At 67.3% G+C, this 228,498-nt stretch carries 202 protein-coding genes, 1 tRNA gene, 2 pseudogenes and 2 riboswitches (2 of these 207 running past the window's edge); of the genes and pseudogenes, 101 read left to right on the plus strand and 104 right to left on the minus strand.

Annotation, left to right across the window (positions count from 1 at the left end):
* On the minus strand, positions 1-153 hold the 5' end (the start) of the coding sequence (locus ATCM_RS10580; RefSeq protein ID WP_132864493.1) for an AzlC family ABC transporter permease. It extends 564 nt beyond the left edge of the window; only the first 153 of its 717 coding nucleotides appear in the window; it begins with the start codon at positions 151-153; the stop codon falls past the left edge of the window.
* 11 nt (positions 154-164) lie between these two features.
* Positions 165-1,373: a serine/threonine transporter SstT gene (gene sstT, locus ATCM_RS10585; RefSeq protein ID WP_132864494.1), complete on the minus strand. Its 1,209-nt coding sequence runs from the start codon at positions 1,371-1,373 to the stop codon at positions 165-167.
* A gap of 123 nt (positions 1,374-1,496) precedes the next feature.
* On the opposite strand from sstT, the gene ATCM_RS10590 reads away from it, so the two are divergent.
* Complete coding sequence (locus ATCM_RS10590) at positions 1,497-3,074, plus strand: phospholipase D family protein (protein WP_132864495.1); 1,578 nt, start codon at positions 1,497-1,499, stop codon at positions 3,072-3,074.
* 30 nt (positions 3,075-3,104) lie between these two features.
* Here the strand turns inward: ATCM_RS10590 and ATCM_RS10595 are convergent, their stop codons facing one another.
* Both ATCM_RS10595 and ATCM_RS10600 read right to left on the minus strand, forming a co-directional pair.
* Complete coding sequence (locus tag ATCM_RS10595) at positions 3,105-4,172, minus strand: HDOD domain-containing protein (RefSeq protein WP_132864496.1); 1,068 nt, start codon at positions 4,170-4,172, stop codon at positions 3,105-3,107.
* Between the two features lie 81 nt (positions 4,173-4,253).
* Positions 4,254-4,544: a hypothetical protein gene (locus ATCM_RS10600; RefSeq protein WP_132864497.1), complete on the minus strand. Its 291-nt coding sequence runs from the start codon at positions 4,542-4,544 to the stop codon at positions 4,254-4,256.
* A 136-nt stretch (positions 4,545-4,680) separates the two neighbouring features.
* Between ATCM_RS10600 and ATCM_RS10605 the strand changes: the two genes are divergently transcribed.
* The gene (locus tag ATCM_RS10605) at positions 4,681-5,463 is read left to right on the plus strand and encodes a prolyl oligopeptidase family serine peptidase (protein ID WP_243694092.1); all 783 of its coding nucleotides are present in this window, start codon (positions 4,681-4,683) and stop codon (positions 5,461-5,463) included.
* A 236-nt stretch (positions 5,464-5,699) separates the two neighbouring features.
* Entirely contained in the window at positions 5,700-8,426 is a 2,727-nt protein-coding gene (locus tag ATCM_RS10610) for an EAL domain-containing protein (RefSeq protein WP_132864498.1), read from the plus strand.
* A 66-nt stretch (positions 8,427-8,492) separates the two neighbouring features.
* Here ATCM_RS10610 and ATCM_RS10615 read toward each other — a convergent pair whose 3' ends face one another.
* A complete protein-coding gene (locus tag ATCM_RS10615) occupies positions 8,493-9,128 on the minus strand; it encodes a LysE family transporter (RefSeq protein WP_132864499.1) in 636 nt (211 codons plus the stop codon).
* 135 nt (positions 9,129-9,263) lie between these two features.
* On the opposite strand from ATCM_RS10615, the gene ATCM_RS10620 reads away from it, so the two are divergent.
* Both ATCM_RS10620 and ATCM_RS10625 read left to right on the plus strand, forming a co-directional pair.
* The gene (locus ATCM_RS10620; protein WP_132864500.1) at positions 9,264-10,169 is read left to right on the plus strand and encodes a LysR family transcriptional regulator ArgP; all 906 of its coding nucleotides are present in this window, start codon (positions 9,264-9,266) and stop codon (positions 10,167-10,169) included.
* A gap of 110 nt (positions 10,170-10,279) precedes the next feature.
* On the plus strand, positions 10,280-11,416 hold the full coding sequence (locus tag ATCM_RS10625; RefSeq protein WP_132864501.1) for a lipase: 1,137 nt from the start codon (positions 10,280-10,282) through the stop codon (positions 11,414-11,416).
* Positions 11,417-11,423: 7 nt separating this feature from the next.
* On the opposite strand, the gene ATCM_RS10630 is transcribed toward ATCM_RS10625, so the two are convergent.
* From ATCM_RS10630 to murJ, 13 genes are all read right to left on the minus strand, one after another.
* Complete coding sequence (locus ATCM_RS10630; RefSeq protein WP_165931166.1) at positions 11,424-12,176, minus strand: transporter; 753 nt, start codon at positions 12,174-12,176, stop codon at positions 11,424-11,426.
* 110 nt (positions 12,177-12,286) lie between these two features.
* On the minus strand, positions 12,287-13,210 hold the full coding sequence (locus tag ATCM_RS10635; RefSeq protein WP_132864503.1) for a M14 family metallocarboxypeptidase: 924 nt from the start codon (positions 13,208-13,210) through the stop codon (positions 12,287-12,289).
* A 117-nt stretch (positions 13,211-13,327) separates the two neighbouring features.
* Complete coding sequence (locus ATCM_RS10640) at positions 13,328-14,212, minus strand: acyltransferase (protein WP_132864504.1); 885 nt, start codon at positions 14,210-14,212, stop codon at positions 13,328-13,330.
* A 198-nt stretch (positions 14,213-14,410) separates the two neighbouring features.
* Positions 14,411-14,752, minus strand: coding sequence for a cytochrome o ubiquinol oxidase subunit IV (cyoD, locus tag ATCM_RS10645; RefSeq protein WP_132864505.1), 342 nt, complete (start codon positions 14,750-14,752; stop codon positions 14,411-14,413).
* A complete protein-coding gene (cyoC, locus tag ATCM_RS10650; RefSeq protein ID WP_132864506.1) occupies positions 14,752-15,381 on the minus strand; it encodes a cytochrome o ubiquinol oxidase subunit III in 630 nt (209 codons plus the stop codon). Before cyoC ends, cyoD begins: the two co-directional genes overlap by 1 nt.
* Positions 15,378-17,375: a cytochrome o ubiquinol oxidase subunit I gene (cyoB, locus tag ATCM_RS10655; RefSeq protein ID WP_132864507.1), complete on the minus strand. Its 1,998-nt coding sequence runs from the start codon at positions 17,373-17,375 to the stop codon at positions 15,378-15,380. The genes cyoC and cyoB overlap by 4 nt, the downstream gene beginning before the upstream one ends.
* 2 nt (positions 17,376-17,377) lie before the next feature.
* Positions 17,378-18,439 (minus strand): ubiquinol oxidase subunit II, encoded by a 1,062-nt coding sequence (cyoA, locus tag ATCM_RS10660; RefSeq protein ID WP_132864508.1) that lies wholly within the window; start codon positions 18,437-18,439, stop codon positions 17,378-17,380.
* A gap of 273 nt (positions 18,440-18,712) precedes the next feature.
* A tRNA-Thr gene (locus tag ATCM_RS10665) sits at positions 18,713-18,788 on the minus strand.
* 35 nt (positions 18,789-18,823) lie between these two features.
* The gene (gene ispH, locus ATCM_RS10670; protein WP_132864509.1) at positions 18,824-19,774 is read right to left on the minus strand and encodes a 4-hydroxy-3-methylbut-2-enyl diphosphate reductase; all 951 of its coding nucleotides are present in this window, start codon (positions 19,772-19,774) and stop codon (positions 18,824-18,826) included.
* Positions 19,775-19,825: 51 nt separating this feature from the next.
* Positions 19,826-20,332 (minus strand): signal peptidase II, encoded by a 507-nt coding sequence (gene lspA / locus ATCM_RS10675; RefSeq protein WP_132864510.1) that lies wholly within the window; start codon positions 20,330-20,332, stop codon positions 19,826-19,828.
* Between the two features lie 87 nt (positions 20,333-20,419).
* Positions 20,420-23,254: an isoleucine--tRNA ligase gene (ileS, locus tag ATCM_RS10680; protein WP_132864511.1), complete on the minus strand. Its 2,835-nt coding sequence runs from the start codon at positions 23,252-23,254 to the stop codon at positions 20,420-20,422.
* Positions 23,251-24,198: a bifunctional riboflavin kinase/FAD synthetase gene (locus tag ATCM_RS10685; protein ID WP_132864512.1), complete on the minus strand. Its 948-nt coding sequence runs from the start codon at positions 24,196-24,198 to the stop codon at positions 23,251-23,253. The genes ileS and ATCM_RS10685 overlap by 4 nt, the downstream gene beginning before the upstream one ends.
* Before the next feature lie 66 nt (positions 24,199-24,264).
* The gene (gene murJ / locus ATCM_RS10690; protein WP_132864513.1) at positions 24,265-25,857 is read right to left on the minus strand and encodes a murein biosynthesis integral membrane protein MurJ; all 1,593 of its coding nucleotides are present in this window, start codon (positions 25,855-25,857) and stop codon (positions 24,265-24,267) included.
* Between the two features lie 116 nt (positions 25,858-25,973).
* On the opposite strand from murJ, the gene rpsT reads away from it, so the two are divergent.
* The gene (gene rpsT, locus ATCM_RS10695) at positions 25,974-26,243 is read left to right on the plus strand and encodes a 30S ribosomal protein S20 (RefSeq protein WP_057629708.1); all 270 of its coding nucleotides are present in this window, start codon (positions 25,974-25,976) and stop codon (positions 26,241-26,243) included.
* A gap of 211 nt (positions 26,244-26,454) precedes the next feature.
* On the opposite strand, the gene obgE is transcribed toward rpsT, so the two are convergent.
* The 3 genes from obgE to rplU form a co-directional block, all read right to left on the minus strand.
* A complete protein-coding gene (obgE, locus tag ATCM_RS10700) occupies positions 26,455-27,513 on the minus strand; it encodes a GTPase ObgE (protein ID WP_132864514.1) in 1,059 nt (352 codons plus the stop codon).
* 182 nt (positions 27,514-27,695) lie between these two features.
* Positions 27,696-27,956 carry a 50S ribosomal protein L27 gene (rpmA, locus tag ATCM_RS10705; RefSeq protein ID WP_132864515.1) on the minus strand — a complete coding sequence of 87 codons (261 nt, stop codon included), beginning with the start codon at positions 27,954-27,956 and terminating at the stop codon, positions 27,696-27,698.
* A 19-nt stretch (positions 27,957-27,975) separates the two neighbouring features.
* Positions 27,976-28,284, minus strand: a complete 309-nt coding sequence (gene rplU / locus ATCM_RS10710; RefSeq protein WP_132864516.1) for a 50S ribosomal protein L21 — start codon at positions 28,282-28,284, stop codon at positions 27,976-27,978.
* Between the two features lie 280 nt (positions 28,285-28,564).
* On the opposite strand from rplU, the gene uvrA reads away from it, so the two are divergent.
* Both uvrA and ATCM_RS10720 read left to right on the plus strand, forming a co-directional pair.
* Positions 28,565-31,525 (plus strand): excinuclease ABC subunit UvrA, encoded by a 2,961-nt coding sequence (gene uvrA, locus ATCM_RS10715; protein ID WP_132864517.1) that lies wholly within the window; start codon positions 28,565-28,567, stop codon positions 31,523-31,525.
* The gene (locus ATCM_RS10720; RefSeq protein ID WP_132864518.1) at positions 31,525-31,932 is read left to right on the plus strand and encodes a thioesterase family protein; all 408 of its coding nucleotides are present in this window, start codon (positions 31,525-31,527) and stop codon (positions 31,930-31,932) included. The genes uvrA and ATCM_RS10720 overlap by 1 nt, the downstream gene beginning before the upstream one ends.
* Positions 31,933-32,016: 84 nt before the next feature.
* Here the strand turns inward: ATCM_RS10720 and ATCM_RS10725 are convergent, their stop codons facing one another.
* Positions 32,017-32,550, minus strand: coding sequence for a peroxidase-related enzyme (locus tag ATCM_RS10725; RefSeq protein WP_132864519.1), 534 nt, complete (start codon positions 32,548-32,550; stop codon positions 32,017-32,019).
* Positions 32,551-32,668: 118 nt separating this feature from the next.
* Between ATCM_RS10725 and ATCM_RS10730 the strand changes: the two genes are divergently transcribed.
* Positions 32,669-33,601 (plus strand): AraC family transcriptional regulator, encoded by a 933-nt coding sequence (locus tag ATCM_RS10730; protein WP_132864520.1) that lies wholly within the window; start codon positions 32,669-32,671, stop codon positions 33,599-33,601.
* Here the strand turns inward: ATCM_RS10730 and ATCM_RS10735 are convergent.
* Positions 33,580-34,032: a copper chaperone PCu(A)C gene (locus ATCM_RS10735; protein WP_132864521.1), complete on the minus strand. Its 453-nt coding sequence runs from the start codon at positions 34,030-34,032 to the stop codon at positions 33,580-33,582. The genes ATCM_RS10730 and ATCM_RS10735 overlap by 22 nt on opposite strands.
* 37 nt (positions 34,033-34,069) lie before the next feature.
* On the opposite strand from ATCM_RS10735, the gene ATCM_RS10740 reads away from it, so the two are divergent.
* The 4 genes from ATCM_RS10740 to ATCM_RS10755 all read left to right on the plus strand — a co-directional run bounded on the left by ATCM_RS10740 (position 34,070) and on the right by ATCM_RS10755 (position 37,656).
* On the plus strand, positions 34,070-34,852 hold the full coding sequence (locus tag ATCM_RS10740) for an enoyl-CoA hydratase/isomerase family protein (RefSeq protein WP_132864522.1): 783 nt from the start codon (positions 34,070-34,072) through the stop codon (positions 34,850-34,852).
* A 67-nt stretch (positions 34,853-34,919) separates the two neighbouring features.
* Positions 34,920-35,819, plus strand: a complete 900-nt coding sequence (gene tesB / locus ATCM_RS10745) for an acyl-CoA thioesterase II (protein WP_132864523.1) — start codon at positions 34,920-34,922, stop codon at positions 35,817-35,819.
* A 3-nt stretch (positions 35,820-35,822) separates the two neighbouring features.
* Positions 35,823-36,332 (plus strand): DUF2007 domain-containing protein, encoded by a 510-nt coding sequence (locus ATCM_RS10750; RefSeq protein ID WP_132864524.1) that lies wholly within the window; start codon positions 35,823-35,825, stop codon positions 36,330-36,332.
* Between the two features lie 124 nt (positions 36,333-36,456).
* Entirely contained in the window at positions 36,457-37,656 is a 1,200-nt protein-coding gene (locus ATCM_RS10755) for a sigma-70 family RNA polymerase sigma factor (protein ID WP_132864525.1), read from the plus strand.
* A 67-nt stretch (positions 37,657-37,723) separates the two neighbouring features.
* On the opposite strand, the gene ATCM_RS10760 is transcribed toward ATCM_RS10755, so the two are convergent.
* Positions 37,724-38,299, minus strand: coding sequence for an EF-hand domain-containing protein (locus ATCM_RS10760; RefSeq protein WP_132864526.1), 576 nt, complete (start codon positions 38,297-38,299; stop codon positions 37,724-37,726).
* 150 nt (positions 38,300-38,449) lie between these two features.
* Between ATCM_RS10760 and ATCM_RS10765 the strand changes: the two genes are divergently transcribed.
* The 3 genes from ATCM_RS10765 (at position 38,450) to ATCM_RS10775 (ending at position 40,972) form a co-directional block, all read left to right on the plus strand.
* Entirely contained in the window at positions 38,450-39,211 is a 762-nt protein-coding gene (locus tag ATCM_RS10765) for an arginyltransferase (RefSeq protein ID WP_132864527.1), read from the plus strand.
* A gap of 94 nt (positions 39,212-39,305) precedes the next feature.
* Complete coding sequence (locus ATCM_RS10770) at positions 39,306-39,683, plus strand: hypothetical protein (RefSeq protein ID WP_165931079.1); 378 nt, start codon at positions 39,306-39,308, stop codon at positions 39,681-39,683.
* A gap of 116 nt (positions 39,684-39,799) precedes the next feature.
* A complete protein-coding gene (locus tag ATCM_RS10775) occupies positions 39,800-40,972 on the plus strand; it encodes an endonuclease/exonuclease/phosphatase family protein (protein WP_243694093.1) in 1,173 nt (390 codons plus the stop codon).
* Positions 40,973-41,179: 207 nt separating this feature from the next.
* Here ATCM_RS10775 and purT read toward each other — a convergent pair whose 3' ends face one another.
* Positions 41,180-42,364 (minus strand): formate-dependent phosphoribosylglycinamide formyltransferase, encoded by a 1,185-nt coding sequence (gene purT, locus ATCM_RS10780; protein WP_132864530.1) that lies wholly within the window; start codon positions 42,362-42,364, stop codon positions 41,180-41,182.
* A gap of 205 nt (positions 42,365-42,569) precedes the next feature.
* Between purT and ATCM_RS10785 the strand changes: the two genes are divergently transcribed.
* From ATCM_RS10785 to ATCM_RS10820, 8 genes are read left to right on the plus strand one after another with little or no spacing between them, the layout of a single operon-like run.
* Complete coding sequence (locus ATCM_RS10785; protein WP_132864531.1) at positions 42,570-43,451, plus strand: SPFH domain-containing protein; 882 nt, start codon at positions 42,570-42,572, stop codon at positions 43,449-43,451.
* A 10-nt stretch (positions 43,452-43,461) separates the two neighbouring features.
* Positions 43,462-43,746: a hypothetical protein gene (locus ATCM_RS10790; RefSeq protein ID WP_132864532.1), complete on the plus strand. Its 285-nt coding sequence runs from the start codon at positions 43,462-43,464 to the stop codon at positions 43,744-43,746.
* Positions 43,743-43,925, plus strand: coding sequence for an Arc family DNA binding domain-containing protein (locus ATCM_RS10795; protein ID WP_132864533.1), 183 nt, complete (start codon positions 43,743-43,745; stop codon positions 43,923-43,925). Before ATCM_RS10790 ends, ATCM_RS10795 begins: the two co-directional genes overlap by 4 nt.
* Positions 43,922-44,104, plus strand: coding sequence for a DUF4177 domain-containing protein (locus ATCM_RS10800; protein WP_132864534.1), 183 nt, complete (start codon positions 43,922-43,924; stop codon positions 44,102-44,104). The genes ATCM_RS10795 and ATCM_RS10800 overlap by 4 nt, the downstream gene beginning before the upstream one ends.
* Complete coding sequence (locus ATCM_RS10805; RefSeq protein ID WP_243693995.1) at positions 44,104-45,396, plus strand: alpha/beta fold hydrolase; 1,293 nt, start codon at positions 44,104-44,106, stop codon at positions 45,394-45,396. Before ATCM_RS10800 ends, ATCM_RS10805 begins: the two co-directional genes overlap by 1 nt.
* Positions 45,393-45,968: a PH domain-containing protein gene (locus tag ATCM_RS10810; RefSeq protein WP_132864535.1), complete on the plus strand. Its 576-nt coding sequence runs from the start codon at positions 45,393-45,395 to the stop codon at positions 45,966-45,968. The genes ATCM_RS10805 and ATCM_RS10810 overlap by 4 nt, the downstream gene beginning before the upstream one ends.
* Before the next feature lie 9 nt (positions 45,969-45,977).
* Positions 45,978-46,796 (plus strand): M15 family metallopeptidase, encoded by an 819-nt coding sequence (locus ATCM_RS10815; RefSeq protein ID WP_132864536.1) that lies wholly within the window; start codon positions 45,978-45,980, stop codon positions 46,794-46,796.
* Positions 46,777-48,213 carry an FAD-binding oxidoreductase gene (locus ATCM_RS10820; RefSeq protein ID WP_243693996.1) on the plus strand — a complete coding sequence of 479 codons (1,437 nt, stop codon included), beginning with the start codon at positions 46,777-46,779 and terminating at the stop codon, positions 48,211-48,213. The genes ATCM_RS10815 and ATCM_RS10820 overlap by 20 nt, the downstream gene beginning before the upstream one ends.
* Before the next feature lie 151 nt (positions 48,214-48,364).
* On the opposite strand, the gene ATCM_RS10825 is transcribed toward ATCM_RS10820, so the two are convergent.
* The 5 genes from ATCM_RS10825 to ATCM_RS10845 form a co-directional block, all read right to left on the minus strand.
* On the minus strand, positions 48,365-49,039 hold the full coding sequence (locus tag ATCM_RS10825; RefSeq protein ID WP_132864537.1) for a DNA-3-methyladenine glycosylase: 675 nt from the start codon (positions 49,037-49,039) through the stop codon (positions 48,365-48,367).
* A 4-nt stretch (positions 49,040-49,043) separates the two neighbouring features.
* Complete coding sequence (locus ATCM_RS10830; protein WP_132864538.1) at positions 49,044-49,415, minus strand: DUF423 domain-containing protein; 372 nt, start codon at positions 49,413-49,415, stop codon at positions 49,044-49,046.
* Between the two features lie 101 nt (positions 49,416-49,516).
* Entirely contained in the window at positions 49,517-50,659 is a 1,143-nt protein-coding gene (locus ATCM_RS10835; RefSeq protein ID WP_132864539.1) for an SRPBCC family protein, read from the minus strand.
* 279 nt (positions 50,660-50,938) lie between these two features.
* Positions 50,939-51,580: a response regulator transcription factor gene (locus tag ATCM_RS10840; protein ID WP_132864540.1), complete on the minus strand. Its 642-nt coding sequence runs from the start codon at positions 51,578-51,580 to the stop codon at positions 50,939-50,941.
* Positions 51,580-52,779, minus strand: a complete 1,200-nt coding sequence (locus ATCM_RS10845) for a sensor histidine kinase (RefSeq protein WP_132864541.1) — start codon at positions 52,777-52,779, stop codon at positions 51,580-51,582. The genes ATCM_RS10840 and ATCM_RS10845 overlap by 1 nt, the downstream gene beginning before the upstream one ends.
* Before the next feature lie 153 nt (positions 52,780-52,932).
* Between ATCM_RS10845 and ATCM_RS10850 the strand changes: the two genes are divergently transcribed.
* The 5 genes from ATCM_RS10850 (at position 52,933) to ATCM_RS10870 (ending at position 55,928) form a co-directional block, all read left to right on the plus strand.
* A complete protein-coding gene (locus tag ATCM_RS10850) occupies positions 52,933-53,523 on the plus strand; it encodes a GNAT family N-acetyltransferase (RefSeq protein WP_132864542.1) in 591 nt (196 codons plus the stop codon).
* A 2-nt stretch (positions 53,524-53,525) separates the two neighbouring features.
* Entirely contained in the window at positions 53,526-54,281 is a 756-nt protein-coding gene (gene minC / locus ATCM_RS10855) for a septum site-determining protein MinC (RefSeq protein WP_132864543.1), read from the plus strand.
* Positions 54,282-54,314: 33 nt separating this feature from the next.
* On the plus strand, positions 54,315-55,127 hold the full coding sequence (gene minD / locus ATCM_RS10860) for a septum site-determining protein MinD (protein ID WP_132864544.1): 813 nt from the start codon (positions 54,315-54,317) through the stop codon (positions 55,125-55,127).
* Positions 55,128-55,129: 2 nt separating this feature from the next.
* Positions 55,130-55,381, plus strand: coding sequence for a cell division topological specificity factor MinE (gene minE, locus ATCM_RS10865; RefSeq protein ID WP_132864545.1), 252 nt, complete (start codon positions 55,130-55,132; stop codon positions 55,379-55,381).
* 79 nt (positions 55,382-55,460) lie between these two features.
* On the plus strand, positions 55,461-55,928 hold the full coding sequence (locus ATCM_RS10870) for a hypothetical protein (protein WP_132866139.1): 468 nt from the start codon (positions 55,461-55,463) through the stop codon (positions 55,926-55,928).
* A 127-nt stretch (positions 55,929-56,055) separates the two neighbouring features.
* Here ATCM_RS10870 and ATCM_RS10875 read toward each other — a convergent pair whose 3' ends face one another.
* Positions 56,056-57,345, minus strand: a complete 1,290-nt coding sequence (locus tag ATCM_RS10875) for a HAMP domain-containing sensor histidine kinase (RefSeq protein ID WP_132864546.1) — start codon at positions 57,343-57,345, stop codon at positions 56,056-56,058.
* A complete protein-coding gene (locus ATCM_RS10880) occupies positions 57,342-58,034 on the minus strand; it encodes a response regulator transcription factor (protein WP_132864547.1) in 693 nt (230 codons plus the stop codon). Before ATCM_RS10880 ends, ATCM_RS10875 begins: the two co-directional genes overlap by 4 nt.
* 250 nt (positions 58,035-58,284) lie before the next feature.
* Here ATCM_RS10880 and ATCM_RS10885 point away from each other — a divergent pair, with 250 nt between their 5' ends.
* The 5 genes from ATCM_RS10885 to ATCM_RS10905 all read left to right on the plus strand — a co-directional run bounded on the left by ATCM_RS10885 (position 58,285) and on the right by ATCM_RS10905 (position 65,445).
* Positions 58,285-59,922, plus strand: a complete 1,638-nt coding sequence (locus tag ATCM_RS10885) for a glycosyltransferase family 39 protein (protein ID WP_243694094.1) — start codon at positions 58,285-58,287, stop codon at positions 59,920-59,922.
* 133 nt (positions 59,923-60,055) lie between these two features.
* On the plus strand, positions 60,056-60,832 hold the full coding sequence (locus ATCM_RS10890; protein WP_132864549.1) for a phosphatase PAP2 family protein: 777 nt from the start codon (positions 60,056-60,058) through the stop codon (positions 60,830-60,832).
* Positions 60,829-62,493, plus strand: coding sequence for a phosphoethanolamine--lipid A transferase (locus tag ATCM_RS10895; protein WP_132864550.1), 1,665 nt, complete (start codon positions 60,829-60,831; stop codon positions 62,491-62,493). The genes ATCM_RS10890 and ATCM_RS10895 overlap by 4 nt, the downstream gene beginning before the upstream one ends.
* A 181-nt stretch (positions 62,494-62,674) precedes the next feature.
* Positions 62,675-64,678 (plus strand): M2 family metallopeptidase, encoded by a 2,004-nt coding sequence (locus ATCM_RS10900; RefSeq protein WP_132864551.1) that lies wholly within the window; start codon positions 62,675-62,677, stop codon positions 64,676-64,678.
* A gap of 167 nt (positions 64,679-64,845) precedes the next feature.
* Entirely contained in the window at positions 64,846-65,445 is a 600-nt protein-coding gene (locus ATCM_RS10905) for a hypothetical protein (protein ID WP_132864552.1), read from the plus strand.
* A gap of 362 nt (positions 65,446-65,807) precedes the next feature.
* Here ATCM_RS10905 and ATCM_RS10910 read toward each other — a convergent pair whose 3' ends face one another.
* On the minus strand, positions 65,808-66,224 hold the full coding sequence (locus ATCM_RS10910; RefSeq protein ID WP_132864553.1) for a hypothetical protein: 417 nt from the start codon (positions 66,222-66,224) through the stop codon (positions 65,808-65,810).
* A 70-nt stretch (positions 66,225-66,294) separates the two neighbouring features.
* A complete protein-coding gene (locus ATCM_RS10915) occupies positions 66,295-67,515 on the minus strand; it encodes a multidrug effflux MFS transporter (protein ID WP_132864554.1) in 1,221 nt (406 codons plus the stop codon).
* Between the two features lie 327 nt (positions 67,516-67,842).
* A riboswitch (glycine riboswitch) is annotated at positions 67,843-67,951 on the plus strand.
* 110 nt (positions 67,952-68,061) lie between these two features.
* Between ATCM_RS10915 and gcvP the strand changes: the two genes are divergently transcribed.
* Positions 68,062-70,926 (plus strand): aminomethyl-transferring glycine dehydrogenase, encoded by a 2,865-nt coding sequence (gene gcvP / locus ATCM_RS10920; protein WP_132864555.1) that lies wholly within the window; start codon positions 68,062-68,064, stop codon positions 70,924-70,926.
* A 258-nt stretch (positions 70,927-71,184) separates the two neighbouring features.
* Here the strand turns inward: gcvP and ATCM_RS10925 are convergent, their stop codons facing one another.
* The 3 genes from ATCM_RS10925 to ATCM_RS10935 all read right to left on the minus strand — a co-directional run bounded on the left by ATCM_RS10925 (position 71,185) and on the right by ATCM_RS10935 (position 75,773).
* The gene (locus ATCM_RS10925; RefSeq protein WP_132864556.1) at positions 71,185-73,842 is read right to left on the minus strand and encodes a M1 family metallopeptidase; all 2,658 of its coding nucleotides are present in this window, start codon (positions 73,840-73,842) and stop codon (positions 71,185-71,187) included.
* Between the two features lie 158 nt (positions 73,843-74,000).
* Positions 74,001-74,960 carry an MBL fold metallo-hydrolase gene (locus ATCM_RS10930; RefSeq protein WP_132864557.1) on the minus strand — a complete coding sequence of 320 codons (960 nt, stop codon included), beginning with the start codon at positions 74,958-74,960 and terminating at the stop codon, positions 74,001-74,003.
* Positions 74,961-75,173: 213 nt separating this feature from the next.
* On the minus strand, positions 75,174-75,773 hold the full coding sequence (locus ATCM_RS10935; RefSeq protein ID WP_132864558.1) for a nitroreductase family protein: 600 nt from the start codon (positions 75,771-75,773) through the stop codon (positions 75,174-75,176).
* Between the two features lie 296 nt (positions 75,774-76,069).
* On the opposite strand from ATCM_RS10935, the gene ATCM_RS10940 reads away from it, so the two are divergent.
* The gene (locus ATCM_RS10940; protein ID WP_132864559.1) at positions 76,070-76,891 is read left to right on the plus strand and encodes a methyltransferase domain-containing protein; all 822 of its coding nucleotides are present in this window, start codon (positions 76,070-76,072) and stop codon (positions 76,889-76,891) included.
* Here the strand turns inward: ATCM_RS10940 and ATCM_RS10945 are convergent.
* The 7 genes and pseudogenes from ATCM_RS10945 to ATCM_RS10975 form a co-directional block, all read right to left on the minus strand.
* Positions 76,885-77,943 carry a metal-dependent hydrolase gene (locus ATCM_RS10945; protein ID WP_132864560.1) on the minus strand — a complete coding sequence of 353 codons (1,059 nt, stop codon included), beginning with the start codon at positions 77,941-77,943 and terminating at the stop codon, positions 76,885-76,887. The genes ATCM_RS10940 and ATCM_RS10945 overlap by 7 nt on opposite strands.
* 32 nt (positions 77,944-77,975) lie before the next feature.
* Positions 77,976-79,088, minus strand: a complete 1,113-nt coding sequence (locus ATCM_RS10950; protein WP_132864561.1) for an ABC transporter permease — start codon at positions 79,086-79,088, stop codon at positions 77,976-77,978.
* Entirely contained in the window at positions 79,085-80,248 is a 1,164-nt protein-coding gene (locus ATCM_RS10955; protein ID WP_132864562.1) for an ABC transporter permease, read from the minus strand. Before ATCM_RS10955 ends, ATCM_RS10950 begins: the two co-directional genes overlap by 4 nt.
* Positions 80,233-81,243 (minus strand): efflux RND transporter periplasmic adaptor subunit, encoded by a 1,011-nt coding sequence (locus ATCM_RS10960; RefSeq protein ID WP_132864563.1) that lies wholly within the window; start codon positions 81,241-81,243, stop codon positions 80,233-80,235. Before ATCM_RS10960 ends, ATCM_RS10955 begins: the two co-directional genes overlap by 16 nt.
* The gene (locus ATCM_RS10965) at positions 81,240-82,574 is read right to left on the minus strand and encodes a TolC family protein (RefSeq protein ID WP_132866140.1); all 1,335 of its coding nucleotides are present in this window, start codon (positions 82,572-82,574) and stop codon (positions 81,240-81,242) included. Before ATCM_RS10965 ends, ATCM_RS10960 begins: the two co-directional genes overlap by 4 nt.
* 117 nt (positions 82,575-82,691) lie before the next feature.
* Positions 82,692-83,494, minus strand: a pseudogene (locus tag ATCM_RS10970) (UDP-2,3-diacylglucosamine diphosphatase).
* Positions 83,491-85,203 carry a GNAT family N-acyltransferase gene (locus ATCM_RS10975; RefSeq protein WP_132864564.1) on the minus strand — a complete coding sequence of 571 codons (1,713 nt, stop codon included), beginning with the start codon at positions 85,201-85,203 and terminating at the stop codon, positions 83,491-83,493. The pseudogene ATCM_RS10970 and the gene ATCM_RS10975 overlap by 4 nt, the downstream one beginning before the upstream one ends.
* Positions 85,204-85,393: 190 nt before the next feature.
* Between ATCM_RS10975 and metK the strand changes: the two genes are divergently transcribed.
* From metK to ATCM_RS11005, 6 genes are all read left to right on the plus strand, one after another.
* A complete protein-coding gene (metK, locus tag ATCM_RS10980; protein WP_132864565.1) occupies positions 85,394-86,629 on the plus strand; it encodes a methionine adenosyltransferase in 1,236 nt (411 codons plus the stop codon).
* Between the two features lie 127 nt (positions 86,630-86,756).
* Positions 86,757-87,971, plus strand: a complete 1,215-nt coding sequence (locus tag ATCM_RS19115; RefSeq protein WP_165931167.1) for a hypothetical protein — start codon at positions 86,757-86,759, stop codon at positions 87,969-87,971.
* A 51-nt stretch (positions 87,972-88,022) separates the two neighbouring features.
* Positions 88,023-88,646 carry a CDP-alcohol phosphatidyltransferase family protein gene (locus ATCM_RS10990; RefSeq protein ID WP_132864566.1) on the plus strand — a complete coding sequence of 208 codons (624 nt, stop codon included), beginning with the start codon at positions 88,023-88,025 and terminating at the stop codon, positions 88,644-88,646.
* Positions 88,646-89,239, plus strand: a complete 594-nt coding sequence (locus tag ATCM_RS10995; RefSeq protein ID WP_192286353.1) for a lysophospholipid acyltransferase family protein — start codon at positions 88,646-88,648, stop codon at positions 89,237-89,239. Before ATCM_RS10990 ends, ATCM_RS10995 begins: the two co-directional genes overlap by 1 nt.
* Before the next feature lie 77 nt (positions 89,240-89,316).
* Positions 89,317-90,219 carry a phosphatidate cytidylyltransferase gene (locus ATCM_RS11000; RefSeq protein WP_165931240.1) on the plus strand — a complete coding sequence of 301 codons (903 nt, stop codon included), beginning with the start codon at positions 89,317-89,319 and terminating at the stop codon, positions 90,217-90,219.
* Between the two features lie 105 nt (positions 90,220-90,324).
* Positions 90,325-90,828: an acyl-CoA thioesterase gene (locus ATCM_RS11005; protein WP_132864568.1), complete on the plus strand. Its 504-nt coding sequence runs from the start codon at positions 90,325-90,327 to the stop codon at positions 90,826-90,828.
* A 107-nt stretch (positions 90,829-90,935) separates the two neighbouring features.
* Here the strand turns inward: ATCM_RS11005 and ppc are convergent, their stop codons facing one another.
* Complete coding sequence (gene ppc, locus ATCM_RS11010) at positions 90,936-93,647, minus strand: phosphoenolpyruvate carboxylase (protein ID WP_132864569.1); 2,712 nt, start codon at positions 93,645-93,647, stop codon at positions 90,936-90,938.
* Between the two features lie 320 nt (positions 93,648-93,967).
* Positions 93,968-96,469 carry a prolyl oligopeptidase family serine peptidase gene (locus tag ATCM_RS11015; protein WP_132864570.1) on the minus strand — a complete coding sequence of 834 codons (2,502 nt, stop codon included), beginning with the start codon at positions 96,467-96,469 and terminating at the stop codon, positions 93,968-93,970.
* 101 nt (positions 96,470-96,570) lie between these two features.
* Positions 96,571-96,657, plus strand: a riboswitch (S-adenosyl-L-homocysteine riboswitch).
* A 32-nt stretch (positions 96,658-96,689) separates the two neighbouring features.
* Between ATCM_RS11015 and ahcY the strand changes: the two genes are divergently transcribed.
* From ahcY to ATCM_RS11085, 14 genes are all read left to right on the plus strand, one after another.
* On the plus strand, positions 96,690-98,135 hold the full coding sequence (ahcY, locus tag ATCM_RS11020) for an adenosylhomocysteinase (RefSeq protein WP_132864571.1): 1,446 nt from the start codon (positions 96,690-96,692) through the stop codon (positions 98,133-98,135).
* A gap of 422 nt (positions 98,136-98,557) precedes the next feature.
* Positions 98,558-98,875: a hypothetical protein gene (locus ATCM_RS11025; protein WP_132864572.1), complete on the plus strand. Its 318-nt coding sequence runs from the start codon at positions 98,558-98,560 to the stop codon at positions 98,873-98,875.
* Between the two features lie 593 nt (positions 98,876-99,468).
* Positions 99,469-100,128: a hypothetical protein gene (locus ATCM_RS11030; RefSeq protein ID WP_207911803.1), complete on the plus strand. Its 660-nt coding sequence runs from the start codon at positions 99,469-99,471 to the stop codon at positions 100,126-100,128.
* 125 nt (positions 100,129-100,253) lie between these two features.
* Entirely contained in the window at positions 100,254-101,105 is an 852-nt protein-coding gene (locus ATCM_RS11035; protein ID WP_132864573.1) for a trypsin-like serine protease, read from the plus strand.
* Positions 101,106-101,140: 35 nt separating this feature from the next.
* A complete protein-coding gene (locus ATCM_RS11040) occupies positions 101,141-101,344 on the plus strand; it encodes a hypothetical protein (RefSeq protein ID WP_132864574.1) in 204 nt (67 codons plus the stop codon).
* 30 nt (positions 101,345-101,374) lie between these two features.
* The gene (locus ATCM_RS11045) at positions 101,375-101,608 is read left to right on the plus strand and encodes a hypothetical protein (protein WP_132864575.1); all 234 of its coding nucleotides are present in this window, start codon (positions 101,375-101,377) and stop codon (positions 101,606-101,608) included.
* 104 nt (positions 101,609-101,712) lie between these two features.
* On the plus strand, positions 101,713-102,093 hold the full coding sequence (locus ATCM_RS11050; RefSeq protein ID WP_132864576.1) for a YbjQ family protein: 381 nt from the start codon (positions 101,713-101,715) through the stop codon (positions 102,091-102,093).
* Between the two features lie 54 nt (positions 102,094-102,147).
* A complete protein-coding gene (locus ATCM_RS11055) occupies positions 102,148-102,882 on the plus strand; it encodes a DUF6348 family protein (protein ID WP_132864577.1) in 735 nt (244 codons plus the stop codon).
* Between the two features lie 58 nt (positions 102,883-102,940).
* Entirely contained in the window at positions 102,941-103,231 is a 291-nt protein-coding gene (locus ATCM_RS19350; RefSeq protein WP_132864578.1) for a DUF2695 domain-containing protein, read from the plus strand.
* Positions 103,228-103,560, plus strand: coding sequence for a hypothetical protein (locus ATCM_RS11065; RefSeq protein WP_225591581.1), 333 nt, complete (start codon positions 103,228-103,230; stop codon positions 103,558-103,560). Before ATCM_RS19350 ends, ATCM_RS11065 begins: the two co-directional genes overlap by 4 nt.
* A 45-nt stretch (positions 103,561-103,605) precedes the next feature.
* Positions 103,606-103,959, plus strand: coding sequence for a VOC family protein (locus ATCM_RS11070; protein WP_132864579.1), 354 nt, complete (start codon positions 103,606-103,608; stop codon positions 103,957-103,959).
* Positions 103,960-104,042: 83 nt separating this feature from the next.
* Positions 104,043-104,492: a DUF1801 domain-containing protein gene (locus ATCM_RS11075; protein ID WP_132864580.1), complete on the plus strand. Its 450-nt coding sequence runs from the start codon at positions 104,043-104,045 to the stop codon at positions 104,490-104,492.
* Between the two features lie 53 nt (positions 104,493-104,545).
* Complete coding sequence (locus tag ATCM_RS11080; protein WP_132864581.1) at positions 104,546-105,049, plus strand: hypothetical protein; 504 nt, start codon at positions 104,546-104,548, stop codon at positions 105,047-105,049.
* A 17-nt stretch (positions 105,050-105,066) separates the two neighbouring features.
* Positions 105,067-105,348 (plus strand): hypothetical protein, encoded by a 282-nt coding sequence (locus ATCM_RS11085; protein ID WP_132864582.1) that lies wholly within the window; start codon positions 105,067-105,069, stop codon positions 105,346-105,348.
* 134 nt (positions 105,349-105,482) lie between these two features.
* Here the strand turns inward: ATCM_RS11085 and ATCM_RS11090 are convergent, their stop codons facing one another.
* Both ATCM_RS11090 and ATCM_RS11095 read right to left on the minus strand, forming a co-directional pair.
* Positions 105,483-107,315: an ABC transporter ATP-binding protein gene (locus tag ATCM_RS11090; RefSeq protein ID WP_132864583.1), complete on the minus strand. Its 1,833-nt coding sequence runs from the start codon at positions 107,313-107,315 to the stop codon at positions 105,483-105,485.
* A gap of 207 nt (positions 107,316-107,522) precedes the next feature.
* On the minus strand, positions 107,523-109,067 hold the full coding sequence (locus tag ATCM_RS11095) for a serine hydrolase (RefSeq protein ID WP_207911847.1): 1,545 nt from the start codon (positions 109,065-109,067) through the stop codon (positions 107,523-107,525).
* 143 nt (positions 109,068-109,210) lie between these two features.
* Here ATCM_RS11095 and ATCM_RS11100 point away from each other — a divergent pair, with 143 nt between their 5' ends.
* The 3 genes from ATCM_RS11100 (at position 109,211) to ATCM_RS11110 (ending at position 111,560) form a co-directional block, all read left to right on the plus strand.
* On the plus strand, positions 109,211-109,636 hold the full coding sequence (locus ATCM_RS11100) for a VOC family protein (protein ID WP_132864585.1): 426 nt from the start codon (positions 109,211-109,213) through the stop codon (positions 109,634-109,636).
* Positions 109,637-109,774: 138 nt separating this feature from the next.
* A complete protein-coding gene (locus ATCM_RS11105) occupies positions 109,775-110,605 on the plus strand; it encodes a DUF72 domain-containing protein (protein ID WP_243693998.1) in 831 nt (276 codons plus the stop codon).
* Positions 110,606-110,651: 46 nt separating this feature from the next.
* Entirely contained in the window at positions 110,652-111,560 is a 909-nt protein-coding gene (locus ATCM_RS11110) for a DMT family transporter (protein WP_132864587.1), read from the plus strand.
* 6 nt (positions 111,561-111,566) lie between these two features.
* On the opposite strand, the gene ATCM_RS11115 is transcribed toward ATCM_RS11110, so the two are convergent.
* The 4 genes from ATCM_RS11115 to ATCM_RS11130 all read right to left on the minus strand — a co-directional run bounded on the left by ATCM_RS11115 (position 111,567) and on the right by ATCM_RS11130 (position 117,288).
* Positions 111,567-112,631: a sensor domain-containing diguanylate cyclase gene (locus tag ATCM_RS11115; RefSeq protein WP_132864588.1), complete on the minus strand. Its 1,065-nt coding sequence runs from the start codon at positions 112,629-112,631 to the stop codon at positions 111,567-111,569.
* 87 nt (positions 112,632-112,718) lie between these two features.
* Positions 112,719-113,441, minus strand: a complete 723-nt coding sequence (locus ATCM_RS11120; protein WP_132864589.1) for a pseudouridine synthase — start codon at positions 113,439-113,441, stop codon at positions 112,719-112,721.
* A gap of 42 nt (positions 113,442-113,483) precedes the next feature.
* Complete coding sequence (locus ATCM_RS11125) at positions 113,484-115,109, minus strand: GGDEF domain-containing protein (RefSeq protein ID WP_243693999.1); 1,626 nt, start codon at positions 115,107-115,109, stop codon at positions 113,484-113,486.
* A gap of 223 nt (positions 115,110-115,332) precedes the next feature.
* Entirely contained in the window at positions 115,333-117,288 is a 1,956-nt protein-coding gene (locus tag ATCM_RS11130) for a DEAD/DEAH box helicase (RefSeq protein WP_132864590.1), read from the minus strand.
* A 185-nt stretch (positions 117,289-117,473) separates the two neighbouring features.
* Here ATCM_RS11130 and ATCM_RS11135 point away from each other — a divergent pair, with 185 nt between their 5' ends.
* Entirely contained in the window at positions 117,474-117,695 is a 222-nt protein-coding gene (locus ATCM_RS11135) for an RNA-binding S4 domain-containing protein (protein ID WP_132864591.1), read from the plus strand.
* A 126-nt stretch (positions 117,696-117,821) separates the two neighbouring features.
* Here the strand turns inward: ATCM_RS11135 and ubiM are convergent, their stop codons facing one another.
* The 3 genes from ubiM to ATCM_RS11150 all read right to left on the minus strand — a co-directional run bounded on the left by ubiM (position 117,822) and on the right by ATCM_RS11150 (position 120,950).
* Complete coding sequence (ubiM, locus tag ATCM_RS11140) at positions 117,822-119,000, minus strand: 5-demethoxyubiquinol-8 5-hydroxylase UbiM (RefSeq protein ID WP_132864592.1); 1,179 nt, start codon at positions 118,998-119,000, stop codon at positions 117,822-117,824.
* A gap of 205 nt (positions 119,001-119,205) precedes the next feature.
* Positions 119,206-119,736 carry a DUF4019 domain-containing protein gene (locus ATCM_RS11145; protein WP_132864593.1) on the minus strand — a complete coding sequence of 177 codons (531 nt, stop codon included), beginning with the start codon at positions 119,734-119,736 and terminating at the stop codon, positions 119,206-119,208.
* Between the two features lie 77 nt (positions 119,737-119,813).
* Positions 119,814-120,950, minus strand: a complete 1,137-nt coding sequence (locus ATCM_RS11150; RefSeq protein WP_132864594.1) for a hypothetical protein — start codon at positions 120,948-120,950, stop codon at positions 119,814-119,816.
* Between the two features lie 165 nt (positions 120,951-121,115).
* On the opposite strand from ATCM_RS11150, the gene ATCM_RS11155 reads away from it, so the two are divergent.
* The 3 genes from ATCM_RS11155 (at position 121,116) to ATCM_RS11165 (ending at position 124,545) form a co-directional block, all read left to right on the plus strand.
* The gene (locus ATCM_RS11155) at positions 121,116-122,579 is read left to right on the plus strand and encodes a DNA-3-methyladenine glycosylase 2 (RefSeq protein ID WP_132864595.1); all 1,464 of its coding nucleotides are present in this window, start codon (positions 121,116-121,118) and stop codon (positions 122,577-122,579) included.
* Positions 122,580-122,581: 2 nt separating this feature from the next.
* Positions 122,582-123,091 carry a methylated-DNA--[protein]-cysteine S-methyltransferase gene (locus tag ATCM_RS11160; RefSeq protein ID WP_132864596.1) on the plus strand — a complete coding sequence of 170 codons (510 nt, stop codon included), beginning with the start codon at positions 122,582-122,584 and terminating at the stop codon, positions 123,089-123,091.
* 200 nt (positions 123,092-123,291) lie between these two features.
* On the plus strand, positions 123,292-124,545 hold the full coding sequence (locus tag ATCM_RS11165; protein WP_132864597.1) for an ectonucleotide pyrophosphatase/phosphodiesterase: 1,254 nt from the start codon (positions 123,292-123,294) through the stop codon (positions 124,543-124,545).
* 59 nt (positions 124,546-124,604) lie between these two features.
* Here ATCM_RS11165 and ATCM_RS11170 read toward each other — a convergent pair whose 3' ends face one another.
* Both ATCM_RS11170 and ATCM_RS11175 read right to left on the minus strand, forming a co-directional pair.
* A complete protein-coding gene (locus ATCM_RS11170) occupies positions 124,605-124,784 on the minus strand; it encodes a 30S ribosomal protein THX (RefSeq protein WP_132864598.1) in 180 nt (59 codons plus the stop codon).
* A gap of 108 nt (positions 124,785-124,892) precedes the next feature.
* The gene (locus tag ATCM_RS11175; RefSeq protein ID WP_132864599.1) at positions 124,893-125,306 is read right to left on the minus strand and encodes a MerC domain-containing protein; all 414 of its coding nucleotides are present in this window, start codon (positions 125,304-125,306) and stop codon (positions 124,893-124,895) included.
* Positions 125,307-125,452: 146 nt separating this feature from the next.
* Here ATCM_RS11175 and ATCM_RS11180 point away from each other — a divergent pair, with 146 nt between their 5' ends.
* The 7 genes from ATCM_RS11180 (at position 125,453) to ATCM_RS11210 (ending at position 134,754) form a co-directional block, all read left to right on the plus strand.
* Complete coding sequence (locus ATCM_RS11180) at positions 125,453-127,642, plus strand: TonB-dependent receptor (RefSeq protein WP_132864600.1); 2,190 nt, start codon at positions 125,453-125,455, stop codon at positions 127,640-127,642.
* A 146-nt stretch (positions 127,643-127,788) separates the two neighbouring features.
* Positions 127,789-128,220, plus strand: a complete 432-nt coding sequence (locus tag ATCM_RS11185; RefSeq protein ID WP_132864601.1) for a MarR family winged helix-turn-helix transcriptional regulator — start codon at positions 127,789-127,791, stop codon at positions 128,218-128,220.
* Positions 128,217-129,431: an MFS transporter gene (locus ATCM_RS11190; RefSeq protein ID WP_132864602.1), complete on the plus strand. Its 1,215-nt coding sequence runs from the start codon at positions 128,217-128,219 to the stop codon at positions 129,429-129,431. Before ATCM_RS11185 ends, ATCM_RS11190 begins: the two co-directional genes overlap by 4 nt.
* A 76-nt stretch (positions 129,432-129,507) precedes the next feature.
* Complete coding sequence (locus ATCM_RS11195) at positions 129,508-130,062, plus strand: TetR/AcrR family transcriptional regulator (protein WP_132864603.1); 555 nt, start codon at positions 129,508-129,510, stop codon at positions 130,060-130,062.
* On the plus strand, positions 130,059-131,720 hold the full coding sequence (locus tag ATCM_RS11200; protein ID WP_132864604.1) for an MFS transporter: 1,662 nt from the start codon (positions 130,059-130,061) through the stop codon (positions 131,718-131,720). The genes ATCM_RS11195 and ATCM_RS11200 overlap by 4 nt, the downstream gene beginning before the upstream one ends.
* A 7-nt stretch (positions 131,721-131,727) precedes the next feature.
* Positions 131,728-132,837, plus strand: a complete 1,110-nt coding sequence (locus ATCM_RS11205) for an HlyD family secretion protein (protein WP_132864605.1) — start codon at positions 131,728-131,730, stop codon at positions 132,835-132,837.
* 207 nt (positions 132,838-133,044) lie between these two features.
* Positions 133,045-134,754, plus strand: a complete 1,710-nt coding sequence (locus ATCM_RS11210) for an amidohydrolase (protein ID WP_132864606.1) — start codon at positions 133,045-133,047, stop codon at positions 134,752-134,754.
* A 129-nt stretch (positions 134,755-134,883) separates the two neighbouring features.
* On the opposite strand, the gene ATCM_RS11215 is transcribed toward ATCM_RS11210, so the two are convergent.
* The 9 genes from ATCM_RS11215 to creB form a co-directional block, all read right to left on the minus strand.
* Positions 134,884-135,369: a Fur family transcriptional regulator gene (locus ATCM_RS11215; RefSeq protein ID WP_132864607.1), complete on the minus strand. Its 486-nt coding sequence runs from the start codon at positions 135,367-135,369 to the stop codon at positions 134,884-134,886.
* A gap of 16 nt (positions 135,370-135,385) precedes the next feature.
* Positions 135,386-136,789, minus strand: a complete 1,404-nt coding sequence (gltX, locus tag ATCM_RS11220; RefSeq protein ID WP_132864608.1) for a glutamate--tRNA ligase — start codon at positions 136,787-136,789, stop codon at positions 135,386-135,388.
* A 390-nt stretch (positions 136,790-137,179) separates the two neighbouring features.
* Positions 137,180-138,772: a M20/M25/M40 family metallo-hydrolase gene (locus ATCM_RS11225; RefSeq protein ID WP_132864609.1), complete on the minus strand. Its 1,593-nt coding sequence runs from the start codon at positions 138,770-138,772 to the stop codon at positions 137,180-137,182.
* A 98-nt stretch (positions 138,773-138,870) separates the two neighbouring features.
* A complete protein-coding gene (locus ATCM_RS11230; RefSeq protein ID WP_132864610.1) occupies positions 138,871-139,755 on the minus strand; it encodes a carbon-nitrogen hydrolase family protein in 885 nt (294 codons plus the stop codon).
* A complete protein-coding gene (locus ATCM_RS11235) occupies positions 139,752-140,357 on the minus strand; it encodes a GNAT family N-acetyltransferase (RefSeq protein ID WP_132864611.1) in 606 nt (201 codons plus the stop codon). The genes ATCM_RS11230 and ATCM_RS11235 overlap by 4 nt, the downstream gene beginning before the upstream one ends.
* A 112-nt stretch (positions 140,358-140,469) precedes the next feature.
* Complete coding sequence (locus ATCM_RS11240) at positions 140,470-140,877, minus strand: hypothetical protein (RefSeq protein WP_132864612.1); 408 nt, start codon at positions 140,875-140,877, stop codon at positions 140,470-140,472.
* A 48-nt stretch (positions 140,878-140,925) separates the two neighbouring features.
* Positions 140,926-142,290: a cell envelope integrity protein CreD gene (gene creD, locus ATCM_RS11245; protein WP_132864613.1), complete on the minus strand. Its 1,365-nt coding sequence runs from the start codon at positions 142,288-142,290 to the stop codon at positions 140,926-140,928.
* 82 nt (positions 142,291-142,372) lie between these two features.
* A complete protein-coding gene (creC, locus tag ATCM_RS11250; RefSeq protein WP_132864614.1) occupies positions 142,373-143,809 on the minus strand; it encodes a two-component system sensor histidine kinase CreC in 1,437 nt (478 codons plus the stop codon).
* The gene (gene creB / locus ATCM_RS11255; RefSeq protein WP_132864615.1) at positions 143,810-144,508 is read right to left on the minus strand and encodes a two-component system response regulator CreB; all 699 of its coding nucleotides are present in this window, start codon (positions 144,506-144,508) and stop codon (positions 143,810-143,812) included.
* A 45-nt stretch (positions 144,509-144,553) separates the two neighbouring features.
* Here creB and rlmJ point away from each other — a divergent pair, with 45 nt between their 5' ends.
* The 4 genes from rlmJ to ATCM_RS11275 all read left to right on the plus strand — a co-directional run bounded on the left by rlmJ (position 144,554) and on the right by ATCM_RS11275 (position 150,532).
* Positions 144,554-145,411, plus strand: coding sequence for a 23S rRNA (adenine(2030)-N(6))-methyltransferase RlmJ (gene rlmJ / locus ATCM_RS11260; protein WP_132864616.1), 858 nt, complete (start codon positions 144,554-144,556; stop codon positions 145,409-145,411).
* Positions 145,412-145,520: 109 nt separating this feature from the next.
* Complete coding sequence (locus ATCM_RS11265) at positions 145,521-146,066, plus strand: GNAT family N-acetyltransferase (protein WP_132864617.1); 546 nt, start codon at positions 145,521-145,523, stop codon at positions 146,064-146,066.
* A 192-nt stretch (positions 146,067-146,258) separates the two neighbouring features.
* Positions 146,259-149,819: a transcription-repair coupling factor gene (mfd, locus tag ATCM_RS11270; protein WP_132864618.1), complete on the plus strand. Its 3,561-nt coding sequence runs from the start codon at positions 146,259-146,261 to the stop codon at positions 149,817-149,819.
* A gap of 95 nt (positions 149,820-149,914) precedes the next feature.
* Positions 149,915-150,532 carry an HD domain-containing phosphohydrolase gene (locus ATCM_RS11275; RefSeq protein ID WP_132864619.1) on the plus strand — a complete coding sequence of 206 codons (618 nt, stop codon included), beginning with the start codon at positions 149,915-149,917 and terminating at the stop codon, positions 150,530-150,532.
* Here the strand turns inward: ATCM_RS11275 and cls are convergent.
* Positions 150,529-152,040, minus strand: coding sequence for a cardiolipin synthase (cls, locus tag ATCM_RS11280; protein WP_132864620.1), 1,512 nt, complete (start codon positions 152,038-152,040; stop codon positions 150,529-150,531). The genes ATCM_RS11275 and cls overlap by 4 nt on opposite strands.
* A 188-nt stretch (positions 152,041-152,228) precedes the next feature.
* On the opposite strand from cls, the gene ATCM_RS11290 reads away from it, so the two are divergent.
* Both ATCM_RS11290 and map read left to right on the plus strand, forming a co-directional pair.
* On the plus strand, positions 152,229-152,441 hold the full coding sequence (locus tag ATCM_RS11290; protein ID WP_132864621.1) for a ParD-like family protein: 213 nt from the start codon (positions 152,229-152,231) through the stop codon (positions 152,439-152,441).
* The gene (map, locus tag ATCM_RS11295) at positions 152,438-153,229 is read left to right on the plus strand and encodes a type I methionyl aminopeptidase (protein ID WP_132864622.1); all 792 of its coding nucleotides are present in this window, start codon (positions 152,438-152,440) and stop codon (positions 153,227-153,229) included. Before ATCM_RS11290 ends, map begins: the two co-directional genes overlap by 4 nt.
* Positions 153,230-153,390: 161 nt before the next feature.
* Here map and ATCM_RS11300 read toward each other — a convergent pair whose 3' ends face one another.
* The 3 genes from ATCM_RS11300 to ATCM_RS11310 all read right to left on the minus strand — a co-directional run bounded on the left by ATCM_RS11300 (position 153,391) and on the right by ATCM_RS11310 (position 157,141).
* Positions 153,391-155,484: a M13 family metallopeptidase gene (locus tag ATCM_RS11300; RefSeq protein WP_132864623.1), complete on the minus strand. Its 2,094-nt coding sequence runs from the start codon at positions 155,482-155,484 to the stop codon at positions 153,391-153,393.
* A gap of 111 nt (positions 155,485-155,595) precedes the next feature.
* The gene (locus tag ATCM_RS11305; RefSeq protein WP_132864624.1) at positions 155,596-156,597 is read right to left on the minus strand and encodes a hypothetical protein; all 1,002 of its coding nucleotides are present in this window, start codon (positions 156,595-156,597) and stop codon (positions 155,596-155,598) included.
* A complete protein-coding gene (locus ATCM_RS11310; RefSeq protein WP_132864625.1) occupies positions 156,587-157,141 on the minus strand; it encodes a sigma-70 family RNA polymerase sigma factor in 555 nt (184 codons plus the stop codon). The genes ATCM_RS11305 and ATCM_RS11310 overlap by 11 nt, the downstream gene beginning before the upstream one ends.
* A 127-nt stretch (positions 157,142-157,268) precedes the next feature.
* Between ATCM_RS11310 and ATCM_RS11315 the strand changes: the two genes are divergently transcribed.
* From ATCM_RS11315 to ATCM_RS11325, 3 genes are all read left to right on the plus strand, one after another.
* Complete coding sequence (locus ATCM_RS11315) at positions 157,269-157,940, plus strand: hypothetical protein (RefSeq protein ID WP_165931168.1); 672 nt, start codon at positions 157,269-157,271, stop codon at positions 157,938-157,940.
* A complete protein-coding gene (locus ATCM_RS11320) occupies positions 157,937-158,527 on the plus strand; it encodes a cytochrome b/b6 domain-containing protein (RefSeq protein WP_165931169.1) in 591 nt (196 codons plus the stop codon). Before ATCM_RS11315 ends, ATCM_RS11320 begins: the two co-directional genes overlap by 4 nt.
* 146 nt (positions 158,528-158,673) lie before the next feature.
* Positions 158,674-159,285: an HAD family hydrolase gene (locus tag ATCM_RS11325; protein WP_132864628.1), complete on the plus strand. Its 612-nt coding sequence runs from the start codon at positions 158,674-158,676 to the stop codon at positions 159,283-159,285.
* 147 nt (positions 159,286-159,432) lie between these two features.
* On the opposite strand, the gene ATCM_RS11330 is transcribed toward ATCM_RS11325, so the two are convergent.
* From ATCM_RS11330 to baeS, 4 genes are all read right to left on the minus strand, one after another.
* Positions 159,433-160,572 (minus strand): MFS transporter, encoded by a 1,140-nt coding sequence (locus ATCM_RS11330; RefSeq protein WP_132864629.1) that lies wholly within the window; start codon positions 160,570-160,572, stop codon positions 159,433-159,435.
* A 59-nt stretch (positions 160,573-160,631) separates the two neighbouring features.
* Positions 160,632-161,420, minus strand: a complete 789-nt coding sequence (locus ATCM_RS11335; protein WP_165931170.1) for a DeoR/GlpR family DNA-binding transcription regulator — start codon at positions 161,418-161,420, stop codon at positions 160,632-160,634.
* A gap of 260 nt (positions 161,421-161,680) precedes the next feature.
* Positions 161,681-162,397 (minus strand): response regulator, encoded by a 717-nt coding sequence (locus ATCM_RS11340; protein ID WP_132864631.1) that lies wholly within the window; start codon positions 162,395-162,397, stop codon positions 161,681-161,683.
* A complete protein-coding gene (baeS, locus tag ATCM_RS11345; protein ID WP_132864632.1) occupies positions 162,394-163,782 on the minus strand; it encodes a sensor histidine kinase efflux regulator BaeS in 1,389 nt (462 codons plus the stop codon). The genes ATCM_RS11340 and baeS overlap by 4 nt, the downstream gene beginning before the upstream one ends.
* 146 nt (positions 163,783-163,928) lie before the next feature.
* Here baeS and ATCM_RS11350 point away from each other — a divergent pair, with 146 nt between their 5' ends.
* The 3 genes from ATCM_RS11350 to ATCM_RS11360 are packed head-to-tail and all read left to right on the plus strand — an operon-like array spanning position 163,929 to position 169,714.
* Complete coding sequence (locus ATCM_RS11350; RefSeq protein ID WP_132864633.1) at positions 163,929-165,104, plus strand: efflux RND transporter periplasmic adaptor subunit; 1,176 nt, start codon at positions 163,929-163,931, stop codon at positions 165,102-165,104.
* 9 nt (positions 165,105-165,113) lie between these two features.
* The gene (locus tag ATCM_RS11355) at positions 165,114-168,254 is read left to right on the plus strand and encodes an efflux RND transporter permease subunit (RefSeq protein ID WP_132864634.1); all 3,141 of its coding nucleotides are present in this window, start codon (positions 165,114-165,116) and stop codon (positions 168,252-168,254) included.
* Between the two features lie 35 nt (positions 168,255-168,289).
* Positions 168,290-169,714, plus strand: coding sequence for an efflux transporter outer membrane subunit (locus tag ATCM_RS11360; RefSeq protein ID WP_132864635.1), 1,425 nt, complete (start codon positions 168,290-168,292; stop codon positions 169,712-169,714).
* A gap of 53 nt (positions 169,715-169,767) precedes the next feature.
* On the opposite strand, the gene ATCM_RS11365 is transcribed toward ATCM_RS11360, so the two are convergent.
* The 4 genes from ATCM_RS11365 to arsH all read right to left on the minus strand — a co-directional run bounded on the left by ATCM_RS11365 (position 169,768) and on the right by arsH (position 175,138).
* Positions 169,768-170,913 carry a histidinol-phosphate transaminase gene (locus ATCM_RS11365; RefSeq protein ID WP_132864636.1) on the minus strand — a complete coding sequence of 382 codons (1,146 nt, stop codon included), beginning with the start codon at positions 170,911-170,913 and terminating at the stop codon, positions 169,768-169,770.
* The gene (locus ATCM_RS11370; protein WP_132864637.1) at positions 170,913-173,582 is read right to left on the minus strand and encodes a TonB-dependent receptor; all 2,670 of its coding nucleotides are present in this window, start codon (positions 173,580-173,582) and stop codon (positions 170,913-170,915) included. Before ATCM_RS11370 ends, ATCM_RS11365 begins: the two co-directional genes overlap by 1 nt.
* A gap of 247 nt (positions 173,583-173,829) precedes the next feature.
* Positions 173,830-174,174: a hypothetical protein gene (locus ATCM_RS11375; RefSeq protein ID WP_132864638.1), complete on the minus strand. Its 345-nt coding sequence runs from the start codon at positions 174,172-174,174 to the stop codon at positions 173,830-173,832.
* 217 nt (positions 174,175-174,391) lie between these two features.
* The gene (gene arsH / locus ATCM_RS11380; protein WP_132864639.1) at positions 174,392-175,138 is read right to left on the minus strand and encodes an arsenical resistance protein ArsH; all 747 of its coding nucleotides are present in this window, start codon (positions 175,136-175,138) and stop codon (positions 174,392-174,394) included.
* A gap of 17 nt (positions 175,139-175,155) precedes the next feature.
* On the opposite strand from arsH, the gene ATCM_RS11385 reads away from it, so the two are divergent.
* The 4 genes from ATCM_RS11385 to arsB all read left to right on the plus strand — a co-directional run bounded on the left by ATCM_RS11385 (position 175,156) and on the right by arsB (position 177,597).
* Entirely contained in the window at positions 175,156-175,485 is a 330-nt protein-coding gene (locus tag ATCM_RS11385; RefSeq protein ID WP_132864640.1) for a metalloregulator ArsR/SmtB family transcription factor, read from the plus strand.
* Positions 175,486-175,492: 7 nt separating this feature from the next.
* Complete coding sequence (arsN2, locus tag ATCM_RS11390; protein WP_132864641.1) at positions 175,493-175,936, plus strand: arsenic resistance N-acetyltransferase ArsN2; 444 nt, start codon at positions 175,493-175,495, stop codon at positions 175,934-175,936.
* 91 nt (positions 175,937-176,027) lie between these two features.
* On the plus strand, positions 176,028-176,546 hold the full coding sequence (locus ATCM_RS11395) for an arsenate reductase ArsC (protein ID WP_132864642.1): 519 nt from the start codon (positions 176,028-176,030) through the stop codon (positions 176,544-176,546).
* Between the two features lie 13 nt (positions 176,547-176,559).
* On the plus strand, positions 176,560-177,597 hold the full coding sequence (arsB, locus tag ATCM_RS11400; RefSeq protein WP_207911848.1) for an ACR3 family arsenite efflux transporter: 1,038 nt from the start codon (positions 176,560-176,562) through the stop codon (positions 177,595-177,597).
* Positions 177,598-177,777: 180 nt separating this feature from the next.
* Here arsB and ATCM_RS11405 read toward each other — a convergent pair whose 3' ends face one another.
* Positions 177,778-178,995 (minus strand): MFS transporter, encoded by a 1,218-nt coding sequence (locus ATCM_RS11405; RefSeq protein WP_132864644.1) that lies wholly within the window; start codon positions 178,993-178,995, stop codon positions 177,778-177,780.
* 73 nt (positions 178,996-179,068) lie between these two features.
* On the opposite strand from ATCM_RS11405, the gene ATCM_RS11410 reads away from it, so the two are divergent.
* Complete coding sequence (locus ATCM_RS11410; RefSeq protein ID WP_132864645.1) at positions 179,069-179,866, plus strand: helix-turn-helix transcriptional regulator; 798 nt, start codon at positions 179,069-179,071, stop codon at positions 179,864-179,866.
* A 113-nt stretch (positions 179,867-179,979) separates the two neighbouring features.
* On the opposite strand, the gene ATCM_RS11415 is transcribed toward ATCM_RS11410, so the two are convergent.
* From ATCM_RS11415 to gpmA, 5 genes are all read right to left on the minus strand, one after another.
* A complete protein-coding gene (locus tag ATCM_RS11415; RefSeq protein ID WP_165931171.1) occupies positions 179,980-181,560 on the minus strand; it encodes a serine hydrolase domain-containing protein in 1,581 nt (526 codons plus the stop codon).
* 65 nt (positions 181,561-181,625) lie between these two features.
* Positions 181,626-182,429: an AraC family transcriptional regulator gene (locus ATCM_RS11420; protein WP_132864647.1), complete on the minus strand. Its 804-nt coding sequence runs from the start codon at positions 182,427-182,429 to the stop codon at positions 181,626-181,628.
* A gap of 163 nt (positions 182,430-182,592) precedes the next feature.
* Positions 182,593-183,279: an alpha/beta hydrolase gene (locus tag ATCM_RS11425; protein ID WP_132864648.1), complete on the minus strand. Its 687-nt coding sequence runs from the start codon at positions 183,277-183,279 to the stop codon at positions 182,593-182,595.
* A 220-nt stretch (positions 183,280-183,499) separates the two neighbouring features.
* Positions 183,500-184,375, minus strand: coding sequence for an alpha/beta hydrolase-fold protein (locus ATCM_RS11430; RefSeq protein WP_243694095.1), 876 nt, complete (start codon positions 184,373-184,375; stop codon positions 183,500-183,502).
* Positions 184,376-184,540: 165 nt separating this feature from the next.
* The gene (gene gpmA / locus ATCM_RS11435; protein ID WP_132864650.1) at positions 184,541-185,290 is read right to left on the minus strand and encodes a 2,3-diphosphoglycerate-dependent phosphoglycerate mutase; all 750 of its coding nucleotides are present in this window, start codon (positions 185,288-185,290) and stop codon (positions 184,541-184,543) included.
* A gap of 98 nt (positions 185,291-185,388) precedes the next feature.
* On the opposite strand from gpmA, the gene nfi reads away from it, so the two are divergent.
* The 4 genes from nfi to ATCM_RS11455 all read left to right on the plus strand — a co-directional run bounded on the left by nfi (position 185,389) and on the right by ATCM_RS11455 (position 188,532).
* The gene (gene nfi, locus ATCM_RS11440) at positions 185,389-186,045 is read left to right on the plus strand and encodes a deoxyribonuclease V (protein ID WP_132864651.1); all 657 of its coding nucleotides are present in this window, start codon (positions 185,389-185,391) and stop codon (positions 186,043-186,045) included.
* 120 nt (positions 186,046-186,165) lie between these two features.
* Positions 186,166-187,029, plus strand: coding sequence for a pirin family protein (locus ATCM_RS11445; protein ID WP_132864652.1), 864 nt, complete (start codon positions 186,166-186,168; stop codon positions 187,027-187,029).
* A gap of 86 nt (positions 187,030-187,115) precedes the next feature.
* Positions 187,116-187,835 (plus strand): aquaporin Z, encoded by a 720-nt coding sequence (aqpZ, locus tag ATCM_RS11450; protein ID WP_132864653.1) that lies wholly within the window; start codon positions 187,116-187,118, stop codon positions 187,833-187,835.
* Positions 187,836-188,067: 232 nt separating this feature from the next.
* The gene (locus ATCM_RS11455; protein WP_132864654.1) at positions 188,068-188,532 is read left to right on the plus strand and encodes a hypothetical protein; all 465 of its coding nucleotides are present in this window, start codon (positions 188,068-188,070) and stop codon (positions 188,530-188,532) included.
* Positions 188,533-188,593: 61 nt separating this feature from the next.
* Here the strand turns inward: ATCM_RS11455 and ATCM_RS11460 are convergent, their stop codons facing one another.
* Positions 188,594-189,442 carry a pirin family protein gene (locus tag ATCM_RS11460; protein WP_132864655.1) on the minus strand — a complete coding sequence of 283 codons (849 nt, stop codon included), beginning with the start codon at positions 189,440-189,442 and terminating at the stop codon, positions 188,594-188,596.
* A gap of 236 nt (positions 189,443-189,678) precedes the next feature.
* Between ATCM_RS11460 and ATCM_RS11465 the strand changes: the two genes are divergently transcribed.
* Complete coding sequence (locus ATCM_RS11465) at positions 189,679-191,745, plus strand: carbon starvation CstA family protein (protein WP_132864656.1); 2,067 nt, start codon at positions 189,679-189,681, stop codon at positions 191,743-191,745.
* Positions 191,745-191,969, plus strand: coding sequence for a CstA-like transporter-associated (seleno)protein (locus tag ATCM_RS11470; RefSeq protein ID WP_132864657.1), 225 nt, complete (start codon positions 191,745-191,747; stop codon positions 191,967-191,969). Before ATCM_RS11465 ends, ATCM_RS11470 begins: the two co-directional genes overlap by 1 nt.
* 202 nt (positions 191,970-192,171) lie before the next feature.
* On the opposite strand, the gene ATCM_RS11475 is transcribed toward ATCM_RS11470, so the two are convergent.
* The 5 genes from ATCM_RS11475 to ATCM_RS11495 all read right to left on the minus strand — a co-directional run bounded on the left by ATCM_RS11475 (position 192,172) and on the right by ATCM_RS11495 (position 199,831).
* Complete coding sequence (locus tag ATCM_RS11475) at positions 192,172-193,422, minus strand: DUF819 family protein (RefSeq protein WP_132864658.1); 1,251 nt, start codon at positions 193,420-193,422, stop codon at positions 192,172-192,174.
* 206 nt (positions 193,423-193,628) lie between these two features.
* A complete protein-coding gene (locus tag ATCM_RS11480; protein ID WP_132864659.1) occupies positions 193,629-194,882 on the minus strand; it encodes a DUF819 family protein in 1,254 nt (417 codons plus the stop codon).
* Positions 194,883-195,096: 214 nt separating this feature from the next.
* Positions 195,097-195,336 carry an SHOCT domain-containing protein gene (locus ATCM_RS11485; RefSeq protein ID WP_132864660.1) on the minus strand — a complete coding sequence of 80 codons (240 nt, stop codon included), beginning with the start codon at positions 195,334-195,336 and terminating at the stop codon, positions 195,097-195,099.
* Positions 195,337-195,448: 112 nt separating this feature from the next.
* Complete coding sequence (locus ATCM_RS11490; protein WP_132864661.1) at positions 195,449-197,515, minus strand: S9 family peptidase; 2,067 nt, start codon at positions 197,513-197,515, stop codon at positions 195,449-195,451.
* 348 nt (positions 197,516-197,863) lie between these two features.
* Entirely contained in the window at positions 197,864-199,831 is a 1,968-nt protein-coding gene (locus tag ATCM_RS11495) for an oligopeptide transporter, OPT family (RefSeq protein ID WP_132864662.1), read from the minus strand.
* A gap of 210 nt (positions 199,832-200,041) precedes the next feature.
* Here ATCM_RS11495 and ATCM_RS11500 point away from each other — a divergent pair, with 210 nt between their 5' ends.
* Positions 200,042-201,808: an oligopeptide:H+ symporter gene (locus ATCM_RS11500; protein ID WP_132864663.1), complete on the plus strand. Its 1,767-nt coding sequence runs from the start codon at positions 200,042-200,044 to the stop codon at positions 201,806-201,808.
* A gap of 210 nt (positions 201,809-202,018) precedes the next feature.
* On the opposite strand, the gene ATCM_RS11505 is transcribed toward ATCM_RS11500, so the two are convergent.
* Complete coding sequence (locus ATCM_RS11505) at positions 202,019-203,260, minus strand: carbohydrate porin (protein ID WP_279432514.1); 1,242 nt, start codon at positions 203,258-203,260, stop codon at positions 202,019-202,021.
* Positions 203,261-204,135: 875 nt separating this feature from the next.
* Here ATCM_RS11505 and ATCM_RS11510 point away from each other — a divergent pair.
* Positions 204,136-205,201: pseudogene (locus ATCM_RS11510) on the plus strand (IS3 family transposase).
* A gap of 930 nt (positions 205,202-206,131) precedes the next feature.
* On the opposite strand, the gene ATCM_RS11515 reads toward ATCM_RS11510, so the two are convergent.
* The 7 genes from ATCM_RS11515 to ATCM_RS11555 all read right to left on the minus strand — a co-directional run bounded on the left by ATCM_RS11515 (position 206,132) and on the right by ATCM_RS11555 (position 212,094).
* Positions 206,132-206,485 carry a hypothetical protein gene (locus ATCM_RS11515; RefSeq protein WP_132864664.1) on the minus strand — a complete coding sequence of 118 codons (354 nt, stop codon included), beginning with the start codon at positions 206,483-206,485 and terminating at the stop codon, positions 206,132-206,134.
* 160 nt (positions 206,486-206,645) lie between these two features.
* Positions 206,646-206,999 carry an integrase core domain-containing protein gene (locus ATCM_RS11525; RefSeq protein ID WP_243694001.1) on the minus strand — a complete coding sequence of 118 codons (354 nt, stop codon included), beginning with the start codon at positions 206,997-206,999 and terminating at the stop codon, positions 206,646-206,648.
* 906 nt (positions 207,000-207,905) lie between these two features.
* Complete coding sequence (locus ATCM_RS11535; protein ID WP_207911804.1) at positions 207,906-208,262, minus strand: hypothetical protein; 357 nt, start codon at positions 208,260-208,262, stop codon at positions 207,906-207,908.
* The gene (locus tag ATCM_RS11540; protein WP_207911805.1) at positions 208,259-209,134 is read right to left on the minus strand and encodes a hypothetical protein; all 876 of its coding nucleotides are present in this window, start codon (positions 209,132-209,134) and stop codon (positions 208,259-208,261) included. The genes ATCM_RS11535 and ATCM_RS11540 overlap by 4 nt, the downstream gene beginning before the upstream one ends.
* Positions 209,135-209,406: 272 nt before the next feature.
* On the minus strand, positions 209,407-210,687 hold the full coding sequence (locus ATCM_RS11545; RefSeq protein WP_132864666.1) for a site-specific integrase: 1,281 nt from the start codon (positions 210,685-210,687) through the stop codon (positions 209,407-209,409).
* A gap of 130 nt (positions 210,688-210,817) precedes the next feature.
* Positions 210,818-211,360, minus strand: coding sequence for a single-stranded DNA-binding protein (locus ATCM_RS11550; RefSeq protein WP_132864667.1), 543 nt, complete (start codon positions 211,358-211,360; stop codon positions 210,818-210,820).
* Between the two features lie 137 nt (positions 211,361-211,497).
* Positions 211,498-212,094 carry a DUF2239 family protein gene (locus tag ATCM_RS11555; protein ID WP_132864668.1) on the minus strand — a complete coding sequence of 199 codons (597 nt, stop codon included), beginning with the start codon at positions 212,092-212,094 and terminating at the stop codon, positions 211,498-211,500.
* Between the two features lie 79 nt (positions 212,095-212,173).
* On the opposite strand from ATCM_RS11555, the gene ATCM_RS11560 reads away from it, so the two are divergent.
* Together ATCM_RS11560 and ATCM_RS11565 are read left to right on the plus strand one after the other, a co-directional pair.
* Entirely contained in the window at positions 212,174-212,518 is a 345-nt protein-coding gene (locus ATCM_RS11560; RefSeq protein WP_132864669.1) for a GIY-YIG nuclease family protein, read from the plus strand.
* A gap of 72 nt (positions 212,519-212,590) precedes the next feature.
* Positions 212,591-213,628, plus strand: a complete 1,038-nt coding sequence (locus tag ATCM_RS11565) for a LacI family DNA-binding transcriptional regulator (RefSeq protein ID WP_132864670.1) — start codon at positions 212,591-212,593, stop codon at positions 213,626-213,628.
* Between the two features lie 125 nt (positions 213,629-213,753).
* Here the strand turns inward: ATCM_RS11565 and ATCM_RS11570 are convergent, their stop codons facing one another.
* From ATCM_RS11570 to ATCM_RS11580, 3 genes are all read right to left on the minus strand, one after another.
* On the minus strand, positions 213,754-214,134 hold the full coding sequence (locus tag ATCM_RS11570) for an SseB family protein (RefSeq protein WP_132864671.1): 381 nt from the start codon (positions 214,132-214,134) through the stop codon (positions 213,754-213,756).
* A gap of 104 nt (positions 214,135-214,238) precedes the next feature.
* Positions 214,239-215,951: an alpha-amylase family glycosyl hydrolase gene (locus ATCM_RS11575; RefSeq protein WP_132864672.1), complete on the minus strand. Its 1,713-nt coding sequence runs from the start codon at positions 215,949-215,951 to the stop codon at positions 214,239-214,241.
* Positions 215,951-217,432: an MFS transporter gene (locus tag ATCM_RS11580; protein WP_132864673.1), complete on the minus strand. Its 1,482-nt coding sequence runs from the start codon at positions 217,430-217,432 to the stop codon at positions 215,951-215,953. The genes ATCM_RS11575 and ATCM_RS11580 overlap by 1 nt, the downstream gene beginning before the upstream one ends.
* Positions 217,433-217,629: 197 nt before the next feature.
* On the opposite strand from ATCM_RS11580, the gene ATCM_RS11585 reads away from it, so the two are divergent.
* On the plus strand, positions 217,630-219,696 hold the full coding sequence (locus tag ATCM_RS11585) for a glycoside hydrolase family 97 protein (protein WP_132864674.1): 2,067 nt from the start codon (positions 217,630-217,632) through the stop codon (positions 219,694-219,696).
* Positions 219,697-220,032: 336 nt separating this feature from the next.
* Positions 220,033-222,795 (plus strand): TonB-dependent receptor, encoded by a 2,763-nt coding sequence (locus ATCM_RS11590; protein WP_132864675.1) that lies wholly within the window; start codon positions 220,033-220,035, stop codon positions 222,793-222,795.
* A 558-nt stretch (positions 222,796-223,353) separates the two neighbouring features.
* On the opposite strand, the gene ATCM_RS11595 is transcribed toward ATCM_RS11590, so the two are convergent.
* Positions 223,354-224,967, minus strand: a complete 1,614-nt coding sequence (locus ATCM_RS11595; protein ID WP_132864676.1) for an alpha-glucosidase — start codon at positions 224,965-224,967, stop codon at positions 223,354-223,356.
* A gap of 180 nt (positions 224,968-225,147) precedes the next feature.
* Here ATCM_RS11595 and ATCM_RS11600 point away from each other — a divergent pair, with 180 nt between their 5' ends.
* Entirely contained in the window at positions 225,148-226,146 is a 999-nt protein-coding gene (locus ATCM_RS11600; protein ID WP_132864677.1) for a polyprenyl synthetase family protein, read from the plus strand.
* A gap of 3 nt (positions 226,147-226,149) precedes the next feature.
* On the plus strand, positions 226,150-226,395 hold the full coding sequence (locus ATCM_RS11605) for a helix-hairpin-helix domain-containing protein (RefSeq protein WP_132864678.1): 246 nt from the start codon (positions 226,150-226,152) through the stop codon (positions 226,393-226,395).
* A 77-nt stretch (positions 226,396-226,472) separates the two neighbouring features.
* Here the strand turns inward: ATCM_RS11605 and ATCM_RS11610 are convergent, their stop codons facing one another.
* The gene (locus ATCM_RS11610) at positions 226,473-227,270 is read right to left on the minus strand and encodes a dienelactone hydrolase family protein (protein ID WP_132864679.1); all 798 of its coding nucleotides are present in this window, start codon (positions 227,268-227,270) and stop codon (positions 226,473-226,475) included.
* Between the two features lie 188 nt (positions 227,271-227,458).
* A protein-coding gene (gene murD / locus ATCM_RS11615; RefSeq protein WP_132864680.1) for a UDP-N-acetylmuramoyl-L-alanine--D-glutamate ligase crosses the window boundary here: on the minus strand, positions 227,459-228,498 show its 3' portion. It continues 367 nt past the right edge of the window; only the last 1,040 of its 1,407 coding nucleotides appear in the window; its start codon lies beyond the right edge, outside the window; its stop codon occupies positions 227,459-227,461.

Genomic DNA, 228,498 nt, shown 5'->3' on the forward strand with positions numbered 1-228,498 from the left:
CTGCGAGCCGCCGGTGAACATCAGCAGGCTCAGCAACGCGGTCTGCAGCACGCTGAACCCCGAGGCCACTGCCAGCGCCCCGAAGGAGATGCCATACAGGCCGGTGGCCAGCGCGATCGACAGGCCAATGCGCACCGCGGGCGTGAAACGCACCGGCCGCGTCCTCAGCCGCGCGCCCGCGCGTGTTCGGCGGCGGCCACGAACACCACGTCGGTGGACGAGTTGAGCGCGGTTTCGGCCGAGTCCTGCACCACGCCGACCACGAAGCCCACGCCCACGACCTGCATCGCCACGTCATTGGGGATGTTGAACAGGCTGCACGCCAGCGGGATCAGCAGCAGCGAGCCACCCGGCACGCCCGATGCACCGCAGGCACCGATGGCGGCGATCACGCACAGCAGCAGCGCGGTCGGCAGATCCACCGGGATCCCCTGCGTATGCACCGCCGCCAGCGTCAGCACCGAGATCGTGATCGCCGCGCCGGCCATGTTGATGGTCGCGCCCAGCGGAATGGCCACCGAATAAGTCTCCTCATGCAGGCCCAGCTTGCGGCACAACTCCATGTTGACCGGGATGTTGGCCGCCGAGGAACGGGTGAAGAACGCCGTGACGCCGCTTTCGCGCAGGCAGCGCAGCACCAGCGGATACGGATTGCGGCGCATCACCACCGCCGCGATCAGCGGGTTGCCGACGAAGGCCATGAACAGCATCGCGCCGACCAGCACGCACAGCAGGTGGATGTACTCCTTCAGCGCGTCCAGGCCGGACTCGGCCAGGACCGAAGCCACGATGCCGAACACGCCCAGCGGCGCCAGCCGGATGACCATGCGCACCAGCCATGTGATCGCCGCGGACAGGTCGCTGACCACGCCGCGGGTGGCGGGACTGGCATGGCGCAGCGCCAGGCCCAGGCCGACCGCCCACGCCAGCAGCCCGATGTAATTGGCGTGCAACAGGGCATTGACCGGGTTGTCGACGACCTGCATCAGCAAGGTATGCAGCACCTCGCCGATGCCGCTCGGCGCGCTGCCGCCGGCCGCGGCGACATCCTTGAGCGTCAGCTGGCTGGGGAACAGGAAGCTGGCCCCCACGCCCACCAGCGCGGCCACCAGGGTGCCGACGACGTAGAGCATCAGGATCGCGCGCAGGTGGGTCTTCTGGCCGTGCTGGTGGTTGGCGATGGAAGCGGCGACCAGCACCAGCACCAGCACCGGCGCCACCGCCTTCAGCGCGGAGATGAACACCGTGCCGAGCAGGCCCACCGCCTTGCCCGCTTCCGGCCAGGCCAGCGCCAGCGCGATGCCCAGCAGCAGGCCGATGAAGATCTGCAGCACCAGGCTGGGCGCGCGGGACGGGGAAGCAGGTGCGGTCATTGCAGGACTCAACGGCGAGGTAAACGCCGATTCTGACCCAAGCGGGCCGTCGCCGGCACCGGCGGAACGTCATGGATGCCGCCTTGCACTGACCCCACACCCCGATCCGGCTAGGATTCGCGCATGGAATCCAAGACCCCTCCCCGCCGCTGGCGGCTGCTGCGCCTGCTGGGCATCGTCCTGACGGCGCTGCTGGTGTTGTTCATCAGTGGCCTGCTGCTGGGCGACCGCCTGACTCCCAAGGCCATCGGCGCGCCCTCGCATGCCCTGCCGCTGCAGGACCAGCAGACCCTGATCGACCGCGCACTGGTGCCGGTGCTGGCCGAACATCCGGGCCAGAGCGGTGCGATCTACCTGTCCGAGGGGCTGGAGGCCTACGCCGCGCGATCGATCATCACCCGCCAGGCCGGGCGCAGCCTCGACCTGCAGTACTACATGTGGCACGACGACATGGTCGGCCACCTGCTTGCCCACGATGTGTACCAGGCCGCCGAGCGCGGCGTGCGGGTCCGCCTGCTGCTGGACGACATGAACACCCAGGGCCTGGACCCGCAGATGATGGCGCTGGACAAGCACCCCAACATCGAGATCCGCCTGTACAACCCGTTCCGCAACCGCGACGGCCTGTGGCGCCTGCTGGAAATGGTGCAACGCGCCTTCAGCATCAACCACCGCATGCACAACAAGGCCTGGATCGCCGATGGCCGGGTCGCCATCGTCGGTGGCCGCAACATCGGCGAGGAATATTTCGACGCGCGGCCGGACGTGAACTTCCGTGACCTGGACCTGCTGCTGGCCGGCCCGGTGGCGGCCGACGCCAGTACCGTGTTCGACCAGTTCTGGAACAGTGACGCGGTGGTGCCGATCGCCGCGCTGCAGTTCAGCACCGACCAGCAGCTGGGCAACTTCATCACCCAGGCCGAGCGGGATGCCCGCCAGCAGAAGGCCCTGCCCTACCTGCAGCGCGTCCGCGCGCGCTTCGACGAGGCTTACTTGAGCGAACGCCTCGCCCTGCACTGGACCGCGGACATCCATGTCCATTCCGATCCGCCGCGCAAGCGTGGCAACGCCGACCGCGCCGACTGGCTGGTCACGCGGCTGGCCGACGTGCTGCTCGGCGCACGCCACAAGTCATTGCTGATCTCGCCCTATTTCGTGCCCGGCGCGGCGGGCACCAAGGCGCTGGTACGCCAGGTCCAGGACGGCGTGCAGGTCGGCGTGGTCACCAACTCGCTGGCCGCCAACGACGTGGCCGCCGTCCACAGCGGCTACATGCATTACCGGCGGCCGCTGGTCGCCGGCGGCGTGCAGCTGCATGAACTCAGGTCGCACGGTCACCCGGAGAAGGCCAGCACCTTCGGCAGCAGCGGCGCCAGCCTGCACACCAAGGCCTTCGTGGTCGACGACCGTCGCGGCTTCGTCGGCTCGTTCAACCTGGACCCACGCTCGGCCTACCTCAACACCGAGATGGGCGTCCTGTTCGACGACCCGGTGCTGGCCGCGCGCCTGCGCCAGGAATACCTGCGCCTGGCGGGCCCGGAGCTGAGCTACTGGGTCTACCTCGACCGCGACCATGAACTGCGCTGGCTCGACCGCACCCACACCCCGGCCATCGCCCTGCGCACTGAACCGGATACCCGCTGGATGCAGCGCGCGACCACCCGGGTGATCAGCTGGTTGCCGCTGGAATCACAGCTCTGACACTGCCGCCGGCCGGGATGCGCCTGGGCCTCAGCCCAGCTCGGGCTCTTCGCGGCTGACCCGCTTCCACAGCCAGCTCGCCACGTGCCCGGGCAGCTGCGTGGACAGGATCGCGACCGCCTCGTCCTCGCTCATCCGCCCACCGGCATGCAGCATCGCCGCGCTGGCGGCCAGCTGCCCGGTCTGCAGCGAACGCGCCAGCCCCTGCGGCGCCTCGGCATCGACCTCCTGCAAGGCCCCGATGATGGGATCGGCCAGCTTCCAGTGACGGGCAATACGCACCGCGGTCGGCGCGGTGCAGCGCTCCAGCAGTGCCATCAACGTACCCGGCTCGCGGGGCCGCAGCGGGGGCTGCAACAGCACGTCGGCCGCAGCCTGCATCACCATTGACGCGCTCAGGCCCAGCAGCAGGCCGGCCAACTGCGCGGCAAAGCCGTCCTCGCGCTCGACGCTGCGTGCGTGGTCGGCCGCGGCCAGCGACAGGCGCAGCGTGTATTCCCACAACTGCTGCGCAAACTGCGCATCCACGCCGCGCGCCGACTCCATCACCGGCTGCACCAGCGCGGCGGAGATGATCTGGCGGATGCCGTCGTTGCCGATCAGCGTCACCGCCCGCTCGATGCTCTGCACGTCCTGTTGCTGCAGGCGGTACAGCGGGCTGTTGGCGATGCGCAGCAGGGTGGCGGCCAGCACCGCGTCACTGCCGATGATGCGCGCAATCGAACGCGACGAGGCGGCGCTGTCGTTGACGCTCTGGATCAGCTGCGGCAGCAGGTTGGGACGGCGTGGCGTGTAGCGCGAGGACAGGTCCGCGCGGGTCAGTGCCGCGGCCACGTCATCGATCACCGAACGCTGCACGCGCAGCGCATCGGCCGATGCGTCCGTCACCGCCAGCGCATGCAGCAGGAAGCGCCGCTGCAGGTCACCGGGGGCCACCTGCGGCATGACGTCCACCGGTTCTTCGTCGGCCGGCATGCGTGGCGGCGAAGGCATCTGTGGCGAACGCCTGGCCACCTGCGGCCCGGCGTGGCCGTGCTGCCAGAACCAGGCGATGGCCCCGACCACGAGGGCGGCAAGCAGTGCAGAAAGGATCGCCATGGATGCAGGCAGCGGACTCGAACGGAGGATTGCCTGCTACATCGGCGGCAGGCGTTGCATCTTTAACCGTACCGGCACCGCTCAGTCCTCGACCTTCGCCAGTCGCATGCCCATCGGCCCCTGCAACGAACCGTCCGCGTTGACGACCAACTCCAGCGTTGCGTCCGGCTGCCCGGGCACCGTGATCCTGAGGGTGTCCTTGTCGCGGACGTAAGTGGTTTCCTGCGACTGACCCATGACCTTGATGGCGACCTTGCCGTCGCGGCCGAAGGTGTAGGTGGCCATGCCCAACGCGTCGGCATAGGTGCCATCCAGGCCCGCGCCGCAGGCCGACAGCAGCAATACCAGCACCAGGCCCCAGGCTTTCTTCATCACAGGTCCGCTCCCGTTGGATGACCGCCGGTTGACGACCATGAACGGCGATTCTGACACACTGCCTGCCGCCCCCGCGGCGCGCCGCCCGCGCCGCCCGTGTCCAACGGAGGACAGTCCCGTGCGTCGTTTCCTGATGATCGCCTCATTGTTGTCGATGCTCGCCGGCTGCAGCAGCCAGCCCGTGGCCAGCGCGCCCGACCACGGCCATTTCGTCGACCGCCAGCTGCAGTTCGAAGGCCGCACGTTCCGCTATCAGGTGTTCGTTCCCGCCCGCGCGGCCAGCCCTGGCAAACGCCCCCTGGTGCTGTTCCTGCATGGCTCCGGCGAGCGCGGCGATGACGGCGTCAAGCCCACCCTGGCCGGGCTTGGGCCATGGCTGAAGGAAAACCGCGACAGCTTCCCCGCGTTGGCGGTGTTCCCGCAGGTTCCCGAGGGCGAGGAATGGCGTGACCGCAACGCACGCATGGCGCTGGCGGTGCTGGATGCGGCCGGCAACGAGTTCCAGGCCGACCCGCGCCGCATCTACCTGACCGGCATGTCGATGGGTGGCTATGGCAGCTGGGAGCTGGCCTTGACCCGGCCCACCCACTTCGCCGCCGTGGTGCCGATCTGTGGCGCGCTGCGTGCACCGCGCCAGGCGCGCCCGGGCCTGCTGGTCGACCAGGTCGCCGCTGAAGCCGATCCCTACGTCGCCACCGTGACCCGCCTGCGTGGCGTGCCGGTCTGGAGTTTCCATGGCGCACGCGATGACCTGGTCCCCACCCACGACGACCGCGCCATCCACGCCGCCAGCGAGCAGTTGGGTGCGGGCTTCCGTTACACCGAGTATCCGGACACCAACCACAACGCCTGGGATCCCACCTACCGCAACCCGGCGATGTGGCAATGGCTGTTTGCCCAACAGCGCACCGAATAGCGGCCGCCACCAATAACGTGATGTACTTCACTGTGAATAGTAGCTGCCACGCACAAGTCACATCGCTGACCCGATCATTCCCCACGCTTCACCGCCCCGCGCACCCTGAAGCACCTTCCGCGCGTACCCCCTTCGTGCCATAACAGCCACGCAAGGGGCCGCTTGCCCACTGCCAACGGGATACGACACCCGGCGGCGGTGCGTACCCATGAAAGGAATCCGGAGACACAGGTTTGGTGACCCGCCCGTCCACCGCTCAATCCCCGCCGCGCACGCGCAGCCTGTACTCGCGGCTGCACTGGCTGATCGCGGCGGCGCTGCTGCCACTGCTGGTGATCGGCGTCATCGCCATCGTCCTGACCGCCCGCGACTACCGGCGCAATTCCGAGCAACGCCTGCAGGAAACAGCCGTCGCCTTGGCACGCGGCGTGGACCAGGGCATCCGCGAGAACATCAACCAGCTGCACCTGCTTGCCGTGCTTGCACCGCACGGCGACCCGGCCAGCCCCGGGCTGCAGGCCTGGTCCGGCAACAACGCCGAGGTCCGGCTGGTGCGCGACGGCAGTGACGAAGCGCAGTCCCTGCCCACGCCGGTGCTGCGCGATGCGCGCCGGACCGGCCAGGCACAGGTCTCCAACCTGTTCTCCGACACCACCGGCGCGCCGCCGGAAGTGGCCATCGCCCTGCCCTTCACCGACAGCACCGGGCAACCGCAGGTGATCGCGCTGGTGCAGCCGTCCAACCGCCTGATCAACACGATCCTGCATTCGGCCGACGAGGCCAGCCTGCTGGTGGCGGTGGTGGACAGCAACGGCATGATCGCCGCGCGCTCGCGCAACCCCGAACGCTTCATCGGCCAACCGGCGCCGGACTGGTACAAGCTGCAGCTCAACGGCGGCAACGCCGGAGTGTTCGAGGCCACCACCAAGGAAGGCAAGGGCACCGTGCTGGCCTTCCACAAGCTGCATGCCGCGCCGGGCTGGGCCCTGGTGGTCGGCGAGCCGCAGAGCAGCTTCCAGGCGCGCTGGCAGCGCCCCTTGCTGGGCGTCATCCTCGGCGGCCTGCTGGCGGCGATCATCGCGCTGTTCTCGGCGCGCGCCATTGCGCGCAGCATCCTGTTGCCGATCCGCGCCCTGGCCCAGTGCGGGCGCAACATCGCCTCCAGCGAGGGCACCCCGGCCGATCCCCCCACCTCGCGCATCACCGAAGTGCAGAGCCTGCAGACCAGCCTCAATGACAGCGTGGATGCGCTCAAGCGCAGCGCCGACGAGGCCCGTGCGCTTGCACGTGACCTGAAGGTCAGCGAGCAACGCTACCGCGCCGTCGCCGAGGCTGGCGCCCTGGTGCTGTGGGAATCGGACCGCAACGGCCAGGTGCGTTCGGTCACCGGTTGGCGCGAGCTCACCGGCCTGCCGGAGCAGGACGCCCTGGGCAAGGGCTGGCTGCGCCGGGTCAACGAGGAGGACCTGGCCCCGATCGAGATCGCGCTGGAGCAGAGCTTCACCGCCGGCACCCCGCTGGACGTGGAGTTCCGCGTGCTCGACCTGTATGGCAAGTGGCGCTGGCTGCGCGCACGCGGCGCACGGGTCGGGCCGGAGCAGTCCGGCTGGGCCGGCGTGCTGGAAGACGTGGACGCCCGCCGCCAGGCGCAGGCGCGCATCGCCTACCTGGCCCAGCACGACCCGCTGACCTCCCTGCCCAACCGCACGGTGCTGTTCGAAAAGCTCGAGCACGCGCTGGCCGATGCGCGCCGCGGTCGCCACAGCGCCCTGCTGCTGCTCGACCTGGACCGTTTCAAGGAGGTCAACGACACCCTGGGCCATCCCACCGGCGACCGCCTGCTGCAGGAAGTCGCCCATCGCCTGCTCGGTTGCGCGCGCAGCAACGACGTCGTCGCCCGCCTCGGCGGCGACGAGTTCGCGATCCTGATGGCACCGGAAAGCCGGCCACCGGAAGCAGCCGCGTCACTGGCCACGCGCGTGGTGGAGGCCCTGGGCCGCCCGTTCGAGCTGGAGGGACATCCCATCGCCATCAGCGCCAGCATCGGCATCGTGCTGATCGACAACCTGGCCGGCAGTTCGGAAAAACTGATGCGCAACGCGGACCTGGCGCTGTACCGCGCCAAGGAGGAAGGCCGCGGTTGCTACCGCTTCTTCGAGGCGGAGATGGACACCCGCATGCAGCTGCGGCGGCAGCTGGAAACCGAGCTGCGGGCCGGCCTGGAGCAGCAGCAGTTCGTGCTGCACTACCAACCGCTGGTGGACCTGCAGCAGCGCCGCGTCACCGGCTTCGAGGCACTGCTGCGCTGGAACCACCCGCAACGCGGGTTGCTGGACCCGGGCCAGTTCCTGGCCCTGGCCGAGGACATCGGGCTGATGATCCCGCTGGGCGACTGGGTGCTGCGCCAGGCCACGCGCGACGCCGCGCACTGGCCGGACGAGATGAAGGTGGCGGTCAACCTCTCGGTGTCGCAGCTGGCCCAGCCGGACCTGGCCGATACCGTGGAGAAGGCATTGGCCGACGCCGGCCTGGCCGCGGCGCGGCTGGAGCTGGAGATCACCGAGAACGCACTGATCGCGAACATCCAGGCGGCCTCGTCGCACCTGCTGCGGTTGAAGGTCGCCGGTGTCTCCATCGTCATGGACGACTTCGGCACCGGCTACTCCTCGCTGGGCTACCTGCGCGCGTTCCCGTTCGACAAGGTCAAGATCGACAAGTCCTTCATCCGCGACCTGGGCGAACACAGCCAGGGCAGCGCCATCATCGGCGCGGTCTCGCACCTGTGCGGCAAGCTCGGCATCACCGCCACCATCGAAGGCGTGGAAACCCACTCCCAGCTGTCACAGCTGAAGGACGAGCACTGTGCCGAGGGCCAGGGCTATGTGTTCGGACGGCCCATGCCGGTCGAACAGATCCGCGCCTTCATGCGTCAATGGCCCCAGCGCTGGCAGGCCACCGACTGAGCCCCGGACGCAGCAGCCCCCGCGCCAGAGCACGGGGGCCGCTGCATGTGATCGGGACCGCGCGGCTCAGTTGACGCCGCGGATGGCCAGGGTCAGGGCCAGCACGCTCAGGATCACCGCGATGGTGCCGTCCAGCACCCGCCAGGTCGACGGCTTGGTGAACAGCGGTGCCAGCAGGCGGGCGCCCAGGCCCTGCGCGGTCAGCCACACGCCGCTGGCGGTGACCACGCCGGCGGCGAAGGCCATGCGCGACTCGCCGAAGTTGTCGGCGATGGAGCCGATCACCATCATGTCCAGCCAGAAGTGCGGGTTGATGATCGAGAAGCCGGCCGCGGCGAGCAATGCCGTGCGCAGCGACTGCTCGGCATTGTCGTCCAGCTGCATGCCGCCACCACCGGAGAACGCCCGGCGCGCCGACTGCAACGCATACCAGCCCAGGAACGCCACCCCGCCCCACAGCAGCACCGTGGTCAACCACGGCATCTGCTCGGTCAGGCGGCGCAGGCCGACCACGCTGGCCATGATGAACACCGCATCGATCGCGAAACAGGTCGCGATGATCGGAATGACGTGCTGGCGCATGATGCCCTGGCGCAGGATGAACGCACTCTGCGCGCCGACGATGGCGAACAGGCCGATGCCGATGCCGGCACCGCTGAACCAGGCACTGCCTGCGGCTTGGGCGGAAATGACGGAAAACATGGGGGACTGCCTTTCTTCTGGGGGATTGCCACGGCGGGAGGAACCCACACACCGCGGCTGACAGGCGCAATTGTCGCAGCGCAGCATCGAAAAGTAGAGCTAAACTTCGTTAACCATCTTTAGCAGAGCTTAATCATGCGGATCGACCACTCCCAATTGCGCGCTCTGGCCGCGGTGATCCGCGAAGGCAGCTTCGAGCGCGCGGCGTTGTCACTGAACGTGACCGCCTCGGCCATCTCCCAGCGGATCAAGGCGCTGGAGGATCGCGTCGGCAAACTCCTGGTCAAGCGCAGCATCCCCACCGAGGCCACGCTGGAAGGCCAGGTGCTGGTGCAGCTGGCCGAACAGACCGCGCTGCTGGAGCGTGACGCGTTCGAGCGCATCGGCATCTCCGACGCCGAACTGCCGCGCGCCAGCATCCCGGTGGCGGTCAACCACGACAGCATGGAGACCTGGTTCCCGGAGGCGGTGCAGGCCTTCTCGCAGACCACCACGACCACCCTGGACCTGCATACCGAGGACCAGGACCACACCGTGGCCCTGTTGCGCCAGGGCGCGGTGCTGGGCGCGGTGACCACCCTGTCCGAGCCGGTGCAGGGCTGCCAGATCCACGAGCTGGGCAGCATCCGCTACGCGGCCACCTGCACGCCCGAGTTCCATGCCCGCTACTTCGCCAAGGGCGTCAATGCCCAATCGCTGGCGCTGGCCCCGGTGCTGGTGTTCAACCGCAAGGATGACCTGCAGGCGCGCTACGCGCGCCGCCTGGCGGGCATCGCGCAGCCGTTGAATGCACCGACCTGGTGGATCCCCTCCACCCGCGCCTTCGTCCACGCCAACCTCGGCGGGCTCGGCTGGACCATGAACCCGCTGCCGCTGGTGCGCCGCCACCTGGAAAGCGGGCGCCTGGTCTACGTCAAGGCCCGCGCCTGGGAGGACGTGCCGCTGTACTGGCAGCACTGGAAGGGCGAGGTCAGGACCATGGCCCTGCTGACCCGCGCCATCCTGCAGGCTTCGGCGATGCTGGTGCGGCGGCGGCGCTGATCCCGTCGGGGCGATGCTGCGCTGCAAGTTTCCCCAAAGGACACTGCCCGCCCGCCGGGTGGGGGCGGAAGCTGCACGGATCGTCAGGTCCACCCGCCCGGAGCCGCCGCATGTCGACCATCCGCATCGCCCCTGTCCTCGCCTCCTGTTTCCTCGGCACCCTTGGCCTGCCCCTGGCAGGCGACCTCGCCCTGCTGCCCGGCACGGCCCACGCACTGGATTGCGGCGGCAACAACGGCTACACCTGCACCGGCAGCGCCAACCAGTACGCCGGCGGCTTCAACCCCGGCGTCGGCCAAGGCGGCTTTGGTGGTGGCAGCTGCACCGCCACCCGCACCCCGGTGGTGTTCATCCCCGGCAACGGTGACAGCGCGATCAGCTTCGACATGCCGGCCGGCGCGGTCAGCGGCTACACCACCCCGCCGCGCTCGATCTACGCCGAGCTCAAGGCCGCCGGCTACAACGACTGCGAGCTGTTCGGCCTCACCTACCTCAGTGCCAGCGAACGCGCCGCGCCGCAGTACAACTACCACTCGCCGGCCACCTACCAGGTCATCAAGACCTTCATCGACAAGGTCAAGGCGTACACCGGCAAGAGCCAGGTCGACGTGGTCACCCATTCGCTCGGCGCCACGATGATGCTGGCCACCATCAAGTACCACGGCTACCAGGGCAGCGTGCGTCGCTTCATCAACATCGGCGGTGGCCTGCGCGGCCTGCAGACCTGCCGCAGCACCGGCTACCAGTCGACACTGGCACCGACCTGCAATGCCGAAGCCTATGTGTTCCCGTACAACTACTACACCTTCGGCCTGTACCCGAGCACCGGGGTGAGCTACTACGGCTACAACCGCTGGACCGGCAGTGGCAGCGGCAGCCTGCGCACCTTCCCGGCCACCTACACCGGCATCCGCTTCTACACGATCACCGCCGGCTTGCGTGACCAGGTGCACTGCTTCACCACCAGCTACAGCGGTGGCTGCAGCGACGGCGCGCTGTTCAACAGCGCCGCCAACGTCTACGCACAGGTCGACGTCGGCGCCGGCAGCAGCGCCTACAGCTTCGACTGGGATTGGAGCGACGGTGGTCCGTACAACTTCGGCGGCGGTGACACCAGCAACGGCGTCGGCCATTTCCGTTCCAAGAACAACAGCGGCGTGATCGTCCGCAACATGCTCACCACCGACTGCACCACCGACTGCGCCGCCGGCTACAAGGACGTCCACGGCCCGGCGGTCAATCGCTGAGGCGTCCTCAGTCGAAGGCCAGGGAAAGCCCCACGCCGCCCTGCCAGTCCGCCGTGCGTGCATCCAGCCCGCGCAGGAAGGAGACATCCAGCTGCAGGCGCGGCGTGGCCATCCAGGTCACGCCGGCACCGGCGGCACGCATGTACTGCGCGCCGGTGCCGTACCCGGCTTCGACATAGACACCCAGGTCCTCGCGCAGGGCAACGCCGTAACTGGGCGACAGCAGCCAACCACTGCCGTCCTCCCCCCACTGCCGGTCCGCGTACAGCGCCAGGCTGGCGTCCCGCGGCATGGCCCAGGCCAGGGTCACGCCCAGGTCATAGTCATGGCCGGCCCCGCCCAACGGCGCCTGCCCCCAGGGCAGCGTGGCGCCGGCCTTGAGCGCCAACGACAGTCGCTCCCCGCTCAACGCCGGCGCCCACTTCAACGCCACGCTTCCGTCACCACCGCCGCTTTCCCGCACGCGCCCGCCGCTGCCGTGCCGGCGCGACTGGCCCCAGCTGTCCGCTCCCAACTGCAGTTCCAGCGTATCGGACAGGCCGGCGCGCAGCAGCGTGGCCGCGGCCCACGTCGTCGTCGTGGTGCCCGCGCTGCGGTCACGGCTGGCGTCCGGCAGGCCCTGCTCCCAGGCGAACACGCCCTTGCCGAGCGTACGGGTGGAAAAACCGATTCCCGGCCGGTCGAACGCGGGCACCTCGTCGGCATGCGCACGTGGTGCGACCAGCAGGGACAGGACAAGCAGCGCAAGGAGGGTCTTCATGCCGGCATGGTCCCTGCCCGGCCGGCGTGAGGGCGTGAACGCCCGTGGGCCCGCGCCGCCACGTGGACGCCCGCCTTTGGGCATGCCGGGCGGCAGGCGCCCGGTGCGGATCAGCGATGCGCCAGCGCGTAGTCCAGCGCGCCGACCACGGCTGCGACCTGCGCATCGTTGCACTGCTGCGGGGTCGCCTTCGGGCTGTCCGGGTAGACCTCGGTGGTTGTCGTGTAGCGCGCGCCACTGACGCTGGCGCACAGGCCCAGCGCCTTGAGCGGATATTCGATCACGCCATGCGCCACCACCGGCGAGCCGATGATCTGTCCGTGCGCGTCGGCCGGCGCGATATGGGTGACCTTCTCCACCTCGGCGATCACCGCCTGCTGGAATGCCGGCTGCCGGTTCTCGCTGTCGTCGACCAGATAGAAGCCATCGGGGATTTCGCCAGGTTCGAACGGCTTGCCGTCGCGCGCCGCCAGCGCCGGACGGAACTCGGACTCATCGGTGTCGGTGGTCTCGTGCAGGTCGATGTGCATCAGCACGCGTCCCTTCAGCGGTGCCACCAGCGCCATCAACGCCGCCGACTCCGGCGCCGGGCTGTTCGGCACGAACGAACGGTTCGGGTCCAGCGCCAGTGCGTTCCAGCGCTGGATGCGCTCGTAGCCCCAGGGGCTGACGCAGGGCACGACCAGCAGGTTGCACTTGTCGGCGTAGTCGGCGGCACGCTGGTCCAGGAACTGCAGCGCGCCCTGCACGCCACTGGTTTCATAGCCATGGATGCCGCCGGTCACCAGCATCACCGGCAAGGCGTCGTCCCAATCCGGACTGCGCACGGCCAGCAGCGGATAGCGCGCGCCGGGGTAATCCAGTTCGCCGTACTGCGAGACATCGAAGCGATCACGCAAGGCATCCACCTTGGCCACCACTTCCTCGGCATGGCTGCGCTGCACCTTCTGCCGCGCCAGCCACTGCGCGCGCTCGGCCGCGCCCCACGGCTGCCCGGGCGTACCCACCGGATAGAAAGCGGTATCAGTGCTCATGCGTGACCTCATCAAATGTTGCGGACAGGCGCGCACTGTACACCCGCCGCCGACCGGCGCAGGAACGCACGCAGCAAAAAGGCCCCCGCAGGGGCCTTGATGCTGGGCGGTCCGGGCTCAGCCGCGGCTCTCGAGCAGGCGGCTGATGTCGGCGTCCTTCTGTTCCCACAGACCATTCATCCATTGCTGGAATTGGGCGCGGAAGGTACGGTCATCCTGGTAGTTGCCGTTGATCAACTCGGCGGGAATCGGCAGCTTGCGCACCAACACCTTCACCTCCGGCAGGCGGTTGGCCATCAGGTCGATCATCGACGGGATGCCCTTGGGATAGACGATGGTCACGTCCAGCAACGCATGCAGGCCCTTGCCCATCGCGTCGAGCACGAACGCCACGCCGCCGGACTTGGGCTTGAGCAGATGCCGGAACGACGAGCCCTGGCTGTCATGCTTGGCCGGGGTGAAACGCGTGCCCTCGACGAAGTTCATCACCGCCACCGGGATGGCGTTGAACTTCTCGCAGGCCTTGCGCGTGACCTCCATGTCGCGCCGGCCGAGCTCCGGGTTCCTGGCGATCTGCTTGCGCGTGTAGCGGCCCATGAACGGGAAATCCAACGCCCACCACGCCAGGCCCAGCACCGGCACCCAGAACAGAGAGCGTTTCAGGAAGAAGCGCAGCAGCGGGATGCGGCGGTTGAACACCTTCTGCAGCACCAGGATGTCGACCCAGCTCTGGTGGTTGGCCAGCACCAGGTAATGTCCATCGCGCTCCAGGTCGGCATCGCCGCTGACCTGGAAGTGGGTGCGGGTGAACAGGCCCATCATCGCGCTGTTGACCCCGATCCAGCTCTCGGCCAATCCGGTCAGCATCGGGTTGCAGGCCAGGCGCACCTTCTTGAACGGCAGGATCGCCTTGACCAGCGCGACCACGAACAACGGCAGGCAGTGCGCCAGCGTGTTGAGGGCCACCAGCAGCAGGATCGGAATAACGCGTAACCACACCATGGGAGTACCGGGGCGCCCCTGAGCCATAAAGGCGGACAGGGTAGCAAACCCGATCATGGCTGGTTGGCGTCGAATGAACGGTTTCGTCAGCTTGCCGTTGCCCCGCCTCCGGACGGTGGCGGCACGTGCCGGCCGTGCCCAAAAGGAAAGGCCGCCCCGAAGGACGGCCTTTCCCGGATGCTCAGGCGGTCAACCCGCTCAATGCATCATGTGGTGGTTCATGTTCCACATCACCCACAGCGTGCCGACCACGATGATGCCGATCACCACCAGGGTGAACAGGCCGGCATTGACGTTCCAGCGGGCGGCCGAGGAACGGTCCAGGTGCAGGAAGAACACCAGGTGCACCAGCAGCTGCAGGATGCCGGCGACCACGATCACCGCACCGGTGGCCAGGCCGGAGGACAGGCCGCCGCTCATCACCACCCAGAACGGGATGATGGTCAGCACCGCAGCCAGCACGAAACCGATCAGATAGGACTTCACGCTGCCGTGGCTTTCGCCGCCGGTACCGTGTGCATGATTGTCATGTGCGGACATTACATAGCTCCCGACAGGTAGACGACAGAGAACACGCCGATCCAGACCAGATCCAGGAAGTGCCAGAACAGGCTCAGGCACGCCATGCGGGTCTTGTTGCGCGGGGTCAGGCCATCGCGCTTGAGCTGGATGAACATCACCAGCAGCCACAGCAGGCCGGCGGTCACGTGCAGGCCGTGGGTGCCGACCAGGGCGAAGAACGCCGACAGGAAGGCACTGGAGTCCGGACCGTTGCCGTTATGGATCAGGTGGTTGAACTCCCAGATTTCCATGCCCATGAAGCCGGCGCCCAGCAGCCAGGTGACGGCCAGCCAGAAGAACATCAGGCCCTGCCTGGACTGGTGCATGGCGATCATGCCCAGGCCAAAGGTCAGCGAGGACACCAGCAGCAGCGCGGTTTCCCAGGCCACGAACGGCAGCTCGAACAGCTCCTTCGGGCCCGGGCCACCGTTGGTGCCGCCGGACAGCACCACGTAGGTCACGAACAGCGAGGCGAAGATGAGCAGATCGCTCATCAGGTACACCCAGAAACCGAAGACGGTGTTCTCGCCCGAATCGTGGTGCTCGTGGTCGTGGCCGGCTGCATCTGCAGCCGAACCGTGGTTCAACGTGTGGGCGTTCGTGCTCATGCCTTCACCTCGGTCTTCACCAGCCCCTGTGCTTCCAGGTGGCGGCGGTGTTCGTTCTCGATACGTTCCACTTCAGCGGCCGGCACCCAGTAGTCCACGTCCTTGTCGAAGGTACGGACGATGAAGGTACCGATCATGCCGACCAGGCCGATGATGGCCAGCCACCAGATGTGCCAGACCATCGCAAAGCCCAGCACCAGGCTGAACGCGCCGATCACCACGCCGGCACCGGTGTTGCGCGGCATGTGGATGTCGGTGTACTTGGCCGGCTTCGGCCAGGCTTCACCACGCTGCTTGCGCTGCCAGAAGTCGTCGTGCTCCTCGCCCTTGGGCAGGGTCGCGAAGTTGTAGAACTGCACCGGGGAAGCGGTTTCCCACTCCAGGGTACGGGCATCCCACGGGTCGCCGGTCAGGTCCATGTTCTTCTTGCGGTCGCGGATGGACACGTAGATCTGGATCACTTGGCACAGGATGCCCAGGGCGATGATCGCGGCGCCGACGGCGGCGACGACGAAGAACGGCTGGTACTCCATGTTCGGGTAGCTCTGCATGCGGCGGGTAGCGCCCATGAAGCCCAGGGCGTACAGCGGCATGAAGGCCACGTAGAAGCCGATGAACCAGCCCCAGAACGCACGCTTGCCCCAGGTCTCGTCCAGCTTGAAGCCGAACATCTTCGGCCACCAGTAGGTGATGCCGGCGAACATGCCGAACACCACGCCGCCGATGATGACGTTGTGGAAGTGGGCGATCAGGAACAGCGAGTTGTGCAGCACGAAGTCGATGGCCGGGATCGCCAGCATCACGCCGGTCATGCCGCCGATGGTGAAGGTGACCATGAAGCCGATCGTCCACAGCACCGGCGAGGTGAAGTGCACGCGACCGCGGTACATCGTGAACAGCCAGTTGAAGATCTTCACGCCGGTCGGGATCGAGATGATCATCGTCGTGATGCCGAAGAAGGCATTGACGTTGGCACCCGAGCCCATGGTGAAGAAGTGGTGCAGCCACACGATGAAGGACAGCACGCCGATGCAGGCCGTCGCGTACACCATGCCCTTGTAGCCGAACAGGGTCTTGCGCGAGAAGGTCGCGATCACTTCGGAGAACACACCGAATGCCGGCAGCACCAGGATGTAGACCTCCGGGTGACCCCAGATCCAGATCAGGTTGATGTACAGCATGGCGTTGCCGCCACCATCGTTGGTGAAGAAGTGCGTCCCCAGGTAACGGTCCAGGGTCAGCAGCACCAGGGTGACGGTCAGCACCGGGAAGGCGGCGATGATCAGCACGTTGGTCACCAGCGCGGTCCAGCTGAAGACCGGCATGGTCATCAGCTTCATGCCCGGGGTGCGCATCTTGAGGATGGTGATGAAGAAGTTGATGCCGCTCAGCGTGGTACCCAGGCCGGACACCTGCAGCGCCCAGATGTAGTAATCCATGCCCACGCTTGGACTGTATTCCAGCCCCGACAGCGGCGGGAACGCCAGCCAACCGGTCGCGGCGAACTCACCGATCCACAGCGAGATCATCATCAGGCCACAGCCTGCGACGAACAGCCAGAAGCTCAGCGAGTTCAGGAACGGATAGGCAACGTCGCGCGCACCGATCTGCAGCGGCACCACCAGGTTCATCAGGCCGGTGATCAGCGGCATGGCCACGAAGAAGATCATGATCACGCCGTGGGCGGTGAAGATCTGGTCGTAGTGGTGCGGCGGCAGGTAGCCCTCGGCGCCGCCGGCGGCGACGGCCTGCTGGGCACGCATCATGATCGCGTCGGAGAAGCCGCGCAGCAGCATCACGAACGCCACGATCAGGTACATCGCGCCGATCTTCTTGTGGTCCACCGAGGTGAACCACTCCTTCCACAGGTAGCCCCACAGCTTGAACTTGGTTATGGCACCCACGACTGCCAGGCCACCGATGATCGCGCCGATCAGGGTGGTCAGCACGATCGGATCGTGCGGCAGTGAATCAAATGAGAGTTTTCCGAGCATCGTCATTCTCCCGAGCCACCGTGGCCAGCGTGAGCGGCCCCGGCGTTCGCGTCTGCATTGTGACCGTCGTGGCCGCCAGCCTCGCCTGCGGCGGGGGCCGCTGCGGCGTCGTGACCTTCGTGGCCCATGGCTTCATGGTTCATCGCTTCGTGGCCTGCGCCCTCGTGCGACATCGCCTTGCCGTCATGCTTCATGCCGAAGTGGTGGTTGTCGCCCACGTGCTTGGCGATGATCCAGTCGAACAGGCCCTTCTCGGTGCTGCCGTAGTAGGTCACCGGGTGCCAGTCGTGGTTGCGCTCGGCGCTCAGCTCGGCGAAGGACGCCTGGTCCATCACCTTGGCATCGGCGCGCACCTTGGCCAACCAGGCCTGGTACTCGTCGTTGCTGACCGCGTGCGCGTCGAAATGCATCTTGCTGAAGCCCGCGCCGCTGTAGTGCGAGGAGCGGCCGTGGTAGGTACCGGCTTCGTCCGCGATCAGGTGCAGCTTGGTCTCCATGCCGGCCATCGAGTAGATCATGCTGCCCAGATGCGGAATGAAGAACGCGTTCATCACCGTGTCGGCGGTGATCTTCAGGTTCAGCGGGGTGTGCACCGGGAAGGTCAGTTCATTGACCACGGCGACGTTTTCTTCCGGATAGACGAACAGCCACTTCCAGTCCAGCGAGATGGCCTCGACCACGACCGGCTTGGCGTCCGACTCCAGCGGCTTGTACGGGTCCAGGGCGTGCGAGGAGCGCCAGGTCAGCACGGCCAGCACCAGCACGATCATGCAGGGGATCGACCAGACCACCACTTCGATGGCGGTGGAGTGATGCCAGGTCGGCTCGTAGCGGGCCTTGGTGTTGGAAGCGCGGTACTTCCACGCGAACACCAACGTCAGCACGATCACCGGGATGACGACCAGCAGCATCAGCACCGTGCAGGTGATCAGCAGCGTGAGTTCGTCCCGGGCGATCTGGCCCTTCGGGTCAAACAAGGCCCAGTCGCAGCCCGTCATCAAGACGGCCATCGCGACAATCAGGCCCGGACGCAATAAGCGTCCAAGAGATTTCAACGGAATCATCGGTCGATCCAATTGCGGTGGAGGTACTGGCCCCCACGCCCCATGCCACAAGCGCGAACAGCCGCCCGGGGATTGCCCGCCGGGACGACGCTGAACAGGGAACGTGAGTCAGTGCCGCAATTTTAGGCCTTCACGCAACACTTAGGATAGGCATTGACAATGATTTCACGCAGGAAACAGGCACCTGGACGTGCGACACGTTGTCGCACCGGCGGCGCACGCGCGCAGGCCGGAAAGCAAAAAAGCCGACTCGGCAAAGTCGGCTTTCTGCTTTGGTGCCGGAAACAGGAGTCGAACCTGCGACCTACGCATTACGAATGCGCCGCTCTACCAACTGAGCTATTCCGGCGTGGCCGCGAAGTTTAATGAATGCCGGCGGCGTGGTCAATCGACCAGGCGCAGCCGCAGTTCCTTCGGCAGCGCGAACACCATCGATTCCGGTTCACCATCCAGCTCGGCCACGCCGCTGGCGCCGAGCTCGCGCAGGCGGGCGATCACGCCATCCACCAGCACCTGCGGCGCCGAGGCACCGGCGGTCAGGCCGATGCGCTGCTTGCCGGCCACCCAGGCCGGATCGATTTCCTGTGCACCGTCGATCAGGTAGGACTCCACGCCTTCACGGCGGGCCAGTTCACTGAGGCGGTTGGAGTTGGAGCTGTTCGGCGAACCGACCACCAGCACCAGGTCGCACTGCTTGGCCAGGTCACGCACCGCGTCCTGGCGGTTCTGCGTGGCGTAGCAGATGTCGTCGTTCTTCGGGCCCTGGATGGCCGGGAAATGGGTGCGCAGGGCTTCGATCACCGCGCGGGTGTCATCCACCGACAGCGTGGTCTGGGTGGTGTAGGCGAAGTTCTCCGGCTGGCTGACCTGCAGCGCCTCCACGTCCTCCACGCTCTCCACCAGGTAGATGTGGCCCTTGCCCTTCTCGCGGTTCCACTGGCCCATGGTGCCTTCCACTTCCGGATGGCCTTCGTGGCCGATCAGCACCACGTCGCGGCCGGCGCGACAGTGCCGCGCCACTTCCAGGTGGACCTTGGTCACCAGCGGACAGGTGGCGTCGAACACCTTCAGGCCGCGGCGCTCGGCTTCGCCGCGCACCGCCTGCGACACGCCGTGGGCGCTGAAGATCACCGTGTTGCCGTCCGGCACTTCGTCCAGTTCCTCGACGAAGATCGCCCCGCGCGCCTTCAGGTCATCGACCACGAAGCGGTTGTGCACCACCTCGTGGCGCACGTAGATCGGCGCCCCCAGCGTCTCGATCGCACGCTTGACGATCTCGATGGCGCGGTCGACGCCGGCGCAGAAACCACGGGGATTGGCAAGCAGAACGTCCATCTTTCAGATACTCCGGCCGGCAATGGCCGGTTTCGGTGAAACAGGTGGGGATTATCCGGCCTTTTTGCCGGACTTGCCTTCAAACAGGCCCGACACGGCGATGCCGATGGCGCCAGCCACGATCGCCGAATCGGCGATGTTGAACGAGGGCCAGTAATGGTTGCCCACGTACCACTGGATGAAGTCCACCACGTGACCGTGGATCTGCCGGTCGATCACGTTGCCGATCGCGCCGCCGATCACCAGCGCATACGGCAATGCGCTGCGCCAGTTGGCACGCGGCGTGCGCGACAGCCAGAACGCCATCAGGCCGCTGATCGCCACCGCCAGGAAGGTGAAGAACCACAACTGCCAGCCACCGGCGCCACTGAGGAAGCTGAACGCCGCGCCGGTGTTGTAGGTGCGATACCAGTTCCAGAAGCCGTCGATCACCGGCACCGGGGTGAACTCGGGCAGGCTCGACAGCACCCACGCCTTGCTCCACTGGTCCAGCCCGATCACCGCCACCGACAGCAGCAGCCAGATCAACGCATTGGGTTTAACCGCTTTCGACTGCATGTGTGCATCCGTAGAAATTCTTCAGGAAAGACGCGGGCGCCCGGCCATGGCCGTCGGCACCCTCGCCTCTTCAACCGCCGCGGCTGGTCAGAACCAGCGGCGGTCCTCGCCCGCACCTTCGATGTTGCTGACGCAGCGACCGCACAGCTCCGGGTGCGCGGCCACCGCGCCGACGTCGGCGCGGTAATGCCAGCAACGCACGCACTTGGCCTTCTCGGTCGGCTGCGCGCTGACGAACACCTCGTCGGTGGTCGCCGGGCGCACGCTCACGTCGCCGCTGATGAACAGGAAACGCATTTCATCGGCCAGCGGCTGCCAGCGTGCGGCCTGCTCCTCGTTGGCGGCGACGGTGATTTCCGCTTCCAGCGCCGCGCCGATGGCACCATTGGCGCGCATCGGCTCCAGCACCTTGGCCACCTGCTCGCGCAGTGCCAGCAACTGGTCGAAGTCGGCCGCCGACAGCTGCGCATCGGCCGGCAACGGGGCCAGGCCGTCGTACCAGGTGGTGAACAGCACGTTGCCGGCGCGTTCGCCCGGCAGGTAGCCCCACAGCTCCTCGGCGGTGAAGGTCAGGATCGGCGCCACCCAGCGCACGAACGCCTCGGCGATGCGGTACATCGCGCTCTGCGCCGAACGGCGGCCGCGCGAATCCTCCGGCATCGTGTACAGGCGGTCCTTGGTCACGTCCAGGTACAGCGAGCCCAGGTCCACGCTGCAGAAGTTCAGCAGCAGCTGGACGATCTCGGCCATGTTGTAGCTGGCGTAGGCGAGCTTGATCTTCTCCTGCAGGTCGAACGCGCGGTGCACGATCCAGCGGTCCAGCGCGACCATGTCTTCCAGCGGGCGCAGGTCCCGGGCCGGGTCGAAGCCGTCCAGGTTGCCGAGCAGGAAGCGCGCGGTGTTGCGCAGGCGGCGATAGGCATCGGCGTTGCGCTTGAGGATCTCCTGCGACAGCGACATCTCGTTGCTGTAGTCGGCCGAGGCGATCCACAGGCGCAGGATGTCCGCGCCCAGCTTGTTCATGATGTCCTGCGGCTCGATGCCGTTGCCCAGCGACTTGGACATCTTGCGGCCGTGCTCGTCCACGGTGAAACCGTGGGTCAGGCACTGCCTGTACGGCGCCGCCTTGTCGATGGCCACGCCGGTCAGCAGCGAGGACTGGAACCAGCCGCGGTGCTGGTCCGAGCCTTCCAGGTACAGGTCGGCCGGCTTGCCGAAGCCACGCGCCAGCAGCACGCCTTCGTGGGTGACGCCCGAGTCGAACCAGACATCGAGGATATCGGTGACCTTCTCGTACTGCGCGGCCTCATCGCCGAGCAGTTCGCTGGCATCCAGCGAGTACCACACGTCGATGCCCTCGACCTGCACGCGGTCGGCCACCTGCTGCATCAGCTCGACGGTGCGCGGGTGCGGCTCGCCGGTCTCGCGGTGCATGAACAGCGCGATCGGCACGCCCCAGGTACGCTGGCGCGAGATCGTCCAGTCCGGGCGACCCTCCACCATGCTGGCGATACGCGCCTTGCCCCAGGTCGGGAACCAGCCCACGGTGTCGATGGCCTTCATCGCATCGGCGCGCAGGCCAGCCTTGTCCATCGAGATGAACCACTGCGGGGTGGCGCGGAACACCAGCGGCGTCTTCTTGTGGCGCCAGCAATGCGGGTAGCTGTGCTGGATTTCGACGAACGCCAGCAGCGCGCCGCTCTGGCGCAGCACCTCGATGATCAGCGGCTGGGCCTTCCAGATGTGCAGCCCGGCCAGTTCCTGCGTGCCGGCCGGCGGCGTCGACGGCAGGTACACGCCCGCACCGTCGATCGGGTTGATCTGGCCGGCGTTGTAGTGCTCCAGCAGGCCATAGGCCTGGCTGACCACGTAGTCCTCCTGGCCGTGGCCGGGCGCGGTATGCACCGCACCGGTACCGTCGGCATCGGACACGTGCTCGCCGTTGAGCAGCGGGATGTCGCGGTTGGCGTAGAACGGGTGCGCCAGCAGCTGGTTCTCCAGCGCCGCGCCCTTGGCACGGCCGTGCACCACCACCTCGGCCACGCCATAGCGGGCCAGCGAACGCTCGGCCAGCGCCGAGGCCAGCACCAGCCAACGCGGCTGGCCGTTGTGGGCCGGGCCCTCGACCAATGCATATTCGATGTCCGCGCCCAGCGACACCGCCAGCGAGGCCGGCAGCGTCCACGGGGTGGTGGTCCAGATCGGCACCGCCACTTCCACGCCCGCCGGCAGCGTGACGCCGAAGCTGGCGGCCAGCGCCTTGGCATCCCGCGCGGCGTAGGCCACGTCCACGGCCGGCGAGGTCTTGTCCTGGTACTCGATCTCGGCCTCGGCCAGCGCCGAGCCGCAGTCGAAGCACCAGTGCACCGGCTTGGCGCCGCGCACCAGGTGGCCGTTGGCGACGATCTTGGCCAGCGCGCGGATCTCGTTGGCCTCGAAGTCGAAGCTCAGCGTCTTGTATGGGTTGTCCCAATCACCGATCACGCCCAGGCGCTTGAAGTCGCGGCGTTGGATGTCGATCTGCTCCTCGGCGTACTCGCGGCACTTCTGGCGGAACTCGACCGCGTCCAGCTTGACGCCGACCTTGCCCCACTTCTTCTCGACCGCGATCTCGATCGGCAGGCCGTGGCAGTCCCAGCCCGGCACGTAGGGCGCATCGAAGCCGTCCAGGTAGCGCGACTTGACGATGATGTCCTTCAGGATCTTGTTGACCGCGTGGCCCAGGTGGATCTGGCCATTGGCGTACGGTGGGCCATCGTGCAGCACGAACAGCGGCCGGCCCTTGGCGTTCTCGCGCAGCTGCGCGTAGATGCCCTGCTCTTCCCAACGCGCCAGGATGCCCGGCTCGCGCTTGGGCAGGTCGCCGCGCATCGGAAACTCCGTTGCCGGCAGATGGAGGGTGGCTTTGTAATCCTGGCTCACGCGGTGGCTCGCAATCTGTGTTCGGAAAGGATGCGACGCGCCTGTTCGGCGTCGCGGTGCATCTGCTCGGTCAGCGCCGGCAGATCGTTGAACTTCTCTTCATCGCGCAGCTTGGCGACGAACTCCACTTCGATGTGGCGACCGTACAGGTCGCCCTGGAAATCAAACAGGTGGGCTTCCAGCAGCGGCTCCACGCCCTCCACGGTCGGGCGCGTGCCGAAGCTCGAGACCGACGGCCACGGCTGCTCGAAGACACCGTGCACCCAAGTGGCGTAGATACCTGAAAGTGCGGGTGTTTTGGGGAAACGCAAGTTGGCCGTGGGGAAGCCCAGCGTACGGCCCAGCTGCTGCCCGCGCACCACCCGGCCGCCGATCGCGTACGGGCGGCCCAGCAGGTCGGCGGCGTGGCCGAAGTTGCCGGCCACCAGCAGCTCGCGGATGCGGGTGCTGGAGATGCGCTCGCCGTTCAGGTGCACCGGCTCGATCTCGCCGGCCACGAAGCCCAGCTCGGCGCCCATCGCCTGCAGCAGCGCGATATCGCCGCCACGGCGGTTGCCGAAGTGGAAGCGGGGGCCGATCCAGACCTCGCGCGCCCCCAGCCGGCGCACCAGCATGTCGCGCACGAAGTCCTCGGCGGTGATCGCCGCCATCCGGGCGTCGAAACGCAGCAGGCCGACCTGGTCGATGCCCAGCTCGCGCAGCGTGGCCACCTTGTCGCGGGCCAGCATCAGCCGCGGCGGCGGGTTGTCCTTGGCGAAGAACTCACGCGGCAGCGGCTCGAAGCCCAGCGCCACGGCGGGCACGCCCAGCGCGCGGGCACGGGCAACGGCGTGGCGCACCAACGCCCGATGGCCCAGGTGCAGGCCGTCGAAGGCACCGATGCAGACCACGCTTCCCTGCGGGGCAAGCACCCCGCCATCGACGTCTCTAAAAAGCCTGCTCATTCCATCCGGATCCGGCCCTTTCCGGGCCGGTTCTGTCTCATGTAGCCCGGAAGTATAGCGGGCGCCTCAATGCCCGCGCAGGTCGCGCGGGCGGAAGCCCATGGCCACCATCGCCAGCAGGTAGGTCAACCCGCCACCGCCGACCAGCAGCGCCAGGCTGCCGATCCGATGCCATTTGTCCATCGGGGTGAACGCCGGCAACCAGTACAGCAGGGCCAGCAGTACCGCCACCATCGCCGCGCAGGACAGCAGCAGGCGCACCACGTACCCGCCCCAGCCCGGTCGCCGCTGGTAGACGCCGGTCTTGCCCAGCCAGTACCACAGCAATCCAAGGTTCAGGTAACTGGACAGCGCGCTGGCGATGCCCAGCGCCAGGTGCAGGCCCGGCTGCTTGGCCAGCGCGGCCATCACCCCCTGCGCCTTCAACGCCTCCGGTACCATGATCTGGTAGACCACCGCCAGCAGGATGAAGTTGAACACCATGTTGGCCACCAGCGCGACCAGGCCGGCGCGCACCGGGGTCTTGGTGTCCTGCCGCGAGTAGAACGCCGGCAGCACCACCTTCAACAGCGCGAACGCCGGCAGGCCGAAGCTCAGGCCATAGACCGACAACGCCGTCATCCGGGTATCGAACGGGGTGAACTGGCGGTACTGGAACAGGGTCGCGATCAGCGGCTCGGCCAGCAGCAACAGGCCAAGCATGGCCGGTACGGCGATCAACAGGGTCATGCGCAGACCCCAGTCCAGCGCGTTGGAGAAGCCTTCCCCGTCGGTCTTGACGTGATGGCGGGCCAGCGCCGGCAGGATCACCGTGCCCAGTGCCACCCCGAACACGCCCAGCGGCAGCTCCAGGAAGCGGTCGGCCAGCGACAGCCAGGACTGCGAGCCATCGCTGAGCTTGGCCGCGATCACCGTGTCCAGCATCAGGTTGATCTGCGCCACCGAGGAGCCGAACAGGGTCGGTACCATCAGGGTCAGCACCCTGCGCACGTCCGGGTGGTTCCAGCCCCAGCGCGGCAACGTCAGCAGGTTGATGCCCTTCAGCGAGGGCAGCTGGAACAGCAACTGCAGCACGCCGGCCGCCAGCACCGACCAGCCCAGCGCCAGGATCGGCACCTCCAGCCGCGGCGCCAGCCACAGCGCGCCGGCGATCATGCACAGGTTGAGGATCACCGGCGTCAGCGCCGGCATGGCGAACTTCTGGAAGCTGTTCAGCGCCCCGCCGGCCAGCGCGGTCAGCGACACGAACAGCAGGAACGGGAAGGTCAGCCGCAGCAGGTCCACCAGCAGCCCGTACTTGACCGGGTCGGCGGCATCGGCGTCGGCGAACAGCCAGGCGATCTGTGGCGTGAAAATCAGCCCCAGCGCGGTCAGGACCAGTAGAATGCCCCCTAGGGTCCCGGACACCCGGGACATGAGCTCGCGCAGGTCAGCGTGCGGGCGGGTTTCCTTCACCTCGGTGAATACCGGTACGAACGCCGTGGCGAATGAGCCCTCGGCAAACAGCCGGCGCAGGAAATTGGGCACGCGGAAGGCCACCCAGAACGCATCGGTGGTCGCATTGGCACCGAAGGTGATGGATATTGCCTGATCGCGCGCGAGCCCGAGGACCCGCGAAATCATCGTCATGCTGCTGAACGACAGCAGCCCCCGCAACATGCGCGGCGAACTCACTTAACAGCCCCCTTGACAACTCGACTTGACGTTCATTTGGTCTGCCATCATACTTGTGAGCTTGCTGTTCCCACCACATCGATTTTCAGGAAACCACCACTGTGGCCAATATCAAGTCCGCCAAGAAGCGCGCCAAGCAGACCGTTGTGCGCAACGCGCGTAACACGGCTCAGCGTTCGATGCTGCGCACCGCCGTCAAGAAGGTGATCAAGGCTCTGGACGCCAACGACGCCGCCGGCGCCGAGGCTGCCTTTGCCGTCGCCCAGCCGATCCTCGACCGTTTCAGCGCCCGTGGCCTGATTCACAAGAACAAGGCTGCGCGTCATAAGAGCCGTCTGACCGCCCGCATCAAGGCCATCAAGGCCGCCTGATCCGGCGATCACCTGGAGCCGCAAGGCTCCCGGCATGAAAAGCCCGGCTCCGCGCCGGGTTTTTTGTTGCCCGCGATCCCCATGGAGCGGAGCCAAGCTCCACCGGGCTTTCCCGGGAAAGGCCCTGCCGAGCATGGCTCGGCGCTACCGGCATAAAAAACGCCGCCCTCCCCTTCGGGAACGCGGCGCTTCTGCCTGCGGCACGGGAAACTCAGCCGCCCTGCGCTTCGCGCTCTTCGGCTTCCAGCAGCTTCTGGTGGTCGAAGAAGGCCATGATGTCCTTCATGATCGGCCAGGTGCCCTCACGACCCAGCGCCGAGACCAGGTACCACGGACCGGTCCAGCCCAGCTCCTTGACCACCTGCTCGGCCGCGGCCTGCGCCTCGTCCTCGAACATCAGGTCGGCCTTGTTCAGCACCAGCCACCGTGGCTTCTCCAGCAGTTCCGGGTCGTGCTTGCCCAGCTCACGCTCGATCGCACGCACCTGCTCGACCGGCGAGATGCCTTCCACGCCCCCTTCCATCGGCGAGATGTCGACGAGGTGCAGCAGCAGGCGGGTGCGCTGCAGGTGGCGCAGGAACTGCGCGCCCAGGCCGGCACCGTCGGCAGCGCCTTCGATCAGGCCCGGGATGTCGGCGATCACGAAGCTGCGGTAGTTCTCCACCTTCACCACGCCCAGGTTCGGGTACAACGTGGTGAACGGGTAATCAGCCACCTTCGGCGTCGCCGCCGAGACCGCGCGGATCAGGGTGCTCTTGCCGGCGTTCGGGAAGCCCAGCAGGCCAACGTCGGCCAACAGCTTCAGCTCCAGCTTGAGCAGGCGGTCCTCGCCCTCCTCGCCCGGCAGCGCCTGGCGCGGGGCACGATTGGTCGAGCTCTTGAAGTGCATGTTGCCCAGGCCGCCCTTGCCGCCCTTGGCCACCAGCAGGCGGTCGCCATGCTGGACCATGTCACCGATCACTTCGTCGGTGGCCACGTTGATCACCACGGTGCCGACCGGCACGGTGATGACCAGGTCCTCGCCCCCCTTGCCGTAGGCCTGGCGGCCCATGCCGTTCTCGCCGCGCTGCGCCTTGAAGATGCGGTCATGGCGGAAGTCGACCAGGGTGTTCAGGTTCTCGTCGGCACGGATCCACACGCTGCCGCCGTCGCCGCCGTCACCACCATCGGGACCACCGAGCGGAATGAACTTCTCACGGCGAAAGCCCACGCAGCCGTTACCGCCGTTGCCAGCGATGACCTGGATCTCCGCTTCGTCTACAAGTTTCATGATTCTGGTTGCCCACTGATGGCGGGAGGCAGGACTGCCTGGCCGCTGATTCTATGCAATGCCCCGGCCTGGCCGGAACGACGGACCGCTGGCCCGCCAATATATCTGCCAACGAAAAACCCCGCCGAAGCGGGGCTTTCGTCAGCTGCCCACGCTGGACGTGGGCGCCTGCGCGTGCGGAATCAGACTTCCGCGACGACGCTGACGGTGCGACGCTTCTTGGCGCCCTTCACCGAGAACTCGACCTTGCCGTCGACCAGCGCGAACAGCGTGTGGTCACGGCCCAGGCCCACGCCTGCACCCGGGTGGAACTGGGTGCCGCGCTGACGCACGATGATGTTGCCTGCCTCGATGGCCTGGCCACCAAAGATCTTGACGCCCAGGTACTTCGGGTTGGAGTCGCGGCCGTTGCGCGAGGAGCCTACGCCCTTTTTATGTGCCATGACGGATTCTCCTTAGCTATTAGCCGGCGATGCCGGTGATTTGGATTTCGGTGTAGTACTGACGGTGACCCTGACGCTTCATGTGGTGCTTGCGGCGACGGAACTTGATGATCCGGACCTTGTCGGCGCGGCCGTGGGCCACGACTTTGGCGGTCACCGAGGCGCCCTTGAGCGCATCACCCAGCTTGATGCCGTCGGCATCGCCGAGCATCAGGATGTTGTCGAACTTGATCTCGCTGCCGGCTTCGACTTCGAGCTTCTCAACGCGCAGGGTTTCACCCTGAGCGACGCGGTACTGCTTACCGCCAGTTACCAGAACTGCATACATGACCAGACTTCCTCTGTAGTTATTGTGGTCGCCGTGCCCGCCATCGAGGGCGGACAGAAGCGGGATTTTACCGACACAACCCAGCCCGGGTCAACCCACCCCCTGCTCGGGAAAACCGTGTCTGAACAATCACCTGCCTACCGCCCAGTCTCAGCTTTTCGGACTGGCAAATGCGGTAATTGCCCCAAAATCACAAGGCCGCTAGGCTGATCGACTGCCGTCAGCTACGCCCCCCACTTCTGCCGCCGGCCTGCCGGCGGCGGTCCAATACGGATCTCCCATGGCGATGGATTTCATCCGCATCCGCGGTGCGCGGACGCACAACCTCAAGAACATCGACCTCGACCTGCCCCGCGACAAGTTGATCGTGATCACCGGCCTGTCCGGCTCGGGCAAGTCCTCGCTGGCGTTCGACACCATCTATGCCGAAGGCCAACGCCGCTACGTCGAGTCGCTGTCGGCCTACGCACGCCAGTTCCTGAGCGTGATGGAGAAGCCGGACCTGGACCACATCGAGGGCCTGTCCCCGGCCATCTCGATCGAGCAGAAGTCGACCTCGCACAACCCGCGCTCGACCGTGGGCACCATCACCGAGATCTACGACTACCTGCGACTGCTCTACGCCCGCGTCGGCAGCCCGCGCTGTCCGGACCACGGCTACCCGCTGGAAGCGCAGACGGTCAGCCAGATGGTCGACCAGGTGCTGGCGCTGGACCCCGAGCAGCGCTACATGCTGCTGGCCCCGGTCATCCGGGACCGCAAGGGCGAGCACGTGCAGGTGTTCGACCAGCTGCGCGCGCAGGGCTTCGTGCGCGTGCGGGTGGACGGCGAGCTGTACGAGATCGACGCGGTGCCGCCGCTGGCGCTGCGCCAGAAGCACACCATCGAGGCGGTGATCGACCGCTTCCGCCCGCGCGAGGACCTCAAGCAGCGCCTGGCCGAAAGCTTCGAGACCGCGCTCAAGCTGGGCGACGGCATGGCCTCGGTGCAGAGCCTGGACGACGCCAAGGCCACCCCGCAGCTGTTCTCCTCCAAGTACTCCTGCCCGGTCTGCGACTACGCGCTGCCGGAGCTGGAGCCGCGCCTATTCTCGTTCAACGCGCCGATGGGCGCCTGCCCGGGTTGTGATGGCCTGGGCATGGCCGAGTACTTCGACCCGTCGCGGGTGGTGATTCACCCGGAGCTGTCGCTGGCCGCCGGCGCGGTGCGCGGCTGGGACCGCCGCAACGCCTACTACTTCCAGCTGATCGCCTCGCTGGCCAAGCACTACAAGTTCGACGTCGACGCGCCGTGGCAGTCGCTGCCGGAAAGCGTGAAGCAAGCCGTGCTGTACGGCAGCGGCGAGGACCAGATCACCTTCACCTACTTCACCGAGGCCGGTGGCCGCAGCCAGCGCAAGCACCGCTTCGAGGGCATCATCCCCAACCTGGAACGCCGCTACCGCGAGACCGAATCGCCGGCGGTGCGCGAGGAGCTGGCCAAGTACATCAGCGAGCGGCCGTGCCCGGAGTGCAAGGGCGCGCGCCTGAACAAGGCCGCCCGCAACGTGTTCGTCGCCGACCGCCCGCTGCCCGAACTGGTGGTGATGCCGATCGACGAGGCCCTGACCTTCTTCAACCAGCTGACCCTGCCGGGCTGGCGCGGCGAGATCGCCACCAAGATCGTCAAGGAGATCGCCGAACGGCTGGGCTTTCTGGTCGACGTGGGCCTGGATTACCTCACCCTGGAGCGCAAGGCCGACACCCTGTCCGGCGGCGAGGCGCAGCGCATCCGCCTGGCCAGCCAGATCGGCGCCGGCCTGGTCGGCGTGATGTACGTGCTCGACGAGCCGTCCATCGGCCTGCACCAGCGCGACAACGAACGCCTGCTCGGCACCCTGACCCGCCTGCGTGACCTCGGCAACACGGTGATCGTGGTCGAACATGACGAAGACGCCATCCGCCTGGCCGACTACGTGCTGGACATCGGCCCCGGCGCGGGCGTGCACGGCGGCGAGATCGTCGGCCAGGGCTCGCTGCAGGACATCCTCGATGCGCCGCGCTCGCTGACCGGCCAGTACCTGTCGGGCAAGCGTGCCATCGAGATCCCGGCGCGCCGGCACAAGGCCAACCCGAAGATGACGCTGCACCTGCGCGGTGCCAGCGGCAACAACCTCAAGGGCGTGGACCTGGACATCCCGGCCGGCCTGCTGACCTGCATTACCGGCGTGTCCGGCTCGGGCAAGTCGACGCTGATCAACGACACCCTGTTCTCGCTGGCCGCCAACGAGATCAACGGCGCCTCGCACCCGATCGCGCCGTACAAGGAAATCGACGGCCTGGACCTGTTCGACAAGGTGGTGGACATCGACCAGTCGCCGATCGGCCGCACCCCGCGCTCGAACCCGGCCACCTACACCGGCCTGTTCACGCCGCTGCGCGAACTGTTCGCACAGGTGCCCGAGGCGCGTGCGCGCGGTTACTCGCCGGGCCGCTTCAGCTTCAACGTGCGTGGCGGCCGCTGCGAGGCCTGCCAGGGCGATGGCCTGATCAAGGTGGAGATGCACTTCCTGCCGGACGTGTACGTGCCCTGCGACGTCTGCCACGGCAAGCGCTACAACCGCGAGACGCTGGAGATCCTCTACAAGGGCTACAACATCAACGACGTGCTGGAGATGACCGTCGAGGATGCGTTGCGCCTGTTCGAACCGGTGCCGACCATCGCCCGCAAGCTGGAAACGCTGGTCGACGTGGGCCTGAGCTACGTCAAGCTGGGCCAGAGCGCGACCACGCTGTCCGGTGGTGAAGCGCAGCGCGTGAAACTGTCCAAGGAGCTCTCGCGCCGTGATACCGGGCGCACCCTGTACATCCTCGACGAGCCGACCACCGGCCTGCACTTCCACGACATCGAGGCCCTGCTCGGCGTACTGCACAAGCTGCGCGACGAGGGCAACACGGTGGTGGTGATCGAGCACAACCTGGACGTGATCAAGACCGCCGACTGGATCGTCGACCTCGGGCCGGAAGGCGGCCATCGCGGCGGCACCATCCTGGTCACCGGTACCCCCGAAGACGTGGCCGCGCATCCGGACTCGTACACCGGCCAGTTCCTGGCGCGGATGCTGCCGTCCACGCAGGCGCGCCCGGAGCAGCCGGCCGCAGTGGCCAACAAGCCCGATGCGCGCCCGCCGCGCAAGGAAAAGGCCGCCAAGAAGACGGCCACCAAGAAAGCCGCCGCCCCCCGCAAGAAGAAGGCCTCGTGATGAGCAGCGAACACAAGCAACTGGCCCGCGTACCGATCAGCGTGCGCTGGCGCGACATGGACTCCATGGGCCACGTCAACAACGCCAAGTACGTCTCCTACCTGGAAGAGGCGCGCGTGCGCTGGATGCTGGGCGTGGAAGGCGTGTCGATGAGCGACCGCATCGCACCGGTGGTGGCCAACACCAACATCAACTACCGCCTGCCGATCGTGTGGCCCAACGACATCGTGGTGGAACTGTTCGTCGAGCGGCTGGGCAACAGCAGCGTGACCATCGGCCATCGCATCGTCGACCAGCAGGACAGCAGCAAGCTGTACTCCGACGGCAATGTGGTCGTCGTGTGGATGGATACGCAAACCGGCAAGAGCGCGCCGTTGCCGGAACCGGTGCGGAACGCTTCGAGCTGAGTTGCCGTATGCATTGCTGGAATGAGGAAAGCCGCCCTTGGGGGCGGCTTTCCTTTTTCCGGCTGAAGCGCAGCAGCGCCCCCGTTACTTCAACGCCACCTTCGGGAAATCCACCGGCACATCCAGCGCCACGTTGATGTAGTTGGTGAACAGGTTGAGCGCGACGTGGGCCAGGATCTCCACGATCTGCCCGTCATCGAATCCGGCCCCACGCAGGTGCGCGACATCCGTGTCGGTGAGCTGCGCACGCTGCTCCACCACCTTCAACGCAAACGCCAGCGCCGCCGCGGTACGGGCATCACGGGAGCGACCAAGCTGCGCCTCGGCCATGTCGGTGGCGGTCGCGCCGGCCTGCTGGCCGAGCACGGTATGGGCAGCCAGGCAGTACTCGCATCGGTTGCGGTTGGCGATGGCCACGGCGATCTGCTCACCCAGGCGCGCGCCGAGCGTGCCCTTGCCCAAGGCACCGAAAGCGGCCCACATGCTCTGCAGTGCGGCCGGGGAGTTGGCAACGGCCTTGAACATGTTCGGGGTGGCGCCGAAGGCCTGCTGGATCTGGGCGAGCAGCGGCTGGCTGGCGGCGGGAGCGGATTGGGACTGAAGGCTGACACGGGACATGGTGATCTCCTGATCGGTGGGGTGGGACGCATCGGGCGGGCTGCCCGTGGAGCCAGTCTCCGCGACCCGGATGGATCATTTGATACGATTCGTACGTCAAACAAACCAATTGATACAAATGAGCACCACTCCCCCGATGGATCGGCTGGCCGGCATCCTGGACAACTTCCGCTTCCGGGCGCAGCTGTACCACTCGGGCCCCCTGTGCGGACTCACCCATTTCGACGCCGGCCAAGGCCATGCCTTCCTGCACGTGCTGCGCCGCGGCCAGCTCGAGGTCAGCCACCCCGGCCGCCGCGACCTGCCGGAGCGGATGCATTTCGATGTCCCCAGCCTGCTGTTCTATCCCCGTCCGCTGACCCACCGGTTCCACAACCCGCCCCGCGACGGTGCCGACTTCACCTGTGCCCGGCTGGATTTCGATGGCGGCATGGCCCATCCGCTGGTCCGGGGGCTGCCGCCACTGGTCGCGCTGCCACTGGACCGGGTACCCGGACTGGCGCTGTCACTGGAGCTGCTGTTCTGCGAAACCGACCAGGCACGCTGTGGACAGCGCCTGCTGACCGACCGCCTGTTCGAGGTCGTGGTCATCCAGTTGCTGCGCTGGTTGCTTGATCACCCGGAGGAAGCGTGCATCCGTCCCGGTTTCATCACCGGCCTGTCCGAGCCGCGGCTGGCCCGTGCGCTGGTAGCGATGCATGACACGCCGGGCCATCCATGGACACTGGCACGCATGGCCGAACGCGCCGGCATGTCACGCACCGCCTTCGCCAACACCTTCCGCGCGTGGGTCGGGCAGACCCCGGCCGACTACCTGACCGATTGGCGCATCGCGCTGGCGCAACGCGACCTGCGGCGTGGCCGGCCGATCACCGCGCTGGCCGAAGAGCTGGGGTATGCCAATGCCTCGGCGCTGTCCCGCGCCTTCGCTGCGAAGGTGGGCGCCTCACCGCGCGACTGGATGAAGCAGGTGCGGCACGCCCACCAGGCGGCTCCCGGCCCGGACGCGGATCCCGCTGCGTGGGACGGTCAGGGCTGCCCCGGCGCCTGACGCCGCACCTGCAAGGTGCCATCCACCTTGGTCCCGTCCTCCAGGCTCAGCCGCAGGGGCACCCGCGTGCCCTCGGCCAGCGTCAGCGCAGGCTGCATCAGCATCAGGTGCAGGCCACCGGGCTTGAGCTCCACCGTCGCCCCGGCCGGGATCGGCAACCGCGCCACCTCGCGCATTCGACTGACCCCCTGCACCTGCGTGGTTTCATGCAACGACACCTCGCCAAACGCGCGGCTGCCTGCGGCCACCACCACCACCTCGGTACGGCAGTCGTTGCGGAGGCGCGCGTAGCCGGCCGTCATCGGCAGGGCGCCCGGTGGCAGCCGCGCCCAGCCATCGGTGATCGTCACGCAGGCCGGCGCGCGCGTTTGAGCTGCGGCGCCGAACCCACACAGGCCCAACAGTACGCACACGAATGGTTTGGTTATCATCGAAACCACGACTCCCTGCCGTACGAGAAACCGCAGCATGACCACGCTCATCGAAGTGATCAACCATGGCCCCATCCGCGAACTGCGCCTGGCCCGGCCGCCGGTCAACGCGCTGGACACCGAGCTTTGCCGGTCGCTGATCGCCGCGCTGAGCCAGGCCATGGCCGAGGACGTGCAGGGCATCGTGCTGTCCGGCAGCGAACGTATCTTCACCGGCGGCATGGACGTGCCGTACCTGCTGCGCCATGGCCAGGACAAGCACAAGCTGCTGGACAGCTGGCAGGCCTTCTTCGGCGCCGCCCGCACGCTGGCCGAAAGCCGCATCCCGGTGGCGGCGGCATTGACCGGCCACTCGCCGGCCGGCGGCTGCGTGCTGGCGCTGTGCTGCGATTACCGGGTGATGGCACGCAGCGTCGACCCGGCCAAGCCCTATGTGATCGGCCTGAACGAAGTACAGGTCGGCCTGGTCGCGCCGGAAGGCATCCAGCGCCTGATGCGGCGCGTGGTCGGCACCCACCGTGCCGGCGTGCTGCTGGCCGGCGGCCAGCTGGTCACCGCCGAGCGGGCGCTGGAGATCGGCCTGGTCGATGAACTGGCCAATGGTGCCGATGCGGTCGTCGCGCAGGCGGTTGCCTGGCTGCAGGCACAGCTCAAGCTGCCGCGCCAGCCGATGCTGCAGACCCGCGCCATCGCCCGCGCCGACCTGCACGACGCCATGCAACCGGAGCACATCCAGCTTGAGCGGTTCGTCGAGGCCTGGTACTCGGCCGACGCCCAGGGCGCGCTGCAGGCGCTGGCCGCACGCCTGGGCAAGAACTGAGCCCCGCCGGCGGGCGGCGCGCTGCCGCCCGTTATAATCGCGGCCTGTCGAACCGAAGGCCGCCGTCTTGTCCGCCAATGCCGAACCCGTTGTCCCCGAACTGATTGACCTGTTGTCGCTGGAGCGGCTGGAGGACAACCTGTTCCGTGGCCAGAGCCGCGATATCGGCACCAAGTACGTGTTCGGCGGGCAGGTGTTGGGACAGGCGCTGGCCGCCGCCCAGGCCACCATCGACAACGGCCGCCACGTGCATTCGCTGCATGCCTATTTCCTGCGTGCCGGCAACATCGACCACCCGATCATCTACGACGTGGACCGCACCCGCGATGGCGGCAGCTTCTCGGTGCGCCGTGTCACCGCGATCCAGCACGGCAAGGTGATCTTCTTCTGCGCGGCCTCCTTCCAGCAGGCCGAACGCGGCGCCGAGCACCAGCACAAGATGCCGGAGGTGCCGGCACCGGAAGACATCGAGCCCAACCGCCCGCTGCCGGCCGACGTGCTCGAGCGGCTGCCGGTGAAGGTGCAGCGCTGGCTTTCGCGCGGCGGCCCGTTCGAGTTCCGCCATGTCTATCCGCGCGACGAACTGCACCCGCCCAAGCGCCCGCCCTACCACCAGGTGTGGCTGCGACTGAACGAAAAGGTCGGCGATGCACCGGAGCTGCACCAGGCATTGCTGGCCTATGCCTCCGACTTCCACCTGCTCGGCACCGCCACCTTCCCGCACGGCATCAGTTACTACCAGCCGCACGTGCAGATGGCCTCGCTGGACCATGCCATCTGGTTCCATCGCCCGTTCCGGGTCGACGACTGGCTGCTGTACTCGCTGGACAGCCCGAGCGCACAGGACGCGCGCGGCCTGGCGCGGGGCCAGTTCTTCACCCGTGACGGCGTGCTGGTGGCCAGCACCGCGCAGGAAGGCTTGATCCGCGTCACGCCTTCCACCGGCGCCGACGGCGGCAAGGAGTAAGCCATGCGCAAGATCTTCAGCAGCCAGCGCGTGGAGAACGCCGAGGCGGTGGCGCAGATGCTGCGCGATGCCGACATCGAGGTCCGCGTCACCAACGGCCACTCGTACCACAGCAAGCGCCGCGGCCAGTTCAGTTACCTGGACAAGAGCGACGGGACCAACCATCCCGCGGTGTGGGTGGTGCATGCCAATGACCAGCCGCGTGCGCGCGAGATCCTGCGCGGCGCCAACCTGCTGCAGACCACCCGTACCGACCATCCCGTCGCCGAGTACGCCTTCCGCGAAATGCCGCAGCAGGAAAGCGGCGGCCGCGGCTGGGCATGGCGCATCCGCATCATCCTGCTGGCGGTGATCGCCGGCGTGGTGCTGCTGATGATGCTGCGCCGGCAGGCCGCGCCCACCCCGCCAGCACCGGCGCCCGCCCCGCAGGCCCAGCCCGCGGCGCCGCAGGCGCCGGAGGAGGTACGCGTGCGGATCCAGCCGACCACCGCGCCGGACGCCGGCAAGAAATAGCCCGGATCCGAAACGGGGAAGCGCCAGTGCCACCACCCTGCCCGGCCTTCTCCCTGTTTCCCCGTCCCCGGTCACATCCAGCGCTGGCCTGCGTCATGTATTGCGAACCCCGAGGGAAGCGCCCATGACCACCGCCACGCTGGACACCCTGCTGCAACAGGAACTGCCCGCCGCCCGCCGCGGCTGCACCCGCTCCTACGGGCGCATCGTGCTGGGTTGCCAGAACACGGTGACCGCCATCGCCCTGGCGATCACCCGCGACGTGCAGGCCAGCGAGGACATCGCCCAGGAGGCCTTCATCAAGGCCTGGCAGCAGCTCAACCAACTCAACAACGGCGCCAGCTTCCTGCCGTGGCTGCGCCAGATCACCCGCAACCTGGCCCGGGACTGGCTGCGAGCCAACCACAACCGCCCCCTCAGCGGCGAGGCGGCCGAGATCGCCATCGGCATGGCCGCCGACCCCGCACCGGATGCGGTCGAGGCAATGAGCCGCGTCGAAGAGGAACTGGTCGCCGAGGAAATCATCTCGGCCCTGCCCGAGGACAGCCGCGAGACCCTGCTGCTGTTCTACCGCGAAGGACAGAGCTCGCAGCAGGTCGCACGGCTGCTGGGCCTGAGCGATGCCGCCGTGCGCAAGCGCTTGTCGCGTGCCCGCGCCACCGTGCGCGACGAACTGCTCAAGCGCTTCGGCGAGTTCGCCCGCAGCACCGCGCCGGGCACAGCCTTTGCCGCGGCGGTCTGCTCGACGGTGATGCTGGCCGCGCCCGGCACCGCCAGCGCCATCGTGGTCGGCACCGCCGCCGGCGCCGGCAAGCTGGGGGCCAGTGGCCTGGGCACGACCACCCTCGGAGGCGGTGCCGCCGCCGGCACGCTCGGGGCGACGGTGAACACCCTGATGCCCAACTCCCACGACATCCTGCTGGTCATCGGCAGCATCGCGTTCGGCATGCTGTCGGCCTACCTGTCCAGCCTCTACCTGCTGCGCTATGCCGAGACCGCGCAGGAGCGCACGCAGTTGCGCCGTTTCCTGCGCCTGCATGTCACCACCGCCTTCCTGTTCTGCACCAGCACGATGGCGACGGTGCTGCTGCGGATGGGCCCCTTGCCCGGGGTGCTGGTCATCGCCGTGGGCATGACCGTGCTGAACTACCAGTACCTGGTCAGCCTGCCGCGGGTGATGGCACCGATGCTGGCGCGCGACGCCGCGCGCCACGGCCGCCGTGGCCCGACCTGGGTCTATCGCAGCCTGTTCGGCCGCAGCGCGGTGGTTGGCGCGTCGCTGCTCGTGGTGGTCGCGGTGGTGTACGCCTTGATGGGCAACTGAGGCCGGACATGAAACACCCCCGCTGTTGCCAGCGGGGGTGCTGTCGATCGGCGCCTCTCCGGAAGGGTTACTTCGCAGCCGGAGCCTGCGGCGGCATCGGACCGCGCGGGCCGCGCGACCGCTCCTTGCCGCGTGCTGCGTCCAGTTCGGCCTGGCTCAACTTGCCGTCCTTGTCGGTGTCGGCCTGGGTGAACCATTCGGTGCGGCGCTGCTCGGCGCGGGCCTGGCGGTCGGCCTGGTCGATGAAGCCGTCCTTGTTGACGTCGAGACGGTCGAAGTGGGCCCGGTACTCGGCAGCGCTGATCCGGCCGTCGTTGTCGGTGTCCATGCCGCGCAGCATGAAGCCATCACGTCCGCCATGGCCCGCATGGCCATGGCCGCCCCGGCCATGCCGGTCGGCGAAACGCGGGGCCGGCAGCTCCTCGCGCGACAGCTTGCCATCCTTGTTCTTGTCCAGCTCGTCGAAGCGCTGGGCCAGGCGCGGATGCGAGGCGGCTTCCTGGCGATCGATCACGCCATCACCGTTGGCATCCATGCGCGGCGGCGTGGGTCGCTGGCCGGCGGGACTGGCAGCCAGTGCAACACCGGTGGCCGACGTGGCCAGCAGCAGGGCCAGCAGGAGGAAGGGCTTGCGTTGGGTCATGGTGCGACTCCGTTGGTGGAAGAACGGACGCGACAGTGCGTCCTCGCTACCGTCAACGCGCGGGGGAAACACCGGTTGACGTCTCCACCGGCGATATTCATCGGGCAGACAGACGCAGGTTCTGCGACGACGCGGGGCTATGCTTGCCCCATGGCAGTACATGACGAAACCAATCAGGAACTACGCCTGTTCCAGACCGGGGAACACCCCTGCGGCTACTGGCCGGAGCGGCAGGCGCGCGATCTCGTGCTCGACCCCCAGGACGAGCGCCTGGGCACGCTGTACCCGATGGCCTTGAGCTGGGGCTTCCGCCGCTCCGGCGACTTGGTCTACCGCCCGCACTGCCAGAACTGCCGTGCCTGCGTGCCGGTGCGCATCCCGGTGGCGCGCTTCGCGCCGGACCGCAGCCAGCGCCGCTGCCTGGCCCGCAACGCCGACCTGGAATGCCGGGTGCTGCCGGCCGAACGCACGGACGAGCAGTTCGCGCTCTACCAGCGCTACCTGCAGCACCGCCATGCCCGTGGCGGCATGGACGACCATGGCCCACACGAGTTCGACCAGTTCCTGATCGGCAGTTGGTCGCACGGGCGCTTCATGGAGATCCGCAGCCCGACCGTGGACCACCAGCGCGGCCGGCTGCTGGGCGTGGCGGTGACCGACGTCACCGAACTTGGCCTGTCGGCGGTGTACACCTTCTTCGACCCGGAGCAGGACAAGCGCAGCCTGGGCACCTTCGCGATCCTGCAGCAGATTGCCTGGGCCCAGCGCGGTGGCCTGCCCCACCTGTACCTGGGCTACTGGATCCACGGCCATCGCAAGATGGACTACAAGCGCCGCTACCATCCGCTGGAGTATTTCGACGGGCGGCACTGGCGGCAGGCCGATCCGGGGAACGAAGCGTTGCAGTCTTGATTTGAATTTAACCAAAGTTCACGCAAAGTTACGCCCGTCGCCGCGGACCTCGCGGCGGCCAAAAGGAAGAACCCCTGTCCAACTGGAGCTATGCGTGAAGATCAAGATCCTGGCTGTTGCCGCTTTTGCCGTCCTGTCCCTGGCCGCCTGCAAGAAGGCCGAGACGCCTGCCGACCCGGCAGCCCCCGCAGCTCCGGCCGCCTCCGCCCCGGCCGCCGTCACCCCGGCGCCGACCACCGACACCGTTGATGCCGGCACCGGCGTCCCGGAATGCGACCAGTACCTGGAGAAGGTCTACGCCTGCATCAGCGACAAGGTTCCCGAAGCCCAGCGCGACATGATGAAGCAGGGCATCGAGCAGTCGAAGAACGCCTGGAAGGGCATCTCCGACAAGACCGCCCTGGCCGCCCAGTGCAAGACCGCCATGGACCAGGCCAAGACCAGCTTCGGCGCCATGGGCTGCACGTTCTGATCCCACGCTGAGCCGGACCTCGGACGCCCCGCCCCCGCGGGGCGTTCGTATTTCTCGTACCGGTCATGAGGTCGTGAGAAAATGCCCGGATGCGCATTCCCACTTTCCTGCTCCCCATGACCCTGCTGCTGGCAGCCTGTTCCACCTCCGCGAACACCGCCAGCGTGCCCTCCTCCGCCGACCACCTGCGGCTGGCCACGTACAACACCTCGCTGTACTCCGACGAGGAAGGTGGCCTGATCCGCGAACTGCAGGGCGACAGCGCCCATGCACGCAAGATCGCCGCGGTGCTGCAACAGGCGCGCCCGGACCTGGTGCTGCTCAACGAGTTCGACTTCGACCCGGCCCACCGGGCCGCCGAGCTGTTCCAGCAGCGCTACCTCGAAGTGGCCCAGCCCGGTGGCGGCGAACCGCTGCACTACCCCTACCGCTACCTGGCACCGGTCAACACCGGCGTGCCCAGCGGCCTGGACCTGGACAACAACGGCAGCGTCGGCGGCACCGGCCGCGAGCGTGGCAACGATGCGTGGGGCTACGGCCTGCACCCGGGCCAGTACGGCATGCTGGTGCTGTCCCGCTACCCCATCGACGAGAAGCACGTACGCAGCTTCCAGCTGCTGAAGTGGAGCGCCATGCCCGGCGCGCTGCGCCCGATCGAGCCGGGCACCGGCAAATCGTTCTGGCCCGATGCGGTGTGGTCACAGCTGCGCCTGTCGTCCAAGTCGCACTGGGACGTGCCGGTGGAAACCCCGCTGGGCACCGTGCATGTGCTGGCCTCCCACCCCACCCCGCCGGTGTTCGATGGCAAGGAGAAGCGCAACGCCGCGCGCAACCATGACGAGCTGCGGCTGTGGAAGGACTATCTCGATGGCGGCAACGACGCCTGGCTGTGCGACGACCAGGGCCGCTGCGGCGGGCTGGCCGCCGATGCGCGGTTCGTGATCGTCGGCGACATGAACAACGACCCGGTCGATGGCGACGGCCGCCACGACGCCATCCTCGAACTGCTCGAGCATCCGCGCGTGCTGCGCTACCCCACGCCGAGCAGCGAGGGCGCGCGCGAGACCAGCCTGGCCTATGCCGAAAAGGGCCTGGTCCGACGCGGCGCACCGCAGCACGCCACCGGTGATTTCGGCCCGCGCTCGGGCACGATGCGCCTGGACTACGTGCTGCCATCCACGGGTTTCAGCTACATCGGCAGCGGCGTGTTCTGGCCGGCCAACGCCAGCCCCGAGGCGAAGATCGCCGACGGCAGCGACCACCATCTGGTCTGGGTGGACGTGCGCTGAGGGCTTACGGAAAACGCCGGCGGAAGCCGGCGTTTTTTGTTGCGGCAAGACCAAAAGCTTACCCCTCCCCCGTCCTACCCTTGGCTGCGCCATAGGGAGGCGGCGGTTCTGCGCGGCGCTTCAGGCTGCAACGAACCCTGCTTTTGCCCCACCCTTTGGCACAACCAAGGGGAGGGTTCGGGAGGGGGCTCCAAAAACGCGCTCAGCTCAGCGCAACTCAATCCCGATCGCAGCCGCCGCATCGCGCGCGATCGCACGCGCCTGGTCCACGTCGGCCGCGCGCGCCAGGGTGACGCCGACGCGGCGCTGGCCCTGCACCATCGGCTTGCCGAACAGGCGCAGCGCCGAATCCGGGTGCAACAGCGCTTCGGCCACGTTGCTGAAGAACGGCACGCCATTGCCCTGCGCCAGCATCGCGCACGAGGCCGATGCGCCGTGGTGACGGATCACCGGGATCGGCAGGCCCAGGATCGCGCGGGCATGCAGCGCGAACTCACTCAGCTCCTGCGATACCAGCGTGACCAGGCCGGTGTCGTGCGGACGCGGCGAGACCTCGCTGAACCAGACATCGTCGCCCTTCACGAACAGCTCCACGCCGAACAGGCCCCAGCCACCGAGGTCGTCGGTGATGGCGCGGGCAATCTGCTGCGCGCGCTCCAGCGCCTTGGGCGACATCGCCTGCGGCTGCCAGCTTTCGCGGTAGTCACCGTCGCGCTGCAGGTGCCCAACCGGATCGCAGAACGACGTGCCGCCGGCATGGCGCACAGTCAGCAGGGTGATCTCGTACTCGAAGTCGATGAAGCCCTCGACGATGCAGCGACCGGCACCGGCGCGGCCCCCGGTCTGCGCGTAGTCCCACGCCGGGCCGATGTCGGCCTCGCTGCGCAACGTGCTCTGGCCCTTGCCCGAGGACGACATCACCGGCTTGACCACGCACGGCAGGCCGATCGCGGCCACCGCATCGCGGTATTCGGCCTCGGTATCGACGAAACGGTACGGCGAGGTCGGCAGGCCCAGCGTCTCGGCCGCCAGCCGGCGGATGCCCTCGCGGTCCATGGTCAGGCGCGCGGCGCGGGCGGTCGGGATCACCCGCAGGCCCTGTTCGGCTTCCAGCTGCACCAGGGTTTCGGTGTGGATGGCCTCGATCTCCGGCACGACCAGATGCGGCTGCTCCTGGGCAATCACGGCCTTCAGCGCCGCCGGGTCGAGCATGTCCAGCACGTGGCTGCGGTGCGCCACCTGCATGGCCGGCGCATCGGCATACCGGTCGGCGGCAATCACTTCCACCCCGAAGCGCTGCAGCTCGATGGCGACTTCCTTGCCCAGTTCACCGGAGCCGAGCAGCAGGACACGGGTGGCGGAGGGCGACAGCGGGGTACCGAGCGTGGTCATCAGGCGATTCCGGGGGCAGGACCAAAAGGGATGCACATTCTAGGCAAGCCGGCCCCTGGGCGGGGCCGCGCGCGCCGCACCGCCAGGCGGCACGGGGTTCCGTCCACCACCCCGCTTCCGGGTGCCAATCCCGGCCGTCCGCGGGGCACTTGCGGATTGATATCAATTTGATATCTTCGCGCTCAACCACCACGGAAGACGTGCCATGAAAGAGAAGCCTCTCAGTTCGCTGTCCGGTATCCCCACCCTGCTTGGCACCCTCGCCCTGATGCTGGCGGGCACGGTCGCCATCATCTTCGCCGTGGTCCTGACCAAATCCGGCCTGGGCGGCGGCGGGTTGATGGTGCTTGCCGGCATCGTGCTGGTGACCGTCGGCATCTTCCTCAGCTGCGGCCTGTACATGGTCCAGCCCAACCAGGCCGCGGTGCTCAGCCTGTTCGGCAAGTACGTCGGCACGGTCAAGGACAACGGCCTGCGCTGGAACAACCCCTTCCTGACCAAGCGCAAGGTCAGCCAGCGCGTGCGCAACTTCGAGAGCGGCAAGCTCAAGGTCAACGAGCTGGACGGCTCGCCCATCGAGATCGCCGCGGTCATCGTCTGGCAGGTGGTCGATGCCTCCGAAGCGGTCTACAACGTCGATGACTACGAGAGCTTCGTGCACATCCAGTCCGAGTCGGCGCTGCGCGCAATGGCCACCAGCTACCCCTACGACCAGCACACCGACGGGCAGCTGGCCCTGCGCAGCCATGCCAGCGAGATCTCCCAGCACCTGAAGGACGAGTTGGCCGAACGCCTGGCCGATGCCGGCGTGCAGGTGCTCGATGCCCGCATCAGCCACCTGGCCTACGCGCCGGAAATCGCCCAGGCCATGCTGCAGCGCCAGCAGGCCAGCGCGGTGATCGCCGCACGCACGCAGATCGTGGCCGGTGCCGTCGGCATGGTCGAGATGGCCCTGGTCGAACTGCAGAAGAACGCCGTGGTCGAGCTGGACGAGGAGCGCAAGGCGCACATGGTCAGCAACCTGCTCACCGTGTTGTGCTCGGACCGCGGCACCCAGCCGATCGTCAATGCCGGCTCGCTATACTGAGGACCTCCCGTTGAATGCCCTTGCCCCCCTGATCATCGCCGCCACCGGCATCCCCGCCCTGTGCTTCGCCGCCTGGAGCGGCCGCCCCGGCACCGTGCATGCGCGCGGGCTGGGGCTGCGCTGGGCATTGATCGCGCTGTGCCTGTTCGTCGGCGCGGTTGGCGTATACCTGGCCGGCGACAACCGCAACATCGCCTACGGCGTGGTGATCGCGCTGGTGATCGCGGTCAACGCGCTGGGCATCTCGCTGGTGGTGCACCTGCGCCGCGAGCGCAACGGAGTCCCCCGCAAGTGAGTGAGAAGAAGGCCTACCCGCTGCGCATCAACGCCGACGTACTGGCGGCGGCCCAGCGCTGGGCCGACGACGAGCTGCGCAGCCTCAACGCGCAGATCGAGTACGTGATCCGCGACGCCCTGCGCAAGGCCGGGCGTCTTCCCAGACCCGACGCTGACACGAAACAGGAAGACCCATGAGCAAGCAATGGAAGTACCTCGTCGTTGAAGTGAAGACCGGCCTGATGGGCGGCTTCAGGCATGAAGCACTGCAGGAAGAACTGGACAAGCAGGGCCGGCTCGGCTGGGAACTGGTCAACGTCGTGCACGCCACGCCGACGATCTCCTCGCCCACGCTTGTGTTCAAGAAGGAGCAATGATGAACACCGTGACGGCCTGGATTGCCGCGGCGATGCTCACCCTGTCCGGCAGTGCGTTCGCGGCGGAGCCGGAGGCATTGGCCACGCGCCTGCTCGACCAGCTCGATGCCGGCCAGTACGCCCAGGCCGAGGCCATGTTCTCGGCGCAGATGAAGGCCGCGGTGCCGGCCGACAAGCTCCGTGCGGTCTGGGAGTCGCTGCCGGCGCAGATGGGAGCCGCCACCGGCCGGGGCGATGCACGCACCAGCGAAGCCGACGGCGTGCGCATCGTGGTCATCCCGTTGCAGTACGCCAACGGCGCACTGCAGGCACGGGTTGCCCTGGACAGCGATGACCGGATCACCGGCTTCCTGGTCCAGCCGGCCGGCCCGCCAGCGGCCGCCGCGCCGGCCGCCGATGCGGCCTTCATCGAGCAGGACTTCCAGGTGCCTGCCAGTGCAGCGGGCAAGGCCGCCCTGCCCGGCACGCTGGCCCTGCCCAAGGGCAAGGGCCCGTTCCCGGCGCTGGTGCTGGTGCATGGCTCCGGCCCGCAGGACCGCGACGAAACCATCGGTTCCAATCGCCCGTTCCTGGACATCGCGCGCGGCCTGGCCGCACAGGGCATCGCGGTGCTGCGTTACGAGAAGCGCACCCGTGCACGCCCACAGGAGTTCCAGGGCGCCTTCACCGTCGATGACGAAACCACCAACGATGCCGCTGCCGCGGTGCAGGCCCTGACGGCCACGCCCGGCATCGATCCGCAACAGGTCTACCTGCTTGGCCACAGCCAAGGCGGCCTGCTCGCCGGCCGGATCGCCAGGGCCACCGACGGCAAGCTGGCCGGGCTGATCCTGCTGGCCGCACCGGTGCGGCCGATCCTGGACATCCTGGCCGAGCAGAACCGCTACATGGCCAACCTCGACGGCAGCGTCAGCGCCGAAGAGCAGGCGCAACTGGTCGCACTGGACGCCGCCATCGCCCAGGTCCGGCGCGATCCCGACGCCACGCTGATGAACCTGCCCGGACGCTTCTGGCAACAACTGGAACAGGTCGACCCGGTCGCCGATGTCCGCGCCAGCGGCCTGCCGGTGCTGCTGTTGCAGGGCGGGCAGGACTTCCAGGTGGTCGATGCCGAGTGGCAGCTGTGGCGCAAGGGCCTGCAGGGCGAACGCTACCGGTTCCATCACTACCCCGCGCTCAATCACCTGGCCATCCGTGCCAGCGGCAAGCCGGCGCTGCAGGACTACCAGCAGCCCGGTCACGTCGATGCTGTGCTGATCAACGACATCGCGCAGTGGATCAAGGCGCAATGAGCAAAGTGCCCCTCGCAGCCGGCGAAGAACTGCAGTCGATCAAGGTCGCCTCCCCCAGCCGCGGCGCGCTGTGGTGGCTGTGGGGACCGATCCTGCTGGCGATCAGCATCGAACCACTGATCCGCCTGTTTGCTGGCAAGGCTGCGGTCACCGCGGCCTTCGCTTCGTGGGGTCCGCTGGTGGTGATGCCATTGATCACCCTCGCCTTGTCCCTGCTGTGCCAGCGCCGCGCGATCACCCTCGGCAACGGCCAGCTGGATATCGTCAGCACGCTGTACCGCAAACGCGTCCCGTTGACATCATTGCGCCTGGAGCGCGCCCGGGTGGTGAACTTCGACGAGCACCCCGAGTTAAAGCCGGGCAATAAAAGCAACGGCGTCCAGTTCCCGGGTTTTCGCTCCGGCCATTTCCATATGGGCGATGGCGGCAAGGGCTTCTGCCTGATCACCGACAACCGGCGTGTGCTGATCCTGCCGTTGCGCGATGGCTCCACGCTGATGCTCAGCCCCGAGCAGCCCCGGGCACTGCTCGATGCGCTGCGCCATCTGGTCGAGCGCCCCGCGCGGCCCTAAGCTGCGGGGATGCGCAACGCCCCCCATCTCCTGATCAACACCCCGGATATCGAAATCTGGCCCGGCGGGTTGCTGCACGCACGCAGCAACCACGATGCACGTGTGCTGGCGCGGGCCAGCCATGTCCTGCGCCGCAAGCAGGACGGGCGCTACCTCGCCGCGCAGCTTGCCGGCGGGCTGATGCCCCTGCTCCCCCGCCTGGCCGATGCCGCCGGCATCAACGAAGCCCTGGCCGCGCTGGACACCCGCCTCACCCAACCGGCACGCATCCCGCCGCCGCCGGGCACGCTTCCGCTGGACCGCCTGCAGCAGCGCCTGGACCAGCTCGGCCTGGATGAGCTCCGCTATGCCGAACGCACCGGTCTGGCACTGGTGGCCGAACCCGCACACCTGGCATTGGCCGGCTTCGACCGCTACCGCCGCCCCCTGTGGCTCACCCGTGCCGCGGCGCGCGCGTGGCAGCGCCTGCAGCAGGCCGCCGCGGTCGACGGCATCGCCCTGGAGGCGATTTCCGGGTACCGCAGCCATGCCTACCAGCTGGGCATCTTCGAGCGGAAGCAGGCGCGCGGGCTGTCGGTGGAACAGATCCTCACCGTCAATGCCGCACCAGGCTACAGCGAACACCACGGCGGCAACGCGCTGGACATCAGCAGCCCCGGCGAGCCGGCCGCCGAGGAATCCTTCGAGCACACGGCCGCGTTCGCATGGTTGCAGCTGCACGCCGCCACGTTCGGCTTCCACATGAGCTATCCCCGCGACAATCCGCACGGCATCGTCTACGAGCCGTGGCATTGGTGCCTTGCCAGCCGTGACGACGCACCGAACTGATCCGCGCCGCCGCGCGGTGCTGCAGGGCACGCTGTCGGCAGGCCTGCTTGGCGGCTTGACGGCGTGCCGTCGCGACGCCGGGCAGCCGCAGGCGAGCGATGTGGCGCAACTGGACCAGACCCGGATCGCCGGCACGCTGCACCCCACCGGCAGCGCCGGCATTGCCGCGGCACTGCGCCGTTGGCCCGGGGTGGTCTGCATCGCAGGCGGCCGCTACAGCATGGGCGGGCAGACCCGCGAACCGGACGCGCTGCAGCTGGACATGACCACGATGAACCGCCTGGTCTGGCTGGACACCGCCCACCGGCGGGTGCGCGTGCAGGCCGGCATGCGCTGGCGAGAACTGCAGGCGTTGATCGACCCGCACGACCTGTCGGTCAAGGTCATGCAGAGCTACAGCAACTTCTCCATCGGCGGATCGGTCTCGGTCAACTGCCATGGCCGCTACATCGGCAATGGTGCGTTGGCTGGCACGGTGCGCGCCCTGCAACTGGTCACCGCGGCCGGTGAAACGCTGGAGCTCTCGCGCATGCAGCAGCCGGAGCTGTTCGCCGCGGTGATCGGCGGGTACGGCGGGCTCGGCGTGATCACCGAGGTCGAACTCGACCTGACCGACAATGAAGTGATCGCGCGCAAGGTCGAGCAGGTTGCACTGGCCGACTATCCGGACTGGTTCCAGGCGCAGGTGCTCGGCCGGGACGACGTGGTGCTGCACAACGCCGACCTGATCCCCCCGGACTTCGACAGGCCCCTGGCGATCAGCTGGCGCCGCAGCCATGCGCCGCTCACCGACCCGCTGCGGCTGATACCCGGCCAATCCAGCTACCCCAAGCAGCAGAACATGATCTGGGCCGCTTCCGAGCTGCCGGGAGGCGACCAGCTGCGCGACGTCTACCAGACCCGGCAATTGCTGACCCAGCCACGCGTGATCCGGCGCAACCTGGAGGCCAGCCTGGACGCGACCGCGCTGGAACCCCGCACGCGACGCATGTCGTCCTATCTGCTGCAGGAGTACTTCGTCCCGATGTCGGCCTTCGCATCGTTCGCACGGGCGATGACGCGCATCCTGCGCGAGGGCGAGGCCAATGCGCTGAACATCTCGGTCCGGCACGCACCGGCGGACACCACCTCGCTGATGCGCTGGGCGCGCGAGGACGTGTTCTGCTTCGTGCTGTACCACAAGCAGCGCAACTGGAATGCGGCCGAGCAGAACACCCGTCGCTGGACCCGGCAGCTGATCGCCGCCGCGCTGGCGCATGGCGGTTGTTACTACCTGCCCTATCGCCTGCATGCCACGCTGGCGCAGTTCCGCAGCGCTTACCCGCAGGCGCCCCGCTTCGCCGCGATCAAGCGCCAGGTGGATCCGGACAACCGCTTCCGCAACCTGCTGTGGGACCGCTATCTGCCGCACGGCTGATCCCCGTGGGGGCGGCCTCCACGAACGACGGAACTGCACCGGGCGAGGCAACTGCCCGGCGGCAGCGAAGCGGCGCGAGTCACGCCGTGAATCCTGACCGGGACCGGGAGCCTGCCCACTTCGCGGCCGAAGCCGCCCCTACCGGCGGTGCTCAATCCTGAGAGCGGTTGGTGGCCGGCTTCGGATCAACGCTGAAGTCCGCGATCCGCCACAGGTACAGGCTGGCGTAGGTGCGGTACGGCCCCCAGCGCTCGCCCCGTTCGGCCAGCGCCTTGGGCGTCGGCATCGCCCCGGCCTTGTCCACGCGCTGTGCACCCTTGCGGATGCCCAGGTCATCGATCGGCAGGATGTCCGGCCGGCCCAACCGGAACATCAGCATCATCTCCACCGTCCAGCGCCCGATGCCGCGCACCGGCACCAAGGCCCGGATGATGTCCTCATGGTCCATCGTCGACATCTGCCGCAACGTCGGCAGTTCGCCGGCGGCCTCGCGCCGGGCCAGGTCACGCAGCGCCAGCGACTTGTTGCCGGACACGCCGCACGCGCGCAGCCCGGCATCATCGATCAACGACAAGGTATCGGCGTGCAGGCGCCGGCTGCCGATGGCCGCCTCCACCCGGCCCACGATCGTGGAGGCCGCCTTGCCGCTGAGCTGCTGGAACAGGATCGCGCGCGCCAGCGCATCGACCGGGTCGAACGATCGCTTCCAGCCATCCGGCGCCGGCAACGGCCCCAGCCGGCGGATCCAGCCGGCCAGCTTCCGATCACTGCGCTGCAGGTGCGCCAGCGCCTGATCGACATCGAAACCACGCGCATGACGCGGCATGGGGTCAGCGCTTCAGCGCACTGAGCGCCAGCAGCACCCAGCCCCCCATCAGGGTCGTGCCGCCGGCCGGTGCAAGCGTGGTCGGCCACAGCGCCAGCACGTTGCCGGCCAGGCTGCCGGAGAACAGCAGCGTCCCCAGCAGCAGCACATACAGCGCGACCCGCGCGAGACCGTTCAACGACGACCCGCCCAGCACCGCCAGCACCGCGCCATGGCCCAACGCATACAGCGCGGCGGTGTTCAGGTGCGACTGCGCCAACGGCTCGCTCACGCCGTGCGAGGCATAGGCCGACAGCCCGATCGCCACGGCCGCCAGCAAGCCGCCACAGAACGCCAGGAAAGAAGGTTTACGCGAACGTCGTTCCTGTCCAAGCATGTGCCTGCTCCCGTCTGCGGGCCGGCCGGGCCGGCCAAAAAAAACGCGCCGCAGGGAGCGGCGCGTTTTCGTGTATCACTTCACCAGCAACATCCGGCCGCTTACTTGACGGCCCAGTAGATGTCGTAGGTGCCGTCGGTGGTGAACGCCTTGTCCACGCCACCCTTCCACGACTCGTACGGACGATCCACCACTTCGTTGCCCATGGTGGTTGCCCAGGCACGCAGCGCGTTGCGGGCGACATCCAGGCCAGCCATGTGGCCGGTGTAGGCAGCGGTGGCAGCACGGTGCGGCGTGGTGTGCACGTAGGTAACCGGGTTGCCGGACGGGATCTTGACGGTCAGTGCATCACCGGAAACGGCAACCGGAGCCGCCGGGGCGGCAGCTTCGCCGTCCTTCTTGTCCTTGTCGCCGGCGGCAGCCGGAGCAGCACTGCCCTTGCGGACCGGCAGGACCACGTCGAAGGCGTACTTCTCGGCACCGAAGTCGGTGGTCACGATGCGCACCGGACCGGCGGCGACCAGGCCGTTGGCATCCATCGCACGCTTGATCCACTCCATGTTGTCGTTGATCGACTGCTTGATGGAGTCGTTGTTGCGGTCGATGTTGCCGGCGTTGACGACCAGCAGGTTCTCGGCCGGCAGCTCGACGACCTTCAGGTCGGTCAGCGGCGCTTCGGCAGCGGCGTAGTCAACGTTCGGCACCGAGGCCAGCATGTTGGCCATGCGCGACAGGCCCAGCTTCAGGTCGTCGCCGACGTGGCGGCTGACGTACAGGCCGGCGTAACGGCCGAACAGGTCGAAGCCGTACTTGACCGAATAGTCCTGGGTGATCTTGACGTTGCGGTCGTTCTTGCCGGTCGGCTCCAGGGTGAAGGTGGTCACCTTGTCCGTGCCGCGGGTCACGTCGTCAATGGCGATCACGACGCGCTTGTTCTTCTCGCTTTCCTTGATCTCCCAGCTGCCCTGGCCCAGGGCGTCATTCTTGGAGGAGTACTCCATGCGGGCACCGACGCCAGCATCCGGGCCGCTGTACTTCAGCTCGACCGCCTTGTCGCGCAGCACCAGCGGGTTCCAGTCCTTGAAGCGGCGCAGGCTGTTGACCGTGTCATACACGATCGTCATCTTGCGGTTGGTTTCGATGCTTTCGGAAATGTGGCGCTCACCCGGCAGACACACGCCGATGATGACAAACAAGCCAGCCACGATCCCCAAGGCAATCAGGAACTCGATAATACGGGTCATTCAGGAGTCTCCGGGGCCGATCCCACGGCCGGGTTGATTGAAGCGAAGCCCCCATCCTATCAGGCTTTTCGCACGATGTTGATTACAAATGGCGTACCGGTTTCCATCCCCGGATGGCGGCGTCAGATCGACAGACCGCAGGGTAGCGCATCAACCGCCAAGCAGATGTGCCTTCATGCATTCGTCAAGGCCATGTGATGACCCTGAGCCGCCCATTCTCACTCCAGTGGCACCGCCGGCACCAGTACCCCACGCGTATTCATCCAACTCTCCCACCGCTCAGACCAGCTGCAGCTCGAAGGCCTTGAGCACGGCACGGGTGCGGTCGCGCACGCCGAGCTTGGACAGGATGTTGGAAACGTGGTTCTTGATGGTGCCCTCGGCCACACCGAGCGAGTTGGCGATCTCCTTGTTGGAGAAGCCGCTGGCCATCAGCCGCAGGATCTCGGTCTCGCGGTCGGTCAGCGGGTCCGGGCGGTCCAGGCTGACGAACTCGTTGCGCATGTGCTCCAGCCCGGACAGCAGCCGCTGGGTCACCGCCGGCTGCACCAGCGAGCCGCCCTCGGACACGGTGCGGATCGCACCGACCAGCTGTTCCAGGGTGACGTCCTTGAGCAGGTAGCCCTTGGCCCCGGCCTTGAGCCCGGCCAGCACCAGCTGGTCGTCGTCGAAGGTGGTCAGGATGATCGACGGCGGCAGCTGGCCCAACCGGCTCAGGGTCTGCAACGCCTCCAGCCCGGACATCACCGGCATGCGCATGTCCATCAGCACCACGTCCGGCTTCACGGTCGGGATCATCTCCACCGCCTGCCGGCCGTCGGTGGCCTCGGCCACCACTTCGATGCCGTCGTCCAGCGCCAACAACGAACGGATGCCCTGCCGTACCAGGGTTTGGTCGTCCACCAGGCAGACACGGATCATCAGTTCACTCCTTGTGGCCCCGAGGCCAACATCATATGGGTAGTCACCGGCAGGCTGGCGCGAAGGCGGAAGCCCTCCCCCTTGCGTGCCGACACATCAAGGCTGCCCTGGTACTGGGCCAGCCGCTCACGCATGCCGCGCAGGCCATTTCCCGGCAGGATCTCGTCAACTTCACCGCCAATGCCGTCATCATGGGCATCAATGACGATCTCACCCCCTTCCCGCTCGACCTGGATCCAGAGGTTGCGGGCGCCGGCATGACGCACCGCATTGGTGATGATTTCCTGGGTGCAGCGCAGCAGCACGTGGGCGCGCTCGGGGTCCTCGACGTTCAGCGGGTCGTCCATCTGCAGATGGATGTCCAGCGACGGCACCCGCTCGGTCAGCGGCCGCAGCGCAGCGGCCAGGTCGATGGCACCGCTCTCGCGCAGCTGGCTGACTGCCTCGCGCACGTCGGTGAGCAGCAGCTTGGCCAGCGTGTGCGCCTGCCGGACATGCTCCTGGGCCTGGCCTTCGGTGATGTGGCCGGCCACTTCCAGGTTCAGGCTCAACGCCGTCAGGTGGTGCCCGAGCAGGTCATGCAGCTCGCGGGAAATGCGGGTGCGCTCGTTGACCCGGGCGCTTTCGGCCAGCAGCAGGCGCGTGGCGCGCAGTTCGGCGTTGAGCCGGCGCTGCTCCTCGCGGGCCAGCGTCTGCTGGCGGGCGACCAGGCTGGTGACGAACACGAACATCGAGAAACCGCCGTACAGCAGCGACTGCAGCAGCGCCTCGAACAGCGGCAGGCCGATGATCAGGCTGTAGACCGGCAGCACCGCCAGCTGGCTGACCACCAGCCACAGCACGCCCACCCATTTGCTCAGCAGCCACGGGATCACCCCCGCCGCCACCATCATCAGGATGCTGCCCAGCCCGGTGCCGGAGATGTAGCTGACCACCAGCGCCGAAATGGTCAGCAGCAGCAGGGCCAGCCGGTCGTACCAGCCGGTATGCCCGGCGGCATTCAGCCCCCGGGTCAGCCAGAAGTAGCAGCCACCGAAGGACAGGTAGGCGATGAACAGCCAGGCGGCCTCGTTGGCGCCCGGCTGCATCATCCCTTCTTCGGGCGCGTACTGCGTATAGATCAGCGGCAGGCTGACCAGGGCCCAGGTGAACAGGCCGGCCAGGCGGAGGACGCGGGTATGGCTGAGGTATCCCAACATGCGTGCATGGTAAGGATTGCAGGGCCCGTGCGCTCTCCCACGGAAGTCATGCCCGCCAACGGCATGGGACTGCTCGCCGCCCCTGCGCCAGCCATGCGATAATCGCGGCAAAGCCCGCTGGGCCGACGACCGTTTCACCCCCACGGAGTCACAATGTCGATTGTCATCCGCGACGTGCGCGAGCACGAGCTTGATTCCGTTCTGGCACTGAACAATAACGCTGGCTTGGCGATCCTCCCGCTGGATGCGGCCAAGGTCCGTCGCTTCTACGAGACGGCCGAGTATTTCCGCATCGCCGAGCGCGACGGCAACATGGCCGGCTTTCTGGTCGGCTATGGCAGCCACGCCGAGCATGACAGCTGCAACTTCGCCTGGTTCCAGAAGCGTTACCCCAGCTTCTTCTACATTGACCGCATCGTGGTGGCCAGCCGCCGCCGCGGTGGTGGCGTGGGCCGGGCGTTCTACGCCGACGCCCAGAGCTACGCCGAGCTGCGCTATCCGCAGATGGCCTGCGAGGTGTTCCTCGACCATGGCGCCGATGCCGCGCTGCTGTTCCACGGCAGCTTCGGCTTCCGCGAGGTCGGCCAGAACACCATGCCGGACGTGGACGTGCGGGCCAGCATGCTGCTCAAGGACCTGTGCAGCTACGAATGGGTGAAGGAAACCTATGGCGACAACCTGCCCGACGTTCCTTGGGTGGGCAACACACGCCGGCCGCTGCAGCAGCGTCCGACGGGAACCTGAACATGGCAGTGAATTTGGATTACGAACAGGCAGGTGAACTGAAAATCGGGCAGGTCGGCATCGCCAACCTGCGTATCCGCACCCTCGATGTGGCGCGACTGACCCAGGAAATGCACGAGCGTGTGGCGCGTGCGCCGAAGCTGTTCGGCCGTGCCGCGGTGATCCTGGACTTCGGCGGGCTGATCCAGCTCCCCGACCTGGCCACGGCCCAGGCACTGCTCGCCGGCCTGCGCGAGGCCGGCGTACTGCCGGTCGCCCTCGCCTACGGCACCCAGGAAACCGAGCGTCTGGCCGAGCAGCTGGGCCTGCCGCTGCTGGCCAAGTTCCGCGCCCAGTACGAACGGGCCGATGCCGAACCGGCAGCGCGCCCGCGCGCACCGGAACCGGCACCCGCCCCGGCACCCCCCGCGCCTCCGGCCGCTTCGCCGCAGCCGGGCCGCATGCAATTGACCAACGTCCGCTCCGGCCAACAGCTGTACGCGGAGAACTGCGACCTGACCGTACTCTCAACGGTGGGTGCAGGCGCCGAGGTCATTGCCGATGGCAGCATCCATATCTACGGTACCCTGCGTGGCCGTGCCCTGGCTGGCGCGCAAGGCAATGAAGCGGCTCGCATCTTCTGCCGCGACTTCCATGCTGAACTCGTTGCCATTGCAGGACGCTACAAGGTGCTGGACGATATTCCGGACAATCTGCGTGGCAAGTCCGTGCAGGTTTGGCTGGAACAGGACCAGATCATGATCGCTGCGCTGGATTGACGCAGCCCACCCCGAATATTCAGGAGAAATCCTTTGGCTGAAATCATCGTTGTCACTTCCGGCAAAGGCGGCGTGGGCAAGACCACTTCCAGCGCCAGCATCGCGTCTGGCCTTGCACGCCGCGGCAAGAAGGTTGCCGTCATCGACTTTGACGTCGGCCTGCGCAACCTGGACCTGATCATGGGCTGCGAGCGCCGGGTGGTGTACGACTTCGTCAACGTCGTCCATGGCGAGGCCACGCTCAAGCAGGCCCTGATCAAGGACAAGCGTTTCGAGAACCTGTACGTGCTGGCTGCCTCGCAGACCCGCGACAAGGACGCGCTGAACAAGGAAGGCGTGGAGAAGGTCCTCAAGGACCTGGCCGCCGACGGCTTCGACTACATCATCTGCGACTCCCCGGCCGGCATCGAGAAGGGCGCGTTCCTGGCGATGTACTTCGCCGACCGCGCCGTGGTGGTGGTGAACCCGGAAGTGTCCTCGGTGCGTGACTCGGACCGCATCATCGGCCTGCTCGACTCCAAGACCGCCAAGGCCGAGACCGGCAACGGCGGCGTGCCGGCCTTCCTGCTGCTGACCCGCTACAGCCCGGTCCGCGTGGAAAGCGGCGAGATGCTCAGCATCACCGACGTGGAGGAAGTGCTGGGGCTGAAGGCCATCGGCGTGATCCCCGAATCCGGTGACGTGCTCAACGCCTCCAACAAGGGCGAACCGGTCATCCTGGACGCCGAATCGCCGGCCGGCCAGGCCTATGAAGACGCGGTGGGCCGCATCCTCGGCGAGGAGCGCCCGATGCGCTTCACGACGGTCGAGAAGAAGGGCTTCTTCAGCAAGCTGTTCGGAGGATAAGCATGGGACTGCTCGATTTCCTGAGGCAGAAAAAGAACACCGCCGAAACCGCGAAGAACCGCCTGCAGATCATCATCGCGCAGGAGCGCAGCACCCGCGGCGGCCCGGACTACCTGCCGCTGCTGCAGCGCGAGCTGCTGGAAGTGATCAAGAAGTACGTCAACATCGATGCCGACGCGGTCAAGGTGGACCTGGTCAAGGACGGCGCCAACGACGTGCTCGACATCTCCGTCGCCCTGCCCGACGACAAGTAATGCCCACCCGGCGGCCACGGCCGCCGGGCACCCCGTACCCGTGAACGAAACCCTTTCCCCCGAACCGACCGCCACGGTGATGTGCGTCGGCGACATCCAGTGGGATGACGCCGTCGCCCTGCTCGCCCGTCACGGGCTGCGCCTGAACCACGTCGCCGCCGGCGAGACCATCCCCGGCAGCTACTGGGGCGAGCCGGAGGCCGGCATCATCGCCAACGATGTGTACGTGCGCGATGACACGCCGATCCATTCGATGCTGCACGAGTCCTGCCACCTGATCGTGCTGCCGCCCGAACGCCGCGCGCAGGTACATACCGACGCCACCGATTCGGTGCCCGAGGAAGACGCCACCTGCTACCTGCAGATCGTGCTGGCCGGGCAGTTGCCCGGCGTGGGCAGCGCGCGGCTGATGGCCGACATGGACGCCTGGGGCTACACCTACCGGCTGGGATCGACGCAGGCCTGGTTCGAGCAGGATGCCGACGACGCCCGGCGCTGGCTGGTTGAACGCGCGCTGCTGCCGTCGTTGGAGGCGGCCGCGCCGTAGCAGCGCCCTCAGGCGCGAAGCCGCCGGCCGTCTGCCCGCCCCTTCGCCGCAATCGCCACCGGCCGCATTGACGCGGGCACGCCCCGCACCCTGCCGCGCCTTCCCGGTTTCGCGGCCGAAGCTGCGCCTACGCCGAGTCCGGCGGCAACGAACTGCCCATGTTCAGGGTGACGCGGGTGCCGCGCTCGGGTTGCGACTGGATGGTCAGCTCCCAGCCCAGGTGGTCGCACAGGCGTGCGATCAGGTCCATGCCGATGCCCGAGCCCGGGTTGCGCTCGCCCTTGGCCAGCCGCGCGTAGAGCTGGGCGACCTCCTCCGGGCTCATGCCGTGACCGGGGTCCTCGATGGTCACCACCGCCTGCGCCGAAGCGCTTATCCGGATCATGCCGCGGTCGCTGTTCTCGATCGCATTGCGCAGCAGGTTGCCGATCGCCGCCTGCACCACGCCCATCGGCGCGATGATCCGGCAGGGCTCCGCGTGCAGCTGCATGTCCAGCTCCTTGCCGTAGGCCAGATGCCGGTGGTCCTCGATGATTTCCGGCAGCAGCTGCTCCACCGCCAGCAACTCGCTCATCGCCGACAACCGCGCCGGGTCCCGCGCCAGCACCAGCAGCAACTGGATCAGCTGCTCCACGCCCTGCGCGGTACCACGCACCCGCTCCAGCTGCTGGCGCGCGCGCGGCGGCAGCTCCGGCTGTTCCAGCGCCAGTTCGGCCGCGCCGCTGATCACGGCCACCGGCGTGCGCAGCTCATGGCTGGCCGCGCTGATGAAGGCGCGCTCGCGCTCGACGAAGTGCTCGTTGCGCTGCAGGTAGTCGTTCAACGCACCGGCGATGACCTCCATCTCGGCCGAACCGCGCCGGTCCACCGCCACCCGCTGCCCGCGCTGTTCGGGCCGCAGCGCGGCGATGTCGCTTGCGAGCGCGGACAGGGGGCGCACCAGCCGTGCCACGCCCAGCCATGCCATCAACAGGGTCACGATGACCAACGCCACGCCAGCCAGCAGCGACCAGCGGGTGATGAAGTGCTCCAGCTCACCGAAGTCGGTGATGTCCAGCGCCAGGATCACCCGTCCGTAATCGGAGGTATCGCGCACCATCACCGCGGTCTGCTTGCCCAGGAACAGCGCACCGTCATGCAGGCCGGGATGCAGCGCGGCCATGCTTTCCGGGATGGGCTCGCCACCACGCTCGATGAACAGGTGCAGGGTGTCCGAATCCTGCCAGTGGTAATCCCGGTCCATGCGCATGTGCGCCAGCACGCTGTCCAGTTCGGTGTTCAGCAGGGAGCGCCAGACCGCATGCTCGGCGTGCTCGTGCACGTAGTTGGCGGCGCTGAACACCACCAGCGTGATCAACGCCAGGTAGATCCCCAACCAACCCAGCAGCTTGCGCCGCAGCGTGGCGCGCCGGCTCATGCAGTGCTTCCGGGCGACGGCGCCGACAACCGGTAGCCGACCCGCGGCAGGGTATGCAGCAGCTTCTGGGCGAACGGGCCATCCACCGCACGCCGCAGCTCATAGATATGGGAGCGCAGCATGTCGCCATCCGGCGGTTCCTCGCCCCACAGGGCGTACTCCAGCTGATCGCGGGTGACCGCCGCCGGGCTGGCGCGCATCAGCACCTCCAGCAGCTTGCGGCAGGCCGGGTACAGGTGCAGCACCTGCCCGTCGCGCCGGGCCTCCAGCGAACCCAGGTCCAGTTGCAGGTCGTGGACCTCCAGCACCTTGCGCGGGTTGCGTCCCTTGATCCGCGCCAGCACCGCATCCAGCCGCACTTCCAGTTCGGGCAGGGCGAACGGCTTGGTCAGGTAGTCGTCCGCCCCGGCACGGAAGCCGGCGATCTTGTCCGGCAGCTCGTCGCGGGCGGTGAGCATGATCACCGGCACTTCGGAGCGGTGTTCCTCGCGCAGGCGGCGCAGCACTTCCGGCCCCTCCATGCGCGGCAGCATCCAGTCCAGCAGGATCGCGTCGTAGTCCTGGGTCGCCGCCAGGTGCAGGCCGGTCACCCCGTCCGGCGCCACGTCGAGCACGTGCCCGCGGGCCTCGAAGTAGTCGAACAGGTTGGCGATCAGGTTGCGATTGTCTTCCACGACCAGCAGCCGCATTGCGTTGGACCTCTCCGGCCCCGGCCGGGCCCGGGATCAATTCGGCGATCATCCTAGCGCCCCGGCCGTCGGAATGCCGTCGAAACGCGCGACAATTTCGACGCGCTTCCTACGTCGGGAGCGCCATCATCCATGCCGACCCCTCTGTGAGCCGCACGTGCGCCCGTCCAACCACCGCTCATCCTCCACCCGACTCTGGTTCGCCATCCTCATCGCGCTGGTGGTCGCCAGCCTGCTGGCCGGCCTGGGCATGCGCTCGCCGACCCCGCCGGATGAACCCCGCTTCGTGCTGGCGGCCCGGCACATGGTCGAGACCGGGCAATGGCTGCTGCCCCATCGCGGCAGCGAGCTGTATGCCGAGAAGCCACCGACCTTCATGTGGATCCAGGCCGGCACCTACAAGCTGCTGGGCAGCTGGAACCTGTCCTTCCTGCTGCCGTCCCTGCTGGCCGCGCTGCTGACGCTGTGGCTCACCTGGGACATGGCACGCCGCCTGTGGAATCCCCGGGTAGCGCGCTACGCGGTGCTGGCGCTGTTCGTCACCCTGCAGTTCGGCCTGATGGCCAAGCGCGCGCAGATCGACATGGTGCTGGTCGGCATGACCACGCTGGCGTTGTGGGGGCTGGTCCGGCACCTGCTGCTGGGGCCGAGCTGGGGGGCGCTGGCGCTGGCGGCATTTGCCGCCGGGGTCGGCACCGTGACCAAGGGCGTGGGCTTCCTGCCGCTGTTGATGCTGGTCCCGTGGGTGATCTGGCGCTGGCGGCACCCGCAGGCGGCCGGCCCCGGCCGCAGCTGGAAGTGGTGGCTGTTGCTGCCGGCCTTCCTGGCCGGTACCGCCGTGTGGCTGGCGCCGCTGGGCATCGCGCTGCTGCAGAACCCCGACCCGGCCCTGCAGTCCTACGCGAAGGAACTGCTGTTCAAGCAGACCGGCACCCGCTATGCCAACGCCTGGCACCACCACCAGCCGTTCTGGTACTACCTGCAGGTGATGTTCACCCTGTGGGTGCCGGGCAGCCTGTTGTTCCCGTGGCTGGTGCCGGCGTGGTGGCGCCGCTGCCGCCGCGCCGACCCGCGCTACCTCCTGCTGCTGGGCTGGGCGCTGCTGGTGCTGGTGTTCTTCAGCGCCAGCCCTGGCAAGCGCGAGGTCTACATCCTGCCGATGCTGCCGGCGCTGGCGGTGGCCGCGGCCCCGCTGCTGCCCGGCCTGCTGCGTCGCACCGGCGTGCGCTGGGTGCTGATGCTGTACGCGCTGCTGCTGTCCCTGGCCACGCTGGTGGTCGGTTACGGTGCCGTGCATGGCGATGGCTGGGCGCAGCGCAATGCGGTCAAGCGGGCGATCGACCCGTGGGTGCTGCCGCAGGTGGGGTGGTGGCTGATCGGCTTTGCCGTGGCCACCCTGCTGGTCATCGCGGTACTGCGCCTGCGCCGGGCCGGGCTGGCCGTGGTCCTGACCACGGTGCTGCTGTGGTGCATGTATGGCCTGGGCGCGATGCCGGCGCTGGACCCGTACAGTTCCGCGTCGCGGGTGATGGACCAGGTACGTGAGCGGATCGGCCCCGATGCCGAACTGGGCATGGTGGCCTGGCGCGAGCAGAACCTGCTGCAGACCTGGCCGCAGGCCACCGACTTCGGCTTCAAGCGTCCGGTCGCCGGCCAATGGGAAGATGCAGCCCGCTGGGTGGCGCAGGCACCGGAGCGCCGCTGGCTGTTCGTGCTGGACAAGGTGATGAGCCCCTGTGCCGACCGCAGCCAGGTGATCGACATCGGCAGCGCCAACCGCAACAACTGGCAATTGCTGCCCGGCACCGCGCTGCAGGCCGACTGCGTGGCGCGCACGCACGGCGTGGTCGACGATGCCGACGCGGCACTCCAGGACGACGGCGACTGAGCCGTCGTGGGCAACGCGCCGGGCCCGTGGACCGGCGCTGAACCTCCCACATATTTACGACATTGCTCCGACCCGTCTCCGACAGAACGGGGCACAGCATGCGCCCATCGACCCCTGATGGTGCGCCTGTTCCATGCCCCCCTTCGCTTCTGCCCGCCCGTGGCGCCCGGCGCTGCCGGGAGCCCGCCTGGAGTTCGCCACCCGGGCCCTGTTGATCCCCGCCGCGGTGCTGCTGCTTGCCAGCGTCGTGTTGATGGCCGGCAGCGGCGACCAATGGCTGGCTGATCAGCTGTATCGCTGGCAGGGCAGCCGCTGGGCACTGAAGGACGCCTGGTGGAGCAGCCACCTGGTCCACAAGGGTGGCCGCAACCTGAGCTTCCTTGCCGCCGCACTGGTCATGCTGGCCCTGCTGCGCACCTGGTTTAACGCGTCATGGCGGCCACTGCGTCGCCCGCTGTCCTACCTGCTGATGGCGGTGGCCCTGTCCAGTGGACTGGTGTCACTGCTCAAGAGCTGGACCCACATGGACTGCCCCTGGGACCTGGAACGCTACGGCGGACTGCGCCCCTTCATCGGCCTGTTCGAGTCGCGCCCGGTCGCACTGGGCCATGCGGCCTGTTTCCCGGCCGGTCACGCCAGCGCCGGCTACGCGTGGCTGGCGATCTACTTCTTCATGCTGCAGGTCCGCCCGCAATGGCGCTGGCCGGCAACCCTCTCCGTGCTGGGGATCGGCCTGGTGTTCGGCATCACCCAACAGCTGCGCGGCGCGCACTTCCTGTCCCATGACCTGTGGTCGCTGGCGATCAGCTGGACCGTGGCCGTCGGCCTGTACCTGGTCATGTTCGAGCCCTCCCCGTCCACCGCAACCGCAACCGCAACCCTGCCAAAGGCACCGGGAGAGCACGCATGAGCACCACCCTGCCCCGCCCCGGTGCTTCTTCCCGCCTGTCCTGGAGCGCGCTGCGCGACTGGCGCCCGGAGATCAGCAGCGAAGCCTTGATTCTACTGTCCAGCATCTTCTTCGCCGTGCTGTGCAATGGCCTGTTCTGGCGCAACGCCATGGCCACCAACCCGGGCAACGGCCTGTTCGCGTTGTCCCTGTTCACCCTGCTGGTCGGCGTGCACGCATTGCTGTTCGGGCTGCTGGTGTGGCGCTGGAACGCCAAGGTGCTGCTGAGCGTGCTGTTCATCACCACCGCGTTCGCGGTGCACTACATGAGCAGCTTCAACGTGTACCTGGACGCGGACATGCTGCGCAACGTGCTTGCCACCGACCACAAGGAGTCCGGCGAGCTGATGACCGCGGCATTGATCCTGCCCTTGCTCGGCTACGGCGTGCTGCCCACCGCCCTGCTGTGGCGGCTGCGCATCCGCAGGCGCAGCCTCGGCCGCACCTTCCTGTGGCGTGGCGTGTTCCTGCTGGGCGTGGTGCTGGTCACCGCCGCCGGTGCGATGGCGTCCTTCCAGAACATCTCCTCGCTGATGCGCAACCACCGCGAAGTGCGCTACCTGGCCACGCCGGTGAACTACCTGATCGCGCTGAAGCAGAACATGTCCAGTGCCAGCCCGATCAAGCACCAACCGAAGCAACCGATCGGCACCGATGCCCAGGCCACGCCGCGCGCGGCGGGCAGCAAGCCCCGCCTGCTGGTACTGGTGGTCGGTGAAACCGTGCGTGCCCAGAACTGGGGCCTGAACGGCTACGCCCGCCAGACCACGCCGGAACTGGCGCAGACCGGCGCGATCAACTTCCCCGACATGCATGCCTGCGGCAGCAGCACCGAAGTCTCGCTGCCCTGCATGTTCTCGCCCTACGGCCGCCACGACTACGACGAGAAGGCCATCCGCAACCACCAGTCGTTGCTGCACGTACTCGAGCATGCCGGCATCAGCACCCTGTGGCGCGACAACCAGTCCGGCTGCAAGGGCGTATGCGATGGCCTGCAGATCGAACGGCTGGACGATGCCACCCTGCCCGGCCTGTGCGCCAACGGCCGCTGCATGGACGAGATCCTGATCAACGACCTGGCCGCGCAGGTCCGCGCCAAGCCGGGCGACCGCGTGGTGGTGCTGCACCAGCTGGGCAACCACGGCCCCAGCTACTTCGAGCGCTATCCGGCGCAGTTCCGCCAGTTCGCCCCAACCTGCGACACGGCCGACCTGGGCAAGTGCAGCCGCGAACAGATCGTCAACAGCTATGACAACGCGATCCGCTACACCGACCATTTCCTGAGCCGCACCATCGCCAGCCTGCGCGAGATGGGCGACTACGACACCGCCATGATCTACCTCTCCGACCATGGCGAATCCCTCGGCGAGAAAGGCCTGTACCTGCACGGCATGCCCTATGCCATCGCGCCGGAGGAGCAGACCCGGGTGCCGTTGCTGATGTGGTTCTCGCCCGGCTTCGCCGCCGACCGCAGGCTGGACCTGCAGTGCCTGCGCCAACGCACCCAGCAGCGCGCCGACCAGGACAACCTGTTCCCCTCGGTGCTGGGGCTGATGCAGGTGCGGACCTCGGTGTACGACCGCAGCCGCGACCTGTTCGCCGATTGCACGACTCAGTCGTAGGAGCGCCTTCCGGCGCGGGGCCGATGACCCCGCGCCCTGCCAAAGCCAGGAGGCTGCCGGAATCCCGGCTTCGCGGCCGAGACCACTCCTGCCGCGCCCCCTCCCTGACCTGGTCCACTTGCAGGGCCCGCCCCGCCCCACTAGCCTTCGCCGGTATTCGCAACCATTACCGGGGATTTCCGTGAAACATCGTCATCTGTTGCTGGCCGCCGCCGTGGGCGTGGCCGTGCTCTCGCTGGCTGCCTGCAAGAAGGAGGGCACGCCGGAGGCCGCCAAGCCGGCCACCAGCGCCGCCGCACCGGCCGAAAGCGCCGACCAGTTCATTGCCCGCGTCAACGCCGAGTACAAGGCGATGTACCCGGAGATGACCTCGGCGCAGTGGCTGTCGTCCACCTACATCAACGACGACTCCGCGCGCGTGGCCGCCAAGGCCAACGAACGCTGGCTGACCACCCTCAACGGCTGGATCGAGCAGGCCGGCAAGTACGAGGGCCAGCCGATGAGCGCCGACACCGCCCGCGCGATCAGCCTGCTCAAGCTGATGACCTCGATGCCCGCCCCGCGCGACCCGCAGAAGCTGGCCGAGCTGGCGGCCATCGCCACCAAGCTGGAAGGCGACTACGGCGCCGGCACCTACTGCGTGGGCGAAGGCGACAGCCGCAACTGCCGCCAGCTGGGTGACCTGGAGAAGGTACTGGCCACCTCGCGCGACTACGACAAGCAGCTCGATGCCTGGCAGGGCTGGCAGTCCACCGCCGTGCCGTCGCGCGCCAACTACCAGCGCTTCGTCGAACTGGTCAACGAAGGCGCCCGCGAACTGGGCTATACCGATGCCGGCCAGATGTGGCGCAGCGGCTACGACATGCCGGCCGACCAGGTTGGCCCGGAAACCGATCGCCTGTGGGAGCAGGTCAAGCCGCTGTACGAGCAGGTGCATTGCTATACCCGCGCCAAGCTGGACAAGGAATACGGCAAGGACAAGGCGGAAGTTGGCGGCGGCATGATCGCCGCGCACCTGACCGGCAACATGTGGCAGCAGGATTGGAGCAACCTGTGGGACATGACCGCGCCCTACCCGAACGCGGGCAGCCTGGACATCACCGCCGCGCTGGAAAAGCAGTACCAGACCAACCTCAGCGCCGCCCTGGCCAAGACCGGTGGCAGCGACCCGGCGAGCCGCTTCAAGGCACAGCGTGACGCGGAGCTGGCCACCGCCCGGCAGATGACCGAGCGCGCGCAGGACTTCTACGTGTCGCTGGGCATGCCCAAGCTGCCGGAGAGCTATTGGCAGAACACCCAGTTCATCAAGCCGATGGACCGCAACGTGGTCTGCCACGCCAGCGCCTGGGACATGAACATGGGCGGTGACGGCAAGGATGTCGGCCCGGACGTGCGCACCAAGATGTGCATCACCCCGACCGAGGAAAACTTCACCACCATCTACCACGAGCTGGGCCATATCTATTACGACCTGGCCTACAACCCGCTGCCGCCGCTGTTCCAGGGCGGTGCCAACGACGGCTTCCACGAGGCCATCGGTGACACCATCGTGCTGGCGATGACGCCGAAGTACCTGAACTCGATCGGCCTGGTCGGTGCGCAGCAGGAAAGCCGCGAGGCCACCATCAACGCGCAGATGCGCATGGCAATGTCCGGCGTGTCGTTCCTGCCGTTCGGCCTGATGATCGACCGCTGGCGCTGGGGCGTGTTCGACGGTTCGATCAAGCCGGACCAGTACAACCAGAAGTGGTGGGAGCTGAAGGCCCAGTACCAGGGCGTGGCCCCGGCCAGCGCACGCGGCGAGGAGTTCTTCGACGCCGGCGCCAAGTACCACGTGCCGGGCAACACCCCGTACCTGCGCTACTTCCTGGCGCGCATCCTGCAGTACCAGTTCTACAAGGGCCTGTGCGATGCGTCCGGTTACACCGGCCCGCTCAACGAGTGCAGCTTCTATGGCAACAAGGAAGCCGGCCAGAAGTTCTGGGCGATGCTGAGCAAGGGCTCCAGCCAGCCGTGGCAGGCCACGCTCAAGGAGCTGACCGGCAACGACAAGCTCGACGCCGGCCCGATGCTGGAATACTTCGCCCCGCTGCAGGAATGGCTGAAGCAGCAGAACGAAGGCCAGATGTGCGGCTGGACGGCCGCGCCGCCGGCGGCCGTCGCGGCACCGACGACCACGCCGTAAACACGACGGACCAGGTTGACCACGAAGGGCGCCGTTTCGGCGCCCTTCGTTCATCCACGGTCAGGCGCATGACGGAGATCATGCGGATGCGGGACAGGCTCCATCGGCCCGACATTGACAGCCCGCATTGGCATGAACATCTTGCCCGCCTACTCCTGGAGACCCGAATGCCCCCTGCAGCACGCACCGTGCTTTTCCTCCTGCTCGCCACGCACACTGCGGCCGGATGGGCGGCACAACACACCGAGCCCCTCCGCGTCGGCTACACCGAACGCGATCGCGCCTTCGGCTTCACGTTCACACCGCCGGCGGGCAAGGACTGGAAACAGGACAAGTGGGGCAGCGGAAACCTCAGCGTCGACTGGAACGCGGGCTCGACCACCGACAGCAGGAAGATCGAGGCCTACATGACCCGGCCCGATGTCCCGACCAGCCCCCTTTCCGGCTACATCGAGAACATCCGGCGCAAGCTGGAGCAGGACTTCTCCAACAGTCCCGTCGCCACCATCAACCACCTGCAGGTAAGCGAATACCCGGCGGACAAGCGCTGCGCCAGCATCCACCTGCGGCTTGAGCTGCGGCAACCCGCCGCCGATGGACAACGGCAATGGGCCGAGCAATACACCTTGTCCTGCGGTTCGCCGCGCTACGCCGATGTTGGCTACGAGCTGCGCTACTACCACCGCTACACCGACGCTCACCGCGACCCGAACCTGCAGGCCAAGGCCGAGCAGGTGCTGGGCAGCATGCGGATCGAAGAGGACTGATTACCGGGCCAGGCGGCTGGATGGAAGGCCGCTCCTGCGGATCCCTGGCAACCGGGTCGGCGTGCCGTCGGGGCCCATGGCGTCATCGTTGCCGCTTTTCCCGGCATCGTTGCCACTTCCCGCGGCATCGCTGGCACATCCCTCCCGATGCGTGCCATCCGAAGCGGCATGACTGACGCTTTTTTCGACATCGGTGCCGCTTCAACGGGCAATGCCGGCGCCCCATGCGAGATCACCGGCACAGGGGCGACATCGCTGCACCTTGAAGGGATGGGCCTGCCGCTCCAGGTGACACGCCTGCCGCAGAAACAACAAAGGCGCCCTCGGCGCCTTCGCTGATCCGGCAACTTCCCCGCAGACGCTCAATGCGTGCCAGCGGCGCGCTTCGCGCCCACGCCCAGCTCACCGGCCAGGTTGCGCTTGTAGGTGTCGAAATCGATGCCCTGCTCGGCTACCTCCGCGTGCGCGGCGTCCTTCAGTGCGTCGGAATACATCAGGCGCACCGGGGTGTTGTTGTTCTCGTGCCATTCGGCGGCCTGCATGATCAGCGCCAGCACGCGTGCGGCGCTGGTGGTCTCGCCGGCGATCTTGCCGTCCATGCCCAGCACCCACTCGCCGTCGCGGCGGACGATGCCCGCCAGCAGGCTGCGCTGCTGGTCACGCAGTTCGGCGTGCGGCTCGACCTTGGCCTTCGGTGCCGGGTTGGCCTCGGCCTGGTTGCGGGCGCGCTCGGCCAGCTTCTTCTTCGCCTCGCGGCGGCCCTTGGATTGAATCGACATCGTGGTGTGCTCTTTGCCGTCGCCGCTGATGGCGGCAGGGATAGTGTCCCCGATCGGGGGTGAAGATGGATCAGGCCGCCGGGGTGTTGCGTTGGGCACGCTGGCTGATGCGCTCCCACTTCCACATCAGCCCGCTGCCCAGCGCGAACAACGCCGCGCCGATGGCCAGGCTCAGGCCACTGCGGCTGAGCAGCGGCGACAACACCCCGGCGATGACCGCATTGGTCACCAGCGTGCTGAAGGCCTGCATCGAGGAGGCCGTGCCGCGCTGGCGCGGGTACATGTCCAGGATCGCCAGGCTCAGGATCGGGAAGATCAGCGCCACGCCGAACGAATTGAGGGTCAGCGCCAGCACCGCCCACGGCACGCTCATCTGCGGGGCCAGCGCGTTGTAGGCGATGTTGTAGACCGCCGCCACCGCCATGAACGCGTAGCCGATCCGCACCGCGCGCGCGCCGGCGATGCGCCCGGCCGCGCGGCCGGAGGCGTAGGCGCCCAGCGCCATGCCGCCGATGGTCGGGATGAACAACCAGGCGAACTGCTGCTCGTTCAGGTGCAGCAGGTCCAGGATGAAGGCCGGTGCCGAGGCGATGTACAGGAACAGCCCGCCAAAGCCCAGCGAGCCGGCCAGGGCCAGGCGCAGGAAGCGCGGGTTGACCGCGATGCTCCAGTAATCCTGGGCCAGCCGTGCCGGGCGCAGGCTCAGCCGGGCCTGCGGCGGGTGGGTTTCCGGCAGCCACAGGCAGGTAACCACCAGCAGCAGCGTGGAGAACGCCACCAGGAACCAGAAGATGCCCTGCCAATGGCTCCAGCCCAGCAGCCAGCCGCCGATGATCGGGGCGATGGCCGGGGCGATGGAGAAGATCATCGACACCTGGCTCATCAGCCGCTGGGCGTCGTCGCCGTCGTACAGGTCACGGATGACCGCCCGGCCGATGATGTAGCCCACGCCGGCGGACAGGCCCTGCAGGCCGCGGAACAGCAGCAGCGAGCCCATGTCCTTCGACAATGCGCAGCCGATCGAGGCCAGGATGAACACCACCAGCCCGCCGATGATCACCCGCTTGCGGCCCAGCGCATCGGACAGCGCGCCGTGGACCAGGCTCATCAGCGCATAGGTGAGCAGGTAGACGCTGATGACCTGCTGCATGGCCAGTTTGTCGGCGCCCATCTGTGCGCCGATCTGCGGGAACGCGGGGAACACCGCGTCGATGGCGAACGGGCCGAACATCGACAACCCGGCCACCAGCGCGGCGATCCGTCGCAGCGAAACCTGCTTGCTTGCTTTCATGGCTTCCTGTGGAACAACGTGCATCGGCACCGGCAGGCAGACCGGTGCGGGAGGGAAAAATGAACAGGGCCGGACACGGTAACGCCGCGCGGCCATATCGCGCCTGTTTATCCGGACATGAACCCGCGTCAGCCCGCGGTACCGGCCTCCCCGCCCACCGCGTGCAACGCGCGATCTTCGGGCCGGGAACGGAATGGTAATCCAAGCCGGTGCGCAGGTCTGCCCCAGGCTATAATCGGCCGGCTGTACGAACACGGTGGGAGAAGCGGCTGACCCCGCTGCCGAAGGCGCAAACGCCCGTAAATCGCTCAGGCCCGATACCACCTGCACCAAAACTCTGGAGAGACCGGTTCAATCCGGCGCCGAAGGGGCACGAAGCACACGATCCTCGTCGCGTTGCTTCCAAACTCTCAGGCAAAAGGACAGAGGGGCGCGAGGCAAGCCACCGGCTTGCCGGCCGTGATGCCGCCTGCGCGGCAGCGGGGCCGTACCGGTGCTTGCCTGGCTCACCGCCCCAGCCCTGCATGCCTTCTCCGGACGTCAGCCATGACCCAGAACACCCCTTCGCTGCGCGAACTCGAACACTCCTCCGCGTTCGTCGACCGCCACATCGGCCCCAACGATGCCGAAATCGCGCAGATGCTGCGCACCGTTGGCCATGATTCGCTTGAAGCCCTGACCGACGCCATCGTGCCGGGCTCGATCAAGTCGCCGGCACCGCTGGCGCTGCCCGAATCGCTCACCGAGGTCGAGGCGCTGGCCAAGATCCGCGCCATCGCCGGCAAGAACAAGGTGCTGCGCAGCTTCATCGGCCAGGGCTACTACGGCACCCACACGCCGAACGTCATCCTGCGCAACATCCTGGAAAACCCGGCCTGGTACACCGCCTACACCCCGTACCAGGCGGAGATCTCGCAGGGCCGCATGGAAGCGCTGATCAACTTCCAGACCCTGGTCGCCGACCTGACCGGCATGGAGATCGCCAACGCCTCGCTGCTGGACGAAGCCACCGCTGCCGCCGAGGCGATGACCCTGGCCAAGCGTTCGGCCAAGTCCAGGTCCAAGGTGTTCTTCGTGCACGACGCCGTGCACCCGCAGACGCTGGAACTGCTGCGCACCCGCGCCGAGCCGATGGGCATCGAGCTGCAGGTCGGCACCCCGGCCGAAGCCATGACCGCCGACGTGTTCGGCGTGCTGCTGCAGTACCCCGACACCACCGGCCACATCGGTGACCACAAGGCGCTGGTGGAGGCCATCCATGCCCGCCAGGGCCTGGTCGCCGTGGCCACCGACCTGCTCGCGCTGACCCTGATCGCCGCTCCCGGCGAATGGGGCGCGGACATCGCCATCGGCAACAGCCAGCGTTTCGGCGTGCCGTTCGGCTTCGGCGGCCCGCATGCGGCCTTCATGGCCTGCCGTGACGCCTACAAGCGCTCGATGCCGGGCCGCCTGATCGGCGTGTCGGTCGATGCCGAAGGCAAGCCGGCCTACCGCCTCACCCTGCAGACCCGCGAGCAGCACATCCGCCGCGAGAAGGCCACCTCCAACATCTGTACCGCGCAGGTGCTGCTGGCGGTGATGGCCTCGATGTACGCCGTCTACCACGGCCCGGAAGGCCTGCTGCGCATCGCCCGCCGCACCCACCGCCTGGCCGCGATCCTGGCCAGCGCGCTGCGCACGGCCGGTGTTGCTGTGGGCAATGACTTCTTCGACACCCTGCACCTCACCGGCGTCGACGCCGCGGCGGTACAGGCCAAGGCCGTGGCCGCGGGCATCAACGTGCGCGTGATCGATGCAGGCGCGGTCGGCATCAGCCTGGACGAAACCGCCACCCGCGCCGACATCGTCGCGCTGGGCCAGCTGTTTGGCGCCACGGTCGACGTCGATGCACTGGACGCCGCCACCGCCGATGCCCTGCCCAAGGGCCTGCTGCGCACCAGTGCGTTCCTGACCCACCCGGTGTTCAACACGCACCACAGCGAGCACGAGATGCTGCGCTACCTGCGCTCGCTGGCCGACAAGGACCTGGCGATGGATCGCACCATGATCCCGCTGGGCAGCTGCACCATGAAGCTCAACGCCACCGCCGAGATGATCCCGGTGACCTGGCCGGAGTTCGCCAACATCCACCCGCTGGCACCGGCCGACCAGGCGCAGGGCTACAAGGAGCTGATCGACGGCCTGGAAGCGATGCTGGTCGAATGCACCGGCTACGACGCGGTGAGCCTGCAGCCCAATTCCGGCGCGCAGGGCGAGTACGCCGGCCTGCTGGCGATCCGCGCCTACCACCGCTCGCGCGGCGAAGGCCATCGCGACATCTGCCTGATCCCGGATTCGGCGCACGGCACCAACCCGGCCTCGGCGCAGATGTGCGGCATGACCGTGGTGGTCACCAAGACCGATGCCAACGGCAACGTCGATGTCGATGACATCCGCCGCAACGCCGAGAAGTACAGCGACCGCCTGGCCGCGATCATGATGACCTACCCGTCCACGCACGGCGTGTTCGAGGAAGAGGTGGTCGAGATCTGCCAGATCATCCACCAGCATGGCGGCCAGGTGTACACCGACGGCGCCAACATGAACGCCCTGGTCGGCGTGGCCAAGCCCGGCAAGTGGGGCTCGGACGTGTCGCACCTGAACCTGCACAAGACCTTCTGCATCCCGCACGGCGGCGGCGGCCCGGGCGTGGGCCCGTGCGCGGTCAAGTCGCACCTTGCCCCGTTCCTGCCGGGCAAGCTCGGTGACAACGGCCCGGTCGGCATGGTCAGCGCGGCCAGCTTCGGCAGCGCCTCGATCCTGCCGATCAGCTGGATGTACATCACCCTGATGGGCACCGCCGGCCTGCGCAAGGCCACCCAGGTGGCACTGCTCAATGCCAACTACATCGCCAAGCGCCTGGCCCCGCACTACAAGACGCTGTACACCGGCCGCAACGGCCTGGTGGCACACGAGTGCATCCTGGACGTGCGTCCGCTGGAGAAGACCTCCGGCATCGGCGCCGAGGACGTGGCCAAGCGCCTGATCGACTTCGGCTTCCACGCCCCGACCCTGAGCTTCCCGGTCGCCGGCACGCTGATGGTGGAGCCGACCGAGAGCGAATCGCAGCACGAGCTGGACCGCTTCATCGACGCGATGATCCAGATCCGCGAGGAGATCCAGGCCATCGAGGACGGTCGCCTGGACCGCGAGGACAACCCGCTCAAGCACGCCCCGCACACCGCCGGCGCGGTGTCGGCCAGCGAGTGGACCCACGCCTATCCGCGCGAACTGGCCGCCTTCCCGCTGCCGTCGCTGAAACTGCAGAAGTACTGGCCGCCGGTGGCACGCGTGGACAACGTGTACGGCGACAAGAACATCATGTGCGCCTGCATCCCGGTGGATGCGTACAAGGAAGACGTGGAAGCCTGATCGGCTTCTGCGTTGGCCTGATGTGACAAAGCCAGCCGGTGCGAACCGGCTGGCTTTTTGTTTGGGGGGCTGGAAGCTAGAAGCTAGAAGCTGCCCTCACCCCAACCCCTCTCCCGCAGGCGGGAGAGGGACTTTAAAGCGGCAATTGCCAGCAATGCTTCAACCTGCAGGGAACTGAGCCCCTCTCCCGCGTGCGGGAGAGGGGTTGGGGTGAGGGCCGCGTCACCGCTTCACCGCAACAACTCAGCCCCCATTTTCTCAATACCCGTTCTTCCGCAACCAGGCATCCACCTGCGGCTTGCGCTCGGCGCGCAGCTTCACCCGCGTCTGGATGCCGGCGATCACCGTCTCCGCATCGCGGCGCGAGGTGGCGGCGATGTACTTGTCGGCGAAGGCGTTGATCTTGTCGACCATCTGCAGGTTGTCGGCCGAGGCCCCCAGCTGCGGGAAGTAGCCTGCCCGCGAGGTACCGTCCACCAGCGTCTCCACCTTCTCGCGGTTGGCCACCGCGAAGTCGAAGGCCAGGTCCGGGTGCTCGCGCGACACGCCGCCGATCATGCCGGCACCGTTGGTCGCGCCCGGCTCTTCGGTCAAGGCCATGTCCAGTGCACGCTGCGCCAGCGCCACGTCCTTGCTCTGCGCCAGCAGGTGGTAGTACTGGTCGCGCACCATCGAGGACGTCTCCTTCTTCGCCAGGGCATGCAACTGCTCCCAGGTCGCGGCATCGGCGTGTCGTGCGACCACGCCCAGCACGGTGCGGCGCAACTCCGGCGACAGCGATTCGGGCTTGGCCAGGAAGGCGGCGAAGCGGCGGCGCGCTTCGGCGATCACCTGCGGGTCGTCCATCGCGCCGAGCATGGCGATCAGGCCGCCGCGCAGCTGGCGCGTCTGCGCCGATTCGCCGTCCCGGTCATCCCAGCCCAGCGAGGCCAGCACCGGCTCCAGGCGGGCGTAGGCGTACTTGCGGAATGCCGCCTGGCGCGTGGCATCACCTTCGAACAGGTCGTCCAACCCACCCAGCGTGCGCGACACGCGCTGCCACAGGTCCGGCGGCGCATCGCCGGCCACCTTGGCGGTGAGGTCCAGCGTATCGGCCTCCGGCTGCAGGCCGACGGCTGCCAGCGCGCTGGCATCCATCATCACGCCGAGCTGGTCGACCACCGGCAGGCGCTCGAAGCCGTCGCTCAAGGCCTTGAACTGCTCCGGCGAGTACAGCGTGCGGTAGTAGCCCTTCTGCCCGGCGTTGACCAGTACCGGCCCGGCACAGCCCGGCAGGTCGACGGTGGCGCTGCCGTCGACCAGGGTACGCACGTCCTTGCCGTCGGCGCCGCGCACGGTCACCGGCACGCGCCAGCGCAACGGCTGCTTGTCCTTGCGGTCGATGGTGTACTCGCCCTGCTGCAGCGTCACCCGCGTCTTGCCGTCGATGCAGGCGCTGGCGCTGCGGATCAGCGGGATGCCCGGCTGCAGAGTGAAATCGTGTGCCACTTCGATGAACTGCTTGTCCGGCGCCGCCTTGGCGATCTCGCGCCAGAGGTCATCGGTGACCGCATTGCCGTAGGCATGAGCGCGCACGTAGCTGCGCACGCCATCGCGCCATGCGTCGCTGCCCACGTAGTCCTCGAACATGCTGATCACCGCCGCGCCCTTGCCGTAGGTGATGCCGTCGAAGGCCTGGCTGGCCTGCTCCACGGTGGCCACGTGCTGCACGATCGGATGCGTGGTCGCCATCGCATCGCGCCCCATCGCACCACGGCTGGTCATGGCGGCGTCGACGTTGTTCAGGTCCCACTCCGGATGCAGCTTGCGGGTGGTGCGGCCTTCCATCCAGGTGGCGAAGCCTTCGTTGAGCCACAGGTCGTCCCACCACGCCATGGTCACCAGGTTGCCGAACCACTGGTGCGCGATCTCGTGCGCGGCGATGCTGAAGACCGCCTGCTTGTCCGAGACGCTGGAAACCGCCGGGTCCAGCAACAGCGCGTATTCGAAGGTGAAGATCGCGCCCCAGTTCTCCATCGCGCTGAAGAACTGGCTGCCGCCCGGCGCGGCCACGTTGTCGAGCTTGGGCAGCGGATACGGCACGCCGAAGTAGTCGTTGTACTCGGCGATCACGTCACGGCTGGCGTCCAGCGCGAACTGCGCCTGCGACAGCTTGCCGGCCGGTACCACCACGCCGATCTCGGTGCCGTTGTCGGCGGTGACGGCGCTGCGCTCGAACTCGCCGGCCGACATGAAGAGCAGGTAGGTCGACATCTTCGGCGTGGTCTGGAAGACCACCTGCTTGAGCCCGTTGCCCAGCTCGCGGGTGGCGGTGGCCGGCATGTTGCTCACCGCCATCTGCGCGCTGGGCACGTTGAGGGTCAGGTCGAAGGTGGCCTTGAACCCCGGCTCGTCCCACGAGGGGATGAAGCGCCGCGCATCGGAGTTCTCGAACTGGGTGAACAGCGCGCGCTTCTTGCCCGAGTCGGTCGGGTAATCCAGCGCGAACAGCCCGTTGGCCTGGGTATTGATGGTGCCGCGGTACGCGGTGCTCAGCGTGTAGCGCCCCGGTGCCAGCGGCTTGTCGAAGGCGAAGGTGGCGGTCTGGTTGTCGGCATCGACGCTGACCTTGGCGACCAGCGGCTGGCCCTTGCCGCCATCACTGAGGCGGCTGTCGCCGAACTCCAGCGCAGCGGCCTGCAGCACGATGCGGTCGGTGGCCGACAACACCTCGATGTCGATGCTCACCTTGCCGTCGAAACGCATCTGCTCCGCATGCGGGGTGATCTCCACCCGGTAGTGCAGCGGCTTGGCCGTGCGCGGCAGCTGGGTGGTGATCTCGGCGACGCCCGGCGCCGAGGGAGCGACCTGCGCGAACGAAGGAACAGCAACAGTGGCCAACGCCACCGCAATGGCTGCAGCAAGGGAGCAACGCATCAAGTCTTCTCCTGGACGGAAGAAACATAGGGATGAACGACAGTGCGCCGATCATCCGCTTCGCCCAGGGGTGCCGACAGCGCCGGAAGTCATACCGGCGCCGATGCACGCGTTGCCGGCGGCGCCGTGGATCTCAAATCATCACGGCGCGACGGCGATTACTTCCACTCCATCTCACCCTTGGCCACCTTGGCACTGAGCGCCAGCGAGTCGGCGCCCTTCAGGGCCGGATAGCGCTTCTGCATGGCCTCGACCAACTGCGCGGCATCCTTCGCCTTGGCGGCCTCCTCGTCGAAGGCACGGATGTAGTCGGCGGTGAACGTCACCGCGGCCAGATCCTGCGGCGCGCCTTCGGCGTAGTGGCCGGGGATCACGCGCGCCGGCTGCAGCGCGGTGATGCGCTCCAGCGCGGCCAGCCAGTCCTGGTGCGACTGCGGCGTCTGCGTATCGGCCATGAACACATGTTGCCCGGCATCCACCAGCACGCCGCCCATCACCGTGCGGATCGACGGCACCCACAGTGCGGTGCGCTCTGGGCTGGGGCCCTCCAGGCCGATGACCTTCAGCGCCTGCCCTTCCAGCGTCAGCGTGTCGCCCTGCAGCGGCGTCGGCACCAGCAGCTCGGCCGGCGCGTTCGCGCCGAGTTGTGGCCCCCACACCTTCAGCTTGGCGTCCTTGGTCGCCTGGATGTGCGCCACCGTCTGCGGCGTGGCAACGATCCGCGCGTCCGGGAATGCGGCATGCAGCGTGGACAGGCCGAAATAGAAGTCCGGGTCGCCGTGGCTGATGTAGATGGTGGTCAGCTGCTTGCCGGACGCCTTGATCTTCTCCACCAGTTGGGCGGCCTCGGCGGTGGAGAACTGCGCATCGACCAGGATGGCCTCGCGCGCGCCACTGACCAGTTCGGAGGACACCGCGAAGATGGCGCGCTCACCCGGGTTGAACACCTCCACCGACAAGGGCGCCGGCGCAGGCGTCACCGCTTCCCCGGCGGCCACCGCCGGGACCTGTGGGGCATCCGTCGTGGCCGGCGCATTCCGGTCACAGGCCGCCAGCAGGGCCGTGGCCAGCAACAGGCCAAACGGCAGCAGGTGTTGGGGGTTCGTCTTGAGCTTCATGGGGTCTCCCGGGTTCGGATCGACACCGCCGCGACGGTGGGCGGCAGCGTGCAGTGGTGCGTGCAGGCCGGCAATGCTGGCAAGGCAACGGTTAGCGGGCCGTCAAACGGCCGGCGCGTGCCCCGATGCACGCCCACAAAAAAGCCCGCCAGCGAACTGGCGGGCCATCCGGCTTGCATCAACGCGCGGGGGAGAGCGTCGTGCCGACGAGGATCAGCCGAACACCTTGAAGCGGGCTTCGTCTTCCATGTAGGTCTTTTCGCCGTGCGGGGCCTCGTTGGAACCGAACGGCATCTGCGCGCGCAGGGTCCAATGGGCCGGCACGCCCCAGGCTTCACGCACGCCCTGGTCCACCAGCGGGTTGTAGTGCTGCAGGCTGGCACCGATGTCGGCGTCGGCCAGCGCGGTCCAGACCGCGAACTGCGCCATGCCGTTGGACTGCTCGGCCCAGACCGGGAAGTTGTCGGCATACAGGGCGAACTGCTCCTGCAGGCCCTTGACCACGTCGGTGTCGACGAAGAACAGCACGGTGCCCGCGCCGGCGGCGAAGCTGTTGAGCTTGCCTTCGGTGGCGGCGAACGCTTCGGCCGGGACGATCTTGCGCAGTTCGTCCTTGGCACGCTCCCAGAACTTCTGGCTCTCGGCACCGAACAGGATCACCGCACGCGAGGACTGCGCGTTGAAGGCCGACGGCGCCTCGCGCACGGCCTGCTTGATCAGGTGGGTGACGTCGTTCTGGCTCACCGGCAGGCTCTTGCCCAGGGCGTACTGCGAACGGCGCTTCTTGAACAGGGAAATGGCTTGGCTGGACACGGTCGAATCCTCTTGGAGATGGAAGCAGACCGGCGGGCTGCCGATCCGTGCTTGACGGGGCCCATTTTATTTGCAGACAAATTCGGAACAATTACTAGAAAACCAATAAATCGTTTCATTTTCAGAACAAATATCGCAACCGCCTGCGATCCAAGGCCCGGCCAGCAACGGCGGGCCCCGGCGCGGCCCGCTGATAACCCCCCGTTTCCAGCACAGAACCGCTGGTCATCAGCGCGCATGCGCCGCGCTAACGGTTACTGGCGATACTTTTCTGATCCCTGCAACGCGCTGTACCCATGACGCTCAACGACTTCCCCTACCTGCACGGCTTCTCCGCCACCGAGCAGGCCCGGCTGCGCAAACAGGCGCGGCTGTTCGAACCGTCCATCTTCCAGGACATCGACTTCGGCAACTCCCGCCACGTGCTCGAAGTGGCCAGCGGGGTGGGCGCGCAGACCGAGATCCTGCTGCGCCGCTTCCCGGAGCTGCAGGTCACCGGCATCGACCTCAACGAGCGCCAGCTGGCCGCCGCCAACGAACACATGGCGCAGATGCCGTGGCTGCGCGAGCGCTGCAGCTTCCAGCGTGCCGATGCCACCGACCTGCCGTTCGAGCCACGCAGCTTCGACGGTGCGTTCCTGTGCTGGGTGCTCGAACACGTCCCCTCCCCGGCCCGTGCACTGGCCGAAGTACGGCGCGTGCTCAGCCCCGGCGCGCCGGTGTACGTGACCGAGGTGATGAACGCCTCGTTCCTGCTGGACCCGTACTCGCCCAACCTGTGGCGCTACTGGATGGCCTTCAACGACTTCCAGATCGACAGCGGCGGCGACCCGTTCGTCGGCGCCAAGCTGGGCAACCTGCTGCTGGCCGGCGGCTTCCGCGACGTGCAGACCCGCACCAAGACCGTGCACCTGGACAACCGCGAGCCGGCCCGGCGCAAGGTGATGTTCGCCCTGTGGGAGGAGCTGCTGCTGTCGGCCGCCGACCAGTTGCTGGAAGCCGGCAAGGTCGACGCGGCCACGGTCGACGGCATGCGCCGCGAGTTCGGCCAGGTGCAGAACGACCCGAATGCGGTGTTCTTCTATTCCTACGTGCAGGCCCAGGCCACGGTCTACTGAACGCCCGCGGCGGTCGGCCGGTCCTGCGGGGCCTGCCAGATCCGCTGCCACACCTGCCCCAGCCGCTGCCGCAGCACGCCGCGGTTGCCGGCTTGCCGGTAGGCCGGCAGCACCTGGCGCGGCGCGATGCCCCGCCAGCCATCCCCGTCGGCCGCAGCCACCGCGAAGTTGAAGTTGTAGTCCGGCTCCAGCCCCATGCGCAGGTCACTGAGCACCAGCTCGCCGTCCTGCACCTGGGCGCGCATGAAACCGTGGTTGAACCAGGCCAGCCGCGCGACCGCGGGCAAGTCCGCGGCCTGGCGCAGGGCCTGCACGTTCGACGGATGGCCGCTGAACTGCATCGGGCCGTGGTCGGCCCACAGCGAGCGGTCGCCGACGACATAGCCCTGCGGGGTCATCGCCACCACCCGCCACAGGACGGTATTGAAGGGCATCGGTACCGAGAAGCGCGGCGCGTCGGCCAGCCCCATGCGGGCCAGCGCCTGGTGGGCGAGGCGATCGACCTGCGCCTTGGCCAGCAGCGACCAGCCCAGGTAGCCCGTGCTCAGTACCAACCCCAGCACCAGTGCCCGCTGCGCCAGCGGCCTGGCCCGCGCGAACCACGCCACCGTACAGCCAAGCAGCAACCACACGGTGTACAGCGGGTCGATGATGAAGACGCTGGACCACATCGTCGGTGGCGGTGCCAGCGGCCACCACAGCTGCGTGCCGTAGACGGTGAAGGCATCCAGCAGCGGATGGGTGACCAGCGCCAGCACGATCGCCCACCACCAGCGCGCCGGCGCGGCGGCCACCCGGCCCTTGCCGTAGCGGCGGAACAGCCACCAGATCAGCGTGCCCAGCAACGGCAGCACGAACAGCGAGTGGCTGAAGCTGCGGTGGATGGTCATCAGGCTCACCGGGTTGTCGGTGAAGGCCCAGATCAGCGCCCCATCCAGGTCTGGCAACGTGGCCAGCGCCGCACCTGCCAGCAGGGCGGCACGACGGTGGGCGGCAGGCGTGATGGCGGCGGCGATGGCACCGCCAAGGACGATCTGGCTGAGGGAATCCATGCGCCGATGCTAGCAGCCGTCCGGCCGCCGCTTCACCCCCGCGGGGTGCCGCGCAACCGCCAGCAGGCCAGTGCGCCATAGAGCAGCGCCAGCAGCCCCAGGTTGAGTAGCTCCCCGCCCACCTCCGGCAGCCGCGCGCCCATCTGCTGGGCCCGGACGATGGCGTTGATGCCGGGGGTGGTTGGCAGCAGCTTGGCCAGGGCCACCAGCAGCGGCGGCGAGGCCAGCGCCGGCCAGGACAGGTTGGACAGGAAGAACAGCGGGATCGACACCCCGGTGACGTACTGGAAGGCGCGTTCGCGGGTGCTGAAGAAGCTGCCGACGAACAGCCCGAACGGCACCGTCGCCAGTGCGAACAACAGCACCGACAGCATCAGCACCGGCACGTTGCCGCCGCGCGGGTAGTCCTGCACCCAGGCGGTGAAGCCCACGTAGTACAGCAACCCGCACACGCCCACCAGCACGAACGCCGCGCCCATCCCGAGCAGCGAGGGCGCGTCGAACCGCAGGCGACGGCCCAGCTGCGCGCGCCGGCTGCCCAGCAGCACGCCGATGCCGAGCAGCAGCGTCTGGTGCACGATCAGCTCCGACACGCCCGGCACCACGCTGCTGCCATAACCTTCGCGGGTGTTGTAGAGCGGGCGTTGCACCAGCACCAGCGGCGCCGCCTGCGGCGCCCCCATGAACGCGGCCTGGTGCACCGCCTGCTGGCGCGCGAACGCGGTGACGCCTTCGGCCAGCCCACTGAGGATCGCGCTGGCCCGGCTCAGGTAGGCACCGTTGCCCAGCAGCACCAGTTCACCGCTGCCACCGCGCAGGATGTCGCGTTCCAAGCGCGCCGGAATCAACACGATGCCGTCCACCTGCCCGGCCTCCAACTGCGCCCTGGCCTGGGCCAGATCCGCCGGTTGCGATACCACCTGCACCGCGCGCAACGCATCGACATGGCGGACCAGCGCGCGGCTGGTCGCGCTGCGGTCGGCATCGACCACTGCGATCGGCAGCGCGCTGGCCACCTGGTGCCGGTACGCGGCCGGGTAGAAGAACGAGTACAGCAGCACCGCGCCGACCATCACCGTCACCGCCGCCTGGTCGGCGAACACCGCCAACAGCGTGGTGCGGAAGGCGGCCAGCACGCGCCTCATGCCGGCACCGGCGCACGCGCGGCACGCAGCAGGCGCAGCCCGCCCAGGCCACCGCTGACCACCGCCATCAGCAACAGCACCGCCAGCGGTTTCAGCGATACCTGCCATGGCGAACCCATGAACATCTGCTGCATCTGCACCTGCACGTAGGCGGTCAGCGGCAGCAGGGCGTTCCATACCCGGGTGAACAGCGGTGCCTCGATCACCGGGAACGTCGCCCCGGAGAACGCCAGTGCCGTGCCGATGGTCAGGCCCACCAGCGACAGGCCGCTGCCCATGTCGCGCGCCACCGCGACGAACAGCAACCCGAAGCAGCAGCAGGCCAGGTAGAACAAGGGCTGGGCCAGCAGCAACAGGCCCAGGCTGCCGTTGATGCCGTCGCCGCGCAGGCAACCCAGGTACAGCACGCCCAGCCCGCCGTACAGCGAGAACAGCGCCACGTAGGGAAACAGCTTGCCGGCAATCGCCGCCCACGGCCGTTGCCCCAGCCAGTCCGCCAGCAGGCCGTCGCGACGCTCGCGGCCGAACGCACCGCCGGCCGCCAGCGCGGCCAGCAGCGACAACACCGCCGGGAAGATCAGCGGCAGCAGGAACAATTCATAGCTGCGCGCCGGGTTGTGCAACACCGTGGCCTGCACGCTGACCGGTGCCGCGCGCAGCTTGTCCGGCCCGGTCTGGCGGGCGATCTGCTCCTTCAGCAGGCGTGCGTTGTAGGCTGCGACCGCATCGGCGATGTCACGCCCGGCCGATTGCCCGGTGGCCATGTAGGTGGCGTTGTAGAACGCATAGACCGGCGCCTCCTCGCCCCGCAGTGCACGCCGGCTCATGTCGCGCGGCACCAGCACCACGGCGAATACCTCCAGCGCGCGCAGCTGTGCCTGCGCCTCCTGCAGCGAGGCCGGCTGGCTGACGATCGCCAGCCCGGGACTGGCATCGAGCGTGCGCGCCAGCCCGCGGCTGGCCGGGCTGGCGTCCAGGTCCACCAACGCCACCGGCACCTCACGCAGCACGGCGCCGGAGAACAACCACATCATCAGCGCCATCAGCAGCCACGGCAGCAGGGTGACCAGGCCCAGCTCCCAGCGGTCGCCGCGCCAATGGCGCAGCTCGCGCCGTACCGAGGCGATGAACGCGCTGCCCGGGCTCAGCCCTGTGGCCATGCGAACAGCACGCTCATGCCGGGGCGGAAACCCTCGATGGGCTGGCGCGGCCGCACCCGCACCTCGAAGCTGCGCACGTCATAACCGGACGACTGGCGGGTGCTGCGCCAGGTCGCGTAGTCACCGGCCGGGTTGATGAAGTACACCTCGAACGCGGCCTGGCGGCCGCCCAGCGCCGGAATGCTGCCCTCCACCACCGCACCGGGCTTGAGGCCATGCAACTGGTCCTCGCGCAGGTGCATGGCCACCCACATCCGGTCGATGTCCACCAGCGTGAACACCGGATAGCCGGCCGGCACCAGTTCGCCGATATCGGACATGCGCTTGCCCACCTCGCCGGCCTGCGGCGCGCGGCCCAGGGTCTCCTGCCGCGCGGCATCCACCTCGGCCTTGGCCCCCTCGGCCTGGCGCACCTGCGCCAGCGCGGCCTGCTTGTCCTGCGAACGGGCACCGGCCAGGGCCAGGTCGTACTGCGCGCGCGCGGCACGGGCCAGTTCCTCCGAACTGCGCGCCTGCGCCTGCGCCTCGTCGCGCTTCTGCCGGGTCATCACGCCTTCGCGGTACAGGTTGTCCAGCCGCCGGAAAGTACTAGTGGCCAGTTCGGCGCCGGCCAGCGCGCGCCGCCAGTTGGCCTCGGCGGCACGGATGTCCTCGCTGCGTGCGCCCTCCTCCGCCTTGGCCGCCATCGCCTGCGCCGCGGCCACCACCGCCTCGGCCTGGCGCTCCTTGGCCGCCACCTCCGGGCTGTCCAGCTCGAACAGCACCTGGCCGGCGCTCACCCGGTCGCCCTCGCGCACCCGCAGGCGCTCCAGCCGTGCGGTGACCTTGGCCGAGACATTGATGTTGTCGGCGTCGGCCATGCCCTGCACCTGGTCGCGCGGCGTGCGCAGCCCCAGCCACAGGCCGATCACGACCAGCAGCAACAACAGCACGCCACCGATGGCGAAGAGGCGGCGTTGCCGCGGGTTGGCTTCCGCCTGCAGGGAGTCGCTCATTCCAGCACCTTGTCCGCACGCCGGCGGAAGTCGTCAAACCGTTGCAGTTGCCCGCTCACTTCCAGCAGCTGGGCCAGCGCCACGTCGAACTGGTAGGCGGCCTGGGCGCGCTCCACCCGCGCCCCGCCCAGTGCCAGCCGCGCGTCGATCACGTCCAGCGAGGTGGCCTGCCCTTCGCGGAAGGACAGCTCCTGCAGGCGGAGGTTCTCCTCGGCCTGGGCGATGCTGCTGTCGAGCAGGCGGAACTGCGCGCGCGCGGTGTCCAGTTCGTTCCAGGCCTTGCCGACGCCGAGCTGCAGCTGGTTCTCCACTTCGCTGATGCCGGACTGCGCCTGCTCCAGCTGCGCGCGCGCGGCGCTGACCTGCAGTGGCCGCGCGTTGGGCGAGAGGAAGGTGTAGCGCAGGCCGATCCCGAACGCCCAGTCGGCGTCGGTCAGCAGTGCATCGCGGCGGCGCAGGTCGTACTGGCCGAACAGGTACAGCTGCGGCTTGAGCTTGGCCTGTTGCACGCGCACGCCCTGCTCGGCTTGCGCCGCCAGCGCACGCATGCGGTCGACCTGCGGATGGCGCTGCAGCGCGCTGCGCTCGAATTCCTCGCGCGTGCCGAGCGGTGCGCTGATGACGAACAGCGGCGAGCTCGTGCCCACCGTGCCGCCACTGCGCAGCAGGGTTGCCAGCGCCTGCTGCAGCGTGGCCAGGTCGTTGACCGCCTTCTGGTACTCGCGCTCGGCCTTGTCGCGCGCGACGTTGGCCTGCAGCCGTTGCGCCTTGGTGGCGAAGCCCTCGCGCTCGAGCTTCTGCGCGTCCTGCAGGTGGCGCTCCAGGCCATCGCGCACCTCGCGCCGCACCTGCACCGCCTGCTCCGCCAGCTGCTGGCCGAAGTAGGCCTGCACCAGCTGCAGCGACAACGATTGCCGCTGCGCCTCGCGCTCGGCCTGCGCCATCGTGGTGGCAGCCTGCGCGGCCTGCTGGGCGGCGGGAATCAACCCGCCGCTGTACAGCGGCAGCGTCGCGGTGATGATCGGCCGGGTGCGCCAGTCCCGCTCCACGAACTCCAGTGGGGACTCGATGCCGAATGCCTCGGCCACCGGCGCCAGCGAGCCCAGCGGCAGGTTGAGGGTCTTCTGGAACTGCATGCGACGCACGTCACCGGTGATCTCCGGCAAGCGCAGGTAATGGGTGGCGTCCTGCAGGTCCTGCTTGTTGCGCACCCCGGCCTGGGCCGCGGCCAGGGCATCGGAAACCTGCTCCAGCCGCTCGCGGGCCTGCTCGAAGCTCAGCGCCGGCACATCCGCTGCCAGGGCGGCCGGTGCCAGCCACGCACAGGCCATCGCCAGGCAGATCCTTATCGTTACCGGCTGTTTCGCTGCCACCCGGACACTCCCTGTTTCCACAGCTGGCGCCAGCATAGCTGGCTGTCCAGTCATGAAAAAGGCAAGACGGGCGGTTCAGGCCACCCGCGCCAGCCCGGCCGCCCCGGGCAGGCAGGCCAGGCTGTTGCCGGCATGGTCGAGCAGGCGCAGGCTGCCGTCATGGTCCTCGGCCAGCGCGGTCAGGCTCTCGACCCAGTCGCCATCGTTGGCGTAGACCAGCCCGTCACGCTCGACCAGCGCGGCGCGGTGGATGTGCCCGCAGACGATGCCGTCCAGGCCGCGCCGCCGCACGTCGTCCAGGCCGGCCTGCACGAACCGCTCGATGTAGCGCTCGGCCGCGCCGCTCTGGCGCTTGAGGAACTCCGACAGCGACCAATACCGCAGCCCCAGCCGCTGCCGCAGCTGGTTGAGCAGGCGGTTGCCGGTGAGGATGCGGTAGTACAGCCAGTCGCCGAAGCGCTCCTGCAGGCCCCCGAAATGGGTGCCCCGTCGTAGTCGTCGCCGTGCACCACCAGCAGCCGGCGACCATCGGCGGTGACATGGATGGCGCGGCGGCGCACCTGCATGGCCGGCAGCATCAGCCCGCAGGTACGGCGCAGCGGCGCGTCATGGTTGCCGGGGATGTAGATGATCTCAGTGCCGGCCCGGCGCAGCGCGTGCAGCGCCTCGATCACGTCATTGTGGGCAGGTCGCCAGCTGGCGCGTTTGTGCGACAACCACCACAGGTCGACGATGTCGCCGACCAGGTACAACCGTTCGCAGCGCAGGGCACCGAGGAAACGGGCCAGCTCGGCGGCATGGCAATGCCGTGCACCCAGGTGGGTGTCGGAGATGAACACGGTGCGGCGGTGCGGTTGCAGCACCCGGGGCGCGTTCACGCCATCGCCCCGGCGTCGCGCAGGTAGCGCTTGCGCTTGTTGGGGCGGATCGCCTGCAGGTCGACCTCGATCAGGCCGTCGATGGCGTCGCTGAAGTCCGGGTCCACCCCGAATGCCAGGAACCGCGCCCCGCCCGGTTCGCACAGGTCGATGTACTGGCGGTACAGGGTCGGCACGCTGGTGCCCAAGGCCGCCAGGTTGGCCTTGAGCACCTCGAACGCCGGCGTGGCATCCATCTCGCCGAAGCTCGGCGGCGCGGCGAAGTACTGGAACGGTCGGTTGGATTCGACCAGGCCCGCGCCGGCGCCGTAATAGCGCTGGTAGTAGGCCACCAGCTGCTCGCGCGCGGCCAGCGGCAGCGCGGCGCTGATCGACACCGCGCCAAACAGGTAACGGATGCCCGGCTGGCGCTGCAGGTAGGCGCCGATGCCCTGCCACAGGTAGTCCAGGCTGCGGCTGCCCCAGTAATCGGGCACCACGAAGCTGCGGCCCAGCTCCATGCCTTCGGCGATGCGGGGGATGGCATCGTCGGAGTAACGGAACAGGCTGGCCGTGTACAGGCCTAGCAGGCCGTTGCGGGCCAGCGCGGTGGCACCGCGCATGATCCGGTAGGCCCCTGCGATGCGCTGCACCGCCGCGTCCCAGACCACAATGTGCGGGTAATGCGGGTCGTAGTCATCCAGGTCACGGCTGCGCCCGGTGCCCTCGCCGACCTGGCGGAAGGTCAGCTCGCGCAGCCGGCCCAGCTCCAGCAGCAGCGGCGAACCGGCCGCGCAACGCGCCAGCCGGATCTGCTTGCCGTCGCTGGTCTGGCCGAGCAGTTCGGCCGCTTCCAGGGCCTGCGCCACCACATCGGCATCGATGGCGTCGGCCAGTGGCTCGGGGCCGGCCTCCGCCATGCGGGGGGCCAGCGGCGCCTCGCCCAGGGCGTACAGCGCGCGGCGGACCTGTTCCAGTTGCTGCGCCGGGTCGCCGTCGCTGCCCAGCAGCATCGGCTGTCCCACCTGCAGGCGCAGCGGCCGGCCACGGCGGGCGAACATCTCCCGCGCCAGCAGCGCGGTGCCGGCCGGCTTGAACACGGCCGAGGCGCCATAGAACAGCGCCGAGTTGCGCGCCTGTACCCGTACCGGCAGCACCGGTGCCTGGCAGGCCCGGGCGAAACGGACGAACCCCCGGTTCCAGCGACCATCGCGGATGCCCTGCAGCGACAACCGCGACACCTCGCCGGCCGGGAACACGATCACGCACTGTTCTGCCTCCAGTGCCTGCTCGATGGCCTGCAGGCTGGCGCGCTGCGCCCGTCCGCCCAGGATCCGCACCGGCAGCAGCAGCTCGCGCAGCGGCTCCAGCGCCAGCAGCATGTCGTTGGCGATGATCCGCACGTCGCGGCGAACCTTGCCCACCGCGTCCAGCAGCGCCAGCGCATCCAGCGCGCCGGAGGGGTGGTTGGCCACGATCAGCAGCCGCCCGCTGGCCGGGATCCGGGCCAGTGCGGCGGCGTCGACCGTGTAGCCGGCCTGCAGGAACGCCAGCGCGGCGCTGACGAAGTCGAAGCCGTGCTGATCGGCGCTGCGCGCCAGGAAGGCGTCCATCCGGTCAAACCCCGACCAGCGCCCCACCGTGCGCAGCAACGGCCGCGCCAGGTGGCCGCGCCGGCCACGGAACCAATCGGGATAGCGCTGCTGCAGGCGGTGCTCGATCTGTTGCATGGGGATACCCCGACGGCCCTGTTGGCCGGCAGCCTGCGCCCGCCAGAAGGCAGGCCGGTTGCGGTTTTGCGGCAGTTCGATGACCCCGGCTTAACCGTATGGCAACGGCGCCCCCTGCACTATTCCCCCCCGGCCCCGAGCGTGTATCATTCGCGGCTATCTTTTCATCCGCATACAGGGATACAAGCTCATGTCCAGCTATCTCTTCACCTCCGAGTCGGTCTCCGAAGGCCATCCGGACAAGATCGCCGACCAGATCTCCGATGCCGTGCTTGACGCTATCCTGGCCCAGGACAAGCGCGCCCGCGTCGCCTGCGAGACGCTGGTCAAGACCGGTGCCGCCATCGTCGCCGGCGAAGTCACCACCTCGGCCTGGGTCGACATCGAGGAGCTGACCCGCAACGTCATCAACTCGATCGGCTATGACAACTCCAACGTCGGCTTCGACGGTCATACCTGCGCCATCATCAACATGCTCGGCAAGCAGTCCCCGGACATCGCCGCCGGCGTGGACGGCACCGACAAGAAGAGCAAGAAGCCGGAAGAACAGGGCGCTGGCGACCAGGGCCTGATGTTTGGCTACGCCTGCAACGAAGCCCCGGAGTTCATGCCGGCGCCGATCTACTACTCGCACCGCCTGGTCGAGCAGCAGGCCAAGGTCCGCAAGAAGAAGAACTCGCCGCTGCCGTGGCTGCGCCCGGACGCCAAGAGCCAGGTCACCCTGCGCTACGGCCAGGACGGCAAGATCGAAGGCCTGGACGCGGTGGTGCTGTCGACCCAGCACGACCCGGGCGTGAAGCAGAAGGACCTGATCGAGGCCGTGCGCGAGCACATCCTCAAGCCGGTCCTGCCGAAGGCATGGCTGGACAAGCTGCCGAAGAACAAGGTGCACATCAACCCGACCGGCATCTTCGTGATCGGCGGCCCGGTGGGCGACTGCGGCCTGACCGGCCGCAAGATCATCGTCGACACCTACGGCGGCATGGCCCGTCACGGTGGTGGCGCGTTCTCCGGCAAGGACCCGTCCAAGGTTGACCGTTCGGCCGCCTACGCCGCCCGCTACGTCGCCAAGAACGTGGTTGCCGCCGGCCTGGCCGACAAGTGCGAAGTGCAGGTCTCCTACGCCATCGGCGTGGCCGAGCCGACCTCGATCTCGGTCACCACCTTCGGCACCGGCAAGATCCCGGACGCGCAGATCGAGAAGCTGATCCGTGCGCACTTCGACCTGCGCCCGTACGGCATCATCAAGATGCTCGACCTGATCCACCCGATGTACCAGCAGACCGCCGCCTACGGCCACTTCGGCCGCAAGCCGAAGGAATTCTCGTACGTCGACGGCGATGGCAAGACCCAGAACGCGACCGCCTTCTCCTGGGAGAAGACCGACCGCGCCGAGGCCCTGCGCAAGGCTGCCAAGCTGAAGTAAGCGCGACCGGCATCGCCCGTTGCACCCCGACGGGCCGCGCAAGCGGCCCGTCGTCGTTTGCGCAGTTGCCCTTGCAATGCCGCCATCACCGCGCCCACGATGGCTGGCATTCACAAGGAGCGTTGGCATGTTGCAGGCATTGATCGGCAAGCTGTTCAAGGACAAACCCGACCCGGACCGCTTCGCCGGGAAATTCATGGATGCCGTCCGCGCCAACGGCTACCCGCATCCGCTGGAGTACGAGTCGGATACCTTCCGCATCCGCCACGCCAACGGCTCCTACTTCAATCTTCACAATGCCTACCAGGCGTACCTCAATGCCCCGCGCGGCCAGCAGCGCAAGGCCCTGCTGGCCTTCAGCGGCCTGCTCGGCATCCATGAGGACGACGAGGCGATGACGTTGGAGCAGGCGCGCCCGCTGCTGCGTCCGCTGATCCGCAGCATCACCCAGCTGGAGGAGATCACCCTGCACCATGCCGAGCAGGAGGGCTGGAATGCACCGCCGCAGCGCCTGCAGTACCGCCGCCTGAGCGAGGAATGCGTGGAACTGCTGGCCGTCGACCACCCCGACCATACCGCCACCCTCACCCAGGGCCCACCGGAGGAGTGGGGCATCAGCTTCGACGAGGCGTTGGTCATCGCCCGCACCAACCTGCGCCAGAGCCCGGACGAACCCTTCGTCGAGGTGGCCCCCGGCCTCTACCAGGCCGCCTGGGGCGACGCCTACGACAGCAGCCGCGCCCTGCTGCCGGACCTGCTGCACCGCGTGCCGGTCGCCGGCCTGCCGGTGTTCATGCTCGCCACCCGCGACATGCTGCTGGTTGCTGGCGAAGGTGACCTGCGCGCGCAGGCGGCGATGCTGGAACTGGCCGGCCAGGCATTCGCCGACGGCCGCGTGATCTCCTGGGAAGTGCTGCGCTATGACGATGGCCAGTTGCATCCGCACGTGCTGGCCGACCCTGCGTTGCGCGAGCGGCAACGGCAGCTGCGGCTGGAACTGGACGGCGATGCCTACGCCATGCAGAAGCAACTGCTCGACCGCGTGCACCAGGCCCACGACGAGGATGTGTTCGTGGCCAATTTCATGGTCCACAGCGAGGAGCGGCATTCGCTGTGCGCCTGGACCGAAGGGGTGGCCAGCTCGCTGCCGCGCACCGACCGCATCGTGCTGGTGATGCCGGTCAACGAGGACGATGCGCACACGCTGGTCGTGGACTGGGAGCAGGCCCAGCCGCTGATCGGCCACCTGCTGCAGCAGGACAACCGCCACCTGCACCCGCCCCGCTACCTCACCCTGGGCTTCCCGGACGCCGAAACGCGCGCCCGCTTGCAGCCGCTCTGACTCGCTCACCGGATGCTCCTCCCACCCCGGCGATGCACTACCATCGCCGCCATGGGGAAAGAAGACCGCAGACCAATCGCCGCCCGTTCCACCGGCTGGGCCCAGGCCCTGAGCGCCGCGTTGGCACGCTCCTCCGTCACGCCGAACCAGATTTCGGTACTGAGCATCTTCTTCGCCGTGATCGGCGCGGTGGGATTGCTGGCCGCGCCCAGCCTGCTCGGCCTGGTCGCCTGCATCATCGGCGTGCAGCTGCGCCTGGTCTGCAACCTGCTCGATGGCATGGTCGCCATGGAAGGCGGCAAACAGACCCCGACCGGGGCGCTGTACAACGAATACCCGGACCGGATCGCCGATTCGCTGCTGATCGTCGCGCTCGGCTACGCCGCCGGCATGCCCTGGCTGGGCTGGCTGGGCGCACTGCTCGCCGCGCTTACCGCCTATGTGCGGCTGTCCGGGGCCAGCCTTGGCCTGCCGCAGGACTTCCGTGGCCCGATGGCCAAGCAGCACCGCATGTTCGTGCTGACCCTGGCCTGCGTGGCGGCGATCATCGAGCAATGGGTCAGCCACACCGGCTACGCCCTGCAGGTGGCCGCCGTGGTGATCGCCGCCGGCGCGCTGCTGACCTGCATCACCCGCACCCGCGCGATCGCCGCGCAACTGAAGGCAAGGTCCTGATGCTCTCCAGCCTGCTGGTCGCCGCCGTCAAGGTCTTCATCGGTGCCTACCCGCGTTGGGTCGGCAGCCGCCCCAACGACACCCAGCGAATCTACTTCGCCAACCATTCCAGCCACCTGGACACGGTGGCGCTGTGGTCAGCGCTGCCGCCAGCCCAGCGCGAGCACACCCGCCCGGTCGCCGCCCGCGACTACTGGAGCAAGGGCATTCGCAAGGTCATCGCCGACAGGGGCTTCAACGCCGTGCTGATCGAGCGCGACCGCAACAAGGTCGAGGGCGACCCGCTGCAGCCGCTGTACGACGCGCTGGACGGCGGGGCTTCGCTGATCATCTTCCCGGAAGGCACCCGCAACCACGAACCGATGCCACAGCCGTTCAAGGCCGGCCTGTTCCACCTGGCCCAGCACTACCCGCACGTGGAGCTGGTGCCGGTGTACCTGGACAACGCACGCCGCGCCCTGCCCAAGGGCAGCCTGGTGCCGGTGCCGCTGGTATGCACGGCGCGCTTCGGCCCGTCGCTCAACCGCATCCCCGATGAAGACAAGGCGCAGTTCCTGCAACGCGCCCGGCAGGCCGTGGTGGATCTGGCATGAACAACGTATTCCAGCAATTGCCCCTGGGCAGCTTTCTGCAGCAGGCCATCGAGCGTGCACCGCCCAAGTTCTGGTGGATGATCGGCGGCGTGTTCGGGGTGCTGGTGCTGGCCAGCCTGATCGGCTTCATCATCGGCCGCTTCAAGTCCGGCTCGGTGGTGGACAACCTCAACGCCCGCATCCGTGCCTGGTGGGTGATGGCCGCGGTGCTGTTGTTCTGCTTCGTGCTGGGCAAGATCGCCACGCTGGTGTTCTTCGGCCTGCTCTCGTTCTTCGCGCTGCGCGAGTTCATCTCGCTCACCCCGACCCGGCGCGGCGACCACCTGGCACTGTGCCTGTGTTTCTACATCGCCATCCCGCTGCAGTACTGGTTGATCGGCATCGACTGGTACGGCCTGTTCGTGATGTGCATCCCGGTGTACGGCTTCCTGACCCTGCCGGCGGTATCGGCGCTGTCCGGCGACACCGAGAACTTCCTGGAGCGCAACACCAAGATCCAGTGGGGCGTGATGCTCACCGTGTTCTGCCTGAGCCATGCGCCGGCGCTGATGCTGCTGCGCATCCCCGGCTACGAAGGGCAGAACCTGATGCTGCTGTTCTACCTGCTGCTGGTGGTCCAGCTCAGCGACGTGCTGCAGTACGTGTTCGGCAAACTGTTCGGCAAACACCTGCTGGCCCCGCAGGTCAGCCCGTCCAAGACCGTCGAAGGCCTGGTCGGGGGCGGCCTGGCGGCCACCGGCGTGGGCGCGGCGCTGTACTGGATCACCCCGTTCTCGCCGCTGCAGTCCGCGGCGCTGTCGCTGCTGATCGTGGTCTGCGGCTTCCTCGGCGGCCTGGCGCTGTCGGCGGTCAAGCGCAGCCTCGGTGCCAAGGACTGGGGCGAGATGATCGAGGGCCACGGCGGCATCCTGGACCGGCTGGATTCGGTGGTGTTCTCCGCACCGGTGTTCTTCCACGTGGTGCGCTACAACTTCCAGTAAACGGCGGCCACGCCATCGCCGCTGCCGCACCGGCACGGGGAACGGCCCCTACCCCCTTCACCCGCAAGGGAGTAGCCTGCGGCTCCCGCCGTCGCAGCCAGCGCCATGATGTCCGAACACAAATCCCACCAGCTCTCGATGACCGTGCTGATGTCCCCGGAGATGGCCAACTTCTCCGGCAAGGTGCATGGCGGCGCGGTCCTGCGCCTGCTCGACCAGGTCGCCTACGCCTGCGCCAGCCGCTACGCCGGCAACTACGTGGTGACGCTGTCGGTGGACCAGGTGACGTTCCGCCAGCCCATCGCGGTCGGCGAGCTGGTCAGCTTCCTGGCATCGGTCAACTACACCGGCACCTCGTCGATGGAAGTAGGCATCAAGGTGGTGGCCGAGGACATCCGCAAGGGCAGCGTGCGCCACGCCAACAGCTGCTTCTTCACCATGGTGGCCGTTGACGACGACGGCAAGCCGACCCCGGTGCCGCCGCTGCAGCCGGAGACGTCCGACGAGAAGCGTCGCTTCGCCGCCGCGCAGATCCGCCGCCAGCTGCGCCAGGAGATGGAACAGCGGCATCTGGAGCTGCTCAAGAGCAACCCTTCGCCCGACGCCTGAGCCCCCCTACGCCCGCAGGCCGGGATGCACTCCCAGCCCGTTGGCGCGCACCGGTCATCGCGACGCCGGGATCAGGTCGCGCTGCATCCCGGCCCATGGCCGGACCCTCAACCGGTGTTCTGCACGCCCTGCGAGACACCGTTGACGCAGGCCACCAGGGCGCGCAGCAACGCCTCATCCTGGCGGTCGCTCGCCCGCCAACGCTGCAGCAGGTCCACCTGCAGCGTGCTGATCGGGTCGATGTACGGGTTGCGCAGGCGGATGGACAGTGCCAGCCGCGGGTCATGCTCCAGCAGCTCCTGCTGCCCGCTCAGGCGCATCACCCAGCGCTTGGTCAACGCCAGCTCCTCGCCGATGCGCGGGAAGAACTGGTCATGCAACGGCCCGGCCAGGCGCGAGAACTGCTCGGCGATGTGGATGTCGCCCTTGCTCAGCACCATCGACATGTCGTCCAGGAAGGTCTCGAAGAACGGCCAGTCGTGCGCCATCTCGCGCAGCAGATCTTCCTGCCCGGCATCGGCGGCCGCCTGCAGGCCGCTGCCCACGCCGAACCAGCCCGGGATCGCCGCACGCGCCTGGCTCCAGGCGAACACCCACGGGATCGCACGCAGGTTGCCCAGCGCCGCATCCTGGCCCAATCGCCGCGACGGGCGCGAGCCCAGGGTCATGCGCTCGATCACGTCGATCGGCGTGGCCTGGCGGAAATAGTTCATGAACTGCGGGTCACCCACGAACGCCCGGTAGGCCTGCGAGCTCTGCTCGGCGACCCGCGCCATCACCGGCTTCCACAGCGCCTCGCGCGGCTCGGCCGCACGCGGGCGCAGGCTGGCGCGCAGCACCGCACCGGCGGACTGCTCCAGCGAGCGCAGCGCCAGTGCACGGATGCCGTACTTGCGATGGATCACCTCGCCCTGCTCGGTCACGCGCAGGCGCCCGTCGATGCTGCCGCGCGGCGAGGCGTTCACCGCATGCGTGGTCTTGGTGCCGCCGCGGCTGATCGAGCCGCCGCGGCCGTGGAAGAAGGTCAGGTGCACGCCGTGCGCGCTGGCCACCTCCAGCAGTTCGACCTGCGCCTGCTGCAGGCCCCAGCGCGAGGCGGCGATACCGCCGTCCTTGCCGCTGTCCGAGTAGCCCAGCATCACCATCTGCACGTCGCCGCGTGCGGCCAGATGGGCGCGGTAGACCGGGTCGGCCAGCAGGTCGCGCAGGGTGTCGGTGCCACGCCCCAGGTCGTCGACGGTCTCGAACAGCGGCGCGATATCCAGCGGCACCGCACCGTTGTCATCGTGCAGGCCGCCGCGGCGTGCCAATGCCAGCACCGCCAGCACGTCGCCACGGTCATGCGCCATCGAGATGATGTAGCTGCCCAGCGCATCGGCACCGTGCCGGCGGCGCGCATCGGCCAACGCCGCGAACACCTTGTCCAGCCGCTGCCCCCCTTCGTCGGCCCCCGCCGGCAACACGGCGTCGCCGGCCGCATACGGCGCCAGCGACCGCGCACGCGCCGCGCCGTCCAGCGCATCGAATGCCTCCTGCCCGCCGAGCACCTCGGCCAATGCACGCGAATGCACGCTCGACTCCTGGCGCACGTCCAGCCGCGCCAGGTGGAAACCGAAGGTGCGCACGCGCCACAGCAGGCGACGCACCGAGAACCAGCCGGCGTGCTTGCCCTTGTTGGCCTCCAGGCTGTCCAGGATCAGCTGGATGTCGTGGATGAGTTCTTCCGGCGCGGCATACGCACCGGGCGCATCCTGCAGCGTCGCCTGCAGGCGCGCACGCATGCGGTCGTTGAGCAGCCGGTAAGGCATGTCGGCATGGCGCGGGCGCGACTGCACGTCGGGCAGCAGTTCACGGTATTCCTGCACGCGTGCCTGCACCGCGTCACTGACACCGATCAGCTCGGTGGACTGGCTGAGCAGGCTGGCCAGCTTCAGCAGGTCCTGGATGTACAGCTCCAGCACCGCGCGCCGTTGTGCATTGAGCGTGGCGGCGACCGTGCTGGCGTCCACGTTGGGATTGCCGTCCATGTCACCGCCCACCCAAGTACCGAAGCGCAGCAGCCGCGGCAACGGCAGGCTGCGCCCCCAGGTATCGAGCAACGCCTGCTCCAGCGATTCGTAGAACACCGGGATCACCCGGTACAGCACGCGGGTCAGGTAGAAACCCACGTGCTCACGCTCGTCATCCACCGTCGGGCGTACCGGCGAGGAATCGGTGGTCTGCCAAGAGGCGGTAAGCGCCATGCGGAACCGCGCGGCATCGGCGGCCTGCTCGCCGGGGGTGCGCTGGCCGTCGAGGTTGTCGACCAGCGCGGCGACCATCAGTTGTTCTTTTTCAAGCAGTGCACGGCGCACCGCTTCGGTTGGGTGTGCGGTGAACACCGGCTCGATGTCGATGCGCGGCAACCACCGCGCCAGCTCATCCAGCGTCACGCCCTGGGCCTTGAGCTGGATCAACGCATCATGCAGGCCATCGGGCTGCGGGCGCTTGGTGCCGGCGCGCTGGTAGTCACGGCGACGGCGGATGCGGTGCACGCGCTCGGCGATGTTCACCACCTGGAAGTAGGTACTGAACGCACGCACCAGCGCCTCGGCTTCGCGTGGCGAACGCCCGGCCAACTGCGCGCTGAGACCGGCCAACGGCCCCTGTGTTTCGCGGCGCGCGATGGCGGCGGTGCGCACCTCTTCCACTTCGTCCAGGAAGCCCGGCGACACCTGCTCGGCAAGAAGGTCACCCACCAGCGTGCCCAGCCGGCGCACATCGTCGCGCAGGGGCAGATCGGGAGTGGCGAAGACAACGCTGCTACGGTACTCGTTCATCCAGGACGCACAAGCCTTGAGAGCGGGAATCCCCCAAGCCTAACCGAAAAAATGTCCGGTTTTTGCAGTGCATCAAAGGTGAAACAGTTGCATGTGAACCTTGTCCGGACGCTGTCTTTGCAGACAGGAAACGACGCAATTCCGGCGTCTTGGTGGACATTCGTTGGCGTGTGAACGGGACGCACCTACGTCGGGAGCGCCCCCTCCCCAGCCCTCCCCCGCGCTTCGCGCAAAGGGGGGAGTAGGGCGCTGCGTCGCGCACTGACAGATTGCGCAGAGCCGCCCTCCCCTGCGCTGCACGCAAGGGAGGGCGCTCGTCCTCAGCGCTTCTTGCCAGCCTTGCCGTCGGCCGCGCCCAACCACTGGTCCAGCCAGCTTTCACTCTCGGCCAGCATCGTCATGATCGACTCGCGTGCGCGGTAGGCGTGCGATTCATTCGGCAGCATCACCAGCCGCGCCGTGCCACCCAGCCCCTTCACCGCGGCGAACATGCGCTCGCTCTGGATCGGGAACGTGCCGGAGTTGTTGTCGTTCTCGCCATGGATGAACAGGATCGGGTCCTTGATCCTGTCGGCGCTGTTGAACGGCGACATCTTCAGGTACACCTCCTGCGCCTGCCAGAAGTTGCGTTCCTCGGCCTGGAAGCCGAACGGCGTCAGCGTGCGGTTGTAGGCGCCCGAACGCGCGATACCGGCCTTGAACAAGCGCGTATGCGCGAGCAGGTTGGCGGTCATGAACGCGCCATAGGAATGACCGCCCACGGCGATGCGCTCGCGATCACCCACGCCACGCTTGACCACTTCGTCCACCGCCGCCTGTGCACTGGCCACCAGTTGCTGCACGTAGGTGTCGTTCGGCTCGGCATCGCCCTCGCCGATGATCGGCATGGTCGGGTTGTTGAGCACCACGTAGCCCTTGGCCAGGAACGCCTGTGGCCCCCAGTAGCTGATCGCGTTGAAGCGGTGCGGCGAGCCGGTGACCTGGCTGGCGTCCTGCGCGGATTTGAACTCGGCCGGATAGGCCCACATCAGCACCGGGCGCGGGCCATCCTTCTTCGGGTCGTAGCCCGGCGGCAGCAGCAGGTCGGCGGTCAGTTCGACGCCATCATTGCGCGTGTAGCGGATCTGCTCCTTCTTCACCCCACGCAACGCCGGCAGCGGATGCGCGAAATGGGTCAGCTCCACCGGCACCGCGTCGGCGGCCAGGCCGCGCGCAAACAGGTTGCCCGGTACATCGTTGGACTCGCGGTAGGTGAGGATGCGTGCATCCCCGCCTTCGATGATGGCCAGCGGCTGCTCGTAGTACGGCGCCTGCGAATGGAACAGGCGCTCGCTCTTGCCCGAGGCCAGGTCCACGCGGTCCAGGAACGGGCGGTCGCCCTCCGCCGACGCACCGGTGCCGATGCGGAAGAAACTCTTGCCATCGGTGCCCAGCTGCAGCCGCTCGCGCCCGCTCTCATCGGACTGCAGCAGCGGATCGCCCGGATCCGCGTAGCGGTCATCCTCCGACCGCTCGACCAGCAGCACCGGTGCCTGGTCCGGACTGCCCGGGTTGATCTTCCACTGCTTCATCTGGCGGCTCTTCCACCAGTACTCGTCCAGCAACGCGACATCGTCCTTGCCCCAAGTGATGCCGGCGTAGCGCGACCCCAGCTGCATCAGCGTGGCCGGCGGCTTGTCGAACGGCGCCGACTGCACCAGCACCGCATCGCGGATGGCCGCCTGCCGTGACGGGTCACCGCCGTCCTGCGCTTCGGCCCAGACCAGCGTGGCCGGCGCATCGGCGCGCCAGCTGATCGAACGCACGCCGGTCGGCACCGCGTCATTGCCGGTCGGCAGCCCGTCGACCAGCGGCAGGCGGGCAACCGTATGCACCTGCATGCCCTGCGCATCGAGCACGTCGATGCGGCGCGGGAAGCTGCTCACCGGCACCGAATACGAGAACGGCCGCTCGACGCGACGGCTGAGCAGGTACTTGCCGTCCGGCGACGGCGACAGCCCCATGAACAGGCCTGGCAGGCCCACCGGACTGGCCTGGCCGGTGATCGACACCCGCACCGGCTGTGCCTGCAGGTAGTACTCGAACAGGCGCGCATCGTCCTCGTTGCGCAGCAGGTCCTGGTAGGTCCGCACCGAACGCACGCCCTGCCCGGCCACGGTCTCCTGCACGGCGGGGCCGGTCGGCACGCCATCCCCCTTCGGCGGCGCGCCCTGCCCGGCCGGGCGCTGCAGCACCAGCAGCCCGTCGCTGCCCGGCAACCACGAATACCCCCGGCCGACGATGCTGTTCAGGCGCTCGGCGATGCGACGGGCGCTGCCCGCCTCCACATCCACCAGCCACAGCTCGTTGCTGCCGCTGGCCGGGTCCACCTGGTTGAAGGCCAGGTACTTCTGGTCCGGCGACCAGCCCAGCGAGGCCACCGACAATGGCTGCGGCAGGCCACTGATCTGGCGCTCCCTGCCGTCCAGCGTGGACACCAGCGACAACTTGTTGCCGAACGAGAAACGGCTGTCGGAGAAGGTCTTCGGGTTGATGCGCAGGCCGGCCAGCTTCAGCTCCGGCTGCGCCACCTGGGCGATGGACGGCAGCGACGGGGTCTGCAGCATCGCCGCCAGGTCGCGCCTGGGCGACAGCGACAGGCTGGGCGCACGCGGGGCATCGACGATGGCCTGCAACGCGGCCGAGGGCAGGCGGTAGCCCTGCGCCTGTTCGGCCGCCTGCGGCGGGGCCAGCGCCAGCACTGGCGGCACCGCCAGCAGCAGGCCGGCGCACAGGACCAGGGCCGCGGAAGTACGGCGGCGGCGGGCGGGGGACAGGTTCATGGCGCTCCTTGGCAGGGGAATAAACCCCCAACTTAACAATCTCTGTCGCCCCCCTCCCCTGCCGTTGGTTGGGCTGGCCGCCGCGATATAATCACCGGCTCCGCTCCGAGGGGCGCTGCGACTGTCCGGGAACCCCCGCCACAGCCAGGCTCGGGGCGGCATCCATGCAACAACGGCGCCCGGCGAACGCGAGCCTGCTCGCACCACACCGGAGCTCTACATGAATGCTGTTGCCAGGACCTTCTCCCAGGAAGGTGACTACAAGATCGCCGATATCTCGCTGGCCGATTGGGGCCGCAAGGAACTGGACATCGCCGAGCACGAGATGCCGGGCCTGATGTCCATCCGCCGCAAGTACGCCGCACAGAAGCCGCTGGCCGGCGTGCGCGTGACCGGCTCGCTGCACATGACCATCCAGACCGCGGTGCTGATCGAGACGCTGAAGGACATCGGCGGCGACGTGCGCTGGGCCTCGTGCAACATCTTCTCCACCCAGGACCAGGCCGCCGCCGCGATCGCCGCCACCGGCACCCCGGTGTTCGCCTGGAAGGGTGAAACGCTGGAGGAGTACTGGGACTGCACCCTGGAAGCGCTGACCTTCAAGGCCGCCGACGGCACCCTGCTGGGCCCGGAACTGGTGGTCGACGACGGCGGTGACGTCACCCTGCTCATCCACAAGGGCTATGAGCTGGAAAACGGCAGCGACTGGGTCAATACCGCGTCCGGCTCGCACGAAGAGCAGGTCATCAAGAACCTGCTCAAGCGCGTGGCCACCGAGCGCCCGGGCTACTGGACCCGCGTGGTCAAGGACTGGAAGGGCGTCTCCGAGGAGACCACCACCGGCGTGCACCGCCTGTACCAGCTGGCCGAAGCCGGCACGCTGCTGGTCCCGGCCATCAACGTCAACGACTCGGTCACCAAGAGCAAGTTCGACAACCTGTACGGCTGCCGCGAGTCGCTGGCCGACGGCCTGAAGCGCGCGATGGACGTGATGCTGGCCGGCAAGGTGGCCGTGGTCTGCGGCTACGGTGACGTCGGCAAGGGCTCGGCCCACTCGCTGCGCGCCTACGGCGCCCGCGTCATCGTCACCGAGATCGACCCGATCTGCGCCCTGCAGGCGGCGATGGAAGGCTTCGAGGTCAACACCATCGAATCCACCCTGGGCCGCGGCGACATCTACGTCACCACCACCGGCAACAAGGACATCATCCGCATCGAGCACCTGAGCGCGATGAAGGACCAGGCCATCGTCTGCAACATCGGCCACTTCGACAACGAGATCCAGGTCGACGCGCTGGTGAAGTTCCCGGGCGTGCAGCACATCAACATCAAGCCGCAGGTGGACAAGTACGTGTTCCCGAACGGCAACGCGATCTTCCTGCTGGCCGAAGGCCGCCTGGTGAACCTGGGCTGCGCCACCGGCCACCCGAGCTTCGTGATGTCCAACAGCTTCGCCAACCAGACCCTTGCGCAGATCGACCTGTGGGCCAACAAGGACAGCTACAAGGCCGACGTCTACCGCCTGCCGAAGAAGCTGGACGAGGAAGTGGCGCGCCTGCACCTGGAGAAGATCGGCGTGAAGCTGACCACCCTGACCCAGGAACAGGCCGACTACCTCGGCGTGCCGGTGGAAGGCCCGTTCAAGCCGGAACACTACCGCTACTGATCGGCGAAAGCCTGCAGGCAGCCCCCCCTCTCCCGCACGCGGCAGAGGGGGTGTGGAGTGAGGGCCGCTGCCCCGTGCAAGCCCTCACTCCCGCCGCGTCACCAAGCGCTGGAATGCCTCAGCATCGTTCCCGACAAAACGAGCACCGAAAGGTGCTCGTTTTGTTTTCAGGGCCGATGGATCGGAGATGCCACCGGGAAAGCCCCTTCAAGCCAACACCGCCTCGGGTCAATTCCCGCACCAGCCCCCATCCACCGGGTCGCTTCGCCGCTCGGCATGGCTCGCACGATTCGTGTCCTGTCCCGCATCCGCGATGCGCGCCACGCTCTGCCTGACTCTGCGCACGGTTTCGCCGCGGTCCATTTCCGTGCAGCATTGCGGACAGGACCACTACCGTCTCATGGCACCCAACGGAAACCTCCATGCATCCCAGCGACGAGCGAAAGGTACTCGAGCAGCTCCTGAAAGAGATCGACTCCCCCGGCAATGCGTCATCGGGGTGGAGTGATCTACCGGCCTGGATCTCGATCGCGGTGATCACGGCGTCCTGCTTCCATTTCTTCGGCCGCCCCAGCCTTCCCCATGCCCTCCTGATGGCAGGCTTTTTCCTGGCCGGGTTGGTGTATGCGCAGGTGCGCCTCCGGCGAAAGTCGGCCAGGAACTGGCCAACGCTGCGTCCCTTCCTCGACCGGGCGCGGGTCGAGGCACGTCTGCGCGAAATCCTGCTGACCGGCCACTGACGCCCCCTGCGCCCTGCCCTTCCTCGAATCGAACCCGGCATCCCCTCGAATGCACCCCATCGTTTCCTTCTGGCATGTCACCCATGGCGGCCCACAACACGGCCAGATGCTGCGCAAGCTGGAGCGCCTGGCGGGTTTCACCGCCGTTTCACCGATGGTGGAGCGGCTCGTGTGGGAGGGCCGCAAGGAGGCGCATGTGACGTTCGAAGTCCACCACGCCACCGGATCCCATGAGGCGACCGAAGCGGCCCTGCTCGCGCTTGCGTGGCAACTCGCACCGACGTGGCGGATCACCCGTGCTTCCGGCGACCTGGGGGGCGAATGGTCCCAATCGGCGGTCGGCCCCGATCATCCCTTCGAGGCGATCATCGCCGGTTGCACGCGCATCCGCTGGCAGTTGCATGCATCACAGCAGTACACGCGGCCGAACTTCCTGGGGGGGCGGCGACAACCACTGGTAGGCACCTGGCGTCACTGCCGTGCCGCGCGCGCTCCGCCAGAGCGCGGCCATCGCCCTGTGGCATCATCCGCAGCACATGCCGGGGCCTTGCATCTACCCGGCCATTTCAGACAGGACAGCAGGACGCATGCCCGTGGAATCCCTGGAAGCGCAGATCACCCTTACGTTGTTGCCCGGCATGCATCTGCCGCCGGCGCTGAAGGCACTGTTTGGCTGGATCGAGGACAACGGCCTTTACATCGACCGGCCGGACGGCACCCGCATCGGTTTCCTGTTCCCCGAGGAAGCCCTGCGCGAGAGCTGGACGGACGACGAGCGTCAGGGCGGAACCAACATCACCTTCTTCGCCGAGGGCAATGCCAACCTGAAGTACTGGTTCGGCCACGCGCGTGCCGAGGTACTCGACCGGCTCTGCGTGTTCGCCAAGACCGGCGCGGAAGGATCGATGGCGGCACTCTGGCTCGCGCCCGACGGCACGCAGAAGATCGTCCATCTGGGCTCGGGCTCCGGCTCGGTCACCGTCTGCGTGCTGGCCGATGATGCGCTCGATTTCCTGCGACTGCTGGCCATCGGCTACGACGAAATCTGCTGGGGTGGTGAACTGGGATCGCCGCCGCCACGCAAGGGCGAATTCGTCGTTCATCCGAATGCGGCCTACCAGCAGTGGGTCCGCAGCCGGTTCGCCACGACCATCCCGGAGGTCGGCACCGAGATCGTCAGACATCCCGAAGACATGCACATCGAAGACGCAGCAGACCCGTTCAACCGCTGGGTCAGCGCGAACTGCGCCTGACCCGGGCCGTTCCACCCGCAGTCGATGATTTCGCGCAGTAGGCGGCGCGGCACCCAGCGCGTCTGCGCATGCGGTGGCAATACCCTGTTGAGCCCCGCGCTCGCCCCTTCCAACAAGGCCTTCCGATGATCCGCGCCCTGCTCCTGGCATCACTGCTCGCCACCTCCACGAACGCGGCGGCCATCGTCATCCGCCACGATGTCGATGATGCGCAGTACCGGATACCGGCATCCGAATTGCCGGCGCTGGTCGACATGCCCGACGAAGGACACGGCGTGCTGATCGCGCCGCAATGGGCGGTGACCGCCGCACACACGCTCCCCCACCAGGGTCGGCTCGAACAGGTGGTCATCAACGGGGTGGCACGGGACGTGGAGCGGGTCGTCACCCACCCGGGGTACCGCACCCCGCCGCAGGCGCTGATCGACCAGGCGATGGCCAGCGGTGAAGCGATGCTGCTGATGGTCTTCCTTGGCGGCTCGGACGACATCGCGCTGATCCGCTTGCGCCAACCCATCACCGACATCCCGCCGATCCGCCTGTATACCGGCAGCGACGAGCCCGGCAAACGCGTCACGCTGCTGGGAAAAGGGGCCACTGGGACCGGCGCCGATGGGCATGATCCGCGAGGGCCAAACCGTACCGAGTTGCGGCGTGCGTTCAACACCGTCACCAGTGCGTATGACCGCTGGCTCTGCTACGTCTTCGACGCACCACCGGATGGCCTTCCGCTTGAGGGCATGCTCGGCAATGGCGACAGCGGCGGCCCGGTACTGCTCCAGTCCGGCGCGCAATGGCAGCTGGCAGGGCTGGCCTCCTGGAAGGTCGTGCAGGGCAACGTGATGACCGCCCGTCCCGGCCGCTACGGACAGACCGCCTGCAACGTCCGCCTGAGCCACTACCATCACTGGATCGAACAGGTGATCTCCGCAACACCGCAGGCAAGCGGCCAGGATGGATCCCACGCAGGCCGCTGACTGATTCCCCTCCCACCCGCCGCACCGGAACACGCATGAGAGACCCCGCCCGCATCGACACCGTCCTGGCCACGCTTCGCGCGCTTTGGGAAACCTCGCCCGACCTGCGGCTGGGCCAGCTGATCGTCATCGCCGCCGCGCCGCGCGAGCCGGTTCCGGAAATCTTCCATATCGAAGACGACGTGTTGCTGGAAAGCCTCGAGCAGCACCTGCGCCGCGCGCAGCCGTCGCGGCCCTGAGCCCGCCGGAACCGTCGAGGACCACGCTCGATGCCCCTGGATGACCTGGCCGGCGAAGCCCTGCGTGGCGCATTGCGCGTCGTCGGCCGCATGCTGGTCGAGCTGGTCTTCGAGATCCTGCTCAAGGGTACCGGCCACGTGGTGATCCGTCTGTTCCGCCCCGGCAAGGAACCCGGCGATGCGGCGTGCGCTCTGGTCGGCCTGCTGGTCTGGGCCGGTGTCGCTGCCGGCGCCTTCCTGCTCCATCGGCAGATGACCGGCTGATACCGCGGGAGTGGGTTCTGGATAGAATCCACCGCTATACGGAACCAGGACGGCAGGGATCGCACGCCCGCATCCAGCCGCGTCCCTCAATCCCAGGAACCCCGATGGCTGACCCCTACAACTCCCCCGCGATCCCCGCCGCAACCCCTCACCTCACCGATGCCATGGTCACCACCGCCATGGAACTGCCCGGCATGCGCGTCACCCGCAGCCTGGGCCTGGTGCGCGGCATCACCGTGCGTTCGCGCTCGGTCGTGGGCAACTTCATCGGCGGCCTGCAGACCCTGTTCGGCGGCAACATCACCATCTACACCGAGCTGTGCGAGCAGGCCCGCAACGAGACCTACCGCGACATGGTGCAGCACGCGCGCATGCTCGGCGCCAATGCCATCATCGCGGTCCGCTACGACGCCACCGAACTGATGACCGGCCTGACCGAAGTGCTGTGCTATGGCACCGCCGTGGTGGTCGAGCCGCAGCGCTGAGGCCTGCCTCGCACAACACCCGCGATCACATCATTGGGCAGGAAGCCGGATTCCATGGGTATTTTCAGCAGGTTCTTCAAAGGTCCGCCGGCGCCCGAGCCGGCCTTGCCACTTCGGCTGCTGCTCGAAGCGACCAGGGCATCGGACCCGCACGCCCGCCTCGTCGATGGGCAGGTACACCTGTCCAGCGGCATCACGCTGGGCATCGAACATATCGAGACGTTCCGCTTCGACAACGGCAACGTACGCACTGCGACGGTCACCACGGCCAGGCACCCCACGTTCTTCACCGAAGGGCTGGTCGAGTTCCAGCATGCAATGGGTGCCGATGAGCAGGCCTCGATGTCAAGCGGCTTCCGCAGCTGGGCGCAGATGGATCTGGCAACCCTGTCCGATGCCGTCCAAGCCGATCCACGGCATTGCCTGGTGATGGAAATCACCCTGCCCGCCTCGGAACAGGCGCCGGAGGCGGTGCGCCAGATCGTGCTGGGCCCGGTCGCGCACTACGCCTCCGAGCCGGTGGATGCCGACGAGGAGCACCCGTTCTGCCCGTGCTGCCTGCTCACCCGGAGCCTGGAGGCCTTCATGCCGGTCCTGCGCGCGGAGCAGTTCCTCGGCGTGCGCCTGTTCGCCAGTCGTGCCGACGATGGGAGTTTCAGCGCCGATTGCCGCATCAACGGGCAGGACCATCCCGATGCACTGCCCGCCCTGGTCGAGTACGCCCGGCAATGGGCAGGTACCGGCACGGAGTTCCGCAAGCAGTACGTGATCATTCGCCCGCGGCCATGAGCGTCGGCGCGAGCGCCGGCTTCCCCGCACTTACCTCCCACGCAGACAGGCGCATCGCATGCCTTCCAACGCCGAACTCGAACGTCGCAAAGCCCTGCTGCGCGGGCTCGCCGAGCAGCATCACGCCCAGGCCATCGCGGCGCTGCCGCTGCCGCGGGAAGCACTGACGGCCCTGTTCGATCACCTTGACCAGGCACTGGAGGCCGGCTGCGACCATTCGCTGCGGTTCACCCGCCAGTTCCTGCAACAGCAGGCGCTCGACGAAGCCACGGTGGTGCCGTGGCTGCAGGCCAACGGCGGCTACTGTGACTGCGAGGTGCTGGCCAACGTCGAGGACGCCTGGCAATGATGTTCCTGATCGGCCAGGGCGAGCGCGTGGTCGCGCTGGGCGAACCCGAACAACGTCACTGCCCGAAATGCGGCCAGCTCACCGCATTCCAGAAGCAGCTGCGCTACAAGTACGGCAGCTTCGACATGCTGTTCGGCTTCGCTTACGACAAGCGTTACCAACTGGCCTGCCTGCAATGCAACCATGGCTGGATCCTGGATGCGCGCACCACCGAACGCGAGCTTGGCCGCGTGCCGATCCCGTTCCACCTGCGCTATGGCCTGTGCGTGCTGGCGGTGCTGGCCGCCCTGCTGGGCGCGTCGGCCATGGCCGTGAACGGCCTGCTCTGAACCCGGCGCTACAGTGGGCAACCCGTCGCTGCCGGATGCCCCGCCATGACCCTGAAACAGCTGATCCCGATGCAGCCGGTGACGCACCTGCCGGCCAGCATCGCCTTCTACCGCAAGCTCGGCTTCGAGGTCGAGGACCACAATGACGCCTGGGGTTGGGCGATGCTGCGCTGCGGCCCCTGCCAGGTCATGCTCGATCAGTCCATCAATCCAGCGGCCGGCAGTGCGCGCAGCGCCGTGCTCTATCTCTATCCCGATGACCTGCGTGCCTTCCATGCACAAGCGCGCCAGAACGGCCTGGAGGTACCACCGCTGGAAACCACGTTCTATGGGATGAGCGAGTTCCGGTTGCAGGACCCGGACGGCAATCGGCTCTGGATCGGCCAACCCGACGACTGAGCGATGCCGGCCCGGCCACGATGGACGACGCCAACCGGCCGAATCCGCGCTATAAAGCGCGTGTTTCCCCAGGAGCCACCGTCATGAGCAAGTCCGGATTCAGCGCCGAAGAACGTGCCGCCATGAAGGAGCGCGCCCGCGAACTGGCGGCCGAGGCCAAGGCCGGCCGCAGGAAAGCCGAGGGCGAGGCCGAGGTGTTGGCCCGCATTGCCGAGATGCCAGCGGCCGAGCGCGACATGGCCGGACAGCTGCACGGGATCATCACCACCACCGCGCCGGCACTGTCACCCAAGACCTGGTATGGGATGCCGGCCTATGCCAATGCCGACGGCAAGGTGGTGGTGTTCTTCCAGGGCGCGAGCAAGTTCGGCGCGCGCTATTCCACGCTGGGGTTCAACGACAGTGCCGCACTCGACGACGGCGACATGTGGCCCACCTCGTTCGCGCTCACCGCGCTCACCCCTGTAGTGGAGAAGAAGGTCACCACGCTGGTGAAGAAGGCCGCACGCGCCGCCGGCACCACCCGCCGATAGCCATGCGCGGGGGTGGGCAGCTATCGTGTCCTGCCACGCACCGACCGAAACGCATGCCTTTCTGGACCTGGTTGTTCCCCCGTACGCCTGCCGTGTTCCCCAGCCCGCTGCCGCGCGCGCAGGCCGTGCAGAACCTGCGCGCGGCCACCGCACGCGGCAACATCACCGCGACCGGCACCATCGTCGGTTCGGTGGAGGCCGCACGGGTGAACCTGTATCACCGCAGCGCGTTGCGCAACTCGTTCAAGCCGCATTTTCGTGGCCACTTCGTGGACACCGCGCAGGGCTGCGCGCTGCACGGCCGCTTCGCGCCGCCCGCGCTCGTGCACGCCTTCATGGTGTTCTGGCTGGGCTTCTGCGTGCTGGGGACGACGATCAGCGTCGTGCAGCTTGGCAGGATGGACCCGATGCTGATCCCGGCCGCCCTGCCCGGCGTGTTGATGGCCGCCTTCGGCATTGGCCTGGTGCGGCTTGGGCAACACCTGTCCGCCAACGACCCTGCCATCCTGTCGCGCGTGATCCGTCAGGCGTTGCAGTCACACCACACCGAGCCATGAGATCGCGCCAGGCCCGCATGCCCCACCACGACCCGATCGTTGAACTGCACAGACTGCAGACCGAGACGATGCAGCAACTTGAACGCATCGCCGAGGACATCAAGGCTGGCCGTGTTCCGGCAGAGGAAGGCGGGCAACGCGCCCGCGCCCTGATGGCCGCCAGCGACGCACGCCGCAGCGCATTGTTTGCCGCCGGCGCTGCGGCGGCGGACCGGCGTACACGCCGCGCCTGGCTGATGGTGCTGGCGGTCGTGGTGGCTGCCGCTGTCGCCGTGCTTGGGCGGGTGCTGCTCGGCTAGCCCGGCGCGTCTCTGCCCTCACCCCAGCCCCTCTCCCGTTTTACGGGAGAGGGGCTCGCATTGTTTCGATTCGCCGTCTACTGGCCCCTCTCCCGCAGCGCGGGAGAGGGGTTGGGGTGAGGGCCGTTCCGGGCTCAGGCATCGGCCGCCACGAACCCACCGGTCTGGCGCGCCCACAAGCGCGCGTACAGGCCGCCGGCGGCGACCAGCTCGGCATGGGTGCCGGTCTCCACGATCCTGCCCTGGTCCATCACCACCAGCCGGTCCATCCGCGCGATGGTCGACAACCGGTGCGCGATCGCGATCACCGTCTTGTTGCCCATCAGCTCGTCCAGGCTGTCCTGGATCGCCGCTTCCACTTCCGAATCCAATGCCGAGGTCGCTTCGTCCAGGATCAGGATCGGCGCATCCTTCAGCAGCACCCGCGCGATGGCGATGCGCTGGCGCTGGCCACCGGAGAGCTTCACGCCGCGCTCGCCGACATGCGCGTCGTAACCCTGCCGGCCCTGCCCGTCCACCAGCGCGTCGATGAAGCCTTCCGCACGCGCCTTGGCCACGGCCGCGCGCACCTGGTCTTCGGTCGCATCCGGGCGCCCGTACAGCAGGTTGTCGCGGATCGAACGGTGCAGCAGCGAGGTGTCCTGGGTCACCACGCCGATCTGCGCGCGCAGGCTGTCCTGGGTGACGCGGGCGATGTCCTGCCCGTCGATCAGGATGCGTCCGCTCTCCAGGTCGTACAGGCGCAGCAGTACGTTCACAAGCGTGGACTTGCCGGCACCGGACGGGCCGACCAGGCCGATCTTCTCGCCCGGCTTCACCGACAGGTTCAGCCCGGCCATCACGCCGCCGCGCTTGCCGTAGTGGAAGTGCACGTCCTTGAAGTCCACCGCGCCGGCGCGCACCTGCAGTGGCACGGCGTCGGCCTGGTCCTGCACGGCGATTGGCTGGGCGATGGTTTCCATGCCGTCCTGCACCGTGCCGATGTCCTCGAAGATGCCGTTCACCGTCCACATGATCCAGCCGGACATGTTGTGGATGCGGATCACCAGGCCGGTGGCCAGGGTGATCGCGCCAACGCTGATCAGGCGATCGTTCCACAACCACAGCGCCAGCCCGCAGGTACCGACGATCAGGAAGCCATTGAGGATGGCGATCACCAGCTCCAGCCCGGTGGTGATGCGGGTCTGCGCGCGGTGCTTCTCGGCCAGCTCCTGGATCGACTCGGCCACGTAGGCCTGCTCGTGCCCGCTGTGCGCGAACAACTTGAGCGTGGAGATGTTGGTGTAGCCATCGACAATGCGGCCCATGGCCCGTGACCGTGCATCCGAGGCGATCCACGCCCGCTGCTTCATGCGCGGCACGAAGTACACGCCGATGGCCACGTACGCCACCAGCCATACCGCCAGCGGCACCATCAAGCGCCAGTCCACCTGCGCGAACAGGTACAGCGCGGTGCCGGTGTAGACCACGATGTACCAGAGCGAATCCACCATCTGCACGGCGGATTCGCGCAGCGAGGTACCGGTCTGCATCACCCGGTTGGCGACGCTGCCGGCGAAGTCGTTCTGGAAGAAGGTCAGGCTCTGCCGCACCACGTAGTTGTGCATCAGCCAGCGCGAGCGGTTGCTCAACCCCGGCACGATGGCCTGGTTGACCAGCAGGTTGTGCAGGGCCACCAGCACCGGGCGCGCCAGCAGCGTGATGCCGGCCATCCACAGCAGCTCCGTTGCGTGCCGCCGGAAGAACCCCGGGCCCGCGTTGTCCGAGAGCATGTCCACGATGCGCCCGAGGAAGTCGAACATCGCCACTTCCACCAGCGCCAGCAGCAGGCCGGCCACCAGCGTGGCCAGCAGCACCGGCCACACCGGGCGCAGGTAATGCAGGTAGAAACGCACCACGCCGCGCGGTGGCATGCGGGCATCCACCGGCGGGAATACGGGAATCAACGACTCGAACCAGCGCAACATCGCCACGGCCTGCAAAAACAGAACAGGCCGCGATTGTCCCATCGCGGCCTGTGTTGTGTCTGTCTACGGCATGCGCTTGCCCGCCAGCGGGAGCGATCCCGGCCGCGACGCCGTTGCCCTCCCCGTCCACGATCCTCCGAAGCGACGCGGGCAATGCCACGGCGGGAACGCCATCCCCGCAGTGGCCGCGGGACCGTGGCGCCCTGCTTACTCCGCCTTGGGCTTGAGCAGCAGGTCCTGGAAATCGAAGCTGAAGTCGGTCAGCGACGACACCGCTTCCATCCGTACCTCGCGCACCTTGCCGTCCGGGGTCAGGCTGAAGTTGACGAAGGCATCGGCGTTGAGCGAGCGGTTGTCCCAGCGCACGATGAAGGTGTCGTGCTGCCAGTGCTCCATCGTGCCGACCAGATCGGCGGTGGCACCGAAGCGCAGGCGCAGCTTGCCGCCCTTCTGCTCGATGACCACATCGCCATACCACGCATCGCGGTATGTGCCGGCATAACCACTCAGCGGCAGCGAGGGCGTGCTCCTGGCGTCACGCGCAGCCACGTGCCGGGCCCAGCCTTCGTCCGCGTTGTCCTGCGCCTTGGCGACGCTGGCCGCATACGCCGCCACCCAGTCATGCGACGGCGCCCCGAGCATCGCGTCGAGCACGCTCATGGTGATGGCGTTGAAGGCCGCACCCGATTCCTGGTTGGTCAGCACCACCACGCCCAGGTCCTGGCCGGGCACCAGCGTCAGCCGCGACACCTGCCCCGGCCAGCCGCCGGTGTGCCACACCAGCTTCTGCCCGCGGTAGTCACTCAGGCTCCAGCCTTCACCGTAACCGGCGAAGTTCGGGCGCGCGGCTTCCAGCTCCGGCACCGATGGCTTGGGCACCACCTGCGGGATCTGCATCTGCCACATCTGCTGCTGGGTCTTTTCACTGAACAGCGGCGTGCCGTCGGCCAGCTTGCCCTCGGCCAGCTGCACGTTCATCCATTTGGCCAGGTCGCGCACGCTGGAGTAGATGCCACCGGCGCCGGCGTTGTTGGACCAGGTCAGCGGCGCCACCGGGCGCAGGTCGGTGAAGTCGAACTTGGCATGGCCGACGGCGGCCTTGTCGCCGGGCTTGAGATGGTCGGCGTTGTAGCGGGTGCCGGCCATGCCGACCTTGTCGAAGATGCGCTGCTGCAGGAACGCGGCGAACGGCTGCCCGGACACCTTCTCGATCACCTGCTGGGCAACCGCGTACAGGATGTTGTCGTAGGCGTAACGGTCGCGGAAACCGTTCTTCAACGGTACCTGGCCCAGTCGCGCCACCACCTCGGCGTTGCTGTAGGTGGTGGTCGGCCAGAACAGCAGGTCGCCGGCGCCCAGGCTCAGCCCGCTGCGGTGCGAGAGCAGGTCGCGGATGCGCATCTCGCCGGTGACGTAGGGATCGGACATGCGGAACGACGGCAGGTGGTCGATCACCCGGTCATCCATCTTCAGCTTGCCTTCCTCGGCCAGCAGGTTCAGCGAGGTGGCGGTGAATGCCTTGGTGTTGGAGGCGATGGCGAACAGCGTGTCGGCCTGCACCGGCTCGGGCTTGCCCAACTCGCGCAGGCCCCAGCCGCGCTCCAGCACCACCTTGCCGTCCTTGACCACCGCCACCGCCACGCCCGGCACGTCGAACTGCTGGCGCACGCGCTCCACCGTGGCATCGAGTTGCTGCAGCTCCGCCGGCACCGCCGCCTCCTGTGCATCGGCCACCTGGGCCACCACGCTCATCGCGAGCACCAGCCCGCCCCCAAACCATTTATTCAAAGCGCTCTCCCTCTGGATCGATGCCGGCCCATGGCCGGGCCGGCCTTCTCGCGATGGTAACGCGAGCGCGTCCACGCTCGCCTTTCCGTTCCTGCCCTGAGGCCGCCATGGACCTCGCCGCCACGACCACCGCCACCATCATTCCCTGCCTGCGCTACCGCGATGCCCCGGCCGCCATCGACTGGCTGTGCGACGCCTTCGGCTTCCAGCGCCACGCGGTCCACCAGGAGGGCAACGTCGTGCTGCATGCCCAACTGGTATTCGGCAACGGCATGGTGATGCTCGGCTCGGTGCAGCCCAGCGAATGGGGCAGCAACATGATCCAGCCCGACGAAGTCGGTGGCATGGAAACCCAGAGCGCCTGCGTGATCGTCAGCGACGCCGACGCCCACTACGCCCGGGCCAAGGCAGCCGGCGCGGAGATCGTCATCGACATCGCCGACCAGCACTATGGCGGCCGCGGCTATGCCTGCCGTGACCCGGAAGGCCACCTGTGGTGGTTCGGCAGCTACGACCCCTGGAAAGCCGCGTAAGCGCGGCCTTGGCCGCCGAGCCGTTGAATCCCCGGATCAGGACCTTCCCCATGTCGCGGCCCAGGCCGCTCCCGCAGGTTGGCTTGCGGGTACATTGACGGCTTCGCGGCCATGGCCGCTCCTGCCCCGGGGTGTGACTTGAACGACTTGTTTTCCGGTACGGCCAATACCCCCGGGGTCCACATCGGCATCGGCGGCTGGACCTATGTGCCGTGGCGCGGCGGCACCTTCTATCCGGTCGGGCTGGTGCAGCGCCGCGAGCTGGAGTTCGCCAGCCGCCAGCTGACCAGCATCGAGATCAACGGCACCTACTACGGCACCCAGAAGCCAGCCATCTACGCCGGCTGGCGCGATGCCACGCCGGAAGGTTTCGTGTTCTCGGCCAAGGCGCCCAAGCGCATCGTCAGCGCCCGCAAGCTGGCCGGGACCGGCGCGCAGATCGATGACTTCATCGATGGCATCGGCCACCTCGGTGACCGGCTCGGTCCGCTGGTGTGGCAGTTCGATGCCGGTCGCACGCTGGACCCGGACGACTTCGCCGCGTTCCTGCAGCTGCTGCCGCGGCAGGTCAACGGCCGCCGCCAGCGCCACGCGCTGGAAGTGCGCGACCGTGCGTTCTTCGACGAACGGCTGGTTGGCCTGGCCCGCCAGCACGGCCTGGCACTCGTCTACACCGACTCACCGGACTACCCCAACGCGGCCGACCTCGGCGCGGACTTCGTCTATGCCCGGCTCATGCGCAGCCGCGATGCCTGCGACACCGGCTACCCGGCGGCGGAACTGGCGCAATGGGCCGAGCGCGTGATGGCGTGGCGACGCGGACAGGACCCGCACGACCTGCCCCACCTCGCCGCGCCTGCGATGCCTGCGCCGGAGGGGCGCGAGGTATACCTGTACTTCATCAGCGCCGCCAAGCACCGCAACCCGGCCGCGGCGCGCCAGCTGCAGCAACGCGTCGACCAAAACTGAAGCGATCGATGCGGCAATGCGTCGGCACATCGGCGACAATTCGCCGATGGCGACGAACGAACACCGCAAGGCCCTGCTGCAAATCCATTTCTGCGTCCTGCTGTGGGGCATTACCGCCATCCTCGGCAAGCTGATCACTCTGCCCGCCCTCCCGCTGGTGTGGTGGCGCATGCTGCTGGTGGTGGCCATGCTGGCCCTGCTGCCGCGCGTATGGCGCGGGCTGTCCACGCTCAGCCCGAAGGTGGCGCTGGGCTACGCCGGCATCGGCGCGCTGGTGGCGCTGCACTGGCTCACGTTCTATGGCTCGGTGAAGCTGGCCAATGCTTCGGTCGCGGCCACCTGCATCGCGCTGGCGCCGGTGTTCACCTCGGTGATCGAGCCGTGGATCGCGCGTCGGCCGTTCCAGATGAAGGAACTGGCGCTGGGCATCGTGGTGCTGCCGGGTGTGGCGCTGGTGGTGGGCGGCGTTCCCGACGGCATGCGCCTGGGCGTGGCGGTCGGCGCGTTGTCGGCCCTGCTGGTGGCGGTGTTCGGCTCGTTCAACAAGCGCATGGTCGGCCACGCCGACCCATTGACCGTCACCGGCCTGGAACTGGGTGCCGGCGTACTCACGCTGACCCTGCTGGCCCCGGCCATGCCGGTGCTGCTGCCGGCCCTGGCCAGCGACCTGTGGGTGCTGCCCAACCTGCACGACGGGCTGTTGCTGCTGGCGCTTTCGGGCCTGTGCACGCTGTTGCCGTTCGCCTTGGCGCTGGTCGCCCTGCGCCACCTCAGCGCCTACACGGTGCAGTTGGTGACCAACCTGGAACCGGTCTACGCCATCGTGCTGGCCATGCTGTTCCTGCGCGAACAGCATGAGCTGACCCCGCAGTTCTACCTGGGCGTGGCGATCATCCTCGGCGGCGTGTTCCTGCACCCGCTGCTGAACCGGCGGCGCCCGGCCGCCACCGCGTAGGCGCGGTCAGGTGGCCACGACCACCCGGTCGCGGCCGTCCTGCTTGGCCTGGTAAAGCGCGCTGTCGGCACGTTGCAGGGTGTCCTGCGGGCTTTCGCCGGCACGATGCGCGGCCAGGCCGATGCTGACCGTGACCGGCAGCCCGATCGGCAGCAGGCCCACCGACTCACGCAGGTACTGGCATTGCAGCTCGGCCTGCTGCAGCGGCGTGTCCGGCATCAGGATCACGAACTCCTCGCCACCGTAACGGGCGGCCATGCCGCGCCCGGCAAACTGCGCACGCAGCACGCCAGCCATCTCGGTCAGCACCCGGTCGCCCTCGGCGTGGCCGTGGATATCGTTGACCAGCTTGAAATGGTCGATGTCGACGATGGCCACCGCCGGCGGCACCTCGCCGGCACGCTCGATGGCCTCGCTCAATGCGGTGGCCAGTGCACGGCGGTTGGACAGGCCGGTCAGCGGATCGGTGCGGGTCTGCTCGGACAGCTCGCTGTTCACCTGTTCCAGCTGCAGGTAGTACTCGCCCAGACGGGCCTCGTACCAGTCATGTTCCTGCTGGTGATGTTCCAGCTCGTGGCGCAGCTTGCGCATCTCCATCATTCGCCCGACCTGGCGTGACAGCGCGCGCAGCGCGTCGGCCTGGCGCTGGCCCAGTACGCCGGGCACCGAGTCGAACACGCACAGCGAGCCCAGTGCGTAGCCGTCGCTGCTCAGCAGCGGTGCGCCAGCATAGAAACGGATGTGCGGGTCCCCCACCACCGACGGATTGCCACTGAAGCGCGCGTCCAGCCGCGCGTCCTCGACCACGGTCAGCTCCTGCGGGCGCAGGATGGTATGCGCGCAGAAGGCATCCTCGCGCGGGGTCTGCTCGCCTTCGAGCCCCTGCATCGACTTGAACCATTGCCGCTCGCGGTCGATCAGCGTCACCGCCCCGCAGGCGGTGCCGCAGATGGTGCGGGCGATGGTCACCAGGTCTTCGTATTCCTGCTCGCGCGGCGTATCCAGTATCCGGTAGCGCTGCAGGGCAGCCAGGCGCTGGGATTCATTGGCAGGGATCGCAGGCTTGATCATGCGCGGTTCCGTATCGTGCGGTGGTCAAGGTAAGGCTGGGGCAAGTCTAGCGGCGAGGCGGAATCACCGCGTCAAGGCAGTCACACTTCACCACTCCCGCTGTTGCGGCAGCAGGCCACGCAGCTCCTGTTCGGTGAGGTTGCGCCACTGGCCGGGCTTGAGTGCGCCGATCTTGATGTTGTCGATGCGCACGCGGCGCAACTGGGTGACGCGGTAGCCGAACTCGGCCGCCATCAGGCGGATCTGCCGGTTCAGGCCCTGCTCCAGGATGATGCGGAAGCCGAACTTGGCGATGCGCGAGGTACGGCACGGCAGCGTCATCTGGTTGTGGATGCGCACGCCGCGGGCCATGCCGCGCAGGAACTCGTCGGTGACCGGCTTGTTCACCGCCACCAGGTATTCCTTCTGGTGGCCGTTCTCGGCGCGCAGGATCTGGTTGACGATGTCGCCGTTGCTGGTCATCAGGATCAGCCCTTCGGATTCCTTGTCCAGGCGGCCGATCGGGAAGATGCGCTGCTCATGGCCGACGAAGTCGACGATGTTGCCCTTCACCGCGCTTTCGGTGGTGCAGGTCACGCCCACCGGCTTGTTCAGCGCGATGTAGACATGCTTGCGCCCGGTGCTTTTCTGCACGGTGCGTGCGCGCAGCGGCTGGCCGTCGACGCGGACTTCGTCCCCCTCGCCCACCTCGGCGCCGGTGCCGGCGACGATGCCGTTGACGGTGACGCGGCGGGCGCTGATCAGGCGGTCGGCCTCGCGGCGGGAACAGAAGCCGGTTTCGGCAATGTGCTTGTTGAGTCGGTTGGTCATCGACGGATTATCCGCCATCGCCCCGTCCCGGGACAGCGTGGTTCAGGCGATCTGCTGCTCGTCGCGCGCATCCACCACCTGGTTGCGCCCGCCCCGCTTGGCCCGGTACATCGCGTTGTCGGCACGGCGCAGCAGCGCCGCCATGTCCTGGTCGTCGGGCTCCAGCTCGGCCAGGCCGATGCTGGCGGTGACCGACAGCCCCGCGTGCTGCAGCGCCTGGCTGTTCTGGGTCACCCGTTCGCGCAGCTGCTCCAACCGTGGCAGCGCATGGTCGGCGCTGTTGCCGGGCAGCAGGATCAGGAACTCCTCCCCGCCCATGCGGATCACGTCGTTGCGGCTGCGCACGCCGGCCTCCAGCGTGCGGGCGACCGACACCAGCACCTCGTCGCCGACATCGTGGCCGTAGCGGTCGTTGATCTGCTTGAACAGGTCGATGTCCAGGAAGCCGATCGACAGCGGCTGCTGGCTGGCCTTGGCATCGCGCAGGTAGCGCTCCAGCTGGCGCAGGCCGGCACGCCGGTTGGGCAGCCCGGTCAGCGTGTCGGTGTCGGCCAGCTGGCGCATCTCGTCACGCTGCTGGCGCAGCTGGCCCAGGCCGCGGTTGAGCGAATAGGCCGACATCATCAGGAACCAGGTAACGGCCACCTGGATCACCTCCACCCGGTACTCCACCAGCAGGCGGCTGCCGAGCAGGTCGGCCAGGTTCATCAGCAGCAGCGGCACCACCGCGACGATCCCGTCCACCGCGGTGTAGCGCCCGGCCCGCACCGATACCGCCGCCAGCAGCAGGATCACCAGGCAGATCACCGTGAACAGGTCGTCCAGCGCCGCCGCCGTCCAGCCCAGCACCTGCCAGGACATCAACGGGGTCGCCAGCGCCACCACCAGCAGGGCCAGCATCATGCCCAGCACCCAACGCCGCGATGCGGGCAGCAGGCGACGACCGCCGCTCATCCGCCACAGCACCCAGCCCATCACCGCATAGCTGAGTGCGCTGACCGCTACCATCCACACAGGCGCTGCGCGGCCCAGCGGCAACCACGGCTCGGGATAGCCGCTGAGCCCGCTGAGGATCGCCTGCCAGGTCACCAGCAGCGCGCAGACCAGCACGTACATCAGGAAGTTGCGGCTACGCGTGGTGAAGAACCCCATCAGCGCCGACAGCGCCAGGGCCAGGGCCACCGCCAGGCAGGCGGTGCGCACCAACAGGCGCGCGGTGTCGATCTGCTGCACCGGGCTGGGCGCGCCCAGCCGCACGGTGGGAATCCAGCGCGACTTGAGCGGGGTTTCCCAGGCGACCAGGATCGGGTCGGTGTCGCCCTTGCGCGGCACCACCACCATGCCGATGCCGGCACGGAAACGGGAATCACGGGTGCGCGCGTCCTGCATGTGGCCGCATACCTCGCGGTCGCCATGGCTGATCATCACTTCGCCGCCGTAGATGTTGAACACATCCACCGCCTGCGGGGCACCGGACCACCCGCCCGCCGGCGCGTCGATCTCCACCGGCTCCTGCAGGCGCGCCATGATCTCCGGCGTGCAGGCGCGCACCGGCGCCTGCTGGTCGGTGGCCGCCCCTACCTGCAGCAGGTCGCGGCCCACCTGGGGCGTCTGGGCCGGGGACAGCGCCGGCAACCACAGGACAAGCAGCACGAACAGCCAACGCACTGTCCAGCCCCACCTGTTGTGCCCCGCAACCGCGCCCCCGTCCTCCGCCATGACCATCCTTTCGCGTTCCCCGACGCGCTTGGGCGGATTATCGCAACAACCCACTGACAGCAGCACGTGAAATCTGTCGCGTGTTCAGCTTGTCGTCTGCGTGCAGCGTGCCGGCATGAAACAGAACAGCCCCGGTTTCCCGGGGCTGTTCAGGCAGGTGCCGGCGCGGGGCTCAGAACTTGCGCGGGCCACGCGGCGGCTTGTTGAAGCCACCGTCACGGCGCGGACGCTCGCCCGGGCCACCCGGACGCGGGCCGGGACGGCCGCCCGGCTTGCCGTCCTTGTTGAAGCGCGGCTTGAACGACGGGCCGGCGTTGACGTCCTCGCCCGGCTCGACCTTGCGCATCTGCAACTGCTGGCCGGACACCCACACCTTCTTCAGGTGCTGCAGCACGTCGCTGGGCATGTCGGCCGGCAGGTCCAGCACCGAGTGGCCGTCATGGATGTCGATGCGGCCGATGTAGCGGCTTTCCAGGCCAGCCTCGTTGGCGATGGCGCCGACGATGTTGGCCGGCTTCACGCCGTGCTGGTGGCCCACTTCGATGCGGTAGGTTTCCATGCCGAATTCCGGGGCGCTACGCGGCGGCATCTCGCGGCGCGGACGCTCGCCGAACTCACCTTCGCCACGCGGCGGGCGCGGGGCGCGCTCGTCGTCCTGGCGCGGGCCACGCTCGAAGCGCGGTTCGAAGCGGGCCGGACGCTCACCACGCTCCTCGCGCTGGCGCGGGAAGCCGCCATCACGCTGCGGACGCTCCGAACGCTCCGGGCGATCGCTGCGCGGCTCGCGGCGCTCGCGCACCGGCGGGGTCAGCAGGAACGGGGCATCGCCCTGCAGCAGCTTGGCCAGCGCGGCGGCGATGTCGATGGCCGGCACGTTGTGCTCGCCTTCGTAACGCTGCAGCAGGTCGCGGTAGAAATCCATGTCGCCACTGGCCAGGGTCTGGCTGATGCGGTCCATGAACTTGCTCACGCGATGGTCGTTGACCGCGTCCACGCTCGGCAGCTGCATCTCTTCGATCGGCTGGCGGGTGGCACGCTCGATCTGGCGCAGCATGCCCTTCTCGCGCGGGGTGACGAACAGGATCGCCTCGCCGCTGCGGCCGGCACGGCCGGTACGGCCGATGCGGTGCACGTAGCTTTCGGTGTCGTACGGGATGTCGTAGTTCAGCACGTGGCTGATGCGCTCCACGTCCAGGCCGCGCGCGGCCACGTCGGTGGCGACCAGGATGTCGAGCTTGCCTTCCTTCAGCTGGCCGATGGTGCGCTCGCGCTGGGCCTGCTGCATGTCGCCGTTGATGGCGGCCGCGGCCAGGCCACGCGCCTGCAGCTTGCCGGCCAGTTCCTCGGTGCCGGCCTTGGTACGCGCGAAGATGATCATCGCATCGAAGGTTTCCACCTCCAGGATGCGGGTCAGCGCGTCCAGCTTGTGCATGCCCGCCACCCACCAGTAGCGCTGGCGGATGTTGGCCGAGGTGGTGGTCTTGGACGCAATGGTCACTTCCACCGGGTCGCGCAGGTAGGTCTGGGCGATGCGACGGATCTGCTGCGGCATGGTGGCCGAGAACAGGGCGACCTGGCGGGTCTCCGGCAGCTTCTTGAGCACGGCCTCGACGTCGTCGATGAAGCCCATGCGCAGCATTTCGTCGGCTTCGTCCAGCACCAGCGTCTTCAGCTCGGACAGATCCAGCGTGCCGCGGTCCAGGTGGTCGATGACGCGGCCCGGGGTACCGACCACGACGTGCACGCCGCGGCGCAGGGCCGACAGCTGCTGGCCGTAGGGCTGGCCGCCGTACACCGGCAGCACGCGGAAGCCCGGCATCGAGGCCGAATAGGTCTGGAACGCCTCGGCGACCTGGATGGCCAGTTCGCGGGTCGGGGCCAGCACCAGCACCTGCGGCTTGGTGGCGGAAAGGTCGATGTTGGACAGCACCGGCAGCGCGAAGGCACCGGTCTTGCCGGTACCGGTCTGCGCCTGGCCGAGCACGTCGCGGCCTTCCAGCATCGCCGGGATGGTGGCGGCCTGGATGGGCGACGGGGTCTCGTAACCGACGTCGGCGACCGCTTTCATCACAGGCTCTGAGAGGCCGAGATCTGCGAACAGCAGCGGCGCGGGGGATTCTTGGGACATGGGAACTCCGGGGGCACCGCCGCGAACGGGCGGGCGAAAAGACGCATATTGTGCGCCCAGAACCCCCTTGCTGTCGCGGGGTTTGCCGATGTCCGTTCAGCTTGCCACCACATGGCCAACGGGTTCAGCCCCCTGCCCCGTTCGCCTTGCCGCACAATAACGCCCGCTTTTTACCCGGGAACACCATGCAGACCATCGATTTCGAACTGGACCGCGAGTACGTGGAACTGAAGCAACTGCTCAAGCTCACCGACCTGGTGGCCAGCGGCGGCGAGGCCAAGATGATCATCGGCGAGGGCCAGGTGAGCGTGGATGGCCAGATCGAGCTGCGCAAGGCCTGCAAGATCCGCGCGGGCCAGCAGGTCGAGCTGGGCGACGTCCGCATCCGCGTCCTGGCCGCCGAATAACACCGGCAGCAGCGGCCTGGGCCGCGAAACCGATGGCGCTGCCGCCCTGCCGGCGCCTTGCGATGACGTGCATCAGGGCAGCGGATGGGACGCCAGCCTCGCGGCCCGGGGGCTCCTACCGGTGGATCAGGCCAGGCGCTGGGTCAGGTGCCCGGCGATCATTTTCCTGAACGGAACCAGCCCATGCGCGGCCCGCAAGGCGGCCCCGCGCAGCAGCCGGGCCGGCAGGCGGCTGTCGTTGTAGAGGGTGGCGATGGCATTGGTGGCCTCGTACAGCGGCCGGGTCGCCAACCGGTGGCTGCGCTCGTAGCGGCCCAGCAGGTCCGCCTCGCCGATGTCCCCGCCCCGCTGCGCCGCCGCAGTGACCAGGTCCGCCAGCCGCTGCTGGCTCTGCAGGCCGAAGTTGAAGCCGTGCGCGGTGACCGGATGCATGCCCACCGCCGCGTCACCAACCAGCGCATGGCGCGGGCCGACGAAACGGCGCGCATACACGCCGACCAGCGGGTACACATGGCGGGTGCCGGCCGGCACCATCTCCCCCAGCCGGCGTTCGAAGAAGCCGGTGACGGCGGCACCGAACTGCGCCGTATCCATCGCCATCAATGCCTGGACCTGCTGCGGCGGCAGCGTGATCACCGCCGAGGCCTGGTTGCGCGGCAACGGCAGCATCGCCAACGTGCGGCCGTAGCCGAACCATTCCCAGGCTTCATGGTGATGCGGCCGTTCGCATTGCAGGCGGCAGACCAGCATCGACTTGCCGAAGTCACGCATCTGCGCGCCGATCCCCATCATCCGCCGCGTGCTGGAGAAGCGGCTGTCGGCCGAGACCACCAGCCGGGCCTGCAGGCGGCGCCCATCGCCCAGGGTGACGGTGTTGCCGGCGGTGCCGGTTTCGATCGCGGTGACCGAGGTGCCATCGAGCAGCTCCAGCCCCTGCTGCCCCTGCACCACCTCCCAGGCGGCCTTGCGGATCAGGTGGTTGGGCACCAGCCAACCCAGTTCATCGACGTTCTCGCGCTCGGCGACAAAGCCCAGCGCGAACGGCGAGCTGCCGTTCATGACACGGGCACTGCGCAGCGGGGAGATCTCGGCCGGGTCGATGCATTGCCACATGCCCATGGCCTGCAGGATCTGCCGCGAGGCGTGGGTCAGCGCGATCTCGCGCCCGTCGAACGCCGGCTCGGCCAGCGCGGCCGCGCTCTGGGGCTCGACCAATGCCAACGACAGGCCGCTGCCGGCCAGGCTCCGGGCCAGGCTCAATCCCGCCGGCCCGGCACCGACCACCAGTACATCCACCTTGCGCATATCCTGCTCCGCTTTCGCACCGGGACGCAGGGTAGGCCGCGCGATGTAAGGATTCATTGATCTGGATCAGCCACCCGTGGGAGCGGCTCCGGCCGCGAGGCCGGAAACGCCGGGCCACCGCGACCACCTCCGCCATCCCGGGAAGGTCAGTCGTCGCGCCGGGGGATAGCTCAGCCAGTGTCGCTGCCGAGGCCGCTCCCACCGGTCAATTGGTCGCCGCGCGCACGCTGTAGCCCGAGGTGCGCCAGACCTTGTCTTCGTCCAGGCGGAAGGACACCAGTTCGCGCACCGGCTGTGCGTTGTTGGCGAAGCGGGTCGGGAAGCTCACGTTGATGTAGATGCCTTCCGGCACCGCCGCGCCTGCCGGGTACTGCACGCGGGTGATCGAGGGCTTGCCGCGCGACACCAGCGCACCCAGCTTGGTGCGGTCGGCACTGATGTTGCTGGCGAACTGGTCCCGCGTCACCGCCTTGCGGGCCACCCCGGAGGCCCCGTCCCAGACTTCGGCGGCCTTGTTGCCATCGACCAGCTGCGCCACGCGCTGCGCGGCCTGCGTCATCTGCGCGTCCTGCTGGGCCACCTGCGCCTGCTGTGCGGCACTCAATGCCGGGCCCGGTGCCCGCGTGGCCTGCGTTGCGGCGGCGGCCGGGGCAGCGGCCGGCGCGGGGGCCGCCTGCTGCGCCAGGGCATTTCCACCGACCAGGGACAGCAGCACCAACAAATGACTGGGACGCATGATTGGCTCCATGACGCGTTCGCTTGAAGGGACGCTCATCCAATCATGAAAGCGCGACCGGCGTTGTAAATTTCAGGTCAATGCTGGCCGGCCGGCGCATTCAGCTGGGCGGCGGCAGCCGGCGCGGTGGCCGGCACCTGCGGGTCAGGCGTGGCCTCCGGCCGCGGCACCAGCAAGGCGGTGTCGATTTCCGACAACGGGCTTTCGTCCGGGCACACCTCGTCCGGGAAGCCGAACTGCTCCTTCAGCGTCTGCCCGCAGTTGTTCACCGCTTCCAGGTCGGCGCCTTCAACCTTGCACTCGCGGTCGAAGGCGATCAGGAAGGCGTCCTTGCGGCGCACGAAGTCGTCGCCGCACTTGCGCATCTGCTTGATGCGCTCCAGGTCGTCCTGCACCGCATTGGTGCCATCCAGGCCGTACTGCTTGAGCTCGTCGCTGGTCAGCAGGCGCAGGCTGCGGTTGGGCACGGTCATCATCAGGTCGGCCACGCCCACCGCCACGCCGTTGCGCTGCAGGTAGTCCTTCACGTTGTCGTAGACCTCGTGCAGCTCCTTGTTCAATTCCGCACGCGAGGTGGCGGTGGAACTGATGCGCATCATCCGGTGGATGCCCACCTTGCCGGAGATCAGCCGGTTGTCGCCGGCGGCCAGCACGAACACGCAGGCACTGTGGCAGATCGAGCCTTCGCGCACCCAGATGGTCCAGCCGGACTCACCGATGCTGTCACCGGCCACGATCGCCGCTTCCACCTGCCCGCCGCTGGAGTCCAGGTCTAGGATGCGCTTGCCGATCTTCATCGCATCGGCCACCACCGCCAGCCGCGACACCAGCCCGGCGAAGGAGGGGTTGATCTTGCCTGCATAGCGCACGCGCACCAGCCCGCGCTCCTTGCACGGCTCCAGCGCGGCGTCCAGGCTCTTGCGGTCCAGCGCCTCGAGCGCGGCGCCATCACCGTTCTCGCCGCTGTAATCGGTGTCGCAGCTCACCCATGCCTTGCCGTTCTCCAGCACCAGCTCCGGCCATTCACGGTCCTTGGCCGGCACCACCACCGGCGGCGGTGGCGGCGCGTCGGCGGCGTTGATCGAGACCATGTGGTCGCCATCGGCCGCCAACGCCGTGGCCGGGTCGGCCACCGGCTTCTTCTCCTGCTCCTGCCCATTGCAGGCCAGCAGCCCGACACACAACAACGGCGACCACCAGAATCTGGGCAACATAGGGATGCAATCAGGTCCATGCAGGGCGCAGGCGCGCCGGAAAGTGCACACAGTCTAGTGCCCCTTGGCGCGATGTCCTCAATTGAACCTAAACAACGGTTCGGCATGAGCATTGATGTCCGGAAATGGCCAGTCAGCACGGTCCGATCGGCCTAGACTGGCCGCATGCACAATCCAGCCCTGCCCAGCTACGAGCAATGCGAACAGGCGCGCCTGGCGCGGGACGCCCGCTTCGACGGGCTGTTCTTCACCGCCGTGCGCAGCACCGGCATCTACTGCCGGCCGGTCTGCCCCGCCCCGCCGCCACAGCGGCGCAACGTCAGCTACTACCCCAGTGCGGCGGCGGCCACGGCCGCGGGCTACCGCCCGTGCCTGCGCTGTCGCCCGGAGCTGTCCCCGGACGACGCCAGCCTGGTGCAGGACCACACCCTGCACCGCGCCCTGGCACTGCTCAACGAAGGCATCCTGCAGGATCAGCCGGTCGATGCGCTGGCCCAGGCCATGGAACTGAGCCCGCGCCAGCTGCAGCGGTTGTTCGTGGCCCGGCTTGGCGCGACCCCGGCGCAGCTGCATTCCACCCGCCGCCTGCTGCTGGCCAAGCAGTTGCTCACCGAGACCGCGCTGCCGGTGACACAGGTGGCGATCGCCGCAGGCTTCAACAGCCTGCGCCGCTTCAACAGTGCCTTCCTCGCCGGCTGCGGCATGCCGCCCAGTGCACTGCGCAAGCAGCATGGCGCGGTGCCCGGCGGCGAGCCGGTGCTGCGGCTGGCCTACCGCCCGCCGCTGGACTTCCCGTTGATGCTGGCCTTCCTGCGCAAGCGCTCGCTGCCGGGCATCGAGTGCATCGGCCAGGACAGCTACCAGCGCGTGATCGTCAGCAACGGCAGCGCCAGCCTGATCCGGGTCACCGCCGATCCCCGCCGGCCGGAGCTGCGGCTGCAACTGGGCACGATCGACCCCCGCGCGATCCCGGCCATCGTCGCGCGGGTGCGCCGGGTGTTCGACCTGGATGCCGACCTGGGCACCGTGCATGCCACGCTGGCGCAGGAGCCGCTGCTCGCCCGCGGCATCGCCCGGCGTCCGGGGTTGCGCATTCCCGGTGGCTGGGACGGCTTCGAGGTCGCCGCGCGCGCGGTGCTCGGCCAGCAGGTCAGCGTGGCCGCCGCCACGACCCTGGCGCGACGCCTGGTGGACCGCTTCGGCGCGCACCTGGACGGCATGCCGGCAGGGCTGGACCGCCAGTTCCCGACGCCGGAGGTGCTGCTGGACGCACCGCTGGAATCGATCGGCCTGCCGCGCACGCGTGCAGCCACCCTGCGCGCCATCGCCCGCGCCTGCGCCGAAGGCCACCTGGACTTCAGCCGCGCGCAGACGCTGGAGCATTTCGTCCAGCAGGCGGTCGCCCTGCCCGGCATCGGGCCGTGGACCGCGCATTACATGGCATTGCGGGCGATGGGCATGCCCGATGCGTTCCCGGCCGGCGATCTGATCCTGCAGCAGGTGCTGGGCGAAGGCCAACGCCTGAGCGAACGCGACACCGAACGCCGCTCGCAGCCGTGGCGGCCGTGGCGTGCCTACGCCGTGCTGCACCTGTGGCATCTGGCCGCGGAAACGAACAAGGAGACCTGACCATGACGATCTACTACGACCGCTTCGACAGCCCGATCGGCCCGCTCACTGTCGCCGCCGACGACAACGGCGTGCGCCACATCCTGTTCGCCGAGAACCGGCACGACGCCAAGGGACGCGAGCAATGGCAGCGTGACCCGGACGCGGTGGCCGAGCCGCGGCGCCAGTTGCTGGAATACCTGCAGGGCAAACGCCGCCGGTTCGACCTGATCCTGGCCCCGGCCGGCACCGACTTCCAGCTCGATGTCTGGCAGATGCTGGCGCAGATCCCGTTCGGCGCGACCTGGAGCTACAAGGAACTGGCCGAGCGCCTGGGCAAACCCACCGCCACCCGCGCGGTCGGTGCCGCCAACGGCCGCAACCCCTTGCCGATCGTGCTGCCCTGCCACCGGGTGATCGGCAACAACGGCGCCCTGACCGGCTTCGGTGGCGGCCTGCCGACCAAGGTGGCGCTGCTGAAACTGGAAGGCGTGCCGGTGGAAGACGAGCGGGTGCCGGATCTGTTTGGTTGAGGCCTGCCGGCCGGGGCAGGCAGCGCCATTGACCCTCCCCGGCCCTCCCTTCGGCGCCGCCAAGGGCCGGGCCATGGAGGCCTGCCTCCCAACCTGGCGTTTCGCCCTGCCCATCGCCATCACGCCAACCACCCAACCCGGCAAGCTCCCGCCCCCAAAGTCGTATTCGTCGCGTCATGCGCGCGAACTATCATGCGCGGATGACTTCGTACCGCCTTCCGCTCCTGTTGCTGGGCACCAGTCTGCTGGTTGCCTGTGCCTCCTCCCCGCATCGCGCCCCGGCCGATTCCACTCCGCCCGCCACTGTCATCCTGCTGTCCATCGACGGACTGCGCGCGGACATGCTCGACAGCGGCAACAGCCCCAACCTGTCGCGCCTGGCGCGCGAAGGCGTGCGCTCGGTGGGCATGCGCCCGTCGTACCCGTCGCTGACCTTCCCCAACCACTACACCCTGGTCACCGGGCTGCGCCCGGATCACCACGGCCTGATCCACAACAGCATGTGGAGCGACGCGCTCGGCCAGTTCCGCGTGGGCGATTCGCAGTCGGTCCGCAACGCGACCTGGTGGGAGGGTGGCGAGCCGATCTGGGTCTCCGTCGAGAAGGCCGGCTACACCAGCGCGACCTGGTCCTGGCCCGGCAGCGAAGCCCCCATCCACGGCATCCAGGCCAGCCTGCGCCACCCCTACGATGAAAGCGTGGCGCTGCCCGAGCGCATGCGCAAGGTGCTGTCCTGGCTGCATGGCGCGCCCGGCGTGCAGAAGCCGCGCTTCATCGGCGCCTACATGGAGCAGGTGGACAAGGCCGGGCATGCACACGGCCCGGACTCCCCCGAGTACGCCGCCGCGCTGCGCCAGGTCGATGCCGCCATCGGCGTGCTGATCGACGGCCTGGCCCGCGAGGGACAACTCGACCGCACCAACCTGATCGTGGTCTCCGACCATGGCATGGCCAACGTGGCCGCCGACCACGTCGTGCCAACCGAAACGATGGTGCCGCCGGAGGTGGCGCGCGTGGTCTCCGAAGGCCAGTCGGTCGGTTTTGCACCGCTGCCGGGCCAGCAGGCGGCGGCGGAACAGGCCCTGCTCGGCCGCCACGCCCACTACGAATGCTGGAACAAGTCCGACCTGCCCACCCGCTGGCATTACGGCAGCAATCCGCGCGTGCCGGCCATCGTCTGCCAGATGGACGAAGGCTGGGATGCGTTGACCCCGGCCTCGCGCGGCAAGCGCTCCCCCGGGATGCGCGGCTCGCACGGCTATGACCCGGCCCTGCCGTCGATGCAGGCGGTCTTCATCGCCCGTGGCCCGGCATTCGCGCAGGGCAAGCAGCTCACCGCCTTCGACAACGTCGACGTCTACCCGCTGCTGGCGCGCCTGATCGGCATTCCCGCGCAGCCCAATGACGGCGACCCGCAGGCACTGCAACAGGCGCTGCGCGCTCCCGCCCACTGAAACCCGGGCACAAAAAAAGCGGCGCAAGCGCCGCTTTTTTCTTGCCACGCCAGGCCGGATCAGCCGGCCTTGGCCACCGTCTTCTTGGCGACGGCCTTCTTGGCCGGGGCCTTGGCGACAGTCTTCTTGGCGACCGGCGCAGCTGCGCCCACGGCCACCTTGTTCACGTGCGAGCGCGAATTGCCGTAGCTGGCGTTGTAGCGCTTGCCCTTGGCGGTCTTACGGTCACCCTTACCCATGTCGTCAACTCCTTCAAGTATGAAATCCAAAAAAACCCGTCCGGGACGGGTTCGGCAGGCTCGCAACCGGCTCACCTGCGCCTGAGATGAGAGCCTAGCATGCGTGATTCAATGTGCGCAGCTGGCATCGTGCACGTGGTGATGGTTCAAGCGCAGGTTCAGCAGGTGCGCCAAGGCCACCAGGGCGCCGCCAAGCGTCATCACGATGGCATGCGGCACCTGCGAATGATGCAGCTCGGCATGCAGCAGCCCGGCCCACAGCAGCACCAGCCCGGGGACCAGCACCGCCAACGCGCGCAGCGCGCGGTGCCGGTAATAGCCCCACAGCAGGCTGGCCAGGCCCAGCACGGTGACGAAGATCACCACGGTCAGCTCGACGCTGTCGCTCAGCCAGAACGACAGCCCCAGCGACGGCGCGATCGCCAGCAGGGCCGGCAACACCGCGCAATGCACTGCGCACAACAGCGAACCGGTGGCTCCGAAGCGGTCCAGGTACTGACGTAACGCGGCAGGCAGGGGCATGACTTTCAGCAGGGTCGGCGAATCGTTATGGAATAATATAACATAATCGTCAGCCCGCCAGTCCAAGCCTTCGATCACCTCCCCCATCGCCGTGGGTTTCCCACGCCCCTCAGTTGATACACAGTAACAAAAGAGACATCGCCACCATGCCTATCTCCCAACGCCCCCTCCGCCGCCACCTGCTCAGCCTGGCCCTGGCCAGCCTGCTGCCTTCGGCCGCCTACGCCGCCGACAATGACGCCGGCCCCCAAAGCCACAACCTGACCGAGTTGTCGGCGGTCAAGGTCACCGCATCGCCGTTGCAGGGTTCGGCCGACTCGCTGGCGCGCCCGGTCGACGTGCTGGCCGGTGAACGCCTGGACGAGCAGAAGTCCGGCACGCTCGGCGATACCGTCGGCAAGCTGCCCGGCGTGCAGAGCACCTTCTTCGGCCCCGGCGTGGGCCGCCCGATCATCCGCGGCCAGGAAGGCCCGCGCGTGCAGGTGCTGTCCAACGGCGTCGGCAACATGGATGCCTCCACCGTCAGCGCCGACCACGCCACCAGCATCGAGCCGTTCCTGGCCGACCAGATCGAGGTGCTCAAGGGCCCGGCCACGCTGCTGTTCGGCAGCGGCGCGATCGGTGGCGCGGTGAACGTGGTCGATGGCCGCATCGCCAGCGAACTGCCGGACCGCCCGCTCAGCGGTCGCGCCGAGCTGCGCGGCAATTCGGTCAATGACGAGCGCAGCGGCATGTTCCGGCTCGATGGCGTGAACGGCAACTGGGTGCTGCATGTCGACGGCCTGGTCCGCAACGGCGACGACTACCGGATCCCGGGCTATGCCGTCATCGATGGCCTGGAGGAACACGACGGGCACGACCACGACGAAGCCGATGCACCGCGCCGTGGCACCCTGGACAACAGTTCCATCCGCACCCGCGCCGGTGGCGTCGGCGCAACCTGGCTGGGCGAAGGCGGCTACTTCGGCGTGTCGGCCGGCACCTACCGCACCAACTACGGCATCCCCAACGGCGCGCACGTGCACGCCGACGATGACCATGGCCATGACCACGACGACCATGACCACGACCACGAGGAAGAAGGCGGCGAGCATGATGTCCGCATCGACATGGTGCAGAACCGCTTCGATACCAAGGCCGGCATCTACGACCCGACCGCGTTCCTGAAGAACATCAACCTGCGCATCGGTTACACCGACTACGAGCACACCGAGCTGGAAGCCGGCACGCCGTCCACCCGCTTCACCAACCGCGGCATCGAAGGCCGACTGGAAGCGGTGCAGCAGCCCATCGCCGGCTGGGACGGCGCCTTCGGCCTGCAGTTCAGCAACGGTGACTTCGGCGCCAAGGGCGAGGAAGCCTTCGTGCCGGACACCGGCACCCGGAGCCTGGGCCTGTTCGTGCTGCAGGAAAAGCAGTTCGGCCCGTTCAAGCTGGAACTGGGCGGCCGCCATGACCAGGTCAAGCTCGACCCGGCCGACGGCTATCGCCCACGCACCTTCGACGCGACCAACCTGTCGGCCTCCGGCATCTGGAAGCTCAATGATGCGGTGGACCTGCGCTTCGGCCTGGACAGCTCCGAGCGCGCGCCGACCAACGAAGAGCTCTATGCCGCCGGTGCACACATCGCCACCCGCTCGCTGGAACTGGGCGATGCCAACCTGAAGACCGAGCGCGGGCAGCGTGCGGAACTGGGCATCCACACCCACACCGACCGCCTGGACTTCACCGCATCGATCTACCAGACCAGGTTCAAGGACTTCATCTACCTGGCCGACACCGGCGTGACCGAATCGCTGCCGGTGCGCCAGTGGACCCAGCAGGACGCCACCTTCAAGGGCGCCGAGGCTGAGGCCACCGTGCACATGTTCGAAGGCGACAGCGGTGACTGGGACCTGCGCCTGTTCGGCGACTACGTGAAGGCCGAACTGGATGGCAGCGGCAGCCGCCGGGTCGACATCGCCGTCCCGCACGGCGACCACAACCACAACTACACCGTGGACCTGGCCAACAGCGGCTACCTGCCGCGCATCTCGCCGACCCGCTTCGGCGCCGACCTGCGCTGGTCGCGCGACGGCTGGCGTGCCTCGGTGGGGGCGGTGCGTTACGGCAGCCAGAAGGATGTCGCGCAGAACGAGGAACCCAGTGCCGGCTACACGCTGGTGGATGCACACTTCGCCTACCGCTGGGACCGCAACGCCAGCAACAGCTACGAGGTGTTCCTGGATGGCAGCAACCTGACCAACCGCGAAGCACGCCCGCACACCTCGCTGCTGCGTGACTACTCGCCGTTGCCCGGCCGTGGCGTCGCCTTCGGCATCCGCGCCTGGTTCTGAGCCCAGACAGGCAGGTGCCGGGGCATGCCCGGCACCTGCCTTCCCATCCAAGGGCCAGCACAGCACCGCAGCGTTCCATCCCACCGCGCCCCGATATAGGTGCATATGCACCTATAATCGCGTCCACCGATTCCCCGGATCCCGCGATGGACGCCACCCGCCCCTGCACCTGCTTCCAGCTGCGCCGTGCCGCGCGCCGGGTGAGCCAGCTCTACGACCAGCACCTGGCCGCCGCAGAGCTCAGCCTCAACGCCTATTCGATCCTGCGCCGCGCGCGGGACCCGCGTCCGCTGGGGGAACTGGCCGACGCCCTGGGCATGGACCGCACCACCCTCACCCGCAACCTCAAGCCGCTGATCGAGGCGGGACTGGTGCAGACCCGACCGGGCAAGGCCGATCCCCGCCAGCGCCAGGTCCTCACCACCGCCGCCGGCATGCGTCGCCTGCACAAAGCACTTCCGCTGTGGCAGCAGGCGCAGGATGACGTCCAGTCGCGTTTCGGCAACGCGGCCACGTCCCAGCTCAACCAGCAGCTCGAAGCACTCGCCCGCGCGCTCGAGCCGGAGAGCCGCGCATGAGCGCCACGCCCCTGCAACGCACGCCCTGGGGCATCCTGCTGGTCGCCTCGGCCCTGCTGATGGTGACCATGGGCGTGCGCCAGACCAGCGGCCTGTTGATCGATCCGATCCACGTCTCCACTGGCCTGGGCATCGCCCAGATCAGCTTCTCGCTGGCCATCGGACAACTCGTCTGGGGCGCAGTGCAGCCGGTGTTCGGCGCGCTGGCCGACCAGCGTGGCCCCCTGCCTGTACTGGTCGGCGGTGGCCTGCTGCTGGCTGCCGGCCTGGCGCTGGCCACGTGGGTGCCGACCGCCTGGGGCCTGAACCTGAGCTTCGGCCTGCTGCTTGCCGCCGGTGCCGGTGCCGGCAGCTTCTCGGTGCTGATCGGCGCCAGCAGCTGGCGCATCCCGCCTGCCCGGCGCTCGATGGCCGCCGGCATCATCAACGCCGGCGGCTCGCTCGGCCAGTTCCTGTTCGCGCCGCTGGTACAGATGCTGCTCACCGCCTTCGGCTGGGTGCGCACGCTGTACGCGCTGGCGGCCATCGTGCTGGTGTCCCTGCCACTGGCCTGGCCACTGCGCCAGCGCGCACCGCGGGTGGAAGGCGGCGCCGACGGCGAGGCGCTGGGCGTGCAGCTGCGCCGGGCGCTGCGCGACCGCAGCTACTGGTGCCTGCACCTGGGGTTCTTCACCTGCGGCGTGCACATCGCCTTCCTGGTCACCCACCTGCCCGGCGAGATCGCCCTGTGCGGCCTGTCGCCAACCGTCTCGTCGATCTCGCTGGCGCTGATCGGTCTGTTCAACGTCGCCGGCAGCCTGATCATCGGCGTGCTGGGCGAACGCTTCCGCATGAAGTGGCTGCTGTTCTGGATGTACCTCAGCCGTGCGGTGCTGATCATGGTCTACCTGCTGTCGCCGCCGACACCCACCACCTTCTACCTGTTCTCCGCCGCGCTGGGCTTCACCTGGCTGGCGACGGTGCCGCCTACCGCGGGCCTGGTCGGCAAGCTGTTCGGGCCGCGCCACATGGGCACGCTGTTCGGCCTCACCCTGCTCTCGCACCAGATCGGCGGCTTCTTCGGCGCCTGGCTGGGCGGCGTCGCACTGGAGCATGGCGGCGACTACAGCTGGATGTGGTACGGCGACATGGTGCTGGCGGCACTGGCCGCGCTGGTCAACCTGCCGATCCGCGAGCAGGCCCCGCGTCCGGCGGCGCTGGCCGCGAGCTGAATCGCCCAGAACCGGGACAGCGGGTTTCACATCGCGTCGATTGAAATCGGACATTTTTGTCCGGATCATGATCGACATGCCCTCCTTACGTTCCGACGCTGCCGCTCGTCGCGCCCTGCTGTTGGACGCTGCCGACGCCGTGTTCGGCGAGCATGGCATCACCGCCCCGTTGGACCTGGTGGTCGAGCGGGCCGGCGTCGGCCGCGCCACGCTGTACCGCAACTTCCCGGACCGCGCCGCGCTGATCAGCGCCATGCTGGAGCGCTCGGTGGCCCAGCTCCAGGCCCATATCGCCGAACTCGGTGCGCGCGACGACGCCCTGTTCGAACTGCTGGCCGGCATGGCCGGGCGCATCGTGCAGTCGCCGGCGCTGGCCGACTACTGGCGTGCGGTGGACCAGGATGATCCGCAGGTGCGCGATGCCCGCCAGCACGTGCTGGCGCTGATGGAGCCCGCCCTGGAGCGCGCCAAGGCCGCCGGCTTGTGCCGCGCGGACATGCAGCTGCGCGACATCTCACTGATCTCCAGCATGCTCGGCGCCGCCCTGCGCGGCCGTGACCGCGACGAACGTGCGGTGCTGGCCAAGCGCGCACTCGAACTGCTGCTGCCCGGGCTGGCCACCACGCCATGACCACGCTCACGCCCCTGAAGCCGATCCCGGACTGGGAGGACCACGAGAAGCCCACCTTGCCCGGTGGTGCCTCGATGCCATGGCACCCGCCGCACCGACGTGCCGCCTATGCGGCGGTGGCGGTACTGGTCGCCGTCACCGGCGGCCTGGGCAACGCGCTGATCACCGCCAACCTGCCGTGGATAACCGGCCAGATGGGCCTGCAGGCCACCGAGGCGAACTGGCTGGTGGCCGCGTACATGATGGTCAACGTCAGCGCCAACCTGCTGGTATTCAAGTTCCGCCAGGAATACGGCATCCGCCTGTTCGCCGAGATCGGCCTGGGCGTGTACGCCGCGCTGGCGGTGCTGCACCTGTTCGTCGGCAACCTCACCACCACCTTGCTGGTGCGTGCCGGCAGCGGCTTCGCCGGCGCTGCCTGCACCACGCTGGGCACGCTGTACATGCTGCAGGCGCTGCCACGCAAATACGTGGGGCAGATGCTGGTGGTCGGCATGAGCCTGTCGATGCTGGCCACGCCGTTGGCCTGGCTGCTTTCGCCCGGCCTGCTCGACCATGGCGAATGGCAGAACCTGTACCTGTTCGAAGCCGGGTTGGCACTGTGTTCGTTCGCCGCCATCGTGGTGCTGAAGCTGCCGCCGGGCATCCAGATCAAGGTGTTCGAGCCAGCCGACTTCCTGACCTTCGCGCTGATCGCCCCCGGCCTGGCGCTGCTGGTGATCGTGCTCAACCAGGGCTTCGTGCGCTGGTGGTTCGACACGCCCTGGCTGGGCTGGGCACTGGCCGCGTCGGTGGTACTGATCACCACCGGGTTGTGCCTGGAACACCAGCGCCGCAACCCGCTGCTGCAGGTGCGCTGGCTGATGGGCCCGACCATGCTGCGTTTCATCGCCGGTGCGTTCCTGATCCGCTTCCTCACCAACGAGCAGAACTACGGCGTGATCAACATGCTGCGCACGCTGGGCATGGGGCCGGACCAGATGGCGCCGTTGTTCGCGGTGATCCTGTGCGGCGTGCTGGTCGGCATCGCGGTCGGCGCGCTGACCTTCGGCCCCAAGGCACTGATCCCGCAGTTGCTGGCCTCGATCATCCTGCTCGGCAGCGCCGCCTTCCTCGACCAGCACCGCACCAGCCTGGACCGGCCGATGGACTTCGCGCTGAGCCAGTTCCTGGCGGCGGTGGGCAGTGGCATGTTCATGGGCCCGTTGATGCTGATCGGCATCCGCCAGGCGATGGCACGCGGGTTGGACCACATCGTGTCCTTCGTCGTGGTGCTGTCGCTGACCCAGAACTTCGCCGGGCTGGCCGGCTCGGCCCTGCTCGGCAGCTACCAGCTGCATCGCGAACACGTCTACTCCAGCGCGCTGGTCAGCCAGCTCGACGCCGCCGACCCACAGGTGGCGCAACGCCTGCAGCAACAGCAGCAGGCCTACGCCCGCATCATCACCGACCCGGTACAACTGCGGGCGCAGGCCAGCGCTGCGCTGGCGACCACCGCCAGGCGCGAAGCCAACGTGCGCGCGTTCAACGACGTGTTCGCGCTCAGTGGCTGGGTCGCCATCTGCTTCCTGAGCTGGCTGCTGCTGGAAGTGACATTGCGCAACCCCCGCGTCAAACAGGCGATCCGGCCCGGCAAGGCCACGCCGTCCTCCCGTTGAGGCACCGATGAGCAAGCACACCCCACCCGCCGAAGCCGCCACGCCGGCACCGGTCTCCAAGTACGCCACCCCCAGCCGCACCGCGGTGGTGGTGATGATCGTCATCGCCCTGCTCGGCCTGGCCCTGATCCTGCGCGCATGGCAGCTGTGGCCGTTCAACAGCAGCCACGTGCATACCGACAACGCCTATGTGCGCGGCCAGGTCACGGTGCTGGCGCCCCAGGTCAACGGCTACGTCACCGAGGTACTGGTCAAGGACTTCGACTTCGTCAAACAGGGCCAGCCGCTGCTTCGCATCGACGACCGCATCTACCGGCAGAAGGTGGAACAGGCACAGGCCGCCTTGGCCGACGCCCAGGCGCAGCTGGCCAATTCCGACCAGAGCCAGGCCCAGAACCGCGCGCAGATCGCTTCGGCGCAGGCCAACCTGTCCGCCGGCAGCGCCCAGCAACAGCAGAGCCAGACCGAACTGAAGCGCTACGAGCAGCTCGCCGCCCAGCAGCTGGTCTCCAACAGCGACCGCGACAAGCTGCGCGCCAGCGTGCAGTCGGCCAATGCGGGCGTGGCGCAGTCGCAGGCGGCGATCCGCATCGCCGAGGAGAACCTCACCTCCACCCAGGTGGCGCGTCGCGGCCTGGAGGCCAAGGTCGCCAATGCCGAGGCTGCCCTGCAGCTGGCCCAGATCGACCTGGACAACACCGTCATCAAGGCACCGCGCGATGGCCAGGTCTCCGAGGCCACGGTGCGCCTGGGGCAGTACGTCAGCGCCGGCAGCCAGTTGTTGTTCCTGGTCCCGGACACTTTGTGGGTGGTGGCCAACTTCAAGGAAGGCCAGACCTGGAACATGGCCATCGGCCAGCCGGCCACCTTCAGCGTCGATGCCTTCCAGGGGCACAAACTCACCGGCCACATCGAACAGATCGCACCGGCGACCGGCTCGGAGTTCTCGGTGCTCAAGCCTGACAACGCCAGCGGCAACTTCACCAAGGTGGTGCAGCGTCTGCCGATCCGCATCGCCATCGATCCAGATCAACCGTTGGCCAAGCGCCTGCGGCCCGGCATGTCGGTCATTGTCGAAGTGGATACTGCGGCAAAGCCCGAGCAGCCAACACCGTAGCGGCACCCGCGCTTCTGTAGGAACGGCGTAAGCCGCGAAGCTGGCGATGTTGCCACCACACGAACAATCGCAATCAAGCATCACCGGATCACACGCTGCAAAACACCGTAAGCAGCAGCCTCGAGGCTTACACCGCTCCTGCAGCTCACAGGCTGCTCGGGAAGCCTGGGTTAGGCTGTCGGCAGTTATCTGCAATGGAGTCCTGCGATGCGCCTGAACCTGGCCCTTTCGATACTGGCGGTACTGGCCGCACCCGGCGTCCATGCCGCGTCCCATGCGGACACGCTCTACAGCGGCGGCCCCATCATCACCATGGACGACCGCCAGCCCAACGCCGAAGCCATCGTCGTCCGTGAAGGCAGGATCGCATTCGTCGGCACCGGCAAAGCCGCGCGCGCCTTCAGCCCGGATGCACGGCAGGTGGATCTGCACGGGCAGACGCTGACCCCCGGCTTCATCGATGCCCATGGGCATGTCTCCGGTGTAGGCCTGCAGGCACTGTCGGCCAACCTGCTGCCTGCACCCGACGGCGAAGGCAATTCAATCCCCGCGCTGCAGAAGATCATGCGTGACTTCCGCGCGCAGGCCACTATCCCCGGCGGCTACAAGGTGCTGATCGGCTTCGGCTACGACGACTCGCAACTGGCGGAAAAGCGCCACCCCACCCGCACCGAACTCGACGCCATCGCCACCGACATCCCGGTGATCCTGATGCACCAGTCCGGGCACCTGGGGGCCTACAACAGCAAGGCGCTGGAGTTGGCCGGCATCACCGCCGACACGCCCAACCCTGAAGGCGGCGTGATCCGCCGCGAGCCGGGCAGCCAGGTTCCCGATGGCGTGCTGGAAGAAAGCGCGCACAACCTCGCGCTGGCCAGGCTGATGCCCGCCTTGAGCCTGGACCAGGCCATGGCGATGCTCGAAGCCGGCCAGGCGCTGTACATGAAATACGGCTACACCACCGCGCAGGACGGCAAGACCGACGCAGGCACGCTGGCGATGCTGCCGATGGCGGGCAAGGCCGGGAAGCTGAAGATCGACGTGGTCGCCTACCCGGACATCCACGTCGCCCTGGAAAGCCCGGCCATGCAGGGCCCGTATTACGCGCCGACCTTTACCGACCACTTCCGCATCGGCGGGGTGAAGATCAGCCTGGACGGCTCGCCGCAGGGCAAGACCGCCTGGTTGAGCCAGCCCTACTACCAGGTTCCCGAGGGCGAAAAGCCCGACTACGCCGGCTACCCCGCCTATACCGACGCGCAGGTCGATGAATTGATCGGCAAGGCCTGGCAGCACGGCTGGCAGGTGCTGGCCCATGCCAACGGCGATGCCGCCATCGACCAGCTCATCCACGCCGTCGCCGCCGCCGAGGCGGCCTACCCGGACCGCCACCTGCTGCCGGTGCTGATCCATGGCCAGACCCTGCGCAAGGACCAGGTCGGCGAGATCCAGCGGCTGGGCATCTTCCCGTCGCTGTTCCCGATGCACACCTACTACTGGGGCGACTGGCACCGCTATTCGGTACTGGGCCCGGAACGCGCGGAGAACATCTCGCCCACGCGCTGGGTGCTGGATGCCGGCATGAAGTTCACCTCGCACCATGACGCGCCGGTGGTGTTCCCGGACGCGATGCGGGTATTGGACGCCACCGTCAATCGCACCACCCGCAGCGGCTACGTACTGGGGCCGGGGCAGCGGGTGACGCCGGAGCAGGCATTGAAGTCGCTGACCCTGTGGGCCGCCGAGCAGTACGGCGAACAGGCCAGCAAGGGCTCGATCGAAGTCGGCAAGCGCGCCGACCTGGTGGTGCTGTCCGGCAACCCGCTGACCATCGCCCACCGCGACCTGCATACCATCACCGTGCTGCAGACCATCAAGGATGGGCAGGTCGTCTATGAGGCGGTGCGCTCCCGGTAGTTGCACGCGAGCATGCCGACGCGTCTCCCGCTTCGCGGCCGAGGCCGCTTCCCGTCAGCGAAACAGACCGCGCCCAAAAGAAAAGGCCGCGCAATGCGCGGCCTTTCCAGTGCTGCTGCACGCCCTCATTCACCCCGCGCAGTTCGCGCACAGGCCATGCACTTCCAGCGTCTGCGCCTGCGGCTTGAAGCCCAGCTCCTTGGCGCGGGCTTCAAGCTGGCGGACGATGTCGCGGTCCTCCAGCTCCACCGCGCTGTGGCAGCGGTCGCAGATCAGGAACGGCACCGAATGCTGGTTGCTGCTGGGATGGTGGCAGGCCACGAACGAGTTGACCGACGACAGCTTGTGCACGAAGCCGTTGGCCATCAGGAAATCCAGCGCGCGGTACACCGTGGGCGGGGCGTCGGCACCGACGCCCTTGCCTTCACGCACCCATTCCAGCAGTTCGTAGGCCTTGACCGGCTTGCCCGCCTCGGCGATCAGGCGCAGCACGTTGGCGCGGATCGGCGTCAGCCGCAGCCCGCGCTCACGGCACACCCGCTCGACCACCGCGATGAAGCCCGCCGCGTCGTCAACGTGGTGGTGCGGCGCAGTACAGGAGTGCGATTCGGTCATGTCTACCTCGTGGGAATCAGGCCTTGGGAACCTTGATGAGTGCGGCGTCGATGCGTTTCAAGGCTTCATCGCGGCCGGCCAGGTACACGGTATGGGAAATGTCAGGACTCACCTGGGTGCCGGTGATGGCCACGCGCAGCGGCTGGGCGACCTTGCCCATGCCGATTTCAAGCGCCGCGGCGGTGTCGTGCAGGGCCACCCCGACCGCTTCGGCGGTCCACTCCGGCAGCGCCGCCAACAGCTCACGGGCCTTGCCCAGCGCCACGTCGGCACCGGCCTTGAAGTGCTTGGCCACGGCGGCTTCGTCGTATTCGGTCAGCGGGGTGTACCAGACCACGGCCTTCTCAGCCATTTCCTTCAGCGTCTGCACGCGCTCACGCAGCGCGATGACCACGTCCACCGGGGCCGGGCCGGCGTTCACGTCCAGGCCCAGCTTCTCCAGCTGGTAAACCAGGTGCGGCACGATCGAAGCCGGCTCCTCGGTCTTGAGGAAGTGCTGGTTGACCCAACCCAGCTTGGCCATGTCCAGGCGCGAAGCCTTGGAGTTGCAGTTGGTCACGTCGAACAGGTCGATCAGCTCCTGGCGGCTGAACAGCTCCTGGTCGCCGTGCGACCAGCCCAGACGGGCCAGGTAGCTGAGCAGCGCGTCAGGCAGGTAGCCGGCGTCCTTGTACTGCATCACGTCGGCTGCACCGGTGCGCTTGGACAGCTTGGCGCCCTGCTCGTCCAGGATCATCGGCATGTGGCCGAACTTCGGCACCGGGGCACCGATGGCCTCGTACAGGTTGATCTGGCGCGGAGTGTTGTTGATGTGGTCGTCACCGCGGATGACCTCGGTGATGTTCATGTCCCAATCGTCCACGACCACGGCGAAGTTGTAGGTCGGGTAGCCGTCCGGGCGGAAGATGACCATGTCGTCGAGCTCGCTGTTGGCGATCTCGATGCGGCCCTTGATCAGGTCATCGAACACCACCGTGCCATCAAGCGGGTTCTTGAAGCGGATGACACGGTTCGGGTCATCCTTGAACGGCAGGTTCAGCTCGCGCGCGGCGCCGTTGTAGCGTGGCTTCTCCTGCTTGGCCATGGCCGCCTCGCGCATCGCGTCCAGCGCTTCCTTGGTCTCGTAGGCGTAGTAGGCCTTGCCCGAGGCGATCAGTTGCTCGGCCACTTCCTTGTAACGGGCGACCCGGTCGGTCTGGTAGATCGGGCCCTCGTTGTAGTCCAGGCCCAGCCAGTCCATGGCCTCCAGGATGGCGTCGATGGCCGCCTGGGTGCTGCGTTCCCGGTCGGTATCCTCGATGCGCAGCACGAACTCGCCGCCGCGGTGGCGGGCCTCCAGCCAGCAGTACAGCGCGGTGCGGGCGCCACCAATGTGCAGGTAGCCGGTGGGACTGGGGGCAAAGCGGGTGCGGACGGTCATGACAGGCGCAGATGTGGGAATCCGGCCATTTTACCCCTTCACCCCGCTGGCTGCCTTGCTGGCAGGGCTGACGGCGGCAAAGCCATCAGGACCCGGTTTTTGAGCCCCCTTCTTTTGCCGAAGGCAAGGGGTGGGCTGGGGAGAGGTGCCTTGGCCGTTGCTTCGGCTTCGGCTTTGGCCGTTGACGTACCGGCCCCCTTCCGCAGCGACGGAGTTGACGGAAGCCGAATGGCTGGTCAAGGTGGCTCGCGCTCCGCAGGAGGGCGAAAGCTGTTGCCCTAGCTGTCGCATTTACCCCAGCCAAAAAGCAAAGCAGAGCACCCCCATCCGCCCTTCGGGCACCTTCCCCCGCAAGCGGGAGAAGGGACGCAATCAGCGGTTCCGGTCTGCTTACGGCTCCAGCAACGGCTTGCGCGGGAAACGCTCCTCGCGCATCGCCGCGTTGTACACGAACGAGGCCACGATCGCCGCCGCCTGCTTCAGGTCCTCGGCCTCGGCGTGGTCCCACGTATCCAGGTGGCTGTGGTGGACGTTGCTGAAGTAATCCAGGCGATCCTGGACGAACTGGAAGCCCGGCAGGCCCACCCGGTCATAGCTGATGTGATCGGTGCTGCCGGTGTTGCGGCTCACCACCGTCGTCGCGCCCACGTCGTTGAACGGCTTCAGCCACTGCTCGAAGATCGGCATGGCCGCCATGTTCTCCTGCGCGTAGATGCCGCGGAAGCGGCCCGAGCCGTTGTCCATGTTGAAGTACACCTGGAACTTGTCGTAATCACGCAGCTTCTGCAGCGCGCCGGTCGGCTCGCGCAGCGAGGCCGGCAGCGCCTTCTGCGCCGGATCGGTGGGCTCCGGGTAATGCGCGAAGTGCTGGGCCACATAGGCCTGCGAGCCGATCAGGCCCTGCTCCTCGCCGCTCCACAGCGCCACGCGGATGGTGCGCTTGGGCTTGGCGCCCACGGCCTTGAGGATGCGCATGGCCTCCATCATCACCGCCACGCCGGCGGCATTGTCGGCCGCACCGGTGCCGGTGTGCCAGGAGTCCATGTGCGCGCCCAGCATCACGATCTCGTCGGCCTTGCTGCTGCCGCGGATCTCGGCCAGCGTGTTGTGGCCCGGCTGGTCGGCTTCATCGGTGAAGCGTGCATCCACGTTCACCCGCAGGCGCACGACCTGATTGTCCTTGAGTGCACGCACCAGCGGATTGAAGTGCTCGGCGATCATCGCCAGCTCCGGGATGCCCACCGACTCGCCGGCCTTGCGCGAGCCGCCACCGGCCACGCGGATGATGCCGTTGTCCCAGCCGCTGATGCTGATCGCCGCCAACGCACCTTCCTCGACGAAGAAGGCATTGGTGGCGCGGATCAGCTCCTGGCGCTCGCCGTATTCCTTGACCCGCTTCGCACGGTCATCGGCTGCGCTCTTGGGAATGGTGAACTCCTGCAGGCCTTCCAGCGAGGTCGCATCGTGGCGGTGCGAGTCCGGCTCGGTGCCGCGCTTGTACTCGCGCGCCTCGCCCAGCAGCAGGATCTTGCCGCGCAGCTTGCCCTTGTATTTCTCCAGGTCGGCCAGCTTCTTGATGTCGACCTGGATCAGCTCGCCCTCGACCGGACCGTGGGTGCCCGGGGTCCAGGCCTTGGGCAGCGCATGCAGCGGCTGCACGCGTTCGGACAACATTTCCACGCTGGCCGAGGAGAACTCCCAGCCACGGCCGAAGCCGTCGAACGCCTCGTCGTGCACGTTCACCAGGCCCCATTCGTTGAACTTGCCGCGGGTCCAGCGGTTGGCCTCGGCCATCGCCGGTGAGTTGGTCAGGCGCGGACCAATGCTCTCGGTCAGATGACTGAAGGTGTCCATCACCTGCGAGCGGTGGAAGGCCTCCTGGCGGATCTTGCCCACCATGTCCAGGTCCACCTGTTCGGCTGCCTGCGCCGTAGCGCCCACCGCCAACCCCATGCACAACGCCAGCAAACCGCGCTTGATCACCGTGTATCCCCCGGCCTTCGGCCAAATGACGACAAAGCACCGAGTCTAGCCAGCCCTCCATACTGACCGAGCCGGCCAATGGTCATGGTCCGCCGGTCTCAGGGCACGTTTGTCACCACCGCCTGGGCCAGTGCCGGCTGCAACTGGCCTGGCCAGTCGCGGTCGTTGGCCACCTGGGCCTGCGCGCGGCGGGCCTCGAAGGCAGCGAAATCCAGCTCCGCCAGCGCCCATAGCTGCCCTTCGGCGGTCTGCGCAAGCACGCCATCGGCCGGAAAACCCACGTCCATCGGTGCGTAGATCGCCGCCTGCCCGGTGTTCACGTCCAGCGCCGGGCTCCATTCGGCCAGACCGGCGGTCACCGACTGGGCCACGAACATGCGGTTCTCCAATGCCCGTGCCAGGCAACCGATGCGCACCCGGGTCGCGCCGGCAGCGGTATCGGTGCAGCTCGGCACGACCAGCAAGCGGGCACCGGCCTCGTACTGGCGCCGTACCGGCAACGGGAATTCGCTGTCGTAGCAGATCGCCACGCCGACGCGGATGCCGTCCACCTCGAACACCTTCAATACGTCACCCGGATCGATCAGGCCGGTGCCCTTCTCGAACCCGGTCAGCTGCAGCTTGTCCTGCCACAGGTGCTGGCCATCGGGGGTCAACCAGTCGCAGCGGTTGCGGTAGCGCCCGTTGCCGGTATCGAGCAGGAAGCTGCCCGCCACCACGTGCAGGTCGAACTCGCGGGCCAGTGCCGAGAACAGCGCAAGCCATTGCGGGCGGTATTGCTGGATGGCCGCCAGCGAGGCTGGCAGGTCGCTGAAGATATGCCGGCGGAAAGTGGCCGCCAGTTCCAGCGACAGGTATTCGGGCAACACCGCGATACGCGTACCGGCAGCGGCCGCCTCGCCCAGCACCTGGCGCTGGCGTGCGGCGAAGGCATCGAAGTCGGCGGGCGAGCCCACCGGGTAACGGGCAACGGCAATCTTCATGCGACAGGCTCCAGCGTGCGGGTCCAGAACGTCAATGGATGCATCACCTCGCCCTGCCCCACCTCGTGCCACAGCAACTGCAGGGTCATCCCGGGTTGCCGGGCATAGCCGCGCTTGTGCCAGAACACATCGTTGTCGCGGTGCCCGGGCGGGCGCCGCGGGTCATCGGCTGCACGGTCCACCGCGCAGAAGGCCGTGATCGCAAAGCGCCGCAACGCCCGGGCATGCGCCTCGCGCGCATCGAAGAACGCATGGCCGATGCCGCGTCCCCGGTACGACGGCAACAGCACCGACTCGCCGAAATAGAACACCTGCGCCGGGTCAAGGCCCGCTTCCTCGAATGGCTTGCGGAAGGCCGCGCCGTCATCGAGCAACGGCAGGCCGGTGGACGCGCCCACCACCGCGTCGCCATCGCGAGCAACCACGCAGACCGCATCCGGCGTAGCGGCATAGGCGGCCAGGTAGTCACGCTCGTAGTCGAGGCTGCCCTGGTAGAGGTAGGGCCAGTCATTGAACACGCCGATGCGCAGGCGGGCCACGTCATCCAGCACGGGCAGCAGTTCCGGTCCGCGCAATGCGGCGAGGGTGAGGGGCGATTCCATGCGGGAATTCTAGTGCGTGGCGGGCGTCGGGTGCGGCCCCTTCCCCAACCCCTCTCCCGCACGCGGGAGAGGGGCTTTATCCAACGCACCCTGGAACATCACCGGCTGCGACTCAATGCATCCACCCGTACAGCACCAGGCGTTCCACCGGCAGCACCGCCAGCCACGACTGCGCATCCAAGGTGGTGGCGGCATACATCGGGCTGGTGCCGGCGGCGCCCTGCCCAGCTCCTCCGCGCACCTGTCGCCAATGGCCATAGCGGGCCGGTGCATGCCGCGGCAGACCGGCGCGGGCCTGCTGTGCCTGCGCGAAGAACACCAGCCCTTGCCGTTGGATGGCAGCGGCGGTGCGGTTGGCAAGGCGCAGGACCACGATGCCGCCGGCATCACCGCCGAAGATGCTCTCCAGCACGATGCCGGCCATCTGGTCCGGCGACATCCCGAACTGCAGCAGCCCACTGGTTTCAATCGCGGCAGGCAGCAACTGCTGCGCACGACGATGGATCGATATGCGGTTCATTGCGGTCACTCCCAGGGAAACGGGGTGGCCTGCGCCACCCCGTTTCGATCACGGCAGGGTCGGCGGTGCGGCCGGTTTGCCCAGCGCGCGATTGCTCAGCTCGTACCAGTCCATCTTGCGGGTGATCCACATGATCACCGCCAGGATGCCGAACAGCAGCAGCGAGCCCATCAGCAGCGAGTTGGTCTCCGAGGCCAGCAGCAGGTACAGCACGCCGTACAGCAGGGTCAGCATGGTCGAGAACACCAGCGCGTACTTCCAGCTGCGCAGCACGCCGCTGAGATAGAAGCCCTGCAGGCCGATACAGGCCGCCGCGGAGACCAGGTAGGCCTGCCAGAACGGAATGTGCTCGGAAAGGCTGACCAGCAGCAGGAAGAAGATCGCCAGCGCCAGGCCGACCAGCAGGTACTGCAACGGGTGGATCTTCAGCTGCTTGATCAGCTCGAACAGGGCAAAGCCGACGAAGGTCAGCAACACGAACAGGATGCCGTACTTGGTCGCGCGGTCGGCCTGGGTGTAAACGTCCACCGGGTCCACCAGCGCCACGTTCAACGCCTCGACGCTACCACCTTCGCCACGGATGGCACGGACCAGCTGCGTCTGCGCCGCCGAGGCCAGCGAGGACACCGCCCATTCGGCCTTGAACCCGCTGCCGTCGATGCTGCGCTCGTTGGGCAGGAAGCTGCCGCCGAACAGGGGATGCTGCCACGGCGAGTTCAACGCCACCCGGGTGTCGTCGCCGATCGGCGCGACCGACAGCGAACGCGTGCCACCGAGCACGAACTCCAGCTGCACCTTGCCACCTTCGGCCAGGACGCCCTGGCTGGCGTCCGCCAGCACCGACAACGGTGCGTGCAGGCCCTTGGAGGTGTCCTGCATCACGCCGGCGCCCGGTTGCAGGGTGACCGACTTGCCGTCCACGCGCAGGTTCGGGGTACCGACCAGGCCGCGCACGTCGGACAGGCCCAGTGCCAGATAGGGCCGCCCATACACCCGGCCCGGCACCGCGTTGTAGCGGGATTCGGCGAACTCGGCGCTGAGCTGGGCATGCCAGCGGTACACCGGCACCTTGAACAGGCCGATGCGGCGCTCGTCGGTTTCCAGCTTGCCCTGCACGTCCAGCCGTGCCGGCATCTGCAGGTCATAGCCCTGCTCGGTGCGCAGCTCGGTCTTGCGCTGGGCGCTGCCTTCCACGGCCACTTCCACCTCGCGCGTCTGCGTCCATGGCAGCACCCGTACCGGGCCGACCAGCGTCTGCTCGCCGGCGTAACTCTGCGCCACCCGCTCCACCGCCTCGTCGCGGTAGCGTTCGCGCTCGTTGATGGTGCCGCGGATCAGCAACAGGGGAATCAACAACAACAACGCCAGGCCGCCGACGATGGCGAAGCGCAACAACAGCTTGAGGGAAGTCATGTCCCGTCCTCGTGTGGAAACGGGGCCAGCTTCGGGGCTGCCGGTGAGCAGGGTTTGTGTCGAACTTGAAGCGAGTGTGAAGTCAGCCGGCCGGCAGCAGCAGGCGGGCCTCGGCGCCCCCTTCGGGCGCATTGCGCAGGCCGGCCTGGCCGCCATGCAGGCGCGCCACTTCGGCCACGAACGGCAACCCCAACCCGGAACTGCGCTGGCCGGTGCCTGGCCGGGCCAGCGAATAGAAGCGCTCGAACACGCGTTCCAGCGCGTAGTCCGGGACCCCGGGGCCGGCATCACGCAGGCGGACCTGCCACTCCCTCCCCTGCTGCTCCAGCGCCAGCTCGATGCGGCCACCGGCCGGCGAGAAGGCAATGGCGTTGTCGAGCAGGTTGGACAGTGCCTGCCGCAGCAGGAACACATCGCCCTGCACCAGCGCGCGCTCGGGCAGGTGGCTGTCCAGTTGCAGCTGCGCGGCCTGCAGCCGCGGCGCGGCGTCCTCGGCCAGGCTGCGGCACAGCGCGACCAGGTCCACGTCGGTACGCCGCTGCAACCAACCGTGCTGTTCCACCTCGGCCAGCCGCAGCAGCTGGTCGATGGTCTCGGTCAGGCGCCGCTCCTGCTGCACGATGTTGCCGGCGAAGCGTTGGCGCTCGGCCTCGGGCAAGGGTTCCTGCAGCAGTTCGGCCGCCCCGCGGATGGCGGCCAGCGGGCTTTTCATCTCGTGCGTGAGCGACTGCACGTACTGCTCGACGTAGGCCTTGCCCTCGAGCTTGCGGCGCATGGTTTCCAGCGCCTGCCCAAGGTCGCCGATCTCGTCATGGCGGCGCCGCGGCGGCGGCACCGGCTCGCCGGCACTGACGGCCTTGGCATAACGGCTCAGGCTGCCGATGCCGCGCGCCAGCCACCAGGTCATCAGCAGACCGATCAGCGCCGACAGCCCGATCAGCCAGGCGCCGCGCGCCACGATGGCGCGCTGGCTGGCGGCGATGAACGGATCGAAGGTGTCGTTGGGCTGGGCCAGGGTCAGCACGCCGATCAGCGTGCGGCCATCGGCCGGGTCGTACACCGGCGCGGCCACGTGCATCACCGTGCTGGTCTCGTCACCCGGGGTACGTGCACTGGAGCGGGCGCCGTACTGACCGCGCAAGGTCAGGTAGACGTCGTTCCAGCGCGAATTGTCGCGCCCCACGTCCTGCCCCAGCGAGTCGTAGATGACGATGCCCCTGGCGTCGGTCACGGTCACCCGGTAATCGATGCTGCGCTTGGGGAAGCGCCACACCATCGCGCGCGGGTCGCGCCGTTGCGCGGTGGCCATGTGCGCGGCGAACGCGCCGTCGGCCATGTGCCCGGCCTTCAGGTCCGGCGCGGCGATCACCGCCAGCACGTTGGCCGCGTCCACCAGCGTGGACTCCATCGCCTGGCGCACCCCCGGCTTGACCTCGTTGACGAACACGCGCATCACGAAGAACGCGGCGATGCCCACGATCAGGAAGAAGCCCAGAAACAGTTTCAGGCCGAGCCGCATCTAGATTTCCAGTGCGTAGCCCACGCCACGGTGGGTGCGGATCGGGTCGTCCTGCGCTCCGGCCGCGCGCAGCTTGGCGCGCAGCGTCTTGACGTGGGTGTCGATGGTGCGGTCGGCGCTGTCGCTGGCATGGTCCCAGCCGCGCTCCATCAGCTGGCTGCGGCTGAGGATGGACCCCGGGCGGGCCAGCAGCGCCGCCAGCAGGGCGTACTCGTAGCGGGTCAGGTCCAGCGGCGTGTCGCGGTAACGGATGCGCCGGCCCTCGCCGTCGATGGCGAAGGCGCCGTGGACTTTCCACCCCGCGCTGGCCGGCGTGGACGGCGCCGGCACGCTGCGACGCAGCCGCGCACGCACCCGCGCCACCAGTTCGCGCGGCGAGAACGGCTTGGTCACGTAGTCGTCGGCGCCCAGCTCCAGCCCCAGCACGCGGTCGAACTCGTCGTTGCGCGCGGTCAGGAAGATCACCGGTACCTGGCTGAAGGTACGCAGCTCCCGGCACACCTCGAAGCCCCCCAGGTCAGGCAGGCCCACGTCCAGCACCACCACGTCGGCCCCGTCCGCACGCAGCGTGGCCAGGGCCTGCCGCCCCAACGCGCAGTGCTCGGCGGCGTAGCCTTCGCTGCGCAGGGCATACAACAGGGTATCGGCGATGGCGGCCTCGTCTTCGACGACGAGTACCCGGGCAGGTTGATCGGACATGCGCCCAGCATAGCCGCCACCCGGGCGCCCCCGTACACTTCCCCCATGAATTACCGCCACGCCTTCCACGCCGGCAACCATGCCGACGTGCTCAAGCACATCGTCATGCTGGCGATGATCGACGCGCTCAAGCGCAAGGACTCCCCATTCTTCGTCCTGGACACCCATGCCGGACGCGGACGCTACCTGCTCTCGGCCGAGGAAAGCCGCAAGACCGCCGAGGCCGACGACGGCATCCTGCAGTTGATGGCCCTGCCCGCGCTGCCGGAGGTGGTCGAGCAGTACCTGCGCGCGGTGCAGGCCGACAACCCGGTCGGCGCGCTGGTCTCCTACCCCGGCTCGCCGCTGATGGCCGCCCGTGCCCTGCGCGAGCAGGACCGCATGGCCGCCTGCGAGCTGCAGAAGGAGGACGCCGCGGCGCTGAAGGAGCTGTTCGCCCACGACCGCCGCGTGCAGGTGCACCCGGGCAACGGCTACGACAGCATCCGCGCCTTCCTGCCACCCAAGGCCGGTGCCACCAAGATCGGCCGTGCCCTGGTCCTGATCGACCCGCCGTACGAGGTCCAGGACGCCGAGTACCCGCAGATCCTCGCCACCGTGCGCGAAATCCTGACCCGCATGCCGCAGGCGCAGATCGCGGTCTGGTACCCGATCAAGCAGCGCCGCAGCCTGCAGCAGTTCTTCCGCAAGGCCAGCCACCTGCCGGCCAAGTCGGTGCTGCTGGCCGAGTTCATGGTCCGCCCGGACGACTCCCCGCTGCGCCTGAACGGCAGCGGCATGCTGATGGTCAACGCCCCGTGGCAGTTCGACCAGATCATCGCGCCCGCCCTGCCCGTGTTGAAGAAGCACCTGGGCGAGGCCGGTGCCTCGACCCGCCTGGAGTGGCTCAAGGCCTCCGAATAACGCCTTTTTGACATCCGCCGGAAGCTGAACGAATCGCCGTGTTGATCGCGTTCACAGAACTTAGCAGGGCGGGTGACAGAATCGACGGGTCTTTGGAGGAACCGTAGTCATGGCTACCCGTAATCGCATGCCCCCGTGGCATGAAAATTTCAAGGCGCCCAGTGGTCGCGAGTTGTTGATCCGCCCCATCCGTCCGGAAGACGGCGCACCGCTGCAGGGCGCATTCGCGCTGTTCGGGCCGGAAGAAGTGCGGGATCGCTACCTGCAGGCGGTGGACTCCCTGTCCGACGAGACGGTCCAGCGCCTCACCCACCCGAATCCGAAGTCGGAGATCGCGCTGGTGGCGGCCGAGCCACTGCCCCCGGGTGAAGCCGTGGTCGGCGCCGTCGCCCGCGCCACCATCATCCCGGGCACCCGGGATGCTGAATACGCCATCCTGGTCAGCCGTTTCCTCGCCGGCCAGGGCCTGGGCCGGCAGTTGATGCGCAAGCTGGTCAAATGGGCACGCGGCAAGTACCTGGACCGCATGTACGGCGATATCGCCCAGGACAACGAGCCGATGCTGCAGCTGGCCGCGTCGCTGGGCTTCAAGCAGGTTCCCCATCCCACCGGTGCCCCGGGCCTGGTACGCATGGAGCTGGACCTGGCCAGCTGAGAACAGGGCGGGGGGAACGCGCCGAGCGCTCGCTCCCCTTCCCGCCAGGCAGCTGGTTTCGCGCACGCGAACCGTAGGGCAGGCATCGGCAAACCGATGCCTGCCCTTTTCGTCTGCGTCGTCCGGAATGCCCCTGCGCCACAGCGCCGTCGCGGCGGTCCCCGGCAGGTGGTCTGTTAAGATCGGCGGTCCATGTCAGCCCACCCCTACCCCATTCCGCCGCTGCCCCGTCCGGGCCAGCTCCGCGCCTGGTGGCGCGCCCCGGCATCCAGCACCGCCCTGGCCTGGCACGTGGCCCGTGCCGCGGATGTGCATGGCAAGCCGCTGTTGCTGGTCACCCGCGACAACCAGAGCGCCAACCAGGCCGTCGCCGACCTGCAGACCCTGCTCGGCACCGGTCCCGGCGTGCTGCCGGTGCTGTCGTTCCCGGACTGGGAAACCCTGCCCTACGACCAGTTCAGCCCGCACCCGGACATCATTTCCCAGCGCCTGGCCGCGCTGCACCACCTGCCCACGCTGACCCGCGGCATCGTGGTGGTGCCGGTGCAGACGCTGCTGCAACGGCTGGCCCCGCTGAGCTACATCGTCGGTGGCAGCTTCGACCTGAAGGTCGGCCAGCGCCTGGACATGGACGCGGAAAAGCGCCGGCTGGAAAGCGCCGGCTACCGCAACGTCGGCCAGGTGATGGACCCGGGCGACTTCGCCGTGCGCGGTGGCCTGCTCGACGTCTACCCGATGGGCGCCGAGGCTCCGCTGCGCATCGAGCTGCTGGACGAGGACATCGATTCCATCCGCGCCTTCGACCCCGAGTCGCAGCGCTCGCTGGACAAGGTGGACGCGGTGAAGATGCTGCCCGGCCGCGAAGTACCGATGGACGAAGCCAGCCTGGCGCGCGTCCAGGCCGCGCTGCGCGAACGCTTCGACGTCGACACCCGGCGCAGCCCGCTCTACCAGGACCTGAAGGCCGGCGTGCTGCCCTCCGGCATCGAGTACTTCCTGCCGTTATTCTTCGACAGGACCGCGACCCTGTTCGACTACCTGCCCAGCGGCTTCCTGACCGTGGTCGGTACCGGCGTGGCCGAGGCCTCCGACGCGTTCTGGACGCAGACCGGCAGCCGCTACGAACAGCGTCGCCACGACATCGACCGGCCGCTGCTGCCGCCGGAGGAGATCTACCAGTCGCCGGACAACCTGCGCGAGCAGTTCAACAAGCAGCCGCGCGTGGAAGTGTGGCCGGCCGACCATCCGCGCATCGCCGAGGCGCAGCCGCTGGGCGACCAGCCGCTGCCGCCGCTGCCGGTCGCCGCCAAGGATGCCCCCGCCGGCCAGGCACTGAAGTCCTTCATCGACAACTATCCCGGCCGGGTGCTGATCGCCGCCGACTCGCCGGGGCGCCGCGAGGCGCTGCTGGAAGTCCTGCAGGCCGCCGAGCTGCGCCCGCCGGTGGTGGCGGACTTCACCGCGTTTCTCCCTTCCCCGCTCGGCGGAAGCTGGCCGGAGGGGCCGGAGGGGGGGCGTGCCAATGGCAAGAGCAAGCGCGCCGCCCTCCCGGAAGGAGACGGGCTTGCCAGGTTCGCCATCACCGTCGCGCCGCTGGACGATGGCTTCGCCCTGACCGAGCCGCCGCTGGCCGTGCTCACCGAGCGCCAGCTGTTCCCCGAGCGGGCCGGCCACGCACGGCGGACCCGCCGTGCCGGGCGCGAGCCGGAAGCGATCATCCGCGACCTCGGCGAGCTGACCGAAGGCGCGCCCATCGTCCATGAGGACCATGGCGTCGGCCGCTACCGCGGCCTGATCGCGATGGACGTGGGCGGCATGCCAGGCGAGTTCCTCGACATCGAGTACGCCAAGGGCGACCGCCTGTACGTGCCGGTCGCGCAGCTGCACCTGATCAGCCGCTACTCCGGCGCCTCGCCGGAAACCGCGCCGCTGCACTCGCTCGGCGGCGAGCAATGGACCAAGGCCAAGCGCAAGGCCGCCGAGAAGGTGCGCGACGTCGCCGCCGAGCTGCTGGAGATCCAGGCCCGCCGCCAGGCCCGCGCGGGATTGGCGCTGGACATCGACCGCGCCATGTACGAACCGTTCGCCGCCGGCTTCCCGTTCGAGGAAACCCCCGACCAGCTGGCCGCGATCGAAGCCACCCTGCGCGACCTGCAATCCAGCCAGCCGATGGACCGCGTGGTCTGCGGCGACGTCGGCTTCGGCAAGACCGAGGTCGCCGTGCGCGCCGCCTTCGCCGCCGCCAGCGGTGGCAAGCAGGTGGCGGTGCTGGTGCCGACCACGCTGCTGGCCGAGCAGCACTACCGCAACTTCCGCGACCGCTTCGCCGATTACCCGCTCAAGGTGGAAGTGCTCTCGCGCTTCAAGAGCACCAAGGAAATCAAGGCCGAGCTGGACAAGGTGGCCGAAGGCACCATCGACGTGATCGTCGGCACCCACCGGCTGCTGCAGCCGGACGTGAAGTTCAAGGACCTGGGCCTGGTCATCGTCGACGAGGAACAGCGCTTCGGCGTGCGCCAGAAGGAAGCCCTCAAGGCGATGCGCGCCAACGTGCACCTGCTCACGCTCACCGCCACGCCGATCCCGCGCACGCTCAACATGGCCATGGCCGGCCTGCGCGACCTGTCGATCATCGCCACGCCGCCGCCGAACCGGCTGGCGGTCAAGACCTTCATCACCGCCTGGGACAACGCGCAGCTGCGCGAGGCGTTCCAGCGCGAACTCGCGCGCGGCGGCCAGCTGTACTTCCTGCACAACGACGTGGAAAGCATGGGCCGGATGCAGCGCGAGCTGTCCGAGCTGGTACCCGAGGCGCGCATCGGCATGGCCCACGGCCAGATGCCCGAGCGCGAACTGGAGCGGGTGATGCTGGATTTCCAGAAGCAGCGCTTCAACGTGCTGCTGGCCAGCACCATCATCGAGTCGGGCATCGACATCCCCAACGCCAACACCATCATCATCAACCGCGCCGACCGCTTCGGCCTGGCCCAGCTGCACCAGTTGCGTGGCCGCGTCGGTCGCTCGCACCACCGCGCCTACGCTTACCTGCTGGTGCCGGACAAGCGTTCGATGACGCCTGATGCGGAGAAGCGCCTGGAAGCGATCGCCTCGATGGACGAACTCGGTGCCGGTTTCACCCTGGCCACGCACGACCTGGAAATCCGCGGCGCCGGCGAGCTGCTCGGCGAGGACCAGAGCGGGCAGATGGCCGAGGTCGGCTTCAGCCTGTACACCGAGCTACTGGAGCGCGCGGTGCGCTCGATCAAGGCCGGCAAGCTGCCCGACCTGGACAGCGGACAGGAAGTGCGCGGCGCCGAGGTCGAGCTGCATGTACCTGCCCTGATCCCGGACGACTACCTGCCCGACGTGCACACCCGCCTGACGCTGTACAAGCGCATTTCCAGCGCGCGCGACAGCCTCGCCCTGCGCGAGCTGCAGGTGGAGATGATCGACCGCTTCGGCCTGCTGCCGGACCCGGTCAAGCACCTGTTCGCGATCGCCGAACTGAAGCTGCAGGCCAACACGCTGGGCATCCGCAAACTGGAACTGGGCGAGAACGGCGGCCGCATCGTGTTCGAGGCGCAGCCCAACATCGACCCGATGGCGGTGATCCAGCTGATCCAGAAGCAGCCCAAGCTCTACCAGATGGACGGCCCGGACAAGCTGCGCATCAAGCATCCGTTGCCGGAGAGCGCGGACCGCGTCAACGCGGCACGGGCGCTGCTGACCACGTTGCATCCCGGCAGTTCCTGAACGGGGAAAATCGTGAAATTTGCGTGAAAGGGGAGGCGTGCGGAAAATGCCCCCCCTTCCCTTTCGCCGCGCCCTGTCCCGCAGCCCGATACCGCATGTCGCCGATCAGCACGCCCGTGGGCCTGTCCCTTCCGCCGGATGACCCGTCCTGCACGATCACCGTGCTGGCCGCGGCGCTGGACCAGCGCGACAGCTACACCGACCACCACTGCGACCGCGTCTCGCGGCTGGCACACGCGATGGGGCGCCACTGCGGCCTGGACGAGGAACGCCTCGGGCATCTGGTGCTGGCCGCGCGCTTCCACGACGTGGGCAAGATCGGCGTGCGCGATGACGTGCTGCTGCACCCGGGCAAGCTTGATGACCCACGGCTGTCGGCCATGCGCACTCACCCCGAACGCGGTGCGCGGCTGTTCCTGGCCACCGGCCGCGACGACGCCCGCCAGGTGGCCACGCTGATCCGCCACCACCACGAAGCATGGGATGGCAGCGGCTACCCGCATGGCCTGCAGGGCGAGGAAATCCCGATGGAATCGCGCATCCTCACTATCGTCGATGGTTTCGACGCGATGACGTCCGAGCGTCCCTACCGCGGGCCGATGCCGGCCCAGCGCGCCGTCGAACTGCTGTCCAATGAACGCGGCCGGCTCATCGACCCCCGCCTGTTCGGCGAATTCATGGGCCTGATGCGCCAGGGCGAACTGCCGGCCTAGAGCACCGGCGACATCATCGCCACCGCGTTCTGCACCAGCCGTGCGTGCAGCGGCCACTGCCGCACCTGCGACAGGCTGACCGGGGTCGCCACCTGCAGGTACTTCCGCTGGCGCTGGCGCAGCACGCCAACCACCGCCGGATCGGCGATCAGCAGGTTGTTCTCGAAGTTCAGCTCCAGGCTGCGGCGGTCGATGTTGGCCGAGCCGACCAGCGCCACCTCGCCGTCGAACGTGAGCGACTTGGCATGCAGCAGGCCCAATGGATACTCGTGCACCTGCACGCCGCACTGCAGCAGGTCGGCGTAGGTGCTGCGGCTGGTCTGTCCCACCAGCCAGGAATCATTGCGCGCCGGGAAGATCACCTGCGTGGCCACGCCCCGTCGCGGTGCCGCGCACAGCGCGCGCAGGATGGATTCGTCCGGCACGAAGTACGGCGTGGAGATCACCAGTTCGCGGCGCGCGGCGTAGATGCAGGCCACGAACATGTCGGCCATGGCGTTGTGGCGGGTGATCGGCCCGGTCTCGAAGGCCATCGCACGGCTGCCACGGTCGAAGGTGGCTGCCGCACCCCGCGCCGCGTAGCCCTCCATCGCGGTTTCGCCGGTTTCCGGAATCCAGCCGCTGAGGAACAGGTACTGCAGCTGGCGCACCACCGGCCCTTCGCAGCGCAGCAGCAGGTCGATCCACGGCGCATAGGCCGGCTTCACCCGGAACTCGGCATCGGCGCAGTTCTGGCTGCCGCAGTAGGCGATGCGGTTGTCGATGACCACGATCTTGCGGTGGTCGCGCAGGTCCATGCGGCTGAAGGCCATGTGCTGCAGGCGATTGACGTCGTCCAGTGTCCTGAGCAGCGCCACCCCCGCCCCGGCGAGCTGGCGCCAGCGCGGGCCATCGATGAACGCGCGCGAGCCCAATGCATCCACCATCACCCGGCAGGCCACGCCCCGGCGCGCCGCCGCCGCGACCGCATCGGCCACCCGCCCGCCGGCGCCATCGTCCAGCCAGATGTAGAAGGCGATGTGCACGCTCTCGGTGGCGCGATCGATGTCGGCGACCAATGTCGCCATCGCGGCGCGGCAATCGGCCACCGGATCATCGGCGGCGCTCCCCTCGGCACCCAGCAACGCGATGCGGTTGCCCGCCTGTACGTGGAAGCCGTTGATCGAATGCGCCAGCTCGAACAGGGGCGCGATGTTGTCGGCCAATGCGACATCCGGGCCAGCCACCGGCTGTCCCGGGTCGGCCTCGTGCAGGCGGCTCATGTTGTGCCGCACCTGCTGCAAGCGCCGGAACCGTGAACGGCCAATGCTGGTTTCGCCCAGCAGCAGGTAGGCCACCATGCCGACCAGCGGCGCCAGCATGATCACCGCCACCCAAGCCGCGCGCGACGCCGGCGCACGGTTCGGCCGGGTCAACGCCCGCGCCGCGGTCAGCAGGTGCGCGATGAAAACCAGCACCGTGCCACCCAACTGCAGCAGGCCCTGCCAGTTGCCAGGATCGAACGTCATTGCCCCCTCTCTCCCCGAATTCGCCTGTGCCGCCGGATGGCGACATCCATAGCATGCGACCGGTGTTGCCGCTGTCGGCGTACTGCAAGCGCGGTCGCCGTCATGGCCATGGCGCTTGACCAATGGCCGGTCACAATGAATATATGATTCGTATATACTTCATATAAGCCTCACAGGAGATGACCCGCATGGGCATCGTGAACATCGACGACGACCTGCACGACAACCTCCGCCGGGCCAGCACGGTATCGGGGCGTTCGATCAATGCCCAGGCCGGCTTCTGGATCCGCATCGGCATGCTCTGCGAGCTCAACCCGCACCTGAGCTACCAGGAACTGGTGGCGCGGGAACTGGCGGCGGCCGGGGTCCGGCCCGCGCCGTTGTTGGCGCCCAGCCCATGATCAAGCACCCCCACGAACTGGCCCTGATGGCCGAATCCGGCCGCCTGCTGGCATCGGTGTTCGAAGCGCTGGACCGGTTGCCGCTGGAAGGCCTGAGCACCCTGCAGGTCAACGACTGGGTCGAGCGCTTCATCGTGCAGGAACTGAAGGCCCGCCCGGCCAGCAAGGGGCAATACGGCTTTGCCTATGTGCTCAACAGTTCCATCGATAACGTGGTCTGCCATGGCATTCCCTCCGCCTCGGACATCCTGCGCGAGGGCAGCATCGTCAACCTCGACATCACCCTGGAAAAGAACGGCTACATCGCCGATTCCAGCAAGATGTACCTGATCGGCGAGGTCAGCCATGCCGCGCGCCGGCTGGTCAACGCCACCCGCGAAGCGATGTGGAAAGGCATCGCCAGCGTGCGCCCCGGCGCGACGCTGGGCGACATCGGCTTCGCCATCCAGCGCCATGCCAAGGATGCCGGCTATTCGGTGGTCAAGGAGTACTGCGGGCACGGCATTGGCCGCGAGATGCACGAGGAGCCGCAGGTGCTGCACTACGGCCATCGCGGCGCCGGCCTGGCGCTGGAGCCGGGCATGACCTTCACCATCGAGCCGATGATCAACCAGGGCCGCGCCGCCATCGACAGCAGCGACGATGGCTGGACCGTCACCACCCGCGACGGCAAGTTGTCCGCGCAATGCGAGCACACCGTCGAGGTCACCGACAGCGGCGTGCGCGTGCTCACCCTGCGCACGGAGGAGCGCGCGTTGGCCGAGCGCCTGCTGGGAAAGGCCGGCTGAGTTCGACGCCCGGCGCATCACCCCGCAGCATGCCCCTGCAGTCGAGGCGATCTGCGCGACGAAGACCGCACGAGTGGAACGCCACACGTCACCCGACGAAAGAAGGCCCGGCAATGCCGGGCCTTCTTCATTCCACTCACGCCATCATGCTGGCGTGCCGGTTACCAGATCACCACGCGCTTGTCGTCGGCGCGCACCATCGCATCGCCGGCCTTGCACTGGAACGCGGCCGCGAACGAGGGCATGTTCGACGGTGCGCCGTTGGCGCGGAAGTTGGCCGGTGCGTGCGGATCGGTGTTCAGGCGCACACGCAGCTCGCCGTCGGTGAAGTTGCGGCGCCACACCGTGGCCCAGTTCATGAAGAAGCGCTGGTCCTGGGTGTAGCCGTCCACCGGCACATTGGCCTTCGGGTCCTCCTTCAGCGCCATCTGCAGCGCGTCGTAGGCCACGGTCAGGCCGCCGAGGTCACCGATGTTCTCGCCCAGGGTGAGCTTGCCCTTCACGTTCACGCCCGGCAGTGCCTCGTAGCCATCGAACTGGGCGACCAGCTGGTCGGTGCGGCTGGTGAAGGCCGTGCGGTCGGCATCGGTCCACCAGTTGTCGAAGTTGCCGTTGGCGGCGAACTGGCTGCCCGAGTCATCGTAGCCGTGCATCATCTCGTGGCCGATCACCGCGCCGATGCCGCCGTAGTTCAAGGCCGGGTCGGCCTTGGCGTCGAAGAACGGCGGCTGCAGGATGGCGGCCGGGAACACGATCTCGTTCTTGGTGGCGTTGTAGTAGGCATTCACCGTCTGCGGGGTCATGCCCCACTCGGTCTTGTCCACCGGCTTGCCGATCTTGCCCAGCATGTAGCGGTAGTTGAACGCGCGCGCGGCCTGCACGTTGGCCAGGTAGTCCTCGCCATTGGTGGCCAGGCCCGACCAGTCACGCCACTTGTCCGGATAGCCGATCTTCGGGGTGAAGCTGGCCCACTTCTCCAGTGCCTTCTTCCTGGTTTCCTCGCCCATCCACGGCAGCGTTTCCAGCCGCGCCTTCAGCGCCACCGACAGGTTTTCCACCAGGTGCTGCATGGCCACCTTGGACTCGGCCGGGAACACCGCATCCACGTACAGCTGGCCCAATGCCTCGCCCATCGAGCCGTTCACGGCCTCCAGCACGCGCTTCCAGCGCGGCTGCATTTCCTGCTGGCCACGCAGGGTCTTGCTGAAGAAGTCGAAATTGGCCTGCTCGAAGTTCCGGCTCAGGTACGGTGCGGCGTCATCCACGGCGTGGAAGCGCAGATAGGCCTGCCAGGTGCTGGCCGGCACGTCGGCCAGCATGCTGTTCACTTCGGCGAAGAAACCCGGCTGTGCCAGCGAGAACTTGTCCTTGGCCGGGATCTGCAGCGTGTCGAACAGCGCCGTCCAGCTGAAGTTCGGGGTCTGCTTGTCGGCGTCGGCGGCACTGAGCGGGTTGTAGCGCTTGGCCGGATCGCGCAGCTCGATGCGCGACAGCGAGGCCTTGGCCAGGCGGGTTTCAAACGCCATCACTGCATTGGCCTGCTCCTTGGCCTGCGCGGCATCCACGCCGGACAGGGTCAGCAGCTGTTCGATGTAGGCCACGTAGGCCGCGCGGATCGCGGCCTGCGATTCGTCGAAGTAGTAGCCCTTCTCCGGCAGGCCCAGCCCGCCCTGGCCGACATAGGCGATGACGTTGGCCGAGTCCTTGAAGTCCGGGCTGGCATACAGCGCGAACAGCCCGCCATTGCCGCGCGCGAAACTGTCGCGCAGGTAGCCGCCGATGGCGGCGGTGTCGTTCAGTGCGGCGATCTTGTCCAGTTCCGGCTGCAGTGGCGTGATGCCGGCCGCTTCGATCGCGGCCTCGTTGTTGCCGGTCTTCCAGATGTCGCCGATCTTGGCCTCGTTCGAACCGGCCGCGGCCTTGCCGTTGGCGGCCTGCTCGACCAGCGCATGCTGCACTTCCAGCGAGCGCTCGCGCAGGATCTCGAAGCTGCCCCAGGTCACCTGGTCACCCGGCACCGGGTTGGCGGCCAGCCACTTGCTGTTGACGAAGCCGTTGAGGTCGGCGCAGGCCTGCACAGCCGGATCCAGGTCGGCGGCGTTGAGCGAGATCAGCGCGGTCTTCAGCTGCGACGCGTCGAACGCCGGCTTGGCGTCGGCAGCCGGGGGGGCGGAAGCCTCGGTCTTGCCGCAGGCGGCAAGCGAAGCGGCGATGGCGACCGTCAGCGACAACGGGACAAGCTTGTAAAACGACATGGACATCTCCGGGCCAAACAGGGAAAGGCGCCGCAGGCACGTGCGGCGCAGCTTGGGAGCGTAGGGCATACCGGTCCGCAACGGGATCGGCCGAAGGTCACAGCGCGTGGCTCATCCCAACGCGTCGCGCCAATTCAGCCACCATGCCTTCGGCGGCCGCGGCACCTGCTCCCACCAGCGGTTCATGGCATGCACGCTGCCCTGCTGCCAGGCCTGGCGGTGGGCCGGATCCGGGACCGTTTCACCGAACATCGCTGCCAGACGCGGATACAGCGGCCCCGACGCCAGCGCCGGGTAGCGGGTCAGCAGGGTGAGTACGGTGAAGCGATCATCGTCGGTCGCGCGCTCGGCCACCTGCGCCTCGACTCCGGTCACGCGCTCGCCCTTGGCCATTGCCAGGTCCAACTGCTCGACCCGTGCCGCGAACGCGACGCTTGCCGTCTCGGCCAGCGGAATGCCGCTGCGCGACGCATCAAAGCGCAGGTGCGAGCCGGCCGGCACCAGGGTTTCCTGCCCCTGCACGCGGTGCATCACCCAGCCACTGAGCACGCGGATGTCGCCTTCGCCCTGGAGATTGCGCTGCATTTCGAACGCGCAGCCCAGATCCACGGTTTCGGCATCACCGGCGGCAATGCCGAAGTAGCCCGGTGGTGCCCAGATGCGGGCACGCACGCGGCCGTCCAGCAATTCCAGGCGGTGATGCCCGGCGCGCGTGTCGACCAGCCGGACCCGTGTCCCCGGCAACACCTGCATGTGGCCGATGCGGGCCACCTGGACGGTGGCGGTTTCCCCTGCCGAGGTCGCCAGCGTCTGTCCGACCCGCAGCGTGCGCGGCAGCGCCGGGGCGTCGGTTTCAACCGCCCAGTCGTGGTGCTCGCTCCATTGCAGCCGCCACGGCAGCCACGCCGCGATCCCGACCGCACAGGCCACCAGCACCGCGGCCATCGCCAGGGCAGGCCGCCGCCAGCGCGGCGCGCGCGATGTGGGGGGCAGCGCCCAGGCCTGTCCTTCGGCCGGCACATGCCGGTAGCGGCCCAGCAGCGCTTCAAGCCGCACCAGTTCGTCGTCACCCGGCAACGCCGGGTCCCACAGCGGGTCTGGCCTATCCACCATCGTTGTTCTCCTCCGGCCGCTGCACGATGCCCAGCGCCTCGCGCAGCCGGCCCATGCCGCGGTGCAGGTTGACCCGGACCGACTGCGGCGTCAGCCCGGTGAGCGCGGCGATCTCCGCGCCACTCAGGCCTTCGACCAGGCGCAGGATCAGTGTCTCGCGATAAGCCAGCGGCAACGCGCGGATGGCCTGCAGTGCCTCGCCGGCCTGGGCCATCGATTCCGGCCCGACGCCACCCCAGGGCGGATCGGCGCAGTCGCCGATGGCCACGGTTTCGACCGTTGCCGCCGGCCGCATGCGGCGCGCGATCATCGCGATCCATGGCCCGAAACGCTCCGGTTCACGCAGTTGGTCCAGCCGGGCGAATGCCAGCACGAAGGTTTCCTGGGTCAGGTCGTCCACCCGCGCACGCGCCGCCGCGCCCAGGTGGATGGCATGCACCAGTGGCGCGAAGCTGCGGTACAGCCAGGCGTAGGCTGCCTGCGATCCGCGCCGGGCGTCCTGCACCTGCCGTGCGATGTCCTGTGGCGCAAGCGCGGGCTTCATGTCCTTGGGGGGCGGGGGTGACCTGGATCAAGAGGGTAGCCGGGGCCGAAGCGTTAACACGTGTACGACGGTTAACGCTTTCATCGGGCGAACGCTCCTGATCGACATGCCGCTCCGGAGAACCGTCATGCCCTGCTCCCCTTTCCCACTGGCCGGTCCCGTGCTCCTCAGCGTGCGCGGCGGTGCCTTGTTGATGCTGCTGGCCGCTTGCGCCCGCGCCGATGCCGGCCTGCCCCCGGTGGTCGGCCTGCCCTGCGAAGACTGCGAGGTCGCCTTGATCGGCCTGCCCGACGCTCCGCCCGTCGTGATGCGCCTGGCACCAGACACCGAGCCGGGCGAACGGCTGCGCCTGCAGGGCCGGGTAAGCGATGCACGCGGGCGGCCGCGCGCGGGCGTGATCGTGTATGCCCACCAGACCAACCGCGACGGCATCTACCCGGGCGAACGCAGTGATCCCGACCCCGGTGTCCGCCGTCATGGCCGGCTGCGCGGCTGGGCCACCACGGCATCGGACGGGAGCTACCGCTTCGACACGATACGCCCGGGCAGCTACCCGGGAACGCGGATGCCGCAACACATCCACCTGTACATCATCGAGCCCGGCTGTGCGCTGTACTACATCGACGATGTGCTGTTCAGCGATGATCCCCACCTTACCGCCGCCGTCGCACGCAAGGCCGACCTTCGCCGGGGTGGCAGCGGCATCGTCACCCCTGCAAAGGTTCCCGGTGGCTGGCAGGCCCGCCGCGACATCGTGACCGGCCAGAACATTCCCGGCTATCCGGCATGTCCGGCATGAACGCATCGGCCGTCGAACGGTATCCGCTGGCGTTGCGCGTGCTGCATTGGCTGCTGGCGGCGCTGCTGATGCTGCAGCTCGGCCTGGGCCTGGCGGCCGAGCACGCGGTGCCGCCTGCCATCGCCGGCCGCCTGCTCGCCGTCCACTTCCCACTGGGCATCGTGATCCTGTGCCTGATGACCCTGCGCCTTGTGCTGCGCCTGACACTGCACGCACCGGCAGTGCAGCGCGATGAGCCCCGCTGGCGCCAGCGCGTGCGGTCAGGTGTGCATGCCGCGCTGTATGTGTTGGTCCTGCTCCTGCCGATCAGCGGCCACGTGATCTGGGTATGGATGGGGGCGGACCGGCACCTGCCGGGCGGCTGGGAAGTGCCCGCCTTCTTCATGCCCCCCGAAGACGAGACCGGGCGTGCCCTTGCCTGGTACGTGCATGTCTACGGCGCGTGGTTGCTGCTGGCATTGGTGGTGCTGCACGTAGCCGCTGCATTCCATCGCCAATGGACGCTTGGCGATGGCTTCATCGCACGCCGGATGGGCTGGGGGAGCCAGCCACCGCGCCGTCCATGCGCAGCGAAGCGCCGCACCTGATACGCGCGCATCCGTCGCGAATCGTTGCCTGCCGGTAGCCACCGCTTGCCGGCGATGCGGCACATGCATCATGGTTGCGCGGATTGATCCAGCGTGCCGCCTGCGGCTCACGCGCTGGCACACCTGCATCCCTTGCCTGAACCTCCATGATCAAGACCCTCTTCTTCGACTTCGATGGCGTGTTGACCACCGACCCGAGCGGTTCAGCGACGACGCTGCGCGCGCTCGCCGAGCAGTCCGGCCTGGACGAGCAGGTCCTCTGGGCAGCCATCGAACCCTTCAATCGCGACCTGATCCTGGGCCACACCACCCACGCCCGGATCTGGCCCGATGTCTGTGCACGGCTGGGCACCGCGATTCCCTTCGAACACCTGACCACCGCGTTCCTGCAGACACCCATCCATCAGCCGGTGCTTGCGCTGGCAAGGGAGCTGCGCGCGGAATTCGCCATCGGCATGATCACCGACAACAAGTCCGATCGCATGGATGTGATCGTCAGGCAGCATCGACTGGACGAGGTCTTCGACCCCATCGTCGTCTCCGCCGAGGTCGGTCACAGCAAGCGTGGGGCGGCAATCTTCCGGGAGGCGCTGCGCCGGGCCGGTGCCGAGGCAAGGACATCCTTGTTCATCGACAACACCCTGCGCAACCTGTACGGCGCGGCAGCCATCGGGATGAAGACCTTGCTGTTCGATGGCACCACGGAAGGCGCCGCGGAACTGCGCAGCGCCCTGCAGCTCATCTTCACCAGCGACTGAAGGACGACCGAGGCCGGGCCTGCCGTCGTTCCATGAACATCGCACAGGGCAGCGCGGCGGGACCTCATGGCAACGGCGTACGGCGCAGGCCGGCCAGCATTTCACCCTCATTGGAGGCAGGGAATCTTCCCGACCGGTGACGCAGGCTCAACGCACCCGCAGTGACGCGCCCAGTACCGCCGCCCCGGCCAGCGCGGTTGCCGCCAGCAGGAACGCCGCCGGCAGGGACCAGTGCTGGGCAACGAAGCCGATCGAGGCCGGCCCCAGCAACACGCCGGCGTAGCCCAGGGTCGTCACCGCCGGGATCGCCACGCTCTCGGGCATGCGTGTCTGGCGTCCGGCCAGGCTGAACATCACCGGCACGATGTTGGCGCAACCGATACCCACCAGCGCATAGCCCAGCAGCGCCGCGCCGAATGCCGGGACCAGCGTCGCCAGGAAGAAGCCGCCGCTGCCGACCAGGCCGCCGATCAGCACCGCACGTGCGCTGCCCAACCGGTTGACCAGGCCGTCGCCGAACAGGCGCGTCACCGTCATCGCCACGTTGAAGGCGACAAAGCCCCACCCGGCATGCGCGAGCTCCACGCCACGCACCTCGTGCAGGAACACCGCACTCCAGTCCAGCATCGATCCCTCGGCCAGGAAGCTGACGAAACAGACCAGCCCGATCAGCACCACCACGCCACGTGGCAACGCGAACGCCGCTTCCCCCTGGGGCGCGCGTTCGGTGCGCCAGCAGCGCATCGACGCCACCGTCACCAGTACCACGCCCAGTGCGGTTGCCAAGGTGGCCGCCAACGCACCGGCGCCGGCCGACAGCAGCAACGCCACCAGCGCCGCACCACACAAGGCACCGATGCTGTAGAACGCATGGAAACCGGACATCATCGCCCTGCCCGACTCGCGCTCGACGAACACCGCCTGGATGTTAATCACGCAATCCATCGCGCCGATCGCCGCGCCGAATACCAGCAACGAAAGCCCGATCGTCACCGGCGTGGGGGCGAGCGCAAGCAACGGCAGCGCCGCCACGATGATCACCACGGTCACCTGCATCACCGCACGGCAGCCGAAACGCGCTGCCAGCAGGCCGGCCAGCGGCATCGCCAGCAACGAGCCCAGACCCAGGCACAGCAGCACCACACCCAGCAGGGCGTCATCCAGGCCGGCGCGCACCTTTGCGTACGGCACCAGCGGCGCCCAGCAGGAAATGGCGAATCCGGGGATGAAGAAAGCGGCGCGCGTGGCCATCTGTTGGCAACGCTGGAGAGCATGCAGGTCGGTCATGGAAGCATCGGCTCAGGGGGAGAGAACCGAAGCCGCACGCAGCAACGGGCGAAGATCAATCAGGCCGCGCCGACCGGCACCAGGTGCAGCTGCGCCGGCCCGGCCAGGAACTGCTCGCGCAGCTCGGCGGGCAGGTCGTCGGCAACGACAAGGTGATCCACCTGCGCGAGCGTGCCGATGCGATACGTGGCGCGCGTGCCCAGCTTGCCCACGCCTGCGACGATGATGGCCACACCGCTGGCCTGGATCATGGCCTGCTTGAACGCCACTTCTTCGGCATGGATTCCCCAGACACCGGTCTCCGGGTCCACCGCGCAAGTGCCGGGAATACAGATATCCACCTGCAGTTCGGCAAGCTGGCGCTGCGCGATCACGCCGATGGCGCCACCACTTGCCGGATCCACGCGGCCGCCGATCATCACCACCTCGGCGACCGGGTCACCGCACAGCGCCGCGGCGACGGTGGGCGCGTTGGTGATCACGGTAACCGCCTTGCCGCGCAGTGCCTGCGCGATCTCGACATTGGTCGAACCGGCGTCCAGCAGCACGGTCTGCCCCGCTTGCACCAACGATGCCGCATGGCTGGCCAACGCGCTGCGCTCTCCGTCCCGGCGCTGCATGCGTTGTGGCAACCCGTCGAAGTGCGCGGTCGGCAACAGCGCGCCGCCGTATACCCGCCGACACAGGCCCCTGCCCGCCATGTCACGCAGGTCACGGCGGATGGAATCCTCGGAGACCTCGAAGCGTGCGGCCAGCTCGCTGGCCACTACGCGTCCGTGGGCCTTGAGCAAGGCCAGGATCCGCTGTTGGCGCTCCTGCGGCAGCACCTCGTTGTGGGGGGAATCCATGTGACCCGGCTCCGTTGATCGCGGGAAGCGTTGGGGACGCGCCACGGCCTGCAGCCGTTCGGCGTCATTGCGACGCCAGCAATCATGCGAAAACGAGATAAAACATGCAACAACATGCATTCAGAGCCACCCCGCTCCGGCGTAGGCAGTGGCACGGGCACGCATCGCCGCCCCCGACGCCAAGGCGCGGGGCGTCCTACCGCCACACAGGCCGATGGACCCACGCAATCCACGGCAGGACACCGCAACCGCCCGTGCGATCAGGACCGGGGATCAGGCTCCCTGGACGGCAGTTCGAAGCTGTAGCCCACCCCGTAGATCGAACGCACACCGTCCCCCTGCATGCCGGCCTCGCGCAGCCGGCGACGAAGGTTGCGCACATGGCTGTCCACGGTGCGGTCGGTCACCACCCGGTGGTCGCTGTACAGATGGTTGAGCAGTTGCTCACGTGACCACACCCGGCCCGGGCTACCCAGCAAGGTGCGCAACAGACGGAACTCGACCGCCGTCAGGTCCAGCACGCGGCCATGCAGGAAAGCGCGATTGCCGGTTTCATCGATGACCAGGCCCGCTTGCCGAGGCTCCGTCTGGCCGTGGCGGTAGCGGCGCAACACCGTCCCCACCCGCGCCACGACTTCCTTGGGACTGAACGGCTTGCACACGTAGTCGTCGGCACCGACCTCCAGCCCGAGCAGGCGATCGATCTCCTCCACCCGCGCGGTCACCATGATCACCGGCACATCACTCTCCGCGCGGATGGCACGGCACAACTCCACGCCATCACGCCCCGGCAGCATGATGTCCAGCAACACCAGGGCGGGCCGGCGTGCGTGGAAGGCGGCCATCACCTGGTTGCCGTCGGCCACCCAGTCACTGCGGTAGCCGGCTGCGTGCAGGTAGTCGCGCAGCACCGCCGCCAGGCGCGGTTCGTCCTCGACCACGAGCACTTCAATGGCGGCGTCGATGGATGTGTTCATGCGTGCAGTGGCAGTTCCACCACGATGGCCAGCCCACCGAGCGCGGACGCTTCGGCGTGGATGGCGCCGCCATGGGCCAACACGATGTTGCGGCAGATCGCCAGGCCCAGCCCGCTGCCGCCACTGGCGCGATTGCGCGAGGCATCCACCCGGTAGAACCGCTCGAACAGGCGCCCACGCTTGTCCTCGTCCACGCCCGGCGCGCTGTCCTCGATGCTTATCCGCACGTGCCGTTCATCGCGCAACGCATGTACCGCGACGCTGCCGCCGCGGTCGGTGTAACGCAACGCGTTCTCCAGCAGGTTGGCGAACAACTGCTGCAGGCGCCGTTCATCCCCCTGCACCGGCAGCGGGCCGGGCGCGGATGACACGACCAGCGCCAACCCCGCGTCGTGGAAGCGGGAGCGCATGCCTTCCACCGTCGCGCGCAGCACCGCATCCAGGTCCAGCGGCACATGTTCGTAGGCCAGCTCGCCGGACTGGGTCAACGCCAGCTCGTGCAGGTCGTCGATGAGCTTGCCCAGCTGCCGCACTTCGCCCTGCAGTGGTGCCAGCGTCGCCGCGCTCATCGGCCGGATGCCGTCCTGGATGGCCTCCAGTTCCGCACGCAGCACCGACAACGGCGTGCGCAGCTCATGCGAGATGTCGGCCATGAACTCACGCCGGTTCCGCTCGCTGTTCTCCAGCGCGCCGGCCATGCGGTTGAAGTCCTGCGCCAGCCGCCCCAGCTCATCGTCGGCGCCGGGCACGATGCGTGTGGCGTAGTCCCCGCCGGCCAACCGGTGGGTCGCCGCCCCCATGCCCTGGATGCGCTTGCGCAGGGGCCGGGTCAACAGCCACGCCAACGTCCCGGCAACCAGCACCGCGACGATGCTGATCGCCCACCAGCGCCGCACCTGCGCCTCCATGAAGCGCTGCTCGTTGCGCGCCAATATCTTCTGGAACGGCACCATCGCCAGCCAGCCCACGGTATGGCCTTCCACCACGATCGGGCGGCGGATCGCACTGCCATCGACATCGGCGTTGCCGATCACGCGTTGGCCCTGCGCATCAAGCAACGCGAAGCGGGCCACCGCGCCGGTCTGGTCCGACACCGGTGGCGCACTCAGCAAGGCTTCGTCGGCAACCGGGTCGCCCACGTGGGGACGGATCAGCCGCAGCCAGACCTTGCGCTGGCCGCGCACGAACTCCCAACTGCCATGTTCGGCGTACTCAGCCTGCAGGCGCGGCAACAGCAGTTCCATGCGGCCGATGCCCTGGCCATTGAGGTAGCCCAGGAAGCCCCTTTCGAACAGCCATTTGCCGGCCATGCCATTGACCAGCAAGGCGACTGCGCACATCAACAGCATGGCGCAGAAGATCTTGGCGGCGATTCCGAATTTCATGGTGCGCGGATGTGGACGGGCCGTGACGGGATGGCCCCATTAGCGGCGCCCTGCCGCCGCGATGCAAGCCCGCGCCATCAATCTCCATATTTGCTGCACATTTGCCTCGCAGGCTGGCGTCACCTGGAAACCACCGAGTGCCCCCCATGCCCGCTGCTGTTCCACCCCGCACTGCCCTGGTTCCGTTGGCCCTGCTGGTCTGCGGCGTGCTCACGGCCTGTTCGTCCAAGCAGGCCACGCCCTCCCGCGAGGTGACCGTCTCGGTACAGCCGGTCACTGTCCAGCGAATGGCCATGGAGCAGACGTTGCCGGGCCGGACGGTGGCGTTCATGACCTCGGACGTACGCCCGCAGGTGGGCGGCATCATCCAGAAGCGGCTGTTCACCGAGGGCGAGCAGGTGGAAGCCGGCCAGGTGCTCTACCAGATCGACCCGGCCAGTTACCAGGCAGCCTACGACAACGCGCGCGGCACCCTGGCCCAGGCCGAAGCGGCGGTACTCTCCGCGCGCCCCAAGGCCGAACGTTATGAAAGCCTGGTCAAGGCCGATGCGGTCAGCAGGCAGGACGGCGACGATGCCCTGGCCGCGCTGCGCCAGGCCGAGGCGGCGGTGGTGGCCGCGCGCGCCGGGCTGCAGAGCGCGCGCATCAACCTGGACTACACCCGCATCACCGCCCCCATCAACGGCCGCATCTCCACCTCCACCTATACCCCCGGTGCCCTGGTCACCGCGGGCCAGACCACCGCACTGACCACCATCCAGCAGCTGGATCCGATCTACGTGGACGTCAGCCAGACCAGTGCCCAGCTGCTGGCGCTGCGCAGGCAGCTGGCCTCCGGCGCGCTGCAGTCCGTGGACGGCAAGGCACAGGTCAGCGTCACCCTGGAGGACGGCAGTACCTACGCGCACACCGGCACCCTCGAGTTCGTGGGCACCGCCGTGGACACCGGCACCGGCAACGTCACCCTGCGCGCGGTGCTGCCCAATCCCGACGGCCTGCTGCTGCCCGGCATGTACGTGCGCGCGGTGCTGCCGACGGCCATCAATGACAAGGCCATCCTCGTGCCGCAGAGCGCGGTCACACGCAATACGAAGGGGGAAGCCACCGTCAAGCTGGTGGGCGAAGGCGACAAGGTGGTCGAGCAGGTGGTGACGCTGGGCGATGCCGTCCGCAACCAATGGGTGGTCACCGCGGGGTTGAACGCCGGGCAGCGGCTGATCGTGGCCAATGGCAGCAAGGCCAGCGCCGGGCAGACGGTCAAGGTGCAGGCCGCCAACGCCGCCGCGGCTGACCCCGCCACCGCCACTCCCGGCACCAAGTAAGGATCGGCCATGGCACGTTTCTTCATCGATCGGCCGATCTTCGCGTGGGTCATCGCCATCGTCATCACCCTGGCCGGCACGCTGGCGGTGTTCTCGCTGCCGCTGGAGCAGTACCCGGACATCGCCCCGCCGTCGGTCTCCATCCGTGCCAACTACACCGGCGCCTCCGCGCAGACCGTGGAGAACGCCGTCACCCAGGTCATCGAGCAGCAGATGACCGGGTTGGACAACCTGATGTACATGTCCTCCAGCAGCAGTTCCTCCGGCGGCGCGCAGATCACCCTGACCTTCGAGTCCGGCACCAATGCCGACACCGCGCAGATGCAGGTGCAGAACAAGCTCCAACAGGCCGAATCCAAGCTGCCTGATGCGGTCAAGAACACCGGTGTCACCGTCACCAAGTCCTCCGGCAACATCTTCATGGTGGTGGCCTTCAGCTCGGCCGACGGCTCGATGCAGAAGAACGACATCGCCGATTACATGGTCTCCTCGGTGCAGGACCCGATCAGCCGTGTCTCCGGCGTGGGCAACGTGCAGGTGATGGGAGCCCAGTACGCAATGCGGATCTGGCTGGACCCGGAGAAGCTGCGTACCTATTCGCTGATGCCGTCGGACGTCAGCAATGCGATCAGCGCGCAGAACGCCGATGTGTCGTCCGGCCAGCTCGGCGCCCTGCCCGCCGTGGACGACCAGGGCCTGAACGTCACCGTGACCGCGCGCAGCCGGCTACAGACCCCCGAGCAGTTCCGCCAGGTGGTGATCAAGTCCGATCCCAGCGGTGCGGTCGTGCACCTGTCCGACGTGGCCACCGTCGAGCTGGGCGGGGAGAGCTACAACGTCATGTCCACCTTCAACGGCAAGCCCGCCGCTGGCATGGGCATCGAGCTGGCCAGCGGTGCCAACGCGCTGCAGGTGGCCGACGCGGTGCAGGCCCGCCTGCAGCAGCTCAAGCCGTTCTTCCCCACCGGGCTGCAGTACCAGGTGGCGATGGATACCACGCCGTTCGTGCGCATCTCCATCGAAGAAGTGGTCAAGACCCTGATCGAGGCCATCGTGCTGGTGGTGCTGATCATGTACCTGTTCCTGCAGAGCTGGCGGGCGACGCTGATCCCCGCGGTCGCGGTGCCGGTGGTGCTGATGGGCACCTTCGGCGTGCTGTCCCTGCTGGGCTATTCGATCAACACCCTGACCATGTTCGCGATGGTGCTGGCCATCGGCCTGCTGGTGGACGATGCCATCGTGGTGGTGGAGAACGTCGAGCGCGTGATGGCCACCGAACACCTGTCCGCGCGCGAGGCCACCCGCAAATCGATGCAGCAGATCACCGGCGCACTGGTCGGCATCGCGCTGGTGCTGACGGCGGTGTTCCTGCCCATGGCGTTCTTTGGCGGCTCCACCGGCATGATCTACCGCCAGTTCTCGGTGACCATCGCCTCGGCGATGATCCTCTCGGTGCTGGTGGCCATGACCTTGACGCCGGCCATGTGTGCAAGCCTGCTGGTCGCGCCCGGCCCGGACGGCCACGCCTTGCACCGCGGTCGCCTGGGCCGCTTCTTCGCCGGCTTCAACCGGCGCTTCGACGCCAGCGCCGAACGTTACCAGCACGGCGTGCAGCGCCTGCTCGGCCGCCGTTCGCTGGGCGTGGCCTGCTATGCCGTGCTGTTGCTGGTGATGGGCCTGCTGTTCTGGCGCCTGCCCACCTCGTTCCTTCCCGCCGAGGACCAGGGCACCCTGATCGTGCAGGTCAAGCTGCCTTCGGGCACCACCATGCAGCGCACCCAGGCCGTGATGGACCAGCTCACCGCCTATGCGCTCGAGCAGCCGGAGGTTTCGACCATCATGGCCAACGCCGGCTCCGGTGGTGGTGGCGGCAACAGCGCGCAGAACTCGGCACAGGCCTACATCCGCCTGAAGGACTGGTCGTTGCGCGAGGCCAGCGCACAGGAGGTGGGCGTACGCATCACCCAGGCCATGTCCCGCATCCCCGATGCCCAGATCTTCGCGGTAACCCCGTCCGGCATTCCCGGCATGGGCCAGACCGGCGGCTTCACCTTCCAGTTGCAGGACCTGGGCGGCGCCGGCCATGAAGCGTTGGTCGCCGCCCGCGACCAGCTGCTCGGCAGCGCCGGCCAGGAATCCGCCCTGGCCAAGGTGCGCTATACGGCGGTCGACGATGCGCCCAGCTTCAAGGTGGAGATCGACGATGCCAAGGCCGGCGCGCTGGACCTGGCCACCAGCGACATCAACAACACCCTCTCCACCGCCTTGGGCGGCACCTACGTCAACGATTTCATCAACCGCGGCCGGGTGAAGAAGGTCTACGTACAGGGCGAGGCCTCCGCGCGCATGCTGCCGGCCGACGTCGGCCGCTGGTCGGTGCGCAACAGCGATGGCCAGATGGTGGCGTTCACCGCCTTCTCCACCTCCTCGTGGGATTTCGCGCCGGCGACACTGACCCGTTTCAACGGCAGCGGCTCGATGGAAATCAGTGGCGAAGCCAATGCCGGCACCAGTTCGGGCACGGCCATGGAGACGATGGAACGGCTTGCCGCGACGTTGCCGACGGGCATGGGCTTCTCCTGGTCGGGGATGTCCTACCAGGAACGCTTGGCCGGCAACCAGGCACCCTTGCTGTACGGCGTCTCGCTGCTGTTCGTGTTCCTGTGCCTGGCCGCCCTGTATGAAAGCTGGTCGGTGCCGTTGTCGGTGATGTTGGCCGTTCCGATCGGCGTGGTGGGCGCGCTGCTGCTCACCAGCCTGCGCGGGCTGGAGAACGACGTGTACTTCCAGGTCGGCCTGTTGACCACCGTCGGCCTGGCCGCCAAGAACGGCATCCTGATCGTGGAGTTCGCCAAGGAACTGGAAGAACAGGGCCAATCGTTGTTGCAGGCGGTGCTGCATGCCGCGCGCATGCGCCTGCGTCCGATCCTGATGACCTCGTTGGCCTTCCTGCTCGGCGTGCTGCCGCTGGTGGTCAGCAGCGGCGCGGGGTCGGCCGGTCGCCATTCGCTGGGCACCGGCGTGTTCGGCGGCACGCTCGCCTCCACCGCGGTGGGCATCTTCTTCGTCCCGCTGTTCTACGTGATCGTGCGTACCCTCTCGCCGCGCAAGGCGCGTCCGCAGGCGACCGAAGTGGAGAATCCGTCGTGAACCGAACCTGTCTCCCGCCCGGACCGCGCCACTCCATGCTGCTGGCAGCCTGCCTGCTTGCACTGGCTGGATGCACCAGCATGGCACCGCGCTACACGCGTCCGGCTGCACCGGTCAGCGACACCCTTCCCGCGGGTTTTCTCGCCATTGCCAGTGACGCGGGCGCCGTGGCCGACCTGCCGTGGCGGCAGGTGTTCCTGGACACCCGCCTGCAGCAGGTGATCGCACTGGCGCTGGAGAACAACCGCGATCTGCGCATCGCCCTGCTCAACATCGAAACGCAGCGTGCCCAGTACCGGATCCAGCGGGCTGCATCGTTGCCGTCGATCGATGCATCCGCCGCACAGTCACGCAGTCGCGGCACCGACGCCTCGGGACAAAGCGGCGTCAGCCGCAGTGCCAGCGCCGAGGTCGGCATTGCCAGTTGGGAGCTGGATCTGTTCGGCCGCGTCCGTAGCCTCAAGGACCAGGCCCTGGAGAACTGGTTGGCCACCACGGAAACCCAGCGCGGTACCCGCCTGACGCTGGTTGCCGAGGTGGCGAGCGCATGGTTGACGCTTTGCGCCGACCAGCAACGGCTTGAGCTGGCCCGGCAGACCCTGCACAACCAGCAACAGACACTGGCCCTGGCCCAGGAGCGTCATGCACAGGGCATCGTCTCCGGGCTGGATCTGTCGCAGGTCGAGGCCAGCGTGCACAGCGCGCGCACGGACGTGGCCAGCTATACCGTGCAGCTGGCACAGGACCGCACTGCATTGGAGCTGTTGGTCGGCACCCGCCTGGAAGACCCCTTGCTGCCGTCCAGCGAAGCACTGGACAGCGCCGTGGCGCTGGCACCGATTCGGTCGGGTCTGGATTCACGGGTACTGCTGGACCGGCCCGACGTGCTGGCCGCCGAGCACGCCCTGAAGGCGGCCAATGCCAACATCGGTGCGGCACGTGCCGCCTTCTTCCCCAGCATCGCGCTCACCGCCAACACCGGCCGCAGCAGTGACGCGCTGTCCTCGCTGTTCAGCGGGGGCCAGCGCACCTGGTCGTTCGTCCCCAGCATCAGCATCCCGATCTTCCATGCCGGTGCGCTCAAGGCCGAGCTGGACGTCGCCACGCTCGGCAGGCACATCGAGGTTGCCCACTACGAGAAGAGCATCCAGAGCGCCTTCGCCGAAGTCGCCGATGCCCTGGTCGCCCGCGCAAACCTCGATGAACAACTAGAGGCACAGCGCGCACTGGTCGCGGCCAACCAGCGCGGCTTCACCCTCGCCGACACCCGCTACCGCACCGGCGTGGACAGCTACCTCGAAGCGTTGGACGCGCAACGTTCGCTGTACAGCGCCCGGCAGGCGCAGATCACCCTGCAGCTGTCCGAAGCCAACAACCGGGTGACGCTGTACAAGGTGCTGGGCGGCGGCGCCGACGCGCAAGGCGACGGTAGCCCTGCCACCGGGCCCGAAGCCCCCTGACACGCGATGCGTCGAGCGCCCGGCTTGCCCCAGGTACTTGACTGCTCGCGGTCTCAAGCGAGCACTGCGACCAGCGCTGCACGGGCCTGCACGTTCTCCGCCGGCGTGCCGATGGTAATGCGGACCCAGTTGTCGTACGGCGCAAAGCTACGCCCGATGCGGACGCCATGTGCCAACAGCCCCGCAGCAACCTCGGCATGCGGACGCCCGGTATCGATGAACACGAAATTGCCTGCCGGCTCGGCGTAGCGCCAACCACGCTCACGCAGCAGCGCCAGCCATGCCGTGCGTTCGCGGGCCACGCGCTCCCGCACGCCGGCGATATACGCCGGATCGGCGAGGCTGGCCGACGCGGCCGCGATCGACAACTGGTTGAAGCCGTGACTGCCGCCGACACCGCGCTTGCGCAGCGCATCGGCCAGGTCGCGTGGCACCAACGCATAACCGATCTGCAGTCCGGCCAAGGCGTGGATCTTGCCCAGCGTGCGGAACACCGCCACGTTCCTGCCCTGGCGCAGGTGACGTACCGCGCTGCGGGCCGCCGCATCGGGCTGGTAATCGAGATAGGCCTCATCGACGATCACCAACGTGCGCGCGGACGCGGCCTCGACGAACGCATCGAAGGCCGCCGCCGGGCTGATCGTTCCGGAAGGATTGTGCGGGTTGACCACGAACAAGGCCCGCGTATCGGGCTGGATCGCCGCCAGCAACGCCGGCAGGTCGTTGTACAGCCCGGCATCGAGCGGCACCTCGATGGCCTTGCCGCCAAACGGGGCGGCGGCCTTTACCAGCGCGTCATAGCCGGGCACCGAATACACGAAGCTGCCGCCACCACCGGCCAAGGCCAGATGCTGACCCAACGGCTCCAGCACCTCGCCGATGATCACCTGCTCCGGTGCCACGCCTTCCAGCGCGGCGATCTGTGCCGCAAGCGCATCGCCCTGTTCCACACTGACATAGCGCGGTGCCAACGGCAGCGCCTGCGCGATCGCCGCAGCCACCTTGGGCGAAGGACCATAGCTGCTTTCGTTGAGATCCAGCCGGATCGGGCCATTGCTTGCCTTTGGCGATGGCGCCTTCGCCACCGCGCTGCCCGATGCCAGCGGCAGCAACGTGGCCAACGGCGCCGCAACCGCCGCCGTCGCCCCACGTGCCAGCCAGGCCCGGCGCCCGGGATCGAAGCCCTGTTCGCCCGCCATCAGAACTTCACCTGCAGGCGTCCGTAGTAGTACGCACCGCTCCAGCCGAACGGCGACAACTCGCTGTACGGGAACACGCCAAACGTATCTGCGCCGGACACCCGGGCGGTGGTCTCGATGCTGCGGGTGGGGTAGGTATTGAACACGTTGTCCGCTCCCAGGGTCAGGCTGATGTGGTCACTGATGCGGAAGCTTACATCCGCATCGGTGATCCACTTGGCCTCCAGCCGCTGGATCACGTCGTAGTTGCCAACCGTCCCCGCCTCGGTGGGCAAGGTGCGGAAGTGCGTCGAGCCCTTGGCGAACTCGGCGATGTTGGCCGCGCTCTGGTTGGTCGCCGCGATCTGCTCGATGCGTCCATAGCGGTGCGTGCCCAGATGCAGCGACCAACGGCCCACGTCCCAGCCCAAGGCCAGGGTCAGGTTGTCGCGCGGCTGGCCTTTCTCCACGCGGGTGCGTTCGGTCACGTCGAACAGCGGCGTCTTCACCCCCAGTGCGAGCAGTTCGGCCGGCGTGGAGGACACGCGGGTCAGCTCGGTCTTGTTGCGGTTGTAGCCCAGCGTGGCGGTCAGCTTGCCGGCCTCGCCCAGTTCCCACAGGTAACGTGCCGACGCGTCGACGCCTGTGGTGCGGGTGTCGGCGGCGTTGCTGAAGTAACGCACGCTGGTGACACCCGGCGAGCCGAGCTTGGCCAGGTAGTCGCGGATGGCCGACGAACCGGCACTGTCCACGAAGTTGCTGGACAGGAAGATGCGGTCATCGATATCGATGCGGTACACGTCCAGCGACGCGCTGAGCCCGCCGACGCCCCAGGTGAAGCCGGCGGTCAGGTTGGTGGCCTTCTCCGGCTTCAACGCGCGCGCACCGAGCGCGCGTGCCTCCACCGAATCCACTGGCGCTGTGCGCACCAGCACGTACTCCGGCAGGCCGGTGATCACGTTGTTCAGGGTGCGGCTGCTGGTCGAGCTGAAGTACTGCTGGGCCAGCGCCGGCGCGTGGAAGCCGGTGCTGGCCGATGCACGGAACGCCAGCCCGTCAACCAGTTCGTAACGCAGCGCCAGCTTGCCGTTGGCGGTGGAGCCGAAGTCGCTGTAGTCCTCCCAGCGGCCCGCCAAGGACACCAGCAGGCGATCGGTCAGGTCAGTCTCGGCCTCGGCGTAGGCCGAAACGTTATGCCGGCTGTAGTTGCCGGCGTCGCCCGGCTGGATGCCGGCAAAGCCCTGCGAGCCGATGGTCGGCACGGCACCGGCCGAGGGGCCGTCCAGCACCCGTGCCGGCCCCCAGATGTAGGAGGCTTCCTCGCCCGGACGGATGCCGTAGCTATCGCGACGGTACTCCGCGCCCACGGCCAAACGCAGGGGGGCATGCCAACCCACGTCGAAGCTGTTGTTGGCATCAAGGTTGGTGGTCCACTGCGAAGCCTTCAGCGCGCCGTTGTAGAACGCGGTAGGGCTGGCGGCGCCCAACGTGGCGTTGAGCGTATTGCGGGTGCGGTACTCCAGCGAGTTCCGCCCGTAGACGGTGCTCAGGTCCCAGTGCCAATTGCCGGCCAGGCCCTTGAGCCCGGTACCGAACGAACGGTCGGTGCTGCGGGTATCCACCCACGGCAGGAAGCCATTGGGATAGATGGCGCGGACGTTCTCCACCTGCCCGGCGCGGCGGAACGACGCATTGGAGCTGCCCTGGCTGTCGGTATAGCCGCCGAAGGCGTACCACTCCAAACCCTCGGCCCACGACAGCGGCTTGCGCAGGTTGGCGAAGAAGGTCTTGTCCTCGGTATCGGCGCTGTCGGCGAAGCGCCACAGCGACTTGCGGTCGATGCTGGCTTCGCGCGGGTCGGCAACCGCGCCGGTCGCGGCGCCGCCAATCGGATTCAAGCCGGTACCCGAACCATAGTTGCCCGACAACGCCACCGGCTTCCCATTGGTGCCGATACCGAAGTACTGCTGGCGCGTATCGGCCTGTGCACGGTCAGCGGCCTCACGCTTGCGGTAGTCCCAGGACAGGTGGATGCCACCGCCCTCGGGGAAGGCGAAGCCGGTTCCCAGGCTGACCTTGGTGGTGTCACCGCCACCGTCCTTGGTCGAGCCGTGGCTGACACTGCCTTCGAACCCGTCGTCCTCGCGCAGCACGATGTTGATCACGCCGGCGATTGCATCGGAACCGTACTGGGCCGATGCACCATCGCGCAGCACCTCGATGCGCGCGATGGCGGCCACCGGAATGGTATTGAGGTCGGTGGAGACCGCGCCCTTGCCCACGGTACCGCCGGTGTTGACCCAGGCACTGGTGTGGCGGCGCTTGCCATTGACCAGGATCAGGGTCTGGTCGGGCGACAGGCCACGCAGCGTGGCCGAACGGATATGCGTGTTGCCATCGGGCGTGGTCGGGTGTGGGAAGTTGTACGACGGCAACAGCGACTGCAGGATCGTGCTGATGTCGGTGTAGCCACTGCTGCGGATTTCCTCACCACCGAGCACGTCCACCGGCACCGGCGATTCGAGCACCGTGCGCTGTTGGGTGCGGCTGCCGATCACGCTGACCTGGTCCAGCCGGACCACATCCGAACCGGTGGTGGTGGCCTGGGCGGAGGCAAGCGCGGGCAGGGCCAGCGAAGCAGCGATGGAAACGGACAACACGGCGCGCGGCATGGAACGAAGGACAGACATGCGGATGATTTCCCCGGGAAGCGGTCATGGCAAAGACGATCAGCGCATCCGGGCCATGCCCGCCCCCCTGGGCGACGCATGCGGAACGGCGATGTCACTCCCTTGTCATAGTGGAGGCTTGCTGCAATGCGTCAAAGCGCATTGCGGCATAAGCAGATAACCAATCGCGCGCCCCCCAGCAGGAGCGCCTTCAGGCGCGAAGCTCGTGTGGCCTCCATGCCACGCTGTGTCTAAACCAAAGCCCTGCTCATGGCACAGAGGTTGTGCATTGATGCGGCGGCACGATCAACCACTTCGCGGCCAAGGCCGCTGCTACACGCGTGCACCACCAGTCGGTGGATGTGCACCCACGCAGCGTCACCAGTACCAGCCAGACAAGCGCAGCAGATGCTCCAATTCCTACGAATGCGGGATAGTTCCTAATCGGCGCACTATTCAGGTGCAACCGCCCCCTAAAAAGCGCCATCACTGGCGCATTTTCCGGCAGCGAACTCAGTTCAAGCGCCATCACCGCCGCTTTTCGCGGCATGGATGCCACTTCAACCGACGACGTTGCCGCTTTTTTCGACATCACAGGTACTTCTACCAGCATCGGTGCCCCTTGAGGGGGCATAGTGCAATCACAAGTGGCAAACACGGTGTATCAAGCACCATCCACGCCGCTAGTTCAGCGAACGAGCCCGCTTCGTGGGCGGTGACTGTCCCTCGCACTCCCCCGCGCTCGGGTTGATTCTGCACAGGCCGAATAGCGCAGGCACGCGAACGAGTGGAGCCCGACTGCCGGCAACGGCCCGCAACGCAATAGTCGGTCAGCGTTGTATCACCTCCACCACGCCTGCCGCCCGTGCCAACGCCGCCGCTTCAACGGCGCCCTTGCGCTCGCTGTAGCGGTCAACCAGGTAGTCGCTGCGACCACGCACCAGCAGCGTGAACTTCATCAGCTCCTCCATCACGTCCACCACGCGATCGTAGTAGGGCGAAGGACGCATGCGCCCGTTTTCGTCAAACTCCTGCCAGGCCTTGGGGACCGAAGACTGGTTGGGGATGGTGACCATGCGCATCCAGCGCCCCAACACGCGCAATGCGTTGACCACATTGAACGATTGCGAACCGCCGCATACCTGCATGACCGCCAGCGTGCGCCCCTGGGTAGGACGTACGCTGCCCTCTTCCAACGGCAGCCAGTCGATCTGGTTCTTGAACACACCCGTCAGGGTGCCGTGGCGCTCCGGTGAAACCCACACCTGGCCTTCGGACCACTGCGACCACTCCCGCAGTTGCCGCACCTTGGGATGGTAGTTGTCGCAACTGTCGAGCATCGGCAGCCCGTGTGGATCAAAGACGCGCGTCTCTGCCCCCAGTTGCAGGAGGACGCGCTCCGCCTCCAGCGCCAGCTTGCGACTGAACGATTGCGGGCGCAGCGAGCCGTACAGCAGCAGGATGCGTGGCCGATGCAGGCCATCGGAGGCTGCCCGCAACCCACCATCCGGCACCGGCAGCAGATCGAGGTTGATGTTGGGCAGGGCGTCAATTGGGGATTGCTGATCGATATTCATTCCATTATTCTAGAATTATGGAAACGAATCAGGCAATCGCCGCCCTTACCGCGCTCGGCCACGGCACCCGGCTGGCTGCATTCCGCCTGTTGGTGGAGGCCGGCCCCGACGGCCGCATGGCCGGTGAAATCGCCGAATCCCTGGCCGTCCCCAACGCCACCCTTTCCTTCCACCTGAAGGAACTGCTGCACGCTGGTCTGGTGCAGAGCGAAAGCGTCGGACGCAATGTCTGTTACCGGGCCGACTACACCGCCATGAACGCGTTGATGGCCTACCTCACCCACAACTGTTGCGCCGGCTCGACCGGCAGCCGCTGTGCCCCCACCCCCACAAACTCCTGCTGCTGAGGCGTCCATGCCCGCCTGCATCCGCGCTCCGCACCCGACCGACCTGCCCTGGCTGGTGGCGCTGCTTGCCGCCGCCGGCCTGCCGGTCGATGACCTGGCAACGGGACAGATCGACTTTCTCGTCGCTATGGAGGATGGGCAACTGCTCGGCGTCATCGGCGTGGAAGCCGTACCACCGGATGGCCTGCTCCGTTCGTTGGCGGTGGCTCCCGGTGCACGCGGCAGTGGACTCGGCGGGCGCCTGCTGCAGGCCATGGAGGCACATGCCGCCGCGCGCGGCGTCCGCCGCCTGACACTGCTGACCACTACGGCCGCACCGTTCTTCCAGCAGCGTGGCTATCAGCCCGTGCCGCGGGCCGATGTCGCCCCGGCCATCCAGGCCACCGCCGAGTTCCGCAGCCTCTGCCCGGCCTCGGCGACCTGCATGCACAAGCACCTGGCCGTGGATTGAACACCCAGCCGAGGCCGTTCATCGCTGACCGGCACCCGGCATCCATCCGCCGCACCCGTTGAAACCCGACTCTTTCCCTGACGGACACGCCATGAGCATCAACGTTCTCTTCCTGTGCACCGGCAACAGTGCCCGTAGTGTGCTGGCCGAAGCCACCCTGCGAGCCTGGGGCGGCAACCGTTTCGTCGCATTCAGTGCGGGTAGCCAGCCCACCGGCACGGTCAATCCATTCGCCTTGGCCCAGTTGTCCGCCGAAGGCATTGCCACCGCCGGCCTGCGCAGCAAGTCCTGGGACGAGTTCACGCAACCCGATGCCCCCCGCATGGACCTGGTCATCACGGTCTGTGATTCGGCCGCCGCTGAAACCTGTCCGGTGGTGTTCGGCGACTTCCTGCGTACCCATTGGGGACTGCCGGATCCGGCGGCGGTGGAAGGCAGCGACGATGAAAAGCGCGCGGCATTCGCGCTGGCGCATGACGTGGTAAAGGCCCGGCTGTTGGCGCTGCTTGCCGTCCCAGCGACGCAATGGCAGGACCGCCTGCAGCTCCAGCACGCCCTTGATGGCATCGGGCAGGTGCAGCCGGAAGCGGGACGCCGGGACAATGACTGAGGGCACCGCCCGGCTGGGCCTGTTCGAGCGCTACCTGACTTTGTGGGTGGCGGTGTGCATCGCCGTTGGCACCGGTCTGGGGCACATGTTCCCCGGGGCATTCGCGCAGTTGGGGGCGCTGGAAGTGGCGCGCGTGAACCTGCCGGTCGCCGTGCTGATCTGGCTGATGATCATCCCGATGCTGTTGAAGGTGGACTTCGGGGCGATGCGCCAGGTGGGCCAGCACTGGCGGGGTATCGGCGTCACCCTCTTCGTCAACTGGGCCGTCAAGCCGTTCTCGATGGCGTTGCTGGGCGGTCTGTTCCTGCGCCACATCTTCGCCGCGTGGCTGCCACCTGGGCAGGTGGACTCCTACATGGCGGGGCTGATCCTGCTGGCGGCCGCGCCGTGCACCGCGATGGTGTTCGTCTGGAGCAACCTGTGCCGGGGCGATGCCAACTTCACGCTGAGCCAGGTCGCGCTCAACGACGCGATCATGGTGCTGGCCTTCGCGCCCCTGGTGGCCGTGTTGCTGGGCCTGTCGTCGATCACCGTGCCATGGGCGACGCTGGCGCTTTCGGTCTCCCTGTACATCCTGCTGCCCGTCGCGGTGGCCACGTTGCTGCGACGCTGGCTGCTCGCGCGCGGCGGCCCGCCCAGGCTGCAGCAGGTACTGCAGCGGCTGGCACCCGTATCGCTGCTGGCACTGCTGGCCACGCTGGTGCTGCTGTTCGGCTTCCAGGGCCGGCAGATCATCGAGCAGCCACTGGTCATCGCCATCCTCGCCGTGCCCATCCTGTTGCAGGTCTATTTCAACGCCGGGCTCGCCTACCTGCTCAACCGGCGTCTCGGTGTTGCCCACTGCGTGGCCGGACCGTCGGCATTGATCGGCGCCAGCAACTTCTTCGAGCTGGCCGTCGCCGCAGCGGTCAGCCTGTTCGGCGTGCACTCCGGCGCCGCGCTGGCGACCGTGGTCGGCGTGTTGATTGAAGTACCGGTGATGCTGACCGTGGTGGCCATCGTCAACCGCTCGCGTCGCTGGTATGACGCGGGAGCCATCCCTCGACCCTAGCGTGCCTGGCGGCTCACGCTGTTCCTGCAAGGAACGCATCCCGCGTAGGAGCGACCTCGGCCGCGAAACCTGCGCTGCCTGATCGGCAGTGCTGCCGGCATTCTCATGCTTGCCGGCAGCACTGCGCTTCAACTGCCGCGTGCGTCGCCGCTCGCGCCGCTCCTGCAAGGTCGCGCAGGATCAGTGACTGCGCCGATTCGGCAGGAACGCGGCCACCATGCCCAGCAATGGCAGGAACGAGATCACCTTGTAGACCCACAGGATGCTGGTGTGGTCGGCCAGCACGCCCAGTACCGCAGCACCCAGGCCGCCCATGCCGAACGCGAAGCCGAAGAACAGGCCCGAGACCGTGCCGATGCGATGCGGCATCAACTCCTGCGCGTACACCAGGATGGCCGAGAACGCCGAGGACAGCACGAAGCCGATGATCAAGGTCAGCACCGTCGTCCATTCCAGGTTCGCGTAGGGGAGCATCAACGCGAACGGCGCCACGCCCAGGATCGACGCCCAGATCACCGGCTTGCGACCAATGCGGTCGCCTACCGGCCCGCCGATCAAGGTGCCCGCCGCCGAGGCCAGCAGGAAGCCGAACAGGTGCAACTGCGCGCTCTGCACCGACACGTGGAACTTCTGCATCAGGTAGAACGTGTAATAGCTGCTCAAGCCAGCGATGTAGAAGTATTTGCTGAAGATCAGCACCAGCAGGATCGCGATCACCCATGCCACCGTGCGCTTGGGCAGAAGCGACTCACTGCTTGCCATGCCCGCCTTTGGCTTGCTGGCGCTGACGACCAGGTGCTGCTGGTACCAGCGGCTGACATAGGTCAGCAAGCCGATGCCGATCAGCGCCGCGCCGCCGAACCAGGCGACGCTGCGCTGGCCGTTGGGAGCGATCACCGCTGCGGCCAGCAACGGCCCGATCGCCGTGCCGGCGTTGCCGCCCAGCTGGAACACCGACTGCGACAGGCCATGCCGCCCGCCCGAGGCCAAACGCGCGATGCGCGAGGATTCCGGATGGAAGATGGCCGAACCGATGCCGACCAGCATCGCCGCGACCAGCACCGTGCTGAAGTTCGGCGCATAGGCCAGCAGCAACAAGCCGCACAGCGTGGAGGTCATGCCCATCGGCAGGGAGTACGGCGCCGGGCGCTTGTCGGTACGCAGGCCGATCAACGGCTGGAACAGCGAGGCGGTGAGTTGGTAGGTCAGGGTGATCATGCCCACCTGGGTGAAGCTCAGGTGGAACTGCGCCTTGAAGATCGGATACAGCGCCAGGATCAGCGACTGCATCATGTCGTTGACCAGGTGCGAACTGCTGATCGCCGCCAGCACGCCGACGGCGGCCGGGCGCCGCGCGGGGGTATTGGAAGCGGCCACGGGTGGAGCGGTGGAGGACATGGCGTTATCACGGGATGAGGGGAGCCGGCGCATGGTAGAGTCGCTCGCCACGCCCTTCCTGCGCGATATGGTCATGCACCCTCTCGAAAAGGACACCGACATCCGCAAAGGCCGGCGCCTGCCGCTGCCGGCGGGCCCGGAGACGGCGGTGTATTGCAGGGCACGGGACTACGAGGCGGACACGCTGATCCCGCTGCACCACCACCCCGATCGCCACCAGCTCGTGTATGCCGAGACCGGCGTGCTGGTCGTGCGCGCCGGCATGGGCCGCTGGGTGGTGCCCAGCACCCGCGCAATCTGGATGCCGGCCGGCACCGGCCACCAGGTGCATTGCATCGGCCAGGTACAGATGCGCAGCCTGTACGTCACGCCGGCCGCGATGCGGCAGCCGCCCGCCGGCCCATCGGCGGTCTCGGTCACGCCGTTGCTGGCGGCACTGATCCGCGCTGCGGCCAGCGTGCAGCAGCCCTATGTGGAGGATTCACGCGACGGCCGGGTGATGCGCCTGATCCTGGACGAGATGCAGACCCTGCCGGTGCTGCCGCTGCACCTGCCCGAGCCGAAGGACGCGCGCCTGCGCATGATCGGCCGGCAGCTGGAGCGACACCCGGACGATGCGTCCACCCTGCACGACTGGGCGCAGCGCCTGCAGGTCGACGTCAAGACGATCCAGCGCCTGTGCATGCGCGAGCTGGGCATGACCTTCGGCCAATGGCGCCAGCAGGCACGGCTGCTGCGCGCACTGGAGCGGCTGGCGGTCGGCGAGAAGGTCATCGACGTGGCCCTCGCATTGGGCTACGAAAGCCCGAGCGCGTTCACCACCATGTTCAAGCGTCGCTTCGGCCTGACCCCCAGCCAGTTCTTCCGCTGACGCCGCCGACAGGAGTGGCTTCAGACGCGAAGCTCGTGGGTGCCGTCGTGGGAATGCGTGCGATTGCAAACCGAGGCGTTGAGGCGCCATCGGCTTCGCGACTAGCGTCGCGCCTACGGGAGCACATCGGTGTGCATTGCCGGCGGCGGCGCCGGTTGCCTCATGTAACGCTCGCCGTCGTATTCGAAACCGTTGATCCGGCCTTGTCCGTCGCGCAGGAACTGCAGGGGCTCCGGTGCGTCCAACGGCCCGCCCTGCGCGCCAAACAGGTCCACGGTCGCCGGTTGCAGCTCACGCGCGAGCGCTCCCATCTGCAGGTGCAGGCCATGCCCCGTCTCGGTGACCGCCGCCTCCACCGGCAGGCGCTCGGCACGGAACCGTGCCGTGTACGCGGCACGCACCCCGGCGTCCGGCTGCCATACCCAGCCCTGCCAGCGCGCCTGTGCGCGTTCCTTGGCCTGGCGCGCCTGCAGCCCGTCCAACTGCTCGGCCACCCGCGTCGGGTAGACCTGCCGGCGTGTCCGCGCCCAGGTGTCCGCCTCCGGGTGGTCCACCAGGTACTGGAAGAACTGCACCACCGTGCGCGAGGTGAACCAGCCGGTGGCGTTGTCGGAATTGGAGAACACCCCGATGCCCACGCCCAGGTCCGGCGAGAACGCCATCATGCTGCGCGCACCGGTGTAGCTGCCGCCATGGATGTACAGCGTATGCCCCTCGAAGTCGCAGACGTTCCAGCCGAATGCATAGCCGTGGCAGGGAAGCTCATAGGCGTTGCGGGCCTTCGGGTCGACCTGCACGCCGATGGCATGTGCCCTGTCGACCACCCCGGGCGCGATTGAGGGTGGCAGCGTCCCGCCCAGCTGCAGCCGCAGCCAGCGGCCCAGGTCGCGCGGCGAGGTCATCACGCCGCCGGCCGAATGCATGATGGCGTCCGGTTTCGGCGCCACCACCTGCCATCCCCGCCCCTCCCCCAGCCATTGATGGTTGTAGGCCAACTGGGCGGAATCGAACACGGAGGTGCGCGCGGCGGTCTCACGCATTCCCAGCGGCGTGAACACCAGTTCCTGCAACCAGTCCTGCCAGTGCCTGCCGGTACGCTGGTACAGGAGGGCGGCGTAGATGTTGTAGCCCAGGTTGTCGTAGTCGAAGCCGGCCGGCCGCGCCGTCGCCAGCGTGGCAAGCAACTGCGGGTACAGCACAGGGTCCGGCGCGCCGATGTAGGCCTCCATCGTGGTGAGCGCATCGGCATGCAGCGGCACGCGGTGATTGAGCAGGTCGGCCAGGGTCCACGCCGCGGGATCCACGCCGTCGGGCAGGCGCAGCTGCGGCCAGTGATCGGCCAGGGTGCTGTCCAGGCGCAGCACGCCGCGTTGATCAAGCAGGTGTGCGAGCAAGCCCATGTACGACTTGGTCTGCGAGGCGACGTACATCGGCGTGTGCATCGTCAAGGGCGCGCCGGTCGCGGTGTTGCGCTGGCCGCGGGTGTAACCGAGCAGTTGCCGGTCACGATCCACCACCACGACCGCGTAGCCCGGCCCCAAGCCGGGGATGCCATCAAGGAAACCCTGCAGACGTCGCGACGCCTGCTCCGGTGTCGCCGCCGTAGCCGACAGCGCGGTCGCGGCGACAAGCAGCAGGCACAACTGGCAGCGATGGAGGAAGCGGCGGCGCATGGTGCGATTCCACGGGGACATGCGGCGATGCTGCAGCGGCGAAGGGGCCGGCGTATTGAACGGATCGAACCTGCGCGCCCTTCCAATCAAGCGCGCAACACCCTGGCCAGGCGTGCCGGCGTCAGGCCGCTGTACTGGCGCGCCACGCGGCTCAGGTGCGCCTGGTCGGCGAAGCCGGCCTGGCATGCCGCCGCTGACAGCGACTGGCCGGCCGCCAGCAGCGGCAGTGCACGCTGCAGTTGCGCGCGCAGCCTGAACGCCGAGGGCGCGCAGCCCATCCAGCGCGCGAATGCACGCGCGAAATACACCGGGTGCAACCCGTGTTCCTGCGCCAGCGCCGTCACCGGCACCGCTTCCTCGCCCAGGCGTTCGCACGCCAATGCCAGCCAGCGCGGCGGTGTTCCCGCTGGCCGTCGATCCACCTGGACCATCATCGCCAGCAGCTCCCACAGGCGTGCTTCCATCTCCTCTGCAGGAAGTCCTCCCCCTGTCAGCTGCGCCAACGTGGAGCCGCCCCGCGCCAGCATCGCCGGTGCCGCACGCTCGCGCCACTGCCAGCCCCCGTCAACGCCAAGCTCCCTCTCCAGATCGAACCGGCCCGGCAGATTGATGCCCAGGATCAACGCCCCGGACGGCCCGTAGTCATTGGCATGCACCTGCCCCGCGGGTTTCACGCCAACGGCCGATGTCGCCAGCCGCGCTTCGCGATGTGGCGTCTGCTCGCCCAGCGTTCCGACCAACAGCAGCGAGAGCTGATGGCACTCATGCACGTGCCGCGACATGCGCAGTCCGGGCGCATACCACCCCACCCGCGCGGACAGCCGTTCACCCACGAACAACGTACGGCTGGCGATGCCTGCCTGGGTTTGCGGTGATGGAAGCGACGGCATGGACGTGGGCAATCACCGCAGGGGTTCAAGCGCAGTCTAGTGACCGCATGCCGCGCCGCGCCTGCCATTGGTCGTGGTGCCAGGCACCCCGCCGACGGGCAGCGCCCGGCGCGCAGGCCATTGGCGCCGTGTCGCCGACGCCAGTGGCCGGGTGGCCGCGGGGTCACGCCTGCTGCGCGGCCTCATCGATCAGTGCCGCCACTTCCTGCGGATGCGACGCCAGCGATGCGTGGCTGGCCTCCAGGGTCAGCACGCGGCGCGGCTTGATGCGCTCGGACATCGCCCTCTGGTTCTCGGGGGCGATCATCCGGTCGCGGGTCGAAAGCTGGTACCAGCTCGGCTTGTGCCTCCACGCCGGGTCGGTGATGGCGTCACCGAAGGTGCTGGCCAACGGTGCCTTCTGGGTCACGCCCATCACGAAGCCCTCCTCCGGCGACAGGTCCTGGCAGAAGCTCTCGTGGAACTTGGCCGGGTTCAACCACAGGTAGCCATCGCTGTCCGGCGCAAGGTTCGGCGCGGCCTCGGGCAGGTGCTGCTGGGTGATGCCACCCGGGCTTTCACCGGCATCGGGGGCGAACGCGGCGATGAAGACCAGTGCCTTGACGTTGTCCAGGTTGCCCGCCTGGCTGATCACCGCCCCGCCATAGGAGTGCCCCACCAGCACGACCGGGCCCTGCACCTGCGCCACCATCTTGCGGGTGCGCTCGGCGTCGTCGGCCAATGAGGTCAACGGGTTCTCGACCGCACGGATGTCGGTGTAGCCGAGCCGCTTCAACTCCAGGATGACCTTGGCCCAATGGGCGGCACCGCCCCAGAACCCATGGACCAATACCACTGCCGGCTTGTTCATGACGTTGTTTCCTGCGCTGGGGAAAGAGACCCTGGTACCGCTGCGCGCTGCCAAGGCAGGCACGACAGTGACGGAGTGCGCAATCTTTCAGCCCGGCCGTAAATGGCCCGTGAGGAATCGGCGGGATAAACAAGAACCCGGCTTGCGCCGGGTTGCCGTGGCCATGCGCCCTGCGGCCGTGGCCTGCCCTGCCTGGCCGCCGCCGGTGGCGCCCCTGTCCTCAGGGGAGGGAGGCTGGCTGCGCCAGCAGGTACTCCAGCCCCTGCATGAATCCGCGCGGCGCAACGGTCAGGTGGTCCTCGTCGTTGAGTACCTCCAGCTGCAACTGCAGCGATGCATAGCGGCGCGATGCCAACACCTTCTGCATCCGTCGTGCATCCTCGACCATGTCCGCGTCGCCACCGTGCGTCCGTGCCTCACGCTCACCGACGTACATGTAGATCCGTGCCGGCAGGTCACGATGCGCTGCAGCGAAGCGGCTCTCCTGACGTTCCATCACGTGCCGGTCGTACCAGTACGACGGGCTGCCGAGGATGTAGCCGGCGAACAGTTGCGGACGCTCGAACAGAATCTGCGTGCCCAGCAAGGCGCCGTAGGAGTGGCCGAGGAACAACCTGCGTTGTTCGTCGGTGCGGTAGTGCTGTGCGATGAACGGCAGTACCTGGCTGTCCAGATAGCCCAGATAGGAAGCACCGCCACCGTGCACGCTATCGGCGGGCGTGCCGCTGGGGGCGTTGGGAGTGGGCGTGTAGTCGCGGCGACGGCTGGGCATGCCGCCCTCGCCCTTCGCGTAGGACAGGCCCACCAGGATGAAGTCCTCGATGCGCGGGCCTTCCACGTTCAGGCGACGTGCCATCTGCCGGATCAACGGAAAGGCGTAATCCGCATCGGTGACGTAGAGCACCGGATAGCGCCGGTCCGGATTGTCGGCGTAACCGGCCGGCAGGGCGACGAACACCTGGTAGACCCGGGCCGATACCGGGTCCGGCACATCCCACACTTCACTGCCGATGACTTCGTAGGGCTGGCCGCCACCACGTTGTGCGAGCTGTGCGGTTGCAGGTTGCGCCGGAACCACTGATGCGCCCTGTGCCAGCGCGCTCCCTGTCAGCAACAGGGCAAGACATCCTGCAATCACCTTTCGCTTCACGCTTCACTCCTGTGCATTTTCCGTGCCGGATCATGGCACAGGGCCAAGCACGGCCACAAAGCAGGACACCCGGCACGAGGCCGGGTGTCCTGGGGAAACGGGGGCGCCGGCTTACTTCGCCTTGCCCTGGTTGGCGACCGCTTCGGCCGCCTTCTTCGCCGCTTCCGGATCACCGAGGTAACGGAACGACTGCACGGTCAGGTCATCGTTCAATTCGAACAACAGCGGGATGCCGGTCGGGATGTTGAGCTCGAGGATTTCTTCCTTGCTCACGTTGTTGAGGTACTTGTACAGCGCGCGCAGCGAGTTGCCATGCGCGGTGACCAGCACGGTCTTGCCGTCCTTCAACTGCGGGGCGATCGCGTCGTGCCAGTACGGCAGCACGCGGTCCAGCGTGGTGGCCAGCGATTCGGTGGCCGGCAGCGCGTTGCGGTCCAGGCCAGCGTAGCGGCGGTCATGGATCGGATGGCCCGGGTCTTCCAGGTCCATCGGCGGCGGCGGGATATCGTAGGAACGGCGCCACACCTTGACCTGCTCCTCGCCGTGCTTGGCGGCGGTCTCGGCTTTGTCCAGGCCCTGCAGGCCACCGTAGTGGCGCTCGTTCAGGCGCCAGGACTTGTTGACCGGCAGCCAGTCCTGGCCCATCTCGGCCAGTGCGCCCTGCAGGGTGTGGATGGCGCGCTTGAGCACCGAGGTGTGGGCGACATCGAACTGCAGGCCCTCTTCCTTCATCAGGCGACCGGCGGCGGCGGCCTCGCTGCGGCCCTGCTCGGTGAGATCCACGTCCACCCAACCGGTGAAACGATTGTCGAGGTTCCACTGGCTCTGGCCATGGCGCAACAGCACGAGTTTGCGGGTCACTGCGGATATCTCCGGGTTGGGGAAGGAAGGCCGTCGATTGTAGCCCGTCCCCCTGACCCCCGCCCCGTTGCGGGGCGGGAAGTGGCAGGCTTGGGGGCATGGACACTTCAACGCCCGCACCCGACTACGCGCGCCTGCGCCAGCAGCAACGCGATCTGGCGGCACAGGTCGAACTGGTCGATGCCGTCCAGGGCCTGCCTGGTCGCATCGCCGGCGTGGACACCGGCTTCGAGGAAGGCGGCAGCATCACCCGCTCGGCGGCGGTCCTGCTCGACGGCCAATCCCTGCAGCCCCTGCATTCGGCGCTGGCGCGTCGCCCGACCGCCCTGCCCTATATCCCCGGCCTGCTCAGCTTCCGTGAGCTGCCGGCTGCGTTGGAGGCGTTGGCGCAACTGCCCGCGCCGCCGGCACTGGTGATGGTGGACGGGCACGGCATCGCCCACCCGCGCGGGTTGGGCATCGCCGCGCACCTGGGCGTACTCACCGGCCTGCCCAGCATCGGCATCGGCAAGAGCCGCCTGGTCGGCGACTACGAGGAGCCGGGCCCGCAGCGCGGCGACCATTCGCCGCTGTTGTTCAAGGGCCGGCAGGTGGGGTGGGTGCTACGCAGCAAGCCGCGTTGCAAACCGCTGTTCGTCTCGCCCGGCCACCGGGTATCGGTGGCGCAATGCCTGCCGCTGGTAGTGGCCTGCCTGGCCGGCTACCGGTTGCCGGAGCCGACACGGCTGGCGGACCGCTTGGCATCGCGGCGGTAGCGGGCCTGGTCAAGGCGTGCCGCCGCCCCCGTGCAAAACAATCCGTTGCCGCACTGGTCACGACAGCCTCGCGCCGGGCATGCCATCCTCGCCCCCTCGGTCCACAGCCAAGGAGCAGCCATGACCACGATCATCAGCCCGCGCGTCCACGACCTGGGCGGCTTCCAGGTGCGTCGCGCCGTCCCCAGCCTGCAGGCGCGCAGCGTGGGGCCGTTCGTGTTCGTGGACCACATGGGGCCGGCGATCTTCACCCCCGGCGAAGGCATCGACGTCCGCCCGCACCCGCACATCGGCCTGGCCACGGTCACCTTCCTGTGGGCCGGCCAGATCGGGCACCGCGACACCCTGGGATCGGAGCAGGTCATCCGCCCGGGTGACGTCAACTGGATGACCGCCGGGCGTGGCATCGCCCACTCCGAGCGCACCCCGCTGGCCGCGCGCGAACACGAACAGGCCGTACATGGCATGCAGACCTGGGTGGCGCTGCCCAGGAGCCACGAGGAAACCGACCCGGCCTTCTTCCACTTCGCCGCCGACCAGCTCCCGCAGCAGCGCCGTGACGGCGCCCTGCTGCGTGTCATCGCCGGGCGCGCCTACGGCGAGGAATCGCCGGTGAAGGTGTTCACCGACACCTTGAACGTCGCCATCGACCTGCAGCCCGGCGCCGAGGTGGACCTGGACACCTCGCATGTGCAGCGCGCGCTCTACATCCTGGAAGGCGACGCCCAGCTGGACGGCACCGACATCCCCGCCCGGCACCTGGTCATCCCCGAGGCCAACGCGCGTGGCCGGCTGCGCGCCAAGACCCCGGTCAAGGCCATGCTGATGGGCGGCGAGCCGCTCGACGGCCCGCGCCACCTGTGGTGGAACTTCGTCTCCAGCTCCAAGGAACGCATCGAGCAGGCCAAGGACGACTGGAGCAATGGCCGCTTCGGCACCATCCCCGGCGACGACAAGGAGTTCATCCCGCTGCCGGCCCACTAGGCCGGATTAACGAATTCGATACGCAGCAACCAAATTACTTCCGTTATTTTCTGTACGCCCGTTACGGGTCTATCTTGGGGAACATCATGAGCATGGGTAAACGACTGGCAGCCGAATTCCTCGGCACCTTCTGGCTGGTCCTGGGCGGCTGCGGCAGCGCCGTGCTGGCCGCCAATTTCGGCGGTGACGGCAATCCGCTGGGGATCGGCTTCGTCGGCGTCGCACTGGCCTTCGGCCTCACCGTACTGACCGGCGCCTATGCGTTCGGCCATGTTTCCGGCGCGCACTTCAACCCGGCGGTGAGCATCGGCCTGTGGGCCGGCGGGCGCTTCTCCGGCAAGGACCTGCTGCCCTACATCGTGGCCCAGGTGCTCGGCGGCATCGTCGCGGCCTTCATCCTGCTGCAGATCGCCCAGGGCAACCCGAGCTTCGTGATCGATGGCAGCCAGGCCGGCGCGTTCGCCAGCAATGGCTACGGCGCGCTGTCGCCGGGCGGCTACACCGTCGCGGCCGCCTTCCTGTGCGAAGTGGTGCTGACCGCGGTGTTCCTGGTGGTGATCATGGGCGCCACCCATGGCCGTGCGCCGGCGGGCTTCGCCCCGATCGCCATTGGCCTGGCCCTGACCCTGATCCACCTGATCAGCATCCCGGTCACCAACACCTCGGTGAACCCGGCCCGCTCCACCGCGGTGGCGGTGTTTGCCGGCTCCGGCGCGCTGAGCCAGCTGTGGCTGTTCTGGGTCGCCCCGATCCTGGGCGCCCTGATCGGCGGCCTGGCCTACAAGTGGATCGGCAGCGACAAGTAAGCCGCCCTTCCCGCACCACCCGACAAAACGGCCCCGCATGGGGCCGTTTCTTTTGTAACCAACCATCCTTTGCATACGGTGGCACTTCTGTAATACCGTCGGTACCAGCCGCCGAACATGAAGGGAACATGAAGGGCGAAGGGGATCAACGCCCACGGCCGGCAACGCTTTCAACTCTGTCCAAACAACCATCGTCGGCGCCGTCCGGCCGATGTTTCATGGGGAATGTGAAGTGAAGACCGCCTGTTTCGTTTCCGCAGCACTGCTGCTCGCCGCCAGCGCCACCGCCGCCGCGCAAAGCACCGCGCAATGCCCTTCCCTGCCCTCGGACAGTGGCCTGCACTGGGAACAGCAGGCGCAGACCGACTTCATCGTCTGCAAGGCCACCACCGAAGACGGCCGTCCGGTGCTCAACATGATGCTGACCCCGCGTGATCCGGACATGCTGCTCAACCGCTCGTTGCGCGCGGAGAAGGGCAGCTTCGCCGGCGAGAGCCTGCATTGGTACAAGCTGGACATGGGCGGCCGCGACCTGCCGGGGCTGGAGTCGCGCCGCATCACCGTGGTCAAGCTGGACAAGAACCGCTACGCGCAGATCTGGATCGATGCGGCCGATACCGGCGAACTGGGCAACCTGCAGGCACTCACGCAGACGTTGAACCTCAACCCGTCGACACTGGCCGGCGGCGACCACTGAGGCCGCCTCCCGGCGATGACCGCGGGCACCGGCAAGGCCGGCGTCCGCGGCGCTGTCCGCTTCAGAACTTGCCGTCCTGGTAATCGGCGAAGGCCTGCATCAGCTCCTCGCGGGTGCTCATCACGAACGGGCCATACCGGGCCACCGGCTCGCGCAGTGGCTTGCCCGCCACCAGGATCAGGCGCGCGCCCTGGCTGCCACCTTCGACGCTGAGCTGGCGGCCGCCGCCCAGCACCGCCAGGGTCTGCGTGGCAACCGGCTGGCGCTGCGCGCCGTCGCCGAACAACGCCTGCCCTTCGAACACGTAGGCGAACACATTGTGTCCCTCCGGCAACGGGACGGACCAGCGCGCTCCGGCAGCCAGCTCGATGTCCAGGTACAGCGGCTCGGTGGCCGGCTGCCGGATCGGCCCGGTCACCTCGCCCACCTGCCCGGCGATGACCTTCAGGGTGACGCCTTCGGCCGGCGTGGCCTGCGGAATGCGATCCGGGGCGAACTCCTGGTAGGCCGGGGCCACCATCTTCTCGCGCGCCGGAAGGTTCACCCACAACTGGAAGCCACGCATCCGCCCCGATTCCTGCTCGGGCATCTCCGAGTGCACGACACCGCGGCCGGCGGTCATCCACTGCACGCTGCCGGAGGTCAGCAGGCCTTCGTTGCCATGGTTGTCGCGGTGGCGCATGCGGCCATCCAGCATGTAGGTGACCGTCTCGAAGCCACGGTGCGGATGGGAGGGAAAGCCGGCCAGGTAGTCTTCCGCACGGTCCGTGCCGAACTCGTCGAGCATCAGGAACGGGTCCAGGTCCGGCAGGTCCTGCGTGCCGATCACCCGGGTCAGGCGCACGCCCGCACCGTCGGAGGTGGGCATGCCCCGCAGGGCGCGCAGTACACGGGCATTGTCATCGCTCATGGGAAACCTCCTTGCAGAAGATCCGACAATGGCGGCCAGGCCCGCAGCCGCCAACAGCCAGCACTGCAACCGATTGTTCCAGATCGGCGACGGCAGCAGGCAAGCGACCCGCGCAGTCAGTTTCGGGCCGGACATTTCCCTAAGACCAAAGTCGAATCCGCTTCACCTGCCGTACACATTGACCCCCGGCGTGCATGGGTAGACCCTTGGATCCATTACCCCTGCGAGGCGACTCGATGAAAGGTTTCTCCAAAGCCGGATGGGCAGTGCTGTCCCTGATCGGTGCTTTCTGTCTGGGCGTCGTGGCGCTACGTCGCGGCGAACACATCAATGCCCTGTGGATCGTGGTCGCGGCGGTCTCGCTGTATCTGGTCGCCTTCCGCTACTACGGCCTTTTCATCGCCAACAAGGTGCTGGGGGTTGATCCCACCCGCGCCACGCCCGCCATCCTCAACAACGATGGCCTGGACTACGTGCCCACCAACAAGCACGTGCTGTTCGGCCACCACTTCGCCGCCATCGCCGGCGCCGGCCCGCTGGTCGGCCCGGTGCTGGCCGCGCAGATGGGCTACCTGCCCGGCACGCTGTGGCTGATCGCCGGCGTGGTGCTGGCCGGCGCGGTGCAGGACTTCATGATCCTGTTCATCTCCAGCCGCCGGAACGGCCGCTCGCTGGGCGACCTGGTGCGCGAGGAAATGGGCCAGGTGCCCGGCACCATCGCGCTGTTCGGCGTCTTCATGATCATGATCATCATCCTGGCGGTGCTGGCGATGATCGTGGTGAAGGCATTGGAGGGCAGCCCATGGGGCATGTTCACCGTCATCGCGACGATGCCCATCGCCATCCTGATGGGCGTGTACATGCGCTACATCCGCCCCGGCAAGATCGGCGAGATCTCGGTGGTCGGCCTGGTGCTGCTGCTGGCCGCGATCTGGTACGGCGGCAAGGTCGCCGCCGACCCGGTGATGGGCCCGATGTTCACCTTCACCGGCGTGCAGATCACCTGGATGCTGATCGGCTACGGCTTCGTCGCCGCGGTGCTGCCGGTGTGGCTGCTGCTGGCCCCGCGCGACTACCTGTCCACCTTCCTCAAGATCGGCACCATCGTCGGCCTGGCGATCGGCATCCTGATCGTCATGCCGGAGCTGAAGATGCCGGCGCTGACCCAGTTCACCGACGGCACCGGCCCGGTGTGGAAGGGCAGCATGTTCCCGTTCCTGTTCATCACCATCGCCTGTGGTGCGGTGTCCGGCTTCCATGCGCTGATCAGCTCGGGCACCACGCCCAAGCTGCTGGCCAATGAAGGCCACGCCGCCTACATCGGTTACGGCGGCATGCTGATGGAATCGTTCGTGGCCATCATGGCCATGGTCGCCGCCTCGATCATCGAGCCGGGCATCTACTTCGCGATGAACAGCCCGGCCGCCATCATCGGCACCGACGTCGTGCACGCCGCGCAGGTGGTATCCAACTGGGGCTTCACCATCACCCCGGAGCAGCTGACCAGCACCGCCGCGGAAATTGGCGAGCACTCCATCCTGTCGCGCGCCGGCGGCGCACCGACGCTGGCCGTGGGCATCGCGCAGATCCTGCACGCAGTCTTGCCGGGCGACGGCATGATGGCGTTCTGGTACCACTTCGCCATCCTGTTCGAAGCGCTGTTCATCCTGACCGCGGTCGATGCCGGTACCCGTTCGGGCCGCTTCATGCTGCAGGACCTGCTGGGCAACTTCGTGCCGGCCCTGCGCCGCACCGACTCGTGGGTGGCCAGCTTCATCGCCACCGGTGGCTGCGTGGCGCTGTGGGGCTACTTCCTGTACCAGGGCGTGACCGATCCGCTGGGCGGCATCAACATGCTGTGGCCGCTGTTCGGCATCGCCAACCAGATGCTGGCCGGCGTGGCGCTGCTGCTGTGCACCGTAGTGCTGTTCAAGATGAAGAAGGGCAAGTACGCCTGGGTGCCGCTGCTGCCGGCCATCTGGCTGCTGATCTGCACCGTGGCTGCCGGCTTCATCAAGATCTTCTCCAACGAGCCGGCGGTGGGCTTCATGGCCCAGGCACACAAGTACCGTGATGCCATCGCCGCCGGCAACCTGCTGCCGCCGTCGAAGAACTTCGACCAGATGCAGCAGGTGATGGTGAACAACTACATCAATGCCGGCCTGACCGCGCTGTTCCTGTTCGTGGTGTTCGCGGTGCTGGTGTACTCGATCAAAACCATCCGCCAGGCCCGTCGTTCGCCGGTGCGCACCGACCACGAAACGCCGTACGTGGCACTGAAGCCGCACGAGGTGGACCTGTAATGGGCACCGAGCTGGTCCCCGTCGGCCAGTACCAGACGTTCCGCCGCACCTGGCGGCGTCTGGTACAGACCGCACGCCTGTGCTGCGGGGTACCGGATTACGACAACTACGTCCGGCACATGCAGGAGAAGCATCCCGACCGCGAGGTCATGGATTACAAGACCTTCTTCCGCGAGCGCCAGGAGGCCCGGTTCGGTGGCAAGCGGGGTTTCCGCTGTTGTTGAACGAATGATGTTGGAGCAATGAAAAAGGCGGAGCCCATGGGCTCCGCCTTTTTCGTGGGAGCGGCCTTGGCCGCGAAGCCGCTGGACGGTCAGATTGCCGCTGTTCCGGCCGCTGCGAGGTTCCCTGCCTCGCGACCGAGGTCGTTCCTACCGCGCGACCTCTTGCCGGTGGCGCCGAATCCTGCCCCCGCTCCAGTGCCGATCAGGCGCCGGCCATCCACTTGAGCATCAGGCCGGTCATATACGCGATGACCGTGCCGGTCGCGTAGCCCACGGTGCCCAGCAGCACGCCCACCGGTGCCAGGGTCGGGTGGAACGCCGCAGCGACCACCGGGGCCGATGCCGCTGCACCGATGTTGCCCTGCGAGCCAATGGCGAAGAAGAACAACGGCGTGCGCAGCAGGCGGCCGACCAGGTACAGCAGGCCGATGTGCACGCCCATCCAGATCACGCCCAGCAGGAACAGCCACGGACGGTCGACCAGCGACAACAGGTCCATCTGCATGCCGATGCAGGCGATCAGGAAGTACAGGAACAGGGTGCCGATCTTCGAGGCGCCCGCCGCTTCCAGGTTGCGGGCCCGGGTGAAGCTCAGGCCCAGGCCGATCAAGGTCGACAGCATCACCACCCAGACGAAGGCCGAGTTCAACGAGGCCTTGCTGGCCCAGCTGACGTTCTCGCCGAACCACGTGGCCAGCGGCGTAGCCAGGGCATGCGCCAGACCGACCACGCCCAGGCCGACACCGACGATCACCATCAGGTCGGTCAGGCTCGGATTGCGCGCGCTCCTGGCTTCGTATTCGGCGATGCGCCGCTTCATGTCATCGATGGCCGAGGTATCGGCACCGGTACGCGCATCGATGGCCTGCGAACGGCCGGCCAGCCACAACAGGATCGCCATCCACAGGCTGGCGCAGGCCACATCGACCACGGCGAACTGGCCGAAGGTGGTGGCATCGACGTTGAAGGTCTCGCGCATGGCGGCCATGTTGGCGCCGCCGCCGATCCAGCTGCCGGCCAGTGCGGCCATGCCGGCCCAGGTGTCACCGGCCACGGTTTCCGGGTGGATCAGCTTCATGACCTGGAACGACACCGCCGCACCGAGCACGATGCCGACGGTGCCGGTGACGAACATGACCAACAGCTTCGGCCCGAGGCGGATGATGCCCTTCAGGTCGATGGACAGGGTCAGCAACACCAGCGCGGCCGGCAGCAGCACGTCACGGGCAATGGGGTTGTAGAGCTTGGTGCCATGGCCGTCGATCAGGCCGACGGTGTTGTAGATGGCCGGGATGAAGTAGCACAGCAGCAGTGCCGGCACCCAGGTGAATACCTTCCGCCAGAAGGCGGTGGGCCCGCTGGCCAACCAGAAGATCAATGCCAGCGTGGCGGCGATCAGGCCAAGGCCGACGATGTCATTGGTGATGATGGCGGTGGAGCTTTCGGTCGGCATATGTCCGGTTCCTGTCGATCGAATGAGAATAAAAACGCCACGTTGGGAACGTGGCGTGGGAGCGTGGAGCCTAGCATGGGGCAACTGCTGAATGCGCACTCGGCAGCAGTGGCCCCCGCCGCGAAGCAGCCGTTATCCCGGCTATCGCATGAGTGATATCGGGGAGTCCATCTGCTTCGCGGGCGAGCCCGCTCCTGCGAATGTGGTCAGCCTGCGCCGGCCATGGCGCGCAGGGCGATGCCCACCGCATAGGCGGCACCGGTGCCGACCGCATAGCCCAGCGTGCCGAGCAGCACGCCCACCGGCGCCAGTGCCGGGTGGAACGCCGAGGCCAGCACCGGCGCCGAGGCCGGGCCACCGATGTTGCTCTGCGAGGCGATCGCGAAATAGAAGAACGGCACGCGCAGCAGCTTGCCCACCCCCCACAGCAGCACGATGTGCACCCCGATCCAGATCACGCCCAGCGCGAACAGCCAGGGCTTCTCCAGCAGCGCCAGCAGGTCCATCTGCATGCCGATGCAGGCGATCAGGAAGTACAGGAACATCGACCCCCATTTGGACGCGCCCACGCCTTCCAGTTCGCGGGCCCGGGTGAAGCTCAAGCCCAGGCCGATGAACGTGGCCAGCAGCACCACCCAGACGAACGGCTTGTCCAGGCTCACCGAGGCCGACCATGCAAAGGTGGCACCGAACCAACCCGACAGCGGGCCGGCCAAGGCATGTGCGATGGCCACCGTGCCGAAGGCCACGCCCGCCATCACCATCAGGTCACCCAGGGCCGGGATGCGCGCGTGCTGGGCCTGGTAGTTGGCCACGCGGTCACGCAGGTCATCCAGGGCAGTCGTATCGGCGCCACTGTGCTTGTCCAGCGCCGGGGCCCGTGCGGCGAAGAAGATCAGCACCGCCATCCACACGTACCCCACGCCGACATCCACCACCGCGAACTGGCCGAAGGTGGTCGCATCGACCTCGAAGATCTCCTTCATCGCCAGCATGTTGGCGCCACCACCGATCCAGCTGCCGGCCAACGCCGCCATGCCGCCCCAGGTGCCACCGGCAACGGTGTCCGGATGCACCCAGGACATCACCTGGAAGGCCACCAGCGCGCCGAGCATGATGCTCAACACCGCCGCCACGTACATGGCCAGCATCTTCCAGCCCAGGCCGAGGATGCCCTTCAGGTCGATGGACAGGGTCAGCAGCACCAGCGCCGCCGGCAGGAACACATCGCGGGCGATGGGGTTGTAGAGCTTGGTGGTTTCGCCGTCGATCAGCCCGAAGGTGTTGTAGACCCCGGGAATGAAGTAGCACAGCAACAGCGCCGGCACGAAACTGTAGAACTTCCTGAGCAGGCGGTTGCTGCTGCCGGACGTCCAGAAAATCACCCCCAGCGTGGCGGCGATCAGGCCGAACACGATGATGTCGTTGCTGATGAGCGCACCGGTTGCGGCTGCCGTCATCGTCTATCCCCTTTGTCACATGAGCGCGGGCAAGCCCCCTGCCCGAATGAGAAAACCTGCAGCGGGACCGCTCCGGTCAGGAAGACAGGGATTGCGCAGGACCAACCACCACGGCGACTCCCTCGCCCCTGCCCAGCCCCTCCGGGCGGGCAGGACACTACTTCCGCTTCACCGCCAGGCTGGCGGCATTCCCCCCACACGCTCCACCGCGCGGCTAAACGCCCTGCACGATGGTCGCACGCTGGCGCGCATGCTCGGCCTCGCTGGTCAGGCCTTCGGCCTTGAGCGCGTCGAGTTGCCGCAGGCGCTCGGCCACCGATGGCAGCGCTGCCGCGGGTGTTGCGGTGCCCCTTGCCGAGCGTGTCACCCACCAGATCACCACGCCGAGCAGGCCGACGCCTCCTCCCAGGAACACCAACAGGACCAACAGATGCCAGATGCTGAAAGAACCCACGTTCCGCGTCTCCCTGGAAAACCGATGGCAAGCGACCGGAAGGCTAGCGCAACGCGGCACATGACATCAAAACGAAAGGGCGCGCCAACGGCGCGCCCTTTCCTGCGACGGATTACTGGCCGATGTGCTGCTTGAGCCAGTCATTGACGGTGTCGTGCCACTTGACGCTGTTGTGCGGCTTGAGCACCCAGTGGTTCTCGTCCGGGAAGTACAGGAACTTGGACTCGATTCCCTGACGCTGCAACGCGGTGAACGTGGCCAGGCCCTGCTCGACCGGGATGCGGTAGTCCAGCTGGCCCTGCACCACCAGCATCGGCTTTTTCCAGTTGGCGACGTGGTTGACCGGGTTGAACTTCTCGTAGTTCTGCGGGACGTCGTACGGCGTGCCGCCCTGCTCCCACTCGGTGAACCACAGTTCTTCGGTGGCATAGCCCATGGCACGCTGGTCGAACACGCCGTCGTGGTTGACCAGGCACTTCCACGGCTCGTTCCAGTTGCCGGCGATCCAGTTGACCATGAAGCCGCCGTAGCTGGCGCCCAGTGCGCAGGCCTTGTCGCCGTTGAGGAAGCTGTACTGCTGCTGCGCGGCGGCCCAGCCCTTCTGCAGGTCTTCCAGCGGGCGGTCGCCCCAGTGCTGGCTGATCGCATCGGTGAAGGCCTGGCCGTAGCCGGTGGAGCCGTGGAAGTCGATCATCACCACCGCGTAGCCCTGGCCGGCGTAGGTCTGCGGGTTCCAGCGGTTGCTCCAGCCATTGCCGAAGCTGCCCTGCGGGCCACCATGGATCAGGAACGCCACCGGGTACTTCTTGCCTTCCTGGTAGTCGTGCGGCTTGACCACGTAGCCGTGCACGGTTTCGTTGTTCCAGCCCTTGAACGAGAACTGCTCGAAGTCACCGAAGTTCACGTCCGGCAGCATCTCGCCCGCACTCTGGGTGATCGCACGCTGCGGCGCGCCGGCAGCGGTGGTGCTGGTGAACACCTGGTCGCCGCTCTTGAGCGAGTTGCGGCTGAAGGCCAGCGTGTCGCCGGCGATGTCGAAGGCCGAGATGCTGCCCTCGCCCACCACCTTGCTGACCGCGCCATCGGCGACCTTCACCGCGAACAGCGGGTGTTCACCCATGTCCTGCGCGGTGGTGTAGACGGTGCCGCCATCGGCCGACAGGGTGATGCCATCAGCCGAACGGTCCCACTGCGGGGCGATCTCGCGGGCCTTGCCACTGGCCAGGTCCAGCGCCATCAGGCCGAAGCGGTCGGCTTCGAAGCCCGGGCGCTTCATGGCGCGGTAGAACAGGGTCTTGCCGTCGGCGCTGAACACCGGGCCGGCATCCCACGCCGGGTTGGCGGCGGTCAGGTTGACCGGGGCGGCCTTGCCGGTGGCGTCGAGCTTGTACAGGTCGAAGTTGGTCGACCACGGCTCCTGGTTGCCCTGCACGCGGATGCTGGCCACCACCGAGGTGCCATCCGGCGACCAGACGAAATCGTCATTGCCACCGAACGGCTTGGACGGCGCATCGCCGGCCAGGGTCGCGCTGATCGCCGAGGCGCCCTTCACCGCGGCAGCGCCAGCGGCCGGCAGCGGCGCGACGAACAGCGTGTTGCGACGGCCATCGGCCCAGGTGTCCCAGTGGCGCACGAACATGCTGTCGTAGATCTGCGCGCTGCTCTTGTCGGCCTTGGCGGCATCCAGCCGCTTGCTGGTGCAGGTCAGGTCCGAACCGCAGTCCTGGAACACGCCGGCGCTGAACAGCACGCGGTCGTCCTGCGGCGAAATGCGGTAGCTGTGCACGTCCAGCGCGAAGTCGGTCAGCTGGCGCGGCGTGCCCCCGGCCAGCGGCATCACGTACAACTGCTGGCTGCCGTTACTGGCACTCAGGAAGTACACGCTCTGGCCGTCGGCGGAGATGGATGCCGAGTTCACGTTCCAGCCTTCCGGCGACAGGCGCTTGGGCGGGGCCAGGTCACGGGTGCGCAGGTCGCGGATCCACAGGCTGCTGCTGCCCTTCAGGTCGGCGTCGACCACGCGCTTGGCGAACACCACCTGGGCCCCGTTGCCGGCAAGCAGCGGCGCCGATACGCGGTCCAGCTTGACCATGTCGCGGACTTCAAAACCGCGCGCACTGGCCAGCGAAGGCAAGGCGGCGAGCAGGCACAGGGGCAGCAAGGCGTGACGAAGCTTCATGGGCATCTCCCGGGAAACGGCAAAACACGGATGGTAGGCGGCGCACGGACCCCGATGCAAAGGCATGAAGTCATGCCCGTGAAACAGCCGCAAACGGCAAAGCCGCCCTTGGGCGGCTTTGCGTTGGCTTGGCCCCGCCAGGCGTCTGCGTGAGCCCCGCTACCGCGTGAGCCCTGGCCTCTGCGTGAGCCCCTCTCCTGCGAAGCGGGAGAGGGGTTGGGGCGAGGGCGCCTTGGCTTTGCGCCAGGAGCTACGGCCAGATCACCCCCCAAGCGCCCCCATCCGCCCTTCGGGCACCTTCCCCCGCAAGCGGGGGAAGGGACAAAGTCACAGCAGGGTTGGTCTGCCTCAGGCCTTCGCCGCCTGCTCACCCTTCTTGCCGACCCGGTACAGCAGCAGGCCGACCAGGAACAGCACCACCAGGCCCGCCCAGGCCGAAGCCGAGGCCCAGGTATCGGCGAAGCTGCCCAGGTTCACCGCCAGCACGTCGCCACGGCCGCTGACCACGATCGGGATGGCGATGGCGATGCCCATCAGCGCCTCACCGGTGATCAGGCCGGCGGCGAACAACACGCCCGGGCGATGCACGCGGTCACGGCCTTCCTCGTCGTCCGGCTTGATCTTGTGGAAGCGTTCGACCAGGTAGGCCAGCAGGCCGCCCAGGAAGATCGGCACCATCAGCTCCAGCGGCAGGTAGATGCCGATGGCGGCGGCCAGCACCGGCACGCGGAAGCGCTTGCCGGTCTTCTTCAGCCATTCGTCGATGGCGATGATCACCGCGCCGACGCCGGCGCCCAGCGCGATCATCATCCACGGCAGCTCGCCGCCGAACAGGCCACGCGCCACCGAGGCCATCAGGTTGGCCTGCGGGGCGGCCAGCGCGTTCGGATGTTCGGCCGTCGGAGCACCGATGCCGTAGGCATGCGCCAGCAGGTTCAGCACCGGGGCCATGATCAGGGCACAGGAGAACGCACCGATGCCCAGCATCAGCTGCTGCTTCCACGGGGTCGCGCCGACCAGGTAGCCGGCCTTGAGGTCCTGCAGGTTGTCACCGCCGACCGCGGCCGCGCAGCACACCACCGCGCCGATCATGATCGCCGCCACCGGGCCCAGCGCCGAGTCACGGCCCATCAGCAGCACCAGCACCGCCGAAGCAAACAGGATGGTGGAGATGGTGATGCCCGAGACCGGGTTGTTCGACGAACCGATCAGGCCGGCCAGGTAGGCCGACACCGATACGAACAGGAAGCCGGCCACGATCATGATCAGGGTCATCGGGATCGAGACATGCCACTGGCCGACGATGGCCTGGTACAGGCCCAGCAGCGGCAGGGTGAAGGCGACCAGCGCGATCAGCATCCACTTCATCGGCAGGTCACGCTCGGTCTCGGCCACCTGCACCGCACCGGCACTCTTGCGGGCCGCGGCGAAACCGCTCTTGATGCCCTTGACCAGCGACTTGCGCAGCGAGAACAGGGTCCACACGCCGCCGATCAGCATCGCGCCGACGCCGAGGTAACGGATCTTGGCGCCCCAGATGGCGAACGCGGCATCGGCCGAGGAGGCCGTGGCGATCTGCCCCGCCAGGCCCGGGTCGGTGTTCATGAAGAACGCCTGGTACAGCGGAATGGCGATGTGCCAGGACAGGATCGAGCCGGACACCACCACGATGCCGACGTTCAGGCCGACGATGTAGCCCACGCCCAGCAGCGCCGGCGACAGGTTGGTGCCGATGAAAGCGGTGATCTTGGAGCTGCCGACGTAGGCCGACTGCGCCCAGGCGTCCGGGAAGATGCGCAGGCCCGAGGCGGCGGCCAGCTTGACCAGGCCACCGATGGCGGCCGACAGGCCCAGGATCTTCATGCCCGGGCCGGGGTTCTCACCGGCCTTGAGCACTTCGGCCGCAGCCTTGCCCTCCGGGAACGGCAGCGGGTCCTCGACGATCATCGAACGGCGCAGCGGCACCGAGAACAGCACGCCCAGCAGGCCACCCAGGCCGGCGATGCCCAGCACCCACCAGTACTTGAAGTCCGGCCAGTAGCCCATGATGACCAGCGCCGGGATGGTGAAGATCACGCCGGCGGCGATCGACGAGCCGGCCGAGGCGCCGGTCTGGACGATGTTGTTTTCAAGGATGGTGCCGCCACCGAGCAGCCGCAGCACGCCCATCGAGACGACGGCGGCGGGGATGGCGGTGGCGATGGTCAGGCCTGCGAACAGACCCAGGTAGGCATTGGCGGCGGACAGGATCACCGCCAGCACGACGGCGAGCAGCACCGCGCGGAAGGTGAGCTGCCGAGGCGCAGCGTTATTCATGGAAAGCCCTTGGATGGCAAAAAACCGCTGCCACGCTAACGCCCGCTTAACGTCAAGTCCAGACGCAACGCGCCATCCGGTGGCAATGGGCAAAGCCTGTCCCCGGATCCGGCCTGCCCGGCCGCCGCATCCGGCAAGGTCCCGGGACAGGCCGGCAACGGCCGCCAAAGCGCGCCTATACTCGCCGGCTTCCTCCTTCCAGCACCGCCAATGTCCACCCGCCAATCCCTGTCCCGGGCCGGCAGCGACGACTTCCTGGGCCACCCCAAGGGCGTCTATGTCTGCTTCTTCACCGAAATGTGGGAGCGCTTTTCCTTCTATGGCATGAAGGCGCTGCTGTTGCTGTACCTGACCAAGTACCACCTGTTCGGCGACAAGGCCGGCCTGGACCTGCTGGGCGCCTACGGCGGTCTGGTCTACTGCATCCCGGTGTTCGGCGGGCTGCTGGCCGACCGCTGGCTGGGCATGCGCAAGGCGGTGGTGTTCGGCGGCATCCTGCTGGTGCTGGGCCATGCCGGCATGGCCTTCGAGGGCCAGCAGGCCCACCACGTCGGCGGCCAGGTGGTGCGCGACGAGGCCGCGCTGGGGGTGACCTACCTGTCGCTGGCGCTGATCATCATGGGGGTGGGCTTCCTGAAGCCGAACATCTCCACCATCGTCGGCAAGCTGTACCCGGAGAACGACCCGCGCCGTGATTCGGGCTTCTCGCTGTTCTATGCCGGCATCAACCTGGGGGCACTGTTCGCCTCGCTGGTGTGCGGCTTCCTGGGCGAGGCCTATGGCTGGAAGTACGGCTTCGGTGCGGCCGGCATCGGCATGCTGGTGGGCCTGGCGATGTTCCTGTGGGGCCAGAAGTACCTGCACGGCCACGCCGAACCGCCGCAGCCGGCGACCCTCCGCCAGCGCGTGCTCGGCATCCGTCGCGAGTGGCTGATCTACGTGCTGGCGGTGCTGGCGGTGGTGCCGGTGGCGGCGTTGATGTGGGCCGCGGCCAACGGTGCGTTCGCGCTTGGTGGCGAAATCAGCCTGGCGCTGATGCTGATGATCGTGGTGCTCGGCGGCGTGCTGCTGTGGTTTGCCTGGTTCACCGGCACCCAATGCACGCCGGTGCAACGCCAGCAGATGATCGCGCTGATGGTGCTGATCTTCATGGCGCTGGTGTTCTTCACCCTGTATGAGCAGACCTACGGCTCATGGGTCACCTTCACCGACCGTCTGCTGACCAAGGACCTGGTGCCGGCACTGGTGATCCGCGACGGCACGCCGCTGCCATGGTCGATCGTGTCGCTGCTGCTGGCGCCGCTGGGCTTCGTGGTGGCCGCACGGCTGTCCGACCGCGACCCGGATTCCAATGCGCCACGCGTGCTGTTCGCACTGATCGTCGCCGCGATGCTGGTGATGCTGGTACGCGACTGCCTGGTGCTGCCGCAGACGGCCGGTTCACTGACCTACCTGGGCGCGTTGTTCCTGGTGCTGCTGGCGCCGCTGTTCGCGGCGTTGTGGGCATGGCTGGACAAGCGCCGGCTGGACCCCTCCAAGCCGGTGAAGTCCTCGTTCGGGCTGGTGTTCGGCGCGTTGTCGTTCGTGCCGCTGGCGCTGGCCGCCCAGCAGGTGGGCGCAACCGGGCAGATGGCCAGCGTGTGGTGGCTGGTGCTGGCCTACTTCGTGCTGGAAGTTGGCGAGATGTGCCTGTCGCCGGTGGGCCTGTCGGCGGTCACCCAGTTGGCGATGCCACGGGTGATGAGCCTGATGATGGGGACCTGGTTCCTGGCCACGGCGTTCTCCGAGACGCTGGCGGCCCTGTTCGGCAAGCTGGCGGCCATCGACGTGCCCGAAGGCGAGGTGATGAACATCGCCGAGGCTGCCGCGCGCTACGAACATCTGTTCTGGCTGCTGATGTGGATTGGCCTGGGCTGTGCGGTCGCCGCCCTGCTGGCCTCGCCCTTGCTCAAGCGGATGATGCACGGCGTACGCTGAGCTACGCAGGAGTGGGTTCGGTCATGAAGCCGATACCGCTTTGGGCAAAGCCAACGACAACCCCTCCCCAACCCTCCCCTTGCCTACGGCAAAGGGAGGGAGCGGTCCGTTGCACCTGACACGGCAGGCGCGGCCTCGGCTACGAAGCCGATACCGCTTCGGGTAAAGCCACCTGCCTGCGAAGGAAGCACACGGCGCCCGCACCCGTCATCAGAACGACGTCTGCACCTTGACGCCCGCCACGAACGCGCCGTCCACTTCCGTCACACCACCGGGGTGGCGCACGTACTGCAGGTTCGGGCGAATCGTCAGCCACGGCGCGACATGCACGCCGTAATACACCTCGGCGTTGTATTCGGCGTCCTGCAGCGGCTGATACAACGGATCGAGGTAATCCTCGACACCGTTCACCGCGTTCAACAACATCTGCCGACGACGCACCTCTGCATTGATATGGATCCGTGCCACGCCGATGCCCAGGTCATCCTGCGGACGGGCATCGAAGGGGCCGGCATAGACCAGGCCGACCTGCTGGTAGTTGTCCACCACATTGGTCGCCTTGTCATGCGCGGTGTAGGTGGCGAACACCCTCAGCCCACGCGTGGCATCGCCGCCACGGGCCGTGAGCTGCTGCTGCACCTCCACCCATGCGCCGTGCTTGCGGTCATGCGACCGGAACGGATTTCCCGTCACCGCCTGGGGCAACCCGTCCACGTCCTTGAAGACGTCATCGGCCCGCGCGGTGCTGTAGTAGTAGCCCAGCCGGTACTCGCCCGGCAGCGCCGCGGTCCCCAGCCGGGGGTGCCAGACCAGTTCGATGGGGACCAGCGTTCCGGCGCGCCCCTCCGTGCTGAAGGTGAAACCGCGTCGGCGGTCGAGGACCGAGGGATTCTGTTCATAGGCGCCCACCTGCACGAACCAATCCGGCGCGAAGCTGTAACGGACACGGGCCGCCCATTGGCTGACCGGCCAGTTGTACCAGATGCTCCCCGCCCAGTTGCCCACCTGCGAACCGCAGAAGGCCAGGTTCTGGAAGTCGCAGGGAAAGCTGTTGAAGTCCTCGCCTGGGCCAAAGCGCCCGAGCTTCACATCCAGAGCACCATCAAAGTAGGCCTGCTGGTACCAGAGCTGGGTAAGCCGCCAGGTCTGCCCTCGCCCCCAGATCTCCTGCATCGAACTGAGCTGCCCGGCACGCGGGTCGGCGATGCGCGCATTGGACAGATTCTCGCCGCTCCGCTCGGTGACGGTCACCTGCAACTGCGCCGTCTTCCAGCCGAACACCTTTTCCAGATCCAGATGCATGCCCAGCGCGAACTGGTCGCTGTAGCGCCCCACCTGGTCGTCGTTGTAGCCACCGTCAAGGTTGGTCGCCACCTCGCCGACATAATCGAGGTTGAAGTCGATACCGCGCGCCTGGAGCTCCGTGCGCTTGCCGCCCCAATCACCCAGCATCCACTTCGAATCAGACGCGAAGGCATCGGCCGCATGCGCCGAGCCGCACAAGGCCATTGAACACAACAAAAACGCGCCGCCCGCTGCAAGCGTTGGCGAACGGAGAGTGGGGACTTTGATCACGTGGCGACCTCCTCGGGTGGTTCTTGCCTCCGCGCATGGCGCGGCCCTCTCCAAGCCCCGCCTTACGGGCATAAGGATGCATGGAGACATGCATTGCTCTGTGAAATACGGCAAGGCAGCGGCCCGCGGCGTTACGCCCGGGGGCGAATCCGCGAAACCCGCGCACCAGGAACCCTTCCGTCCCGGCGGCACGGGTTGGCCGCGCAGCGATGTTAGGTTCGTGCCCACCGCGCACACGCGCGCCCTTGCAGGACGCATCGTTACGCTGGCCAATCCACCACTCGCGACATGCGGCACCCACGCGCGTGCGCCTCACTTTCCTGCAGGAACATCGTCGCCAAGCCTCGTTGAATCAATGGCATGCGAAATCAGATGCGGACAATCAGTGTCTGCCGGACAGCGGAAATGATCACCGCGCCCTTTTTAGGACATGCAGCGTTTCACCCTGTTCATTGCGCTGACATATCCGCGGCACACAGCACGCACCACCCACGACCTACAAGGCAGGATGACAGGAAGAACGATGCAACCGGCATGGAATCCGGGAACTCCGACCTACCAGCGCCTGGATGGCAGCGATCAACTGCCCGATTTTCGGCGCGCACTGTCTCCCTATCGCTGTGGACACCGGACACAATCGCAGGCCATGCCGCCGCCAACGGTCGCTGCCATCCGGTCAATTCGCCGACGCGCCCCGATTTTGAGTAGCGTGGTGATTTGTAGTTCAATCCCCAACGAGACGGAGATTGGAAATGAAGAAGCACTTTTCCGAAGAACAGATCATCAGCTTCCAGCGTGAGGCAGAGGCCGGCGTGGCGGTGAAAGAGGTGTGCCACCGACACGGGTTTAGTGAGGCGTCCTACTACCTGTGGCGCGGCAAGTTCAGCGGCATGAGCGTGCCGGAGGCCAAGCGGCTCAAGGATCTAGAGGCGGAGAATGCCCGACTGAAGAAGCTGCTATCCGAGCAGTTGTTGGAGAACGACGTCATCAAGGACGCTCTACGGAACAAGTGGTGAGTGCGCCGGCACACAGGACGCTGGTGCGGCATTTGATGGAGCACGGGCTCACGGAGAGGCGGGCACTGGCCGTGGTACGGATGAGCGCCAGCGCACTGCGCTATGCCCCGCGCCCCGATCGCAACATCGAACTTCGCGAGCGGCCCCTGCCGCTGGCACAGCGACACAAGTGCTACGGCGTGGGGATGATCTACCTGATGCTGCGGCAAGAACAGTGGCCGGTGAATTACAAGCGGGTGGAACGCTTGTATCAGGACGCCAAGTTGCAGGTGCGTCGGCGCAAGCGGAAGAGAGTGCTGCTGGGCGAGCGCCAACCGTTACTGCGGCCGGAGGCGGCCAATCAGGTCCAGTCAATGGACTTCGTGTTCGATCGCACCGCCGAGGGTCGTGTAATCAAGGCGCTGACTATCGTCGAAGATGCCACGCATGAGGCGGTAGCGATTAAGGTAAAGCGGGCGATCTCCGCCTATGGCGTGGCGCGGGTGCTGGACCGGCTCGCACTGACCCGAGGCCTGCCGCAAGTGATCCGGACCGACAACGGCAAGAAGTTCTGCGGCAAGGCAATGGTGGCGTAGGCCTACGAGCGAGGCGTGCAGTTGCGCTTGATCCCGCTAGGAAGGCCCAACCAGAACGCCTACATCGAGAGTTCCAACGGCCGCTTACCCGACGAATGCCTCAACGAGCACTGGTTTCCAACACTGCTGCACACACGTACCGAAATCGAAATCTGGCGACGGGAATACAACGAGGAGCGACCGAAGAGATCTTGGGAGGTCTGACACCGGCCGCTTATGCCCAATAACTCGCGGCCAAAGCCGCCACGATTAAATCTGGACTCTCTAAAGCCCCCCGTTACTGAAATCGGGAAGGGGACGCCGCATGTAATTCCAGGTGACCCATCACCCATTAACACCTGAAACCCAAAAGCTGAAAGCATTAACCACCTCAACAACAAGCACAGAAAAGCAGCGAAAGAGTTGAACCTTCGAAAAATCGAACTCTTTCCACCTATCTTTAAACGCGATGTCGATGGCGCCGCCTGCCTCCTGCCTTCCTGGAAACACACGTCATTCCCGACGCAAAATTTTCTAGAAAATAACGCATCGTCAGTTACAAAAGCCGATTGGCCTACCCTTATTTGTGCAATCTATTGGACTGCGAATGACATACCCCTTGGACCTCATGCAATTGTCGATATCAACCCTTCGCTCCATCACCTGCCGAACCGTCATTCCTGGATATTGAGCAGCGCCATCGAGATTACCTTCATTGTAATTTATGACACCACAATCAAACGCATCCTTCTTCCGCTGCACGACATCAGTATGACCCACGACCTCACTCTTCTGATAAGCCTGAATTGCCTTATATCCATTCGAGACATCGGGATTCCACCCTGTTACCACACAGGCGGCAAGCAGAGAACTCAATCCCACTACAATTAATACAAATGCGACCCTCATGGCGCCCCTCTCAACTTGATTAAAATCTGAATGACATCCGACAAAACCAAATCAGATAGCGCAAACGGCGCTACCACCGGGATCGCAACGACTGTCGTTACGCCAGAAGCCAGCTTCTGTGACTTGGTTCGATCGGTCGCTGTATTACCATCACTGCCATACCATCCCCATATCTGCCGCCCCTTCTTCCTCCTGAGACCAGCCCGGCGACACCACATTCCATTGATGGAAAACTCGGAGACACCTCAGGGCCAGAGTCGTTCTTTTCCTCAAACCCACACACTCGCATCGTGTAAAAATCGCCAAATACGTCTTTTCCCAACCTTCGTTTTGACTAGTGAAGAAATGGTATTCACCTCTCGCGCCGCGAAAATCGCCCACCACGGACGGCCATCCTGCAAACTATCAAAAGGCGTGACGATAGTCCTTAAAACGCCCTTCCCATACAGAAGCCAGAGCATCTCGGAAATATATTCATCCTTCAATGCTACGAGCATTTCGAAATATTCCCCTTCAAACTCACGCGGCCTTACCATCCGCCAAGACTTAAGAAATTCCTGATTAATACAATCCATAGATGGATCATCAGCACCAAGAGACTGAGAATGGACATGCGAGCCCAATATCCTTCACCTTTACATAATAAATATCCATTAAATCCGGACCAATGAGACACCCTCCCGATCCTTGCTCAGCCCATGCCACTAATGCAGCGACATGGGCCGCATCCGGGGTCATCATCTTCAGCCCCTGGTGCACGCGCTGTTGGTGATAGAAGGCGATTCAGCCACCGATCACCCACAAGGCGTGGGTCTGGCTTTCGAAGCGACTTCGATGCACGCACTGCTCCTTCAATGTCCGGATCACGCGCTCTACCATCCCGTTCTGTTGCGGACAGTGCAGCATGATGAACTCATGCTTCAGGCCGTAGCCGCCCACCAGGCGGGTGTAGTTGCGACTGGTGAATACCAGACCGCTGTCCGAGCGCAGTTCGAACGGCTCTCGCACACGGCCCAGTGCGCCGTAGCAGGTAATACGCACCTGCTCCAGGGCGGCGGACGCGGCGCTGGCCTTACCGGTCCGTGACAGATGCCAACCCAGCAGCTGCCGGGCATGGCAGTCGATCGCCAGCGCCAAGCTGAGCCATTGAGACAGAAATGCTTCTCACGGTAACCTTTCCAGAATTACTTAGGCGAAATAGCCCCCCACCCAACCGCACGTATAAATCTCAAAACCGCCCTGAGGGAGCAACCACACAACTTAATTGCAAAACCCCGTCGGCCGCCCTCTATTCGTACAATCTTCCGGACTACGAATCGCGTACCCTTTGGACTTCATGCAATTGCCGATACGAATCCTTCGCTCCATGACTTGCTGAGTCGTCATCCCCGGATATACAACATTACCATCAAGATTTCCCTCGTTATAATTCATGACGCCACACTCGAATGCATCCCTCTTTCGCTGAATAGAATCAGTCCGCCCTATCGTCTCGATCTTCTGATAGGCCTGAATCGCCTTATATCCGTTATAGACATCAGGATTCCACCTACTTACGACACAGGCCGTCAGCGAAAACCCCAGCCCAACAGAAACTAGTGCAACCAGAATTCTCACGGCAGCCTTCCCAGCCCAATCAAAACCTGCATCAGATCCGACGAAACCAAATCGGACAGCGCAAACGGCACAGCCACGGGGATGCAACGACTTTTGTTACGCCAGAAGCAAGCTCTAATGCTCTTTGCGTAACGCCTAGCACTCATAACCATCGCGGCCAAAGCCATAACTTATAGCTTCGGAGCGCTCATGCAATTCCAGGCGATTCATCACCTATTAACATCTGAAACCCCAAAACTTAAAACATTAACCACCGCAACAACAAGCACCGACAAAAGGCAGCAAAGGAGTCGGGCCTTCGAAAAATCGAACTCTTCCCACTCATTTTTAAACGCAATGTCGATGGCGCCACCCGCCAATAACTCAACTGCTTTCCTGGAAACACACGTCACTCTCGATGCAAATTTTCGAAGAAAAAACGCATTGTCAGTTACAAAAACCGGTTGGCCTGCCCTTACTGGTGCAGTTCACAGGATCGTCAATGATGTACCCCTTCGATTTCATACAATTGTCGATGCGAACTCTTCGCTCCATCACCTGTTGAATCGTCATTCCCGGATACTGCACTGAACCATCAAGAGATCCTTCGTTATAATTCAACACCCCACAATCAAGAGCATCTTTCCTTCGCTGGTTTGCATCAGTATGGCCTATTGCACCCTCTTTCTGGTACGCCTGAATTACCTTGTATCCATTAGAGGTATCAGCATTCCATCCACCCACGACGCAAGCCGTCAACAAAATCCCCAATCCAACAGGAGCAAGAAAGAATAGATTTCTCACGGCAGCCCTCCCAACCCGACCAAAACCTGAATAACATCCGACGAAATCAAGTCAGATAGCGCAAAGGGTGCAGCCACCGGAATGGCAATCACTGTCGTTACGCTAGAAGCCAATTTCTGCGACTTGGTTCTATCGACTGCTGTATTTCCATCATCACCATACCAGCCCCATATCTGCCCACCCAACAAATCATGCGTCCCAGCAAAAGCCTCCACCAACGTGTCGGAGAAGCTGCCCGACCCATAGGGAACGACCTTGTTAAATGGAAAATACCATGCCCCTTTCACGGGCTGGAACCCTCCTGTTGGCCCATGTATATCTTTGGATGCCTTTAAATCCCTTTCGAAAGAATCATATGTCGGATATTTATCGCTGCCTGTAAAAACATAGTTTCCATTATCATCAGCAATCAACTTATTATCACCATCACGACGACACCTATGATTATCCTTGCCACAGATTGCATCCGTATCTAAGCGCACGCCTCCCAACTTAACACCATCAAACGCGCCACTGTCATAGGAGACGTTATTGATGACCGTGCCATTTGCATCTATCACCATCCCCGGCGACTTCCGCGAGTTTGCCAGTGTCTCTTCGCGCATCGCGGTGGCAGCCAGTTGCAGAGTGCCTTGGGTGATGGCTGCGGCCGGGTCCGCCGACACGATATTGATGACTGTTTCAAGGAAACGTCGTTGGTACTGGAGCTTGTAGATCTCGTCGTACAACACGGTCTTTTCCTCCTCCGTCGTCGCCTGCTTGATCTGCTCCCGCAGTGCCGCTTGCTTTGCATCCGCATAGGCGTTAACCATGCCACGACTATTCTGCTGGAAGTTCTGAGTCACTTGCACCTGAATATTCAGTTCCTTCATCACCGTGTCGGCATCGAACCTATCACTCAGGTAGCTGTTGGAACGTCAACCTTAGATGGGCGGACGCCATCCTTTCCGCGTACCACACAAGTACGGCTTTCGCCGAAGTCTCCAAGCCACTTGAAAAACAAAGATTCGAGAATCGAAAGCTGATCACCTCAGAAACGTCTCGATACATCCAGTGATCGAGCTGTGGATTAAACTCCACCCCGCTCGGCGTCCGCGCCTTACTCGGGATCGATAGAGGGGCCACGACACTATTACGTTTAGCCTTACTCATCACTATGCCCATCTGCAACAATTCTTTTCTGCATTGCGAGTGAAGCTTCTCTCGCCTTTCTACGAATGTGACGCCTGGTGTATACAGCTGCATGGCCGGACGTCGACGACCATCCCATCAGATAGCTTCGGTACTTTTGCTCCTCCGCCGACGTCACTCTCGCCGTATCCATCTGCCTAGAAAACATGTCATTCCACGTATGTCGGAGAAGGTGTGGTGAAAGATTCTTTGGCAAATCTGGACACGCGGTGCGCAGCACCTCAAATACCTTCTCCGCAGCAGCAACAGTGAGCGGCTTTCCGCTTCGGCTCGCCGCGAACAGAAAGCTGTGCGCCCTTGACTTCGGCAAACCCGATCGATGCTCAAGAATGTACGCATTGGTTTGAACAAGGAGATTTTCCTGCAGTTGAAGAACCCTTGCTCGAGTTTTGGTTTGGGGTTGATTTCGCCTAGGATCCTCTGGGTCATCCGCGCGCCGATGGATTGTGACTTCGCCTAATCGGCTGTCGATATCTGAGTTGCGCACCCCAAGCGCCTCTCCAATCCTCAATCCAAGATTCAACAGCCACCGCACCAGAAGCGCATTCCGATAGCGAGTGTGCTCATCGCGCCACGGGTTGTCGGCGCAGGCAGGATCGGTCACTCGCAGCAGCTCTTGCACCTGCCTGTCGGATAGCCCCTCCCGCTCAACTCCGATGCCGGCTGCCGGCGAGCAGCGCATCCGACTATCCAATGCCCTGAACGTGATCTCCGTAGCGCTCTGAAGGCGGGCAAGGAATGCGTTCGACGCGCCATTTCGGCTTCGACGATCATCTGCCAGCCAAGCAAGGTAGCTACGGATATACAACAGACGCGTGGACGCAACCTGAGGGGCCACTTCCTTTAAGCGTTGTCCAGGAGGCCTGGTGCGCACGGCCTCCTTTGCTAGGGCTGGCTTCTTGCTTTGAGTGCAAGAGACAGTCGTCCTGGAGCCGAGCTCCGCCAACGGTTGCCGGCTACTACGTATGAGCCCCTCAACCTCAGCAACCGAAAGAAGTTCTCCATACTCCAGACGACTGTCGATGTCGATCCGACGTGCAGCCAAGAAATGTTCAAGAACCACGATCGCACGCAGCACGTTGCTGATCGTGTTAGTTGAGAGATTTCTACCGCGAACCTGAGTCAGCGCAAACACGGTGGGGCGAAAGAGCGGGCATCCATGCTCATCCAGCAGTACCGGAAAGCGTTCGCCAGAGGCGAACACGACGATCCGAACACGAAATGCCGGCTCCATCGTTTACATCCTCTACTGCTAGAAGATTGGACTCAGACTAGCAAGAAGCAAAAATCTCCGCGTAAACAGAAAAACCCCAGCAAGTACAATGACTTACTGGGGTTTGTTTGCATCGCTGCACTATTAAAAATTAGAACGGAATATCGTCGTCGGCAAAATCGTCCATCGGCGGCGCCGACTGCTGGGCCGGTGCCGGGCGCTGCTGCTGGCGCTGGCCGCCGCCGTAACCGCCGCCCTGGTCCTGGTTGCCGTAGCCGCCACCGCCCTGCTGGCGTGGGGCCGACTGGCGCTGCGGGCGATCGCCACCGAAGTTGCCGCCGCCACCGCCGCCGCCTTCACCACGGCCGCCGAGCATCTGCATCTCGTTGGCGACGATGTCGGTGGAGTACTTCTCCACGCCATCCTGGCCGGTGTACTTGTCGTAGCGCAGCTCGCCTTCGACGTAGACCTGCGAACCCTTGCGCAGGTATTCACCGGCGATCTCGCCGAGCTTGCCGAAGAACACCACGCGGTGCCATTCGGTGCGCTCCTGGTTGTTGCCATCGCGGTCCTTGCGGACGCTGGTGGTGGCAAGGCTCACGCGGGTGATGGCCATGCCGGCCTGGGTGTACTTGGTGTCCGGGTCGTTGCCGAGGTTGCCGACCAGGATGACTTTATTGATGCCGCGGGCCATAGGATTGTTTCTTCCGTTGGGAGCCAGGATCCGCGCCGACGGTGCTGCGGCCGGCGCAAAGGGGTCCTGACAAGGGGACTGGGGGATGCGTAACGCGGGATGTTAACACCGCGGCCCGCGTTCACCCGCGCTCGCGATCAATCCTCGGCCTCGGCCGACACGCTGCCGAGGTAATCGCGCAGGTCCTGCGGCCATTGGGCGATGGAGCGGGCAAAACCGGCCTCGTCGCCGGCGAACAGCAGGCGGCTGGCCTCCTCGAAGCCCGGCATGTCCCCGGCCAGGGTGGACATGGCCTTGTAACGGGCCTCCGGTGAGGCCGGGAGACCCTGCTCCTGCTCGCGCCGGCGGGCTTCATCCACCAGCCGGCGCAACGCCTGCGAGGCCCCGCCGCGTTGGCTGGCCAGCCATTCCCAATGCCGCGGCAGCAGGGTCACCTCGCGGGCCACCACGCCCAGCCGGGGACGACCGCGTTCACGTGGGGCGGCAGCCTCCTGCGGCGCGGCCAGCGCAGGTGCCAGACGGGCCTGCAGGCGCTCCAGCACCTGAGCCAGCCCACCACGCAGGTCCAGGTCAACCGTTTCCCCGGAGCCATCGTTGAGCAGCAGCAATGGCCGTCCATCGGCCCCCACGCCAACGCGCGCCACGGCCTCGGCCACCACCTGCTGCAGCGGCCCCCTCGCCAGCAGCTGGTGCCCCTCGAACAGGGCGTGCGGCGCGTTCAGCGGATCGTTCATAGCACCTCTATTTTAATCCGGGTAATATCTACAGCTGAATTACACCCGGGCAATATTGCCACATCTTCGAGAATCCCTCATGGACAAACAAACCCGCCGTCAGCAAAGCGCCGACTACAAGCGGCAGGAAGTACAAAGCGGCATCTACCAGATCCACTGCACCGCCACCGATACGCGCTGGGCAGGCATCGCCCTGAACCTGTCCGCGATCCGCAACCGGCTGTGGTTCGGCCTGCGCCAGGGCAGCCATCCGCACCGGCAACTGCAGCAGGCCTGGGCCACGCACGGTGCCGACGCATTCCAGTGGGAGCCGATCCTTGCGTTGGAAGAAGACCCGGAGCGGCTGGATTTCGAGCGCGACCGCCTGCTGCGTGACGCGTTGGAACAGCACTGCCTGCAGAGCGGCGCAACGCCATTGCGTTGAGCGCCCGCATGGCCGGTGGCGGCAACGCATTTGCATGGCATGATGCCCGGCGACCTCTTCCCGCGGCACATGATGACCATCAAAGGCAAAGCCACCTCCCTGGATATCGCACACATGGCCGGCGTCTCGCAGCCGACCGTGTCGCGTGCCCTGCGTGGCAGCCCGATGGTGAACGCCGAGACGCGCAAGCGCATCCTGGAGATCGCGCGCCAGCTGAACTACAAGGTCGACAAGAACGCTTCCAGCCTGCGCTGCCAGCAATCCGGCACGCTGGCGCTGCTGTTCTTCGAGGACCCCACCCCGGACGATTCGCTGATCAACCCGTTCTTCCACTCGATGCTGGGTTCGATCACCCGTGCCTGCGCGCTGCATGGGCATGACCTGCTGGTGTCCTTCCAGCAGCTGTCCAGCGACTGGCATGCCGACTTCGAGGACAGCAACAAGGCCGACGGCATCATCCTGCTCGGCTACGGTGATTACCACGAGTCGGTGGAACGGCTGGAGCGGCTGGTCGAACAGGGCACGCACTTCGTCCGCTGGGGCGCGGCGCTGCCGGGCCAACCCGGGGTATCGGTGGGCAGTGACAACTTCCAGGGCGGGTTCGACATCACCACCCACCTGCTCGACCAGGGCTGCCGGCGCATTGCCTTCCTGGGCCATGCCGACAGCCATTACCCGGAGTTCGCCGAGCGTTACCGCGGCCATGCCGAAGCCCTGCGCGCGCGCGGGCTGACGCCGGAGGCCGCGCTGCAGCACGATGCCATCACCACCGAGGATTCCGGCCATAACGCCTGCCTGGCCCTGCTGGACCGCGGCGAGCGTTTCGACGCGGTCTGCGCCGCCAGCGACCTGATCGCCATCGGCGCGCTGCGTACGCTGCGCGAGCGCGGCCTGCGCGTGCCGGACGACGTGGCGGTGACCGGGTTCGACGATATTCCGCTGGCCGGTTCGGTATCGCCGGCGTTGACCACGGTGCAACAGGACACCAAGCAGGCCGGCCAGTTGCTGGTGGAAAAACTGCTGGGGCTGATCGCGCGCGAGCCGGTGGAGGGCATCAACATCCCGGTGAAGCTGGTGGTGCGGGAATCGTCGCGCCGACAAGCCTTGTAGAAGCGGCTTCCGTGGCGATGCCGAGAGCGAAGAAGCCAGTACCCTGGCCGTAGTTGCTGTTTTCCCCTGGGGCTGACGACGTGGTCGGCTTCGCGGCTGAAGCCGTTCCTACCCAGGCACGTTGGTCAACTGAAGTCCTTGAGGATCTCCTGCAAGCCAGCCGGCGAGATCTCGAAGCCCAGCGAAGTACCGGGATTGACCACCACGCCATAACCGCCCGGTACGCGGCGCAGTACTTCGAACATCAACATGCGGATGTTGTGCGGCGCCTGCTGGGTGTGGAAACCGACGCGCGACATGTCGGTGAATACCGCCACATGCAGGACGCCCTGCTTGTCGAACAGCAACGGGTCGAAGCCACTGCCGTCGGGCGTGACCAGGCTGCCGGTGAGCAGCACGACTTCCGAGGCGACAAACGCCTGCATGAAGGCCTTGATCGGCAGCTTGCCGTCCATCGCGGTCTGCAGCAGCGTTTCGATGGGGGTCTGCGGGGAAAGCTCGTTCATGGGTACTGCGTGGGGATGCGGGGATGTGGATTGTAGCGGGTGGCTGGTTGCAGCGACCCTCTCCCCAACCCCTCTCCCGCTTGCGGGAGAGGGGCTTTGGTTGGTCAGCGCTTCAGGTGTTGGTTGCGGGCCTGCTGGTCGGCCATTGCGGCATCCAGCTGTGCTTTCAACTCGGCCTGCTGTACCTCGCCTTCCAGCACGAACACCTTGATGCCATGGGCCGGCACGTCGGTCTTCAAGGTGCGCCGCACGGTCAACGTGCCGCCGTCCAACGCGTCGCGCCATTGTCCGGCCTGCAGGTAGCGGCTCACCTCGAACGCCTGCGCCGTGTCCCCCTTGTTGAGCAGCACCAGCGCGGTCTGCGCGGTGTCGCCCTGTTGCAGCACGCGGAAGAACACCGCCTGGTCGCCCTGCAGGCGTTCGTTGACCTGCAGGCCGCGCTGCAGCGCCGGGGTGGCCTGGCGCAGCCGCGCGATGCGCTGCAGGGGGCCGAAGATCGGGCTCTGCGGCGCATGGGCAATGCGCTCCTGGCCGAAGTAGGCGCGGTTGCCGGCGTGCTCGGCGCGGCCACGCATGAAGCCGGTCTCCGAGCCGTAGTACAGCACCGGGATGCCGCGTGCGGTGAACAGCCAGTTGTGCGCGTCGATGAACCCGGCATCGGTCGCGTCCAGGCGCGCCATGTCGTGGTTGTCGTAGAAGCTCATCAGCTCGTACGGATTGGCGTACGGCCCGCCGGTCAGGTGCAACGGTTCGGACAGGGCCTCGAAGCCCTTCTGCTCCTTGCCGAATACCGCCGACATCGCGCCGCGTAGCGGGAAATCCAGCACGCTGACATTGGCGTTGCCTGGCCAGGTGTGCTCGGCGATCTTGCTGGCGTCGTAGTCGAAGGCTTCGCCGAACATGAACATGCCCGGGTGCTGCGCGCGGATGCGCTGCACGAACGCGTGCCACCACGGGTGCGGCAGCCAGCCGATGGTGTCGATGCGCAGCGCGTCCACGCCCTGCCCCGTCCATTGCAGGTAGGCACCGACCAGGTAGTCCATCACCGCCGGGTTGTGCTCGTTGAAGTCGGACAGCTCGGCCAGGTTGCCATCGAAGATCGAGCCCTTGCTGCCATCGACCGGGCCGATGTTGTTGTAGAACGCATGCAGCCGGTTGTGCGTGGGGTCGAGCTTGTCCGGCGGCAGGTTCTGGTGGTCGGCGATCAACCGGCCATCCTTGTCGAAGATCTGGCCGAACTGCGGCTGGGCGGTCGGCTTGGTCCAGGCCGGCGAGCCATGGTTGCCGACGATGTCCAGCACCACCTTCAGCCCGGCACCGTGCAGGCCCTGGGTCAGGCCGGCGAAGTCCAGGCCGGCACTGGGCAGGTGTTCGTCCAGTCTGTAGAAGTTCACGCCCCAGTAGCCGTGGTAGCCGGTCTTGCCCCGGTCGGTCAGCGTGCTGGTGCAGCTGATCGGCTTGCTGCCGGTGAAGGCCTGGTCCGGGTTGTCGACGATCGGGGTGATCCACACCGCGCCGAAGCCGAGCCCGCGGATGTAGCCGGCATTGTCGAGCAGGCCCTTGAAGTCACCGCCGAGGTAGCCGATGTTGCCGTCGATCTTGTCCGGGCACGGCACCGGGATGTCGAAGGTGCGGTGCGCGCCGCCCTGGTCACGGTGGTCGTTGGCGGTGTCGCCGTTGACGAAGCGGTCGGTGACCACGAAGTACACCGCATCGCTGGCGAAGGGCTCGGACGTACCCACGTAGTCCGGCCGCGCGGCCAGGACGGGAGCGGCGGCCAGCGCCAACGAGACTGCCACCGACAAACGCATGCGCATCACACCACCTCCGGTTGCGACGGAACCCGCAGCACGCACAGGCCGGCGACGAACAGGCTGCAGCCGCCCAGCACCAGCACATGCATCGGCACGCCGCCCAGCCAGCTGCGCAGGGCAAAGCCCAGCGCACTGGCCGCGACCAGCTGCGGGATCACGATGAAGAAATTGAAGATGCCCATGTACACGCCCATCTTGGTGGACGGCACGCTGTCGGACAGCAGGGCGTACGGCAGCGACAGGATCGAGGCCCATGCAAAGCCGACGCCGACCATCGACAGCAGCAGCCACGCCGGGTCGCTGATGAACATCAGCGAGACCAGGCCCAGCCCTCCCAGCCACAGGTTGACCAGGTGGCTCCAGCGCAGGCCCATCACCCGCACCATCAGCGGGATCACCAGCGCGGCCAGCGCGGCGAAGCCGTTGTAGGCACCGAACAGCACGCCCACCCAGTTGGCCCCTTCGTTGTAGGCCGCCGATTGCGGGTCGGTGGAGCCGAAATGGGTGCCGGCGACTGCGGCGGTGGTGTAGATCCACATCGCGAACAGGGCGAACCACGAGAAGAACTGCACCCAGGCCAGCCGACGCATGGTGGTGGGCATGGTGCGCAGGTCGCCGACGATGGTGGCCAGCATGTGCGTGCCCGGCAGCATCCGGGCCACGCCCAGCAGCAGGCCATAGGCCGCGCACAGGCCGGCCAGCACGTACAGCATGCGGTCGCCCTGCCGCCAGGCGATCAATGCCGCCAGCAACACGCCCAGCCCCAGCCAGCCGAGGATGTGGTTCCCGCGCGGCGGGCCGATCACCGGCGCGGCCGCATGCAGCGGCGAGGGTTCGGCATCGTCGAAACCGGCCAGCTCGGCCGGCGAGTACTCACGGGTGCTGACCACCGTCCAGGTGATCGCGGCCAGCAGCACGGCGGCACCGAAGTAGAACGCATAGCGCACGGTGTCCGGCACCTGCCCCGGCGCGGCGGTGTTGGCCACGCCGAAGTGGGCCAGCAGGTACGGCAGGAAGCTGGCGACGATGGCCCCCACGCCGATGAAGAAACTCTGCATCGCGTAGCCGCTGGGACGCTGCCGCGGCGAAAGCTGGTCGCCGACGAAGGCGCGGAACGGCTCCATCGACACGTTTATCGAGGCATCCAGCACCCACAGCGTGCCGGCCGCGATCCACAGCGTCGGTGAATTGGGCATCACCAGCAGGGCCAGCGTGGTCAGCACCGCGCCGATCATGAAGAACGGGCGGCGGCGTCCCCAGCGCGTCCAGGTGCGGTCGGACAGGTAGCCGATCACCGGCTGTACCAGCAAGCCAGTCAGCGGCGCGGCGATCCAGAGCCCCGGCACTGCCTCCATCGAGGCCCCCAGGGTCTCGAAGATGCGGCTGGCATTGGCGTTCTGCAGTGCAAAGCCGAACTGGATGCCCAGGAAGCCGAAGCACATGTTCCAGATCTGCCAGAACGACAATTGCGGTTTGCTTTTCATCAAGCGGTTCCCCCCTCCGGGAATCACGGATGCGATGTACGGGCGCCGTTGCGCCGGGCCATGGTAGAGGCGTGGTGGCGGATGCGCACCGCCGGTGCATACGTATTCAGTGCCCCTGCCGGCCATGACGCCCTGCACCAACTGGAATAGTGGTGGCACCTGCTTCCCGTTCCTGCACCCCGGAGTTGATACCCGACATGGCACCGCCACGCCCGTCCTCCCGCCTGTTCCGCCTGAAACTCGCCTTCACCCTGCTGCTGGCCGGCCTGCCCGCCGCACACGCGGCCGAACTGGCCCGCGTCAGCTCGCCCGGCGACGTACTCACCGTCACCCTCGAATCGCAGCATGAAGGGCGCCTGGCCTACCGGGTGGAGCGCAACGGTGAGGCGGTGATCGCGCCCTCGCGGCTGGGCTTCCTGCTCGACAGCGGCCGGCTGGAGCGCAACCTGGCACTGACCGGGCAGGCGCGCCGCAGCGTCGACGAAACCTGGGAGCAACCCTGGGGCGAACGCCGCCTCACCCGCAACCACTACAACGAACTGCGCGCCAGCTTCACCGAGAAGGCCCCCTCGGGCGTCGCTCACGGGCGCCGCTTCGACGTGGTGTTCCGCGTCTACGACGATGGCGTGGGCTTCCGCTACGAGTTCCCGCAGCAACCGGCGATGCAGCAGGCACGGATCAACGCCGAGCTGACCGAATTCGCCCCGGCGCGACCGGCCACGGCCTGGTGGATCCCCGCCTTCGAGTGGAACCGCGAGGAGTACCTGTACCACCGCACCCCGCTCAACCAGATCGGTACCGCGCAGACCCCGCTCACACTGCGCAGCGACAACGGCCTGCACCTGTCCATCCACGAAGCCGCGCTGGTCGACTACGCGGGCATGAACCTGGCCCGTGGCGATGGCGACGTGCTGCGCGCTGCGCTGACCCCGTCCAGCAACGGCGCGCCGGTGGTCCGCGCACTGCCGTTCAACACCCCGTGGCGCACGCTCCAGGTCGGCGAGAAGGCCGGTGACCTGGTCGAATCCAGCCTGATCCTCAACCTCAACGAGCCCAATGCCATCGGCGACGTGAGCTGGTTCACGCCGGCCAAGTACGTCGGTGTCTGGTGGTCGCTGCACCTGGAAACCGAAACCTGGGCGACCGGCCCGAAGCACGGTGCCACCGCCGCCAACACCCGTCGTTACATCGATTTCGCCGCCGCCAATGGCTTCCGTGGCGTGCTGGTCGAAGGCTGGAACCCGGGCTGGGACGGGGACTGGTTCGCCAACGGCTGGGGCTTCGACTTCACCCGCCCCACCGCCGACTTCGACCTGCCGGGCCTGGCGCGCTACGGCGCGGACAAGGGCGTGCACCTGATCGGCCACCACGAAACCGCCTGCGCGGTCAGCCACTACGAGCGCCAACTGCCGGCCGCGCTGGACCTGTATGCGCGCAATGGCGTTGACGTGGTCAAGACCGGTTACGTCTGCGACGCCGGCGACATCCAGCGCCAGGACAGGGCCAGTGGCCCGGTGGTGCGCGAGTGGCACGAAGGCCAGTGGATGAGCAACCACAACCTGCGCGTGCTCAGGCAGGCCGCAGACAGGCACATCGCGATCAACTCGCACGAGCCGATCAAGGACACCGGCCTGCGCCGTACCTGGCCCAACTGGGTCTCGCGCGAGGGCGCGCGCGGCATGGAATTCAATGCCTGGGGCAACCCGCCGAACCCGCCCGGCCACGAGGCCACGCTGGTGTTCACCCGCATGCTCGGCGGGCCGATGGACTACACCCCCGGCATCGTCAGCCTGAAGGGCCGCAACGGCCTGCCACTGCGCAGCACCCTGGCCAAGCAGCTGGCGCTGTACGTGGTGCTGTACAGCCCGATCCAGATGGTGGCCGACCTGCCCGAGCATTACGCCCAGCACCCGGACGCCTTCCAGTTCATCAAGGACGTGGCGGTCGACTGGGAACAGAGCCACGTGCTCAACGGCGAGGTAGGCCAGTACGTGACGCTGGCGCGCAAGGCACGCGGCTCGGAGGAATGGTTCATCGGCAGCGTCGGTGACGAGCAACCGCATTCCCTGCAGGCCTCGCTGTCGTTCCTGGATCCCAAGCGCCGCTACCGCGCCGAGATCTACCGCGACGGCGACGGTGCCAACTGGGAGACCCGGCCATTTGCCTTCGTCCGCGAGACCCGCGAAGTGCGCAGCAGTGACAGCCTGGCCCTGCCGCTGGGCGCCGGCGGTGGCGCGGCGGTGCGGCTGGTGCCGCTGGACTGACCCGCGACGCCCCGCAGGAACGGCCCCGGCCGCGTGGCTGGCCAGACCGATCCGCAAGGACGGAGCGCAACTTCAGATGCCCGGTGGCGGCGTTGGCAATGGCTTCGCGGCCGGGGCCGCGCCTGCGGGCATCGCTCGCCTGCCGGAAGCGTTTTCACCGCCATTCCACCACCGCAAAACCCATTGAATACGTATGCAGGGCGATTCCGTGACGTTGCCCGCTGATTACCATGCGAGACATGTCGCAGGCAGCCCCATCGCACCGCCGACACGTGCACGGAGACCACTCCGGCATGCAGAAAAAAACAATCCGACGACATTACCTGGGAGGGGAGAATGTTGAACACCAAGCGCAACCTGTTGAGCGCGGCGCTCGCGTCCGCCATCGCACTGACCGCCACCGGCGTACAGGCGCAAACCGCCGACGAAACCGCCAAGAAGGCCGACGCCACCGACCTGGACACGGTCACCGTCACCGGCATCCGCCGCGGCATCGAGAGCGCCATCTCGGTCAAGCGTGATTCCACCTCGATCGTGGAAGCCATCTCGGCCGAGGACATCGGCAAGCTGCCGGACGTGAGCATCGCCGAATCGATCGCCCGCCTGCCCGGCCTGGCCGCCCAGCGCGTCGCCGGCCGCGCCCAGGTCATCAGCGTGCGCGGCCTGTCGCCCGACTTCGCCACCACGCTGCTCAACGGGCGCGAGATGGTCAGCACCGGCGACAACCGCAGCGTCGAGTTCGACCAGTACCCGTCGGAACTGATCAGCGGCGTCACCGTCTACAAGACCCCGGACTCGGGCCTGGTCGGCCAGGGCCTGTCCGGCACGCTGGACATGCAGACCGTGCGCCCGCTCAGCTACGGTGACCGCGTGATCGCCATCAGCGGCCGCTACCAGAAGAACTCGCTGGGCGAAGCCGCCGGCGAAGACCCGTATGGCAACCGCATCAATGCCAGCTTCGTCGACAAGTTCGCCGACGACACCATCGGCCTGGCGATCGGTTACTCCCACTCGGAGATGTCCAAGCAGGAGAACCAGGTCGGCCTGTACGAGCCGTGGCAGGCGCTGGGGGGCGATGACTGGCGCCCGGGCGTCGCCGCCGGCACCTACTATTCCGACGGCATCAAGGCACTGCGCCGCACCGGCCACTCCAAGCGCGACGGCGTGATGGCTACCCTGCAGTTCCGTCCCAACAACACCTGGACGAGCACGCTGGACGCCTTCTACACCAAGGCCAAGGAGTACGACACCGCCAACCAGCTGGAAATCCACCTGGGCGACTACAACGGCGGCTACGGCCGGCTGGATGTCACCGACGTGGTGGTCAACGACAACGGCAGCTTCGTCAGCGGCACCGCGCACAACGTCTACCCGCTGGTGCGCGGCATGTACAACCACCGCGAAGACAGCATCAAGGCACTGGGCTGGAACAACGAGTTCAACTTCGAGCGCGTGCGCGTGGTGGCCGACGTCAGCTGGTCCAAGGCCGAGCGCGACGAGATCAACCTGGAGAACAACCTGCAGCTGTTGCCGGCACCACAGCTGGATTCGGTCAAGCTCAACTTCGGTGGCGGCAGCTTCCCGCAGTTTACCCCGGGCATGGACTACTCCGACTACAGCAAGCTGTACCTGACCAACACCATCTATGGCTCGGGCTACGGCAAGACCCCGCACGTGGACGACGAGCTGAAGGGCGTCAAGCTGATGGCGACCTTCCCGGTGCCGGACGGCTTCAACTGGTTCTCCGACTTCGACGTGGGCGTGAACTACGCCGACCGCAGCAAGAACAAGACCCAGGCCGAAGGCAACATCAACCTCGGCGCGCAGGGCATCACCAGCATCGCCGGCGACCTGCAGTACAAGCCGGTCAACCTGGGCTTTGCCGGTGCCGGCTACATCCCGGCCTGGAACGTGCCCGCCGCCGTGGCACGCTACATGGTGTTCAACCCGACCACCACCGAGAGCTACCTGATCCCGAAGCAGTGGACGGTGGACGAGGAGATCACCACCACCTTCCTGCGTGCCAACATCAGCACCCAGATCGGCTCGATCCCGGTGCGCGGCAACGTCGGCATCCAGGCCCAGCACGTGCGCCAGTCCTCCAGCTCGAACTACTGGGATGGCGGCCAGCCGGTCGGCAGCCAGGTCATCCCGATCAACGAAGGCAAGAGCTACCTCGACTTCCTGCCGAGCCTGAACCTGGCCTTCGAACTGCCGGCCGAGAACACCGTGCGCTTCGCCCTGGCCCGCCAGGTCGCACGCCCGCGCGTGGATGAGCTGCGCGCGTCGATGGAATTCGGCGTGGACACCAACAACGGCAAGCCCGGCGCCAGCGGCGGCAACCCGAACCTGGACCCGTGGGTGGCCAACGCGGTCGACCTGTCCTGGGAGAAGTACTTCGGCAACAAGGCCTACGTGGCTGCCGCGGTGTTCTACAAGGACCTGAAGACCTACATCTACACCGAGAAGCGCGACGGCTACGACTTCACCCAGCAGGTCGATGCCTGGCTGGAAGCCAACGCCATTTCGCTGCCGCCGGGCGTGGTGGTCGACAAGACCGGCACCTACACCGCGCCGTTCAACGGCAATGGTGGCAGCCTGCGCGGCGCCGAGCTGACCGCCTCGCTGCCGCTGGACCTGTTCTTCGAAGGCCTGCGCGGCTTCGGCGTAGTCGCCAGCGCCAGCTTCAACGACAGCAACATCACCATTCCACCGGACCCGGGCACCACCTCCAGCGTCGGCTCCGAGCCGATCATGCTACCGGGCCTGTCCAAGCGCGTGTACAACTTCACCGCCTACTACGAGAACAGTGGCTTCGAAGTGCGCCTGAACCAGCGCAAGCGCTCGGACTTCATCGGTGAGATCGGCAACTTCAACGGCAACCGCACCCTGCGTTACGTCAAGGGCGAGGACGTGCTGGATGCGCAGGTGGGCTACAGCTTCGGCGACGGCACGATGTTCAAGGGCCTGAGCCTGTTCCTGCAGGCCAGCAACCTGACCAACTCCAAGTACGAGACCTATGCCGGCAGCAAGGACCGTCCGCTGGAAACCGTGGAATGGGGCCGCACCTACCAGGTCGGCGTGAACTACAAGTTCTAAGCCGTTCTTGCCGGAAACACAGTCAAGGCCCGCTGCGTCTGCAGCGGGCCTTCTGCGTTGGTGGCAACGATGTCGTGGCGGGTTACCGGGATGCCGTGGTGGGGTACCGAGGAAGTGTTTCCGACCTGGCGGGAGTGCTGTCGAGGAGCAACCTGCTGGCACTGCACTGGTGCTGGTGCAGCAGCGGCGAACTCTGCCTGGGAAGTTGTGCCCTGATCTCCCCACAGGTGGGAATCACTTTGGCTTTGGCTTTTACTTTTGCTCTGCTCTGGCCTTGGCTTCGGCTTCGGCTTCGGCTTCGGCTTCGGCTTCGGCTTTCGATTCAGCATTGGCCTTGGTCATTCCCTTCTCCCGCTTGCGGGGGAAGGTGCCCGGAGGGCGGATGGGGGAGCTTTGGCTTGGCTTCAACGTTGGATTGCAGCCAAGAGCACCCTCACCCCAACCCCTCTCCCGTGAACGGGAGAGGGGCTTAAGCCACAGCAAAAGCCAAGCCAAAGCCACAGTAAAAGAAAAGGCGGAGATGCCATCTCCGCCTGCATGAAAGAGAGAAACGGGAACTCAGCTGCGACGTGCGCAGTACACCGCGTTTCCAGGCAGTACCAGTTCGCCAGCTTCCAGCGCACCGGCCACTGGACCCGGCAGCGCCAAGGCCTGCCACTCCCCGGCCGGCAGCGCATGCCGCACCGTATCCCCTGACAGATTGAACGCCAGCAGCAAGGTCTCATCACCCGCCTGACGTTCGAACAACAACACCGGCTCAGTGCTGCCCAGGAAGCGGATCGTCCCCTCCACCAACGCCGGATGCGCCTTGCGCCAGCGCAGGAAGTTGCGGAAGGCATGCAGTGTCGAATCACCGTCCGCTTCCTGCGCCTGCACTGACAGCGCGCGGTGCTCGGCCGGAATCGGCAACCACGGTTTGCCCTGGGTGAAGCCGGCCAGGGCCTGGTCCGTCCACGGCATCGGCGTGCGGCAGCCGTCGCGGCCCTTGAAGTTCGGCCAGAAGGTGATGCCGTACGGGTCCTGCAGCGCCTCGAACGGCACGTCCGCCTCGCCCAGCCCCAGCTCCTCGCCCTGGTAGATGCAGACCGAGCCACGCAGCGAGCACACCAGCGCGACCAGCATCCTGGCCAGCTGCGGATTGGCCGGGTGGCCGCCCCAACGCGTCACTGCGCGCTGCACGTCGTGGTTGGACACCGCCCAGCACGGCCAGCCGTCGCGCATGGTCGCTTCCAGCTTTTCCACGGTGCTGCGGATGTACTCCACGCTGTAGTCGTCCACCAGCAGCTCGAAGCTGTAGCCCATGTGCAAGCGGCCCGGCGCGGTGTACTCGGCGGTGGTGGCCAGCGAATCCTCCGAGGAGATCTCGCCCAGCGTCACCGCGCCCGGGTACTGGTCCAGCAACGCGCGCAGGCGCTCCAGGAAGCCGATGTTCTCCGGGCGGGTGTTGTTGTAGTAGTGGTACTGGAAGGCGTATGGGTTGTCCGGGCTGAAGCCGCGGCCAACGCGCTGGTCTTCCGGCTTGGGCGGGTTGTCGCGCAGCTGCGCGTCGTGGAAGCAGAAGTTGATGGAATCCAGGCGGAACCCGTCCACGCCCCGGTCCAGCCAGAACTTCACGTAGTCCAGCGTCGCCTGCTGCACCGCCGGATTATGGAAATCCAGGTCCGGCTGCGAGGACAGGAAGTTGTGCAGGTAGTACTGGCGGCGGCGCGGTTCCCAGCGCCAGGCCACGCCGCCGAAGATCGACAGCCAGTTGTTCGGCGGCGTGCCGTCCTCGCGCGCGTCGGCCCACACGTACCAGTCGGCCTTGGGGTTGTCGCGGCTCTCGCGGCTTTCCTTGAACCAGGCGTGCTCCACCGAGGTGTGGCTGAACACCTGGTCGATCATCACCTTCAGGCCCAGCGCATGCGCCTTGGCCAGCAGGCGGTCGAAGTCGGCCAGGTTGCCGAACAACGGGTCGACGTCACGCTGGTCGGCGATGTCGTAGCCGAAATCGGCCATCGGCGACTTGAAGAACGGCGAGACCCAGATCGCATCCACGCCCAGCGAGGCGATGTAGTCCAGGCGCTCGATGATGCCCGGCAGGTCGCCCACGCCATCCCCATCGGTATCCAGGTAACTGCGCGGATAGATCTGGTAGATGACGGCGCCGCGCCACCATGGAGTCTTCGACATCGAGCGCCCCCCTCCGGGCTTCAGGAGCCCCGCTGGGGGCTGAAAACAGATGCCGGTCAGCTTAGCGTCGCCACTTTGCCGGTGGTGTCGCTTGCATACGTATTCACTGGGCCGGAAGCGTTTCCGGCCCCCCGGGGCGCACACCGCCTATAATCGCCGGGTACCCCCAGAAGCAACCGTATGAGCCTCGCCGAAGACCTCCGCCCCGCGCTGGGCCTGCCCGCCATCCAGACCCTTGCCGCGCCGGACATGGCCGAGGTCGATGCGCTGATCCGCCGCCGCCTGTCCTCGGACGTGGTGCTGATCAACCAGATCGCCGACCACATCATTTCCGCCGGCGGCAAGCGCCTGCGGCCGATGCTGGTGATGCTGGCCGGCCACGCGGTCGGCGGTGCCGGGCCGGAGCACCACCAGCTGGCGGCGATCATCGAGTTCATCCACACCTCGACCCTGCTGCACGATGACGTGGTCGACGAATCGGACCTGCGCCGGGGCCGCAGCACCGCCAACGCGCTGTGGGGCAACGCGCCGAGCGTGCTGGTCGGTGACTTCCTGTACTCGCGCAGCTTCCAGCTGATGGTCGAGCTGGACCGCATGCCGGTGATGCAGATCCTGGCCGACACCACCAACCGCATCGCCGAGGGCGAGGTGCTGCAGCTGCTGCACGTGCACAACCCGGACACCGACGAGGCGGCCTACCTGCGCGTGATCGAGCGCAAGACCGCCGTGCTGTTCGCCGCCGGTACCCGCCTGGGTGCGCTGGCCACCGGTGCCGACGAGGCGGTGCAGCAGAAGCTGTTCGACTACGGCATGCACCTGGGCTATGCGTTCCAGATCGCCGACGACGTGCTGGACTACTCGGCCAACGCCGACGAGCTGGGCAAGAACCTGGGCGACGACCTGGCCGAGGGCAAGGCCACGTTGCCCCTGATCCACGCCATGGCCCATTCGGACGAAACCACCCGCCAGCGCCTGCGCGAGATCGTGCAGAACGGCGATGCCACTGCCATGCCGGAAGTGCTGGCCGCCATCCATGCCACCGGCGGCCTGGACTACAGCCGCAAGCGTGCGATGGAATATGCCGACGCGGCCGAACAGGCGCTGGAAGGCCTGCCGGAAAGCGACGCCGTCGCCGCCCTGCGCGGCCTGGCCCGCTACGCCATCGAGCGCAGCCACTAAGCCATGGCGGTCGAAGGCTTCAGCGCCGAAGAGCGCGCCGTGCTGCTGGCGGTGAAGGGCGTGGGTGCCACCGTGGTGGCAAGGCTGGAGCAACTGGGCTTCCACTCGCTGGCACAGCTGGCCGACGCCGAGACGATGGACATCGTGACCCAGGCCTCGGCCATGCTGGGCAGCAGCTGCTGGCGCAACAGTCCGCAGGCCCGCGCGGCGATCAGCGGCGCCATCGACGCCGCCCGCAAAGCCCGGTAATCGCGTGACGCGCCAGAGCGGAGCCATGCATCCACTGATGCGTTGCCGGTAAGCCGAGCCTGGCCCGGCCCAAGCGGTCAATGCTCCAGGCGTTCTTCCAGGAAGTTGTCCATCATCTTCCATGCACGCTTGGCGGCGCGCGGGTCATACAGGCAGCCCGGCGGGCTGTTGGCATCGGATTCGGCGAAGCAATGCACCGCGCCGCTGAAGTTGACGAACTGCCAGTCCGCGCCGGCGCCGTCCATTTCCGTGCCGAACGCAGCGATGTCCTCGGCACTGACGCTCTGGTCGGCCGCGCCATTGAGCACCAGCATCGGCACCTTGCCACTGCCCGCAGCGGCCGGGCTCGGCGTGGACAAGCCGCCGTGCAGGCTCACCACGCCGGCCAGCGGCATGCCCGCGCGCGCCATCTCCAGCACCGTGGTACCGCCAAAGCAGAACCCCACCGCACCGATATGGGCGACATCCAGCGGTGCCTTGCCGGCCTGTGCTTTCAGCGCCGCCAGCGCGGCCTGGGCACGCGCACGCAGTTCGGCGCGGTTCTCGCGCAGCGGCTTGGAGGCCGCGGCGGCTTCATCGTTGTCCTTCGGGCGGACCTGCTTGCCGTAGACGTCGGCGACCAGCACCACGTAGTCGTCGCCGGCGATCTGCTCGGCCTTGGCGACGGCCGAGGCATTCACGCCCCGCCAGTTCGGCACCATCACCACGCCCGGGCGGCGCGCATCCCCGTCGTCGTCATAGACCAGCACCCCGCTGTAGGTGGCGCCGCCGTGCTGCCATTCGACCGGGCGCTGCTGCATTTTCGCCAAGGCCGGCATCGCCGCCGAAAGACTCAAGGCCAACGCTGCCAACTGCCACTTTCGTGCTGCTTGCATGGGAGTGCTCCGGGTTGGGTTGTGTCGCGGAGTCTACGGGCAAACGCGGCCCTCACCCCAACCCCTCTCCCGTGAACGGGAGAGGGGCCAGTACGCTACGAGCCGCAGCAATCCGAGCCCCTCTCCCGTTCACGGGAGAGGGGTTGGGGTGAGGGGGAAGCTTCTGGCCCAAGGAGCCAGCGCCCCGCTCAGCCCACGCCCAATCCGGGAATCGCGCTGATCAGGTCCGGATCAAACCCGGCCAGTTCAGCGAAATGACGACCACGCGCCACGTAGTCCTTGTAGGCACCAAAACTCGGTGCACCCGGCGACAGCAACACCACCCCGCCCTGCGTACCCAGTGCACCACGCGCCAGTTCCACCGCATGCGGCAGGTCGCCGCCGGCATGCAGGCCAAACCGGCCCTCATCGGCCAAGGGCTGCAGCAGGGCGTGGATGCGCGGACCATTGGCACCCATGGTCACGATCTCCACCGGCGCGTCGTCGCGCATGTGCGCGGCGAAGTCGTGCCAGTCCACGCCGCGGTCATGCCCACCCACCAGCAGCGCGATGCGTTGCCCGGCGAAGCAGTCCAGCGCCGCCAGCGAGGCATGCGGCGTGGTGCTGATCGAATCATTGACCCAACGCAACCCGTCGCGCTCGCCCAGCGTCTGCAGGCGATTGGGCAGCGGACGGAAGCCCTGCACCGCCGGGGCCAAGGCCACCGCATCCAGGCCCATCGCTTCCAGCGCGGCCAGCACCGCGCACAGGTTGCCGCGGTTATGACGCCCCGGCAGTGGCGTGTTCGAGGTATCGAACACTGGCTGCGCACCGCGATGCACCACCTCGCCCACCATGTGCCAACCCTCGGGTTGGTTGAACCACACGATCTGGCTATGCGGCAGCTGCAGCGCGCGCAGGTGTTCGTCGGCGGCGTTGAGCACCGCGACACGCGGATGCCCGCCAGTCACCAGCGACAGCTTGTCGTCGATGTAGCGCTGCTCGCTGCCGTGCCAATCCAGGTGTTCGGGAAAGAGGTTAAGCACGATCGCCACGTCCGGGCGCGCGCCGCTGCGCGCCACTTCGCCGGTCTGGTAACTGGACAGCTCCACCGCCCAGTAGTCCGGCGCCGGCTGCGGGTCCAGCACTTCCAGCAGCGGCAAGCCGATGTTGCCCACCAGGCCGGTGCGATGCCCCGCCGCGCGCAGCAGGTGCGCCAGCAGCGAGGTGGTGGTGCTCTTGCCCTTGG

This window comes from Stenotrophomonas sp. ATCM1_4 (genome assembly GCF_004348115.1).
GTDB classification, from domain to species: domain Bacteria; phylum Pseudomonadota; class Gammaproteobacteria; order Xanthomonadales; family Xanthomonadaceae; genus Stenotrophomonas; species Stenotrophomonas capsici.

Bases quoted from the DNA above. Each gene is read 5' to 3' on its own strand.
- sstT (WP_132864494.1), bottom strand. From the start codon at position 1,373: ATGACCGCACCTGCTTCCCCGTCCCGCGCGCCCAGCCTGGTGCTGCAG.
- ATCM_RS10590 (WP_132864495.1), top strand. From the start codon at position 1,497: ATGGAATCCAAGACCCCTCCCCGCCGCTGGCGGCTGCTGCGCCTGCTG.
- ATCM_RS10595 (WP_132864496.1), bottom strand. From the start codon at position 4,172: ATGGCGATCCTTTCTGCACTGCTTGCCGCCCTCGTGGTCGGGGCCATC.
- ATCM_RS10600 (WP_132864497.1), bottom strand. From the start codon at position 4,544: ATGAAGAAAGCCTGGGGCCTGGTGCTGGTATTGCTGCTGTCGGCCTGC.
- ATCM_RS10605 (WP_243694092.1), top strand. From the start codon at position 4,681: ATGATCGCCTCATTGTTGTCGATGCTCGCCGGCTGCAGCAGCCAGCCC.
- ATCM_RS10615 (WP_132864499.1), bottom strand. From the start codon at position 9,128: ATGTTTTCCGTCATTTCCGCCCAAGCCGCAGGCAGTGCCTGGTTCAGC.
- ATCM_RS10620 (WP_132864500.1), top strand. From the start codon at position 9,264: ATGCGGATCGACCACTCCCAATTGCGCGCTCTGGCCGCGGTGATCCGC.
- ATCM_RS10625 (WP_132864501.1), top strand. From the start codon at position 10,280: ATGTCGACCATCCGCATCGCCCCTGTCCTCGCCTCCTGTTTCCTCGGC.
- ATCM_RS10630 (WP_165931166.1), bottom strand. From the start codon at position 12,176: ATGAAGACCCTCCTTGCGCTGCTTGTCCTGTCCCTGCTGGTCGCACCA.
- ATCM_RS10635 (WP_132864503.1), bottom strand. From the start codon at position 13,210: ATGAGCACTGATACCGCTTTCTATCCGGTGGGTACGCCCGGGCAGCCG.
- ATCM_RS10640 (WP_132864504.1), bottom strand. From the start codon at position 14,212: ATGGTGTGGTTACGCGTTATTCCGATCCTGCTGCTGGTGGCCCTCAAC.
- cyoD (WP_132864505.1), bottom strand. From the start codon at position 14,752: ATGTCCGCACATGACAATCATGCACACGGTACCGGCGGCGAAAGCCAC.
- cyoC (WP_132864506.1), bottom strand. From the start codon at position 15,381: ATGAGCACGAACGCCCACACGTTGAACCACGGTTCGGCTGCAGATGCA.
- cyoB (WP_132864507.1), bottom strand. From the start codon at position 17,375: ATGCTCGGAAAACTCTCATTTGATTCACTGCCGCACGATCCGATCGTG.
- cyoA (WP_132864508.1), bottom strand. From the start codon at position 18,439: ATGATTCCGTTGAAATCTCTTGGACGCTTATTGCGTCCGGGCCTGATT.
- ispH (WP_132864509.1), bottom strand. From the start codon at position 19,774: ATGGACGTTCTGCTTGCCAATCCCCGTGGTTTCTGCGCCGGCGTCGAC.
- lspA (WP_132864510.1), bottom strand. From the start codon at position 20,332: ATGCAGTCGAAAGCGGTTAAACCCAATGCGTTGATCTGGCTGCTGCTG.
- ATCM_RS10685 (WP_132864512.1), bottom strand. From the start codon at position 24,198: ATGAGCAGGCTTTTTAGAGACGTCGATGGCGGGGTGCTTGCCCCGCAG.
- murJ (WP_132864513.1), bottom strand. From the start codon at position 25,857: ATGTTGCGGGGGCTGCTGTCGTTCAGCAGCATGACGATGATTTCGCGG.
- obgE (WP_132864514.1), bottom strand. From the start codon at position 27,513: ATGAAACTTGTAGACGAAGCGGAGATCCAGGTCATCGCTGGCAACGGC.
- rpmA (WP_132864515.1), bottom strand. From the start codon at position 27,956: ATGGCACATAAAAAGGGCGTAGGCTCCTCGCGCAACGGCCGCGACTCC.
- rplU (WP_132864516.1), bottom strand. From the start codon at position 28,284: ATGTATGCAGTTCTGGTAACTGGCGGTAAGCAGTACCGCGTCGCTCAG.
- uvrA (WP_132864517.1), top strand. From the start codon at position 28,565: ATGGCGATGGATTTCATCCGCATCCGCGGTGCGCGGACGCACAACCTC.
- ATCM_RS10720 (WP_132864518.1), top strand. From the start codon at position 31,525: ATGAGCAGCGAACACAAGCAACTGGCCCGCGTACCGATCAGCGTGCGC.
- ATCM_RS10725 (WP_132864519.1), bottom strand. From the start codon at position 32,550: ATGTCCCGTGTCAGCCTTCAGTCCCAATCCGCTCCCGCCGCCAGCCAG.
- ATCM_RS10730 (WP_132864520.1), top strand. From the start codon at position 32,669: ATGAGCACCACTCCCCCGATGGATCGGCTGGCCGGCATCCTGGACAAC.
- ATCM_RS10735 (WP_132864521.1), bottom strand. From the start codon at position 34,032: ATGATAACCAAACCATTCGTGTGCGTACTGTTGGGCCTGTGTGGGTTC.
- ATCM_RS10740 (WP_132864522.1), top strand. From the start codon at position 34,070: ATGACCACGCTCATCGAAGTGATCAACCATGGCCCCATCCGCGAACTG.
- ATCM_RS10750 (WP_132864524.1), top strand. From the start codon at position 35,823: ATGCGCAAGATCTTCAGCAGCCAGCGCGTGGAGAACGCCGAGGCGGTG.
- ATCM_RS10755 (WP_132864525.1), top strand. From the start codon at position 36,457: ATGACCACCGCCACGCTGGACACCCTGCTGCAACAGGAACTGCCCGCC.
- ATCM_RS10760 (WP_132864526.1), bottom strand. From the start codon at position 38,299: ATGACCCAACGCAAGCCCTTCCTCCTGCTGGCCCTGCTGCTGGCCACG.
- ATCM_RS10765 (WP_132864527.1), top strand. From the start codon at position 38,450: ATGGCAGTACATGACGAAACCAATCAGGAACTACGCCTGTTCCAGACC.
- ATCM_RS10775 (WP_243694093.1), top strand. From the start codon at position 39,800: ATGACCCTGCTGCTGGCAGCCTGTTCCACCTCCGCGAACACCGCCAGC.
- purT (WP_132864530.1), bottom strand. From the start codon at position 42,364: ATGACCACGCTCGGTACCCCGCTGTCGCCCTCCGCCACCCGTGTCCTG.
- ATCM_RS10785 (WP_132864531.1), top strand. From the start codon at position 42,570: ATGAAAGAGAAGCCTCTCAGTTCGCTGTCCGGTATCCCCACCCTGCTT.
- ATCM_RS10800 (WP_132864534.1), top strand. From the start codon at position 43,922: ATGAGCAAGCAATGGAAGTACCTCGTCGTTGAAGTGAAGACCGGCCTG.
- ATCM_RS10805 (WP_243693995.1), top strand. From the start codon at position 44,104: ATGAACACCGTGACGGCCTGGATTGCCGCGGCGATGCTCACCCTGTCC.
- ATCM_RS10810 (WP_132864535.1), top strand. From the start codon at position 45,393: ATGAGCAAAGTGCCCCTCGCAGCCGGCGAAGAACTGCAGTCGATCAAG.
- ATCM_RS10815 (WP_132864536.1), top strand. From the start codon at position 45,978: ATGCGCAACGCCCCCCATCTCCTGATCAACACCCCGGATATCGAAATC.
- ATCM_RS10825 (WP_132864537.1), bottom strand. From the start codon at position 49,039: ATGCCGCGTCATGCGCGTGGTTTCGATGTCGATCAGGCGCTGGCGCAC.
- ATCM_RS10830 (WP_132864538.1), bottom strand. From the start codon at position 49,415: ATGCTTGGACAGGAACGACGTTCGCGTAAACCTTCTTTCCTGGCGTTC.
- ATCM_RS10835 (WP_132864539.1), bottom strand. From the start codon at position 50,659: ATGACCCGTATTATCGAGTTCCTGATTGCCTTGGGGATCGTGGCTGGC.
- ATCM_RS10840 (WP_132864540.1), bottom strand. From the start codon at position 51,580: ATGATCCGTGTCTGCCTGGTGGACGACCAAACCCTGGTACGGCAGGGC.
- ATCM_RS10845 (WP_132864541.1), bottom strand. From the start codon at position 52,779: ATGTTGGGATACCTCAGCCATACCCGCGTCCTCCGCCTGGCCGGCCTG.
- ATCM_RS10850 (WP_132864542.1), top strand. From the start codon at position 52,933: ATGTCGATTGTCATCCGCGACGTGCGCGAGCACGAGCTTGATTCCGTT.
- minC (WP_132864543.1), top strand. From the start codon at position 53,526: ATGGCAGTGAATTTGGATTACGAACAGGCAGGTGAACTGAAAATCGGG.
- minE (WP_132864545.1), top strand. From the start codon at position 55,130: ATGGGACTGCTCGATTTCCTGAGGCAGAAAAAGAACACCGCCGAAACC.
- ATCM_RS10870 (WP_132866139.1), top strand. From the start codon at position 55,461: ATGTGCGTCGGCGACATCCAGTGGGATGACGCCGTCGCCCTGCTCGCC.
- ATCM_RS10875 (WP_132864546.1), bottom strand. From the start codon at position 57,345: ATGAGCCGGCGCGCCACGCTGCGGCGCAAGCTGCTGGGTTGGTTGGGG.
- ATCM_RS10880 (WP_132864547.1), bottom strand. From the start codon at position 58,034: ATGCGGCTGCTGGTCGTGGAAGACAATCGCAACCTGATCGCCAACCTG.
- ATCM_RS10885 (WP_243694094.1), top strand. From the start codon at position 58,285: ATGCGCTCGCCGACCCCGCCGGATGAACCCCGCTTCGTGCTGGCGGCC.
- ATCM_RS10890 (WP_132864549.1), top strand. From the start codon at position 60,056: ATGCCCCCCTTCGCTTCTGCCCGCCCGTGGCGCCCGGCGCTGCCGGGA.
- ATCM_RS10895 (WP_132864550.1), top strand. From the start codon at position 60,829: ATGAGCACCACCCTGCCCCGCCCCGGTGCTTCTTCCCGCCTGTCCTGG.
- ATCM_RS10905 (WP_132864552.1), top strand. From the start codon at position 64,846: ATGCCCCCTGCAGCACGCACCGTGCTTTTCCTCCTGCTCGCCACGCAC.
- ATCM_RS10910 (WP_132864553.1), bottom strand. From the start codon at position 66,224: ATGTCGATTCAATCCAAGGGCCGCCGCGAGGCGAAGAAGAAGCTGGCC.
- ATCM_RS10915 (WP_132864554.1), bottom strand. From the start codon at position 67,515: ATGAAAGCAAGCAAGCAGGTTTCGCTGCGACGGATCGCCGCGCTGGTG.
- gcvP (WP_132864555.1), top strand. From the start codon at position 68,062: ATGACCCAGAACACCCCTTCGCTGCGCGAACTCGAACACTCCTCCGCG.
- ATCM_RS10925 (WP_132864556.1), bottom strand. From the start codon at position 73,842: ATGCGTTGCTCCCTTGCTGCAGCCATTGCGGTGGCGTTGGCCACTGTT.
- ATCM_RS10930 (WP_132864557.1), bottom strand. From the start codon at position 74,960: ATGAAGCTCAAGACGAACCCCCAACACCTGCTGCCGTTTGGCCTGTTG.
- ATCM_RS10940 (WP_132864559.1), top strand. From the start codon at position 76,070: ATGACGCTCAACGACTTCCCCTACCTGCACGGCTTCTCCGCCACCGAG.
- ATCM_RS10945 (WP_132864560.1), bottom strand. From the start codon at position 77,943: ATGGATTCCCTCAGCCAGATCGTCCTTGGCGGTGCCATCGCCGCCGCC.
- ATCM_RS10950 (WP_132864561.1), bottom strand. From the start codon at position 79,088: ATGAGGCGCGTGCTGGCCGCCTTCCGCACCACGCTGTTGGCGGTGTTC.
- ATCM_RS10955 (WP_132864562.1), bottom strand. From the start codon at position 80,248: ATGGCCACAGGGCTGAGCCCGGGCAGCGCGTTCATCGCCTCGGTACGG.
- ATCM_RS10960 (WP_132864563.1), bottom strand. From the start codon at position 81,243: ATGAGCGACTCCCTGCAGGCGGAAGCCAACCCGCGGCAACGCCGCCTC.
- ATCM_RS10965 (WP_132866140.1), bottom strand. From the start codon at position 82,574: ATGGCCTGTGCGTGGCTGGCACCGGCCGCCCTGGCAGCGGATGTGCCG.
- ATCM_RS10975 (WP_132864564.1), bottom strand. From the start codon at position 85,203: ATGCAACAGATCGAGCACCGCCTGCAGCAGCGCTATCCCGATTGGTTC.
- metK (WP_132864565.1), top strand. From the start codon at position 85,394: ATGTCCAGCTATCTCTTCACCTCCGAGTCGGTCTCCGAAGGCCATCCG.
- ATCM_RS19115 (WP_165931167.1), top strand. From the start codon at position 86,757: ATGTTGCAGGCATTGATCGGCAAGCTGTTCAAGGACAAACCCGACCCG.
- ATCM_RS10990 (WP_132864566.1), top strand. From the start codon at position 88,023: ATGGGGAAAGAAGACCGCAGACCAATCGCCGCCCGTTCCACCGGCTGG.
- ATCM_RS10995 (WP_192286353.1), top strand. From the start codon at position 88,646: ATGCTCTCCAGCCTGCTGGTCGCCGCCGTCAAGGTCTTCATCGGTGCC.
- ATCM_RS11000 (WP_165931240.1), top strand. From the start codon at position 89,317: ATGATCGGCGGCGTGTTCGGGGTGCTGGTGCTGGCCAGCCTGATCGGC.
- ATCM_RS11005 (WP_132864568.1), top strand. From the start codon at position 90,325: ATGATGTCCGAACACAAATCCCACCAGCTCTCGATGACCGTGCTGATG.
- ppc (WP_132864569.1), bottom strand. From the start codon at position 93,647: ATGAACGAGTACCGTAGCAGCGTTGTCTTCGCCACTCCCGATCTGCCC.
- ATCM_RS11015 (WP_132864570.1), bottom strand. From the start codon at position 96,469: ATGAACCTGTCCCCCGCCCGCCGCCGCCGTACTTCCGCGGCCCTGGTC.
- ahcY (WP_132864571.1), top strand. From the start codon at position 96,690: ATGAATGCTGTTGCCAGGACCTTCTCCCAGGAAGGTGACTACAAGATC.
- ATCM_RS11025 (WP_132864572.1), top strand. From the start codon at position 98,558: ATGCATCCCAGCGACGAGCGAAAGGTACTCGAGCAGCTCCTGAAAGAG.
- ATCM_RS11035 (WP_132864573.1), top strand. From the start codon at position 100,254: ATGATCCGCGCCCTGCTCCTGGCATCACTGCTCGCCACCTCCACGAAC.
- ATCM_RS11040 (WP_132864574.1), top strand. From the start codon at position 101,141: ATGAGAGACCCCGCCCGCATCGACACCGTCCTGGCCACGCTTCGCGCG.
- ATCM_RS11045 (WP_132864575.1), top strand. From the start codon at position 101,375: ATGCCCCTGGATGACCTGGCCGGCGAAGCCCTGCGTGGCGCATTGCGC.
- ATCM_RS11050 (WP_132864576.1), top strand. From the start codon at position 101,713: ATGGCTGACCCCTACAACTCCCCCGCGATCCCCGCCGCAACCCCTCAC.
- ATCM_RS11055 (WP_132864577.1), top strand. From the start codon at position 102,148: ATGGGTATTTTCAGCAGGTTCTTCAAAGGTCCGCCGGCGCCCGAGCCG.
- ATCM_RS19350 (WP_132864578.1), top strand. From the start codon at position 102,941: ATGCCTTCCAACGCCGAACTCGAACGTCGCAAAGCCCTGCTGCGCGGG.
- ATCM_RS11065 (WP_225591581.1), top strand. From the start codon at position 103,228: ATGATGTTCCTGATCGGCCAGGGCGAGCGCGTGGTCGCGCTGGGCGAA.
- ATCM_RS11070 (WP_132864579.1), top strand. From the start codon at position 103,606: ATGACCCTGAAACAGCTGATCCCGATGCAGCCGGTGACGCACCTGCCG.
- ATCM_RS11075 (WP_132864580.1), top strand. From the start codon at position 104,043: ATGAGCAAGTCCGGATTCAGCGCCGAAGAACGTGCCGCCATGAAGGAG.
- ATCM_RS11080 (WP_132864581.1), top strand. From the start codon at position 104,546: ATGCCTTTCTGGACCTGGTTGTTCCCCCGTACGCCTGCCGTGTTCCCC.
- ATCM_RS11085 (WP_132864582.1), top strand. From the start codon at position 105,067: ATGCCCCACCACGACCCGATCGTTGAACTGCACAGACTGCAGACCGAG.
- ATCM_RS11090 (WP_132864583.1), bottom strand. From the start codon at position 107,315: ATGTTGCGCTGGTTCGAGTCGTTGATTCCCGTATTCCCGCCGGTGGAT.
- ATCM_RS11095 (WP_207911847.1), bottom strand. From the start codon at position 109,067: ATGAGCGTGGTGGCCCAGGTGGCCGATGCACAGGAGGCGGCGGTGCCG.
- ATCM_RS11100 (WP_132864585.1), top strand. From the start codon at position 109,211: ATGGACCTCGCCGCCACGACCACCGCCACCATCATTCCCTGCCTGCGC.
- ATCM_RS11110 (WP_132864587.1), top strand. From the start codon at position 110,652: ATGGCGACGAACGAACACCGCAAGGCCCTGCTGCAAATCCATTTCTGC.
- ATCM_RS11115 (WP_132864588.1), bottom strand. From the start codon at position 112,631: ATGATCAAGCCTGCGATCCCTGCCAATGAATCCCAGCGCCTGGCTGCC.
- ATCM_RS11120 (WP_132864589.1), bottom strand. From the start codon at position 113,441: ATGACCAACCGACTCAACAAGCACATTGCCGAAACCGGCTTCTGTTCC.
- ATCM_RS11130 (WP_132864590.1), bottom strand. From the start codon at position 117,288: ATGTCCCAAGAATCCCCCGCGCCGCTGCTGTTCGCAGATCTCGGCCTC.
- ATCM_RS11135 (WP_132864591.1), top strand. From the start codon at position 117,474: ATGCAGACCATCGATTTCGAACTGGACCGCGAGTACGTGGAACTGAAG.
- ubiM (WP_132864592.1), bottom strand. From the start codon at position 119,000: ATGCGCAAGGTGGATGTACTGGTGGTCGGTGCCGGGCCGGCGGGATTG.
- ATCM_RS11145 (WP_132864593.1), bottom strand. From the start codon at position 119,736: ATGCGTCCCAGTCATTTGTTGGTGCTGCTGTCCCTGGTCGGTGGAAAT.
- ATCM_RS11150 (WP_132864594.1), bottom strand. From the start codon at position 120,950: ATGTTGCCCAGATTCTGGTGGTCGCCGTTGTTGTGTGTCGGGCTGCTG.
- ATCM_RS11155 (WP_132864595.1), top strand. From the start codon at position 121,116: ATGCACAATCCAGCCCTGCCCAGCTACGAGCAATGCGAACAGGCGCGC.
- ATCM_RS11160 (WP_132864596.1), top strand. From the start codon at position 122,582: ATGACGATCTACTACGACCGCTTCGACAGCCCGATCGGCCCGCTCACT.
- ATCM_RS11165 (WP_132864597.1), top strand. From the start codon at position 123,292: ATGACTTCGTACCGCCTTCCGCTCCTGTTGCTGGGCACCAGTCTGCTG.
- ATCM_RS11170 (WP_132864598.1), bottom strand. From the start codon at position 124,784: ATGGGTAAGGGTGACCGTAAGACCGCCAAGGGCAAGCGCTACAACGCC.
- ATCM_RS11175 (WP_132864599.1), bottom strand. From the start codon at position 125,306: ATGCCCCTGCCTGCCGCGTTACGTCAGTACCTGGACCGCTTCGGAGCC.
- ATCM_RS11180 (WP_132864600.1), top strand. From the start codon at position 125,453: ATGCCTATCTCCCAACGCCCCCTCCGCCGCCACCTGCTCAGCCTGGCC.
- ATCM_RS11185 (WP_132864601.1), top strand. From the start codon at position 127,789: ATGGACGCCACCCGCCCCTGCACCTGCTTCCAGCTGCGCCGTGCCGCG.
- ATCM_RS11190 (WP_132864602.1), top strand. From the start codon at position 128,217: ATGAGCGCCACGCCCCTGCAACGCACGCCCTGGGGCATCCTGCTGGTC.
- ATCM_RS11195 (WP_132864603.1), top strand. From the start codon at position 129,508: ATGCCCTCCTTACGTTCCGACGCTGCCGCTCGTCGCGCCCTGCTGTTG.
- ATCM_RS11200 (WP_132864604.1), top strand. From the start codon at position 130,059: ATGACCACGCTCACGCCCCTGAAGCCGATCCCGGACTGGGAGGACCAC.
- ATCM_RS11205 (WP_132864605.1), top strand. From the start codon at position 131,728: ATGAGCAAGCACACCCCACCCGCCGAAGCCGCCACGCCGGCACCGGTC.
- ATCM_RS11210 (WP_132864606.1), top strand. From the start codon at position 133,045: ATGCGCCTGAACCTGGCCCTTTCGATACTGGCGGTACTGGCCGCACCC.
- ATCM_RS11215 (WP_132864607.1), bottom strand. From the start codon at position 135,369: ATGACCGAATCGCACTCCTGTACTGCGCCGCACCACCACGTTGACGAC.
- gltX (WP_132864608.1), bottom strand. From the start codon at position 136,789: ATGACCGTCCGCACCCGCTTTGCCCCCAGTCCCACCGGCTACCTGCAC.
- ATCM_RS11230 (WP_132864610.1), bottom strand. From the start codon at position 139,755: ATGAAGATTGCCGTTGCCCGTTACCCGGTGGGCTCGCCCGCCGACTTC.
- ATCM_RS11235 (WP_132864611.1), bottom strand. From the start codon at position 140,357: ATGGAATCGCCCCTCACCCTCGCCGCATTGCGCGGACCGGAACTGCTG.
- ATCM_RS11240 (WP_132864612.1), bottom strand. From the start codon at position 140,877: ATGAACCGCATATCGATCCATCGTCGTGCGCAGCAGTTGCTGCCTGCC.
- creD (WP_132864613.1), bottom strand. From the start codon at position 142,290: ATGACTTCCCTCAAGCTGTTGTTGCGCTTCGCCATCGTCGGCGGCCTG.
- creC (WP_132864614.1), bottom strand. From the start codon at position 143,809: ATGCGGCTCGGCCTGAAACTGTTTCTGGGCTTCTTCCTGATCGTGGGC.
- creB (WP_132864615.1), bottom strand. From the start codon at position 144,508: ATGTCCGATCAACCTGCCCGGGTACTCGTCGTCGAAGACGAGGCCGCC.
- rlmJ (WP_132864616.1), top strand. From the start codon at position 144,554: ATGAATTACCGCCACGCCTTCCACGCCGGCAACCATGCCGACGTGCTC.
- ATCM_RS11265 (WP_132864617.1), top strand. From the start codon at position 145,521: ATGGCTACCCGTAATCGCATGCCCCCGTGGCATGAAAATTTCAAGGCG.
- mfd (WP_132864618.1), top strand. From the start codon at position 146,259: ATGTCAGCCCACCCCTACCCCATTCCGCCGCTGCCCCGTCCGGGCCAG.
- ATCM_RS11275 (WP_132864619.1), top strand. From the start codon at position 149,915: ATGTCGCCGATCAGCACGCCCGTGGGCCTGTCCCTTCCGCCGGATGAC.
- cls (WP_132864620.1), bottom strand. From the start codon at position 152,040: ATGACGTTCGATCCTGGCAACTGGCAGGGCCTGCTGCAGTTGGGTGGC.
- ATCM_RS11290 (WP_132864621.1), top strand. From the start codon at position 152,229: ATGGGCATCGTGAACATCGACGACGACCTGCACGACAACCTCCGCCGG.
- map (WP_132864622.1), top strand. From the start codon at position 152,438: ATGATCAAGCACCCCCACGAACTGGCCCTGATGGCCGAATCCGGCCGC.
- ATCM_RS11300 (WP_132864623.1), bottom strand. From the start codon at position 155,484: ATGTCGTTTTACAAGCTTGTCCCGTTGTCGCTGACGGTCGCCATCGCC.
- ATCM_RS11305 (WP_132864624.1), bottom strand. From the start codon at position 156,597: ATGGTGGATAGGCCAGACCCGCTGTGGGACCCGGCGTTGCCGGGTGAC.
- ATCM_RS11310 (WP_132864625.1), bottom strand. From the start codon at position 157,141: ATGAAGCCCGCGCTTGCGCCACAGGACATCGCACGGCAGGTGCAGGAC.
- ATCM_RS11315 (WP_165931168.1), top strand. From the start codon at position 157,269: ATGCCCTGCTCCCCTTTCCCACTGGCCGGTCCCGTGCTCCTCAGCGTG.
- ATCM_RS11320 (WP_165931169.1), top strand. From the start codon at position 157,937: ATGAACGCATCGGCCGTCGAACGGTATCCGCTGGCGTTGCGCGTGCTG.
- ATCM_RS11325 (WP_132864628.1), top strand. From the start codon at position 158,674: ATGATCAAGACCCTCTTCTTCGACTTCGATGGCGTGTTGACCACCGAC.
- ATCM_RS11330 (WP_132864629.1), bottom strand. From the start codon at position 160,572: ATGACCGACCTGCATGCTCTCCAGCGTTGCCAACAGATGGCCACGCGC.
- ATCM_RS11335 (WP_165931170.1), bottom strand. From the start codon at position 161,420: ATGGATTCCCCCCACAACGAGGTGCTGCCGCAGGAGCGCCAACAGCGG.
- ATCM_RS11340 (WP_132864631.1), bottom strand. From the start codon at position 162,397: ATGAACACATCCATCGACGCCGCCATTGAAGTGCTCGTGGTCGAGGAC.
- baeS (WP_132864632.1), bottom strand. From the start codon at position 163,782: ATGAAATTCGGAATCGCCGCCAAGATCTTCTGCGCCATGCTGTTGATG.
- ATCM_RS11350 (WP_132864633.1), top strand. From the start codon at position 163,929: ATGCCCGCTGCTGTTCCACCCCGCACTGCCCTGGTTCCGTTGGCCCTG.
- ATCM_RS11355 (WP_132864634.1), top strand. From the start codon at position 165,114: ATGGCACGTTTCTTCATCGATCGGCCGATCTTCGCGTGGGTCATCGCC.
- ATCM_RS11360 (WP_132864635.1), top strand. From the start codon at position 168,290: ATGCTGCTGGCAGCCTGCCTGCTTGCACTGGCTGGATGCACCAGCATG.
- ATCM_RS11365 (WP_132864636.1), bottom strand. From the start codon at position 170,913: ATGGCGGGCGAACAGGGCTTCGATCCCGGGCGCCGGGCCTGGCTGGCA.
- ATCM_RS11370 (WP_132864637.1), bottom strand. From the start codon at position 173,582: ATGTCTGTCCTTCGTTCCATGCCGCGCGCCGTGTTGTCCGTTTCCATC.
- ATCM_RS11375 (WP_132864638.1), bottom strand. From the start codon at position 174,174: ATGCTGGTAGAAGTACCTGTGATGTCGAAAAAAGCGGCAACGTCGTCG.
- arsH (WP_132864639.1), bottom strand. From the start codon at position 175,138: ATGAATATCGATCAGCAATCCCCAATTGACGCCCTGCCCAACATCAAC.
- ATCM_RS11385 (WP_132864640.1), top strand. From the start codon at position 175,156: ATGGAAACGAATCAGGCAATCGCCGCCCTTACCGCGCTCGGCCACGGC.
- arsN2 (WP_132864641.1), top strand. From the start codon at position 175,493: ATGCCCGCCTGCATCCGCGCTCCGCACCCGACCGACCTGCCCTGGCTG.
- ATCM_RS11395 (WP_132864642.1), top strand. From the start codon at position 176,028: ATGAGCATCAACGTTCTCTTCCTGTGCACCGGCAACAGTGCCCGTAGT.
- ATCM_RS11405 (WP_132864644.1), bottom strand. From the start codon at position 178,995: ATGTCCTCCACCGCTCCACCCGTGGCCGCTTCCAATACCCCCGCGCGG.
- ATCM_RS11410 (WP_132864645.1), top strand. From the start codon at position 179,069: ATGCACCCTCTCGAAAAGGACACCGACATCCGCAAAGGCCGGCGCCTG.
- ATCM_RS11415 (WP_165931171.1), bottom strand. From the start codon at position 181,560: ATGTCCCCGTGGAATCGCACCATGCGCCGCCGCTTCCTCCATCGCTGC.
- ATCM_RS11420 (WP_132864647.1), bottom strand. From the start codon at position 182,429: ATGCCGTCGCTTCCATCACCGCAAACCCAGGCAGGCATCGCCAGCCGT.
- ATCM_RS11425 (WP_132864648.1), bottom strand. From the start codon at position 183,279: ATGAACAAGCCGGCAGTGGTATTGGTCCATGGGTTCTGGGGCGGTGCC.
- nfi (WP_132864651.1), top strand. From the start codon at position 185,389: ATGGACACTTCAACGCCCGCACCCGACTACGCGCGCCTGCGCCAGCAG.
- ATCM_RS11445 (WP_132864652.1), top strand. From the start codon at position 186,166: ATGACCACGATCATCAGCCCGCGCGTCCACGACCTGGGCGGCTTCCAG.
- aqpZ (WP_132864653.1), top strand. From the start codon at position 187,116: ATGAGCATGGGTAAACGACTGGCAGCCGAATTCCTCGGCACCTTCTGG.
- ATCM_RS11460 (WP_132864655.1), bottom strand. From the start codon at position 189,442: ATGAGCGATGACAATGCCCGTGTACTGCGCGCCCTGCGGGGCATGCCC.
- ATCM_RS11465 (WP_132864656.1), top strand. From the start codon at position 189,679: ATGAAAGGTTTCTCCAAAGCCGGATGGGCAGTGCTGTCCCTGATCGGT.
- ATCM_RS11470 (WP_132864657.1), top strand. From the start codon at position 191,745: ATGGGCACCGAGCTGGTCCCCGTCGGCCAGTACCAGACGTTCCGCCGC.
- ATCM_RS11475 (WP_132864658.1), bottom strand. From the start codon at position 193,422: ATGCCGACCGAAAGCTCCACCGCCATCATCACCAATGACATCGTCGGC.
- ATCM_RS11480 (WP_132864659.1), bottom strand. From the start codon at position 194,882: ATGACGGCAGCCGCAACCGGTGCGCTCATCAGCAACGACATCATCGTG.
- ATCM_RS11490 (WP_132864661.1), bottom strand. From the start codon at position 197,515: ATGAAGCTTCGTCACGCCTTGCTGCCCCTGTGCCTGCTCGCCGCCTTG.
- ATCM_RS11495 (WP_132864662.1), bottom strand. From the start codon at position 199,831: ATGAATAACGCTGCGCCTCGGCAGCTCACCTTCCGCGCGGTGCTGCTC.
- ATCM_RS11500 (WP_132864663.1), top strand. From the start codon at position 200,042: ATGTCCACCCGCCAATCCCTGTCCCGGGCCGGCAGCGACGACTTCCTG.
- ATCM_RS11505 (WP_279432514.1), bottom strand. From the start codon at position 203,260: ATGCTGGGTGATTGGGGCGGCAAGCGCACGGAGCTCCAGGCGCGCGGT.
- ATCM_RS11540 (WP_207911805.1), bottom strand. From the start codon at position 209,134: ATGAAGGAACTGAATATTCAGGTGCAAGTGACTCAGAACTTCCAGCAG.
- ATCM_RS11545 (WP_132864666.1), bottom strand. From the start codon at position 210,687: ATGGAGCCGGCATTTCGTGTTCGGATCGTCGTGTTCGCCTCTGGCGAA.
- ATCM_RS11550 (WP_132864667.1), bottom strand. From the start codon at position 211,360: ATGGCCCGCGGCATCAATAAAGTCATCCTGGTCGGCAACCTCGGCAAC.
- ATCM_RS11555 (WP_132864668.1), bottom strand. From the start codon at position 212,094: ATGAACGATCCGCTGAACGCGCCGCACGCCCTGTTCGAGGGGCACCAG.
- ATCM_RS11560 (WP_132864669.1), top strand. From the start codon at position 212,174: ATGGACAAACAAACCCGCCGTCAGCAAAGCGCCGACTACAAGCGGCAG.
- ATCM_RS11565 (WP_132864670.1), top strand. From the start codon at position 212,591: ATGACCATCAAAGGCAAAGCCACCTCCCTGGATATCGCACACATGGCC.
- ATCM_RS11570 (WP_132864671.1), bottom strand. From the start codon at position 214,134: ATGAACGAGCTTTCCCCGCAGACCCCCATCGAAACGCTGCTGCAGACC.
- ATCM_RS11575 (WP_132864672.1), bottom strand. From the start codon at position 215,951: ATGCGCATGCGTTTGTCGGTGGCAGTCTCGTTGGCGCTGGCCGCCGCT.
- ATCM_RS11580 (WP_132864673.1), bottom strand. From the start codon at position 217,432: ATGAAAAGCAAACCGCAATTGTCGTTCTGGCAGATCTGGAACATGTGC.
- ATCM_RS11585 (WP_132864674.1), top strand. From the start codon at position 217,630: ATGGCACCGCCACGCCCGTCCTCCCGCCTGTTCCGCCTGAAACTCGCC.
- ATCM_RS11590 (WP_132864675.1), top strand. From the start codon at position 220,033: ATGTTGAACACCAAGCGCAACCTGTTGAGCGCGGCGCTCGCGTCCGCC.
- ATCM_RS11595 (WP_132864676.1), bottom strand. From the start codon at position 224,967: ATGTCGAAGACTCCATGGTGGCGCGGCGCCGTCATCTACCAGATCTAT.
- ATCM_RS11600 (WP_132864677.1), top strand. From the start codon at position 225,148: ATGAGCCTCGCCGAAGACCTCCGCCCCGCGCTGGGCCTGCCCGCCATC.
- ATCM_RS11605 (WP_132864678.1), top strand. From the start codon at position 226,150: ATGGCGGTCGAAGGCTTCAGCGCCGAAGAGCGCGCCGTGCTGCTGGCG.
- ATCM_RS11610 (WP_132864679.1), bottom strand. From the start codon at position 227,270: ATGCAAGCAGCACGAAAGTGGCAGTTGGCAGCGTTGGCCTTGAGTCTT.